This is a genomic window from Cupriavidus cauae (assembly GCF_026210475.1).
In the GTDB taxonomy this organism is placed as follows: Bacteria; Pseudomonadota; Gammaproteobacteria; order Burkholderiales; family Burkholderiaceae; genus Cupriavidus; species Cupriavidus cauae.
Genome location: NZ_CP080293.1, coordinates 2098111 through 2326125, shown reverse-complemented (window position 1 = coordinate 2326125; position 228015 = coordinate 2098111). Strand labels below are relative to the sequence as shown.

The 228015-nt window shown below is 66.4% G+C and carries 208 protein-coding genes, 5 tRNA genes and 2 pseudogenes (1 of these 215 only partly in view); 107 read left to right on the top strand and 108 right to left on the bottom strand.

Annotated features, from left to right (window positions below):
• From KZ686_RS10505 to KZ686_RS10490, 4 genes are all read left to right on the top strand, one after another.
• On the top strand, window positions 1–1153 hold the 3' portion of the coding sequence (locus KZ686_RS10505) for an ATP-binding protein (protein ID WP_265632335.1). Its footprint begins 197 nt before the window's first position; the window shows 1153 of its 1350 coding nt (coding positions 198–1350); its start codon lies off the left edge, out of view; it ends in the stop codon at window positions 1151–1153.
• 375 nt (window positions 1154–1528) lie between these two features.
• Window positions 1529–2077 carry a peroxiredoxin gene (locus tag KZ686_RS10500; RefSeq protein WP_053823112.1) on the top strand — a complete coding sequence of 183 codons (549 nt, stop codon included), beginning with the start codon at window positions 1529–1531 and terminating at the stop codon, window positions 2075–2077.
• Between the two features lie 109 nt (window positions 2078–2186).
• Complete coding sequence (locus KZ686_RS10495) at window positions 2187–2708, top strand: carboxymuconolactone decarboxylase family protein (protein ID WP_006576349.1); 522 nt, start codon at window positions 2187–2189, stop codon at window positions 2706–2708.
• A 250-nt stretch (window positions 2709–2958) separates the two neighbouring features.
• A complete protein-coding gene (locus KZ686_RS10490) occupies window positions 2959–3534 on the top strand; it encodes a GNAT family N-acetyltransferase (RefSeq protein WP_053821940.1) in 576 nt (191 codons plus the stop codon).
• A gap of 114 nt (window positions 3535–3648) precedes the next feature.
• Here KZ686_RS10490 and ispF read toward each other — a convergent pair whose 3' ends face one another.
• Window positions 3649–4158, bottom strand: coding sequence for a 2-C-methyl-D-erythritol 2,4-cyclodiphosphate synthase (gene ispF / locus KZ686_RS10485; RefSeq protein ID WP_150083058.1), 510 nt, complete (start codon window positions 4156–4158; stop codon window positions 3649–3651).
• The gene (locus KZ686_RS10480; protein WP_265632334.1) at window positions 4155–4997 is read right to left on the bottom strand and encodes an IspD/TarI family cytidylyltransferase; all 843 of its coding nucleotides are present in this window, start codon (window positions 4995–4997) and stop codon (window positions 4155–4157) included. The genes ispF and KZ686_RS10480 overlap by 4 nt, the downstream gene beginning before the upstream one ends.
• Window positions 4998–5227: 230 nt before the next feature.
• Between KZ686_RS10480 and mfd the strand changes: the two genes are divergently transcribed.
• The 9 genes from mfd (at window position 5228) to KZ686_RS10435 (ending at window position 18151) form a co-directional block, all read left to right on the top strand.
• Window positions 5228–8701: a transcription-repair coupling factor gene (mfd, locus tag KZ686_RS10475; RefSeq protein ID WP_265632333.1), complete on the top strand. Its 3474-nt coding sequence runs from the start codon at window positions 5228–5230 to the stop codon at window positions 8699–8701.
• A 289-nt stretch (window positions 8702–8990) separates the two neighbouring features.
• On the top strand, window positions 8991–10229 hold the full coding sequence (argE, locus tag KZ686_RS10470) for an acetylornithine deacetylase (RefSeq protein ID WP_265632332.1): 1239 nt from the start codon (window positions 8991–8993) through the stop codon (window positions 10227–10229).
• 261 nt (window positions 10230–10490) lie between these two features.
• Window positions 10491–11960: an amidohydrolase gene (locus tag KZ686_RS10465; RefSeq protein WP_223819569.1), complete on the top strand. Its 1470-nt coding sequence runs from the start codon at window positions 10491–10493 to the stop codon at window positions 11958–11960.
• A gap of 177 nt (window positions 11961–12137) precedes the next feature.
• Window positions 12138–12992, top strand: a complete 855-nt coding sequence (serB, locus tag KZ686_RS10460) for a phosphoserine phosphatase SerB (RefSeq protein WP_265632331.1) — start codon at window positions 12138–12140, stop codon at window positions 12990–12992.
• Between the two features lie 381 nt (window positions 12993–13373).
• Window positions 13374–13649, top strand: coding sequence for a hypothetical protein (locus KZ686_RS10455; protein ID WP_149318874.1), 276 nt, complete (start codon window positions 13374–13376; stop codon window positions 13647–13649).
• Complete coding sequence (locus tag KZ686_RS10450) at window positions 13646–13930, top strand: hypothetical protein (RefSeq protein WP_149318875.1); 285 nt, start codon at window positions 13646–13648, stop codon at window positions 13928–13930. The genes KZ686_RS10455 and KZ686_RS10450 overlap by 4 nt, the downstream gene beginning before the upstream one ends.
• A gap of 10 nt (window positions 13931–13940) precedes the next feature.
• Entirely contained in the window at window positions 13941–15572 is a 1632-nt protein-coding gene (locus KZ686_RS10445; protein WP_265632330.1) for a PepSY-associated TM helix domain-containing protein, read from the top strand.
• Complete coding sequence (locus KZ686_RS10440) at window positions 15569–15730, top strand: hypothetical protein (RefSeq protein ID WP_187829241.1); 162 nt, start codon at window positions 15569–15571, stop codon at window positions 15728–15730. Before KZ686_RS10445 ends, KZ686_RS10440 begins: the two co-directional genes overlap by 4 nt.
• A 150-nt stretch (window positions 15731–15880) precedes the next feature.
• Entirely contained in the window at window positions 15881–18151 is a 2271-nt protein-coding gene (locus KZ686_RS10435; protein ID WP_265632329.1) for a TonB-dependent siderophore receptor, read from the top strand.
• A 139-nt stretch (window positions 18152–18290) separates the two neighbouring features.
• On the opposite strand, the gene KZ686_RS10430 is transcribed toward KZ686_RS10435, so the two are convergent.
• From KZ686_RS10430 to phaC, 8 genes are all read right to left on the bottom strand, one after another.
• The gene (locus tag KZ686_RS10430; protein WP_150083124.1) at window positions 18291–19532 is read right to left on the bottom strand and encodes a cystathionine beta-lyase; all 1242 of its coding nucleotides are present in this window, start codon (window positions 19530–19532) and stop codon (window positions 18291–18293) included.
• A 241-nt stretch (window positions 19533–19773) separates the two neighbouring features.
• Window positions 19774–20211 (bottom strand): hypothetical protein, encoded by a 438-nt coding sequence (locus KZ686_RS10425; RefSeq protein ID WP_226106517.1) that lies wholly within the window; start codon window positions 20209–20211, stop codon window positions 19774–19776.
• Window positions 20212–20213: 2 nt separating this feature from the next.
• Window positions 20214–21398 carry a beta-ketothiolase BktB gene (gene bktB / locus KZ686_RS10420; RefSeq protein ID WP_150083066.1) on the bottom strand — a complete coding sequence of 395 codons (1185 nt, stop codon included), beginning with the start codon at window positions 21396–21398 and terminating at the stop codon, window positions 20214–20216.
• 122 nt (window positions 21399–21520) lie between these two features.
• The gene (gene rimO / locus KZ686_RS10415; protein ID WP_149318880.1) at window positions 21521–22933 is read right to left on the bottom strand and encodes a 30S ribosomal protein S12 methylthiotransferase RimO; all 1413 of its coding nucleotides are present in this window, start codon (window positions 22931–22933) and stop codon (window positions 21521–21523) included.
• Window positions 22934–23116: 183 nt separating this feature from the next.
• Window positions 23117–23686 carry a polyhydroxyalkanoate synthesis repressor PhaR gene (gene phaR / locus KZ686_RS10410; RefSeq protein ID WP_023264416.1) on the bottom strand — a complete coding sequence of 190 codons (570 nt, stop codon included), beginning with the start codon at window positions 23684–23686 and terminating at the stop codon, window positions 23117–23119.
• A gap of 479 nt (window positions 23687–24165) precedes the next feature.
• Complete coding sequence (locus KZ686_RS10405) at window positions 24166–24906, bottom strand: 3-ketoacyl-ACP reductase (RefSeq protein ID WP_149318881.1); 741 nt, start codon at window positions 24904–24906, stop codon at window positions 24166–24168.
• 98 nt (window positions 24907–25004) lie between these two features.
• Window positions 25005–26183, bottom strand: a complete 1179-nt coding sequence (locus KZ686_RS10400; RefSeq protein WP_149318882.1) for an acetyl-CoA C-acetyltransferase — start codon at window positions 26181–26183, stop codon at window positions 25005–25007.
• Between the two features lie 182 nt (window positions 26184–26365).
• Complete coding sequence (gene phaC / locus KZ686_RS10395; RefSeq protein ID WP_150083070.1) at window positions 26366–28198, bottom strand: class I poly(R)-hydroxyalkanoic acid synthase; 1833 nt, start codon at window positions 28196–28198, stop codon at window positions 26366–26368.
• A gap of 314 nt (window positions 28199–28512) precedes the next feature.
• Between phaC and KZ686_RS10390 the strand changes: the two genes are divergently transcribed.
• A complete protein-coding gene (locus tag KZ686_RS10390) occupies window positions 28513–28830 on the top strand; it encodes a hypothetical protein (protein WP_226106521.1) in 318 nt (105 codons plus the stop codon).
• 131 nt (window positions 28831–28961) lie between these two features.
• Here KZ686_RS10390 and pgeF read toward each other — a convergent pair whose 3' ends face one another.
• Entirely contained in the window at window positions 28962–29876 is a 915-nt protein-coding gene (gene pgeF, locus KZ686_RS10385) for a peptidoglycan editing factor PgeF (protein WP_226106524.1), read from the bottom strand.
• A complete protein-coding gene (locus KZ686_RS10380; RefSeq protein WP_265632327.1) occupies window positions 29873–31114 on the bottom strand; it encodes an RluA family pseudouridine synthase in 1242 nt (413 codons plus the stop codon). Before KZ686_RS10380 ends, pgeF begins: the two co-directional genes overlap by 4 nt.
• Before the next feature lie 16 nt (window positions 31115–31130).
• Between KZ686_RS10380 and KZ686_RS10375 the strand changes: the two genes are divergently transcribed.
• Complete coding sequence (locus tag KZ686_RS10375) at window positions 31131–31964, top strand: outer membrane protein assembly factor BamD (RefSeq protein ID WP_149318885.1); 834 nt, start codon at window positions 31131–31133, stop codon at window positions 31962–31964.
• Between the two features lie 237 nt (window positions 31965–32201).
• Here the strand turns inward: KZ686_RS10375 and KZ686_RS10370 are convergent, their stop codons facing one another.
• From KZ686_RS10370 to KZ686_RS10360, 3 genes are all read right to left on the bottom strand, one after another.
• Window positions 32202–34478, bottom strand: coding sequence for an ATP-dependent DNA helicase (locus KZ686_RS10370; RefSeq protein ID WP_262484994.1), 2277 nt, complete (start codon window positions 34476–34478; stop codon window positions 32202–32204).
• 79 nt (window positions 34479–34557) lie between these two features.
• A complete protein-coding gene (locus KZ686_RS10365; RefSeq protein WP_149318886.1) occupies window positions 34558–34761 on the bottom strand; it encodes a DUF465 domain-containing protein in 204 nt (67 codons plus the stop codon).
• 35 nt (window positions 34762–34796) lie between these two features.
• The gene (locus KZ686_RS10360; protein ID WP_149318887.1) at window positions 34797–35648 is read right to left on the bottom strand and encodes a hypothetical protein; all 852 of its coding nucleotides are present in this window, start codon (window positions 35646–35648) and stop codon (window positions 34797–34799) included.
• A 151-nt stretch (window positions 35649–35799) separates the two neighbouring features.
• Between KZ686_RS10360 and KZ686_RS10355 the strand changes: the two genes are divergently transcribed.
• Window positions 35800–38154, top strand: coding sequence for a Tex family protein (locus KZ686_RS10355; RefSeq protein WP_150083076.1), 2355 nt, complete (start codon window positions 35800–35802; stop codon window positions 38152–38154).
• A gap of 178 nt (window positions 38155–38332) precedes the next feature.
• Here KZ686_RS10355 and KZ686_RS10350 read toward each other — a convergent pair whose 3' ends face one another.
• The 7 genes from KZ686_RS10350 to KZ686_RS10320 form a co-directional block, all read right to left on the bottom strand.
• Window positions 38333–40231: a potassium transporter Kup gene (locus KZ686_RS10350; protein WP_150083078.1), complete on the bottom strand. Its 1899-nt coding sequence runs from the start codon at window positions 40229–40231 to the stop codon at window positions 38333–38335.
• A gap of 397 nt (window positions 40232–40628) precedes the next feature.
• Window positions 40629–41330 carry an ABC transporter ATP-binding protein gene (locus KZ686_RS10345; RefSeq protein WP_149318956.1) on the bottom strand — a complete coding sequence of 234 codons (702 nt, stop codon included), beginning with the start codon at window positions 41328–41330 and terminating at the stop codon, window positions 40629–40631.
• 5 nt (window positions 41331–41335) lie between these two features.
• Entirely contained in the window at window positions 41336–42193 is an 858-nt protein-coding gene (locus KZ686_RS10340; RefSeq protein ID WP_150083080.1) for an ABC transporter ATP-binding protein, read from the bottom strand.
• Complete coding sequence (locus tag KZ686_RS10335; RefSeq protein ID WP_223819571.1) at window positions 42190–43299, bottom strand: branched-chain amino acid ABC transporter permease; 1110 nt, start codon at window positions 43297–43299, stop codon at window positions 42190–42192. Before KZ686_RS10335 ends, KZ686_RS10340 begins: the two co-directional genes overlap by 4 nt.
• Before the next feature lie 4 nt (window positions 43300–43303).
• Entirely contained in the window at window positions 43304–44170 is an 867-nt protein-coding gene (locus KZ686_RS10330) for a branched-chain amino acid ABC transporter permease (RefSeq protein WP_149318893.1), read from the bottom strand.
• Window positions 44171–44284: 114 nt separating this feature from the next.
• Window positions 44285–45478: an ABC transporter substrate-binding protein gene (locus KZ686_RS10325; protein ID WP_149318894.1), complete on the bottom strand. Its 1194-nt coding sequence runs from the start codon at window positions 45476–45478 to the stop codon at window positions 44285–44287.
• A 345-nt stretch (window positions 45479–45823) separates the two neighbouring features.
• Window positions 45824–47500, bottom strand: a complete 1677-nt coding sequence (locus KZ686_RS10320; RefSeq protein WP_265632326.1) for a benzoate-CoA ligase family protein — start codon at window positions 47498–47500, stop codon at window positions 45824–45826.
• Between the two features lie 249 nt (window positions 47501–47749).
• Between KZ686_RS10320 and KZ686_RS10315 the strand changes: the two genes are divergently transcribed.
• The 10 genes from KZ686_RS10315 (at window position 47750) to KZ686_RS10270 (ending at window position 57941) form a co-directional block, all read left to right on the top strand.
• Complete coding sequence (locus KZ686_RS10315; RefSeq protein ID WP_226106532.1) at window positions 47750–48679, top strand: helix-turn-helix transcriptional regulator; 930 nt, start codon at window positions 47750–47752, stop codon at window positions 48677–48679.
• 284 nt (window positions 48680–48963) lie between these two features.
• On the top strand, window positions 48964–49359 hold the full coding sequence (locus KZ686_RS10310; protein ID WP_370639503.1) for an antitoxin Xre/MbcA/ParS toxin-binding domain-containing protein: 396 nt from the start codon (window positions 48964–48966) through the stop codon (window positions 49357–49359).
• A complete protein-coding gene (locus KZ686_RS10305; protein WP_150083088.1) occupies window positions 49319–50077 on the top strand; it encodes an RES family NAD+ phosphorylase in 759 nt (252 codons plus the stop codon). The genes KZ686_RS10310 and KZ686_RS10305 overlap by 41 nt, the downstream gene beginning before the upstream one ends.
• Before the next feature lie 79 nt (window positions 50078–50156).
• Window positions 50157–50233: transfer RNA gene (locus KZ686_RS10300), tRNA-Met, on the top strand.
• 243 nt (window positions 50234–50476) lie between these two features.
• Entirely contained in the window at window positions 50477–51676 is a 1200-nt protein-coding gene (locus KZ686_RS10295) for a tyrosine-type recombinase/integrase (protein WP_011516010.1), read from the top strand.
• A complete protein-coding gene (locus tag KZ686_RS10290) occupies window positions 51673–52749 on the top strand; it encodes a PDDEXK nuclease domain-containing protein (RefSeq protein WP_011516011.1) in 1077 nt (358 codons plus the stop codon). Before KZ686_RS10295 ends, KZ686_RS10290 begins: the two co-directional genes overlap by 4 nt.
• 351 nt (window positions 52750–53100) lie before the next feature.
• Complete coding sequence (gene radC, locus KZ686_RS10285; protein ID WP_021161703.1) at window positions 53101–53607, top strand: RadC family protein; 507 nt, start codon at window positions 53101–53103, stop codon at window positions 53605–53607.
• Window positions 53608–53885: 278 nt separating this feature from the next.
• Window positions 53886–54278: a hypothetical protein gene (locus KZ686_RS10280; RefSeq protein WP_011516015.1), complete on the top strand. Its 393-nt coding sequence runs from the start codon at window positions 53886–53888 to the stop codon at window positions 54276–54278.
• A gap of 708 nt (window positions 54279–54986) precedes the next feature.
• Window positions 54987–55811: a DUF932 domain-containing protein gene (locus KZ686_RS10275; RefSeq protein WP_041240053.1), complete on the top strand. Its 825-nt coding sequence runs from the start codon at window positions 54987–54989 to the stop codon at window positions 55809–55811.
• A 78-nt stretch (window positions 55812–55889) separates the two neighbouring features.
• Complete coding sequence (locus KZ686_RS10270; RefSeq protein WP_021161701.1) at window positions 55890–57941, top strand: ParB/RepB/Spo0J family partition protein; 2052 nt, start codon at window positions 55890–55892, stop codon at window positions 57939–57941.
• A 207-nt stretch (window positions 57942–58148) separates the two neighbouring features.
• Here the strand turns inward: KZ686_RS10270 and KZ686_RS10265 are convergent, their stop codons facing one another.
• A complete protein-coding gene (locus tag KZ686_RS10265) occupies window positions 58149–58667 on the bottom strand; it encodes a GNAT family N-acetyltransferase (protein WP_011516018.1) in 519 nt (172 codons plus the stop codon).
• A gap of 329 nt (window positions 58668–58996) precedes the next feature.
• Between KZ686_RS10265 and KZ686_RS10260 the strand changes: the two genes are divergently transcribed.
• Window positions 58997–59953, top strand: coding sequence for an IS110 family transposase (locus KZ686_RS10260; RefSeq protein WP_027457584.1), 957 nt, complete (start codon window positions 58997–58999; stop codon window positions 59951–59953).
• A gap of 54 nt (window positions 59954–60007) precedes the next feature.
• Here KZ686_RS10260 and chrA read toward each other — a convergent pair whose 3' ends face one another.
• The 7 genes from chrA to KZ686_RS10225 all read right to left on the bottom strand — a co-directional run bounded on the left by chrA (window position 60008) and on the right by KZ686_RS10225 (window position 64487).
• The gene (gene chrA / locus KZ686_RS10255) at window positions 60008–61237 is read right to left on the bottom strand and encodes a chromate efflux transporter (protein WP_111733867.1); all 1230 of its coding nucleotides are present in this window, start codon (window positions 61235–61237) and stop codon (window positions 60008–60010) included.
• Window positions 61234–61563, bottom strand: a complete 330-nt coding sequence (locus KZ686_RS10250) for a PadR family transcriptional regulator (RefSeq protein ID WP_223277441.1) — start codon at window positions 61561–61563, stop codon at window positions 61234–61236. Before KZ686_RS10250 ends, chrA begins: the two co-directional genes overlap by 4 nt.
• A gap of 67 nt (window positions 61564–61630) precedes the next feature.
• The gene (gene arsC, locus KZ686_RS10245) at window positions 61631–62053 is read right to left on the bottom strand and encodes an arsenate reductase (glutaredoxin) (RefSeq protein ID WP_027457581.1); all 423 of its coding nucleotides are present in this window, start codon (window positions 62051–62053) and stop codon (window positions 61631–61633) included.
• 15 nt (window positions 62054–62068) lie between these two features.
• The gene (gene arsB / locus KZ686_RS10240) at window positions 62069–63154 is read right to left on the bottom strand and encodes an ACR3 family arsenite efflux transporter (RefSeq protein WP_049405857.1); all 1086 of its coding nucleotides are present in this window, start codon (window positions 63152–63154) and stop codon (window positions 62069–62071) included.
• Between the two features lie 10 nt (window positions 63155–63164).
• Window positions 63165–63662 carry an arsenate reductase ArsC gene (locus KZ686_RS10235; protein ID WP_027457579.1) on the bottom strand — a complete coding sequence of 166 codons (498 nt, stop codon included), beginning with the start codon at window positions 63660–63662 and terminating at the stop codon, window positions 63165–63167.
• A 12-nt stretch (window positions 63663–63674) separates the two neighbouring features.
• A complete protein-coding gene (locus KZ686_RS10230) occupies window positions 63675–64145 on the bottom strand; it encodes an ArsI/CadI family heavy metal resistance metalloenzyme (protein ID WP_027457578.1) in 471 nt (156 codons plus the stop codon).
• 12 nt (window positions 64146–64157) lie between these two features.
• The gene (locus KZ686_RS10225) at window positions 64158–64487 is read right to left on the bottom strand and encodes an ArsR/SmtB family transcription factor (protein WP_027457577.1); all 330 of its coding nucleotides are present in this window, start codon (window positions 64485–64487) and stop codon (window positions 64158–64160) included.
• 789 nt (window positions 64488–65276) lie between these two features.
• On the opposite strand from KZ686_RS10225, the gene KZ686_RS10220 reads away from it, so the two are divergent.
• Window positions 65277–65591 carry a DUF736 domain-containing protein gene (locus KZ686_RS10220; protein ID WP_041240055.1) on the top strand — a complete coding sequence of 105 codons (315 nt, stop codon included), beginning with the start codon at window positions 65277–65279 and terminating at the stop codon, window positions 65589–65591.
• Between the two features lie 64 nt (window positions 65592–65655).
• Here the strand turns inward: KZ686_RS10220 and KZ686_RS10215 are convergent, their stop codons facing one another.
• Window positions 65656–65961 carry a helix-turn-helix domain-containing protein gene (locus tag KZ686_RS10215; RefSeq protein ID WP_011516021.1) on the bottom strand — a complete coding sequence of 102 codons (306 nt, stop codon included), beginning with the start codon at window positions 65959–65961 and terminating at the stop codon, window positions 65656–65658.
• A 243-nt stretch (window positions 65962–66204) separates the two neighbouring features.
• On the opposite strand from KZ686_RS10215, the gene KZ686_RS10210 reads away from it, so the two are divergent.
• From KZ686_RS10210 to KZ686_RS10170, 9 genes are all read left to right on the top strand, one after another.
• A complete protein-coding gene (locus tag KZ686_RS10210) occupies window positions 66205–66555 on the top strand; it encodes a DUF2958 domain-containing protein (protein WP_021161698.1) in 351 nt (116 codons plus the stop codon).
• Window positions 66556–66862: 307 nt separating this feature from the next.
• Window positions 66863–67624, top strand: a complete 762-nt coding sequence (locus KZ686_RS10205) for a DUF2285 domain-containing protein (RefSeq protein ID WP_021161697.1) — start codon at window positions 66863–66865, stop codon at window positions 67622–67624.
• An 83-nt stretch (window positions 67625–67707) separates the two neighbouring features.
• Complete coding sequence (locus KZ686_RS10200) at window positions 67708–67989, top strand: helix-turn-helix transcriptional regulator (RefSeq protein ID WP_003107109.1); 282 nt, start codon at window positions 67708–67710, stop codon at window positions 67987–67989.
• A gap of 26 nt (window positions 67990–68015) precedes the next feature.
• The gene (locus KZ686_RS10195) at window positions 68016–68873 is read left to right on the top strand and encodes a replication initiator protein A (RefSeq protein WP_021161696.1); all 858 of its coding nucleotides are present in this window, start codon (window positions 68016–68018) and stop codon (window positions 68871–68873) included.
• A gap of 253 nt (window positions 68874–69126) precedes the next feature.
• Window positions 69127–69765 carry a ParA family partition ATPase gene (gene parA, locus KZ686_RS10190; RefSeq protein WP_011516027.1) on the top strand — a complete coding sequence of 213 codons (639 nt, stop codon included), beginning with the start codon at window positions 69127–69129 and terminating at the stop codon, window positions 69763–69765.
• Window positions 69762–70034 (top strand): hypothetical protein, encoded by a 273-nt coding sequence (locus KZ686_RS10185; RefSeq protein ID WP_011516028.1) that lies wholly within the window; start codon window positions 69762–69764, stop codon window positions 70032–70034. Before parA ends, KZ686_RS10185 begins: the two co-directional genes overlap by 4 nt.
• On the top strand, window positions 70031–70564 hold the full coding sequence (locus tag KZ686_RS10180) for a DUF2840 domain-containing protein (protein ID WP_011516029.1): 534 nt from the start codon (window positions 70031–70033) through the stop codon (window positions 70562–70564). The genes KZ686_RS10185 and KZ686_RS10180 overlap by 4 nt, the downstream gene beginning before the upstream one ends.
• A complete protein-coding gene (locus KZ686_RS10175; protein WP_011516030.1) occupies window positions 70561–71148 on the top strand; it encodes a S26 family signal peptidase in 588 nt (195 codons plus the stop codon). The genes KZ686_RS10180 and KZ686_RS10175 overlap by 4 nt, the downstream gene beginning before the upstream one ends.
• Window positions 71149–71584: 436 nt before the next feature.
• The gene (locus KZ686_RS10170; protein WP_041240063.1) at window positions 71585–73570 is read left to right on the top strand and encodes a relaxase/mobilization nuclease domain-containing protein; all 1986 of its coding nucleotides are present in this window, start codon (window positions 71585–71587) and stop codon (window positions 73568–73570) included.
• Window positions 73571–73607: 37 nt separating this feature from the next.
• On the opposite strand, the gene KZ686_RS10165 is transcribed toward KZ686_RS10170, so the two are convergent.
• The 11 genes and pseudogenes from KZ686_RS10165 to KZ686_RS10115 form a co-directional block, all read right to left on the bottom strand.
• Window positions 73608–74081: a cytochrome c gene (locus KZ686_RS10165; protein WP_029310270.1), complete on the bottom strand. Its 474-nt coding sequence runs from the start codon at window positions 74079–74081 to the stop codon at window positions 73608–73610.
• 48 nt (window positions 74082–74129) lie between these two features.
• On the bottom strand, window positions 74130–75239 hold the full coding sequence (locus tag KZ686_RS10160; RefSeq protein ID WP_231886079.1) for a lipid A deacylase LpxR family protein: 1110 nt from the start codon (window positions 75237–75239) through the stop codon (window positions 74130–74132).
• 199 nt (window positions 75240–75438) lie between these two features.
• On the bottom strand, window positions 75439–76245 hold the full coding sequence (gene istB / locus KZ686_RS10155) for an IS21-like element ISRme20 family helper ATPase IstB (RefSeq protein ID WP_011516034.1): 807 nt from the start codon (window positions 76243–76245) through the stop codon (window positions 75439–75441).
• The gene (istA, locus tag KZ686_RS10150) at window positions 76245–77276 is read right to left on the bottom strand and encodes an IS21-like element ISRme20 family transposase (RefSeq protein ID WP_042976508.1); all 1032 of its coding nucleotides are present in this window, start codon (window positions 77274–77276) and stop codon (window positions 76245–76247) included. Before istA ends, istB begins: the two co-directional genes overlap by 1 nt.
• A gap of 146 nt (window positions 77277–77422) precedes the next feature.
• Window positions 77423–78289: an LOG family protein gene (locus KZ686_RS10145; RefSeq protein ID WP_011516036.1), complete on the bottom strand. Its 867-nt coding sequence runs from the start codon at window positions 78287–78289 to the stop codon at window positions 77423–77425.
• Window positions 78289–79698: an MBL fold metallo-hydrolase RNA specificity domain-containing protein gene (locus tag KZ686_RS10140; protein ID WP_011516037.1), complete on the bottom strand. Its 1410-nt coding sequence runs from the start codon at window positions 79696–79698 to the stop codon at window positions 78289–78291. The genes KZ686_RS10145 and KZ686_RS10140 overlap by 1 nt, the downstream gene beginning before the upstream one ends.
• 7 nt (window positions 79699–79705) lie before the next feature.
• Complete coding sequence (locus tag KZ686_RS10135; protein ID WP_010792188.1) at window positions 79706–79909, bottom strand: YgaP family membrane protein; 204 nt, start codon at window positions 79907–79909, stop codon at window positions 79706–79708.
• 19 nt (window positions 79910–79928) lie between these two features.
• Complete coding sequence (locus tag KZ686_RS10130; RefSeq protein ID WP_011516038.1) at window positions 79929–81467, bottom strand: efflux transporter outer membrane subunit; 1539 nt, start codon at window positions 81465–81467, stop codon at window positions 79929–79931.
• Window positions 81464–81823, bottom strand: a pseudogene (locus KZ686_RS10125) (ABC transporter permease); the annotation flags it as partial. The gene KZ686_RS10130 and the pseudogene KZ686_RS10125, both read right to left, overlap by 4 nt.
• A gap of 99 nt (window positions 81824–81922) precedes the next feature.
• Window positions 81923–82090 (bottom strand): hypothetical protein, encoded by a 168-nt coding sequence (locus KZ686_RS10120; RefSeq protein WP_021161685.1) that lies wholly within the window; start codon window positions 82088–82090, stop codon window positions 81923–81925.
• Window positions 82091–82140: 50 nt separating this feature from the next.
• Window positions 82141–82392: an ATP-binding cassette domain-containing protein gene (locus KZ686_RS10115; RefSeq protein ID WP_011516046.1), complete on the bottom strand. Its 252-nt coding sequence runs from the start codon at window positions 82390–82392 to the stop codon at window positions 82141–82143.
• A gap of 24 nt (window positions 82393–82416) precedes the next feature.
• Here KZ686_RS10115 and KZ686_RS10110 point away from each other — a divergent pair, with 24 nt between their 5' ends.
• On the top strand, window positions 82417–83178 hold the full coding sequence (locus KZ686_RS10110) for an IS5 family transposase (protein WP_066132413.1): 762 nt from the start codon (window positions 82417–82419) through the stop codon (window positions 83176–83178).
• A gap of 93 nt (window positions 83179–83271) precedes the next feature.
• Here KZ686_RS10110 and KZ686_RS10105 read toward each other — a convergent pair whose 3' ends face one another.
• From KZ686_RS10105 to KZ686_RS10090, 4 genes are all read right to left on the bottom strand, one after another.
• Window positions 83272–85116 carry a sigma-54-dependent Fis family transcriptional regulator gene (locus KZ686_RS10105; protein WP_011516070.1) on the bottom strand — a complete coding sequence of 615 codons (1845 nt, stop codon included), beginning with the start codon at window positions 85114–85116 and terminating at the stop codon, window positions 83272–83274.
• 172 nt (window positions 85117–85288) lie between these two features.
• The gene (locus KZ686_RS10100) at window positions 85289–86119 is read right to left on the bottom strand and encodes an alpha/beta fold hydrolase (RefSeq protein ID WP_011516071.1); all 831 of its coding nucleotides are present in this window, start codon (window positions 86117–86119) and stop codon (window positions 85289–85291) included.
• A 735-nt stretch (window positions 86120–86854) separates the two neighbouring features.
• Window positions 86855–88249 carry an OmpP1/FadL family transporter gene (locus tag KZ686_RS10095; RefSeq protein WP_011516073.1) on the bottom strand — a complete coding sequence of 465 codons (1395 nt, stop codon included), beginning with the start codon at window positions 88247–88249 and terminating at the stop codon, window positions 86855–86857.
• Window positions 88250–88327: 78 nt separating this feature from the next.
• Window positions 88328–89389 carry an alcohol dehydrogenase gene (locus KZ686_RS10090; protein ID WP_011516074.1) on the bottom strand — a complete coding sequence of 354 codons (1062 nt, stop codon included), beginning with the start codon at window positions 89387–89389 and terminating at the stop codon, window positions 88328–88330.
• A gap of 169 nt (window positions 89390–89558) precedes the next feature.
• On the opposite strand from KZ686_RS10090, the gene KZ686_RS10085 reads away from it, so the two are divergent.
• Window positions 89559–90376 (top strand): IS5-like element ISRme6 family transposase gene (locus tag KZ686_RS10085; RefSeq protein ID WP_085960479.1). Its coding sequence is split into 2 segments (ribosomal slippage): window positions 89559–89907 and window positions 89907–90376, totalling 819 coding nucleotides; the frame shifts between segments, so codons are not numbered across the junction.
• 70 nt (window positions 90377–90446) lie between these two features.
• Here the strand turns inward: KZ686_RS10085 and gstA are convergent.
• The 13 genes from gstA to KZ686_RS10020 all read right to left on the bottom strand — a co-directional run bounded on the left by gstA (window position 90447) and on the right by KZ686_RS10020 (window position 101264).
• A complete protein-coding gene (gene gstA, locus KZ686_RS10080; protein ID WP_069746428.1) occupies window positions 90447–91052 on the bottom strand; it encodes a glutathione transferase GstA in 606 nt (201 codons plus the stop codon).
• A 65-nt stretch (window positions 91053–91117) separates the two neighbouring features.
• The gene (locus KZ686_RS10075) at window positions 91118–92140 is read right to left on the bottom strand and encodes a 2Fe-2S iron-sulfur cluster-binding protein (protein ID WP_011516077.1); all 1023 of its coding nucleotides are present in this window, start codon (window positions 92138–92140) and stop codon (window positions 91118–91120) included.
• A gap of 99 nt (window positions 92141–92239) precedes the next feature.
• The gene (locus KZ686_RS10070) at window positions 92240–93226 is read right to left on the bottom strand and encodes an aromatic/alkene monooxygenase hydroxylase subunit beta (RefSeq protein ID WP_011516078.1); all 987 of its coding nucleotides are present in this window, start codon (window positions 93224–93226) and stop codon (window positions 92240–92242) included.
• Window positions 93227–93280: 54 nt separating this feature from the next.
• Window positions 93281–93595: an MmoB/DmpM family protein gene (locus KZ686_RS10065; protein WP_035480072.1), complete on the bottom strand. Its 315-nt coding sequence runs from the start codon at window positions 93593–93595 to the stop codon at window positions 93281–93283.
• A gap of 40 nt (window positions 93596–93635) precedes the next feature.
• Window positions 93636–93971, bottom strand: coding sequence for a Rieske 2Fe-2S domain-containing protein (locus tag KZ686_RS10060; RefSeq protein WP_011516080.1), 336 nt, complete (start codon window positions 93969–93971; stop codon window positions 93636–93638).
• 55 nt (window positions 93972–94026) lie between these two features.
• Entirely contained in the window at window positions 94027–94293 is a 267-nt protein-coding gene (locus KZ686_RS10055) for a toluene-4-monooxygenase system B family protein (RefSeq protein ID WP_021159329.1), read from the bottom strand.
• Window positions 94294–94361: 68 nt separating this feature from the next.
• The gene (locus KZ686_RS10050; RefSeq protein WP_035480067.1) at window positions 94362–95864 is read right to left on the bottom strand and encodes an aromatic/alkene/methane monooxygenase hydroxylase/oxygenase subunit alpha; all 1503 of its coding nucleotides are present in this window, start codon (window positions 95862–95864) and stop codon (window positions 94362–94364) included.
• A gap of 59 nt (window positions 95865–95923) precedes the next feature.
• Complete coding sequence (locus tag KZ686_RS10045) at window positions 95924–96115, bottom strand: 2-hydroxymuconate tautomerase (protein ID WP_011516083.1); 192 nt, start codon at window positions 96113–96115, stop codon at window positions 95924–95926.
• Between the two features lie 11 nt (window positions 96116–96126).
• A complete protein-coding gene (gene dmpH / locus KZ686_RS10040; RefSeq protein WP_095423708.1) occupies window positions 96127–96915 on the bottom strand; it encodes a 2-oxo-3-hexenedioate decarboxylase in 789 nt (262 codons plus the stop codon).
• Window positions 96912–97958 carry a 4-hydroxy-2-oxovalerate aldolase gene (gene dmpG / locus KZ686_RS10035; RefSeq protein WP_021159332.1) on the bottom strand — a complete coding sequence of 349 codons (1047 nt, stop codon included), beginning with the start codon at window positions 97956–97958 and terminating at the stop codon, window positions 96912–96914. The genes dmpH and dmpG overlap by 4 nt, the downstream gene beginning before the upstream one ends.
• Before the next feature lie 19 nt (window positions 97959–97977).
• Complete coding sequence (locus tag KZ686_RS10030; protein ID WP_035486339.1) at window positions 97978–98889, bottom strand: acetaldehyde dehydrogenase (acetylating); 912 nt, start codon at window positions 98887–98889, stop codon at window positions 97978–97980.
• A 78-nt stretch (window positions 98890–98967) separates the two neighbouring features.
• Window positions 98968–99750: a 2-oxopent-4-enoate hydratase gene (dmpE, locus tag KZ686_RS10025; RefSeq protein ID WP_042974940.1), complete on the bottom strand. Its 783-nt coding sequence runs from the start codon at window positions 99748–99750 to the stop codon at window positions 98968–98970.
• 2 nt (window positions 99751–99752) lie between these two features.
• A complete protein-coding gene (locus tag KZ686_RS10020) occupies window positions 99753–101264 on the bottom strand; it encodes a 2-hydroxymuconic semialdehyde dehydrogenase (protein ID WP_021159335.1) in 1512 nt (503 codons plus the stop codon).
• Window positions 101265–101377: 113 nt separating this feature from the next.
• Here KZ686_RS10020 and KZ686_RS10015 point away from each other — a divergent pair.
• Window positions 101378–102195, top strand: a protein-coding gene (locus tag KZ686_RS10015) for an IS5-like element ISJp4 family transposase (RefSeq protein WP_086004422.1) whose coding sequence is annotated in 2 segments (ribosomal slippage) — window positions 101378–101726 and window positions 101726–102195 — 819 coding nt in all. Because the reading frame shifts where the segments join, the coding sequence is not laid out codon by codon here.
• 53 nt (window positions 102196–102248) lie between these two features.
• On the opposite strand, the gene KZ686_RS10010 is transcribed toward KZ686_RS10015, so the two are convergent.
• From KZ686_RS10010 to KZ686_RS09970, 9 genes are all read right to left on the bottom strand, one after another.
• On the bottom strand, window positions 102249–102698 hold the full coding sequence (locus tag KZ686_RS10010; RefSeq protein WP_011516089.1) for a GlcG/HbpS family heme-binding protein: 450 nt from the start codon (window positions 102696–102698) through the stop codon (window positions 102249–102251).
• A gap of 21 nt (window positions 102699–102719) precedes the next feature.
• Complete coding sequence (locus KZ686_RS10005; protein WP_021159336.1) at window positions 102720–103664, bottom strand: catechol 2,3-dioxygenase; 945 nt, start codon at window positions 103662–103664, stop codon at window positions 102720–102722.
• A 17-nt stretch (window positions 103665–103681) separates the two neighbouring features.
• Entirely contained in the window at window positions 103682–104038 is a 357-nt protein-coding gene (locus tag KZ686_RS10000) for a 2Fe-2S iron-sulfur cluster-binding protein (protein WP_035486348.1), read from the bottom strand.
• Window positions 104039–104040: 2 nt separating this feature from the next.
• On the bottom strand, window positions 104041–105105 hold the full coding sequence (locus tag KZ686_RS09995; protein ID WP_069746426.1) for an NADH:ubiquinone reductase (Na(+)-transporting) subunit F: 1065 nt from the start codon (window positions 105103–105105) through the stop codon (window positions 104041–104043).
• A gap of 78 nt (window positions 105106–105183) precedes the next feature.
• Entirely contained in the window at window positions 105184–105540 is a 357-nt protein-coding gene (locus KZ686_RS09990) for a phenol hydroxylase subunit P4 (RefSeq protein ID WP_011516093.1), read from the bottom strand.
• On the bottom strand, window positions 105537–107096 hold the full coding sequence (locus KZ686_RS09985; RefSeq protein WP_094068167.1) for an aromatic/alkene/methane monooxygenase hydroxylase/oxygenase subunit alpha: 1560 nt from the start codon (window positions 107094–107096) through the stop codon (window positions 105537–105539). Before KZ686_RS09985 ends, KZ686_RS09990 begins: the two co-directional genes overlap by 4 nt.
• Window positions 107097–107118: 22 nt before the next feature.
• Window positions 107119–107388: an MmoB/DmpM family protein gene (locus tag KZ686_RS09980; protein ID WP_094068166.1), complete on the bottom strand. Its 270-nt coding sequence runs from the start codon at window positions 107386–107388 to the stop codon at window positions 107119–107121.
• A 39-nt stretch (window positions 107389–107427) separates the two neighbouring features.
• Window positions 107428–108423: an aromatic/alkene monooxygenase hydroxylase subunit beta gene (locus KZ686_RS09975; RefSeq protein ID WP_094068165.1), complete on the bottom strand. Its 996-nt coding sequence runs from the start codon at window positions 108421–108423 to the stop codon at window positions 107428–107430.
• 87 nt (window positions 108424–108510) lie between these two features.
• Window positions 108511–108735 (bottom strand): phenol hydroxylase subunit, encoded by a 225-nt coding sequence (locus KZ686_RS09970; RefSeq protein ID WP_011516097.1) that lies wholly within the window; start codon window positions 108733–108735, stop codon window positions 108511–108513.
• Between the two features lie 534 nt (window positions 108736–109269).
• Here KZ686_RS09970 and KZ686_RS09965 point away from each other — a divergent pair.
• The 27 genes from KZ686_RS09965 to KZ686_RS09835 all read left to right on the top strand — a co-directional run bounded on the left by KZ686_RS09965 (window position 109270) and on the right by KZ686_RS09835 (window position 134114).
• Window positions 109270–109611, top strand: a complete 342-nt coding sequence (locus KZ686_RS09965) for a hypothetical protein (protein ID WP_035822233.1) — start codon at window positions 109270–109272, stop codon at window positions 109609–109611.
• 10 nt (window positions 109612–109621) lie between these two features.
• On the top strand, window positions 109622–110368 hold the full coding sequence (gene phbB, locus KZ686_RS09960; RefSeq protein WP_011516098.1) for an acetoacetyl-CoA reductase: 747 nt from the start codon (window positions 109622–109624) through the stop codon (window positions 110366–110368).
• Between the two features lie 59 nt (window positions 110369–110427).
• On the top strand, window positions 110428–110892 hold the full coding sequence (locus KZ686_RS09955; RefSeq protein WP_011516099.1) for a universal stress protein: 465 nt from the start codon (window positions 110428–110430) through the stop codon (window positions 110890–110892).
• 212 nt (window positions 110893–111104) lie between these two features.
• The gene (locus tag KZ686_RS09950) at window positions 111105–111857 is read left to right on the top strand and encodes an SDR family NAD(P)-dependent oxidoreductase (protein ID WP_021159342.1); all 753 of its coding nucleotides are present in this window, start codon (window positions 111105–111107) and stop codon (window positions 111855–111857) included.
• A gap of 14 nt (window positions 111858–111871) precedes the next feature.
• Window positions 111872–112816: a LysR family transcriptional regulator gene (locus KZ686_RS09945; protein WP_021159343.1), complete on the top strand. Its 945-nt coding sequence runs from the start codon at window positions 111872–111874 to the stop codon at window positions 112814–112816.
• Window positions 112813–113091, top strand: a complete 279-nt coding sequence (locus tag KZ686_RS09940) for an EexN family lipoprotein (protein WP_011516102.1) — start codon at window positions 112813–112815, stop codon at window positions 113089–113091. The genes KZ686_RS09945 and KZ686_RS09940 overlap by 4 nt, the downstream gene beginning before the upstream one ends.
• A 236-nt stretch (window positions 113092–113327) precedes the next feature.
• Window positions 113328–115331, top strand: a complete 2004-nt coding sequence (locus tag KZ686_RS09935; protein WP_021159345.1) for a conjugal transfer protein TraG — start codon at window positions 113328–113330, stop codon at window positions 115329–115331.
• Window positions 115328–115792, top strand: coding sequence for a ribbon-helix-helix protein, CopG family (locus KZ686_RS09930; protein ID WP_021159346.1), 465 nt, complete (start codon window positions 115328–115330; stop codon window positions 115790–115792). The genes KZ686_RS09935 and KZ686_RS09930 overlap by 4 nt, the downstream gene beginning before the upstream one ends.
• A complete protein-coding gene (gene trbB, locus KZ686_RS09925) occupies window positions 115789–116841 on the top strand; it encodes a P-type conjugative transfer ATPase TrbB (RefSeq protein ID WP_066132405.1) in 1053 nt (350 codons plus the stop codon). Before KZ686_RS09930 ends, trbB begins: the two co-directional genes overlap by 4 nt.
• Complete coding sequence (locus tag KZ686_RS09920; RefSeq protein WP_011516107.1) at window positions 116838–117221, top strand: TrbC/VirB2 family protein; 384 nt, start codon at window positions 116838–116840, stop codon at window positions 117219–117221. The genes trbB and KZ686_RS09920 overlap by 4 nt, the downstream gene beginning before the upstream one ends.
• Window positions 117218–117490 (top strand): VirB3 family type IV secretion system protein, encoded by a 273-nt coding sequence (locus KZ686_RS09915; RefSeq protein ID WP_003138984.1) that lies wholly within the window; start codon window positions 117218–117220, stop codon window positions 117488–117490. Before KZ686_RS09920 ends, KZ686_RS09915 begins: the two co-directional genes overlap by 4 nt.
• A gap of 12 nt (window positions 117491–117502) precedes the next feature.
• Window positions 117503–119962, top strand: coding sequence for a conjugal transfer protein TrbE (gene trbE / locus KZ686_RS09910; RefSeq protein ID WP_176042654.1), 2460 nt, complete (start codon window positions 117503–117505; stop codon window positions 119960–119962).
• On the top strand, window positions 119959–120696 hold the full coding sequence (trbJ, locus tag KZ686_RS09905; protein WP_011516109.1) for a P-type conjugative transfer protein TrbJ: 738 nt from the start codon (window positions 119959–119961) through the stop codon (window positions 120694–120696). Before trbE ends, trbJ begins: the two co-directional genes overlap by 4 nt.
• Window positions 120697–120708: 12 nt before the next feature.
• Window positions 120709–121029 carry a hypothetical protein gene (locus KZ686_RS09900; RefSeq protein ID WP_011516110.1) on the top strand — a complete coding sequence of 107 codons (321 nt, stop codon included), beginning with the start codon at window positions 120709–120711 and terminating at the stop codon, window positions 121027–121029.
• Window positions 121026–122405: a P-type conjugative transfer protein TrbL gene (gene trbL, locus KZ686_RS09895; RefSeq protein ID WP_011516111.1), complete on the top strand. Its 1380-nt coding sequence runs from the start codon at window positions 121026–121028 to the stop codon at window positions 122403–122405. The genes KZ686_RS09900 and trbL overlap by 4 nt, the downstream gene beginning before the upstream one ends.
• 24 nt (window positions 122406–122429) lie before the next feature.
• Window positions 122430–123134 (top strand): conjugal transfer protein TrbF, encoded by a 705-nt coding sequence (gene trbF / locus KZ686_RS09890; RefSeq protein ID WP_011516112.1) that lies wholly within the window; start codon window positions 122430–122432, stop codon window positions 123132–123134.
• A complete protein-coding gene (gene trbG, locus KZ686_RS09885; RefSeq protein ID WP_011516113.1) occupies window positions 123131–124123 on the top strand; it encodes a P-type conjugative transfer protein TrbG in 993 nt (330 codons plus the stop codon). Before trbF ends, trbG begins: the two co-directional genes overlap by 4 nt.
• A gap of 2 nt (window positions 124124–124125) precedes the next feature.
• Entirely contained in the window at window positions 124126–125397 is a 1272-nt protein-coding gene (locus KZ686_RS09880) for a TrbI/VirB10 family protein (protein WP_011516114.1), read from the top strand.
• Entirely contained in the window at window positions 125394–125639 is a 246-nt protein-coding gene (locus KZ686_RS09875) for a DUF2274 domain-containing protein (RefSeq protein WP_011516115.1), read from the top strand. Before KZ686_RS09880 ends, KZ686_RS09875 begins: the two co-directional genes overlap by 4 nt.
• Before the next feature lie 413 nt (window positions 125640–126052).
• On the top strand, window positions 126053–126637 hold the full coding sequence (locus tag KZ686_RS09870; RefSeq protein ID WP_053821981.1) for an NUDIX hydrolase: 585 nt from the start codon (window positions 126053–126055) through the stop codon (window positions 126635–126637).
• A 165-nt stretch (window positions 126638–126802) separates the two neighbouring features.
• Entirely contained in the window at window positions 126803–127552 is a 750-nt protein-coding gene (aat, locus tag KZ686_RS09865) for a leucyl/phenylalanyl-tRNA--protein transferase (RefSeq protein ID WP_265632322.1), read from the top strand.
• A 46-nt stretch (window positions 127553–127598) separates the two neighbouring features.
• Window positions 127599–128351, top strand: coding sequence for an arginyltransferase (locus tag KZ686_RS09860; protein WP_149318899.1), 753 nt, complete (start codon window positions 127599–127601; stop codon window positions 128349–128351).
• Window positions 128352–128624: 273 nt separating this feature from the next.
• Entirely contained in the window at window positions 128625–129659 is a 1035-nt protein-coding gene (locus tag KZ686_RS09855; protein WP_150083090.1) for a quinone-dependent dihydroorotate dehydrogenase, read from the top strand.
• Window positions 129660–129801: 142 nt separating this feature from the next.
• Window positions 129802–130860 (top strand): aldo/keto reductase, encoded by a 1059-nt coding sequence (locus KZ686_RS09850; protein WP_265632321.1) that lies wholly within the window; start codon window positions 129802–129804, stop codon window positions 130858–130860.
• 390 nt (window positions 130861–131250) lie between these two features.
• Window positions 131251–132222, top strand: coding sequence for an ABC transporter substrate-binding protein (locus KZ686_RS09845; protein WP_149318902.1), 972 nt, complete (start codon window positions 131251–131253; stop codon window positions 132220–132222).
• A 199-nt stretch (window positions 132223–132421) separates the two neighbouring features.
• Window positions 132422–133318 carry an ABC transporter permease gene (locus KZ686_RS09840; protein ID WP_053821985.1) on the top strand — a complete coding sequence of 299 codons (897 nt, stop codon included), beginning with the start codon at window positions 132422–132424 and terminating at the stop codon, window positions 133316–133318.
• A 1-nt stretch (window position 133319) separates the two neighbouring features.
• A complete protein-coding gene (locus tag KZ686_RS09835; protein ID WP_149318903.1) occupies window positions 133320–134114 on the top strand; it encodes an ABC transporter ATP-binding protein in 795 nt (264 codons plus the stop codon).
• A 126-nt stretch (window positions 134115–134240) separates the two neighbouring features.
• Here KZ686_RS09835 and KZ686_RS09830 read toward each other — a convergent pair whose 3' ends face one another.
• The 3 genes from KZ686_RS09830 to KZ686_RS09820 all read right to left on the bottom strand — a co-directional run bounded on the left by KZ686_RS09830 (window position 134241) and on the right by KZ686_RS09820 (window position 136767).
• Window positions 134241–134477: a hypothetical protein gene (locus tag KZ686_RS09830; protein ID WP_226107047.1), complete on the bottom strand. Its 237-nt coding sequence runs from the start codon at window positions 134475–134477 to the stop codon at window positions 134241–134243.
• Between the two features lie 101 nt (window positions 134478–134578).
• Window positions 134579–135991, bottom strand: coding sequence for a LutB/LldF family L-lactate oxidation iron-sulfur protein (locus KZ686_RS09825; RefSeq protein ID WP_265632320.1), 1413 nt, complete (start codon window positions 135989–135991; stop codon window positions 134579–134581).
• A 50-nt stretch (window positions 135992–136041) separates the two neighbouring features.
• A complete protein-coding gene (locus tag KZ686_RS09820; protein ID WP_150083096.1) occupies window positions 136042–136767 on the bottom strand; it encodes a (Fe-S)-binding protein in 726 nt (241 codons plus the stop codon).
• Window positions 136768–137017: 250 nt separating this feature from the next.
• Between KZ686_RS09820 and KZ686_RS09815 the strand changes: the two genes are divergently transcribed.
• Window positions 137018–137803 (top strand): IclR family transcriptional regulator, encoded by a 786-nt coding sequence (locus KZ686_RS09815; protein WP_006578410.1) that lies wholly within the window; start codon window positions 137018–137020, stop codon window positions 137801–137803.
• Between the two features lie 162 nt (window positions 137804–137965).
• Complete coding sequence (locus tag KZ686_RS09810) at window positions 137966–139378, top strand: FAD-binding oxidoreductase (RefSeq protein ID WP_265632319.1); 1413 nt, start codon at window positions 137966–137968, stop codon at window positions 139376–139378.
• A 142-nt stretch (window positions 139379–139520) separates the two neighbouring features.
• Here KZ686_RS09810 and pbpG read toward each other — a convergent pair whose 3' ends face one another.
• The 3 genes from pbpG to KZ686_RS09795 all read right to left on the bottom strand — a co-directional run bounded on the left by pbpG (window position 139521) and on the right by KZ686_RS09795 (window position 142526).
• Window positions 139521–140756: a D-alanyl-D-alanine endopeptidase gene (gene pbpG, locus KZ686_RS09805; RefSeq protein WP_150083100.1), complete on the bottom strand. Its 1236-nt coding sequence runs from the start codon at window positions 140754–140756 to the stop codon at window positions 139521–139523.
• Between the two features lie 402 nt (window positions 140757–141158).
• Window positions 141159–141605, bottom strand: coding sequence for an acyl-CoA thioesterase (locus KZ686_RS09800; RefSeq protein WP_265632318.1), 447 nt, complete (start codon window positions 141603–141605; stop codon window positions 141159–141161).
• 45 nt (window positions 141606–141650) lie between these two features.
• On the bottom strand, window positions 141651–142526 hold the full coding sequence (locus KZ686_RS09795; protein ID WP_370639521.1) for a DMT family transporter: 876 nt from the start codon (window positions 142524–142526) through the stop codon (window positions 141651–141653).
• A gap of 578 nt (window positions 142527–143104) precedes the next feature.
• Between KZ686_RS09795 and KZ686_RS09790 the strand changes: the two genes are divergently transcribed.
• Window positions 143105–143680 (top strand): phasin family protein, encoded by a 576-nt coding sequence (locus tag KZ686_RS09790; protein WP_149318958.1) that lies wholly within the window; start codon window positions 143105–143107, stop codon window positions 143678–143680.
• Window positions 143681–144047: 367 nt separating this feature from the next.
• Here the strand turns inward: KZ686_RS09790 and lpdA are convergent, their stop codons facing one another.
• From lpdA to aceE, 3 genes are all read right to left on the bottom strand, one after another.
• Window positions 144048–145862 carry a dihydrolipoyl dehydrogenase gene (gene lpdA / locus KZ686_RS09785; protein ID WP_265632316.1) on the bottom strand — a complete coding sequence of 605 codons (1815 nt, stop codon included), beginning with the start codon at window positions 145860–145862 and terminating at the stop codon, window positions 144048–144050.
• Window positions 145863–145886: 24 nt separating this feature from the next.
• Complete coding sequence (gene aceF, locus KZ686_RS09780) at window positions 145887–147620, bottom strand: dihydrolipoyllysine-residue acetyltransferase (RefSeq protein WP_265632315.1); 1734 nt, start codon at window positions 147618–147620, stop codon at window positions 145887–145889.
• Between the two features lie 184 nt (window positions 147621–147804).
• A complete protein-coding gene (gene aceE / locus KZ686_RS09775; RefSeq protein WP_149318912.1) occupies window positions 147805–150492 on the bottom strand; it encodes a pyruvate dehydrogenase (acetyl-transferring), homodimeric type in 2688 nt (895 codons plus the stop codon).
• 403 nt (window positions 150493–150895) lie between these two features.
• On the opposite strand from aceE, the gene KZ686_RS09770 reads away from it, so the two are divergent.
• The 8 genes from KZ686_RS09770 to KZ686_RS09735 all read left to right on the top strand — a co-directional run bounded on the left by KZ686_RS09770 (window position 150896) and on the right by KZ686_RS09735 (window position 166096).
• Complete coding sequence (locus KZ686_RS09770; RefSeq protein WP_226106548.1) at window positions 150896–153529, top strand: PAS domain S-box protein; 2634 nt, start codon at window positions 150896–150898, stop codon at window positions 153527–153529.
• 149 nt (window positions 153530–153678) lie between these two features.
• A complete protein-coding gene (locus tag KZ686_RS09765; protein ID WP_006578226.1) occupies window positions 153679–154311 on the top strand; it encodes a response regulator transcription factor in 633 nt (210 codons plus the stop codon).
• 261 nt (window positions 154312–154572) lie between these two features.
• Window positions 154573–156867 (top strand): F-box protein, encoded by a 2295-nt coding sequence (locus KZ686_RS09760; protein ID WP_265632314.1) that lies wholly within the window; start codon window positions 154573–154575, stop codon window positions 156865–156867.
• 254 nt (window positions 156868–157121) lie between these two features.
• The gene (locus KZ686_RS09755) at window positions 157122–159419 is read left to right on the top strand and encodes a hypothetical protein (protein WP_265632313.1); all 2298 of its coding nucleotides are present in this window, start codon (window positions 157122–157124) and stop codon (window positions 159417–159419) included.
• Between the two features lie 291 nt (window positions 159420–159710).
• On the top strand, window positions 159711–160562 hold the full coding sequence (gene folD, locus KZ686_RS09750) for a bifunctional methylenetetrahydrofolate dehydrogenase/methenyltetrahydrofolate cyclohydrolase FolD (protein ID WP_149318916.1): 852 nt from the start codon (window positions 159711–159713) through the stop codon (window positions 160560–160562).
• A gap of 204 nt (window positions 160563–160766) precedes the next feature.
• Window positions 160767–162851 carry a M3 family metallopeptidase gene (locus tag KZ686_RS09745; protein WP_149318917.1) on the top strand — a complete coding sequence of 695 codons (2085 nt, stop codon included), beginning with the start codon at window positions 160767–160769 and terminating at the stop codon, window positions 162849–162851.
• A gap of 104 nt (window positions 162852–162955) precedes the next feature.
• Window positions 162956–163753, top strand: a complete 798-nt coding sequence (gene xth, locus KZ686_RS09740; protein ID WP_265633450.1) for an exodeoxyribonuclease III — start codon at window positions 162956–162958, stop codon at window positions 163751–163753.
• 435 nt (window positions 163754–164188) lie between these two features.
• Window positions 164189–166096, top strand: coding sequence for a SulP family inorganic anion transporter (locus KZ686_RS09735; RefSeq protein WP_407648481.1), 1908 nt, complete (start codon window positions 164189–164191; stop codon window positions 166094–166096).
• 136 nt (window positions 166097–166232) lie between these two features.
• Here KZ686_RS09735 and KZ686_RS09730 read toward each other — a convergent pair whose 3' ends face one another.
• Complete coding sequence (locus KZ686_RS09730; RefSeq protein ID WP_006579010.1) at window positions 166233–166496, bottom strand: DUF1488 family protein; 264 nt, start codon at window positions 166494–166496, stop codon at window positions 166233–166235.
• Window positions 166497–166710: 214 nt separating this feature from the next.
• Between KZ686_RS09730 and KZ686_RS09725 the strand changes: the two genes are divergently transcribed.
• Window positions 166711–166786: transfer RNA gene (locus KZ686_RS09725), tRNA-Lys, on the top strand.
• 201 nt (window positions 166787–166987) lie between these two features.
• Here KZ686_RS09725 and KZ686_RS09720 read toward each other — a convergent pair.
• Both KZ686_RS09720 and KZ686_RS09715 read right to left on the bottom strand, forming a co-directional pair.
• The gene (locus tag KZ686_RS09720) at window positions 166988–168367 is read right to left on the bottom strand and encodes an 8-oxoguanine deaminase (RefSeq protein ID WP_265632312.1); all 1380 of its coding nucleotides are present in this window, start codon (window positions 168365–168367) and stop codon (window positions 166988–166990) included.
• A gap of 131 nt (window positions 168368–168498) precedes the next feature.
• On the bottom strand, window positions 168499–169272 hold the full coding sequence (locus tag KZ686_RS09715) for a LysR family transcriptional regulator (protein ID WP_265632311.1): 774 nt from the start codon (window positions 169270–169272) through the stop codon (window positions 168499–168501).
• 168 nt (window positions 169273–169440) lie between these two features.
• Here KZ686_RS09715 and KZ686_RS09710 point away from each other — a divergent pair.
• The 5 genes from KZ686_RS09710 to KZ686_RS09690 all read left to right on the top strand — a co-directional run bounded on the left by KZ686_RS09710 (window position 169441) and on the right by KZ686_RS09690 (window position 179175).
• Window positions 169441–169516, top strand: a tRNA-Lys gene (locus tag KZ686_RS09710).
• A gap of 240 nt (window positions 169517–169756) precedes the next feature.
• Entirely contained in the window at window positions 169757–170746 is a 990-nt protein-coding gene (locus KZ686_RS09705) for a Bug family tripartite tricarboxylate transporter substrate binding protein (RefSeq protein ID WP_370639505.1), read from the top strand.
• Window positions 170747–171092: 346 nt separating this feature from the next.
• On the top strand, window positions 171093–175952 hold the full coding sequence (locus tag KZ686_RS09700) for an NAD-glutamate dehydrogenase (protein ID WP_265632310.1): 4860 nt from the start codon (window positions 171093–171095) through the stop codon (window positions 175950–175952).
• A 392-nt stretch (window positions 175953–176344) separates the two neighbouring features.
• Window positions 176345–178189, top strand: coding sequence for an FAD-dependent oxidoreductase (locus KZ686_RS09695; RefSeq protein ID WP_265632309.1), 1845 nt, complete (start codon window positions 176345–176347; stop codon window positions 178187–178189).
• Window positions 178186–179175 (top strand): aldo/keto reductase, encoded by a 990-nt coding sequence (locus KZ686_RS09690; RefSeq protein WP_150082182.1) that lies wholly within the window; start codon window positions 178186–178188, stop codon window positions 179173–179175. Before KZ686_RS09695 ends, KZ686_RS09690 begins: the two co-directional genes overlap by 4 nt.
• Window positions 179176–179319: 144 nt before the next feature.
• Here KZ686_RS09690 and KZ686_RS09685 read toward each other — a convergent pair whose 3' ends face one another.
• Complete coding sequence (locus KZ686_RS09685) at window positions 179320–179598, bottom strand: hypothetical protein (RefSeq protein ID WP_149319204.1); 279 nt, start codon at window positions 179596–179598, stop codon at window positions 179320–179322.
• 112 nt (window positions 179599–179710) lie between these two features.
• On the opposite strand from KZ686_RS09685, the gene KZ686_RS09680 reads away from it, so the two are divergent.
• The 8 genes from KZ686_RS09680 to KZ686_RS09645 all read left to right on the top strand — a co-directional run bounded on the left by KZ686_RS09680 (window position 179711) and on the right by KZ686_RS09645 (window position 183714).
• Entirely contained in the window at window positions 179711–180091 is a 381-nt protein-coding gene (locus tag KZ686_RS09680; RefSeq protein ID WP_226106559.1) for a YkvA family protein, read from the top strand.
• Window positions 180092–180232: 141 nt separating this feature from the next.
• Window positions 180233–180457, top strand: a complete 225-nt coding sequence (locus KZ686_RS09675) for a DUF2188 domain-containing protein (protein ID WP_149319205.1) — start codon at window positions 180233–180235, stop codon at window positions 180455–180457.
• Window positions 180458–180491: 34 nt separating this feature from the next.
• Window positions 180492–180743, top strand: coding sequence for a DUF2188 domain-containing protein (locus KZ686_RS09670; protein ID WP_187829258.1), 252 nt, complete (start codon window positions 180492–180494; stop codon window positions 180741–180743).
• A gap of 64 nt (window positions 180744–180807) precedes the next feature.
• Window positions 180808–181095 carry a DUF2188 domain-containing protein gene (locus KZ686_RS09665; protein WP_265632308.1) on the top strand — a complete coding sequence of 96 codons (288 nt, stop codon included), beginning with the start codon at window positions 180808–180810 and terminating at the stop codon, window positions 181093–181095.
• A 112-nt stretch (window positions 181096–181207) separates the two neighbouring features.
• Window positions 181208–181849 carry a sugar O-acetyltransferase gene (locus KZ686_RS09660; RefSeq protein WP_265632307.1) on the top strand — a complete coding sequence of 214 codons (642 nt, stop codon included), beginning with the start codon at window positions 181208–181210 and terminating at the stop codon, window positions 181847–181849.
• Between the two features lie 34 nt (window positions 181850–181883).
• The gene (locus KZ686_RS09655; protein WP_265632306.1) at window positions 181884–182435 is read left to right on the top strand and encodes a GNAT family N-acetyltransferase; all 552 of its coding nucleotides are present in this window, start codon (window positions 181884–181886) and stop codon (window positions 182433–182435) included.
• Window positions 182436–182493: 58 nt separating this feature from the next.
• On the top strand, window positions 182494–182928 hold the full coding sequence (locus KZ686_RS09650) for a hypothetical protein (RefSeq protein WP_265632305.1): 435 nt from the start codon (window positions 182494–182496) through the stop codon (window positions 182926–182928).
• A 552-nt stretch (window positions 182929–183480) separates the two neighbouring features.
• On the top strand, window positions 183481–183714 hold the full coding sequence (locus tag KZ686_RS09645) for a hypothetical protein (RefSeq protein WP_149319210.1): 234 nt from the start codon (window positions 183481–183483) through the stop codon (window positions 183712–183714).
• Window positions 183715–184193: 479 nt separating this feature from the next.
• Here KZ686_RS09645 and KZ686_RS09640 read toward each other — a convergent pair whose 3' ends face one another.
• Window positions 184194–184424: a hypothetical protein gene (locus KZ686_RS09640; protein ID WP_149319211.1), complete on the bottom strand. Its 231-nt coding sequence runs from the start codon at window positions 184422–184424 to the stop codon at window positions 184194–184196.
• 224 nt (window positions 184425–184648) lie between these two features.
• Here KZ686_RS09640 and KZ686_RS25470 point away from each other — a divergent pair, with 224 nt between their 5' ends.
• Window positions 184649–185020 carry a DUF2188 domain-containing protein gene (locus KZ686_RS25470; RefSeq protein ID WP_322784861.1) on the top strand — a complete coding sequence of 124 codons (372 nt, stop codon included), beginning with the start codon at window positions 184649–184651 and terminating at the stop codon, window positions 185018–185020.
• Window positions 185021–185107: 87 nt separating this feature from the next.
• Here KZ686_RS25470 and KZ686_RS09630 read toward each other — a convergent pair.
• The 13 genes from KZ686_RS09630 to KZ686_RS09570 form a co-directional block, all read right to left on the bottom strand.
• Window positions 185108–185184 (bottom strand) — tRNA-Pro (locus KZ686_RS09630).
• A gap of 58 nt (window positions 185185–185242) precedes the next feature.
• A complete protein-coding gene (locus KZ686_RS09625; RefSeq protein WP_226109054.1) occupies window positions 185243–185686 on the bottom strand; it encodes a MerR family transcriptional regulator in 444 nt (147 codons plus the stop codon).
• A gap of 160 nt (window positions 185687–185846) precedes the next feature.
• Window positions 185847–186263: an integration host factor subunit alpha gene (locus KZ686_RS09620; protein ID WP_149319226.1), complete on the bottom strand. Its 417-nt coding sequence runs from the start codon at window positions 186261–186263 to the stop codon at window positions 185847–185849.
• 61 nt (window positions 186264–186324) lie between these two features.
• Window positions 186325–188772 (bottom strand): phenylalanine--tRNA ligase subunit beta, encoded by a 2448-nt coding sequence (pheT, locus tag KZ686_RS09615; protein ID WP_265632304.1) that lies wholly within the window; start codon window positions 188770–188772, stop codon window positions 186325–186327.
• Between the two features lie 121 nt (window positions 188773–188893).
• Complete coding sequence (gene pheS, locus KZ686_RS09610; RefSeq protein ID WP_190286290.1) at window positions 188894–189931, bottom strand: phenylalanine--tRNA ligase subunit alpha; 1038 nt, start codon at window positions 189929–189931, stop codon at window positions 188894–188896.
• Between the two features lie 177 nt (window positions 189932–190108).
• Window positions 190109–190465 carry a 50S ribosomal protein L20 gene (gene rplT / locus KZ686_RS09605; protein ID WP_006575465.1) on the bottom strand — a complete coding sequence of 119 codons (357 nt, stop codon included), beginning with the start codon at window positions 190463–190465 and terminating at the stop codon, window positions 190109–190111.
• 28 nt (window positions 190466–190493) lie between these two features.
• A complete protein-coding gene (rpmI, locus tag KZ686_RS09600) occupies window positions 190494–190691 on the bottom strand; it encodes a 50S ribosomal protein L35 (protein WP_006575466.1) in 198 nt (65 codons plus the stop codon).
• A 162-nt stretch (window positions 190692–190853) separates the two neighbouring features.
• Window positions 190854–191375, bottom strand: a complete 522-nt coding sequence (infC, locus tag KZ686_RS09595) for a translation initiation factor IF-3 (RefSeq protein ID WP_149319229.1) — start codon at window positions 191373–191375, stop codon at window positions 190854–190856.
• Between the two features lie 41 nt (window positions 191376–191416).
• Window positions 191417–193324 (bottom strand): threonine--tRNA ligase, encoded by a 1908-nt coding sequence (gene thrS / locus KZ686_RS09590; protein WP_150082174.1) that lies wholly within the window; start codon window positions 193322–193324, stop codon window positions 191417–191419.
• Between the two features lie 327 nt (window positions 193325–193651).
• Window positions 193652–193728 (bottom strand) — tRNA-Val (locus tag KZ686_RS09585).
• Between the two features lie 21 nt (window positions 193729–193749).
• Window positions 193750–195978 carry a RelA/SpoT family protein gene (locus KZ686_RS09580; RefSeq protein WP_265632303.1) on the bottom strand — a complete coding sequence of 743 codons (2229 nt, stop codon included), beginning with the start codon at window positions 195976–195978 and terminating at the stop codon, window positions 193750–193752.
• Window positions 195979–196077: 99 nt separating this feature from the next.
• Window positions 196078–196440 (bottom strand): RidA family protein, encoded by a 363-nt coding sequence (locus KZ686_RS09575; RefSeq protein ID WP_149319232.1) that lies wholly within the window; start codon window positions 196438–196440, stop codon window positions 196078–196080.
• A gap of 56 nt (window positions 196441–196496) precedes the next feature.
• Window positions 196497–197387, bottom strand: a complete 891-nt coding sequence (locus KZ686_RS09570) for an alpha/beta fold hydrolase (RefSeq protein WP_150082172.1) — start codon at window positions 197385–197387, stop codon at window positions 196497–196499.
• A gap of 205 nt (window positions 197388–197592) precedes the next feature.
• Here KZ686_RS09570 and KZ686_RS09565 point away from each other — a divergent pair, with 205 nt between their 5' ends.
• Window positions 197593–198369, top strand: coding sequence for a 3-hydroxybutyrate dehydrogenase (locus KZ686_RS09565; protein ID WP_149319234.1), 777 nt, complete (start codon window positions 197593–197595; stop codon window positions 198367–198369).
• Window positions 198370–198391: 22 nt separating this feature from the next.
• On the top strand, window positions 198392–198910 hold the full coding sequence (locus KZ686_RS09560; RefSeq protein WP_265632302.1) for a DUF411 domain-containing protein: 519 nt from the start codon (window positions 198392–198394) through the stop codon (window positions 198908–198910).
• A gap of 226 nt (window positions 198911–199136) precedes the next feature.
• Here the strand turns inward: KZ686_RS09560 and KZ686_RS09555 are convergent, their stop codons facing one another.
• From KZ686_RS09555 to KZ686_RS09545, 3 genes are all read right to left on the bottom strand, one after another.
• Window positions 199137–201092 carry a hypothetical protein gene (locus tag KZ686_RS09555; RefSeq protein WP_265632301.1) on the bottom strand — a complete coding sequence of 652 codons (1956 nt, stop codon included), beginning with the start codon at window positions 201090–201092 and terminating at the stop codon, window positions 199137–199139.
• Window positions 201093–201427: 335 nt separating this feature from the next.
• Complete coding sequence (locus KZ686_RS09550; RefSeq protein WP_149319238.1) at window positions 201428–202066, bottom strand: CoA transferase subunit B; 639 nt, start codon at window positions 202064–202066, stop codon at window positions 201428–201430.
• An 18-nt stretch (window positions 202067–202084) separates the two neighbouring features.
• Complete coding sequence (locus KZ686_RS09545) at window positions 202085–202786, bottom strand: CoA transferase subunit A (RefSeq protein ID WP_226109066.1); 702 nt, start codon at window positions 202784–202786, stop codon at window positions 202085–202087.
• Between the two features lie 173 nt (window positions 202787–202959).
• Between KZ686_RS09545 and KZ686_RS09540 the strand changes: the two genes are divergently transcribed.
• Window positions 202960–203505, top strand: coding sequence for a PAS and helix-turn-helix domain-containing protein (locus tag KZ686_RS09540; protein WP_006575476.1), 546 nt, complete (start codon window positions 202960–202962; stop codon window positions 203503–203505).
• A gap of 58 nt (window positions 203506–203563) precedes the next feature.
• Here KZ686_RS09540 and KZ686_RS09535 read toward each other — a convergent pair whose 3' ends face one another.
• The 5 genes from KZ686_RS09535 to KZ686_RS09515 form a co-directional block, all read right to left on the bottom strand.
• Window positions 203564–203977, bottom strand: a complete 414-nt coding sequence (locus KZ686_RS09535; RefSeq protein WP_149319240.1) for an acyl-CoA thioesterase — start codon at window positions 203975–203977, stop codon at window positions 203564–203566.
• A 126-nt stretch (window positions 203978–204103) separates the two neighbouring features.
• Window positions 204104–205132: a DctP family TRAP transporter solute-binding subunit gene (locus KZ686_RS09530; RefSeq protein ID WP_149319241.1), complete on the bottom strand. Its 1029-nt coding sequence runs from the start codon at window positions 205130–205132 to the stop codon at window positions 204104–204106.
• Between the two features lie 88 nt (window positions 205133–205220).
• Complete coding sequence (locus KZ686_RS09525) at window positions 205221–206525, bottom strand: TRAP transporter large permease (RefSeq protein ID WP_265632300.1); 1305 nt, start codon at window positions 206523–206525, stop codon at window positions 205221–205223.
• The gene (locus KZ686_RS09520) at window positions 206522–207127 is read right to left on the bottom strand and encodes a TRAP transporter small permease (protein ID WP_149319242.1); all 606 of its coding nucleotides are present in this window, start codon (window positions 207125–207127) and stop codon (window positions 206522–206524) included. The genes KZ686_RS09525 and KZ686_RS09520 overlap by 4 nt, the downstream gene beginning before the upstream one ends.
• A gap of 408 nt (window positions 207128–207535) precedes the next feature.
• Entirely contained in the window at window positions 207536–208321 is a 786-nt protein-coding gene (locus tag KZ686_RS09515; protein ID WP_006578585.1) for an SDR family oxidoreductase, read from the bottom strand.
• 420 nt (window positions 208322–208741) lie between these two features.
• Here KZ686_RS09515 and KZ686_RS09510 point away from each other — a divergent pair, with 420 nt between their 5' ends.
• Window positions 208742–210430, top strand: a complete 1689-nt coding sequence (locus KZ686_RS09510; RefSeq protein ID WP_149319244.1) for an electron transfer flavoprotein-ubiquinone oxidoreductase — start codon at window positions 208742–208744, stop codon at window positions 210428–210430.
• Window positions 210431–210589: 159 nt separating this feature from the next.
• Here KZ686_RS09510 and KZ686_RS09505 read toward each other — a convergent pair whose 3' ends face one another.
• Window positions 210590–211465 (bottom strand): flagellar brake protein, encoded by an 876-nt coding sequence (locus tag KZ686_RS09505; protein ID WP_150082188.1) that lies wholly within the window; start codon window positions 211463–211465, stop codon window positions 210590–210592.
• 501 nt (window positions 211466–211966) lie between these two features.
• On the opposite strand from KZ686_RS09505, the gene KZ686_RS09500 reads away from it, so the two are divergent.
• Both KZ686_RS09500 and KZ686_RS09495 read left to right on the top strand, forming a co-directional pair.
• Window positions 211967–212686, top strand: a complete 720-nt coding sequence (locus tag KZ686_RS09500) for a FadR/GntR family transcriptional regulator (protein ID WP_265632299.1) — start codon at window positions 211967–211969, stop codon at window positions 212684–212686.
• A gap of 94 nt (window positions 212687–212780) precedes the next feature.
• Window positions 212781–213893 (top strand): annotated as a pseudogene (locus tag KZ686_RS09495) (NAD(P)/FAD-dependent oxidoreductase); the annotation flags it as partial.
• Between the two features lie 115 nt (window positions 213894–214008).
• Here KZ686_RS09495 and aroC read toward each other — a convergent pair.
• The 3 genes from aroC to KZ686_RS09480 form a co-directional block, all read right to left on the bottom strand.
• Entirely contained in the window at window positions 214009–215121 is a 1113-nt protein-coding gene (gene aroC / locus KZ686_RS09490; protein WP_149319247.1) for a chorismate synthase, read from the bottom strand.
• 116 nt (window positions 215122–215237) lie between these two features.
• Window positions 215238–217145, bottom strand: coding sequence for an MFS transporter (locus KZ686_RS09485; RefSeq protein ID WP_150081911.1), 1908 nt, complete (start codon window positions 217143–217145; stop codon window positions 215238–215240).
• A gap of 220 nt (window positions 217146–217365) precedes the next feature.
• Window positions 217366–217812: a CBS domain-containing protein gene (locus KZ686_RS09480; RefSeq protein ID WP_149319249.1), complete on the bottom strand. Its 447-nt coding sequence runs from the start codon at window positions 217810–217812 to the stop codon at window positions 217366–217368.
• A gap of 297 nt (window positions 217813–218109) precedes the next feature.
• Between KZ686_RS09480 and KZ686_RS09475 the strand changes: the two genes are divergently transcribed.
• Together KZ686_RS09475 and KZ686_RS09470 are read left to right on the top strand one after the other, a co-directional pair.
• Entirely contained in the window at window positions 218110–219456 is a 1347-nt protein-coding gene (locus tag KZ686_RS09475) for an O-acetylhomoserine aminocarboxypropyltransferase (protein ID WP_149319250.1), read from the top strand.
• Window positions 219456–220283, top strand: a complete 828-nt coding sequence (locus KZ686_RS09470; protein WP_265632298.1) for an alpha/beta fold hydrolase — start codon at window positions 219456–219458, stop codon at window positions 220281–220283. The genes KZ686_RS09475 and KZ686_RS09470 overlap by 1 nt, the downstream gene beginning before the upstream one ends.
• Before the next feature lie 125 nt (window positions 220284–220408).
• Here the strand turns inward: KZ686_RS09470 and KZ686_RS09465 are convergent, their stop codons facing one another.
• Complete coding sequence (locus KZ686_RS09465) at window positions 220409–221779, bottom strand: YihY family inner membrane protein (RefSeq protein WP_149319252.1); 1371 nt, start codon at window positions 221777–221779, stop codon at window positions 220409–220411.
• Window positions 221780–222011: 232 nt separating this feature from the next.
• Between KZ686_RS09465 and wrbA the strand changes: the two genes are divergently transcribed.
• The 6 genes from wrbA (at window position 222012) to KZ686_RS09435 (ending at window position 227983) form a co-directional block, all read left to right on the top strand.
• On the top strand, window positions 222012–222632 hold the full coding sequence (gene wrbA / locus KZ686_RS09460; RefSeq protein ID WP_265632297.1) for an NAD(P)H:quinone oxidoreductase: 621 nt from the start codon (window positions 222012–222014) through the stop codon (window positions 222630–222632).
• Complete coding sequence (locus KZ686_RS09455) at window positions 222629–223084, top strand: DUF2069 domain-containing protein (protein WP_265632296.1); 456 nt, start codon at window positions 222629–222631, stop codon at window positions 223082–223084. Before wrbA ends, KZ686_RS09455 begins: the two co-directional genes overlap by 4 nt.
• A 48-nt stretch (window positions 223085–223132) precedes the next feature.
• Entirely contained in the window at window positions 223133–224566 is a 1434-nt protein-coding gene (locus tag KZ686_RS09450) for an FAD-binding oxidoreductase (protein ID WP_149319255.1), read from the top strand.
• Between the two features lie 162 nt (window positions 224567–224728).
• Window positions 224729–226138: a selenium-binding protein SBP56-related protein gene (locus KZ686_RS09445; RefSeq protein WP_265632295.1), complete on the top strand. Its 1410-nt coding sequence runs from the start codon at window positions 224729–224731 to the stop codon at window positions 226136–226138.
• Window positions 226135–226791: a hypothetical protein gene (locus KZ686_RS09440; protein ID WP_265632294.1), complete on the top strand. Its 657-nt coding sequence runs from the start codon at window positions 226135–226137 to the stop codon at window positions 226789–226791. Before KZ686_RS09445 ends, KZ686_RS09440 begins: the two co-directional genes overlap by 4 nt.
• 196 nt (window positions 226792–226987) lie before the next feature.
• The gene (locus KZ686_RS09435; RefSeq protein WP_265632293.1) at window positions 226988–227983 is read left to right on the top strand and encodes a Bug family tripartite tricarboxylate transporter substrate binding protein; all 996 of its coding nucleotides are present in this window, start codon (window positions 226988–226990) and stop codon (window positions 227981–227983) included.
• The last annotated feature ends 32 nt before the right edge of the window (window positions 227984–228015 follow it).

Genomic DNA, 228015 nt, shown 5'->3' with positions numbered 1-228015 from the left:
GCTCTATTCCGACCCCGCGCGGCGTCGTTTCCTGCTGCTGGACCTGGTGCAGAACGAAGGCATCAAGGTCTATCCGCGCGAGCGCGACGACGACTTCACCACGCCCACCGCCAATCCGTTCCTGACCCAGCTGGTGCAGCAGGAAATCCGCAGCCGGCTGGGCGGCGATACCGTGATCGCCACCACGGTCAACGACATTCCGGGCGTCTGGGTCAGCTTCGAGATCGAGGGCGACGACTACTGGGTGGCGATCAGCCCGGAGCGCTTCGAACGCGTGCCCGGACTGCAATGGCTGTGGTGGACCGTGGCGGCGGTGCTGCTGTCCATCTTCGGCTCGGCCTTCATCACGGCGCGGGTCAACCGGCCGCTCAAGCGCCTGGCCGATGCCGCGCGCGCGATCGGTTCGGGGGGCGATCCCCCGCCGCTGCCGGAGCGCGGCGCCAGCGAGGTCGCGCAGGCCAACCACAGCTTCAACCAGATGGTGCGCGACCTGCGCCAGCTCGACGACGACCGCGTGGTGATGCTGGCCGGCATCTCGCACGACCTGCGCACGCCGCTGACGCGGCTGCGACTCGAGACCGAGATGTCCCCGGTCGACGACACCACGCGCGAGGCGATGATCGCCGACATCGAGCAGATGGACGCGATCATCGGCCAGTTCCTGAACTACGCGCGCCCCGCGCAGGAGAGCAGCGAGCCGGTGGACCTGTCCTCGCTGGTGCGCGACGCGGTGAACGTCTATGCCGCGCACGACGACATCCGCATCCGCGTGCATGCGCCCGAGCCGGTGATGGCGATGGCCAACCGGATGGAGGTCCAGCGTATCCTCGACAACCTGGTCGAGAATGCGCGCCGCTATGCCAAGCATCCCGACAGCGGCATCGCCGAGGTCGAGATCACCACGCGCAGCCATGACAAGGAGGCGATGCTGGTGGTGGCCGATCATGGCGACGGCGTGCCCGAGGCCCAGCTGCCGCTGCTGACGCGGCCGTTCTACCGGCTCGACGCGGCGCGCAGCGAGGCCAAGGGCGCGGGGCTGGGCATGTCGATCGTCAACCGGATCATGCAGCGCAACGGCGGCCGCCTGGTGCTGACCAATCGGCCGTCGCCGGGCAGCGGCCTGGTGGTCAGCGCGTGTTTCCGGCGCGCGTGATGCAGGCCCGATGCAGGCCCGATGCAGGCCCGATGCAGGCCCGATGCAGGCCCGATGCGAGCCCGATGAACGCCTGACTCGCTTCTGACTCAGGGCAGATGAGCGCCCGAAACGCGCCGCGTCGCCGTTCCGTCATCGCGATCGTGTATCGTTGCCGGACGGCGCAAGCCGGCGTGCCACGCCGCTTTCGCGCCGTCCCTCGCAGCTCGGCCGGCTATCGGGCTCTTTGAGATTTTCAATTAGCCGTGCCGGACAGGATGCTGCATACTTCCCATTCGTTGCGTGGCACGCGCAGCGGCCCCAGAAAATCGTCTTCGACGATGGCCGTTTGCGATGCCCCGCTGGCGTCTGTTCAACCGTATCCAGGAGAAGTCCATGAAGACCGTTGGTGACAAGCTCGAACCGTTCCACGTCGTCGGTGTCAAGCCGGGTTTCAACGCCCACGAAGAAAACGGCCAGTCGGCCTTTGAAGACATCACCGAGAAGTCGTTCGAAGGCAAGTGGAAAATCATCTACTTCTACCCGAAGGACTTCACCTTCGTGTGCCCGACCGAAATCGTGGCCTTCGCCAAGCTGAACCAGGACTTCGCCGACCGCGACGCTGTCGTGCTGGGCGGCTCGACCGACAACGAGTTCGTCAAGCTGGCATGGCGCCGTGAACACAAGGACCTGAACAAGCTGAACTCGTGGCAGTTCGCCGATACCACCGGCTCGCTGATCGACCAGCTGGGCGTGCGCGAGAAGGATGCCGGCGTTGCGCTGCGCGCCACCTTCATCGTCGACCCGGACAACACCATCCAGCACGTGTCGGTGAACAACCTGAACGTCGGCCGTAACCCGGACGAAATCCTGCGCATTCTGGACGGCCTGCAGACCGACGAGCTGTGCCCGTGCAACCGCGCTGTCGGCGGCGCCACGCTGTAATTCGCGCCTTGTCGATGTTGCCGGCGGCATCGCCGCCGGCAACGCGCCCCAGTGCGCACCGAAACCCGCCCACGCGGGTTTTTTTCGCCCAAAGCGATAGGAGAATTTGATGGAATTCCTCAACACGATCAAGAATCTCATTCCCGACTATGCGAAGGACATCCGCCTGAACCTGGACGGCACCATCGCACGCTCCTCGCTGGAGGGCAACGATGCGGTGGGCGTCGCGCTGGCCGCCGCCTTCGCCGCCAAGAGCAAGATCATCGTCGACGCGATCCGCAACGCCGGCGTGCTGTCGCCCGAAGAGCTGAACGGCGCGCTGACCGCGGCCGCGCTGATGGGCATGAACAATGTCTGGTATCCGTACGTCGAGATGGCCGCCGATCCCGATCTGGCAAGCCAGCCCGCCGGCCTGCGCATGAATGCGTATGCGACCCACGGCGGCGTCGACAAGCGCCGTTTCGAGATGTACGCGCTGGCCGCGTCGATCGTCGGCAAGTGCCACTTCTGCATCCGCTCGCACTACGAGCTGCTGAAGAACGAACAGGGCATGACCTCGCAGCAGCTGCGCGATGTCGGCCGTATCGCGGCCGTGATCACGGCCGCGGCCAACGTGATCGCCGCCGAGTAAGGCGGCACACGCGGAGGGCTTCTGCCGGCCTCGCCACGCCACGGCAGTCCTTGCGAGGGTTTTCTACGGGCCCTTGTTGCCGATGTTTGTCGATGTTCGTCGATGGCCGCCCCGCGCGGCCATCGGCATTTCAGGCCCCGCGAACCCGACTCCGCGTCCGCCGCGCGCCCCGCCCGCGTCCGCATTTCTCCGACTGCATTTGTGCACGGTCCGGCCTACAATCGAGGCAGATTCTGCTTCGCGGACCATCATGAGCCAACTGCCCTCGCCCTCCTCGCCGCATTTCCACTATCGTCTCGCCACGGCTTCCGACTGGGGCCAGATCGCCGCGGTCACGCAGGAAGCGTATGCGCAGTACGAGCTCGAAATCATGGAGGACTGCCGCGCGTCGTTCCAGCAGGGCATGCGCTCGGTGCTGGCGACCAATACTTCCGATATGGAATGGTGGGTTGCCGAGACCGATCACGGCATCAGCGGCGCGGTGCTGTTCTGCCATCCCGGCGCGACGCTGCAGGCCCTGGACGGCAGCACGGTGACGCTGGCCCTGCCCGAGGCGCGGCTGCTGTCGGTCAGCCCGCAGGCGCGCGGCCTGGGTCTCGGCCGCACGCTGATGCAGATCTGCATCGAGCGTGCGCGCGATATCGGCGCGCAGGCGCTGGTGGTGCGCACCATGCCGGAAATGGGCGCCGCCAACCGCCTGTGCCAGCAGATGGGCTTCGTCAAACGGACCGAGGCCGGCGCGCGCTCCGGCCCGCTGGAACGGCTGGTCGACTACGTCTACGCAATCGAGCCGAAGGAAGCCGACGCGCCGCAGCCGGGCCTGTAACGGCCCGCAGGCCCGCACGACGGCGCCGCGCAGCACGTCCAGTCCTGTGGCGCGACGACGGCGCCGCGCAGCCTGCTCGGTCCTGCGGGTGCGACGATGCCCCCCGCAGCCTGCTCAGTCCTGCGGCGCGACGATCGCGCCGCGCCACAGCAGCACCACCGCCTGCGCGACGATCCCTTCCTGGCGCCCTTCGAAGCCCAGCTTCTCGTTGGTCTTGGCCTTGACGTTGCAGCGGCCGGCCGCGATACCCAGATCCTCGGCCAGATTGGCCACCATCGCACCGATATGCGGCGCCAGCTTCGGCGCCTGCGCGATCACCGTCGCATCGACATTGCCGACTTCGAAACCGGCCTCGCGCACGCGCCGCACGGCCTCGCGCAGCAGCGCGCGGCTGTCGGCGCCGGCAAAGGCCGGATCGGTATCGGGGAAATGCCGGCCGATGTCGCCCAGCCCCGCGGCCCCGAACAGGGCGTCGGTGATCGCGTGCAGCAAGGCATCGGCGTCGGAATGGCCGAGCAGGCCGCGATCGTGGGGGATCTCCACGCCGCCGAGCACCAGCTTGCGGCCCGGCACCAGCGCGTGCACGTCGTAGCCTTGTCCCACGCGGATATCGAAGGGCATCATCGCGATCGGTCTCCAGAAGAACCAGCAGAAGGGGCGGCGGACGGGCCGCCGAGCAGGACTTCGGCAAGCGCGAAGTCCTCGGGATAGGTCACCTTGAAATTGCGCAGCGAGCCGTTGACGAGCCGCGGCTTCAGGCCCAGCCGCTCGATCGCGCTGGCCTCGTCGGTCACGACCGCGCCGCTGGCGAGCGCGTCTTCCAGCGCCTGGCGCAGGACGCCGACGCGGAACATCTGGGGCGTCTGCGCCTGCCACAGCCCTTCGCGCGGCACGGTGCCGCCGATGCGGGACGGCTGCGAGCGCTGCAAGGACTGCGAAGGCTGGGACGGCTGGGAAGATTGCGACGGCTCGCTCGGCTGCGGCTCGGCCTCGGCACGCTTGAGCGTATCGGGCACCGGCACCGCCAGGATGCCGCCAATCGCCGCGTCGGGGCCGTCGCCATCGTCCCCTTCCACCGCGCGGATCAGCGTCTCGATCATCAGCGGCGTCAGCCCCGGCCGGGCGGCATCGTGCACCAGCACCCAGTCCTGGTCCTCGGCGCCCAGCTGGACCAGATGCCGCAGCCCGTTGAGCACCGATTCATGGCGCGACTGGCCGCCGACGAAGGCGGTATCGAAGCGCAGGCCGGCAAAGGCCGCCGAGCCGAAGCGCGCCTCCAGCGGCAGATCGTCGGGCGCGAGCACCAGCGCGGTGGCGCTGATCGACTCGCACGCCGAGAACGCGGCCAGCGCGTACCAGATCATCGGGTGGCCGGCCAGCTCGCGATACTGCTTGGGCAGGCCGGCGCCCGCGCGGCTGCCGCTGCCGGCACAGGGAATCAGGGCAAAACGTCGTTCGGACATGCGGCGGACTGACGGATAAAGGGAAGGCACGAAAGCGGCCGGTATGCACCAGGCGTGGAGCCGGCGTGCAGCCGGAATGCAGCCGGCGCGCAGCGAGCATTGCACCGGGAATGCGGCGCCGGTATGCGACGCCGGATGGCCGGGCGCTGCGCATTCTATAATACGACCCTCTTCTCGACACCCCCGCCCGCGCTGCCGGCGGGGTGTCGTCGTTTGAACCGAACCGCTTTATGTCCGACGCCAAATCGCCTTCCGCGCTCCCCGTTTCCACTCAGCTGCCGCTGGTCAAGGCCGGCCAGCGCCATCAGGTCGCCGGCCTGCACGGCTCGGCCGATGCGCTGGCCCTGGCCGCCTATGCCCGCGCCCACCACGGCCAGATGCCGATGCTGGCGGTGATGTGCGCCAACGCGGTCGACGCGCAGCGGCTGGCCGACGAGATCCCGTGGTTCGCACCGGAGCTGCGCGTGCGCGTGCTGCCCGACTGGGAGACCCTGCCCTACGACAGCTTCTCGCCGCACCAGGACCTGGTGTCGGAGCGCCTGGCGACGCTGCACGACATCCAGACCGGCCAGTGCGACGTGATGCTGGTGCCCGCGCAGACCGCGCTGTACCGGCTCGCGCCGCCGGCGTTCCTCGCCGCCTATACCTTCTTCTTCAAGCAGGGCGAACGGCTTGACGAGGCCGCGCTGAAGGCGCAGTTCACGCTGGCCGGCTACGAGCATGTCAGCGCGGTGATGCGGCCCGGCGAATACAGCGTGCGCGGCGGCCTGATCGACCTGTTCCCGATGGGCTCGGCGCTGCCGTACCGGATCGACCTGTTCGGCGACGAGATCGAGACCATCCGCGCGTTCGATCCGGACACGCAGCGCAGCCTCTATCCGGTCAAGGAGGTGCGCCTGCTGCCCGGCCGCGAGTTTCCGCTCGACGAGGCCGCGCGCACCGCGTTCCGCGGCCGCTGGCGCGAGGTGTTCGAGGGCGACCCGAGCAAGTCGCCGATCTACAAGGACATCGGCAACGGCGTGCCGTCGGCCGGCATCGAGTACTACCTGCCGCTGTTCTTCGACGCGGCGGCGACGCTGTTCGACTACCTGCCGGCCGGCACGCAGCTGGCCTTTGTCGGCGCGATCGACGAGGCGATCCGCCGCTTCTGGACCGATACGCAGCAGCGCTACGACTTCATGCGGCACGATCGCGAGCGGCCGCTGCTGCCGCCCGCGCAGCTGTTCCTGAGCGAGGAGCAGTTCTTCAGCGCCGCCAAGCCGCTGGCGCGGCTGGTGCTGCAGCAGGGCCCGGCCGGCGCCGACGCCGCTCCGCTGTCGGCCCCGCTGCCCGACGTCTCGGTCAATCGCCGCGCCGAGGACCCGCTGGTCAATCTCGAGGCGCTGCTGCTGCGCAAGCAGGCTCGCGTGCTGATGTGCGCCGATTCGGCGGGCCGCCGCGAGACGCTGCTGCAGCTGTTCGCCGACAGCGGCCTGCGTCCGCATCCGGTCGAGGACTGCGCGGCCTTCCTCGCCGGCGACGCGCCGTTCGGAATCGCGGTGGCGCCGCTGCAGAGCGGCTTCGCGTTGCCGCCGATGGACGGCCAGCCGGGCCTGGCCTTCGTCACCGAGGCCGAGCTCTATGCGAATACCGCGCGCCGCGCCGGCCGCCGCAAGCAGGAGCAGGCCAGCAGCGTCGACGCGATGGTGCGCGACCTGGCCGAGCTGAAGATCGGCGACCCGGTCGTGCACAGCGAACACGGCATCGGCCGCTACCAGGGCCTGGTCACGCTCGACATGGGCCAGGGCGACGAGGAATTTCTGCATCTGGACTACGACAAGGGCAGCAAGCTGTATGTGCCGGTCCACCAGCTGCACGTGATCTCGCGCTATTCGGGCGCCGATCCGGATACCGCGCCGCTGCATTCCCTCGGCTCCGGCCAGTGGGAACGCGCCAAGCGCCGCGCCGCGCAGCAGATCCGCGATACCGCGGCCGAACTACTGAACCTGTACGCGCGCCGCGCGCTGCGCGAGGGCCATGCCTTCGCGCTGTCGCCGAAGGACTACGAGACCTTCGCCGAGAGCTTCGGCTTCGAGGAAACGCCTGACCAGGCCGCGGCAATCGCCGCGGTGATCGCCGACATGACCTCGGGCAAGCCGATGGACCGGCTGGTCTGCGGCGACGTCGGCTTCGGCAAGACCGAGGTGGCGCTGCGCGCGGCCTTCGTCGCGGTGATGGGTGGCAAGCAGGTGGCGATGCTGGCGCCGACCACGCTGCTCGCAGAGCAGCATTTCCAGACGCTGTCGGACCGCTTCGCCGACTGGCCGGTGCGCATCGTCGAGCTGTCGCGTTTCAAGACGAAGAAGGAGGTCGACGCGGCAATCAAGCAGATCAACGACGGCACCGTCGATATCGTGATCGGCACGCACAAGCTGCTGTCCGACGACGTGCGCTTCCAGCGGCTGGGGCTGGTCATCATCGACGAGGAACACCGCTTCGGCGTGCGCCAGAAGGAAGCGCTGAAGACGCTGCGCGCCGAGGTCGACGTGCTGACGCTGACCGCGACGCCGATCCCGCGCACGCTGGGCATGGCGCTCGAAGGGCTGCGCGACTTCTCGGTGATCGCCACCGCGCCGCAGAAGCGGCTGGCGATCAAGACCTTCGTGCGGCGCGAGGAAGACGGCGTGCTGCGCGAGGCCATCCTGCGCGAGCTCAAGCGCGGCGGCCAGGTCTACTTCCTGCACAACGAGGTCGAGACCATCGAGAACAAGCGCGCGCGGCTGGCCGAGCTGGTGCCCGAGGCACGCATCGCGGTGGCGCACGGGCAGATGCACGAGCGCGAGCTGGAACGCGTGATGCGCGATTTCGTCGCGCGGCGCGCCAACATCCTGCTGTGCACGACCATCATCGAGACCGGCATCGACGTGCCGTCGGCCAACACGATCCTGATCCACCGCGCCGACAAGTTCGGCCTGGCGCAGCTGCACCAGCTGCGCGGCCGCGTCGGCCGCTCGCACCACCAGGCCTACGCCTATCTGCTGGTGCACGATCCGGAAGGTCTGACCAGGCAGGCACAGCGTCGGCTCGAGGCGATCCAGCAGATGGAGGAGCTCGGTTCGGGCTTCTACCTGGCGATGCACGACCTGGAAATCCGCGGCGCCGGCGAGGTGCTGGGCGACAAGCAGTCGGGCGAGATCCACGAGATCGGCTTCCAGCTGTACACCGACATGCTGAACGCCGCGGTCAAGGCGCTGAAGGCGGGCAAGGAGCCGGACCTGATGGCGCCGCTGGCGGCCACCACCGAGATCAACCTCGGCACGCCGGCGCTGCTGCCGAGCGACTACTGCACCGACGTGCACGAGCGGCTGTCGCTGTACAAGCGGCTGGCCAACTGCGAGCGTCCCGAGCAGGTCGACGATATCCACGAGGAGCTGGTCGACCGCTTCGGCCGCCCGCCCGCGCAGGCGCAGGCGCTGATCGAAACGCACCGGCTGCGCATCGCGGCGGTACCGCTGGGCGTGCGCAAGATCGACGCCGGCGAGGCCTCGATCAGCGTGCAGTTCGTGCCGAATCCGCCGATCGATGCGATCCGCATCATCGACCTGGTGCAGAAGAACCGGCATATCAAGCTGGCCGGACAGGACAAGCTGCGCATCGAGGCGAAAATGCCCGACGTGGCGGTGCGCGCGCAGACGATCAAGCAGACGCTGCGGCAGCTGGCTTGAGGGGCGGCGGAGGCCGGTTGCCCTCTCGCCGGCCCTCTGCCCGACCCTCTTGCCGACCCTCTTGCCGACCCTCTTGCCGACCCCCTCGCCGACCCTCTGCCCGACCCTCTCCCGCATGCGGGAGAGGGAGCCGGTTTGCGGCGCTTCGGCAGAGGCCGACGCCGGCAGCAGGCTCCCCTCTCCCGCCCAGCGGGAGAGGGGTCTGGGGAGAGGGCTCGCGGAGCGGCAAAGTGGACCCGGGCACATATCCGGGTGTAGGATCGGACATCCATCAGCGTGATCCTGCCGCATGTCAGCCCATACCCCTGCCCCCGCCGGCGCCCTCATCGACGCCACCACGGACGCCCTCGCCGACGCCCCCGAACACTCCGCCCTCGACTGGACCCGCCGGCTGATCGCGTTCGACACCACCAGCCGCGAGTCCAATCTCGGCCTGATCGAAACGGTGCGCGACCACTTCGTGGCCCAAGGCCTGAAGCCCCACCTGAGCTACAACCCGCAGCGCAACAAGGCCAATCTGCATGTGACCGTGCCCGCCGCCGACGGCAGCGAGCAGCGTGGCATCGTGCTGTCCGGGCATACCGACGTGGTGCCGGTGGACGGCCAGGACTGGAGCACCGATCCGTTCCGCCCGGCGCTGCGCGACGGCAAACTCTACGGCCGCGGCGCCTGTGACATGAAGGGCTTCATCGGCACCAGCCTCGCGCTGCTGCCCGCGCTGCTGCAGGCACGGCTGCGCGAACCGGTGCACTATGCGCTGTCGTTCGACGAGGAGGTCGGCTGCATGGGCGCGCCCTATCTGATCGACGACCTGCGCGAGCGTGGCATCCAGCCGGCCGGCTGCATCGTCGGCGAACCGACCAGCATGCGAGTGATCGTCGCCCACAAGGGCATCAACGCCTATCGCTGCTGCGTCAGGGGCCAGGCCGCGCATTCGTCGCTGACGCCGCGCGGCGTCAATGCGATCGAATACGCGGCGCGGCTGATCTGCTTCATCCGCGACCTGGCCGACGAGTTCCGCGCCAAGGGCCCGTACGACGAGGCCTTCGACGTGCCCTTCACCACCGCGTCGACCGGCACCATTCAGGGCGGCATCGCGCTGAACACGATCCCGGCGCTGTGCGAGTTCGTGTTCGAGTACCGCAACCTGCCGGGCGTCGATCCGGAAGCGATCCGCGCGCGCATCGAGGCCTATGCCAACGACGTGCTGCTGCCCCGCATGCGCGCCGAGCATGCCGACGCGGACCTGAGCATCACGCGCATCGCCGCGGCGCCGGCGCTCGACGCCGCCGAGCGCGATGCCATCACGCAGCTGGTGCGGGCGCTGACCGGCGACAACGCGATCAGCAAGGTGGCCTACGCCACCGAGGGCGGCCTGTTCCAGCGCGCCGGCATCCCGGCCGTGGTCTGCGGCCCCGGCGACATCCAGCAGGCCCACAAGGCCGACGAGTTCGTCGCGCTGGAGCAGCTCGCCCAATGCGAGGCCTTCCTGCACAAGGTCGTCGACAGCCTGCGCATCGCGGCCTGACGGTTCCGTCGGCACGCCGGCACGGCGGCACGCCGGCACGCCAGCACACCAAAGACATCCACTCCCGGAGGCGCATCGCGCCTTCTCACCGATGGCCTGAACGGCCGGGCCGCCGATGGCCCGGCCGCATCGACAAGGGGCACGCAGAGGCCCCGTTGCAACGCGAGCCGCAACGTCGACCGCAATGTCGGCCGCCGCATCGGCAGCAACACCGACCACAACGACCACAACGACCACAACGACATCAAAGGAGAACTCGACATGGCAGCACGCCGCTCCCCCGCTTTCGCCCGCTCCCGACGCTTCCTGCCCCTGCCGGCCGCCATCCCGGCGCTGGCCGCCGCGGCCAGCCTGCTGTGCGGCTCGGCCCTGGTCTCGCCTGCGCTGGCGCAGACCGCGCCGCCGGCCACATCGGCTGCAACGCCGTCCGCCCCACCGTCCGCGGCCTCGCCGGGCCAGGCGAGCACCGGCGATCCCGCGCTGCACGCGCAGATCGAGACGCGCGCCAAGGCAGCCGAGGCGCGCCTGATCGCCTGGCGCCGCGACATCCACCAGCATCCCGAACTCGGCAACTACGAGACGCGCACCGCGAAGCTGGTGGCCGATCATCTGCGCAAGCTCGGCATGGAGGTCAAGACCGGCGTGGCCAAGACCGGCGTGGTCGGCCTGCTCAAGGGCGGCAAGCCGGGGCCGGTGGTGGCGCTGCGCGCCGACATGGACGCGCTGCCGGTCAAGGAGCGCGTCGACGTGCCGTTCGCCTCGAAGGCCAAGGGCAAGTACCTCGGCAAGGAGGTCGACGTGATGCACGCCTGCGGCCACGACACCCACGTCGCGATCCTGATGGCGACTGCCGAGGTGCTGGCCGGCATGAAGGATCAGCTGCCCGGCACGGTGAAATTCATCTTCCAGCCGGCCGAGGAAAGCCCGGCGGACATCGAACCGGACGGCACCAATATCTGGGGCGCCAAGCAGATGGTGGCCGAGGGCGTGCTGGAGAACCCGAAGGTCGATGCGATCTTCGGCCTGCATGTCAGCAGCGGCATCGAGTCGGGCAAGCTGGCCTGGCGCAGCGGCCCGGCGATGGCGGCGGCCGACCAGTTCTGGATCGACGTCAAGGGCCGCCAGACCCATGGCGCGCGTCCGTGGGGCGGCATCGATCCGATCGTGGTGTCGTCGCAGATCGTGCTCGGCCTGCAGACCATCCAGAGCCGGCAGGTCAATGCGATGCTCGAGCCCTCGGTCATCACCGTCGGCACGATCCACGGCGGCAACCGCATGAACATCGTGCCGGAGAAGGTCGAGATGATGGGCACCATCCGCACCTACGACGAGGGCATGAAGAAGGACATCCATGCGCGCATGAAACGCACCACCGAGTCGATCGCGGCCAGCACCGGGGCCGAGGCGACCTTCCGCGTGGTGGAGCTCTACAACGCCACCGTCAACCAGCCCGCGCTGACCGAGAAGATGGCGCCGACGCTCAAGCGCGTGGCCGGCGACGGCAACTGGATGCTGGCGCCCAAGGCGACCGCGTCGGAGGACTTCTCGTTCTACCAGGAGAAGGTGCCGGGCCTGTTCTTCAATCTCGGCGTGACCCCCAAGGGCACCGATGTCACCAAGGCGCCGTCGAACCACTCGCCGGAGTTCTACGTCGATGAGCCGGCGCTGATCAACGGCGTGCGGGCGCTGTCGAACCTGACGGTCGACTTCATGACGATGGCGCAGCGCTGATCGGCATGGCGCAGGGGCAGGCGCGGGGCGATTACAATAGCGTCCTTTCACCGTCCCCCGTGCCCTGCACCGTCGTCCCCGCGCATGCGGGGCCCGGCGGCTTCGGCGCCGCTGCCGGCGGGACAAGCCGCTGGATCGCTGCCTGCGCGGGGACGACGCAAGATTCCAACTTCTCTCATGCCCCTGATCGTCCAAAGCCTGCAACCCATCGCCTCCGCGGATATCGACGCGCTGCGCATCCTTGCCGACGCGCCCGGACTGAGCCTGCGCGGCGACACCGTCGCCACCGCCGAGGCCTGCGCGCCGCTCGACGCGCGGCTGCGCGATGCGCTGGAGGCGTTCTGCGCGCCGCGCCGGCTCGACTGGGCCGTGCTGCCGACGCACCGGAAGCTGTCCGACTTCCGGCTGGTGGCGATGGACATGGATTCGACGCTGATCACGATCGAGTGCATCGACGAGATCGCCGATTTCTGCGGGCTGAAGGCCGAGGTCTCGGCGATCACCGAGGCCGCGATGCGCGGCGAGATCACCGACTTCAACGAAAGCCTGCGGCGCCGCGTCGCGCTGCTCAAGGGGTTGGATGCCAGCGTGCTGGACCGGGTCTACGAGGAACGACTGCGGCTGTCGCCGGGCGCGGAGCGCATGCTGGGGGCCGCGCGCGCGGCGGGCCTGCGCACGCTGCTGGTGTCGGGCGGCTTCGTCCACTTCACCGAAAAACTCAAGGCCCGGCTGGGCCTGGACTTCACCCGCGCCAATACGCTGGAGATCGTCGACGGCAAGCTGACCGGCCGCGTCGAAGGCGAAATCGTCAATGCCGAGGTCAAGGCCCGCACCGTGCGCGAAGCCTGCGAGGCGATCGGCGCCGATCCGCGGCAGGCGATCGTGATGGGCGACGGCTCCAACGACCTGAAGATGATGGCGATCGCCGGCCTGTCGGTCGCCTTCCGCGCCAAGCCCGTGGTACGCGCGCAGGCCAGCGTTGCGTTCAATCATGTCGGGCTGGATGGGTTGCTGAATCTGTTCGCGGATTGATTTGGCGCGGTCGGCTGTGCTGCCGGTCCACCCTGTAGTCCCATCGGTAGTCCCCCGGTAGTCCACTGGTAGTCCTCCACCGCCTTACCGCTCTCTCCCCCAGCCCCTCTCCCGCAAGCGGGAGAGGGGAGCTCGGTTTGCCGTTGCCATCTGTGATGCCGATCGCGCTCGGTTCGCCTGTGCCGGCTGGGTTCTCCCTCTCCCGCCTGTGCCGGCTGGGGTCTCCCTCTCCCGCCTGCGGGACAGGGCGGGGAGAGGGCAACCTCCGCCGCCAGCACGCCTCCCCCGTCTATCAATACATTGCAAACAATATCAATAACTTGCATCGCCAAATACGAATCATTACCATTTGTGTTTTGAATTCCGTAACAAAATCTTGCGATGCAACTCTTTGCCGCTCTCCTCGGCCTGGCGGGCGCTGCCTGCCTGTATCTGGCCGGTCCCAATCAGGTGCTGCTGCGCCAGCCGCCCCAACGCCGCATGATGGTGTGGCTCGGCATCGTGCTGACGTGCTCGGGCGCCGTGGGCTGGTCGGTCGAGCACAGCTGGCCTTCGGCCATCGCCGCGACACTGGCCACGCTTGGCACCGGCCTGTCGCTGTGGCCCTTCCTCGGCTGCTATCTGCACAAGCGCCGCGGCGGCGAGGAGGCGGCATGAACGGCGGCATCGGCACCAAATGGCTGGCCGGCACGCTGCTCGGCTTCCCGCTGTCGCTGGCGGTCTGCACGCTCGCCATCCTGTGGCTGCCGGGCGGCTGGCAGAGCGGCATCATCGGCGCGGTGACCGCCAGCCTGCCGCTGTGGGTCGCCATCATCAGCACCAGCCTGCTGTTTTCCAGCAGCCGCGCCGCCTGGCTCTGGCTGGGCGCGGCCAACCTCGTCTGTTTCGGTGCGTTGTGGGGATTGCGGCTGATGGCCGTGCCCGGCGCGGCCGCGTAAGGAGTACCCCATGAAGGCTGCAACGCTGCGCGTTTACCAGACGCTGCATACCTGGGTCGGCCTGATGGCCGGCTGGGCCTTGTTTATCGCGTTCTTCGCCGGCGCGATCACGGTGTTCCACCACGAGCTGCACGAGTGGCAGTCGCCGGCGCGCATCCGCGGCGAGACCCACGCCGCCGCCAAGCCGTCGCCCGAGGATCTGGACCGCTTCGTCGCCGCGCTGGTCAAGGCCCATCCCGAGGCGGCGGCCAGCGTCTATATCGGCCTGCCGACCGAGGGCGAGCCGCACACCACCGCCTACTGGATGGACGGCAAGGGCGAGTGGCAGACCACCAATGAGGAAAAGCTCGGCGCGGGCCGGACCTCGCCGCAGGACACCTCGCTCGATGGGGTGCGCGGCGAGCTGTCGAACTTCCTGAACGCGCTGCACTACACGCTGGGCCTGCCGATGCAGGCCGGCATGCATTTCATGGGCGTGGTGTCGGTGCTGTACGGCCTGGCGCTGGTCTCCGGCGTGCTGCTGCACCTGCCGCGGCTGAAGAAGGACCTGTTCGCCGTGCGCCCGGGCCGCAACCTGAAGCGCTTCTGGATGGACGCGCACAACGTGATCGGCCTGTTCAGCCTGCCCTTCCATCTGGTCATCGCGATCACCGGCGCGCTGTTCTGCGTGTCGATGACGCTGGCGATGGCCTTCAACGTGCTGACCTTCGACGGCAAGCTGATGTCGGCGCTGCCCACCGCGATGTCGTCGGTGCCCGAGGTGCAGGCGGCCGGCAAGCCGGCGCCCCTGATGCCGGCGCGCGAGCTGATCGAGATCGCGCAGCGCACCGCCGGCGACGGCTTCAAGCCCAATTCGGTGCGCTACCAGCGCGTGGGCGACGCCAATGCGCTGATCGAGGTGCGTGGCGACAGCGAGCGCGCGCTCGGCAACTTCGGCTCGGTGGGCATCCACGCCGCCGCCGGCCAGCCCGACAGCGGCCGCGTGATCGCCAACCAGACCGCCAGCGGACGCGACGCGAACCACGGGCTGTACAGCGCCCTGTTCGCGCTGCATTTCGGCACCTACGGCGACCTGGCGCTGCGGCTGGTCTATCTGATCGCCGGGCTGGCCGGGGCCTTCCTGTTCTACTCGGGCAACCTGCTGTGGATCGAATCGCGCCGCAAGGCGCGCCAGGCCGAGCAGCCGCGCGTGCACCGGCTGCTGGCGCAGGCCACCGTCGGCGTCTGCATCGGCTGCTGCGTCGGCGTGGCGGTGGCCTTCACCGGCGCGCTGCTGTGGCCGGAGCGTCCGTCTTCCTTCGTCTACTTCCCGGTGTTCTTCGCCGCGCTGGCCTGGGCGCTGCTGCGGCCGCCGGTGCGCGCGGCGATCGAGCTGCTGTACGTGGCGGCGCTGGCCTATCTGGTGGTGCCGGTGGCCAACGCGATCCTGACCGGCGACCATCTGCTGCGCAGCGTGCAGCAAGGCGAATGGGCCGTGGCCGGCTTCGACATCGGCGCGCTGGTGTTCGCGGTCGGCTTCGTCGCGCTGGCGCGTGCCACGCAGCGCCGTGCCCGTACGGGCCCCGCCGATTCGGTATGGGCGCCGCGCCCGAGCCGCGGCGATCCGGGCCCGTCGGCCCCGCCGGTGGTCGACGCACCGTGACGCTTGCCGCGCCGGCCGTGCCGATCATGTCCATCGTGCCGATCATGTCGTTCATCCAGATCGCGCCCAGCATGCCGATCGTGCAGATGATGCCGATCTCGCCAACCGCTCCACCCGAGGCGCGGCGGGACTGGTCGGCGCCCCGATTGGCGATCTGATCGGCGCCCTGGCCGGCGCCATTCGCAGCGCCCCGCCCCACTAGAACCACCCCCCCCAACCCAATTTGCATTGCCCTCAGGCGCACGCGGTTCTCCGCGGCGTCCGGGGAGCCGTGCGCGTTCGCACAACAAACGAAGAGGAAACGAGCCATGTCCACCCCCCGCCGCAGCCGCCCCGCGCTGACACCGCTGGCGCGCCAGCTGGCCCTGATCGTCGCCGTCGGCGGCGCCGCCGCGCCGGTGCTCGCGCAGACCGCCGCGGGCACCACTGCCAGCACCACTGCCAGCACCACTGCCAGCACCACTGCCGGCGCCACTGCCGGCGCCACTGCCAGCACCACCGCAAGCCCCACGGCGACCGCTACCGCGCAAGCCGAGCTGCCGACCGTCCATGTCACCGCGGGCAGCGAGCCCGCCTATCGCGCCCGCGATGCCAGCACCGGCGCCCTCGGTGACAAGCCGCTGCAGGACACGCCGTTCTCGGTCTCGGTGGTGCCGCAGGAACTGATCGAGAACCGCCAGGCCATCACGCTGGGCGACGTGTTCCGCGGCGATCCGTCGGTGGCGCCGATCGGCGACGGTTATATCGGCGAGTCGGCGGGTTTGACCATCCGCGGCCTGCATCTCGACCTGCTCGAGGGCTACAAGATCGACGGCCTCGCCATCCCGAACTGGGGCAGCGACGTGCCGCTCGAACACTTCGAACGCGTCGAGCTGCTCAAGGGCTTGGGCGGCTTCATGTACGGCTTCGGCGCGCCCGGCGGCATCGCCAACTTCGTCACCAAGCGTCCCACCTCGAAGTTCGCCGGCAGCGCGTCGCTCGGCTACGTTTCCGACGGCGTGCTGCGCGAGGCGATCGACGTCGGCGGCCGCTTCGGCGCCAACGACATGTTCGGCGCGCGCGTCGGCTTCGTGCACGAGGAAGGCGATACCTTCGTCGACGGCGGCCATATCAAGCGCGATTCCGCCTCGGTGGCGCTCGATGCCAGGCTGAGCCCCAACCTGCGCTGGTCCCTCGACGGGCTCTACCAGCAGCGCAACGTCAAGGGCGCCTACTACGGCATCATTCCGGGCCAGGACTTCGGCGCGCCGGTGACCGAGTTTGTCAACACGCCCCGCACGCTCGACGGCAGCCAGCGCGTGGCCAGCAAGGGCACCTATTACGAGACCGAGATCAAGAGCATCGGGACCGAGCTCAACTGGGGCTTCGCCGACGACTGGAACCTGCGCACCTCGTACCGCTTCACGCAGCAGAACCGCGGCAATGCCGACAGCGCGATCCTGCTGCTGGACAACGCCGGCAACTACGCCGAGAACCAGTACAGCTCGTATTCGCGCTACCACTACCAGCACGCCCAGACGATGGCGACCGGCAAGGTCCGCACCGGCGGCATCGAGCACGACATCGCCGCGGGCCTGTCGTGGCAGAGCCTGGTGCAGAACTGGGGCAGCTTCAGCGGCGGCGGCATCATCGGCTTCGGCAATCTGTACGATCCGGGCCAGTTCGTGCCGACCGGGCTGCCGCTGTCGCGCGTGCCGTCGTCGGATGTGCTGTACCGCGCCTCCAGGATCGACCAGAAGTCGGTCTTCTTCAGCGACACCATCAAGTTCAACGAGCAATGGTCGGTGCTGGCCGGCCTGCGCTACACCCGCTACGACCAGACCGGCTACACGCCGGAGGGCGCGATCTCGAGCACCTACAAGAAGTCGCCGGTCACGCCGACCCTCGCGCTGATGTACAAGCCGGTGCAGCCGCTGACGCTGTACGGCAGCTATGTCGAATCGCTGGAGGCCGGCGGCTCCGCGCCGCTGACCGCGCGCAACGCGGGCGAGGTGTTCGGCCCGCTGAAGAGCCGCCAGTACGAGATCGGCGCCAAGGCCGAGCTGGAGGACTGGACGCTGAACGCGGCGCTGTTCCAGATCCAGCGCGGCCTGAATTACCTGCGCAACGACAACGTCTACACGCAGGACGGCGAGACCCGCTACCGCGGCATCGAGCTGTCGGCGCGCGGCAAGCTGGCGCGCGACTGGACGCTGATGGGCGGTGTCACGCTGCTCGATTCGGAGAATGTCGAGGCCTCGCCCGACGTGCTGGGCAAGCGCGCCTACAGCGCGCCGACCTTCAAGGCCACCGCCTATGTCGAGTACGCGGTGCCGCCGGTGCCGGGCCTGGTGCTGAGCGCCGGCGGACAGTACGTGTCGAAGATGGCGCTCGAGGCCAACAACAGCAACTGGGTGCCGGCGTACCACACCTTCGATGCGGGCATCCGCTATTCGACGAAGCTGGGCAAGACGCCCGCGGTGTTCCGGCTGGTGGTCGACAACCTGACCAACGAGAAGTACTGGCTGCCGAGCTACGGCTTCATCCTGACCCAGGGCGCGCCGCGCACGGTGCGGGCCAGCGCGACGTTCAGCTTTTGAGGCTGCGACCGCGGGCCGGCGGAGGGTTTGCCTGGTGGTCCCGCGAAGGCGGGATGCCAAGCGCCCTTGGGCAAGGCGCTGGGTCTTCCCCTTTCGCGCGGTCGACGTGGCTTCGGTCGCGGAAGTTCCGCGTCCCCTTTCAACCGACCAGCTTCGCCTCCATCGCCGCCTTCAGATCGGCGATCAGGTCGCGCGTATCCTCCAGCCCGATATAGAGCCGCACCAGCTCGCCGGCATCCTGCCAGCCGGCGGGCGGCCAGCTGCCCGCCGGGCGCATCGTCTGCACGTGGTATGGCACCGCCAGGCTGTGCGCCCCGCCCCACGACCAGCCGATCGAGAACAGCCGCAGCGCTTCGACGAAGGCGTCGACCTGGGCGCGCGGATAGCGCGCGCGCAGCACCACCGCGAACAGGCCGCTGGCGCCGGAGAAGTCGCGGCGCCAGAAGGCGTGGCCGGGGCAGTCGGGCAAGGCCGGATGCAGGACCCTGGCCACCTCCGGCCGCTGGGCCAGCCACTCGGCGACCTCGCGTGCGGCGCGGTCGTGCGCCGCGAGCCGCACCGGCATGCTCGGCAGCGAGCGCAGCACCAGGTAGCAGTCGTCGGCCGACACGCCCCAGCCCATCAGCATGCGCACGCCCTTGATGCGCTGGTAGAGCTTCTCGTCGCGGCACAGCACCGCGCCCATCAGCACGTCGCTGCCGCCCGACTGGTACTTGGTCAGCGCCTGCACGGAAATATCGATGCCCTTGTCGAAGGGCCGGAAATAGATGCCGGCCGACCACGTGTTGTCGATCGCCGTCAGCACGCCGCGCGCCCTGGCGGCGGCGACGATGGCCTCGCTGTCGGGCACCTCCATCGTCACCGAGCCCGGCGCCTCCATCCAGATCAGCCGCGTATTAGGCTGGATCAGCTCGGCGATGCCGGCGCCGATCATCGGATCGTAGGGCCGCACGGTGATGCCGAAATCGCGCGCCAGCCATTCGCCGTGCTCCCTATTGGGACCGTAGACGTTGTACGGCACCAGCACGTCGTCGCCGGCCTTCAGCAGCGCGAAATAGACCAGCGAGATCGCGCCCAGGCCCGACGGCAGCAGCAAGGCGTGGCTGGCGCCTTCGAGCATCGCCAGATGCTGGCACAGCGCCTCGCTGGTCGGCGTCGCGTGGATGCCGTAGCGCCAGTAGGTGGTGGCGCCGTCGCCATGCGCGCGCAACTCGGCGAGATTGCGGAACACCACGGTGGAGCCGCGCTGGGTCGGCTGGGAGAAGGAGGCGAAACCGGGGGGAACCTGCAGGGGCGGCTGCACCGCCAGCGTCTGCACGTAGCAGTCGGGCGTTGCGGCGGGATCGTTGTCGTTCGGGGAAGCGGCGTTCGTATCGGTCAGGGGACGGTCGGACACGGCGGATTCCTTGTCTGGCGAGTGCGGATAGAGCCTCCGAGCTTACCAGCAATGACGGCGGCGCCGCCATGGGGGCCGATGGCCGCTGCGCGGCCCGCCGCGCTTAACCTGCTTGATCGGCTTGACGTGCTTGACCCGCTTGTGCGGCGTGACCGCTTGATCTGCTCAAGCCGCTTGCCCCCTTGAGCCCCTTGAGCCCCTTGAGCCCCTTGAGCCCTTGAGCCGCTTAACGCTTGCGGTCTTCGACGATCCCCGAGCGCGGCGGCGGCGGTCCGTAGACCACGCCGCTGTTTGGCGTCATGTCGATCGAGGGCACCGCGACCACGCCGTCGGGGCCGACATAGACGGGCATTTGCTGGCCGGAAGGATAAGGCTGGGGCGGCGGCAGGGCCGGCACCGCCGGCATGCCGCGGGCGGCGTCGCGCTGGCGTTGCGCCGGCGACTTGCCATTGCTGTCGGCGGTGCCGATGCCTGTGCGGGCGCCATTACCGACGCCATTACCGACGCTATTGCCGACGCCATTGCCGGCACGCGGCGGCGACGCGGTCGACAGCACCGTGTCGCCGGCCGCGGCGGCCGGCGCGGACCACGCCAGCACGGCGGCGGCCGCGGCCCCGGCCGCACCGATCGCTGCAACCAGGCCTGCCACGCGCCGCCGGCTCATGGTCAGATCCGCTCGAAGATCGCCGCGATGCCCTGGCCGCCGCCGATGCACATCGTCACCAGCGCGTAGCGGCCCTGCACCCGCTGCAGCTCGTACAGCGCCTTGACCGTGATCAGCGCACCGGTCGCGCCGATCGGGTGGCCCAGCGAAATGCCCGAGCCGTTCGGATTGACCTTCTGCGGGTCCAGGCCGAGCGCCTTGTTGACCGCGCAGGCCTGCGCGGCGAACGCCTCGTTGGCCTCGATCACGTCCAGATCGGCGACCGACAGGCCGGCGCGCTCGAGCGCCTTGCGCGTGGCAGGCACCGGGCCGATGCCCATGGTCTTGGGGTCGACGCCGGCGTGGCCATACGACACCAGCCGCGCCAGCGGCTTCAGGCCGCGCCGCTCGGCGACGCTGCGCTCCATCAGCACGACCGCGGCGGCGCCGTCGTTCAGGCCCGACGCGTTGCCGGCCGTCACGGTGCCGTTCTCCTTGACGAAGACCGGCTTGAGCTTGGACATGTCCTCGGCCTTGGCGTCGTGGCGCACATGCTCGTCGGTGTCGAACACGACGTCGCCCTTGCGCGACTTCAGCGTGACGGGAAGGATCTGCTCCTTGAAGCGCCCTTCGCGGATCGCGGCCGAGGCGCGGCGATGCGATTCCAGCGCGGCCTCGTCCTGCTGCGCGCGGCTGATGTCGTACTCGCGCGCGACGTTCTCGGCCGTGACGCCCATGTGGATCGAATGGAATGGGTCGTGCAGCGCGCCGAGCATCATGTCGAGCAGCTTCGCGTCGCCCATGCGCGCGCCCCAGCGTGCCGCGGGGGCCAGGTACGGCGCGCGGCTCATGCTCTCGGCGCCGCCGCCGATGGCGACATCGGCGTCGCCCAGCATCACGGTCTGCGCCGCGCTGACGATGGCCTGCAGGCCGGAGCCGCACAGCCGGTTGACCGTCAGGGCCGGCGCGTCGATCGACACTCCGCCCTCCACCGCCGCCACGCGCGCCAGATACATGTCGCGCGGCTCGGTCTGGATCACGTTGCCGAACACCACGTGGCCGACTTCGTCGCCCTGCACGCTGGCGCGGGCAAGGGCCTCGCGCACCACCATCGCGCCGAGCTCGGTCGGCGACAGGTCTTTCAGGCTGCCGCCAAAGGTTCCGATCGGGGTCCGTACGCCGCTGACCACCACCACTTCACGGGTCATGTCTGTCTCCATTGGGTAATGTTGCACCGCAAAGTATAGCCCTGCGGTCCATTTTCCGAACGATCGTACTTTTACCTAATGTCGGCCCGGCGATTAGGCCCCCGGCTGGCATGCCGGTGGTGTTACGCCACCGCCTCGCCCCACAGGTCGTGGCCGTCGGCGCCGGTGATCCGCACCGAAACGAACTCTCCGGTCTTGTAGCGCTGGTACGGCTTTGCGGGCGGATCGATATAGACCAGGCCGTCGATCTCCGGTGCATCGGCGGCCGAGCGGCCGATGCCGCCATCCTGATTGACCTCGTCGACCAGCACGCGCAGCGTCTGGCCGACCTTGCGCTCCAGGCGGCGGGCCGACACGGCCTCGGCGACTTCCATGAAGCGCGCGCGGCGCTCCTCGCGGACCTCATCGGGCAGCGCGCCGGGCAGATCGTTGGCGGTGGCGCCCTCGACCGGCGAGTAGGCGAAGCAGCCGACGCGGTCCAGCTCGGCCTCGGCGATGAAGTCGAGCAGCGTCTGGAATTCGGCCTCGGTCTCGCCCGGGAAGCCGGCGATGAAGGTGCTGCGGATGGTCAGGTCCGGACAGATCTCGCGCCAGGCGCGGATCCGCTCCATGGTCTTCTCGGCATTGGCCGGGCGCTTCATCCGCTTGAGCACGTCCGGATGCGCGTGCTGCAGCGGCACGTCCAGATACGGCAGCACATGGCCGTCGTTCATCAGCGGGATGATCTCGTCGACGTGAGGATACGGATAGACGTAATGCAGGCGCACCCAGGCGCCATATTCGCGCGCCAGTTCGCCGAGCGCGCCGACCAGTTCGGTCATGCGCGTCTTCAGCGGGCGGCCGTTCCAGAAGCCGGTGCGGTACTTGACGTCGACGCCGTAGGCGCTCGTGTCCTGCGAGATCACCAGCAGTTCCTTGACGCCGGACTTGAACAGATTCTCGGCCTCGAGCATCACCTCGGCGACCGGACGCGACACCAGGTCGCCGCGCATCGACGGGATGATGCAGAACGAGCAGCGGTGATTGCAGCCCTCTGAAATCTTCAGATAGGCGTAGTGCTTGGGCGTCAGCTTGATGCCGGCCGGCGGCACCAGATCGATGAAGGGATCGTGCGGCTTGGGCAGGTGCGTGTGCACGGCCTGCATGACCTCGCCCAGCGCATGCGGGCCGGTGACGGCCAGCACCTTCGGATGCACGCTGGTGACGATATCGTTGCCGCCGGCATCCTTCTTGGCGCCGAGGCAGCCGGTGACGATCACCTTGCCGTTCTCGGTCAGCGCTTCGCCGATCGCGTCCAGGCTCTCCTGCACCGCCTCGTCGATGAAGCCGCAGGTATTGACGACCACCAGGTCGGCGCCGTCATAGGTGCCGCTGATGGCATAACCCTCGGCACGCAGCTGGGTGATGATCTGTTCGGAATCGACGAGGGCCTTGGGGCAGCCGAGTGATACGAAGCCCACCTTCGGCGTGGTGGCGGCCGCGCCAGTGACGGCGCCGGCGGAAGACGAGGACGGAGAGGACGACTGAGACGACATGGATTTCGCGGTGTGGGGGGCGCGCCTTTGGGTGGCGCGCGCTGTCTTGGGCCGCGACCTGCCATCCCGAAGACGGCCGTGGCGGCGGAACGACCGCGATTCTACCCCGAGACCACCGCGTCGGCAGGCGGGCGCCGGGGCCCGCCGTTACTGCAAAGCTAATGCAGTGGACGCCGTCGCCGTTCAGCCCTGGCCGGTCTTCTTGTTGTTGTCCGGCTGGTTGAACGGGAAATTGCCGAACATGTTCTTGGCCTGGTTCTGCATCTGCTCCTGCATCTGCACGAACAGGTTCTTGCTCTGCTCGATGTAGTTGCTCATCATGCCCTGCATCATCGGCGCCTGCATGTTCATGAATTGCGACCACATGTCGGGGCTGAAGGCCTCGCCCGAATACAGGCCCTTGGAGTTTTCGGCCAGCTTGTTCTGGATGTCGATGAAGGCCTGGATGTTCTTCTCCAGGTAGGTGCCCATCATGCCCTGCATCGCGTGGCCGTAGAAGCGGATGATCTGCGACAGCATCGCGCTGGAGAACATCGGCACGCCACCGGTTTCTTCCTCGAGGATGATCTGCAGCAGGATGCTGCGCGTCAGTTCGTCCCCCGACTTGGCGTCGACGACCTTGAACTCCTCGTTGTCCATCACGAGCTGCTTGACATCGGCCAGGGTGATATAGGTGCTGGTCTGCGTGTCGTAGAGCCGGCGATTGGGATATTTCTTGATCAGTCGCTCTGCGCCTTTCTTGGTGGTGGCCATCGGTGCTCTATCCTTTTGTAATCCGCTGCCGGTGCGCTGACGCCGCAGCCCATGCTCGTGCGGCACGGTCGATCGTTTGCTGTTGCACCGCATGCCGTGCAGTGCGCAATCCGGCAACGCTTGCGGCGCGGGGCCGACCCGCCGGCCAAGGGCGCGATCCATGTCGAATTTCCGGATGTCCCAAATTGGTGCCGACGGCGTTGATTTCCTGATTCTATGCTTAACAAGGCACTGTGAAAAGGCGCGGCCGCTAAGGAAAACCCGCAAGCAAACGCGCGAAATCGCCGGGTAAACAAGGAAAAAAGCCGGGAAAAAAGCGAGGTGCGAGAGCCAGACGCGCGCACGCGCCGGCACGGTGCTGCGGCGCGTCCAACGCAGCGCAACACCGGCCGCCGCGATGTGGGCGTCGGGCCAGTATCGCGCCGTGCCCGACCGTGCCGGGCCGGCAGATCGCCGGCCCGGTCGGTCAGCCCGACGAATCAGCCCATGTGCAGGCCGCCGTTCAGCGAGAAGTCGGCCCCGGTGGCGAAGCCCGATTCCTCGGAGGCCAGCCAGGCGCAGATCGAGGCGATCTCTTCCGGCTGGCCCAGGCGCTTGACCGGGATCGTACCCACGATCTTGTCGAGCACGTCCTGGCGGATCGCCTTGACCATATCGGTAGCGATATAGCCCGGCGACACCGTGTTGACCGTCACGCCCTTGGTCGCCACTTCCTGCGCCAGCGCCATCGTGAAGCCATGCAGGCCGGCCTTCGCGGTCGAGTAGTTGGTCTGGCCGAACTGCCCCTTCTGCCCATTGACCGACGAGATATTGACGATCCGGCCCCAGCCGCGATCCGCCATGCCATCGATCACCTGCTTGGTGACGTTGAACAGCGAGGTCAGGTTGGTGTCGATCACCGCGTCCCAGTCCGCGCGCGTCATCTTGCGGAACACCACGTCGCGCGTGATGCCCGCATTGTTGATCAGCACATCGACCTCGCCGACCTCCGCCTTGACCTTGTCGAACGCGGCCTTGGTCGAATCCCAGTCGGCCACATTGCCTTCGGAGGCAATGAAGTCGAAGCCGAGCGCCTTCTGCTGTTCCAGCCAGCGTTCACGGCGCGGCGAATTGGGGCCGCAGCCCGCGACCACGCGATAGCCTTCCTTGGCCAGGCGTTGGCAGATCGCGGTGCCGATGCCGCCCATGCCGCCCGTTACGTATGCAATGCGCTGAGTCATATCCACTCCTGATCAGATTCTTGTTATCGACGCCGGCGCGCCGCACGGACGGCGCCATGCCGCCCGCATCCACACCCTGCCCGCCGGCACACCCCTCCTCACCGTTCCACGGCGAGCGCCACCCCCATGCCGCCGCCGATGCACAGCGACGCCAGGCCCTTCTTCGCATCGCGCCGCTTCATCTCGTGCAGCAGCGTCACCAGAATGCGGCAGCCCGAGGCGCCGATCGGATGGCCGATCGCGATCGCGCCGCCATTGACATTGACCTTGTCGGTGTCCCAGCCCATCTGCTTGTGCACCGCCAGCGCCTGCGCGGCGAAGGCCTCGTTGATCTCCATCAGGTCCAGGTCCTGCACGCTCCAGCCTGCGCGCGACAGGCAGCGCTGCGAGGCCGGCACCGGGCCCATGCCCATTACCTTCGGATCGACACCGGCGTTGGCGAACGCGCGGATCGTGGCGAGCGGGGTCAGTCCCAGCTCGCGCGCCTTGGCGGCCGACATCACCACCACCGCGGCGGCGCCGTCGTTGATGCCCGAGGCGTTGGCCGCGGTCACGGTGCCGGCCTTGTCGAAGGCCGGCTTCAGGCCCGCGATGCTCTCGAGCGTGGCGCCGTGGCGCACGAACTCGTCGGTGGCGAAGGCCAGCGGCTCGCCCTTGCGCTGCGGGATCATCACGGGGACGATTTCCTCGTCGAAGCGCCCGGCCTTCTGCGCGGCCTCGGCCTTGTTCTGCGAGCTGACCGCGAACTCGTCCTGGGCCTCGCGCGAGATGCCGTATTCCTTGGCCACGTTCTCCGCGGTGATGCCCATGTGGTACTGGTTGTAGACGTCCCACAGGCCGTCGACGATCATCGTGTCGATCAGCTTGGCGTCGCCCATGCGGAAGCCGTCGCGCGAGCCCGGCAGCACGTGCGGCGCCGCGCTCATGTTCTCCTGGCCGCCGGCCACGACGATCTCGGCATCGCCCGAGGCGATCGCGTTGGCGGCGAGCATCACGGCCTTCAGGCCCGAGCCGCACACCTTGTTGATCGTCATCGCGGGGACCATATGCGGCAGCCCGGCCTTGATGGCCGCCTGGCGCGCCGGGTTCTGTCCCGAGCCGGCGGTCAGCACCTGCCCCATGATCACTTCGCTGACCTGCTCCGGCTTGACGCCGGCGCGCTCGAGCGCGGCCTTGATGACGATGGCGCCCAGTTCGGGGGCCGGCACCTTGGCCAGCGACCCGCCGAATTTGCCTACCGCGGTGCGTGCGGCCGATACGATCACAACGTCAGTCATGTTCAGTCCTCTCAATGGAATACGGATACTGCGGATTCAGGAAGTCGATGTCGATGTCGCTGTCTGTCGGTTTCGATGTCGATGTCGATGCCGGGGCGCGGACGGGAAGCGGCCGATGAAGGCGGTCGCCCTGGGCGGCTTGCCGGTCCGGTGTTCTCCCCCTCTCGCGTTGCCCCGGTTGCCTAGGCCTTGGCCTTGACGTAGCGGCCCGGCGCCGGCTCGATGGCCGGATAGTCGCGGCTGCCGTACTGGGTCGGTGCCGCCTTTTTCGCGCCGGCGTGCTTGCCGAGCCAGGCGAACCAGTCCGGCCACCAGCTGCCCGGCGCCTCGGTCGCGCCGGCCAACCAGTCGTTCGGACTGTCGGGCAGGTCGTCGTTGAGCCAATGGCTGCGCTTCTTCTTCGCCGGCGGATTGATGACCCCGGCGATATGGCCCGAGGCACCCAGCACGAAGCGCAGGTCGTTGGACAACAAACGCGTCGACGCATACGCCGCGGTCCACGGCACGATATGGTCCTCGCGCGAACCGTACAGATAGGTCGGCACGTCGATCTTGCCCAGGTCGACCGGCACGCCGCAGACGGTCAGCTTGCCCGGCACCTTCAACTCATCCTGCAGGTAGGTATGGCGCAGATACCAGCAATACCAGGGACCCGGCAGGTTGGTCGCGTCGCCGTTCCAGAACAGCAGGTCGAACGGCACCGGCGTATTGCCCTTCAGATAGTTGTCGACCACGTAGTTCCAGACCAGATCGTTCGGCCGCAGGAACGAGAACGTGTTCGCCAGCTCGATGCCGCGCAGCAAGGCACAGGGCGCGCCGGCCGCGCCGCCGAGCGTGGCTTCGCGCAGTTGCACGTGCGCTTCGTCGACGAAGACGTCGAGCACACCGGTGTCGGAGAAATCGAGCAGCGTGGTCAGCAGCGTCAGGCTCTGCGCGGGACGCTCGCCGCGGCCGGCCATCACCGCCAGCGCGGTCGACACGATGGTGCCACCGACGCAGAAGCCCAGCACGTTGATGCGGTCCTGCCCACTGATCGCGCGCGACACCTCGATCGCGCGGATCGCGCCGTGTTCGATGTAGTCGTCCCAGGTACGCGCCGCCATGCTCGCATCGGGATTGCGCCACGACACCAGGAACACGGTATGGCCCTGCTCGACGATATGGCGCACCAGCGAGCTCTCGGGCTGCAGGTCGAGGATGTAGTACTTGTTGATGCAGGGCGGCACCATCAGCAGCGGGCGCGCATGCACCTTGGCGGTCAGCGGCTTGTACTGCAGCAGCTGGAAGTACTCGTTCTCGTAGACCACCGCGCCCTCGGTGACCGCGACATTGCGGCCGACCTCGAAGGCGGATTCGTCGGTCTGCGAGATCTTGCCGCGCGTCAGGTCCTCCAGCATGTTGCGCAGGCCCGCGCGCAGCGATTCGCCGTTCGATTCGATCAGCCGCCGCTGCGCCTCGGGATTGGTCGCGAGGAAATTGGCCGGCGACATCGCGTCGACCCACTGCGTCACGGCGAAGCGGATGCGCTGCCGCGTCTTGGCATCGGCCTCGACGGCGTCGGCCATCTCGCTCATCGCGCGCGCGGTCAGCAGATAGAAGGCGGCGGCATAGCGATACGGCGCGTTGCTGCGCCAGGCATCGCCGGCAAAGCGCCGGTCGGTCAGTTGCACCTGCTGCTGGTCACCGGCCGCCATCGCGCGCCACAGGTCGGTGAAGCCCTGCATGAAGCGCTGCTGGATCTCGGCCAGTTGGGCCGGGGCAATCTTGATACCGGGAAATGCAGCGCCGGGAAATCCGGCACCGGGGAATGCGCCGCCGGGAAATGCGCCGCCGGGGAACCCACCCAGCGCGGCAAACGCTTCCGCGCCCGGCATGCCGCCGGCCGCGCGGCCATTGGCTTGGGCCTGCCTGGACCACTCCAGCCATGTCGCTGGATCGAATGGCCCCGGCGTCGATGAAAACGGTGTGGTCTTTTCTTCCTGTCCGGAAGCTGCCGCGCCTTTGCCGGTCGCCATGATGTCGTGTCTCTCTGCCGTCTGATGGGTGAGCCGGCCCGGAGCGCCGTGCTGCGATTCGCTCCGGGAGAACCGGCACGCGTCGCGCTCCTCCGGCCACGGAGCGCGTGCGGTATGCTTGCCGAATGACGGCCAGCGCGCTTTCCACGGCATACCGTGGTGCGGGGCGCTGCGGGCCGCACAGTTACTCGCCGTCCGGGGCATTGTTGCCTTGCAACGATGACGCTGTCAATGCGGGAAACGTCTTGACGCAAAGGCGCTCCGCGGCCGGCGATGACGCGCCCGGCAGTGTCCACGAAGAGGATGAAATTCCGATGTATATCGTCGCGATCGGCTGGCTCTACGTCGCGCTGATGATGGCCATCACCGAACACACGGTGGTGGCCGCGATCGCCACGTTCCTGTTGTATGGCGTGGGGCCGGTCGCGCTGCTGCTCTATATCCTCGGCACGCCCGGACGGCGGAAGCGGCGGCGGGCCGCGGAACAGGCTGCGGAACGGGGAGCAGCGCCGGCTGCGGAACCGCCAGCGGGACCGGCTGCAAAGCGGGCAACCGAAGACGTCGCAACACCAGCGGCACAGCGGGCCGCCAAGCCTGCGCCAGCGACACCGCGGGACGGCGGCGCGTCGTGACATCAAATGTCATGTCGTCCGGACAATAGAGCAGCTGCATTCGGTGCGGCCGCCCTCCACCCTTGCCCGGCCGCTTCCTGCGCTGCCCCTTGCCCGGCCGCTTCCTGCGCTGCCCCTTGCCCGGCCGCTTCTTATTTTTCCTTCGATGCCGGCTCGAGCCAGACCAGGCTCGCCATGCGTCCCGTCACGCCATCGCGCCGATACGAGTAGAAGCGCTGCGCATCGCTGACCGTGCACGCATCGCCGCCGTAGACGTCGACACAGCCGGCGCGCGCGAGCCGGATGCGGGCGAGCGCGTACAGGTCGGCCAGATATTTGCCGGGCGCGCCGGGCCGGAACGCCTGCTCCACGGCATCGCGCTCGTGCGTCAAGGCCCGCTCGAGAAACGCGGAACGGACTTCGGCGCCGACCTCGAAGGCATCGGGCCCGATCGCGGGACCGAGCCATGCGAGCCACTGCGGCGGCGATCCGGTGTCCGGGCGTTGCCGGTCCATGCGGGCCAGCGTGGCCTCGATCACGCCGGCACACAGGCCGCGCCAGCCCGCATGCGCGGCACCGACGACCGTGCCCGCGCGATCGCACAGCAGGACCGGCAGGCAGTCCGCCGTCATCACCGCGCAGACCTGCCCCGGCGTCGTGCTGATGCTGGCATCGGCGCGCGGCGGCACGTCCGGTGCCGGGCGATTGCCGGCCTCTGAGCCATAGTCCTCAGCGACCCGATCGACGCCATTGACCCCATCGCTGCCCTGGCCGCCATCGAGGCCTTCGACACCATCGGCCGTCACCACCGCGCATCCGTGCACCTGTTCCAGCCAGCGCGGCGCGGACGGCAGCCACGTCTGGAGGCGCCGGCGATTCTCCGCCACCGCGTCGGCATCGTCGCCGACATGGGTGCCGAGATTGAGCCCACCCGCACTGCCATCCGCCAGTCCGTATGGGCCGCGGCTGACGCCGCCGATGCGCGTGGTAGACAACGCGCGCACCCGCGCGGGCGCGGGCCAGTCAGGGACCAACTGCGCCAGGCGGCCGTCGTCAGCGCCCGTCATGCGCGCCCCTCGCCATCGTCGCCATCGTCGTCATCTTCGTCATCGCCACCCTCATCGCCCTCGAACAACACGCCGTCCCAATCGTCGTCGTCCTCGTCGTCGTAGCGATCGCGCTCTTCCAGCGTGGTGAAGTCGAGCGCGTCGATCAGCGCCTGCAAATCGTCCGGCGCCGGCGCACGCCACGACATCGGCTTGCCGCTGACCGGATGCACCAGCCCGAGCCGATAGGCATGCAGCGCCTGCCGTTCGAACGGCACCGGCAGCGGCGCCTTGATGGCCGGGCGCTGGCCGCGCTGGGTGGCGCGGTGATAGACCGGGTCGCCCAGCAGCGGATGACCGATCGATTCGAAATGCACGCGGATCTGATGGGTGCGTCCGGTCTCGAGCTGGCACATCACCATCGACACACAACCGCGTCCGAGCGGCGCCACGCCGAGCGTGCGGAAATGCGTGCGCGAGGGCTTGCCGCTCGATGTGTGCACGATCGCCATGCGGGTGCGCTCGCGCGGATCGCGTCCGATCGGCGCATCGATGGTGCCCTCGTCGGGCGCCTCGCCCCATACCAGCGCGAGATAGGTCCGCTTGACCGTGCGGGCCTGCAGCTGCCGCACCAGATCGGTCTGCGCGGTCAGCGTGCGGGCCACCACCATCAGGCCCGAGGTTTCCTTGTCGAGCCGATGGACGATGCCCGCGCGCGGCAGCGAGGCAGCGGCCGGATCGCGATGCAGCAGCCCGTTGAGCACGGTGCCGCTCCAGTTGCCGGCGGCGGGATGCACCACCAGGCCGGCCGGCTTGTCGATGACCAGCAGCGCCGCGTCTTCGTAGACGATCTGCAGCGGCACCGGCTCGGGCGTGAAGGCCAGCGTTTCAGGCGCGGCCTGCGGCCTGACCTCGATGCGCTGCCCCATCTGCACGCTGTCCCGCGGCCGGCGCACCGCGCCGTCGACGGTCACCGCGCCGCTGTCGATCCACTGCTGGATGCGGCTGCGCGAGAATTCGCTGAGCTGGCGGGCCAATAATTTATCGAGCCGTTCTCCGTGTGCGGCGCTGTCGACTTCCAGCACCACGGGGACCATGTCGGCGCCGCTTTCCGCCTCGACAAGTGCGGCCGCGGGCAGCTCGTCGAAATCTTCCAGCTCGGTTTCGACCGCCGCATCGCGTGCGGCCTCCCCGTCGAGGGCCGCTTGCGGGCTGGCGACCGAGGGGCTTGGGCTATAATGCTTGACGCTTTTTTTCATCCGGAATAGGTTGCCCATGCAATCGATGAGCATGAGACGCGCCAGTTGGCGCGCAAGATTTGGAGCGATTCTGCTCGCGGGCGGCTGCGTCATGCTGTCGGCATGCGGCCTGCTCTCGGAACAACCCGACGAAACGGCGGGTTGGTCAGCCAACAAATTATATTCGGAAGCCAAGGACGCCCTCGACAGCGGCGACTATCCGCGCGCGGTCAAGCTGTACGAAAAACTCGAGGGCCGCTATCCGTTCGGCCGGTTCGCGCAGCAGGCGCAGATCGATACGGCCTATGCCAACTACAAGGACGGCGAAACCGCCGCCGCGCTGGCCTCGGTCGACCGCTTCATCCAGCTGCACCCGAATCACCCCAGCGTCGATTACGCGTACTACCTGAAGGGGCTGATCAACTTCAACGACAACCTCGGCTGGCTCGGCCGCTTCTCGGGCCAGGACCTGAGCGAGCGCGATCCGAAGGCGGCGCGCGCGGCCTACGACGCCTTCCATACGCTGGTCACGCGCTTCCCCGAAAGCCGTTACACGCCGGACGCCGCAGCGCGGATGCAGTACATCGTCAATTCGCTGGCCCAGCACGAAGTCCACGCGGCGCGCTACTACTATCGCCGCGGCGCCTACCTGGCGGCGGTCAACCGCGCGCAGCAGGCGCTGAAGGAATACGATGGCGCGCCGGCCAACGAGGAGGCGCTGTACATCATGATCCGTTCGTACGAGGCCCTGGGCATGAAGGACCTGCGCGACGACACGCTGCGCGTGATGGAGATGAACTTCCCCAACAGCGACTTCATGAAGTACGGCGAGCGCCGCGAGAAGGACAAGCCGTGGTGGAAGCTGTTCTGAACGATCTGACGCCACTGCGACAGGCATGAGAAAAGCCCGGTTCGATTCACCGAACCGGGCTTTTTGTTTTCGGAGGCGGTACCGGACCCCGTTTGAAGGCGGTAGCCATGCCTCGCTTGGAGGCGGCACCCGGTCGTGTTCCGAGGCGGCACCGGGCCGCTTTTCTTGAAGGCGGCTACCGCTCGTGTTTGAGCGCGGCACCGGACCGCGCTCGCCGCCGCGCCGCTACGCCTTCTGCTACGCCTTCTTCAACCCTTCCAGAAACGCCACCACCGTGTCCCGCTCGCGCGTGCGCTTGAATGGCGGCAGGCTCTGCCAGATCTGGCGTCCGTAGGGTTTCTCGACCAGCCGCGTGTCGCAGATCACCAGCACGCCGCGATCGGTCTCGGAGCGGATCAGCCGGCCGGCGCCCTGCTTCAGCGTGATCACCGCGTGCGGCAGCTGGTGCACGGCGAACGGGCTCAGCCCCTTCTTCTGCAGCGCCTCCATGCGCGCGGCCAGCACCGGATCGTCGGGCGGCGCGAACGGCAGCTTGTCGATCACCACCAGCGACAACGCTTCGCCGCGCACATCGACGCCCTCCCAGAAGCTCTGGCTGCCGACCAGCACCGCATTGCCGAGCTCGCGGAAGCGGTCGAGCAGCTCGGTGCGGCTGGCCTGGCCCTGCACCAGGATCGGCAGCTGCAGCCCGCGCTCGGCGAACGCCTCGTACAGCAGATCGGAGGCGCGCTGCACCGCGCGCAGCGTGGTGCAAAGCAGGAAGGTGCGCCCGCCGGCCGCCTCGATCAGCGGCAAGGCGGCGGCCACCACGGCATCGGTGAACTGCGGCGACTGCGGCGCCGGCAGGTCGCGCGGCACATACAGCAGGCCCTGCTCGCCGTAGTCGAAGGGGCTGGGCAGCGACAGCGAACGATCCTTGTCGAGCCCCAGCTGCGCGGCATAGTGGGCGAAATTGCCTTTGACCGACAGCGTCGCCGAGGTAAAGATCCACGCGCGCGGATGGCCGGCACGCTGACGCGAGAAGATCGGCGCGATCGACAGCGGCGTGCGATGCAGCTGCACGGTATGCGAGAACACTTCGACCCAGCGCACCGTCTCGGGCGGGCTCCAGGCCGGCGTGGAGGCGGCCGCGGGGTCGGATGCCGAAGCGGACGCGGACGCAGACCCTGAAGCGGCATCGGCAGCCGCATCGGGCAACGCCCCTGCAATCGATTCCCCACGCGCTGCATTGGGCTCCGACAATGCGGCCCCCGAAGACGCGGGCGCCGACAACGCCGACTCGGACAACGCCGCCAAGGGCGGCTGCACCGCTTCGGCGCCCGTCCCGCCCGCCTCAACCGCCGGCTGCGGCGCCGGGCTGTCGTCGCGCCACGCCGCCAGCCGCTGCGCCAGCTCCAGCGCGCGGCGATGGCACTGCTCCAGCGATTCGGCGCGCTCGGCCTGGCCCTGCAGCAGCGCCACCACATCGCTCAACGCCTTCTCCAGCGCGTCGAGCGTGTCGAAGAACGGCTCGCCGATGCGGGCGTCGGCCTCGATCTGCCCAAGCGCCAGCCGTACATTGTCCTTGCCGAAGGCCAGCCGCAGATCGCGCGTGGCGCGCTCGAGCGGCGCCACGATGCCGACCCAGTCGGCCGCATCGCGCGCATGCGACAGGCCCTCGGCCACCGTATCGCGCGCCAGTTCCAGCAGCTGGCTGGTCGACAGGCTGTCGCCGAAGAACAGCGTCGCGGTCTCCGGCAGCTGGTGCGCCTCGTCGAAGATCACCGTATTCGCCGCCGGCAGCAGCTCGGCCATGCCGGTATCGCGCAGCACCACGTCGGCGAAGAACAGATGATGGTTGACCACCACCAGGTCGGCCTGCTGCGCCTCCTTGCGTGCCCGCATCACGAAGCACTCCTTGTGGTGCGGGCATTCGGTGCCGAGACAGTTGTCGCGGGTCGAGGTCACCAGCTGCCATACCGGCGCGTTCTCCGGCACGCTGGCCAGTTCGGCCTTGTCGCCGGACGAGGTGGTCTTGGCGAAGTTGGCGATCTCGCGCAGCCACGCCGCGTCCTGCCTGGACGCCAGCCGCCCGTTCAACTGCGCCCGCTCCATGTGGTAATGGCAGACGTAGTTGGCGCGGCCCTTGAGCAGCGCGACCGAGACCGGCACATTGAGCGCGCGGCGCACGGTCGGAATGTCGCGCAGGAACAGCTGGTCCTGCAGGTTCTTGGTCCCCGTCGACAGGATCACCTTGCCGCCCCACAGCATCGCCGGCACCAGGTAGGCGAAGGTCTTGCCGGTGCCCGTGCCGGCCTCGACGATCACCGTGTCGTGCGCCTCGATCGCATCGGCCACCGCGGCGGCCATCTTCGCCTGCGCATCGCGCGGCCGATAGCCGTCGATGGCCTGCGCCAGCGTGCCGGTCGGCGCGAAGATGCGCGCCAGCGCCGCCGCGCGCGCGTCGGCGGCGTCCGGCTGGATGGCGGGACCGGCGGCATCGTCGCCGGGATGGGAGAGATCGGAATCGGACAAGGCTGGCAGGAATTCGGTGCGCCGCAGGCGGTGGCCGGCGGCGCTGGCATGGCGGCCCGCGGGATCGCGGACCGGGGGATCAGGCGGGTACGTCGGGCTCGAGCTGCAGCTGCAGCAGCGTGATGGCGTCCTTCAGCTTCAACCGGCGCTTCTTGAGCCGGCGCAATTGCAGTTCATCGTGGCCGGCCTCGCCGGACAGCCGGTCGATCAGATAGTCCAGATCGCGGTGCTCGATCTGCAATTCGATGATCTGGCGTTCGAGGGTGTTCAGATCGCGGTCCATCGTCCATTGGCCTCCCCCACCGGCGACGTCCATCATCAGAAGCCGAACGGCCGCGGCGACTCGCCGCTGCTCTGCTTTTCCCTCGCCTTGGCGCGGCGCTCCTCGACCTCGCGCTGGCGCTGGATCGCCTGCTGCTGCTTGGCCTCGTACGCCTTGACGTTCTCGGCGCGCTGGCGGGCCTGCTCGGCACCGCGCTCGCGGGCCTCGCGCATCCGCGCGTCGTAGTCGGCCTGCTTCTGCTGGTACTCGGCGGCATTGGCGGCGCGCTGCGGCGCCTCGGCCTGGCGCTGCGCGTCGCGCAGCTTCTGCTCCTGCTGCTTGCGTTCGAACTCGGCGCGATTGGCCTGTTCGTCGGCAGCGCGCTGCGGCTGGCTGGCCTCGTACTCGGCCTGGCGCAGCGCCTGTTCACGATCGCGTTTGGCGGCCTTGAAGGCACGCTCGGCCTCGCCGATCTCCAGCTCGCGTTCGCGCAGCACGGCCAGCTCGGTGCGCTGGGTTTCCTTGGCGCGCTCGATGCAGTTGGTGACGAAGAACTTGTCGTAGCAGGCGCGCTCGGCGGTCGCGAAGCGGTAGTTGGTCCAGGCGCGCGAGTCGGCCACGGCCTTGCGCTCGGCGTCGAAGTCGCGCGGCGCTTGCAGTTCGCCCGAGGCGGAGGCAGAGGTGGAGGCCGGCGTGGAGCCGGCGGCCGGGGCCGAAGCCGGGCCCTGCGCCAGCGCGGCGGGCAGCGGCACGGCCAGGCACGCCAGGGCCAGGGTCCGCGCCAATATCGGCGCCAGCGTCCGCGCCGACATCGAGACCTTGGGCAGCCTGCCGTCAGGCATCGTTGCCGCGCGATCGGCGGCCGGAAAACATGCCGGCAGAGCGGCCCGTTGTGGCTTGAGGTTCATGGGCGGATTCTACCATCGGGGCATGCCGCCGCGCCCGCGCGCGGCCTGCCCGGCAGGGCGATTCAGAATCGATCCCCGTGCGTACCGCATGCCGGATGACGCGCCGTTCGCTTGTGGCAAAATGCCCCGCTTTCGACTGAGTGTTTTTCCGATGTCCAACCTGCCAGCTTCCGTCACGCAAAAGATCGTGTCGCTCATCGCGGCCGAGCTGTCCGTCCAACCCCGCCAGGTGGCGGCGGCCGTCGAACTGCTCGACGAAGGCGCCACCGTGCCGTTCATCGCGCGCTACCGCAAGGAGGTCACCGGCAACCTCGACGACACGCAGCTGCGCGCGCTCGAGGAACGGCTGCTGTACCTGCGCGACATGGAGGAACGCCGTGCCGCGATCCTGGCCTCGATCGAGGAACAGGGCAAGCTGACCCCCGAGCTGCGCACCGCGGTCGAAGCCGCGGTCACCAAGCAGGCGCTGGAAGACCTGTACCTGCCCTACAAGCCCAAGCGCCGCACCCGCGCCCAGATCGCGCGCGAATGCGGCCTGGAGCCGCTGGCGCAGGCGCTGCTGGCCGACCCGACGCTGGACCCGCAGGCCGAGGCGGCCAAATACGTCAACGGCAAGCCCACCGCCGACGGCGGCGTGCCCGACGTCAAGGCCGCGCTGGACGGCGCGCGCGACATCCTGTCGGAGCAGTTCGGCGAGACCGCCGAGCTGCTGGGCAAGCTGCGCGAGCATCTGTGGTCCAACGGCGTGGTGACCTCGTCGGTGGTCGAAGGCAAGGAAACCGCCGAGGAAGAGAAGTTCCGCGACTACTACAACTACAGCGAGACCATCCGCACGATCCCGTCGCACCGCGCGCTGGCGCTGTTCCGCGGCCGCAATGCCGGCGTGCTGATGATCAAGCTGGGCCTGGGCGAGGAACAGGACGCGCTGGTGCCCCACCCGTGCGAGGCGATGATCGCGCGCCATGTCGGCATCCAGAACCTGAACCGGCCCGCCGACAAATGGCTGGGCGATGTCTGCCGCTGGTGCTGGCGCGTCAAGGTGCAGCCGCACCTCGAAACCGAGCTGCTGACGCAGCTGCGCGAGAGCGCGGAGAGCGAGGCGATCAAGATCTTCGGCCGCAATCTGCATGAGCTGCTGCTGGCCGCGCCGGCCGGCCCGAAGGCGGTGATGGGCATCGACCCGGGCATCCGGACGGGCTGCAAGATCGCGGTGGTCGATGCGACCGGCAAGCTGCTGGAAACCGCGACGATCTATCCGCACGAGCCGCGCCGCGACTGGAACGGTTCGCTGGCCACGCTGGCGCGCCTGGCCAAGCAGCACGGCGTCTCGCTGGTGTCGATCGGCAACGGCACGGCCAGCCGCGAGACCGACAAGCTGGTGCAGGACCTGATGCGCCAGGCGCCCGAACTGAAGCTGACCAAGATCGTCGTCAGCGAGGCCGGCGCCTCGGTCTATTCCGCCTCGGAGCTGGCGGCCAAGGAATTCCCCGATCTCGACGTGTCGCTGCGCGGCGCGGTGTCGATCGCGCGCCGGCTGCAGGACCCGCTGGCCGAACTGGTCAAGATCGATCCGAAGTCGATCGGCGTCGGCCAGTACCAGCACGACGTCAACCAGCGCGAACTGGCGCGCACGCTCGACGCGGTGGTCGAGGACTGCGTGAACGCGGTCGGCGTCGACGTCAATACCGCCTCGGTGCCGCTGCTGGCGCGCGTATCGGGCCTGAACAGCGTGCTGGCGCGCAATATCGTCGAGTTCCGCGATGCCAATGGCGCCTTCCCCAACCGCGACGCGTTGAAGAAGGTGCCGCGGCTGGGCGACAAGACCTTCGAGCAGGCGGCCGGCTTCCTGCGCATCAACGACGGCGACAATCCGCTGGACCGCTCGTCGGTCCACCCGGAGGCCTACCCGGTGGTCAAGCGCATCCTCGACCATATCAAGAAGGACCTGCGCGACGTGATGGGCAACCGCGACGCGCTGCGCGGGCTGTCGCCGACGCAGTTCACCGACGACACCTTCGGCCTGCCGACCGTGCGCGACATCCTCAGCGAGCTGGAAAAGCCGGGCCGCGACCCGCGCCCGGAGTTCAAGACCGCCACCTTCCAGGACGGCGTCGAGGACATCAAGGACCTGCAGCCCGGCATGGTGCTCGAGGGCGTGGTGACCAACGTCGCCGCCTTCGGCGCCTTCGTCGATATCGGCGTGCACCAGGACGGGCTGGTCCATATCTCGGCGCTGTCGAACAAGTTCGTCAAGGACGCGCACGAGGTCGTCAAGGCCGGCCAGATCGTCAAGGTCAAGGTGATGGAGGTCGACGTCAAGCGCAACCGCATCGGCCTGTCGATGCGCCTCGACGACGAGCCGGGCCAAGGCGGCAATCGCGCCGCCGGCGGCGAGCGCCCGGAGCGCGGCGGCAACCGCCCGAGCCGCGGCTTCCAGGGCGGCGGCCGGCGCGAAGCCGAACCCGCCGGCGCGATGGCGGCGGCATTTGCCAAGCTGAAGCGTTAAGCAGATACGGGCGGCCCTGGTGCCGCCCGAGGGCCCGCGCGCCTGCGCGGCCCACGCCTGCGCCCGCGCGGCGGCCCCGCTGCGACCACGGACCAAACAAAAGAGCCTGCAAGCGGCAGCGCCGCATGCAGGCTTTTTGCTGATCCGATCGGCGGCCTCCGTGGGCGCGCCGCCGCGGTCAGATCTCGACCTTGGTACCCAGCTCCACCACCCGGTTGGCCGGAATGCGGAAGAAGTCCGAAGGCTTGGCGCCGTTCTGATGCATCCACGCGAACAGCGTCTCGCGCCACATCGGCATGCCGGGCAGGCGCGACGGGATCACCGACTCGCGCGCGATGAAGAACGAGGTCTCCATCAGCTCGAACTCCATGTCGAGCTTGCGCTTGGACAGGTCGAGCACCTTGTGCACGTCGGGGGTTTCCTTGAAGCCGTACTCGGACTTCAGGATGAAGACGCCGCCGCCGAGGTCCTTGCAACTGAGCCGGTGATCGTCGTCGACATAGGGAATGTCGCGTGTGACGAAGCTCAGGAACACCACGCGCTCATGCAGCACGCGGTTGTGCTTCAGGTTGTGCAGCAGCGAGACCGGCACGAATTCGGTGTTGCCGGTCAGGAAGACCGCGGTGCCCTCGACGCGGTGCGGCGGATGGGCCAGCAGGCCGGCCATGAAGGGCTCGAGCGGAATGCCCTCCTCCAGGCTGCGCGCGCGTAGCAGCTTGCGGCCGCCGTACCACGTCATCAGCAGGAAGAAGGCAGCGCTGCCCAGCAGCAGCGGGAACCAGCCGCCCTCCGCGATCTTCAGCAGATTGGCCGACAGGAACGACAGGTCGATCACCAGGAAGGCGGCGCCCGCCGCTCCCACCACCGCCGGCGGCCATTTCCACACGTGGCGCATCACGACGATCGACAGCAGCGTGGTGATCACCATCGTCGTGGTCACGGCGATGCCGTAGGCGGCGGCCAGGTTCTCCGACTTCTTGAAGGCCAGCACCACCAGCACGACGGCCACCAGCAGCACCCAGTTGATCACCGGCAGGTAGATCTGGCCGATCTCGGCTTCCGAGGTGTAGCGGATGCGCATGCGCGGAATGAAGCCGAGCTGGATCGCCTGGCTGGTCAGCGAGAACGCGCCCGAAATCACCGCCTGCGAGGCGATCACCGCGGCGCAGGTGGCCAGCAGCACCATCGGGATCAGCAGCAGGTCGGGCACCATCAGGTAGAACGGATTGCGCACCGCGCTGGGGTCGCCCAGCAGCATCGCGCCCTGGCCGAAGTAGTTCAGCATCAGGCAGGGCATCACGATGGCGAACCAGCCCCGGCGGATCGGCGCGGGACCGAAATGGCCCATGTCGATGTACAGCGCCTCGGCGCCGGTCAGCACCAGGAACACCGCGCCGAGCACGATGAATGCCTGCAGCGAATGTTCGATCAGGAAGCGCACGCCGTACAGCGGATTGATCGCGGACAGAATGGCGGGCGACTCGATCAGGTGGTAGATGCCCAGCCCGCCGAGCGACAGGAACCACACCATCATGATCGGACCGAACAGCTTGCCCACCGACGAGGTGCCGCGCCGCTGCAGCAGGAAAAGCACCAGCAGGATCGCCAGGGTGATCGGAATGACGTAGTGCGACAGCGCGGGCGTCGCGATCTCGATGCCTTCCACGGCGGAGAGCACCGAGATGGCCGGCGTGATCACCGCATCGCCGTAGAACATGCAGGCGCCGAAGATGCCCAGCATCATCAGCACCTTGGCCCGCCGCGTGCGCGGTGCGGCGCTGCGCAGCGCCAGCGCCATCAGCGCGAGCACGCCGCCCTCGCCGTCGTTGTCCGCGCGCATCACGAACACCACGTATTTGATCGACACCACCAGGATCATTGCCCAGAACAGCAGCGAGATCACGCCCATCACCGCTTCGGGACTGAACGGAATGCCATGCTCGGCGCTGAAGCACTCCTTCAATGCATAGAGGGGACTGGTGCCGATATCGCCGAAGACGACACCGATCGCCGCGAGTACCAGCATGCGCATGCTGGGCGTCTCGACGAAATAATGGCTCGTGGTGGGTTGTGTCATGGATTCGGAGCGGGAGGCCCACTATGCCGCGGCCGGCCGCATCGTTCGAGGATTTTTTTGCAATGCACAATCGGGCGCCATTCTAGTGGAAACGGGCCGGCAGCGTCATCAGGAATCTTTTTGAGACCGTGTCGGGCGCGCCGCGGGTGGCGCGTGAAGACGTTGGCTGGCCGGCGTTCGCCCTACCCAGGAACGCAAGGATGCGAGCGAAGCGGCGCTCGGTCAAGCCCGAGGTGTGGCGTGCCCGCCATAGAAAAACGGCGCGACCCGCGGTATTCGCGCCGTTCGGTTTCCGCCATGCCTGACTGTCCGCCTTGTCGGCCCTGCCCATGTCTGCCATGTATTCCTTCTTCGCCGCGCCAGATACCGCCGCGGGTGCAGACGACCATCGCGGTGGTCAGACGCCGAGATACCGTTCGAGCAGGCCGGGCGTGGCCGCCAGCTCGGCCGCGGGGCCGCTGGCCGCGACCAGGCCCTTCTCCAGCACCACCACGCGGTCGGCCTGTGCCAGCACGGCGCGATAGTTGCGGTCGACCACCACGGTGGAGATGCCGGTGCCGCGCACGGCGGCGATCACGTCCCATATCTCGCGCACGATCTTCGGGGCCAGCCCTTCGGTCGCCTCGTCCAGGATCAGGCAGTCGGGGTTGGTCATCAGCGCGCGGCCGATCGACAGCATCTGCTGCTCGCCCCCGGACAGCTGCTGGCCGCCGTGGTCCAGCCGCTCCCTGAGCCGCGGGAACAGGTCGAGCACCCTCGTCTCGTCCCAGTCATTGCGGCCGTTGCAGCCCTTGCGCGCCGCCATCAGCAGGTTTTCGCGCACCGACAGGTTGGGGAAGATGCCGCGGCCTTCGGGCACGTAGGCCACGCCCAGGCGCGCGACATCGTATGGCCGCGCGCGCGACACGTCGCGGCCAGCGACCACGATGGTGCCGGCGCGCTGCGTCACGTGGCCGAGCAGCGTCCGCAGCAGCGTGCTCTTGCCCATGCCGTTGCGCCCCAGCAGGCCGACTGTCTCCCCCGCGTCGACGCGAAAGTCGACACCGCGCAGCACATGGCTGGTGCCATACCAGGCCTGCACGCCGGTGGCTTCGATCATCGGCTTCACGCTGCGCACTCCTTGCGCGTGCCGGCGGCCGCGCCGGCGCCTGCGCCATGGGGATTGGCGTCGTCCGCGACATCGGCAAGCTCGCCGGCGCCCTCGTCGTCGCCCAGGTAGGCCTGCTGGACCTCGCGATTGGCCCGGATCGCGGCCGGTTCGCCCGAGGCGATCACCACGCCGTTGACCATCACGGTGATGCGGTCGGCGACCGCGAACACCGCGTCCATATCGTGCTCGACCAGCAGGATCGCGTGACCCTCGCGCAGGTCGCGCAGCAGCGCCAGCATGCGCGCCGATTCCTCGGCGCCCATGCCGGCCAGCGGCTCGTCGAGCAGCAGCGCCACCGGCTGCGTAGCGAGGCACATCGCGACCTCGAGCTGGCGCTTCTGGCCGTGCGACAGGGCCATGGCTGGCAGCGCCGCGCAATCCGCGAGACCGGCTCGTTCCATCGCCTCGTCGCCGAGCGCGCGCGCGGTGCGGCAGGACTGCGCGCTTTCCCACAGCCGCCAGGCACGCTGCGCGCGCGACTGCGCCGCGAGGCGGCAGTTCTCGCGCACGCTCAGTGGTGCGAACACGTTGTTGCGCTGATAGCTGCGTCCCACGCCGGCGCAGGCGAGCCGCGGCTGCGGCCAGCCGGTGACGTCGTTGCCGTGCAGGAACAGCTGGCCCGCGCTGGGCGCGAGCTCGCCCGACAGCAGATTGATCAGCGTCGACTTGCCGGCGCCGTTGGTGCCGATCACGGCGTGGATCTGATGCAGGTCCAACGCCAGATCGACGCCGGACACCGCGGTCAGGCCGCCGAAGCGGCGCGTCAGTCCGGCCGCGCGCAGCACCGGTTCGTTGCCATGGCGCGCGTTCATCGCCGCTCTCCCCGCATGTCGCTCACTTTGCCGCCCGCCTTGCCTTCGGCCCTGCCTCCGGCTCCGCGGCCCACGCCGCCACCCAGCCGGCGCCGCAACAGCGCGGCCAATCCGACCAGTCCGCCCGGCAGCAGCGCCACCGCGGCGATGATGAAGCCGCCCATCAGCAGCTGCCAGTGCTTGGTCAGCGTGCTGAACCATTCGGCCAGCAGCACGAAGGAAAACGCGCCGATCACCGCGCCCGCCAGGCTGCCGACGCCGCCCAGGATCACCATCAGCATCGCGTTGCCCGACTGGTGCCACGACGCGATCTCCGGATTGACGAAGCCGAACTGGATCGCATACAGATAGCCCGCCAGCCCGGCGAACGCGCCGCCGGCGACGAAGGCGCCAAGCTGGTAGCGGTAGGTGGCGAAGCCGGCCGCGCGCATGCGCTGCTCGTTGTGGCGGATGCCGATCAGCGCGTGGCCGAAGCGCGAGCGCAGCACCATCGCCAGCGCCGCCACGGTGAAGATCAGCGCGCCCAGCACCAGCCAGTAGAAATGCACGGGATCGTCGATGCCGAGCGGACGCGCGCCGAACACGCCGAACTCGGGCCGGAAATAGATATAGGTGCCATCGCTGCCGCCCGCGATCTTGGTGTCGTGGAAGATGAAGTACACCATCTGCGCGAACGCCAGCGTGACCATGATGAAGTAGATGCCGCGCGTGCGCAGCACCAGCATGCCGACCAGCAGCGCCAGTACCGACGCCGCCGCGACCGCCGCCACCAGCAGCCACCAGCCATTGCCCGGCTCGGACTGCGGCGCCAGCATCGCGGTCGCATAGGCCGCGGTGGCGAAGTACGCCGCGTGGCCCAGGCTGACCAGCCCCGTATAGCCGATCAGCAGCTGCAGCGACAGCGCGAAGATCGCCATGATCATGACCTTGCTGAGCAGGTCGATGTAGAACTTGTTGCCCTCGCCGCCCAGCGCGAGCGGCAGCGCCGCCAGCACCGCGAAGGCGATCGCCCACGCCAGCGTGGTCCAGCGCAGGTTGGCGCGCCGCTGCAGGTCGAAGGCCGCGCCGATGTCGGCGCCGAGATCGGTCGGAGGTGTCGATGCCATCGCGCTAGCCCGCCTTGAACAGGCCCTGGGGTTTCCAGAGCAGAATGATCGCCATCAGCAGATAGACCAGCACGCCCGCCGCCTCCTGCCAGAAGACCTTGCCGAAGGTATCGACGAAGCCGAGCAGCAGCGCGGCGACCATCGCGCCCTTGACCGAGCCGATGCCGCCGATCACCACCACCACGAAACAGACGATCAGCACCTGGCTGCCCATGCCGGGATAGACCGACGACACCGGCGCGGCGATCATGCCGGCCAGCACCGCCAGCGCGACGCCGAGCGCGAACACCAGCCGGTACAGCCGGCCGATGTTGACGCCCAGCGACTGCACCATCTCGCGATTGCTGGCGCCCGCGCGGATCGTCATGCCCAGCCGCGTGCGGCGGATCACGTAGTACATCGCCGCGGCCACCAGCAGGCACACCGCCGAGATGAACAGCCGGTAGACCGGATAGGTCATCTCGTTGCCGATCGGCAGCGCGCCGTCGAGCAGCGGAGGCACCGGCACGCCATGCACGTCGTCGCCGACCAGGATGCTGCGCATCTCCTCGAACACCAGGATCAGTCCATAGGTCATCAGCACCTGCTGCAGGTGGTCGCGTTCGTACAGATAGCTGAAGAACACCCACTCGAGCAGATAGCCGAACGCGACCGCCAGCACGATGCCAAGCGGCAGCGCGATGAACAGGCTGCCGGTCATGCTCGCCAGCGTGAAGGCCAGATAGGCGCCCAGCATGTAGAAGCTGCCGTGGGCGAGATTGATCACGCCCATGATGCCGAAGATCAGCGTCAGGCCGCTGGCGACCAGGAACAGCAGCAGGCCGTACTGCACGCTGTTCAGGCACTGGATCAGGAAGGAGACGAGGTCCATGCGAGGCGATCGGTCGTTGACGGGGCCGCGGCCGGCGCGAGCCGGTATGCCGCGGCCGTTAAGGCATGCAGGAGGCAGGCGATCGAGTGGCCGACTGGCGCGGTCAGCCCCACATTACAGGCGGCAGCCGCGCGCCGGATCGGCCAGCGCCTTCACCGCGATGCCGCTGACCTTGTTCTCGCGCCCCTCGACCTTGCGCAGATAGAAGTCCTGCACCGGGTTGTGGGCGCGCGACAGCGTGAAGGTGCCGCGCGGGCTGTCGATGCGCGCCGCGGCGATCGCCTTGTAGACGTCCGCCTTGCGGCTCATGTCGCCCTTGACCGCGCTGGCGCCGGCGGCCAGCATCTGCGCGGCGTCGTAGCCCTGTACCGCATAGACATCGGGCTGCAGCTTGTAAGCCTTCGCATAATTGAGCCGGAACTGCTTGTCGCGCGGATTCTGCAGGCCGTCGGCGTAGTGCAGCGTGGTCTCCAGGCCTTGCGCGGCGGCGCCCTGCGCCTCGAGCGTGCCGTCGGTCAGGAAGCCCGATGCATACAGCGGAATCTTGTCCTTCAGGCCCGCCGCGGCCCAGTCCTTGACGAACTTGACCGCGCCGCCGCCGGCGAAGAAGACGAACACGGCATCGGGCTTGAGCGAGGCGATCTCGGTGATCTGCGCCTGGAATTCGACGTTGGGGAACGGCAGGCTCAGTTCCTTGACGATCTTGCCGCCCTTGGCCTCGAACGCCTCCTTGAAGCCGCGCACCGACTGCTCGCCGGCCGCGTACTTCCACGTCAGCGTGACGACCCGCTTCATGCCGCGTTCGGCCACCACCTGGCCCATCGCATAGCCGGGCTGCCAGTTCGAGAACGAGGAGCGGAAGATGTTGGGCCCGCACAGGGGACCGGTGGCCTCGTCGGCCCCGGCGTTCGGGATGATCAGCAGCGTGTTGCTTTCCTTGGCGACCTTGACGATGCCCATCTGCACGCCCGAGTGCACGGTGCCGACCACCACGTCGACCTGGTCGCGCTTGACCAGCTTGTTGGCGTTCTCGGGCGCCTTGGCCGGATCCGATTCATCGTCGACCTTGAAGTACTCGACCTCGCGCCCGCCCAGCCGGCCGCCCTGCTCCTGCACGTACATGCGGAAGCCGTTCTCGATCGCCGTGCCGAGCGCCGCGTAGGTGCCGGTGTAGGGCAGCATGAAGCCGACCTTGATCTTGCCGGCCGCCGCGGATGGCGCGGGCTGCCCCGTGGCGGCGCCCGCCAGCGTCAGCGCGGCGACGGCAACACAGGCCGGCGCCAGGCGGCGCGAGATGAAGCGATGCATGGATGTCTCCTCCTGGTGGTTCAGCGGGTCGCTCGCGCGACGGTGCGACGGCGTCCGTTCCATTGCGCCATGCCTGCCCGCCGAGACCGCGTGGTTGCTTGCGAAGTTGCATGCGGCGCGGCCTGCGGTCGGGCGTGGCATCGCGGCGGTGCGGCGCCAATTATTTTAGGTTTGAAGTTTTCGCCGTTATAAACCCCGCCATGGATGGCGTCAATGCAGTGGAACCCGGCGCCGCGGCCACCGAGGCTGGCGGTGCCTCCGGGGCTATCGAAGCGACCGGGCCGACCGGCTCGCGCCCGAGTGTAATGACGCGCGGGCCGCGGGGATATCGCGGCTTACCCTGTCTCATGGCGCGGATGGCGACGGAACGGCGCCCGCCGCGTCGGTCGCGGACGTGCGCGCCTGCTCCGCGTCGGTCGCGCCCTCGCGTGCCTGCCGCTCGCGCTGCCGCAGGCGGAAGCGCTGGATCTTGCCGGTCGCGGTCTTGGGCAGCTCGGCCACGCATTCGATCCGGCGCGGATACTTGTACGGCGCCAGGCTGCTCTTGACGAAGGCCTGCAGCTCGGCCTCCATGCCGTCGTGCCATTCGTGGCCGGGACGCAGCACCACGTAGGCCTTGGGCTTGACCAGACGGTCGGCGTCCTCGACGCCGATCACCGCCGCCTCCAGCACCGCGGGATGGCGCGCCAGCGCCGCCTCGACCTCGAATGGCGAGACATAGATGCCGCCGACCTTCAGCATGTCGTCGCTGCGCCCGGCATAGACATAGTAACCGTCCGCATCGCACAGATACTTGTCGCCGCTGCGGGTCCATTCGCCGACGAAGGTATCGCGGGTCTTGTCGCGATTGCCCCAGTACATCAGCGCGGCCGACGGCCCCTTGATGTACAGGTCGCCGATCTCGCCGGGCGCGCAGGGCTGGCCGGCGTCGTCCAGCAGTTTCAGCTCGTAGCCGGGCACCGCCTTGCCGGTAGTGCCGTAGCGGACGTCGCCGGGACGATTCGACAGGAAGATGTGCAGCATCTCGGTCGAGCCGATGCCGTCGAGGATGTCGCAGCCGAAATGGGCGCGGAACCGCTCGCCGATATCGCGCGGCAGCGCCTCGCCGGCGGAGGTACAGACGCGCAGCGCGACCGCTTCGCGCGCCGGCAGGTCGGGGGCGGCCAGCATGCCGGCAAACAGCGTCGGCACGCCACAGAACACCGTCGGCCGCTGCCCGGTCAGGCGGCGGAACACCGCCTGCGGCGTCGGCCGCTCGGCCATCAGCAGCGTGGTGGCGCCGACCGACAGCGGAAAGGTCAAGGCGTTGCCGAGCCCGTAGGCGAAGAACAGCTTGGCTGCGGAGAACACCACGTCGTCCTCGCGCAGGCCCAGCACCTGGCGGGCATAGAGGTCGGCGGTATGGAACAGGTTGCCGTGGGTATGGACGGTGCCCTTGGGCCGGCCGGTCGAGCCCGACGAATAGAGCCAGAACGCCATGTGGTCCGGTCCGGTGGCCGCAAGGCGAGGCGCCAGCGGCGTACCGCTGCCGGCCAGCCCCGCCACGGTCGCCGCCGCGGGCGCCTCGCCTTGCGGCAGGTGTCCATCGTCGGGCAGCGGCGCCGCGACGATCCACAGCGGCTCGACCCCGGCGCGTTGCGCCGCTTCGCGCAGGGCCGGCAGCAGCGGCGCGGACACCACGGCGGCACGCGCGCCGCTGTGTTCGAGCATGTAGGCGTAATCGTCCACCGTCAGCAGCGTATTGACGGCAACCGGCACCACGCCGGCCAGCAGGCAGCCGAGAAACGCCACGGGGAAATCGATGGTGTCGAGCGCGCACAGCAGCAGCCGCTCCTCGGGCCGCAGCCCGGCCGCCAGCAGCGCGCCGGCGAAGCCTCGGCTGCGCGCATCGAGCTCGGCGTAGGTCAGCGTCGCGGTGTCGTCGCGATAGGCCAGCTTGTCGCCCCGGCCGGCATCCAGATTGCGCGACAGCAGATCGGCGGCGGCGTTGTAGCGCGCCGGCAAAGCGGTCGGGGACGTCATGTCTCACTCCTTGGGCGGCCCGAAGGCGGCCTCTTGTCGGCCGTTGGTGCACGCCCCGGCGGCAATTTGCGGCGGCACCTTATCGTTGTTGATGCATTTTATTGCACATCGACTAAGATGCAAGCTCAGGAATGCACTATATGGCAGCGAAAAAGGCTTGGGGTGAACCCGGGGTATGCCGTCCATGTGCCCTATAATGCCGCACCCAACGCCTGTCGCTGCTTCCCTCCTTCCCAACCCTTGCCCGCCATGCGCCGCGCCACCGAAGCCACTGCGCCTTTGTCCGACGCCGAGCCCCGCCAGCCCGGCGAGCGCGATCCGTACCTGACCCAGCTGGGCGAGCGCATCCGCTCGCTGCGCGCGGCCCGCGGCATGTCGCGCAAGGATCTGGCGCGCGGGGCCGGGGTCTCGGAGCGCTATCTGGCCAATCTCGAAACCGGTACCGGCAACGCCTCCGTGCTGCTGTTGCGGCAGGTTGCGGCCGCGCTGAACGTGCCGCTGCCGGTGGTGCTGGCCGAGGCCGACGGCGGCAACGGCGCGCGCGCCGCCGAATTCGGCCAGCTTCTGCAATGGCTCGCGCAACTGCCGCCCGCCGATCTGGCCCGCGTGCGCGAGGCCTGCCGCAATGCCCTCGCACCGTCCGCCCCCTTCGACGCGCGCCATCAGCGAATCGCGCTGATCGGCCTGCGCGGCGCCGGCAAATCGACGCTGGGCCGGGCGCTGGCCGAGGCGCGCGAGTTGCCCTTCGTCGAGCTGAACGGCGCGATCGAACAGGAGGCCGGCGCCACGCTGTCGGAAATCCATTCGCTGTACGGCCAGGCCGCCTACCGCCGCTACGAACTGCGCGCGCTGGAACGCGTGCTGCGCGAGCACGAGCGGCTGGTGCTGGCGACGCCGGGCAGCCTGGTGTCCGAGCCGGCCACCTTCAATCTGCTGCTCGCCAACTGCTACACGGTCTGGGTCAAGACCTCGCCCGAGGAACACATGGCGCGCGTGGTCGCCCAGGGCGACATGCGGCCGATGCAGGGCAACAGCGAGGCGATGGCCGACCTGCGCCGCATCCTGCAGGCCCGCACGCCGCTCTACGCGCGCGCCGACGCGGTGATCGACACCAGCGGGCAGAGTCTCGACGCGTCGCTGCAGGCGCTGCAGACGGTGCTGCAGGACGCCGGCGCCTGAGCCACGGCTCGATGGCGGCTGGCGCCGGCGCCGAGCTACCGGCCTCGGCGGCCGTTGCGCCCGGCACCTGAGCGACGGCCTGGGCGGCCGGCTCGCACTATATTTCATCGCCCTGCTGCCCGTCCGGCTGCGTGTCCGCCGGATTGCTCCGCCGCGGCGCGGCCCGGGAATGGCGCCGGAAAGACGGCGGTCGAACGGGCGTACGCAAGGAATCCCCGCAAAAGTGGTTTTCCTGCTTCCCTTGCGAAACAAGTGGCCTATAATGTTTCCAAGGAAACAGGAGCATGGCGATGCAGACCAAGCAACTTCGGCAGCAGCTTCCCGCCGGGGCCCCGGATGCCGGGGCAACCCTGACCAAGGCCGTGATGCGCGCGGCCGGCTTCCTCGGTATCAGCCAGGCCGTGGTCGCCAGCGTGCTGGGCATCAGCACGGCCTCCGTCTCGCGCATGGCCTCGGGCCACTACGTGCTGGACAACCACCGCAAGGAATGGGAGTTCGGCGTGCTGTTCGTGCGCCTGTTCCGCTCCCTCGATGCCATCCTCGGGCATGGCGACCAGGCCCGGCTATGGCTGGCCAATGACAATCTCGCGCTGGGCGGCAAGCCGCTCGAACTGATCCGTACTACCGAAGGCCTGGTTCGTGTCGTTCACTACCTGGACGCCACCCGCGGTCGCATCTGAGCGCAAGCCGTTTGCGCTCACGTTGTGGCGGGCGGTGGAAGCCCAGCATGTGGTTTCCACGATGCCGCTGGTCGACAGCCTCGAAGAACAGGCTGTGCTGGAGGCCGTGCTCGACGCCGGCAAACCGGCGGTTCCCTCCTACGCCCGCCATCTGCACTACCTGCTGTTCACGCCGTTCCGCTATCCGCCGTCGCCGTGGGGCTCGCGCTTTCGCGCGGCGCACGATCCGGGCGTGTTCTACGGCGCGGACGAGATCCGCACCGCCTGCGCGGAGCTGGGCTACTGGCGCTGGCGCTTCCTGCGCGACAGTCCCGCCCTGCCGCGCATCGATGCGCGCGCGCAGACGCTGTTCCAGGTCGGCGTGCGCACCGACGGCGTCGCGCTGGACGAGGCGCCGTTCGCGCGCGATGCCGCGCAATGGCAGGACCCGGTCCACTACGAGGGCTGCCAGGCCTTCGCCCGCGTCGCCCGCGAGGCCGGGCTCGGGCTGATCCGCTACCGCTCGGTGCGCGATCCCGGCCAGGGCCATTGCGCCGCCGTGCTGACGCCGCTGGCCTTCTCCTCGCCCGCGCCGCTGGTCACCACCACGTGGATGCTGACGGTGCGGCCCGACCGCGTGATCTGGCAACGCGACGATCTGCTGCAACGCGAGAATTTCGAGTTCGAGGCGGTGCTGTGGGAACGCCCGAACGGCAATGCGGCCCCTGCAAGCGCTTGAAATGCGGCCCACGATACTTTCGCTCATATCTCCTGTTGCATTGCGAAAGCGCTTGCCCTATAATCACTTCTTCGACGGACGCGGGGTGGAGCAGTCTGGCAGCTCGTCGGGCTCATAACCCGAAGGTCGCAGGTTCAAATCCTGCCCCCGCAACCAACCGATCGAAACAGCAAAAAGAACTCAGCAAAAAGCAGCCGCCCCGATTCACCGGGCGGCTTTTTTGTTTCACGATGACTCCAGCCCGGTAGTTCGCTGGACTGCGCCGTAGCTCGATACAGCAGGTTTATCAATAGCTTACGCGCGTCCATCATATGCCGGTGCTTTCTGAAACTTGACCCGGTTTTCCCTCGTGCCGCTCCTATCTGGCTCTTGGAATCCGGGTCGTTCCAAGGAGTCATCATGGCAAAGATCAAGCTCACCAAGACCGCCGTGGAGGCGGCCCAGCCCCAGGCCAAGGATGTTGAACTGCGGGATACCGTGGTGCCCGGCTTCCTGTGCAAGATTACCCCGACGGGCCGCCGGGTGTTCATGCTCCAGTACCGCACGAACTCCGGCCAGCCCCGCAAGCCCTCGCTGGGGCTATACGGGGAGCTGACCGTCGAACAGGCACGAGTCAAGGCACAGGACTGGCTGGCCGAGGTTCGCCGGGGCGGCGACCCCGGCGGCGCCAAGGCCGAGGCGCGCAAGGCGCCCACGATGGCCGAGTTGTGCAAGAAGTTCATGGAGGACTACTCCAAGAAGCGCAACAAGCCCAGCACGCAGGACGGCTATCAGGGCGTCATCGACCGCAACATCATCCCGCTGCTGGGCCGCAAGAAGGTGCATGACGTGAAGCGGCCCGACATTGCCGGGCTGATGGAGAAGCTGGCCTACAAGCCGACCGAGGCGAACAAGACCTTCGGCGTGCTGCGCAAGATGTTCAACCTGGCCGAAGTGTGGGGCTACCGCCCGGACGGCACGAATCCGTGCCGCCACGTCCCGATGTACCCGCCGGGCAAGGAAACCCGGCTCATCGTGGACGAGGAAATGGTGCGGATCTTCCGTCATCTGGAGAAGCTGGAGGCGGAAGGGCTGGAGAACTACGTCATCCCGCTGGCGATCCGGCTGCAATTCGAGTTTGCCGCCCGGCGCTCCGAAATCTGCCCGCTCGAATGGAGCTGGCTGGACTTCGAGAACCGGCGCGTGGTGTGGCCCGACAGCAAGGTCGGCGGCATTTCCAAGCCCATGAGCGAGGAAGCCTATCGGCTGCTTTCGACGGCGCCGCGCCGGGAGGGCTGCCCCTATGTCCTGCCATCGCCCAACGACTCGACCAAGCACCTGACCTTTGGCGAGCACTATGGCGGCTGGTGCCGGGTGCTCAAGGCCGCCGGCGTCCCGCACGTCGGCACGCACGGCATCCGCCATCGCTCGACCACCGACATAGCCAATTCCGGCGTGCCGACCAAAGTGGGCATGAAGTTAACGGGCCACAAGACTGTGGCGATGTTCATGCACTACGTCCACACCGAGGACAAGCCGGTGCGCGATGCGGCCGAGCTGGTGGCCAGCCGGCGCCAGGCCATCACGGGCGCGCGCCAGCTTGCGGAGGCGGCAGCATGAACACGCGCCGGTCATCCGCAGCGTCGTCCGCAGCGTCGTCCGCAGCGCCTTCGGCGCTGCTGGGCGACATTCGGGCACTGATCGAGGCGGCGCGCAAGCGCGCCGCCTCGACGGTGAATAGCGAGCTGACGATGCTCTACTGGCGCATCGGCCAGCGCATCCGCACGCAGGTCTTGGACGGGCGCCGGGGCGCTTATGGCAAGGAAGTCCTGCCTACCCTGGCGGCGCAGTTGGTGAAGGAGTACGGCAACAGCTTTGCCGAGCAGAACCTGCGCCGCATGGTGCAGTTCGCAGCCACCTTTCCCGACGAGCAGATTCTCGTATCACTGATACGAGAATTGAGCTGGACGCACTTCATCGCCCTGATCCCGCTGAAAGACCCGCTCCAGCGGGACTATTACGCGCAGATGGCGAGCGCCGAACGCTGGAGCGTGCGGACGCTGCGTGAGCGCATCGACTCGATGCTGTACGAACGCACGGCGCTGTCCCAAAAGCCGGGCGAGACGATCGCACAGGAGTTGGCGAAGATGCGCGATGCGCAGCGCATGTCGCCCGCCCTAGTCATGCGCGACCCGTACATCCTCGACTTCCTGGGGCTGCGGGACACTTGGCAGGAAGGCGACTTGGAGGCGGCGATCATCCGCGAAATGGAGTCGTTCTTGTTGGAGCTGGGCGCGGGTTTCAGCTTCGTGGCCCGGCAGAAGCGCATCCAAATTGACGGCGAGGATTTTCACCTCGACCTGCTGTTTTACAACCGCAAGCTGCGGCGGCTGGTGGCAGTGGAGTTGAAGGTCGACGAGTTCAAGGCGGCTTTCAAGGGACAGATGGAGCTTTACCTTCGCTGGCTGGACAAGCACGAACGGGAGCCGGAGGAGGCCTCGCCGCTGGGGATCATCCTTTGCACCGGCAAAAAGCGCGAGCAGATCGAATTGCTGGAGCTGGACAAGTCGGGCATCCACGTCGCCGAGTATCTGACTGCCTTGCCGCCGAGGGGTGTGCTGGTGGAGCGGCTGCAACAGGCAACGCAACGGGCGCAGTTGCAGATCGAGCAGCGCAAGACCGACAACCAGTAGTCCTGTCCGAAGAAGTCGGGCGTCCCGGCGTGCCGCCGTCGCGCTGTCGTGCTGCGCATCGAGCCTCGCTGCGCGAGTCTCTCCCCATGCGGGCTTCCATCACTGACGCCTCCGGCCCGGCTCGCTGATCCGGGCCTGCGCGCTCCGCTTGCCAAAAGCCGACTGTGTGCAGTGGGCGGGTGTGGGCGGTCTTGCTGTTCCCTTCACCGTATCACGGCGTTCTCGCCGTCAAGGGCGGCGCGCGCCATGCGCGCTTGCGACCTGGCGGCCGTCTGCGACCCCTGACTGCTTGCGCTGCGCCGTGCTGGCGCCGGTTCCGGGCAATTCCGCCCGAGCAACCGGAGCACGATCATGTCGCAACTTTCCCTCTCTCTCGATACTCCGCTGATGGTGCGCGATGGCCGTGGGCGCTATCGGCCGGCGGACGCCGACCAGATTCTGGAGGCCGCGCGCCAGGTCATCGAACAGAAGATGCAGCGCGGCGAGGCGTTCACTTCGCCGGAGGCGGTGAAGGACTACCTGCGCGCCAAGCTGGCCGGCTTCGAGCACGAAGTCTTCGCGGTGTTGTTCCTCGACACGCGCCATCGGTTGATCGACTACGTGGAGATGTTCCACGGCACGATCGACGCCGCCGAGGTGCATCCGCGCGAGGTGGTGAAGCAGGCGCTGCGGCTCAATGCAGCGGCGGTCATCGTTTCGCACAACCATCCGAGCGGAAGCCCCGAGCCGAGCGCGGCCGACAAGGCGATGACCTCGCAGCTTCGGCAGGCGCTGGCGCTGGTGGACGTTCGCACGCTGGATCACATCATTATCGCTGGAAGCCGTACCACGTCATTCGCCGAACGCGGCCTGCTTTGACCTTTGGGGGCTTCGGCCCCCTTTTTGCTGCGCCCGGCGGCGCAACTCCGGCCCTCGCGGGCCTGCGCGTGCTACGCACTTGCCAAAAACAGGTGTGGTGGTGTCGGGTTGGGGGCGGTCTTGCTGTGTCCCTTCACCGTATCACGGCGTGCTCGCCGTCAAGGGCGGCGCGTGCCAGCACGCTTGCGGCCCGTGGCCGTCTTCGACCCCTGACTGCTGCGCTGCGCCGTGCTGGCGACGGTTCCGGGCAATTCCGCCCGTGCAACCGGAGAACAGTCATGCACGACAAATCACACGTTTCCCTCGAACAGCACGTTTGCTTGGTCTGCGGCACAGCGTTCGATACCGGCGCCATCCTGTTGGACAAGCGCCTGCGCGCGAGCATGGAGCGCCATACGGCAACCGGCTGGGGCCTGTGCCCCGAGCATCAGAAGCTGTCCGACGATGGCTTTGTCGCACTGGTCGAATGCGATCCGCAGCGCAGCGGCTCGCAGGCCGGCGGGCGCATGAAGCCCGAGCAGGCGTACCGGACGGGCCGGCTGGCTCATCTGCGGCGCACGTTGTTCGCTCAGGTGTTCAACGTGCCGATCGCGGCCGAGCAGGCTTGCGTGTTCGTTGAGCCCGGCGTGATCGACCAGTTGCAGTCGATGACGGCGCCGGCGGCGAACTGATCGCGCCGTACAGCCTTCGGTGCGTCGTCCCTGCGGGGGCGGCGCACCTTTTTTTCTGCTGCGCCCGTTGCCGATACCTTCGCGCCTGGTGCGCTGCGCGCTTCGCTTGCCTCCAGGGGAAAGCCCTGCGGGCTATCCCCGCCGCGCGATGCTTGGCGCCCCTCAAAGACCGCCGAACCGGCTGCGCCGGATCGGCCAGACCACGGCAATCGCTGTCGAACCTGTTTCCCAATGACTGGCGCATGAGCTTGTGCATCGAGCCGCCTGCGGCGTCTCGCCCCTGCGGGCTTCCATCGTTCCCTCGCTCCGCTCGGCTGACGCCTCCGGCCCGGATTCCTAGATCCGGGCCTGCGCGCTTCGCTTGCCGTGCGGTCGGCGTGTTGAGGGGCCGTTGCCATGTCCAGCCGTCTCCCCTGACTTCATCACCTTCACCGCGACTGTAGCCCGCGGCCGGGGGCCGTCAAGGCGCGCAGGGCCGTGTCCTCGGCTGCGCCTGCGGGCCGCACCAACCCTGCGCTTGACTCCTTGACGGCCCCCGTCCGCGCGCTCCTGACCGTCGCGGGCGATGAACTCAGGAAAGACGGTGGCAACAGGGCCAACCGGGTTCCTCGTGCCGACCGCACCGAACAGCCAAAAGGCTGGGCTTCCGAATCTAGGAATCCGGTGTGCGGTGTGAACAGCAAACCTCTTTTTGTCAGGAGAAAGACCATGCAACTCGCATCCCGTTTCGCTTCCCGCTCCCCGGCACTGCGCAGCGATTACCCACTGTCCGATGACCAAATCCGCAGGGTGGCCCCGTCCATCTTCGCCGACGCCCCGCACGAAAGCCGTTCCGAGCGATACAGCTACATCCCCACCGCGACCGTCCTGCAAGAACTGCGCGGAGAAGGTTTCGAGCCTTTCATGGTGACGCAAACCCGCGTGCGCCACGACGACCGCCGCGACTACACCAAGCACATGATCCGGCTGCGCCACGCCAGCCAGATCAACGGCCGCGAGGCCAACGAAATCATCCTGCTGAACTCCCATGACGGCACCAGCAGCTATCAGATGCTGGCCGGGATGTTCCGCTTCGTTTGCAGCAATGGCCTTGTCTGCGGCGACACCGTGGCCGACGTGCGCGTGCCGCACAAGGGCGACGTAGCCGGGCACGTCATCGAAGGCGCTTACGAAGTCCTGCACGGCTTCGACCGGGTGCAGGAATCGCGCGATGCCATGCGCGCCATCACGCTCGACGCCGGGGAATCGGAAGTGTTCGCCCGCGCTGCGCTGGCGTTGAAGTACGACGAGGACAAGCCAGCGCCCATCACGGAATCGCAAATCCTGATGCCGCGCCGCCATGACGACGACCGCCGCGACCTGTGGAGCGTGTTCAACCGCACGCAGGAGAACTTGACCAAAGGCGGCCTGTCCGCCCGCGCCGCGAATGGCCGCCGCCAGACCACCCGGCCCGTGCAGGGCATCGACCAAAGCGTGCGCCTGAATCGCGCCCTGTGGCTGCTGGCCGATGGCCTGCGCCAGTTGAAAGCCTGAATCCCCACGCGGCAGGGGCAGGCAGCAGCCCTTGCCGCTTATCTCGCTGCTGCATCCCAACCGCTAGGAGAAATCACCATGAACGCCGTACTCAAAACCGAAGCCGTCGCCATCGAAGCCGCCGCACCGCTGGAAGTGGCCGACCCGACCAAGAACCTGATCTTGGTTCCCCTCTCGCAGTTGCTGCCGCGCCGCTCCAAGCGCAACGTCCGCACGACCCCGCGCCAGTCCATCCCCGAACTGGCCGCGAGCATTGCCCGCATCGGCCTGCTGCAAAACCTGATCGTCATCCTGTCCGCCGATGGGGAGCAATACGAAGTCGTCGCAGGCGACCGCCGCCTGACCGCCTTGAAGCTGCTGGCGAAGAAGAAGCGCATCCCCGCCGACTACGAAGTGCCGTGCCTGCTGGTGGCCGATGCTTCGGCCCGCACCGTCAGCCTCGCGGAGAACGTGCAGCGCGAGAACATGCACCCCGCCGACCAGTTCGCGGCCTTCGCCGCGCTGGTCAAGGAAGGACGCCCCATCGAGGACATTGCCGCCGACTTCGGCGTGTCCCCGCTGGTGGTGCAGCGCCGCTTGAAGCTGGCGAACGTCTCGCCGCGCCTCATGGCCGACTATCGCGCCGGTGGCGTGACGCTGGAACAGTTGATGGCCTTGACCATCACCGACGACCATGCCGCGCAGGAGGCCGCGTTCTACGGTGCGCCGGAATGGCAGCGCAGCCCGTCCGCGCTGCGCGAGCGCCTGACCGAGCGTGAAATCGACGCCACGCACGCGCTGGTGCGCTTCGTCGGGCTGGACACCTATCGGCAGGCAGGCGGCGGCATCCGCCGCGACCTGTTCGCAGAAGGCGATGCCGGAACCTACCTCACCGATACCGCAGTGCTGGAAACGCTGGTGCGCGACAAGCTGGAAACGCTGGCCGAGGACGTGCGCGCCGAGGGCTGGGCATGGGTGGAGGCCGTGCCGCATCTGGCCTACGAGGAACGGCAGGCTTTCCAGAACGCCCCGCGCCATCGCCGCGAGCCGACCACCCGCGAGGCCCGCCGCATGGCCTCGCTGGAAACCCGCCTCGAAAAGATCGACGCCGAACTGGAGGACGCTTGCGACGCCGAGGACGAGGCCAAGGCCGAGAAACTGGAACAGCGGCGCGATCAGGTGATCGGGGAACTGCAAGACGCGGAGGACGCCTTACAAGGCTATGCCCCCGAGGTGCGCGAGGTGGCCGGTGCCATCGTCACCATCGACCGCAACGGCGAGCCCGTCATTCATCGCGGCCTGCTGCGCGAAGCCGAGGCGAAGGCGCTGCGCACGCTGGAAAAGCTGCGGCGCGGTTTCGGCAGTACCGAAGGCGAAGCCGCTAACGACGAGCACGAGGACGCCGACGACGCGCCCAAGGCCGCGAGCCTGTCCGACCGGCTGGCGCAGCGGTTGAGCGCCCACCGCACGGCGGCGCTGCAAATCGAAGTCGCCCGGCATCCGCACGTCGCGCTGGCCGCGCTGGTGCATGGCATGGTGCAGACCGTCTTGCAGGAAAACCACTACGGGCACGATTTGCCGCTGGGCGTGAGCCTGAAACTGCAAGACCGGCTGGAAGGCATGGCCCCGGACTGGCCAGAATCGCCCGCCGCCGTGGCGCTGCGCGAACTGCAACAGGTAGCCGGGGAAGCCTTGCCGGAGGACAGCGCCGAACTGTTTGCCGCGCTGCTGGCGAAGTCGCAAGACGAACTGGTGCGGCTGCTGGCCGTGTGCGTGGCTTCCACGGTGGACGTGGTGACGCCCCGTGCCACGCCGCACCAGCCCGGCAAGGAACTGGCGCAGGCCGTGGGCCTCGACATGGCCGCATGGTGGAAGCCGACCGCAGAAGGCTACTTCAAGCACGTTTCCAAGGCTGTGCTTCTGGATGCCGTGAGCGCGTTTGCACCGGAATCCATCACCCGGCTGGCGAAGCTCAAGAAGGCCGACATTGCCAGCGAGGCCGAGCGGCTGGCCGATGGCACCGGCTGGATGCCCGCCATCTTCAAGGCCGAAGGCCCGCAGGAGACCGCGCAGGAAGAAGGCCCGGAGCAGGACGCCTCGGAGGATACCGAGGCAATGGCGGATGAACCCACCGAGGCACTGGCCGCTTGACCCGCGCCGAAGGCAAGCGCCCCGGCCTCGACCGGGGCGCTTCGCTTTGTGTGGTGGCGCATCGAGACGAAGGAATAACCGCGATCAGCACCGCGCCCAGGCCGTTCCGCCCTGGGCGCGGTGGACGCGAAATCCGGGTGCGACAGTGGCCGCGCCCGGTGTTCAAGGCCAATAGCCGAATCAGAACGCCGCCGCCTTCGCGCTGGCTCAGGCGGCGGCGTTGAAGGCATCGCTGTAGTGCGCGATGCCTTCCGGCACTGTCCCATGCAGGGCCAGCGCCATGAAATAGCCGGGCGGCACGCCCGGCAGTTGCAAGCCCGCATGGGCCTGGAAGCCAAAGCGCGTGTAGTACGTTGGATCGCCCAGCAGCACGCAGCCTGCGGCCTGCATAGCCCGCAGTTCAGACAGCGCCTGTTCCATCAGGCGCGAACCGATGCCTTGCCCCTGCCTTGGCGGCAGGACGGAGATCGGCCCCAACCTATACCAGCCCTCGGTCTTTCGCCCGTGCTCATGGGTGATTGTTACTGGCGACAGCGCGACGTGACCGACGACGCGCCCATGTTCTTCGGCCACGATGGAAAGCGTCAGTTCGTTGGCGGCACGCAAGGCGCGCACGATGAATTGCTCGGTGTGGCTGGTGTGTGGTGCATCAGCGAACGCGGCGATGGTCACGGCCTCGATGGCGGCAATGTCGTCCGGGGTTTCGTGTCGGAGCTGGAGGGTCATGGGCTTGTCTTCGATTGCTTCCTGAAAATATAGAACGGCCTGGGCGTGTCGGCGCACTGCGCCGCCGGGCTTTCGGGCTGCGCCCCGTGCCGCCTTTGCCGTCACGGCCATTCGGCTTCAATCCCTTGTATCTTTGAAGTGCGTGTCCGGCAGTGCCGTCACGCCCGGACCTGTCAGGGTTCGGGGTTGGCCGCAGCATGTAGCCCGTCATCCCTCGGTGCCCATGGAGCCCGTGCGTGAGTCTTGGGCGCATGCATGCGCCCGATCTCTGAAAGCCCGAACAGTTGCGTGAACGCCGTTCGCATTTGCAAGGAAGGGACGCAGGGATCATGGCCAATCAAATTGCAGTCGGTATCGACATCTCCAAGAAGACCATGGATGTAGCCATGGGGCACGAGCAGCCTACGGCCATATTCAGCAACGATGGTGCCGGGCATCAAGCGTTGATCGAAGAGCTGAAAAACCATCAGGTCTCGCTGATCGTGATGGAGGCGACCGGACAGTACCAACTGGCCTGCGCCTGCGCACTTCAAGCTGCGGGATTCGCTGTCGTCGTCATCAACCCTCGGCAGGCACGGGACTTCGCCAAGGCCATGGGGCGCCTAGTCAAGACCGACAGCGTGGATGCCCGCATGCTGGCTGAGCTGGCCCAGGTGCTGAATCTGCGGCCGGATCGAGACCGCTTCATCAAGCCGATGCCAGACCAGGCGCAGCAATACCTTCATGCACTGGTGCTTCGACGCCGGCAACTGGTGCGCCTTCTGGTCAGTGAGCGCCAGCGCAAGCACATGGCGCATGCCGAGGTGGTGCAGGACATTGTGGAACTGATGGATGTGCTGTCGAGACAGCTTGAAGCGCTGGATCGGAGGATTGCGGAACACTTGGCGTACCATCAGCCCGATCTGGCCGCCTTGCTCAAGAGCGTCAAAGGGGTTGGTCCGGCAACGGCTGCGACGCTGATGTCCGAGCTGCCAGAGCTTGGCCGGCTCAAGGCCAGGCAGATCTCTGCGCTGGTAGGCGTCGCTCCGATGAACCGGGACTCGGGCCAGGCCCGCGGCAAACGCTTCATCTGCGGCGGACGTGCCGCGGTCAGGAGCGCTTTGTACATGGCCGCCATCGTCGCCATGCGTCACAACGCCGTGATACGGCGTTGCTATGAGCGTCTGCTGGCGGCAGGCAAGCCGAAGAAGGTGGCCATCGTGGCCTGCATGCGCAAGCTGCTGATTATCCTGAATGCCATGGTCAAAAGCGGGCGGCCATGGAATGACCAGCTTGCACAGGCCTGAAATTGCTGGAGAGTGTCCCCATGTCCGGCCGGCCGCTGCGCCGGCGAATGGGCTTCAGATACCCATCGCCATGACCCAGCCCGCCAGCCCGGCCAGCAGCACCACGAGCGCTGGCGGCACGCGTCCCACCGTCAGCAGCCCGAACGAGAGCAGCGCCAGCCCAAAATCCGCCTTGCTGTGGATGGCACTCGTCCATAGCGGGTCATAGAGGGCGGACACCAGAATACCGACCACGCCGGCGTTGATGCCGGCCATGGCCGTCTGGATGCCCGCGCGGTGGCGCAGCCCTTCCCAGAACGGCAGTGCACCGACCAGCATGAAAAAAGCGGGGAGGAAGATCGTGCCCAGGAGTGCCAGCCCGCCGATCCAGCCATGCAGCGGTCCGTGGGCGACCGCGCCGAGGTAGGCCGAGAAAGTGAACAGCGGCCCCGGCACGGCCTGCGCCGCACCGTAGCCGGCCAGGAAGTCGGCATTGCTCACGACGCCGCTGGGCACCACCGAGGCCTGCAGCAGCGGCAGCACAACGTGTCCACCGCCGAAGACCAGTGCACCGGAGCGGTACACCCCTTCCAGCAGGGCTATCGTGGACGAGTCCGTGGCTGCCGCCCACAGGGGCAGCCCGACGAGCGGTGCGGCAAACAGCAGCAGCGCCACGATGCCCAGCTTGCGCGAGACGGGGTAGCTGTGGGCGTGGCCGCCGCCGGGTTGCGCGATCTTCAATGTCCACCAGCCCAGCAGCCCTGCCACCGCGATGGCGGCAAGCTGTCCCGCGGCCGAGGGCAGGACCATGGTCAGCAGCGCCGCCAGAATGGCCAGCGCGGCGCGCGGCCGGTCCGGGCACAACGACTTGGCCATCCCCCAGACCGCTTGCGCCACGATGGCCACGGCGACGACCTTGAGCCCGTGCACCCAGCCGGACTGGGCCAGCCCCTGGTACTCGGCGATGCCAAAGGCGAACAGGATCAGCGCAATCGCCGATGGCAAGGTGAATCCGGCCCAGGCCGCCAGCAGCCCCAGCCAGCCCGCGCGGCCCAACCCCAGCGCCATACCGACCTGGCTGCTGGCCGGCCCCGGCAGGAACTGGCACAGGGCGACCAGATCGGAGTAGCTGCGGTCATCCAGCCAGCGGCGACGCTCGACGAACTCCGAGCGGAAATAGCCCAGGTGCGCGATCGGCCCGCCGAAGGAGGTCAGCCCCAGCTTGAGAAAGGCGCCGAAGACTTCGACGGGTGAGCCGCGCGCGGCTGCGGACTCATGCTGCAAGGTGTTGGTTGAATCTGTCATTTGTGCATCGCCTCCCCGGTGAACTCCCGGATGCGTTCCTTGGCCAGTGCCAAGCCTTCCTTGCCCTTGGGCGTGATCGTGTAGAGCTTGCGCACGGTGCGCCCTTCACGCTCCTGGCGGGAGACGAGGTAGCCGTCGCGCTCCATCTTGTGCAACATCGGGTACAGCGTTCCGGGAGAGAGGCGGTAGCCGTGGTGGGCCAGCTCGTCGATCATCCATTGCCCGTAGATCTCCTGCTCGGCCGCGTGGTGCAGCACATGCAGGCGGATCAGTCCCGACAGCAAGTCGTGGTGCTCCATAGCGCGCGGTGTCGATTGTTCTTTCATATCGAATATCGATAACGAAATTCGATAATATCAGCTTCAGATCACCCGACTGCGCACGCAGAGGTATTTAGACCTTGCGACCCTCAGCATCCACCACGGCCTCACCATCCTCTTTGTTGAACGCGCCGCGCTGCGGCTGCGGCAAGATGTCCAGCACGGCCTCCGATGGCCGGCACAGGCGCGTGCCCAGCGGCGTGACCACGATGGGCCGGTTGATGAGGACGGGGTGCTGGAGCATGAAGTCGATCAACTGCACGTCGCTCCACTGCGGGTCATCCAGGCCCAGCTCGGCATAGGGCGTGCCTTTCTCGCGCAGCACGGCGCGCGCCGATACGCCCATCGCGGCGATCAGTGCCGTCAGCGTCGCCCGGTCGGGCGGCGTCTTCAGGTACTCGATGACCGTGGGCTCCTCGCCGCTGTTGCGGATCAGGGCCAGCACGTTGCGCGACGTGCCGCAGGCGGGGTTGTGGTAGATGGTGATGTTGCTCATGGTGGCTTGCCTGGGTTAGCGGGAGGAAGGGTTCGGGCCGCATTCGTACCAGCCGCGCGAGCGGTTGACCACGCGCACGACCAGCAGCATCACGGGTACCTCGATCAGCACGCCGACCACGGTGGCCAGCGCCGCGCCGGACTGGAAGCCGAACAGGCTGATGGCGGCGGCCACCGCCAATTCGAAGAAATTGGAAGCGCCGATCAGTGCCGACGGGCAGGCGATGCGGTGCTGCTCGCCCACCTGGCGGTTGAGCCAGTAGGCCAGCCCCGAGTTGAACAGCACCTGGATCAGGATGGGCACGGCCAGCATGGCGATCACCAGCGGTTGGCGCAGGATGGCCTCGCCCTGGAAGGCGAACAGCAGCACCAGCGTGAGCAGCAGCGCGGCCATGGACAGCGGGCCGATGCGGGCCAGCGCGGCATCGAAGGCGGCCTGGCCCTGGCGCAGCAGCGCGCGGCGCCAGAGTTGCGCGAGGATGACCGGGATCACGATGTAGAGCAGCACCGACACCATCAGCGTGCTCCAGGGCACGCTGATGGACGACAGGCCCAGCAGCAGGCCGACGATGGGCGCAAAGGCGAAGACCATGATGGTGTCGTTCAGCGCCACCTGCGACAGCGTGAACGCCGGGTCGCCGCCGGTCAGCCGGCTCCAGACGAAGACCATGGCCGTGCAGGGCGCGGCGGCCAGCAGGATCAGGCCGGCAACATAGCTGTCGAGCTGGTCGGCCGGCAGCCACTGGGCGAAGATCTGGCGCACGAAGATCCAGGCCAGCAGCGCCATCGAAAACGGCTTGACGGCCCAGTTGATGAACAGCGTCACGCCAATGCCGCGCCAATGCTGCCTGACCTGGCCCAACGCACCGAAGTCCACCTTGAGCAGCATGGGAATGACCATGACCCAGATCAACAGGCCCACCGGCAGGTTGACCTGCGCGACCTCGAGGCGGCCGATGGCCTGGAACACGCCGGGTGCGAACTGGCCCAGGGCCACGCCCAGCACGATGCACAGGAACACCCACAGCGTCAGGTAGCGCTCGAAGAGGCTCATGGGCTGCGGCGCTTGTTCAGGCCGCAGCGCTTCAGGGATTGCATTCATTGCCCCGGCCTCACTTCGTACCGATATTGCGCAGCTCATGCTGCAACGACATGGCGTCCAGCCGCTGCAGCGGCAGCGACAGGAACAGCTCGATGCGTCGGCGCAGCGTCAGCGCCGCATCCGTGAATGCCTTGCGCTTCTGCTCATCGGTGCCTTTGACGGCTGCGGGGTCAGGAACGCCCCAATGCGCCGACATTGGCCGTCCCGGCCACACCGGGCAGACCTCGCCGGCGGCGTTGTCGCAGACCGTGAATATGAAATCCAGCTCCGGTGCACCGGGCGCCGCGAACTCATCCCAGTTCTTGCTGCGGTAGCCAGCGGTCGGCATGTGCAGCCGCTCCAGCGTGGCGAGCGCCAGTGGGTGGACTTCGCCCTTGGGGTGGCTGCCCGCCGAGTAGGCGCGAAAGCGCCCCTGGCCCAATTCATTGAGGATGCCTTCGGCCAGGATGGAGCGAGCCGAGTTACCCGTGCAGATGAACAGGGCGCTGTAGATCTTGTCGGTGGTCATGGGTATCTCACATCAGCAGCAGGAGGAGGCCGGCTTCACCGCAACGCCCATCGGCTTGCCGCGCACCGGGGTACAGCACGCTGCGGCGGAAGTCGCTGCAGGCGCCGCTTCGTTAAAGACCGGAATATTGCCCAGCGTGTGAAAGTGCTCCCAGGCCACGCCCTGCGGGTCGGTGATCCAGTGCTTCTCGCTGCGCGCGTAGCAGCAGGTCGTGGTGCCCTCGTCCAGCAGCGTCATGTCGGCCGCCTCGGCGCGGGCCTTCAGCACCGCCAATTCCTCGGCATCGTCGGTCTGGATACCCAGGTGGTCAATGCCCGGCTTGTTGCCACGTGTGGAGATGGCGAAGTTGACCGGCGGGTCTTCGAGCATCCATTTGGCGTAGTCGCTTTCGACGCGCGCGGGCTGCGCGGCGAACAGTTGGGAATAGAAGCCGATGCTGCGGTTCAGGTCATCGACGTGCAGGTGGACGTGGAAGCGCTTCATGGGGAGATCCTTTCAGCAGGAGGTACAGGCAGAGGAGGAATCACTGACCTCGCACGTGCTGCCTTGGCAGCAGTGCTCGGTCAGGTAGCCGAGCAGCCCATTCATCTGGCTGAAGTCGGCGCGGTAGATCAGGTTGCGGCCTTGCTGTTCGATGGTGACGAGGCCAGCATGAGCCAGTTCCTTCAGGTGGAAGGACAGCGCGTTGCGGGCCACGTCGAGCTGATCGGCCAGAACGCTGGGCGTGAGCCCTTCGGGGCCGGCGACGACTAGGGATCGGAACACGCGCAGGCGCTGGGCATGGGCCAGGGCACCGAGGGCGGAAACGGCTTGGGCTTCATTCATTATTCAATAATACATCAATTATTGAATCAATGGCAATGCCGCTTATGCTGGATCAAGCCTGCGTGGCTTGACTTTCAAGACAGTTGCTCACGCCTTCGCGCCTGCGGCGCTGCGTGCTTCGCTTGCCTCCAGGGGAAAGTCCTGCGGGCTATCCCCGCCGCGCGATGCTTGGCGCCCCTCGATGACGCCGAACCGGCTGCGCCGGATCGGCCCGGCCAGCGCCCCGCCGCGATGGGCGGGGCGCTGGCGAACACGCTGGCGCTCGCTGCGGCAGGTTGTGCAGGTGCGTGCCGTCCTCAACGCTGGCGGTTCCTGCCCATCACGTCACGAAGGACGGTTCACGGACAACCCGCCCGGCATCGCTATGGAGCTTCCACGCCACGCCTCAAGAGCGGCGCCGCAAGGTGCGGCGGGGGCGTTCTCGCCTGTCGTCGGGTGGTTGACCTGGCCCGCGTCAGTGGGCGAGCCGGAGAAGCCTTCGTGCGGGGATGCCGAGCCGGCCCCATCTCCTTTCGGAGCGGTCCGGCCCAAGGCGTCCTTGTCTCGTTGTGAATCCTGGCGGTGGCGCGGCTGCGCCTCGGGCTTCATGGCTGCAACCGTCCGGCGAAAACAATTTCCCCGCCTTCGTCACTGCGTTCGGCGGCTTCCTCGCGCAGCAAATTCTTTTCGCCTCCCGGCTCTCCACTGCGTTTCGACCGCAAGCGGTGCAGCCAGCCCGTCCCCCGCCGGCCGGATCACAACAAGGACGCGATGGGCGCGAACCTTGTTCAACCGAAAGGAGCAAACATCATGGCCAACATCGGCACCTTCACCGCAGACAAAGACGGCTTCACCGGCACGCTTCGCACCCTGACGCTCAACGTCAAGGTCAAGCTGCTTCCCAACGACAAGGGCAGCAGCGAGAACGCCCCCGACTTCCGTCTCCAGGCCGCAGGCCACGACATCGGCGCGGCGTGGAACAAGACCAGCGAGGCCGGGCGGGAATACAAGTCCGTGACCCTCGACGATCCTTCGTTCCCGGCTCCGATCTATGCCCGCCTGATCGAAGGCGAGGACGGCACGCACGACCTGATCTGGTCGCGCACCAAGCCCCAGGCGGCGTGACCGCCGCAGCGCCCCGCCCATCGCGGCGGGGCGCTGTGCTGCTTGTTCGCAGCACATCACCACGTCACGCGCGCGGCTTCGCCGCGTCGCGTTCCTTCAACACCGCCTCCAGCTCCCGGCGCACCTGCACCAGCAGCTCGTCGGCCTTGTGCGGGCTGTCGCCCGCATAGGCCAGCGTCAGCAGCGTGAGCGGGTGGATGTCCATCACCTCGCACAGCTCGGCCAGCTTATGCAGGGTCGGGCTTTTGAGGTCGCGTTCGAGGGTGCTCATATAGGTGCGACTGGACACGTCAGAGAAGGCTTCCTGACTCAAGCCACGCGCCTTTCTAACTGTCTTCAACGCCTTCGCCAATGAGTTCCCAGCCGCCACCTATGGTTTCCCTTGAAAAACCAAGATGACATCCCATTGCGCCCTATAGGACTACAATCTATAGTGTTCATTTGGCGTTGTTATCAGTGTTTGTGTCTTTACGGAAATCTGCATCGGCGGATTCCGGCAAAGCCACGCAAGCGCATCGGTGCTTGCGCACCAAGGCGCAAATCCGGTTTCGCGGCTCTGCGCTTTGGCGTGCAACCGCATTCGTGCATCATTGGATTTGTGGGATTGCCGACCATGCCCCTGCCACTCGCCACCGCCCCGGAGCGCGCGCAACTGCTCGCCAACGGCGAGGCCCGTGCCGCTGGCCGAGCCATCGACCCGGTGCCCGTGGTGCGGCTGTTCACGCCGGACGCGCACGTGACCTGGCTGCTGGCTGCGCTCGACCCAGCCGATGGCGACACCGCCTGGGGCCTCATCGACTTGGGGATCGGGATGCCGGCCCAGGGCACCGTCAAGCTGTCCGATCTGGCCGGCATCGTCGGGCCGCACCAGCAGCCCGTGATGCGCGACCTCTACTTCCGTCCCACACGCACGTTGTCGGAATACACCCGGCTGGCCGAGCGCGACGGAGCGATCCCGGACTGAATACGTCCTACTGTGACTTTTTCAGTCTGGTGTCATACCGGGTAAGTCTCAATCCACATTCTTGCGGCGTAGCCCCACCAGTCTGACCCAAATAGACAGGATGCCTGGCGCGGGCTGCGGCAGGCTGACTTGTGCAGTGCCCCCTTTCGGGCGCTGCCGCCGCAGCATTGAGACGAATACCGCAACGCATCGGAGCCAATCAGTCTTGACAGCCCCATCCACCTTTCTAACCCATGACGTTCCGACGAGGGCGATGTAGCGCGTAGTTCTTCCGTGGCGGCGAGTCCTGTTCGCAGGAGGAGGCGTCATGGTCAATCTTCATCACTTCGCGCATTGGTATCCAACTGCGGCATACCTCTATGTTTTGTGGCTGGATGCGCTCTCGCTCGCTTGGGAATATCTGCGCAGGCATCCCGACTACCGGCTCGACTGGCTGCGCCGTCATCGCCGGCCTGAAGCAGCGCATCGCTGGGGCTTGCGCCTGCTGGAAGACCCGGCCTTGGATGCGCGTGACGCGCATCCCGCTTGGCTGCCTGGTCATGCGGCCGTGGTGCAGCTCTACCCCGACGCCGATCCGCCGGAGGACGCCACCGCCTTCGCGTTCTGGCGTATCCCTGGCCACAAGCACCTGCTCCACGACGGCAAAGGGCTGGCGCTGATCGCACGCAGCCCAGGCCATTGCCTGCGCTTCGCGCTCGCGCCCGGCCTGGAAGACGGCATGGCTGTCGCCTATGCCCACCGCGGCAGCGCTGTCGCGGCTGCGCGCAACCAGCCGTCCAGCGTGGGCCTCGCTGTCGTCAAACCCCGGCCCACATCCGCCGCGCTGCTGGAGCTGCACACCTTGCAGGCGCTCGACGCGATTCTTGCGGGCGCGTCCTTGCGCGATGTGGGCGAAGGGTTGTTCGGTGCCGACGCCGTGGCCGATTGGTACAGCGACGGCGGCCTGCGCTCCAAGGTGCGCCGCCTGGTACGGCGCGGCGACGCGCTGATGCGCGGCGGCTATCGCCGCCTAGCACAGCTTCCGCCGCTTGAGAAGGGTCGTTTTGAGGACGACGCAAAACGGCCCTGAGCAGGACAGCTTGGTTTTCTGAGACTGCCTCCATCCGGTCGCGCTGTGTGGCCGGGCGTTTTCAACCGATGGAGGTTCACATCATGCGTCCCGCTCCCTTGCGGCCTGCCGCCACTGTCTCGACTGCTGCCGCGCAGCCGCAGCGTTATCTCACCAACGACGAAGCCGCCGAGTACCTGCGCCTGTCGCCGCGCACGCTGGAAAAGCAGCGTGTGATCGGCGGTGGCCCGCGCTTTCGCAAGTTCGGCCGGCGTGTCATGTACGCCGTGGCCGACCTCGATGCCTGGGCCGCCGACCGCAGCTTCGAGACGACTTCCGATCCCGAATATGCCGAGCACCACTCGGCCGACAGCCGTGCGCGCTGATCGGCGGCGCGCGGCAGGCCATCGCCATGTCCAGCACCGCGCTGCCCATGCGGCAGCGGCCGTTGCAGGAGCGCGAACAGCTCGACCTGTTCCGCGCCTTGCCCGGCGACATGGCACCGCGCGACAGCCAGGATTTGATGGCCTATCCGTTCTTCTCGCTCGCCAAGTCCAAGCGGGTCAAGCCCATCGACTTCCGCGCGGGCAACGTGACTATCCGCGTGGAGGGCACGCAGGAGCACGGCATCGCCACGATTTGGGATGCGGACGTGCTGATATGGGCAGCTTCGCAGATCGTGGAGGCGAAGGACGCGGGCCTGCGCCCGTCGCGGCTGATGCGCGCCACGCCCTACGAGATCCTGCGCTTCATTGGACGCGGCAAGTCGCTGCGCGACTACCAGCGCCTCAAGGCCGCGCTCGACCGGCTGCAATCGACCACGGTGGCCACGTCCATCCGAGAAACCACTGGAAGGCGCTTGCATCGCTTCTCGTGGATCAACGAATGGAAGGAACTGGCCGATGCCAGCGGCACGCCGCTGGGCATCGAGCTGATCCTGCCGGACTGGTTCTATGCGGGCGTGCTCGACGCCGCCCTGGTGCTGACCATCGACCCGGCGTACTTCCGGCTCACTGGAGGAATCGAGCGGTGGCTGTACCGCCTGGTGCGCAAGCACGGCGGCAAGCAGGCATACGGCTGGCAGTTCGACTTTCGCTACCTGCACCAGAAATCCGGCAGCACCGCCAAGCCCTACGACTTCGCCTGCGACCTGCGCGCGCTGGTCGCGCGGCAATCGCTGCCCGGCTACGTCCTGGGCATCGAGCGGATGCCGGACAACGGCATGGAGCTGCTGACCTTCCGGCCCGTGCCGCAGACGGCACGGGGATAACTCCGGGAAAGCCTGTGGATGGTGTCGTGCTATCAGGCGTGCGGGGTATCGTGCTATCAGGCGTGGGACTATCGTGCTATCAGGCGTGCCGATCGGCCGCAAACCCGCGCCAGCATTGGGTTTGTTCGCCCTCTAACTTCCCTAACTTAATTTCTCTAACTTTTAGTAGAGAAACGCCGTTGCGGTGGACAACCACCACGCGGCCACAAGCGCAGCAGCCAAAGCCCGGCTTTCCAACACGGAGGGCCGCGCCATGATCGTCGCTCTGCTCAACCAGAAAGGCGGCGTGGGCAAGACCACGCTCGCCACGCACATCGCCGGCGAGCTGGCGATGCGCGGCCAGCACGTCGTCCTGCTGGACGCCGACCCGCAGGGTTCATCGCTGGACTGGACACAGCGCAGAAGCCAACAAGGCTTGCCGCGGCTGTTCAGCGCCGTGGGCCTCGCACGCGAAACGCTGCACCAAGAGGCGCCAGAACTCGCCAAGCGGGCCGATCACGTCGTCATCGACGGCCCGCCGCGCATCGCGGCGCTGGCGCGCTCCGCGCTTCTGGCGGCCGAGCGCGTGCTGATCCCGGTGCAGCCCAGTCCCTACGACCTGTGGGCCAGCGCCGAGATGGTGGCGCTGATCCGCGAAGCGCAGGTGTTTCGGCCCGCGCTGCGCGCGGCCTTCGTCATCAACCGGCGCGTCAGTACCACCGTGATCGGGCGCGAAGCGCGCCAGGCGCTGGCCGACCAACCGCTTCCTGCGCTGCGCGCGGAAGTGCATCAGCGCATCGTGTTCGCCGACAGCGTGGCCGCTGGCCGGCTTGCACGCGAGACGGCGCCGGACAGCGCCGCCGCGCGCGAAATCACTGCGCTGGTGGACGAACTGCTGCGGTGGCCGACATGACAGCGAAGCCGCCACCTCGCGCAAAGCGCGTCGGCATCGGCGCGCGTCCACCGGCTAATCCGCACGCCGAGGCGTGGATTCGCCAGGGCGATGCCGATGCGCTTAACAAGGGCGACCTCTACACCGCCCGTCTGACCCTCGACATCACGCCCGCGATGCGGGCGCGCATCAAGGTATCGGCCTTCACGCAGGGCGTGACCGTGGCCGACCTGCTGCGCGGCCTGCTGGAACGGGAGTTTCCAGAGCACCGCAGGGAGAACACCCCATGACCGCATCCGCTTCGCCTGCCTCTGGCGCGGCCACGGCTGCGCTCGCAGCACCTTCCGGCCAGCTTGCCAGCGCGCCGCTGACGCGCGTGGCGCTGGCCTACATCGAACCGCGCTTCAAGCTCTACCTGCGCTTCGGCGAACCTGCGCGCACGCACCAGCTCGACCGCTGGCGGCGCTGCGCCGTGTTCCTGCCGGGCGCCATGTTGTGCCGCATCCGGTGGCAGGCCAACGACTACGGCACTGTTCGCTGGCAGCTCATGGTGATGCAGGCTTGCACGCCACTAGATGCGGCACAGCGCATCCCCGGCGTGCAGCCGGGCGCGCGCCTGCTGCTGCACGCCGAGGGCGAGAACCAAGTGCGCGCCGTGCTGGAGCGCATCGACGCCATCGAAGCGCTGGGTATCGCACCCGCCGCTGTCTCGCCCGCGTACTGGCGCACGCTCGCCAACCGTCTCGCTGCGCGCTTACCGCTGCCCGAATACACCGCCGAGCGGCACGCCGCCTGGCTCATCGGGAGGGAACTACCATGACCGCCGTTTCGACTGCCAGCACCGCGCCGCGTCCTCGCTCGCGCTTGCGCGCTCGCCTCGTGCTGGCGGGCCTGTCCGCCTGCGGCCTCGCTGCGCTGGCCTGGGCGTCCTTCGTGCATCCGCTGCCGCGCCTGATCTACAACCCATCCGACAGCGTGGCGGTCGGCTGGTATCGCGTCGATCCGCTGCACCACGGCACCGCCTCGCTGCCACGTCCTTTGTCCGTGGGCAGCATCGTCCTGACCACGCTGCCGCCAGACGCCGCCGTGCTGGCCGCGCAGCGCGGCTACCTGCCGACGCGCGTGCCGCTGCTCAAGCGCGTGGGCGCCGTCGCGCCGCAGGAGGTGTGCATCACTGGCCGCGTTGTCCGCATTGACGGCGTGCTTTCGGCCGCCGTGCTGCCTGCTGACCGCTGGGGCCGGCCGCTGCCATCCTGGCAGCAATGCCGTCGCCTCGAACCCGGCGAACTGTTCCTCTTGAGTGTGACCAACCAGGCGTCGTTCGACAGCCGGTATTTCGGGCCGGTCAGCACATCCGCCGTGATCGGCGTCGCGCATCCGGTCTGGCTGGAGTCACGCCCATGATGGCGGCTGATTCGCTGCACGTTGCCGTGCATCTCATCGTGCCATCGGGCGTGCCGCTCCAGTGGCTCTCCGCGTGTCGTCGCGCGTGCAGTGCCAGCGCATCCGCGCTGCACTTCGCGCAGCCTTCCCATGTGCAGGCGTCTTGCCTCGAACGCGCCCGGCCTGTGGCCGTCGCCGCGTTCGCCGGCGCGCTGGCTGCTCACGCAGCAGCGCCGCCGGGCCGCCGCTGCCCGGAGCGCCAGCGAGGGGCAAAGGCGGAAGGCAAGACAAAAGGACGCGGCACCGGGCCGCGTCGAAAGCCAGTCTGCACGTGGGGGTGGCGCAGCACGCAGCGGCTTCGCCGCCGTGCCGCTTGTGGCGCGAGGCCCGCGCCAATGCAGGCATGTCCGCGTGCTTTGCACGACCGGACACGCCAGAGGTTGCAGAGGGCATAACCATGACCGACCGCCGCGATGATGATTTCCGCATCCGCCCCAGCGCCCCGAAGAACCGAGGCCAGGGCTTCGTCTCCAAGGTGCTCAAGCAGGCGGGCAAGGCCAGCGGCGGCAAGTCCTCGGTGCGCCGTCCTGGGACGACTGGCGGCACCGGGAGGGGCACCGTCCAGCGGCCCGGCTCGCGCCTGGGTCGCGGCCACACGGCGGCGCGCTTCGCGGGGGCGAAGCTCACGCCCATGTCGCGGCGCGTGACCATCAAGACGCTGCTGGTCAACCAGCGCCAGGCCAGTCCGCAGTCGCTCGCCAAGCACCTGCGCTACATCGAGCGCGATGGCGTGGGCCGCGATGGCGAGCCGGGCCAAGCCTACGGGCCGCAGACCGATGCTGCCGACCTCGACGGCTTCAAGGAACGCTGCGCGGATGACCGGCACCACTTCCGCTTCATCCTCTCGCCCGAGGATGGCGCGGAACTCGAAGACCTGCGCACCTACACGCGGCATCTCATGGGCCGCATGGAGGCCGACTTGGGCACGGGCCTCGATTGGGTGGCCGTGAACCACTGGAACACCGACAACCCGCACACGCACATCGTCGTGCGCGGGCGCGACGACACCGGCAAAGACCTCATCATCGCGGGCGACTACATCACCGATGGTTTCCGCCATCGCGCCGCCGAACTGGCAACCGAATGGCTGGGGCCGCGCACCGAGCTGGAGATCAAGCAGACCTTGCAGCGCGAGGTGGAACAGGAGCGGTGGACGAGCCTCGACCGCACCCTCCAACGCGAGGCCGGCGAGGACGGCCGGGTGCAGACCGAACGCTTCAACGAACCGATGCTGCAACGCCAGCGCCTGCCGCTGATCGGCCGCCTGCAACGCTTGCAGCGCCTGGGCCTGGCCGACGAGCTGCGGCCGGGCACCTGGGTCGTCCATGCCGACGCGGAGAAGACCCTGCGCGCCCTGGGCGAGCGTGGCGACATCATCCGCACCATGCAGCGAGCCATGCGCGGCCAGCCGCGCGAGCTGGCGGTGTTCGAGCCGGGCGACGACGACCGCACCATTCTCGGCCGCGTGGCCGCGAAGGGGCTGGCCGACGAGCTGCGCGACCGGGGCTACCTGGTCATCGACGGCGTGGACGGCAAGGCCCACTACGTCGCGCTCAACGCCCGCGACGAGCTGGCGAACTATCCGACCGGCGCCGTGGTGGAGGTCAAGGGTTCGGCCGACGTGCGCGCGGCCGACAAGAACATCGCTGCACTGGCGAGCGATGGCCTGTATCGCACCGATCATCACCTGGCGATTGAGCAAGGCCGGGCCACGCATGGGCGCGATCCGCAGGAAATCGTCGCGGCTCACGTTCGCCGCCTTGAAGCCCTGCGCCGGGCCGGCATCGTGGAGCGCGTGGCCGAAGGTTTGTGGAAGGTGCCGGGCGACCTGCCCGAGCAGGGCCGCCGCTACGACGCGCAGCGCCTGGGCGGCGTGGCGGTGGAACTGAAATCGCACCTGCCTATCGAGCGGCAGGCCCGCGTGATGGGGGCCACCTGGCTCGACCACCAACTGATCGGCGGCGGCTCGGGCCTTGGCAACCTGGGCTTTGGCAGCGAGGCCAAACAAGCGATGCAGCAGCGCGCCGACTTCCTGGCCGAACAGGGGCTGGCCGAGCGCCGTGGGCAGCGCGTAATCCTGGCCCGGAACCTGTTGGGCACGCTGCGCAATCGGGAATTGGCGCAGGCCGCCAAGGACATTGCGGCCGAAACCGGCTTGGAGCACCGGCCCGTGTCCGACGGCCAACGCGTGGCTGGCATCTACAGGCGTTCCGTCATGCTCGCTAGCGGGCGCTACGCGATGCTCGATGACGGCATGGGGTTCAGCCTGGTGCCGTGGAAGCCGGTGATCGAGCAGCGGTTGGGACAGCAACTCGCTGCGACCATTCACAAAGGATCGGCTTCCTGGGAACTCGGAATTCGTCGAGGTATATCGATTGGATAGAAGTTAGTCTTCCGTCAACAGGTGTAGCCATCCCTTGCTAGCGGCTTCCATAGAACTTTTCCACGAACGAGCGACGGTAACTCTGGTGGCAGGCTAGGCAGCTTTGCTGGGTTTTGGAGAAAGCCGCGATGACTGCTTGGCCGTCATTCCGCTGTGCAGCCTCGCCCATGGCGGTCGCGGCGTCATGGACCTGTCCATCAAGACCCCGAAACTTTCCAGCGTCTGCCCCAAGCCAGGCAAGGATGCGCATCTTTTCCGACATGGGCGGCTCGGCATGCTTGGCGATTCGTGGTGCTAGCTCGGCGACCAGTGGCCAGTCTTCTTTGGAGATCGCGCCCGTGACGGCTTGCATGTCGCGACCGAGTCTTTCCATTATGGTACGAAGCGCCATTGGCTTTGCCGCCTCTACGGACTGCGCACCGAGTGCCGTGGCGAAGGTTGCCAAGAGCACGGACAGCGAGACGGTGAAGAACGATCTGGGTTTCAGGGGCTGGTTCACGAATTTCTCCATTGATGTTGTGACGAATGCTTTGGGTCTAACGAATGGTTGCAGGTGTCCTCAAAATTCCAGACTCAGCGCGATCGATCCGAATGCGTGATGGCCCGCCTGCTGGTCGAACTCGCGGGTTCTCCAAACGCGCATCACGGCGAGCCGCACGCCACGTCCAGCAACGATCCATTGGCTACTGATGCCGAGAGCTGCTTGCGCGACCCAAGGCCGCCGGCTGACATGATGGCTATGCCGGAACATGTTTCCGTCGAGTGAGAAGTCCCAGGCGACGGCTTTACCCTCCAGGCTCAGGAAGACATGTGCCCCAGGTTTGGGCGCCAGGACCGATTGCGGCGTTGTCGTGCGCAGATCGGCAACACCAGAGGGCGGGCGGTTCTCCGCGCCAGGGCGGATCGGATAGCTGCCGAAGTCGTTCGGTATGTTCCAGCCCGCGCGAAACTCCACGCCGGTACTGGCGGCGGTTTCGATGTTTCCGACCCGCAAGGCATAGCTGCCGATCACGTCGCTGCCCCATCCAGGACGGACGGCACCCTCCGTGTACGGCTTGAACTTGCGCTCCATGGCCATCTGAAATGCCGGCTCGTTGCGCAACTGGTTGTTCCAGCCGCGAAAGCGCTCAATGCCGCGTGCGCGATGCACCAGATCCTGAGATTGCTCGGCCAGCGACCAGGGGCCGATCACGCCCAGGGTCAACTCACGCACGTCAAGCATTTCGTAGCTGGCAGCTTGTGGGTGGATGCGGCGATTCCACGCCAAACCCAGGTAGAGCAAACCAGCGTACGGTCGGTCATCTGGAATCACATCGGTGCGCGTCTTGTTCTCGGGCGTGTACATGGCTTGGCCAAAGCGCACAACGAGGTTTTGCGACGACGAGTGGGCGCCGGCTTCGTGCCAGAAGCCTGGATCAGCCCAGCCGATGAAGCGGGCGTACAAACCAATCGGCTGGGGCAGGCACTCCGGACGGAGCCCGCCTTGCAGATCGCGTGAGACTGCTGTTAGCGCGACACCGTTGGTGTAGTTGCGATCGGAGCCGGTGAACAAATCGTTCTCCAGACGCAGGGTGCCGCCCCGCCAGCGCAGGGATTGCTCTGGCGAGCAGGAGGAAGGATTTGTAGAGAGCGAGACTTCGGAACCGAAAGTAGAGATCGGGCTGAACAATGCACCCGCAATCAACAAGGTGACGCACTGTCAACAGCAACTTAGAAGTGACCCACTTGGGCCGTTGTGCAGCACATTAGATTTGACCCACCTGGGTCACCAAGTTGATGCCCAGCATGTTGCGTGACCCTGGGTCAGCGTCAGTTGCTGGCCATCGGTTTCGCCTGACCCAGGGTCAAACGATGTTGCTGATCATCACTTACGCGTGCATCTCCAGTTGCTGTTCAGCACTTTCGGATGCACGGGATCGGATCACGCCGGCTTTTCGCTTGTCCTTCAGTCGGTAGCTTTCGCCTTTGATCTGTAGAACATGGCTGTGATGCAGGAGGCGGTCGAGCAACGCGGCCGTGAGCGTCTGATCTCCGGCGAACGTCTGGTCCCATTGCCCGAACGGCAAGTTGCTCGTTACGATCACGGAACCCTTTTCATACCGCTTGGCGATCACCTGGAAGAACAGATTGGCATCGTCCCGGCCGAGCGGCAGATAGCCGACCTCATCAATGATCAACAGCCGTGGGTTCATGATGTTGCGCTTCAGGAAGTCGGCCAATCGATCCTGCCGGGAAGCGGCGGCCAAGGCAATGACGAGATCCGCCGCAGAGATGAAGCGCGTCTTGATCCCCATCTGCGTTGCGATGTAACCGAGTGCGATCGCCAGATGCGTTTTGCCAAGGCCGCTCGGCCCGAGCAACACGATGTTCTCGGCGCGCTCGACGAAGGCCATCGACGACAGCTCCAGCACCGATTTCTTGGCAACGCCGTGAGCAAACGTAAAGTCGAACTCCTCCAGCGTCTTCAGCACAGGGAAGCCGGCCGTGCGCAGCAACATGGATTTGGTCCGCGTGTGCTTCGCGTCCATCGCAGATTTCAACAGCGCCTCGAAGAAGTCGGCAAACGTGAGTTGGTTCGCTGCCGCGCGAGCTGCCAACATGCTGTACTGCTCGCCCATCGTGTCGATCCGCAGTTGTCGACAGGCTTCGAGGATACGTTCGTGCTGGATGTCCATCAACGTGCCTCCGTCAGCAGGGCTTGATACACTGACAGCTGATGCTGCAGCGGCGTATCATCGAACCGCGACGGCGGTGGCATCGTCGGCACGGAAGCTGACGGCAGGTTCGCGCGCCACGGCTCCGGCAACTGCTGCAGCTTCGGTTGCTCAAGCAGGAGACGCTCGAGCGGCGACTGTCCAGTCGTGCCGTGGATGCGCACATTGGCGACATCTCTCAGCCAGCGCACGACCTCGGCGTTCGCCGTGGTCGCGTCAAGCGAGAGGCGATCCTGAGCGAGCCGGCTTGCCAGCGGATTGTAGAAGCTGCGGCGCAGGTATCCGTTGAAGCGCTCAACCTTCCCCTTGGTCTTCGCTCGGTAGGGCTTGCACAGGCGCGGCACGAAGCCGTGGTGCTTCGCAAAGTCGAGGAAGGCCGGTTGATAGCGATGCAGTCCGGGACCATAGGCGTCTCGGCCAATCACCACCGTCTTGACGTTGTCGTACAGGACCTCGCGAGGAACCCCACCGAAGAAGTCGAACGCGCGCTCATGGCATCCCAGCAGCGTCGGCAATCGTTCGTCGGTCACGAACTCGACGTAACTCGCCCGACTGTAACCGAGCGTCGCAACGAATGCCGACAGCGGCAGCTTGCCACGTCGCAACACGATCCAGTCGACCTGCATCTGCTGCCCCGGATCGGTTTCGAAACGTACCAGTGGCTCCGGCGCCTTGATCGACTTCAGCGACCGCAGATAGACCCGCAGCCGCGTCAGGCCTCCGTCATAACCCATCGCGCGAATCTCGATCAGCAGCGCGGTCGCCGGCAGCCAGGCCGGATGCGCTGCGCGAACCCGGTCATGCAGATAGGTTTTGAACGGATCGAGCTTCTGCGTGCGCCCCGATCGCGGCGCACGATCCTGCTCAGCACAACTGCGTAAGTATTTGCGCACGGTGTTCCTCGACAGCCCCAGTTCCCGCGAGATCTCCCGGATTCCTAATCCTTGGCGGGCCAACACACGTATTTCCACGATTACCTCCCTTGTAAGCACTGGCCCTCCAAAAAGGGCCCATCCTACCCGGGTGGGTCAAATCCAATGTGCTGCCGCTGGGTCATTTTCAACGTGCTGCTGACAGCACTGCATCGGCTGCTGCACTTTGGTGCCGCGCAGGCTCCAGCGATACCCGTCGATGCCAATCATGTTGCCCCATCGCCTGCTGCCCTGGTGACGTAAAAGCGTTCGAGGGCACTGACGATTTCCTCTGCTTTGTCTACGCAGGTGAACAAGTCGAGATCGGATGGAGAGACATAGCCTTCGTCGAGCAGAAGATCGAAATCAACTACGCGATGCCAGAATGCACGGCCGACCAGCACTACCGGAATACGCTGCATCTTTCCGGTCTGGATCAAGGTGAGCACCTCGAACAGCTCATCGAGCGTTCGATAGCCACCCGGGAATGCCACCAAGCCCTTGGCGTGCAACAAGAAGTGCATCTTGCGCAGCGCGAAATAGTGGAATCGGAACGCCAAATCCGGGCACATGTAGGGGTTGGGTGCCTGTTCGTGGGGCAGCGTGATGTTGAGGCCAATCGAACGTGCGCCAACCTCGAAAGCACCGCGGTTGGCGGCCTCCATGATGCCGGGCCCACCCCCGGTGACGACGACGAAATCACGGCGGTTTTGCTGCTGGAAACGCGCCGAAATAAGGCCCGAGAAACGCCTCGCTTGCTCGTAGTGACGTGCCTGTTCGACCCGGCGATTGGCTCGCGCAAGCTCTTGCCTCAGCCCGACATTCTCCGGAGTGACGAGCGCCTGACGCTCCAGCGCGCCAAGGCGGGCTTCTGCCGTCTCGGCATCGCTCACGCGTGCGCTGCCGAAGACCACTACCGTCGAGTGAATGCCTTGCTCGTGCAGGATGCGCTCAGGTTTGAGCAGTTCGAGTTGTAGTCGCAGCGGCCGCAGTTCGTCCTGGCCAAGCAGCTCGATGTCTTCGTACGCAAGACGGTATGTTGGTGACTCGCGGATGGCGCGCAGGCGTTCAGCGAGATCTTCTGCAGGTTTCATCACTCGTGCGCCAGAAAGTCCGGCCAGCGCAGCGCATGGCCATACTCGGGCACCGTGACCTGCCAGCCGAGTTGCTGCTGCAAGAGTTCAGCGAAGGCTTGCGCGGCCGACGATTCCCCATGCACCACGAAGGTTTGCGCCGGTGCTTGAATGAAAGCACGGGCCCAATCCAGCAGCGCCTTTTGGTCGGCATGCGCCGAGAGGCCGTCCACGCTGTGGATCGCCGCACGTACCGGGATGTCCTCACCGAAGATGCGTACACGTTCGGCCCCCTCGATCAGGCGCCGGCCAAGCGTCCCCTGCGCCTGGAAACCGGGAAACAAGATGCTGCATTCGCGGCGTGGCAAGTTGTGGCGCAGGTGGTGCCGGATACGCCCCGCATCGCACATGCCGCTGGCAGAAATAATGATGGCCCCGGAGCGAATCCGGTTCAGCGCCATGGACTCCTCAGCGCTCGCGGTGAAATCCAGATACGGGAGGTTCTCGCCGCGCGCATGCCATCCGGCCAACCGCTTCGCCTGTTCGTCGAACAATTCGAGATGCTCACGCGTGATGCGTGTGGCCTCGGTGGCCATCGGCGAATCGACAAACACCATTGGACGCTGCAGACGCCCTTCGCAGGTGAGACGATGTAGGTGGTAGAGCACCTCCTGGGTTCGGCCGACCGCAAAGGCCGGAACGATGACATTGCCGCCGCGCTCGAACAGGGTTTTCTCGACGATGCCGATCATGTCCGCTTCGGTCGCCGAAAAATCCTTGTGCCGGCGGTCGCCGTAGGTGGACTCGATGACGAGGATGTCCGCGTCCTCGATGGGTGTCGGGTCGCGCAAGATGGGGCGTCCCGGCTGGCCCAAATCGCCGCTGAACACGATCTTCGTGGGGTAACCGTACTCGGTAATCCACACTTCCACGATGGCCGAGCCGAGGATGTGGCCGGCATCACGAAAGCGGGCGCGCACCCCGACGCGGGGTGCGAACTCCCGGTCGTATTCGATGCCGCGTACCTGCTGCAGGCATTCGTGTGTATCCTGCAGGGTATACAGGGGTGGCGGCACGGTCTTCTCTTTGAACCGCTTGGCAACCCGCTTGGCATCGCTTTCCTGGATGTGAGCGCTATCGGGCAGCATCACCCCGAGCAGATCAACCGTCGCTGGCGTGGCGTAGATGGGCCCCTTGAACCCGGCGCGCGTCAGTTTGGGCAATAGCCCGCTATGGTCGATGTGGGCGTGGGTCAGCAGGACGAAGTCAATGGACGCCGGGTCGAACGCAAACGGCTCGTAGTTGCGTGCTGCTGCTACACGCCCACCTTGAACCATGCCGCAATCGACCAGGAAGCGGACATTAGCCGCTTCGACCAGGAAGCACGATCCGGTGACTTCTCGGGCTGCGCCCAAAAAACTGAGTTTCATAGGGCGTTCACTCGGGTTTTCGCATCGGGCAAGTGCTGAGGCCGAGCAGGCGATAGCCAGGACAGCGGCCTGCCAGGCCGGTGAGGAGCGGCATGATTCCAATGAGTCCCAGCCAACGCCAAGATGAGTCCAGCCACAATGGGAGACTGAGCAAAATCAGTCCGATGACGATGCGCACAATGCGGTCGAGATTTCCAACGTTGATTTGCATGACGGTCTCCTGTGTTGAATCAGCGGCTTGAAAACGCGACGGGGGCGGCAGTGCCCCGCAGCAGATGGGTTGCGCTGGATGCCGCCGTGGATACGTCCCAGCCGCCACCAAGGGCCTTGTACAGCGCCACCAATTGCACGGCGGCGTTGGTATGCGCGCGTGCCGCTGCGGTTTCGGCCTCGTGCAGGCTTCGCTGGGCGGCCAGCAGTTCGACCAGTGCAATGTCGCCCGCCGCGTAGCGCGCCTTGGCGTGGCCGTAGCTTGTGCGCGCGGCATCCAGTGCCATGCCACGGCGTTCCAGTGTGTCCAGCCCGCCGTGGTAGTCGCCCAGCGCGCGTTCGGCGTCGCCCAGCGCCGCCAGCACGGCCTGCTCGTAGGCCAGCGCGGCCTGCCGCTGCCCCGCCTCGCGCGCCCGAATCTCGGCGCGCACGCGGCCGCCGTCGAACAGGCGCCAGGAAATCAGCGGCAGGATGGAAAAACGCGAACTGGATGCATCGAACCAATCGCCCGTACTGAGCGCTTGGAACCCGCCGCCGACACCAATGGAGAGTTTGGGGAACAACTCGGCCGTGGCCACGCCGATGTCGGCAGAACTCGCCGCCAGGCGACGTTCCGCAGCCAGTACGTCAGGGCGCCGGCGCAGCATGTCGGCACGCTCGCCCACCGGCAGCGCCCGCAGCGTGCTCGGCGTCAAGGGGCCATCCAGCAGTGCCAGCTCCCGCTCCGGCGGTGCGCCCAGCAGCACGCCCAGGCTGAGTACCGCGGCGCGCTGGCGCGCCTGGATATCCGGGATGAGCGCGTTGACTGCTGTCCATTGGGCGTACGCCGCCTCCACGTCGGCGGTCGACGCGTCGCCCAGCGCATGCCGAAGGCGCACCAATTCCCAAGTCTGCTGCAGCGTATCCAGCGTGGCCTGTTGTGCGTGCAACTCGTAGCGGGCGCCGACGGCGGTGAACCAGGTGCGCGCGACCTCGGCCACGATGCGCATGCGTATGCCCTGTGCCTCGGCTTCGGTCGCCTGCAGGCGGGCGTTGGCGCCTTCCAGGGCGCGCCGCTTGGCCCCGAACAAGTCGGCCTCCCAGGCCGCGTCGAAGCCCGCGTCGTAGATGGTCTGCGTGGCGTCAAGGCCGGGGATCGAGCCTACGGGCAAGGGGCCGTTCTCGCTTTGACGGCGCCGGTTGACGCTCGCGCCAGCGGCGGCGGTGGGCAATGCCTCGCCGGCCACACGATCGCGCAGGGCGCGTGCCTCATCGATGCGTGCCGCAGCCTGGCGCAGATCCAGGTTCTGTGCCAGCGCCGTGGCCATCAGGCGATCGAGGATGGGATCGTCCAGTGCAGACCACCATTGGCTCAAGTCTGCGGACTGGGATTCGCTTGCCAACGGCAAGCTCCAGCCGCTGCCGACGTCGACCGGCGGCGGCTCGCGGTAGTCGGGGCCCACGCTTGCGCAGGCAGTCAGCAGCACGCAGGACAGGGCCAGCGCGAGCGGACGCGCGCGCCCAGGGGTCAGGCCGGTGACGGTTGCGCGAAGAAAGGGAGTGCGGGGCTTGGATTTCATTGCAGGCGTCCTCGGACGAATACGGTGGCCATCGTCAGCGTGGCCAGGGCGATGACCGCCAGCGGCCACAGGCTGGCGAGAATGTCACCGGGCGGCATGGCCTTGAGAAAGCTGCCTTCGACGATGATGAGGAAGTGGGTCAGCGGAATGGCCTGGGCCAGCCATTGCAGGACGACGGGCATGTTTTCCACAGGCGTCGCAAAGCCGGACATCAGCACCGCCGGCACGCCGATGGCGAACGCCCCCAGGATGGCCTGCTGCTGCGTCATGCTGACCGCGGAAATCATCAGACCGATGCCGACCACCGACAGGATGAACAGCACCAGACTGGCGAGCAGGAGCGCAAACGAGCCCGTAGCTTTCCTTGGTCACCAGTGCCATCAAGCGCCGCAGATCAAAACGGCGCAAGTCGGTCTGCAGGGGGCCACTCCCGTCTTTGTGCATTGTGGCGCCGTTCATATGGTCGCCTCCATCTCGCGGTCCGCCGACTCCACCAGGTGAATGAAGGCGTCCTCCATCGTCGGGTCGGGCCGTTCTGGGCTGATCGCCGAACGCTTGAGCGCGGTACCCTCGGCCTCGATCGCCTCCAAGTGGCCCGCCCACTGCGCTACCGCTTCCGACATCCTCGACTCCGTTTTCAATCATCACCCAGTCAACTGTGCACGACTTCCCTCTAGGCAAATAGGATGCGGTTAATGGAGCTCATACTGAGCGCGTCGGGCGTATCCAGCGCAATCAGTTGCGCACGCGACAGCATGGCCACGCGATCGCAGTATTCGGCCTCGTCCATGAAGTGGGTGGTGACCATGATGGTCACGCCCTTGCGGGCCAGTCCGTTGATGTGGGTCCAGAATTCGCGCCGGGTGATGGGATCTACCCCTGAAGTGGGTTCATCCAGAAACAGAGACCGTGTCCGGTGAATCAAGGGGCTATCTCAAACTTGCTGTTTATGCTGTATCGCATGTACCGGATGGGTTTGCGGGAATTCGCGGGCTTCATGCACGACTATTGGCGCGGGCGTGGCGTCGAGCTGCCCGTACCCAGCTTTGGCCATCTGTCGGACCTGTTTGCTTCGCTGGACATCACGGTGCGCAGGAAGTGCGTGCGCGCGGCTGAGCGCCTCAATGAAGGCGAGCCGGTGACGGTGATAGTGGACAGCACGGGCTTGCGCTTTTCTCATGCCGGCGCATGGTACGAAAAGAAATACGGCAAGAAAGCTGAGCGTACGCCATGGCGCATGATGCATCTGGCCATGGATGCTGAAGGCGACGTACTGGCAGTGGAAATCACCGATACCGGCACTGGAGACAGTAGCGGCCTCGATTTGCTGTTGCCGCAAGTCGGTAAGATCGATCGACTCATTGCCGATACGGCGTATTACCAGATCGAGCGCAATGAACAACTGCTCGCCAGCGGCGTCGTGCCGGTGATTCCTCCCAAGGCCGATGCGGTCGATGACGCGAAGCAAAATCGTTGGCACGATCAACTTGTGCGTTATCTGAAAGAGAAGGGACAGTATGCATTCCAGAACAAATATGGCTATGGCCTGCGCGCTCGCGTTGAGGCGCAATTTTCGCGCATTAAGCGCTGCATCGGCGACACGCTGCTGACGCGTCGCATCGCGTCACAAACTCAGGAAGGCCGCGCTATCGCCAACCTGATCAATCAATGGAATGCATTTGGTCAGGCGAGGTGCGTTAAAAAAGCCTAATTGCGTCTGCACCACCAGCGCCCCTAACCTCCCGAACAAAGCCGAAGCAGATCTTCGATTCGGTTGATCCCAAACGCTGGTGCTTTGCGCTCTCTACTTCTCCGTCGAGATTGGCATTGAATTGTTCAACTTCTTGACACGGTAGTCGAGTTGCGCGCGTGTCAATCCGAGAAGACGTGCGGCTTCTGATATGTTCCCGTTCGCGGCTTTGAGTGCCGCGCGTACGAGCGCATCTTCGACCTCGCAAAGTGTCGCTTTGTTCATCTGTACAGCAAGCGCTGCCCAATCCTCGAGCCCCTCCGGGGCTTCTCCGCTCTTGCGGATCGTCTCGGGGGGAGCGCTCGTCGATATGGAATCGAGGGCAAGCGACCCAAGGTCGCTTAAACCAAAAGCACCCTTACATTCCACGGTGTCACCGCTACTAAACAAGTGGCATACATCGAGCGTACCGCCTTCCTCGGCGAGGATAACGCCACGTTCGAGCACATTTTCCATCTCGCGGATATTCCCGGGCCACGAGTAATCCAGCAATAGATGAAGCGCACGATTGGATAAGCCCTTGAGGGACCGACCATGCCTTTTTGAAAATTTCTTTATGAAAAATTCCAGCAAAACCGGGATATCATCCTTTCTTTCACGCAAAGGTGGAATAACAATTGGAAATACATTCAGCCGGTAGAAAAGATCCTCACGAAAACGCCCGCTTTTTATCGCCTGTTTGAGGTTGTCATTAGTCGCAGTAATTACCCGAACATTTACCTTAACCGTCTTTGAACTCCCGAGGTGCTCCATCTCCCCCGTTTGCAAAACTCTCAATAGCTTCGCTTGAGCGGTTAGACTGAGATTACCAATCTCATCCAAAAAAATGGTCCCTTCGTTTGCGCTTTCGAAACGCCCAACGCGGGCATCGGATGCGCCGGTGAATGCCCCTCGCTCCACACCAAAAAGCTCCGATTCAATCAGCGAATCGGGAAGAGCTGCACAATTTAATTCAACGAATGGTTTCCCTACACGCGAACTTCTGTTGTGCAGTTCCCGAGCAAACAGGCTTTTGCCCACGCCGCTCTCGCCCATCAGTAAAACGGTCGCACTAGTGGGAGCCACTCTGAATATTTTGTGCATCACTGCGTTGAATCCAGCAGACGCCCCTATTGGTCCTTCTTTGACAGGCACTTCGTCAGGCTTGCAAGGCACACACTCATGATCTGTAGAGTCAGTCGGGGCTGGCCCTGAACTTTTCAACGCGACAAAGCGACGTTTCTCCAGAGATTGTGGCAGCATATACCGAAGATCCGCATCGGGGGCGTCCCACTCGTCCACGGGCTTTCCAATGATTCGACATAATGTATTGCCCATCGCGCGGCATTCGACTTCCCGGTATAGAATACGCCGGCCCATGAAAGCGCTCGTGTAGCCGCACGCGTAGCCAATCTGCATCCAGCAGGCTGGTTCGGAGCCGATGCCGTACACGGATATGTGAGCCTCATCCTCGGACGAGTCTTTCCACAGAAATTCCCCGTAATACTGACCGGTGGTGCTGTCGATATCCACTCTGACAGGTTCTACCAGGACGATGCCTTCCAGGGCGTGAAGTTGAGGACCTACCGCGAAGGCATCAAATGCGCTGTCTTGCCCGCGAACCTTTCGTGCGAGCGCGGCATCCCGAGAACCCGATAGATATCCCATGCGGGTCAGCAATCCGCGCGCAGCATCGCTACCTAAAGCTTCGATGAGTTCCTGTCGCAGTGAAGCAAACGCGTCCGTATGGATCAAGACCATTCGACGATCGTCGAGCCAGATGCGACCGTCCGCAGGATTGAAACGAAGCCGTTCCGCCAGATCCCGAATGTCCGGAAAATGCAGATCAGCCACTACATCTGGCACGAAAAGCGGTATTCCTCTGTCTATTTCTCCCGCTTTCCCTTTCTCCTCCTTCATGTTCCCTCCTCAGGAAATCGCCAGTCAGGGCTCTTTCTTAAAAGTTCATCGTCTCGCACGCTCTCACCGGGTGCGTAAACCTGCCTGGAACGAAAACCTAATTGGGGGACCGTTCGTTGCCACATGCCGTTGGCGTCACTTGAACGCCCCCCAAAGGCCTCCGCGCGGAGGCTTAAAGCGCCTCTTCCGAGAAGAAGTCACCGACCAACCGGTTAAATCGCTCTCCATGTTCAATCTGCGTCCAATGGCCACAGCGGCCGAACACGTGCAGCTGCGCCCGTGGAATCAGTCTGAGCAGTGTATAGGAATTGGACAGCGGGATGACCTGGTCTTCGCGCCCATGGATGATGAGTGTCTCGTGCGGAAGCGAGCCGACGTCCTCCTCCCGGCTCGCCATAGCGTCCACCCAACGCTGGCGCGGTGCCGGAAACATACTTGAAAACGCTTCCTGAAAGTTCGGCCGGATGCTTGCCTCATAACGCAGGCGAGCGAGGTCGTCATTTACGAGATTGCGGTCGAACGCAAAAACATCGAGCAACTCTCGCATGTTGTCGATTGACGGAACGTAGCCCCAAACCTTGTCCAACCCCTCCGTTATCGGGAAGGAGATACCCACGCTGCCCATGAGGACCAATCGGCGCACTCTTTCGGGCGCCCGGATGGCCAGCGCCAAGGCCAGAGCCCCTCCGAAAGAGTTGCCCACCACGTGAGCCTTGTCAATGCCAAGCGCATCCAGCAACCCGAGCGCATGCCCGACCCAGGTATCCATGTCATACCGGATACCCACCGGCCGCTCGGTATATCCAAAGCCCACCATGTCCGGTGCGATGACGCGAAACTGCTTCGCGAGTTCAGGGATTGTGAGGCGCCAGTTCGCCCATGCGGTTACTCCAGGGCCCGATCCATGAATCAAAAGAACAGGCACTCCCTGACCACGATCGTGATAATTGGTTTTTATACCATTTGCGGTGACTGTATTCGCAATTTCTAAAGAATCCGACATTTGCAACTCCATATATCCAGTATCCGGCAACGAGCAATAACTTGATTTCCCTTAACAACCTCGTATGATTTTTCTTGGTTGAATCATCATCGATCTTTCTCAATGCTTCGCCGCAAAGCATGCTTGGGCGGCTTCCATTGGCATCAACCCTGCATTGAAGTAGCCATGCAAACGCTTGACGACTTCTTTGTCGGGTACATAGGGCCACCGGATAAAACCTAGTTCGACGGCCGCCTCAAACCAGGCGTTCGTCCACGCCTGCAGGTGCTTTGCATCCCCGATGCGTCAGTATATTTGACTCGTCAAACATAGTTTGTCGACCTCTGATGACTCGGAGCAATCATCTGCGCAATGCGACTTACGCTAGACCGCGCCCTCTGGGGGAAGTACCACTTCCTGAACGGCTAGCGGATTTTCGCGTAGATCTCATTGCACGAGCGTCCGCTTCCGTTTCCCTTCTACGAGCGTCAAATTCAGGACACTAGCCTCAAGCTTAACCCGCGTCGCTTGAGGTACGGCAGGTCCAATACATTATGTCTAAAAACGTCTTTGGTCATTCATGACTTCAATGTCCGGCTTCGTGAACACAAAAATTGCTGTTCCCGACTCACGCGACCTCTTGTGGGCTTAAATTTCGCCGATGAACGTGGTACGTCAATAATCACAATGTTTGCCTTTAACGGTGTCTGACAGTCCTGACCTACAGGGTCAACCCCACCCGCGCCCGCCTCTGCATCAAAACCGTTTTTGCCAGGCCACCGCTGCGTTGATCTGCGAGTGGGTCACCTTTATCGGCACGGAGGTGTTGGGCTGACTCGTGTTCGTCAAGGTCTTCTGCAGTGCGAATGATATGCCGAGGTCGATCTTGCTGTTTTGGCTGAACGCATAAGAGACGCCGCCGGTCAGGGTCGTGGTCGGGATGGCGGGAATGACGGCCAACAGCATATTGTTGGGTATGGCTTCCTGCGCATAATGGAAGCCCGCACGGAACGCGAGGCTCGCGTTGTAGCGGTATTCCGCCCCCACGCCAAACACGTTGATGTCACGGTAGTTCTGCGGCAGCGACAGGTTCAGGTTCGCCCCCGTGCCCGACTGCACGAAGCTCACGTTGATGTCCTTGAACACGCTCGCGAGAAACACGCGCTGATAGTCGGCCGAAACGCTCCAGTGATCGTTTAACCGGTGACTAATACCTGCCGTGAACTGCGCGGGCATTTCGAAGCTGTGGACCGTGATCTGACCGTCGAGCGGGATGTTTCCGGCAACGGAACTTACTGCCGACAACGTTGCATGGCCGCCCAGATCGCCCACGCGCGTCTTGAAGTTGTAGGCCAGGCCAAACACGGTGTCCGGCGTGAGGCGATACGTGAGGCCCAGCTTGCCGCCGATCCCCCAGGCATCGGCACCGCCGCCCACGATTCCGTTATGCGCGGAGTTGATATACCCGCCCGACAGGCCTGGCACGCTGGCGAGCGCGGGCAGCAGCGTGCCGGACGCGCGGTGCTGGGCCGCGAGCGTACCGATCTGCGAGGCATCCAGCAGCATGCCGAGATTCAGCGAGGTCCAGACCGCGTCGAGCGAGCCGCCGACCGTCAGCTTGTCCGTGACGTCGTAAGACATGGCAAACGGAATGCGCAACACCAGGAGACGCGAAAAATTGTCGAAGCCGGTGTTGATGCCGTTGGTGGTCGTGCGCGACAGAAAGCTGCTGCCGCCGTACTGCGTGCCGAGTCCCCCTCCCGCGAAGGCCCCCACGCCGAATGCATACTTCCCGGCCCGATACACGAATGCGGCTTCGGGCGCGAAGTAGGGGCCGTTGTTGTTGCCGTGATTGCCAGAAGAAACTGATTCACCGGTGGCGGCGTTTCGTATGTTGATATCGGTGTTGATGACATCCAGCCCGAAATCTAGATAGGCCCCCTGCTCCATCAAGCCCAGCGTCGCCGGGTTCGTCATCATGGCGGCCGCGCCAATGTCGTACGCCACGCCTGTGCCCCCCATGGCGCGGGACACGGGGCCATAGCCCTCCAGATTGAACACGTCAGTAGCCTTCGCAGTGCCCATCGCAAATAACGCGACCGAAAAAACCACGATCACCCGCACAGCGACACAACTCTGATTGATCTTCAATTTCGTCTCCTTACCAGATTTTTTCTAATAATGGTATGAGCGTTCTCGCGCTCACCCTCGCTTTACGTCGAAGCAGCTTTATGGCCGGATCAGTACCTTCATTGCGCTGTCCGATTTCTGATGAAAGACCGAGAATGCCTTGTCGACATCAGCAAGTTCGAACGCGTGTGAAAAGTACTCTTGCGGATTGATCACACCACGCTCCATCAGCCGCAATGCCTCCCACATGTAAGGCTGGGCGTTAGCGAAGCCATTCATGTGCAAGCTGATATTGCGCAGAAACACATCGGCCAAATTCAGATTGAAAGTTGAGTCGCAGAAAACGCCGATCGCGGCAACCGTTCCGCCGGGGCGAACCAGATCGAGGCACATCTGTAGGGTTTCGGGATAACCGACCACCTCGATCACTTTGTCAAAGCCACGTCCGCCGGTTTCTGCCAGTGCTTTTTCTTTCCAGTCTTCCTGGTTCGCATCAATCGCCACGCCCCCTTTTTTGCGCACGACGTCAAGACGATGGGCAACCTTATCGAGTACAACCACGCGCCCTGGCCCTCTGTGCAGCGCGATATCGAGAGTCATCATACCCGTCGGCCCGCAGCCCACCAGTGCAACATTCTCCCCGACCTGGATATCGGCCAGGCGGTTGGCGATGATTGCCGACGGCAGGTTGCAGGAAAGCGTAACCGCCGCTTCATCGGGAATTCCCTTCGGCACATTCATCGCGTGACCATCCGCGTGAGGGACGATCAGGGCCTCCGCATGAGTTCCATTGATGCTGCCGAAAGGTATGCCGAATCCATAGACTGCGTTTTTGGTAGTCTCACAATGTGCGGTCTGCCCAACCTCGCACATGTAGCAGTGGCCGCATGAGACTGAGTACCCCATACTGACGCGATCCCCCTGCTTGAAGCGCCCGACGCTCTTACCGACCTCCACGACTTCGCCGATCAACTCATGACCTGTTTGGGACTTGCCTTTTTCCATGATTCCATCAAGCGCGCCCCGGTAAAGGTGCAAATCGGAGCCACATATCGATGTGGCCGTTACTTTGACTAGCATTTCGTGGTCGGAGCGAATGACAGGGTCTGGAATATCCGTACAGCGAATATCCTGCGGACCGTAATAGACTGCGGCTTTCATTTTGGATTCCTTATAGATTAGTTAGCATAAGTGGTGCTTTCACCTTCCCGTATCCTGATGTCTCAACCCCTCTTCATACTTAAGAGGCCAGTTCAAAAACCCCTGAGGCGGCTGTTTACTTTCTCGGTAAGCTGTTAACCTTGGATGTCTGAACAACGGAACCCAAGGGATGGAAGCGCCGATTATTGATGACGAATTGTGGACACTGATCGAACCGTTACTGCCGCCGCCCAAGCCCCGGCGCAAAGGGCATCCTGGTCGCCCACGCGTATCGGATCGGGCGGCGTTGAATGGCATCCTGTTCGTGTTGAAAACCGGACTGCGATGGAACCACCTGCCGACCGTATTGGGCTTTGGCTCCGGCGCGACCTGCTGGCGACGACTGAACGACTGGCGCAAAGCAGGCGTATGGGATCGACTGCACGAACTGCTGCTCGACAAGTTGCGCGAGGCCGGGCAGATCGATCTTTCATACGCTGCCGTCGATTCCTCGTCGGTACGAGCTGTTGGGGCGGGCGAAAAACTGGCCCGAACCCCACGGATCGCTCGCGACCCGGTTCCAAACACCACATCCTCGTAGACGCCAATGGCGTTCCCATCAGCGCCATCCTGACAGGCGCGAACCGCAACGACGTCACCCAGTTGCTGCCGCTCGTCGACGCGATTCCCCCGATCCGTGGCGCGCGCGGCCGACCACTTCAGAGACCCAAGGTCATCTATGCCGATCGTGGTTACGATTCCGATCCGCATCGTCAACGATTGCGCGAACGCGGCATCAAACCGGTGATCGCACGGCGCCGCACTGAACATGGCAGTGGTCTGGGCAAATTCCGTTGGGTCGTTGAACGGACTCACTCGTGGCTCCACAACTTCCGTCGTCTTCGCATACGCTTCGATCGTCGAGCTGACATTCACGAAGCATTCTTGAAATTCGGCTGCGCCCTCGTCTGCTGGAACATCTTCAGGCGTACGGAGCAGCCTTTTTGAACTGGCCTCTAAAGGAAAATCTTGAACCCCAAAACTCCGAAAAAGTTGGGGCAACAAGAACCGGTCTTCGTTAGATCAGACCCTCGGCTTTGAGCGCGGCCTGCACGGTCGGGCGAGAAGAAATTCGATTCGTATAGCTCTGCAAAGTCGGCCAGCGTCCGATATCTACGCCGACCCACTTGCCCCAAGACAGCACGGTGAACAGATAAGCATCAGCAACCGTGAAGTTATCTCCCATCAGATAGACCTGACCACCGAGCTTTTTTTCAACATAAGCCAGACGCGCCGCGATCAAATCATTTACGATGGCTTTCCATTCTTCCGGCGTTTTAGGATTGAAAAGCGGTGCAAAAGCCTTGTGAAGCTCGGTCGAAATAAAGTTTAGCCATTCCACCAAACGATAGCGCTCCATCGTCCCGGCTTCAGGCGCAAGCCGCGCTTCGGGAGCCCGATCGGCCAAGTACTGTACGATCGCCGGACCTTCCGTGAGCACCTGCCCATCGTCGAGAACCAGCAGCGGCACATAACCATTGGGGTTGACGCTGCGAAAGTCAGAACCGCTCTCGGTCTTTTTGCTTTGCAGATCCACTTTTTCGAGCTCGAATGTCAAGCCCATTTCACGCAATACGATGTGCGGTGAAAGCGAACAAGCGCCAGGACTGTAGTACAGTTTCATCGATTACTCTCCTCTGATTAATAGACTTGCATTGACATTAATTCGCAAGTCGTGTGGACGCTTCATTAAAAGAAACGATCGAAATGAAGCTGTTCGAAAGGAACACAGTAGCCGATCATCAACATCTCCTGAAGAGCCTGAGTCATAGGTGGAGGACCGGCGAAATAAAACTCAAAATTTGACAGCGTATCCCCGAACACACGCCGAACCACGTCATGAACAAATCCCGTTTCACCGCTCCACTGAAATCCGGAGGCCTCACCCGGCAAAGACACGACGGGGTAAAAATGAATGCGTTCGTCGTAGCCACGTAACATGCGCAGGAACGATTCTCCGCAAATGTCTGACGGCGTTCTCCCACCATAGAAAAAATGGAGATGGCGTGTTTCCAGCATGCCGGACTGCGACGCGCCACGTGCAATTGACACCATCGGTGCAAGACCCGACCCGCCCGCTACGCAAACAATGTCGCGTGGGGCCTCCGTTCTCAAGAAAGCAAGGCCGTAAGGTCCATCGATCTCCAGTTGATCGCCCGCACGAAGGTGATGGAACAACTGCTCTGTCGCTTTACCTTGCGGCACGCGCCGGATCTGGAAATGCCACTCGCCTCGATCATTGCCGGTGTTAGACATGGAGTAGGCTCGCGGCGCGGTCACACCAGGGACCGAAAGCATCGCATACTGTCCCGCCAAGAAGGTGGCCGGGCCATCCGTCACAAAGCGAAATTCGCGAATGTCGTGGGTGACTTCATGCGATTCCACAAACTTGGCCAGCAGTCGCTTCGGCCTCACTTGAGCTTGATGGTCCGCCTCGACGCGCACCTTTATCTGTATGTTCCCCTTGGCTCTGCATTGGCACGCTAACAGACGACCTTTACGGCGATCGCGTTCGGTCAGCCCTGGCGCGTCTGGCCAAAGATTCTCGGCCTCTCCGTCCAGAAGATCAAACTTGCAGCTGCCACACCCGCCCGAGTTGCACTCATAGGGAAATCCTATTCCGGCGCGCAAAGCTGCCCGCAGGACAGTGTCTTCCCCCGCCTGGACAAAGGCATTTTTCTCTCCCTCTATGAGTATTTGATGTTCAGACATACATGAAATCCCTGTGATTACGCTGTCAAGATCACCAAGAGCGCGTGATCCAGGCGCTCTTGATGGTCCCCTGAGACAGCATCGGCTGGAAGTCTTTCCTTACAGACCCAGGGATCGACGAAACTCTCGAGTCGCCGACTTGGCCGACTCCGAGGCGTCTGGTACATCGGCAAGCGTGCTGCAATAGGCATCGATAGCCGCATCGCCGAGCGATTCCCAATTGGCAATCCAATTCTTGATAACTTCGGCGTTACCTGGCTTTTCGAGCGCCATCTTGACCAACGCCGTGGCCCAACGCCTGTGACGTGCCGCGTCGATGAGTTGGGCGTCCGTCAACAGGCCTAGCAAAGTATCTCCGTTATGGCGTCCGGACTCGCCCAGCTTGCGCAGCACCGATTCCTCCACCGCAGGCTTGGCGACCAGGTTGAGCGCCACAAACGCTTCGGCCCAGTCCCATGTTACGAGAACCTTTTCCATAAGCTCACGGAAGCCTTGCCAGGCGACGTCATCTTCCCAATATTTACGTTCGTCGCTACCAAAGCCCTTGTCCTGGAATGCTAGCGACAACTCTTTCGTACGATAGGCCGTATGGCTCAACCAGCGGAAAGAATCGGCCATCTGAAAATAGTTGCAGTTGGTGATAGTGCTCGCTGGAGCCATCTGGCCGACGTAAGCGGAGGCCATTTGCAGCGTGTGGAACAGGTAGCGGGCCGGGGTATATAGCCGGGCCAGCTTACCAGCCCAGCGGGGATCCAGCGACTTATCATGTTCACGGGAATTGAACTGGTCGAACAACCCGAAGACATACGTCTCCTGGCCGTCCTGCATCAGGTTGTACGTGCGATAGATGACTTCGTCCGGATCGCGGAACGCGTTCCAATCGTCGTGCTTGAGCGGACTATTGAGGGTGTGCTGCTTGAACCAGCGGCTCATCCACATATCCGGATCGAGCTCGTAGGGAGCATTCGGATCCCTCTTGTTGTAGTGCAAATTGGTGGAAACAATCTCGTATTCGCTCGGTTTGCGGCGCCGCGTCGCGAGATGACTCCAGGTCTTGAGCGGCTTGAGAACTTGAACTTCAGACATGCTTGTCTCCTCGAATCTTTACTTGGTGGGGCGGATGTTGTCCGGTACCGCTACTCAGACTTGCTTCTCAAAGTAGAAGCGGACCTGATCGGGCATAGTTTCAATACGCCCGGCAAACGAACTCAATTCAACCTCGAGGTCAGGCATTTTGAACGGCCGGCCCAGCGCCCGCTCAATCGTTTCGCGGCGCAGGATTAACTCCCCGTCGGTGTCGATGCGCAAATAGGCGCGCTTGTCGTCCACGCGAATTTCCTTGCCAGGGTTGTCCTCTCGCGCTGCCTCAACTACTGCCTCAGCGAGCTCCCCAGCACGCATGACCGGACCCACCCTGTTGTTAAGGTGGGCCGATGCAATATCGTTTTTAGTCACAGCTTTCTCCTTGCTTTCGAATTGGCGGACCGAATGCTGCTCACGTATGTGCGAACAGCGGCTTCACACCCTCGGTTTCCACAAATACCGCATCGCCTTCGATCTTGATTGGGTACTCGGCCAGCGCACAGTCCGACGGGTTGATACCTTTTCCAGAGCAGGCATCGAACTGCCAAAGATGCGCCCTGCAGATCACCGTCTTGCCGTCGAATTTGCCTTCAATGAGCGGAATGTCCTGGTGTGGGCAAATACCTTGGAACGCCTTCAGGTCGCCGCCCTGCGGCCAAACCATCAGAATTTCCTGCCCATCGACCTCGAACGACTCCATTTCGCCCTCCCAAAGATCGTCCAGAGAGCACACTTTCTTAAATGTCATGAACTTCCTTTCTATTGATGAAGGGGCCCCAGCACATCAACTGCCGAATGCCTGGTTATTGCTGGGCGGGTTCCCAGATGACCTCAACACACTCGGTCGGCTTGAGGCCCGAATCAGCCACTTTCATCGTTCGGGGCAAACATTCCTTGCTACCTTGCCGGCGCACCCGCAGGATATGCCCGGGACGCGCTTTCACACGCCGTCCAACGGAGTGATGCGCAGCAGCGGTCGCCACTTCGTCCATGGTGTTCTCGGTATCGACCGCCACCAGTTGAAGCACGAAGTCGCCTTCGAAATTGGAGCTCAAGGGAAACAAAGCCATTTTGGAGTCCTCTGTTTGGTTGGTGGTTGAGCCGGTGGTCATACCACCGGCTCTTCAGGCAGCAGTGCTCAACTTGCCTTCTTCATGCGCATCTTCTTGTAAATGTCCACCCATGAGTAGCCGTGGGCGTCATCACCGATTTCGCCGGGTGCCAGACCCATGTAAGCCAATGCGCCCCCCAGATCCATCGGCTGCACCAAGCCAGCCAGGAAACGGTCCACCAAAGTCATATGGCCCGCATAACGCTCCGGCTCCTGCTCAAAGCACCACCGATCCGGCTCCGAGCCGAAGTGATACAGCCTGCCGTTGTATTCGAGCGGATAATCCTGCACGGCCCACCCGTTGCCCGGCGTGTAATTGATCGGCAGGTTGCACATGTTGCACACGATCGGCAACGTCTCCGGGTACGTTTGCGCGATGTTCCCGTCGACCAGATTGTCGATGATCACATCCCAGCACTGGCCCCAGGTGTCGTTCCAGCCAGGGTATTTTTCTTCCAGCCAATCCCGTTCTGCGGGCGTGACGCCGGCTGCCGGGTTCCACCAGACGGTAGGACGCCAATACCAGACGCCCAAATGCATGCCATGATGCTGCTGATCGAGCTGCTGCAGGAACGTGTCCCAATACCAAGGCTTGTCGAGCCCCAGATCGCTCAGTGCGCGTTCAAACTGCGCAACAATCCATTCCTGCATAAACTCCTTGAACGACTGCTTGCGATGCTCGAGCGGGGTGTAGTAGTCCATCACCGGCCCAGTCAGCACCGAAAACAGCCTCCACGCGCGCCAAAAAGCGATGTCAACCTTTTTCTGGGCCTCGGCTTTCTTGCCGTTCTCGATCAGAATCTGGAGCGTTGGACCGCCGATCTGTGCATGGCGCGACTCGTCGGTCTGCACACTCGAGATCAGACTGGCGAATGTGTGATCCCCGGCCTCCGCAGCGTCTGCCGCCAGCCCAAGAAACTGCATGTTGGTGAAGCCGGTTTCAAAGCTGAAGGTCAGCATGATGGCGACGCTGATCGCGTCGCGCGTCATCATGATGTCATCGAAGAAATGACGTGCGGCAATCGCTGCCCATTCGTTGGTATGGAAGGCCTTGGCAGCCCAGTCGAACTGACGGTCTTTCGAGACGTGCTCATGAGGAAAGTAGAGCTGGATCTGACCGTGACGAATTTCGTCCATACTTCCCAGGGTCGCCATATTGCGCATGCCCGGTGCCTTGGAGAAGCGCATCATCCGCGCTTCGGCGCTCGAGGCGGAATATTCGGCGAGGGCAATGGCACCATAATGCTGCTTCATCACCGTAAGCCAACCCGGATCAGATCTTTCATAGATCTGGCTGCGCTCGAGCGCGGCCTTCACGGAGTACGCGCCAGCGTCCTTCTCGCGTTGGACTTTGACATACTCCGGGTAAGTCTGCTTGTATGGTTCGTCGTAGGTCTCCCACTTTTCCATGGGAATGCCGTGATCTCCACTGAGCTCGGGCGGAAAAAGCTCGCTCTCCGTGACGTACTTCGGCGACCAGTTAGTCGTCCTGGCAAGGTCGTACCAGTCCATCCGATTTAACAAAGCCATTTTCAGTCTCCATAATTTCTAAGGCCAACTGGCCCTCAACACACCACACACATAACGTCCTAACGCCCTCGCTTCCTGGCGCTTTGACCCGCGATTCCAAAGTGTTCTTTCGGCATTTCGGTAATGAGCACGCGGATGGACTCCACCGGCGCATCAATCGCGCGATGGATCGCCTCGGTGACCTCGGCGATCAGCCGCTCCTTCTTTTCCGCATCGCGGCCTTCGATGATGTACAGCTGCGCAATCGGCATGGCTATCTCCTTTAAACGAAGCGCAAACCGGTGCCGCCCATCCCCTGCACCCGCAGGGCGATGGCATCCCCCGCTCGCACGGCAATGGCCTCCGTGATCCCCCCTGACAGAATCAAACTGCCCGCCGGAATCTCCTCGCCACGCGCGCCCAGATGATTGGCCAGCATCGCAATCGCCGCGGCCGGGTGGCCCAGCACCGCGGCGCCCGCCCCGAACGCAACCGGCTCACCGTTTTTCTCCAGCACGATGCCGACGGTGCGCAGATCCACCTCAGACACTGGCAGTGCGCGCCCACCCACCACAAAGCGTGCGGCCGACGTGTTGTCCGCTACCACACTTTTGAGATCGAACTTGAAATCGCGGTAGCGCGAGTCAATGACTTCGATGCCCGGCATCACGAAGTCAGTCGCCGCCAGCACCGCTCCAATATGACAGCCCGGGCCTTTCAACGGCGCTTTGGTAACAAAGGCGATTTCCGGCTCGACCTTGGGATGGATCAGCGCCTCGGTCTTGCACGTGCCGCCATCGGGGATCGCGTAATAGTCGGCCATGAAGCCGAAGACAGGGCTCTCAACCCCCATCTGCTTCATTTTGGCGTGCGAGGTCAGCCCCGCTTTGAGCCCAACGATCTTCCCGCCGCGGGCCAGCTTGCGGCGGCGAATCTCGTCCTGGATCGCGTAAGCGTCATCCCAATCCATCTCGGGATGCTCATCGGTGATCTTGAGCGTGTCTTGCGCGTGGAGCTCGCAGTTCTCGAGGTGCTCTGCAAGGCGCGCAATGGTGGTGCGATCCAGTTTCATGCCGCCACCTTCTGCGCCTTTGACGCACGCGCTTTGGCCAGCGTGATGGCCGTGTCTTCAATCATGTCTTCCTGGCCACCGACCATGCCCCGGCGCCCAAGCTCGACCAGGATCTCGCGCGCCGGTACGCCATACTTTTGCTCGGCGCGCTTGGCAAACAGCAGGAACGACCCGTAGACCCCGGCGTAACCCAGGGTGAGCGAGTCGCGGTCGATCCGGATGGGGAAGTCCATGATCGGCACGACCAGGTCTTCGGCCACGTCCTGAATGGCCCACACATCCACTCCGGTCTGAATCCCCATTCGGTCGCATACGGCGACCAGCACCTCCATCGGCGTGTTGCCCGCACCCGCACCGAGACCAGCCGAGGCGGCGTCGATGCGGGTGGCGCCACACTCAACGGCCGCAATGGAGTTGGCGATCCCCATCGCCAGATTGTGGTGGCCGTGAAAGCCCAGTTCCGTCTCCGGCTTGAGCGCCTCACGCACCGCGCCAAGGCGGGCCCTGACATCATCGGGCAGCATGTAGCCAGCCGAATCGGTAATGTAGACACAGTTGGCGCCGTACGACTCCATCAGCTTTGCCTGCCCGACCAGCCCTTCAGGACTGTTCATATGCGCCATCATCAGGAAGCCCACCGTGTCCATCTCAAGCTTGCGCGCCAGGGCAATGTGCTGCTCTGACACGTCAGCCTCGGTGCAGTGCGTAGCCACCCGGATGGTGTGCACGCCAAGCTCCTTGGCCATCTTCAGATGATCGACGGTGCCGATGCCCGGCAACAGTAAAGCCGAGACCTTGGCCTGCTTCATGAGCGGGATCACGGCCCCCAGATATTCTTCATCGCTGTGGGCCGGAAAGCCATAGTTGACCGACGAGCCGCCCAGGCCATCGCCGTGCGTGACTTCAATCAGGGGGATCCCGGCTGCGTCCAGGCCGCAGGCGATGCTTTTCATTTGCTCCAGCGTCATCAAATGGCGCTTCGGATGCATGCCGTCACGCAACGTCATGTCGTGGACGGTGATTTTTTTTCCTTGCAGGTTCATCTCTGTTCTCCTTGACGGCTCAAGCGACAACCGGTTCGAGCGTGAGATTGCCGGCAATCATCTCTTCGGCAAACATCTCGGCGGTCCGGGCCGCGGCAGCGGTCATGATGTCCAGGTTGCCGGCGTACGTGGGCAGATAGTCCCCCAGGCCCGCCACCTCCATGAAGACCGTCACACGCTTGCCGTCAAACACCGGGCCGTTGACCAGCCGGTAACCGGGCACGTACTTCTGGACTTCCCTGATCATCGCGTGAATCGACTCGGTAATCTTCTCGTGATCCGGCTCACTTTCGGTCAGGCAATGAATCGTGTCGCGCATCATCAGCGGAGGCTCCGCCGGGTTGATGATGATGATGGCTTTGCCCTTCCTCGCGCCCCCCACCTTTTCCACCGCGCCGGCCGTGGTCCGCGTGAATTCGTCAATGTTTTTGCGCGTGCCGGGCCCCACCGATCGGCTCGATACGGTCGCGACGATTTCTGCGTATGCCACCGGCTGCACGCGCGAGACCGCAGCGACCATCGGAATGGTGGCCTGCCCGCCACAGGTGACCATGTTTACATTCATCTCGCGTTTGCCCAGGTGCCCTTTCAAATTGACCGGCGGTACGCAGTACGGGCCAATTGCCGCCGGCGTCAGATCGATCATCATCACGCCCAGCGCGTTAAGCTTGCGCGCGTTTTCCGCGTGAACATATGCACTGGTGGCATCAAACGCGATCTGCACACCATCGGCCAGCACATGCGGCAGCAGCCCGTCGACACCTTCCGCCGTGGTTTTGATGCCGAGCTCACGGGCTCGATTCAGCCCTTCCGATTCCGGGTCGATGCCCACCATCCACACCGGCTCCAGCACCGAGCTGCGCTTGAGCTTGGCCAGCAGATCGGTGCCGATATTGCCTGGTCCGATCAGCGCACATTTGATCTTTTTCATGACCTTGTCCTTCCTATAAAAATGACTTTTACGCACGGCATCCGACAACGGCCGGGCGTGGTGCCTGGCCGGGCGCGTTCAGTGAAACCGGACCGAACAACCGCCCAGACCGCCAATACTGACGCGGAAACTGTCGCCCGCCTTGGCCGGGAACATCGCCGCCAGCGCGCCGGACAAGATCACCTCGCCCGCCTTGAGTGCAATGCCCAGACGCCCCAGCGTGTTGGCCAGCCAGGCCACGGCGTTGACCGGTGAGCCCAGTGCCGCCGCGCCGCAGCCCGTGGCGATAATCTCGCCATTACGCTCCATCACCATGCCGCACAGCGTCAGGTCGAGCTTGCGTGGATCGACCGCGTGATCACCCAGCACGAATACGCCACAGGAGGCGTTGTCCGCCACGGTGTCCTGAATCTTGATCTTCCAGTCGCGGATGCGCGAATCGACAATTTCAAAGCACGGCATCACGCATTCGGTCGCCGCCAGCACGTCCACGTTGGTCACCCCCGGCCCCATCAGGTCTTTCTTGAGGATGAACGCGATCTCGCCTTCGGCCTTCGGCTGAATCAGCGTGCCGATCTCGATCGACTGCCCTTCGTTGTAGATCATGCCGTCGAGCATGTAGCCGAAATCCGGCTGATACACGCCAAGCATGTTCATCACGGCCGCTGACGTCACGCCGATCTTCTTGCCGATGATGGTTTCACCAGCCTGCACACGACGCTCGATCATGCGCTGCTGGATGTGATAGGCGTCCTCGATCGTCATATCGGGGTGGCGCTCGGTCAGCGGATCGAGCACGGTTCGCGTGGTCAGTGCCTGATACAGGGCGTCGCCAAGCTCGGTGATTTGAGTTTTGTCCATGATCACAATTTGATGCAAACGTTTTTGAGTTCCGTGTAGAACTCCAGCGAGTGGACTCCGCCCTCGCGCCCGATACCCGACTGCTTGGCCCCGCCGAACGGCGTGCGCAAATCGCGCAGGAACCAGGAGTTCACCCACGCAATGCCGACCTCGATGGCCCCCGCCACGCGGTGCGCACGCGACAGATTGGTGGTCCAGATCGCCGTGGCCAGGCCGTAGTCGTTATCGTTGGCACGGCGGATCACCTCTTCTTCGCTGTCGAATGGCATGACCAGCGCGCAAGGGCCGAAGATCTCCTCGCGGGCAATCACCGAGTCGTCGCCCAAGCCCGTCCAGATGGTGGGCTGTACCCACGCGCCGCCTTTGAGCGCGTCCGGCATATCGGGTACACCGCCGCCCGCCACCACCGTCGCGCCCGCTTCAACCGCCTTCTTGTAATACGACAGCACCTTGTCACGATGCTCTTGCGAAATCAGCGGGCCCATGCCGGTGGCCGGATCTTCCGGGCGGCCGAGCTGCATGCCTTCAGCGCCTTTTTTGAGCGCGGAGACAAAACGATCAAAGATAGGGCGCTCGACATATACCCGCTCCGTACCCAGGCAGACCTGGCCACAGTTGGCGAAGCACGAGCGCAGCGTGCCTTCAATGGCGGCGTCGAAGTCGCAATCGGCAAACACGATGGCAGCGTTCTTGCCGCCCATCTCCAGACTCACGGGGCGCGCACCGTCAGCCGCGGCCTTCATGATGGCCGCACCCGTGCGGGTTTCACCGGTGAAGGTGATGGCGTTGATGCCGCGGTGGGTGGTGAGGAATTCGCCGGTGGAGCTGGGGCCGAAGCCGTGCACGACGTTGTAGACCCCTGGCGGCACGCCCGCCGCGTTCATCACTTCGCCCAGCAATGCAGCGGTCTGCGGCGTCTCTTCGGAGGGCTTGACCACAACGGTGTTGCCACAGGCCAGCGCTGGGCCGACTTTCCAGGTCATCAGCAGCAGCGGCAGGTTCCATGGACAGATCACCCCGACCACCCCGACCGGTCGACGCATGGCGTAGTTGATCGCCCCGACACCATCCGGTGTAGGCATTTCAAAAAACTCAGTGGGCACGTTCTTCACCACATCGGCGAAGATCTTGAAATTGGCCGCCCCACGCGGAATGTCCACATGCCGCGCCAGGCTCATAGGCTTGCCCGTGTCCTCTACCTCAGCGGCAAGGAAGTCGTCAAAACGACGGTTGATGCCGTCGGCCACCGCGTACAGCACTTCCACGCGCTGGGCCAAGCTCATGCGCCCCCATGCTCCCTTGAGCGCGGCCTGCGCCGCAGCCACCGCCGCGTCGACTTCGGCACGGCCGGCTTCGGCCACCTTGGCAATGACCGCGTTGTTCAACGGCGAGCGCTTCTCGAACCAACGCTGACCCGGCACATATTCGCCGTTGATGAAGTTGTGGATTTCTTTAGCACGAGCGACGGACTGGTTTCCAGTGCTCGCGGTCGCTTGGGGATCGGTAATCAGCATGATGTTTCAGTAAACTTCCTTGTTAGAGACCGTTTCAAAAAGAGCCCCGGGGGGCTGTTAACCTTTTCGGCAAGCTGTTAACCTTGGCCATCTGAACAACTGGAACCGAGGGGATGAGCGCGCCGATCATTGATGATGAACTGTGGGCACTGATCGAACCTTTGCTGCCGCCGCCGAAACCGCGACGCAAGAAATATCCAGGGCGGCTCCCGGTTTCGAACCGGGCTGCACTGAACGGCATCCTGTTCGTGTTCAAGACTGGCATACGCTGGTGCGACCTGTCGACCAAGTTGGGATTCGGGTCGGGGCCGACCTGCTGGAGGCGCTTGCGCGATTGGCAGAAGGCCGGCGTTTGGAAGCGATTGCACGAGCTACTGCTGGCGAAGTTACGCGAGGCCGGCGAACTCGACTTCTCCCGAGCAGCCGTCGATTCATCGTCTGTGCGAGCCGTTGGGGCGGGCGAAAAACTGGTCCGAACCCCACGGATCGCTCGCGACCAGGTTCCAAGCATCACATCCTCGTCGACGCAAATGGCGTCCCCATCAGCGCAATCCTGACCGGGGCGAACCGCAACGACGTCACCCAACTGCTGCCGCTCGTCGACGCGATCCCGCCAATTCGCGGCGTGCGCGGTCGCCCGCTTCAAAAGCCCAAAGTCATCTACGCAGACCGTGGCTACGACTCCGAGCCGCATCGTCAGCGGCTTCGCGAGCGCGGCATCAAACCGGTGCTCGCCAAGCGCCGGACAGAACACGGCAGTGGCTTGGGCAAATTCCGCTGGGTTGTCGAACGTACTCACGCGTGGCTTCACAACTTTCGTCGTCTTCGCATTCGCTTCGAACGTCGAGCCGACATTCACGAAGCGTTCCTAAAACTCGGCTGCTCTCTCGTCTGCTGGAACATCTTCAGGCGCGCTGAGCCGTCTTTTTGAAACAGTCTCTTAGGCAAATGTGGTCGCGGCGGCAGTCGACTTTCCGGAAAGATTCAGGTTTGAGTTAGACCTAGCAGGCTCAATCCGGCTTGCGCACAGTGCTCGTCCTGCTCTTCGGTACCGCCAGACACGCCAATACCCCCGATGCGATGGCCACTTTCAACAATCGGCAAACCACCGCCGAAGGCGATGAAGCGGGGCCTTCGCACGATGCCTTGGCGGACCGCTTCGGAATGACTCAGCAAGGCCTCACTCCACCGACTGGTCGGTAAGCCGAAACTGGCTGCCGTGTATGCCTTGTCGATGGCGATCTCGATGGAGTGCAACGGCGCTCCAGGCATGCGCAGAAACGCGGCAAGATTCCCCGCCACATCGACCACCGCGATGTTCACGCATACGCCGAGGCGCTGCGCGTGCAGCGCAGCTGCCTCGACGACGCGGTTAGCCGCAGGCCAGTTGATCAGCCGCGCCTCGACGCTATGAAGTGAGTCAGCCTGAGTCATGTGCTATCTCCTGCGTGGCAGTCAGGTGTAAACCTCGGTGAATGACTGGACCAACTCACCGGTGTGATAGAAGATGCCGCTGCCGAGATGCTCTTCCGTCCAGGTCGTCACAGGCCGATCAGGTTGAGCGAGGTAGCCCAGGCCGGCAAAGGTCTCGTTGCGATTCCCACTTGGATCGAAGAAATAGATCGTCTCCCCGCGGGTAATCCCATGGCGCGTCGGCGCCACGTCGATCTTGACCTTGTTCTTGGCCATGACGTCAGCCGATTTCAGTACGTCATGCCACGAGTCGAGGAAGAAGGCAATGTGGTGCAAACCATTGCGAGGCCCACCTACGAAAGCGATGTCGTGCGGCGTGGACGTGCGGAACATCCACGTTGCAGCCTGAATGCTACTATCCGGACCTACCATAACTTGCTCAGCCAGATAAAAGCCCAGGCATTCCTTCATGAACCGGGTATTTTCCGCCACCCGATTCACGCCCGTCTCCGGATTGAGTTCACACATCAATAGGCAGTGATCCAGCCAATGGGCGCCTGCCCCCTTGACGTCATCGGGCCACGGGTCAGGATTGGTCGTTCCGACTCCGGTGCCCACATATTCCTTCGTCGCAAACAGACGCATCTCATGTCCGCTCGGCAGGTTGAACTGCAGCATACGACCGGTCGAAGGAAGGGTACCTTCGGGGAGCATTTGTGTCTTGAAGCCATAGGCTTCGATACGCTTTTGCAGCGCGTCCAGGTCGGCATCGTGCTCAACCTTGTAGGCGACATGGTTGAGCCCTGCTTGATCGGACGGCGTCAGAATAACGGAGTACTTGTCCCATTCGTCCCAGCACTTGAGGTACACGTTTCCATGTTCGTCCTCCATCGTCCTTTTCATTCCCAGGACGTTTTCGTAGTGCTTGATTGCCAACGCCATGTCCATCACTTTCAGACTGGCATGGCCGATTCGCATCACACCCATGGTCTATCTCCTTCGGCTTATTTCGTTGAATCTTGGGCTACCTGAAAGCTCAACCCTTTGAAAAAGGGCTTTTGCATCTTGCCGACCACCTCCAGTTCCACATCATCAGTGGGAGCCGCCCGGCACGCCAGCACCACACCTTGCGCTTCTTCCGCCTCGGAAATGTGCGCACGGCTCATTGCTCCAGTTTTGCGCACGCTGCCTCTGCACACCGCGACCTTACACACCCCGCACCCGCCGCTAAGGCAACCAACTGGTATGCCGCGACGCCCAAGGCGTGCCATGCCGGAAAGCAGAGACTCACCGAGAGCGCAGCTGAAACGCTCGCCGGTCTGCTTGACGGTCACGTTGACCTTCCCGTCCTGAGTAGTCACGATCACACCCTCTTGAAAAGCGGACTGCGTACTTGTTGGGCATCGGCTGCGGAAATGAACTTCTCAAAATAGATGTCGCGTTCGAACAACCGGCCCTGGATCAGGGTCGTGACGCAGGCGTCGATCATCGCCGGCGGCCCGCACAAATAGGCTTTGTGGCCGGAAAAGTTGTTCCCGAAATGAGCCTTGGCGACCTCGTGAACGAAACCCTGCGCCAAGGGATGCGTCGCACCTTCTGCTTTTTCCGATAGTGCCGGCACGTAGCTGAAGTTCGAATACCGCTGGCTGAGCTCGCGGAACTCCTCGTCGTAATACAGTTCTGCCTCATTGCGCTGGCCATAGACCAGAGTGATAGGCCTGCTCCATCCGCTTTGCAACAAGTCGATAATCATCGACCGAGGGCTCGACAGGCCTGAACCACCTGCCATGAAAACCATGGGTTGGTCGGCTGACCTGCGCACGAAAAACCGGCCATAGGGACCCGTCACGTGCAGTATGTTCCCCACCGCCAGTTGTTCATGGATGTAACCCGTGCCCTGTCCTCCCGGAACCCGGCGAATATTGAGCTCGATCTCCCCCGTTGCTGCGACGTCCGCAGGTGAATTGGCAATGGAAAACGCCCGTGTCTGGCGCAACTCGGGAATTTCAAGTTGCACGTACTGACCCGCCTGAAAATGAATCGGTTGATCGAGTCTCAGGAAGACGGCTTTGATCGTCGGTGTGAGTTGCTCGATGCGTGTCACCTCGGCATTGAAATCCTCGACCGGGATGACTTCGGCGTCCGGGTCTTCCTCGATGTCGGCCTCGATGGTCGTGTCATCGAGCAAGGTGGCACAGCAGGCCAACGCCTTGCGCTCCTCGCGCTCGAAGTCCATCAGCGCGAAGGGATTCGCATCGCCGAGATCGACTTCTCCGTCACACACCTGCACCTTGCAGGTTCCACATAGCCCGTGACCACACGCGTGCGGAATGTAAATGCCTTGGCGCAAGGCCGCGTCGAGTATAGTTTGCCCTTCCTCCACCTCAATGGTGGCACCCAGGGGCTGAATGTTGAGTTGATAGGTCATTGTTCAAATCGCCAGAGGCCAATCACACCGCGGCCTGTAACTTCGGCTGCGGTGTGATTGCGCTGCCATGACGCAATCTCAATTGCAGGAACCGCTCAGACCGTTCAAGCCAGGCGTGCGAAAGCGGATCACGTCTTTGTGCGTCAGACCGTTTTCAGCCAGCGACTTCGCCGGGTCGGGATGCCACGGCTGGCCGGACTTAAACCACTGCACCTGGCTCCAGTCGATTTTTGAGAAATCGGGGTGATAGCCATAAGTGCCGGGCAACACCTGGGTGCACAGCGCACCGAACAACGTGTCCGACGGCAGGGGCAAGGCAACTGGTGCCGCAAACAACAGATGGTCTTCCCAGCCGATAAACAGCAACGGCGCCGGAAAGTTTTCGCGCGCGTCTCGTGCCGGGAACTTGTAGGGTTTGAGGGCAACAACGCTCATTTGGCTTCTCCTTGCAAGACCTCTCCACGCCAGGCAGCAAAGTTCTTTTGGTCTTCCGACCCCTCGAAATCGAAGTTGTCCCGGCCTACATTCAGGTTGTAGTAGTCGAGCAAGGCCATCAAGGGATCGAAACCTTCCTTGGTCGGATCGGCATCCGGCTTGAAACAGTTTCCTTGATACACTTGCTGCGGCGGAAGCCATGACTGCACGAACTTCTCGGGTTCGTTGTCAAAAATCTCCTTGCAGTGGTCGCTGCAGAAGTGATACTTGTCGCCGAGGTAGTCCGACTCGCGATAGCAGATCTTGGTTGCGTCGCCAGGCTCGGTGAATATCATCGGAATCTGGCAGGTAGTGCAGAGCATCGGCAGCGTCTTGTTGTAGAAACGGTTGCCCTTGGCGGCCTGCTCGCGCCAGTAGTCCCAACGCGGACGGTAATACTTGTCGAACGTCTCGGGGTACTTCTCCGACAGCCACCCCATTTCTTCTTCTGTGGGAACCCAGGTGTGGATGGGGGCCGCGGCGTTATAGTTATAGAACACGGCGAAGGTCTGATGGCTGATGTGGTCCTTGCCTTCGCAAGCCTGGTCCCAGCCCTTGGGCTTACGGATGCCGTAACGCGCAAGATCCTTGAACAGCGCGCCGCCGTTCTGCTCGACGTACATCTCCCAGCTCTCGCGCCAGCTCATCACCCGGTTAGGCAGCATGTAGTCCTGCATCATGGCCACGATGCTCAACAGCCGATAGCCGCGCCAGAACCACTTGTCGATCCAGCGCTGCACGATGGGCACGTTGTCCGGATCCTGTTCCAGCATGAACTTGATGCATTCGATGCCGAGTGTCATGTGGCGCGATTCGTCACTTTGCGCCGAAAAACCGAAGGTGACCGTCGACATGTCCCCGTTGTAAGCAGCACCCGACATGAAGGGGACAAACAGCAGGTTGGTCAACACATATTCGAACGAAAAGCTCACCGCAGTAAGAAACTCGAACGGTCCACCGGTGGCCGCGTCTTCAAAAAATGACTTGGGCACCGACAAATACCAGACCCGGTCGTACCAATGGATGGAGTTGTGCAGGCCGTTAAAATACTTGTTGTAGTGCGAGAGAGCATGCATTTCGGTCTGGAAGTGACGCAGCTCGTCGATGGACTGCATCTGGCAAGCAACACGCGCCCCTTCACCCGTAAAATGCCGACCAACGTGGGCAAAACCTCGGTGTGCCATATACTCCAGCGGTGTCACACCCTGGATAAACACCTTGAGTGCGTTGACATAGCGCGCGTCGGAAATGCTCAACTGCCCGTTGTTCTGCGCGAAAGCGTCGATGACGGCGTAAAGCTTTTTTTCCTTCTCGCCCTGATATTTCCAGTAGGCGTCCATGGTCAGGCGGAAGGGGTCTTCCCATTTATCCCAATCGTGGATCTTGATGCCTTCGTACTTGTCGTACGGGAACACCTTGTCCATCGGCTGGTAGCTCGTCTGCCAGCCAAGTCCGCGGGTCATCGCTGCGTAGCGATCCTTTAAACCGAGTTTCTTCTTCTGCACAGAAGTGTCCATTTCAATTTCCTCTTTGCCGTGTTCAGTGTTTCCAGCTCAGCGTGAACTGTTCGTCATCCTCGTCGATATATCCGGACAAGGTGATCAGGTTGATGTGGATTTGCTGGAGATCGAACTTCATGCCGATCCGGTCTTCGATGCTTTGACGGTTTATTGTGAGATGCCCGGGCGCATCGATCTTCACCATGCCAGGCGATTCTGTGGCGACCGCATTAGGGTTATCAGCGAGAATCGCCTCCACCACCGGTCGAGACTCCTCGTTAGCCTGAAACGCGATAAATACGTTAGACATGAACATTCCTCTATGACGGTCAGGAATATAAATTAGCGGTTACAGAACAATCCCGGCCTTCGCAACGCGGGCACGAAGTCGCTGCCTTACTTCTTCCAAGGCGTCGTGGCCGTTTTCCGCCAAAGCCATTTCAGCGACAGGCAACAACGCTGACGCCGCCTGATCTTCCCAGGTACGCAACCAGTGAATGAGCAGCGCTTTGTTATCCTCCGATTCGGCCGCCATGGTCTTCACTACCGCATCGACCCAGCGACTGGATTCGTCATGCCACTCGGGCATGAAAGTGGTTAGCATTGCCACTGCGCTACCACCGTTGAGTGTGATGTAATCGTCGACGAAAGCGCCGTAGATCATGGGATAAAGAAGACCGTCGAGCGCCAGATTCTGGGCGACGAACAGTTCCACCGGATCTTGCAGCACCAGAGTGTTTTCCACATAACGACGCAACGGTTGCCAATCGGGACTCGTCATCCAGGCTTGCTTGGCTTCGTCAAGAAGATCGGGTCCGGACATTACCAGCGCCAGTCGTGTGAGATACTGCGCTACACCCAGATTGTCCATTGCGTGGAACATAGCCGGCGCAGTGAAGGTCGTGCCATAACCCAGGGCACAGATCTGGGAGTTGTTCATGTTCGCGCCCCAGGCCGCGTGGCGCAAAGGCACGAGAACGGAAAGCGCCTGTTGTCGAACCTCATCGGAAACGAGATCGATCATGCCGCGCGACTCGACAAACTCGAAGTTGGATTCCATCGCGTCTTGCTGCCGCGCTCGGGTCATCGTCCACGACGCGTAGTAGAACTGACGCGGGTCTTTCAGCGCATACCAGTCCTTCATTTGGATCGCGGTGCGCGACGTGTCGAACAGTTCATGCTCGGGATCCCACGTGGGCCGGTAATGAAAATTCGCTGCCGGTTGAGCACCTACAGTGCCTTCCTGATAGCGCGAAGCGGCTTTATCGGCTCCGATGTATTGAGCCACGTGCGTGTAGGTGTGACGCAGTGGTTTGATTTCCCGCGTCTTCAAATCGATGGTCATTAACTGCTCCTGTGGTTGTGAACCGGGATGGGATGCGATCAGACTAGGCGCGCTTCATCAGGCTGCTCGGCGCTGCTCACAAGAAAATCAATGCCGCACAATCTCGCCGAAGGCATCCAATCGCGTCACCTTCTGCGCGAGGCAAAATTCTTCGAACGCAGCAATAGGCAGCATGAGCTCGACACAGAGCTCGGGGGTGCCGACTGAAAATTCGAACTGGACGAATCCCTGTGTGTTGATGGCGGTAACGCTGACAAACCTGAGGTTCGGATCGAACCTGGGTTCCGCCTCAAGGGCTGCTTGCTTGTGCATCGCCTGTGTCTCCGATTCTGTGTTTTGATATCTCAAAGCAAGTCGCGTGCCATCGGCAGAAATGAGCCTTTATTGCTGCTTTGCAGCAATGCATTTACAGGTGAGCTGCTGCGGGATCGTCATCTGTCGCAATTCGGCCCAAGCATCCTGCGTTAAACGGCCAGATGCTTCCTGCGTTTGGGCGCCGCCTTCTGCCAGGCACAAACCGAAGGACGCAGGTCAGCACAACCGTCACACAGAATCGATACAACACAGGGTATCTACGGAGGTGCCAGCGAACGAGGTCAAGCTCATTGTGCAATCGCACATCGAAAAATCTCTGGGGTGCTGTCATAAAATTCGCGAACTAGGAAAGGGGCGCAGGTCGCTTAGATCAGAAATTTCTGAAATGCACACCCCAGCAAGGCTCTGTCAATTTGATGGCGAGGCAGCGGTAGAATGAAGTGGTGAAGAAAACGAAATCGCTTTATCACGGTCACCGTTTCCCTGCCGTCGTCATCAAATTGACAGAGCCCCTGTCGGTTCTGTTAAGCCATGCAACAGCTCAGCGCTGGCGGCGTGCTGGAGACCACCTCGCGCATCCAGGGCCTCCAACAGGCAGCCGACTGGCAGGCGCTCGCGACCTTGCCGTCCGAGGTGTTCTGGCGCCTGTGCCAAGGCCGCATGGGCGATGCCCAAGCGGTCGGGCAAGTAGCAGCCCAAAGCCAGGCGGCCTTTGCCAATGGTCTGCGCCAAGCGCTCACGACTTGGCAGGAATCTGTCTCCGAGGCATTCGGCGCCAGTGGCGACGCAGCCTCTTTCACGCAGCTTTGCCAGCGCTTGGCGCAGCCCTGGACCGCCCCAAGCGCCGTACCCCAGGGCAAGACCAAGAAATGAGGGGACGGCAATGAATACGACGCAACGGACGGCGCTCGTGACGGGAGGCAACCGGGGGTTGGGCGCTGCGATCGCCCGTGCCCTGCACGATGCCGGCCACCGCGTGATCGTCACGCATACCCCCGGCAACACCACGATTGGCCAGTGGCAGCAAGCGCAAGCGACACAGGGCTACTCATTTGCCGCCTACGGGGTGGATGTATCGGACTACGAATCAACGCAGGAACTGGCGCGGCGCATCCACGCCGACGGTCATCGGATCGACATCCTGGTGAACAACGCCGGCATCACCCGCGATGCAACGCTGCGCAAGCTCGACAAGGCCGGTTGGGATGCCGTACTGCGCACCAACCTGGACTCCATGTTCAACGTCACCAAGCCGTTCATCGACCCGATGGCCGAGCGCGGCTGGGGCCGCATCGTCAACATCTCTTCGATCAACGGCAGCAAGGGCCAGTTCGGGCAGACCAATTATTCGGCGGCCAAGGCCGGGGTACATGGATTCACCAAGGCGCTCGCACAGGAGGTGGCGCGCAAGGGCGTGACGGTCAACACCGTCTCGCCGGGCTATCTGGCCACCGAGATGGTGATGGCGGTGCGAGAGGACATGCGCCAGAAGATCATCGATGCGATTCCGGTTGGCCGTCTCGGCCAGCCGGCCGAGATTGCAGCTCTTGTCGCCTTCATCGCCAGCGAAGCCGCCGCCTTCATGACCGGCAGCAACGTGGCGATGAACGGCGGTCAGCACATGTCTTGAGCCCACTGCGCGAGCGGCTGACTTCCGACGCGGCAATCCGCAGCTCTTGGAGGAGTTCCATGTATTCACGATTTCTGGTGCCGCTTGATGGCAGTCCCACATCCCTTCTGGCCCTCGATCATGCGGCGGACATGGCACGCCTGAACGGCGCCACCGTGGTCCTGCTGCATGTCATCGAGCCGACCCGGCACAGCACGGGTTTCGAGCGCCCCAAGGTCTACATCGAGGACGTCCGCCCTCACTTCCTGGCAGCCGGGCATGCCTTGTTGGACGAGGCCGCAAACCGGCTGCGTCAGGACGGAATTGCAACAGAGACAGTACTGCTTGAAAGCACTGCAGAGCGGGTATCAGAGCAAATTGCCCGGCAGGCCAAGGAGAACGATTGCGACCTGGTCATCCTGGGCACCCATGGACGCCGTGGGGTGGACCGGCTGCTGCTGGGAAGCGATGCGGAACAGGTGGCGCGTATCGCACCTGTTCCCGTGATGCTGGTGCGCCAGTCGCGCAGAAAAGAGATCACATGAATCAACAGCCCGTGGAGGCGCTCGCGCAGGTGCTCAAAGCGGTGTCGAGCGCCTCGTCGCCCATTTCAAAACCATGGCGCCGGTACGCACTGCGGCGGCGCATCTTTGCGACGCGCTCTGGCGTGCTGTGCCATCGCACTCGTGCTAGTTGAGCGCGGAGAGTCACCGTCCGAACTATGAATCAATCAAATCCCGAAGGAGGACGATTCACTATGAAATACATCTTCAAAGGTGACAGCGCGCTGGTCAGTGGCGCCGGCTCGGGTATCGGCGAGGCAACGGCACACCTGCTCGCCATAAATGGTGTGCAGGTGGTTGCCTCCGACATCGACTTCGAGGCCGCCCGACGTGTGACACAGGCCATCATCGCCGCCGGCGGCCGCGCCGTGGCACACGAGGGCAATGCGGCCAAACCCGAGGACGCCGGTGCGGCGGTGCAGTGCGCACTCAAGCATTTCGGTTCTCTGCACCTGGCTTTCAACAACGCTGGCATTGCCGGAGAACTCAAGCCTGCAGGCGAACTGGCGGCCGAGGAATGGCAACGTGTCATCGATACCAACCTCTCGGGTGTGCAGCATGCCATGCGCGCGCAGATCCCGGCCATCCTGGCCGCCGGCGGCGGCGCCATCGTCAACATGTCGTCGGTCCTGGGATTAGTCGGCAGCGCGGACGCACCGGCCTACGTCGCGGCCAAGCACGGGGTGACAGGTCTCACGCGCTCGGCGGCGTTGGCCTATTCGGCACAGGGCGTCCGCATCAACTCGCTCCATCCGGGCTATATCGAAACTCCGCTGCTCAAGGCGCTCGACGAGGCCACACTGGCAGCGCTGAAGGGGCTGCACGCCATCGGGCGCCTGGGCCGGCCCGAGGAGATCGCCCACGCAGCCTGCTTCCTGCTGTCCGAAGGTGCCAGCTTCATGTGCGGCAGCGCCATGGTGGTAGATGGCGGTTATACGGCGGCTTGAATAGGAAGGGCACAGTGGAGTTGCGCCACCTTCGATGCTTCATCGCTGTCGCGGAAGAACTCCACTTCGCGCGCGCCGCCGAGCGGCTACATATCGAGCAGTCGCCATTGTCGCGGGCCATCAAGGAATTGGAGGAGGACTTGGGTGTGCAATTATTCGAACGCACCACCCGCAGTACCCGCCTCACCCGCGCGGGCCAGCTCTTCCTGGAACACGTGCCACGCATCTTTACTGCCTTGCAGCAGGCGCGTGACAGCGTGAAAGCGGTCGCCAATGGTTTCCACGGGCAATTGCGTGTGGCCTTGTCGGATGGCATCACGCCTTCGCGCTTACCGGCCTTGCTGGCGCTATGCCGACAAGAGGAGCCCGAGGTCGAAATTCGCTTCTTCGAGGTGCCGCTGTCGCAGCAGATCAAAGGGCTGCATGATGACCTGTACGACGTGGGATTTGCCCAATCCGATGAAGTGGGCGACGGCATCGTCGCTTTGCCCGCCTGGAGCGATGCGTTGATGGTGGCGGTGCCCGCCCGGCATCCGCTGCTGATCCACAAGCGCATCCCCTTGGATGAGTTACTGCGCTACCCATTGGTACTGTGCGATCCGCAAGTCTGTGAAGGCCTCGCGAAGCATGTTGAGCGGGTGCTTCGCCGAGTGGACATGGAGCCGCTGGTCGCGGAGCGAGTTGCCACAAGCGATTTGATGATGGCGTTGGTGTCAGCGGGCTTCGCACTTGGGTTGGCGGGTGCAGCTCACATTGCCGCCAGTCGTGAATCAGGTGTGGTGGCACGACCTTTGGCGTCACGCGTGCCACCGCTGACGACCTATTTGCTTCGTCTTGACAGTGATCCGTCCGATGAACTGGCGCGGTTCATTGAGCGCGTAAAGGCCATCGATCTGCCAGAAACTCCCAGACCCGCACGAGGCCGCAATCCCGATCACCCGGAGGAACTGATGCCATGAAGAAGATCATTCCGTTCTTGCTGGTGGCTGCCTTGACCGCCTGCGGTCAGTCCGAGACACCTCTGAACGCCACCAATTCAAAGGCAAGGATTCCGACAGTAGAAGAACTGGCGGCTAACCCAGAGCACCTCAAAGAACTGCGTCTGCAATGCAAGACCGACCGCCCCAAGTTGGGCGATACGATATGCGATCGGGTCGCCGAAGCCACGCGCAAACGGTTCTATGGCGACCGTGATACTCCGTACACGCCACCGAAACAATCGCCCAAGTTCTGATCGTCGGTGACGCGCCGCATCGGCTTCATATTCTTGTCCGACACGCCGCGATGCGCCTTCGCTTGCGGCGCTTTTCTTCGGCTCGCCGTCACACTAATTCTTTCTTTTTGCTCGACCATTCTGCTGAAAACGGTCTTTGACCGGCACTGACCCGGCACCGATCCTGACGCATGCGGCACGTTCCTGTGCCGCGATTTCCATGAGGAATCAGCGCAGGAGAAATCGGAGGCCAGGTCATGCAAGGGACGAACGTGCTGTTCGGTCAGATCGCCGTGGTGTTCGGCATCGTGATCGCCGGCGTGTGGGGCGCCACACAATGGACAGCAGCGGCCCTTGGCTATCAAGTACGCCTTGGCTCTCCCTGGTTCGATCTTCTTGGCACGCCGATCTACCACCCGTGGAAGCTGTTTGAGTGGTGGTTCTTCTTCGGCGCCTATGCGCCGGAAGTATTCGACACCGGCGGCGCCATCGCCGGCGCCAGTGGCATGGTCGCCGTGGGCGTTGCCATCGCCATGTCGGTCTGGCGCTCGCGCCAAGCTCGCCTCGTCACCACCTACGGCTCGGCGCGTTGGGCTAACGCGCAGGACATTCGCATGGCGGGCCTCACGCATCCAGCCGGCGTCTTCCTCGGCCAGCACGACCGCCAGTACCTGCGGCATGAAGGCCCGGAACACGTCCTGACCTTCGCGCCTACGCGCTCGGGCAAGGGCGTCGGCCTCGTGGTGCCGACGCTGCTGTCCTGGCCTGCATCCGCCGTCATCCACGACATCAAAGGCGAGAACTGGCAGATCACTGCGGGCTGGCGCTCGCGCTTCTCGCATTGCCTGCTGTTCAACCCGACCGATGCGAAGTCGGCGGCCTACAACCCGCTGCTGGAGGTGCGGCGCGGCGCGCATGAGGTGCGCGATGTGCAGAACATCGCGGACATTCTGGTTGATCCCGAAGGTGCGCTGGAGAAGCGCAACCATTGGGAGAAGACCAGCCACGCGCTGCTGGTCGGGGCCATCTTGCATGTCCTCTACGCGGGCGAAGACAAGACGCTGCGCGGCGTCGCCAACTTCCTCTCCGATCCGGCCAGCCCGTTCGAGCTGACCTTGCATCGGATGATGACCACGCCGCACCTCGGCGATGGGCCGCATCCGGTCGTCGCATCGGCGGCGCGCGAAGTGCTCAACAAGTCGGACAACGAGCGTTCCGGCGTGTTGAGCACTGCCATGTCGTTCCTCGGCCTGTACCGCGATCCCACGGTGGCCGAAGTCACCTCGCGTTGCGACTGGCGCATCGCCGATCTGATCGCGGCCGAGCATCCGGTATCGCTATATCTGGTGGTGCCGCCTTCGGACATTTCGCGGACAAAGCCGCTCATCCGCCTGATCCTCAACCAGATCGGCCGGCGCCTCACCGAGTCGCTCGATGGCTCCGACGGCATCGCACGCCGCCACAAGCTGCTGCTGATGCTCGATGAGTTCCCAGCGCTGGGGCGTCTGGACTTCTTCGAGACGGCCCTAGCCTTCATGGCGGGCTATGGCATCCGCAGCTTCCTCATCGCGCAGTCGCTCAACCAGATCGACAAAGCCTACGGCCAGAACCATTCGATTCTGGACAACTGCCATGTGCGCGTGACGTTTGCGACGAATGACGAGCGCACCGCCAAGCGCATTTCCGAGACGTTGGGCACTGCGACCGAACTGCGCGCCCAGCGCAATTACGCAGGCCACCGGCTGGCTCCGTGGCTGGGCCACCTCATGGTGTCGCGTCAGGAAACCGCGCGCCCGCTGCTGACGCCCGGCGAAGTCATGCAGCTTCCGCCTGACGTGGCGGTGGTGATGGTGTCGAGCGTGGCGCCGATCAAGGCGAAGAAGCTGCGCTACTACGCGGACGCCAATTTCAAGCGGCGCGTGCTGCCGCCTCCTGTGCTGGCGGACGGCCGATACGCCGACGCGCCGCCGGTGCGCCCGGACGACTGGAGCGGCCTGGCGATTCCTGCTGTACCCGCCGCGCCTGCGGCCGATGCCGCCGAAGGCTTCGGCGCTTCGACCGACGACGGTGGCCCACGCCGTCAACCCGAACTCTCCGAAACCGTCGCCTACGCCCCCGAGCTGGCCGCGAGCACCGCCGACCTCGACCTGCTCGATGACGACGACGACCTGCCGCTTCCCCTTCCTCGCCAGCTTAATCCGGCCATGCAGCGCACGGCCCGGCTGGCTTCCCTCGACCCCAACGACGGAATCGAGCTATGAGCCACTACCGCCTGAATCTCTTTATCCAGCCGGAGCACGCCAAGCGCCTGGACGAGCTGGCCGCCAAGAAAGGCGTGTCCAAGTCGTCCATCGTCGCGGCGGCGCTCGCATCGTGGCTGTCGCCCGATGCCGCCGACCAGCGCGAGGCGGCCATCGCCAAGCGGCTTGATCGCCTGTCGCGTCAGGCCGAGCGCATGGAGCGCGACCAGAACATCGCCATCGAGACGCTGGCACTGTTCATCCGCTACTACCTGACCGTCAGCACGCCGGTGCCGGAGGCCCATCAGGAGGCGGCGCGCGCCCAGGGCAAGGCGCGCTTCGAGCAGTTCACCGAGCAGCTTGGCCGCAACCTGCTGCGGGGCCGCAGCCTGGTGCGCGACGTGGTGGAGGAACTGCATGCCGACCCGATGCAGATGGAGGACGCGGCGGCAGCCGCGCAAGCGCAGGAGCGTGCGTCATGAGCGCCGTTCCGCAGTCCATGAGTGCCACGTCGCTCGACCGCCGCATCCAGATGCTGCGCACGGCAATGGGGCCGCTGATCGCCGCTGCGCTCGAAGACCCCGACGTGGTGGAAATCATGCTCAACCCGGATCGCACCCTTTGGGTGGATCGCCTGTCGTCGGGCCGCGCGCCGATGGGCGTTGAGATGCCCGAGGCTGATGGCGAGCGAATCATCCGCCTGGTCGCGGCCCATGTCGGCGCGGAAGTCCATCGCGGCCAGCCGCTCTTGTCGGCGGAGCTGCCCGAGACGGGCGAACGCTTCGAGGGCATCTTGCCGCCTGCTGCACCGGGGCCGGCCTTCGCGCTGCGCAAGCGCGCCATCGGCGTGATTCCGCTGGAGCGGTACGTCATCGACGGGATGATGACCAGCGCCCAAGCGGGCTTTCTCGTTCGCGCCGTGCGCGAGCGTCAGAACGTGCTGATCGCCGGCGCTACCAGCAGCGGCAAGACGACCTTGGCCAATGCACTGCTGGCCGAGATCGCCGCCACCGGCGACCGCGTACTGGTGCTCGAAGACACGGTGGAACTGCAATGCGCGGCGCGCGACCACGTTCCACTGCGCACGCGCGCAGGCGTGGTGTCCATGACGGAACTGGTGCGCTCGTCCATGCGCCTGCGGCCGGATCGCGTCGTCGTCGGCGAGGTGCGCGGCGCCGAGGCGCTGGATCTCATCAAGGTGTGGGGCACGGGCCACCCCGGCGGCATCGCCACGATCCATGCCGGCTCCGCGCTGGGCGCGCTGCTGCGCCTGGAACAACTGATTCTCGAAGTGGCCGTGAATCCGCCCCGTGCGCTGATCGCCGAGGCGGTCAACGTGGTGATCCACATCGTCGGGCGCGGGCGCAAGCGCCGCATCGAGAGCATCGCCCGCGTCGTCGGCTTCGACGGCGTGGGCTACCAACTGGCGGACGCGCTGGAAACGTCGTTTCCCGAGCTACTGCCGATCCCCGATGCCGCATCCGCTGCGGCGACTTCCCCGTCCCCTGACCAACCTGGAGAACTGCCATGACGCAGATGACCATTTCTGCTTTCCGTGTTTCCGTAAATCCGGCTTTGCGCCTTGCACGGCTGCGTAGCCTGGCCCGCCCTGCTGGGCAAGGGCTGCTGCTGGCCGCGCTGCTGCTGTTCCTGGCCGGCACCGCGCAGGCCGCCGGTTCCTCGATGCCGTGGGAAGGCCCGCTGCAATCCATCCTCGAATCCATCCAGGGGCCGGTGGCGCGCATCGTCGCGGTCATCATCATCATCGCAACCGGCCTCGCGCTGGCCTTCGGCGACACGTCGGGTGGTTTCCGCAAGCTGATCCAGATCGTGTTCGGCCTGTCCATCGCGTTCGCGGCTTCGAGCTTCTTCCTGTCGTTCTTCAGCTTCTCCGGCGGGGCCGTCGTATGAGCGGCCCGGATACCTTCGCGGCTGGGTTCGAGGTGCCGCTGCATCGCTCGCTGACCGAGCCGATCCTGCTGGGCGGTGCGCCGCGCACCGTGGCAATCGCCAACGGCACGCTGGCCGCCGCCGTCGGGCTAGGCCTGCAACTGTGGATTCCTGGCGTCGTGCTCTGGATCGTCGGCCATTCGCTGGCGGTATGGGGCGCGCGCGTCGATCCGCAGTTCATGGCCGTGTTCGCCCGGCACATCAAGCACCGCCCGCTGCTGGACGTGTGAGGGGACGCCGCCATGCTGAACCTTGCCGAATACCGCCAGCGACCCGCATTGCTCGCCGACTGGCTGCCGTGGGCTGGATTGGTTGCGCCGGGCGTCGTCTTGAACAAGGACGGCAGTTTCCAGCGCACGGCCCGGTTTCGCGGGCCTGACCTCGACAGCGCGACGCAAGGCGAGTTGATCGCCACGTCGGCACGCCTGAACAACGCCCTGCGCCGCATGGGTTCGGGCTGGGCGCTGTTCATTGAAGCAGAGCGCCGACCCGCCGCCGACTATCCGCACTCGGAGTTTCCCGAGCCACTGTCGTGGCTGGTGGACGAGGAACGCCGCGCCACCTTCGAGGACTCGGGCAACCACTTCGAGAGCGGCTATCACCTGACGCTGGTGTACCTGCCGCCCGAGGAATCGCGCGCCCGTGCCGCCAAGATGCTCTACGAGAACACGCCGACGAATGGCGTGGACTGGCGCGAGCGCCTGCAAGCCTTCGTCGCGGAGACGGATCGCGTCTTTGACCTGCTCGATGGCGTGATGCCGGAAATCACCTGGCTCGATGACAGCCAGACGCTGACCTACCTACACGCCACCATCTCGACGCGGCGCTATCGCGTCGGCGTGCCCGAAGTGCCGTTCCACATCGACGCGCTGCTGACCGATTCCGCGCTGGTCGGTGGCCTGGCACCGATGCTGGGCGACCAGCACCTGCGCGTGGTGTCGGTGCGGGGCTTCCCGACCTCGACCTGGCCGGGGATTCTGGACGACCTCAACCGCCTCGGCTTTGCCTACCGCTGGAGCACGCGCTTCCTGTGCCTCGACAAAGCCGAGGCGGAACGGGAGTTGGGGCGCCTGCGCCGCCAGTGGTTCGCCAAGCGCAAGAACGTCATCGCGCTGCTGCGCGAAACGATCTTCCAGCAAGAAAGCCCGCTGGTGGATACCGACGCCAGCAACAAGGCGGCGGATGCAGACGCGGCCTTGCAGGAGCTGGGCAGCGATCAAGTCGCCTTCGGCTACCTCACCGCGACGGTGACGGTGCTCGATGCCGACCCGGCCGTGGCCGACGAGAAGCTGCGCATGGTTGAGCGCGTCATTCAGGGACGCGGCTTCATCACCATCCCGGAAACGCTCAACGCCGTGGATGCGTGGCTGTCGTCCATTCCGGGCAACGCCTACGCCAACGTGCGGCAGCCCATCGTCTCGACGCTGAACCTGGCTCACATGATGCCGGTGTCGGCGGTATGGGCGGGGCCGGAGAAGAACGACCACCTCGACGGCCCGCCGCTGATCGTCACGCGCACCGATGGCGCGACGCCGTTCCGGCTGGTGACGCACATCGGCGACGTGGGCCACACGCTGGTCGCGGGGCCGACCGGCATGGGCAAGTCGGTTTTGCTCGCCACGCTGGCAATGCAGTTCCGCCGCTATCGCGGCTCGCGCATCTTCGCGTTCGACATGGGCCGCTCGATGCGCGCCACGGTTCTCGGGCTGGGCGGCGAGCACTACGACCTCGGGACGGACGGCGAAATCGCCTTCCAGCCCTTGGCACACATCGACCGCGAGGGCTACCGCACCTGGGCGGCCGAATGGATCGAAGGCCGCTTGCTGCATGAAGGCGTGGCGGTCGGTCCCGACGAGAAAGCGGCTATCTGGTCGGCGCTGGGAAGCCTCGCCGGTGCGCCGTTGGAGCAGCGCACGATGACGGGGCTTTCCGTGCTGCTGCAATCGAACACGCTGCGTCAGGCGCTGTCGCCCTATGTGCTCGGCGGTGCCCACGGCAAGCTGCTGGACGCCGACCATGACCGGCTAGGCATGGCCGACGTGCAGTGCTTCGAGATGGAGGAACTGATGCACAACAAGGCCGCCGTCATGGCCGTGCTGCATTACCTCTTTGCGCGCTTCGATGAACGCTTCGACGGTGCGCCCACGCTGCTGATCCTCGATGAAGCGTGGCTGTTCCTCGATGACCCGGTGTTTGCCGCGCGTATCCGGCAATGGCTCAAGACGCTCAGGAAAAAGAACGTCAGTGTCATCTTCGCCACGCAATCGCTGGCGGACATCAAGGATTCGAGCATCGCACCCGCGATCATCGAGAGCTGCGCAAGCCGCATCTTCCTGCCGAACCCGCAGGCGACCGAGCCGCAGATTCGTACGATCTACGAGGGCTTCGGCCTGAACTCACGGCAGATCGAAATCGTCGCCACCGCGCAGCCCAAGCGCGACTACTACTACCAATCCCGCTTCGGCAACCGCCTATTCGACCTCGACCTGGGGCCGGCGACGCTGGCCTTTGCGGGCGCTTCCACGCCGCAAGACCAGCGCGACATGGACCGCGTGCTGCTGGACGCCGGCACGCCCGGCTTCGCAGGCGGCTGGCTGCGCCATTGCGGCCTCGATTGGGCGGCCGATCTGCTGCCCTCGTTCCCCGGCCTCGCGCCGGGTTCCCTCCGTACCGCTGACCACCTATTGGAGAACCAGCTATGAAGATCCGTGCGCTTTCCATTTCTCTCGCCGCCGCGCTGTCGGTATCGCTGCTGGCCGTACAACCGGCATCTGCCATCACGGTGTTCGATCCGTCCAACTTCGTGCAGAACACGCTGACCGCGATTCGCACGCTGGAGCAGATCAACAACCAGATCCAGCAGCTTCAGAACGAAGCGCAGATGCTGATGAACCAGGCGCGCAACCTCGCCAGCCTGCCGTCCAGCGTGGTGAACCAGTTGCGCGCCAATCTGGCGACGACCGAGCGGCTGATCGCTCAGGCTCGCGGCTTGGCCTACGACGTGACGAACCTCGATCGGGAGTTCGCGCGCCTGTATCCCGAGCAGTACGCCGCCACCGTCAGCGGCGACCAGATGTACCGCGACGCGCAGGAGCGTTGGCGGAACACGCTCAACGGCTTGCAGACCACCATGCAGATGCAGGCGCAGGTGTCGCAGAACCTGGGCGAAGACGAAAGCGTGCTGGCCGACCTTGTGAGCAAGAGCCAGTCGGCCCACGGTGCATTGCAGGCCATGCAGGCCATGAATCAGTTGCTCGCCTTGCAGGCCAAGCAATCGATACAGGCGCAACGGCTCCAGATCACACAAGACCGGGCCGCCTCGCTGGAGCTGGCGCGACAGGCGGCGGCCACGGAACGTGCCCGCGAAGTGCGGCGGCGCTTCCTGGGCGAAGGCACGCCGTACACGCCGCAGACCGTGAACTTCTACCGCGACTGACGGGAGGCCGCCATGCGATGTGTCCTCGTCCTGTGTGCTGTGCTGCTGGCCGCTTGCAGCGAGCAGCCGGCCGACAATCTTGCCGATGCCTTGGCCGCCGATCCCGTGCGGCTCAAGGCATTGCGCGCGCAATGCGCGGCCGACCGACAGGCTACGGGCGAGGACGCCTGCCGCGCCGCTACCGAAGCCTTCCGGCGGCGCTTCTTTTCTGGCCAGGCCGGGCCTGATGAATACCTGACGCTGCCCGACCTGCCGCCGATCCCGCCGAGCTTCGAGGAATCGGCCGATGGCATGGCGCCGGCCGTTCCCGTCGAACCGGAGGACACGCCATGAATGACGTGACCATCATCGACCAGTTCCTCAACACCTTCGCCACCTACATCGACTCGGGTTTCGGACTGCTGCGGGGCGAAGTGGCGTTCCTCACGGCCACGCTGATCGTCATCGACATGACGATCGCCGGCCTGTATTGGGCCATGAGCCATGCCACCGGCCAGGGCGAGGACGTGATCGCCAAGCTGCTGCGCAAGGTGCTCTACGTCGGTGCCTTCGCCTATATCCTCAACAACTTCAACTGGCTGGCCAGCATCGTGTTCCGCTCGTTCGCCGGGTTGGGCATCACCGCCACCGGCTCGGCCATCACGATGGAGAACTTCCTCCAGCCGGGCCGGCTGGCCAAGACCGGCATCGACGCCGGGGCGCCAATTCTGGAACAGATCGGCGAGATGGCCGGGTTTCCCGAGGTGTTCGTGAACCTCGATCCCATCGTGGTGATGTTCCTCGCTTGGTTGGTCGTGGTCCTGTGCTTCTTCGTGCTGGCGATCCAGCTTTTCATCACGCTGATCGAGTTCAAGCTGACCACACTCGCGGGCTTCGTGTTGGTGCCGTTCGCGCTGTGGAACAAGACCAGCTTCCTCGCCGAGAAGGTGCTGGGCAACGTGGTGTCGTCCGGCGTCAAGGTACTGGTGCTGGCCGTGATCGTGGGCATCGGCTCGGGCCTGTTCGCGCAGTTTCAAGTCCATCCCGCCGAACCGTCCATCGACCACGCGCTGGTCATCATGCTGGCCTCGCTCACCTTGCTGGCGCTGGGGATCTTCGGCCCCGGCGTCGCCACGGGCCTCGTGTCCGGTGCGCCGCAGCTCGGCGCTGGCGCAATGGCCGGTGCTGCTGTCGGCGCTGCCGGCACGGCTGTCGCCATCGGCGCCGCCGCGACGGGCGTGGGTGGCGCCGTGGCTGCTGGCGCGCGCATGGCCCCGGCTGCCGCCAAGCTGGCCGGAAGCGGTGCGCGCGCCGCCACGACGGCGGCCGGCAGTGCGAAGTCGGCGTTCCAGGCCGGTTCCGCCGCCGCTGGCGGCGGCGCAAAGGGCGCGATGGCGGGCCTGGGCAACGTCGCCAAGACCGGCGCGCAGGCCGCCGGATACGCGGCTGCATCCCGTGCTTCCGCTGCCGGGCAGCGGATGGCCGCTCCGTTCCGTGCTGGCTGGAATGGCTCGATGGCCGACGCTGGCGCGTCAGCCGGCCAAGCCTCCGCAGGAGAAGCCCCCGCAGGCGACGCCGCTGCACAGAAGCCGGAACAACCCGCCTGGGCCAAGCGGCTGCATCGCCGCCAGCAACTCACCCACGCCGCGACCACCGCCGCGCACACGCTGCGCGGCGGTGACGGTGGCGGCTCGGGGCAAGGCCCGAGCCTGCGCGGCTCCGACGAGTAAAGCGATTCACAAGGAGAACTGACCATGCGATTCAGAAAACCGCAGGTGCGCTATGCCGACACGCCGCAGCCTGCCACGCCGTACCAAGCTGCCGGCCAGGTGTGGGACGACCGTATCGGCTCGCCGCGCGTGCAGGCGAAGAACTGGCGCCTGATGGCCTTCGGCTGTCTGACGCTCGCGCTGTTGATGGCCGGCGGCCTGGTGTGGCGCTCGGCGCAGTCCTTCGTGACGCCCTACGTCGTGGAGGTGGACAACGCGGGCCAGGTGCGCGCCGTGGGCGAAGCCGCCACGCCGTACCGGCCCAACGATGCACAGACGGCGCACCACATCGCGCGCTTCGTGACGCTGGTGCGCTCGCTGTCCATCGACCCCATCGTCGTCCGCCAGAACTGGCTGGACGCCTACGATTACACGACCGACAAGGGCGCGGCCGTGCTCAACGACTACGCGCGAGTCAACGACCCGTTCGCGCGCATCGGCAAGGAGTCGGTGACGGTGCAGATCACCAGCGTCGTGCGCGCCAGCGACACGTCTTTCAACGTGCGCTGGACGGAACGCCGCTACGTCAACGGCGCCGCGGCGGGCCTGGAGCGGTGGACGGCCGTGGTGTCCATCGTGCTCCAGCCGCCGCGCACCGAAGAACGCCTGCGCAAGAACCCCCTGGGCATCTACGTCAACGGCCTGTCGTGGAGCCGCGAACTGGATTCTTCCGAAGGAGCCAAGCCATGAATGATCTTTTCCGTAAATCCGCTTTGCCGGTGATCCTGCTTGCCCTCGTGGGCTGCGCCTCGCAGGGCAAGCCACCGCCGACCATCTCGCTCGATGAGCCGGTGCAGGCCCAGCCGCTGCCGGAGCCGCCCGCGCCGGTGGAGGTGGTGGCCGTGCCCGAGGTTCTACCGATGCCGGCGCAGTTGAAACCGTTGCCCGAAGCTGAGGACGCCAAACCTGCGCCGGAGCCGGCTGACGAGAAGGTGCGCGTCTCGCGCGCCAATGCCGAGGCCCGCGTAGCCCCCACGCGCGAGGGCTACGTCAATGCGATTCAGGTTTGGCCCTTCACGGACGGGGCGCTCTATCAGGTCTATGCGGCCGTGGGCCGCGTGACCGTGGTTTCGCTCCAGCCGGGCGAGGAACTGGTGACGGTGGCCGCTGGCGATACCGTGCGCTGGATCGTGGGCGACACGTCCAGCGGCAGCGGTGCCGATCTGCGCGTGAACGTGCTGGTCAAGCCGATTCGCTCAGGCCTCAAGACCAATCTCGTCATCACCACCAGCCGCAGGACGTACCTGCTGGAGCTGGCTTCGACGGAAAAGACGTGGATGGCGTCGGTGTCCTGGGAGTACCCGCGCGACCGGATGCTGGCGCTACAGCGCCAAGCGCAGGCGGCCAATGCCGCCGCGCCGGTCGATGCCGGGCTGGCGCTAGAGAACCTGCGCTTCCGCTACGCAATCAGCGGCAGCAATCCGCCGTGGAAGCCGTTGCGCGCCTTCGACGACGGGCAGAAGGTCTATATCCAGTTCCCCGCTGGCATCGCGCAAGGCGAGCTGCCGCCGCTGTTCGTGATAGGGCCGGAAGGCGACGGGCAACTGGTGAACTACCGCTTCCGCTCGCCGTACTACATCGTGGATCGCCTCTTTGGCGCGGCAGAGCTGCGCCTGGGCGGCGACAAGGGCGCCATGGTGCGGATCGAGCGCACGGATGGCGTGGCACGGAGGAACTGACCATGATCCAGGACGACACCCCCGACCTCGCCAGGCCGCAAGCGGGCAAGGTCGCGCCCGAGGCGTTGGCGCTGCGCGCCCAGCCGCGCCCGGTCACGCGCCTGAACCGGCGCACGCTGGCCATCCTCGTCGGCGGCCTGTCGGTCGCCGTGCTCGGAGCCACGATCTGGTCGTTGCAACCGCAGCGGCGCAGCGCGGGCGAGCAGCCCGAGCTTTACAACGTCGATCGCGTCTCGAAGTCCGAAGGGCTGGACGGCCTGCCGGCCGACTACTCGAAGCTGCAGCCGAAGGTGCCCGAGTTGGGGCCGCCGCTGCCGGGCGATCTTGGCCCGGCCATCGTGAACTCGCAGCAGCCGGCCGTGGCCGCTTACGCGGCCCCCGGCCACCATCCCAACGATGCCTTGCGCAAGGAGGAAGAAGCCGCTGCGGCTTCGTCGGTGTTCTTCCGTTCGGGCGGCCAAGGCCCCACCGCCGCGGTGGCGCAGGCGACGCCGGGTGCGCCTGGTGGTGCAAGCGCGCTCGCGGCCTTCGACCCGCTCGCAGCCGGGTCGGCCTCGACGGCGGCGCAGCCTGGCGACCCGACCGCCGTGCAGAACCGGCAAGACCAGAAGGAGGCGTTCCTGAAAGCCGGTTCTACGGAAACCCGCAATTCCGGCAATCTGGCGCTGCCGGCGTCGCCCTATCAGGTGATGGCTGGAACCGTGATCGCGGGCGCGCTGGTGACGGGCATCAAGTCGGACTTGCCGGGCGACGTGATCGCCACGGTGACGGAGCCGGTCTATGACACGGCTACAGGCAAGTACCTGCTGATCCCGCAGGGGTCGCGCATCCTCGGGCGCTACAACAGCCAGGTCAGCTACGGGCAGAGCCGCGTGCAGGTGGTGTGGAACCGGATCATCCTGCCCGACACGTCCTCGCTGACGCTCGACAACCTTGTCGGCACCGATCCAGCCGGCTATTCCGGTCTAGAGGATGACGTGGATTGGCATTGGAATCGCATCGTCGCGGGCGCGGTGCTGACGACGCTGCTGGGCGTCGGAGCCGAGCTGGCCGCGCCGGAGAACCGCCAGGACGGCAACCGCATCGTCATCGCCGGGCGCGACAGCGCCCAGGACGGCATCAATCAGGTCGGCCAGGAGATCACCCGGCGCAACATGAACATCCAGCCGACGCTGACCGAGCGGCCGGGCCTGCCGGTGCGGATCATCGTCAACCGGGATCTAGTGCTGCGGCCCTACCAGCCGCTGTTCTTCAATCGGGGAGCTTCGCAATGAGCGCGACCAAGAAGCTGCGGCTCGGGCCGCTGCCCAAGACCGAGAACGTCAAGCTGACCTTTGCCTGCCCGGCCAGCCTGAAAGCCGACCTCGACCGCTACGCCGCGCTGCACGCGCAGGCATATGGCGAAGCAGTCGATGCAGAGAAGTTGATCCCGCACATGCTGGAGGCGTTCATGGCGGGGGATCGGGGATTCAGGAAGGGCACGACGACCCGGAGCGCGCCATCAAAGCCTACATGATGGCATCGCATTCCAACGGCATCCATCGAACGCGCAGCCCTCAGCTGCGCGTTCTTCATTCTGGAGGCCGCCAAGCCTCTTGGGCTATGATGACGCGACAGGCCCGCCGTTCCTCGGCAATCCAGCACGACACAGTGCGATGCGGCTTTCTCTCCCGACGCTCTTATGTGGCTCCTAGCCGACGAAGCCGCGGTTCTGCAAAGCGGCCCCGAAAAGAGCTAACCTACTGCCCCATATACGGTTTCAAGCCCTGCGTGATTTGCGCGAAAGACTTGACACCGGCACTTTTTTGTTTCTGCGTGCTTTCCGCAGTTCGCTGCCGCTCATTCGAGCGCGCGCCAGGGTCGCGGCTCCACGGTCGTGCCGCCTCAGGGCCGGTGATAAACTGCGCCCATTCCTCCCGGACCGAATCCATGAAATTCTGCTCGAACTGCGGCCATGCGGTCGTGCTGCGCATCCCCGATGGCGACAACCGGCCGCGCCATCTCTGCGATCAATGCGGCACCATCCATTACGTCAATCCGCGCAATGTGGTCGGCACGGTTCCGGTCTGGGAAGACAAGATCCTGCTGTGCAAGCGCGCGATCGAGCCGCGCTACGGCTTCTGGACGCTGCCGGCCGGCTTCATGGAGATCGGCGAGACCACCGCCCAGGCCGCCGCCCGCGAAACGCTGGAGGAAGCCGGCGCGCGCGTGCAGATCGGCGAGCTGTTCTCGATGCTGAACGTGCCGCACGTGCATCAGGTCCATCTGTTCTATCTGGCCAGGCTGGAAGACCTCGATATCGCGCCGGGCGAGGAAAGCCTCGAGGTCAAGCTGGTCGACGAGGCGGACGTACCCTGGGACGAGTTGGCCTTCCCCACCGTGATCCACACCCTGCGCTGCTTCTTCGCCGACCGCGCGGCCGGACGTATCGCGGATGGCAGCTTCCGGCTGCATACGCTCGATATCGACAAGCCGATGCGCCCGCTGGCGGCGCGCGCGACGGTGGAGCCCTGAACGCGCGGGCCGCCTTCCGGGCCGCCTTCCGAGCCCCCCTCAGCGCCGCATGCAGAGCCAACATCCACGCTGCCACCGCGCCACCTCCGTGACGATCGCGCTCCCCGCCCCGTTCAACCGCGCCTTCCACCGCGCCCTCGCCCGCGCCCTCGCCTCCTCTCGCGCATGATCGCCTGGCTCGACCCGCACGATCCGTTTCCCCCGGTCGATGCCGCGCTGGGCCCCGACTCCGAAGCCCCCGGCCTGCTGGCCGTGAGCCGCGATCTGACCCCGCAGCGCCTGCTGCTGGCCTACCGCCACGGCATCTTTCCCTGGTACGCGCAGGGCCAGCCGGTGCTGTGGTGGAGCACCGATCCGCGCATGGTGCTCGATCCCACCGCGCTGCGGGTCTCGCTGAGCCTGCGCAAGACGCTCAAGCGCGTGCTGCGCGAGGACGACTGGCAGATCCGCGTGGACGACGATTTCGAATCGGTGATGCGCGCCTGCGCCGAGACCCCGCGCGCGGGGCAGCACGGCACGTGGATCACGCCGGAGATCGTCGAGGCCTACGGCGCGCTGCACGCGCGCGGCATGGCCCATTCGGTCGAGACCTGGTATCGCGGCGAGCGCGTCGGCGGGCTGTACGGCGTGGCGCTGGGCCGCATGTTCTACGGCGAGTCGATGTTCGCGCGCCGCACCGACGCCTCGAAAATCGCGCTGGCGGCGCTGTGCGGCTTCCTCGCCGGCCACGGGGTGACGATGATAGACTGCCAGCAGGAAACCGAGCACCTCGCCTCGCTGGGCGCGCGGCCGATTCCGCGCAGCGAGTTCGTCGCGCATCTGCGCACGGCGACCGCGCAGCCGCAGATCGTGCCGTGGCGGTTCGACAAGACGGTGCTCGAATGGTGGACACGGGCGCGCCAGGCCGAGCGCTAGCGCCCCGCGCTCCGACCGCGGCAGCACCCGACGGCAGCATCCGATCATGAGCAAGCTCAAGGAATTGCCCCTTTCCGCGCTGCAGTTCTATGCAACGGCGCCCTACGCTTGCAGCTATCTCGAAGGCCGCATGGCCCGCTCGCAGGTGGCCACCCCCGCGCACCTGATCAATGCCGACGTCTATTCCCGCCTGGTGCGCGCCGGCTTCCGGCGCAGCGGCGTCTTCACCTACCGCCCCTATTGCGACGATTGCCATGCCTGCACGCCGTGCCGGCTCGCGGTCGACCAGTTCGAGCCGGATCGCAGCCAGCGCCGCGCCTGGCAGCGCCACCGCCATCTGCAGGCGCTGGTCGCGCCGCTGACCTACGTCGAGGAACACTACGCGCTGTATCTGCGCTACCAGTCGATGCGGCACGCCGGCGGCGGCATGGACCAGGACAGCCGCGACCAGTACGAGCAGTTCCTGCTGCAGAGCCGCGTCAATTCGCGGCTGGTCGAATTCCGCGATCCGCCCGACGCCGCCGAGCCCGGCAAGCTGCGCATGGTCAGCATGATCGACGTGCTCGACGACGGCCTGTCGTCGGTCTACACCTTCTACGATCCGCTGCAGCCCAAGACCAGCTACGGCACCTACAACATCCTGTGGCAGATCGAGCAGACCCGCGAACTGGGCCTGCCGCATCTGTACCTCGGCTACTGGATCGCCAACAGCCGCAAGATGGCCTACAAGGCGCGCTTCCAGCCGCTGCAGGTGCTGGTAGGCAACCAGTGGCGGCCGTTCGAGTCCGAGGGCGCCTGAGCGCGCGGCTCGGCACGCGCATCACGCCTTCACGCTCTACCGCGCGATCCACGGCCGCGCATCACCGCTTCACCGCTTCACGGCGTCACCACGGTATCTACCCCCGCGCCGGCCTCCCCGGCGCCCCAAGCGCCGCTGCCGTTACAATATCGCCCTGACCGCGCCGCCACCCGCCCGCGGTGCATCGCCGGACCCGCCCCGCCGCTCTCCGCCTGGTCGCCCGTGGCCGCCCGGTCTCCGATTCCCTGCCCCGACTCCCTGCCGATTTCCGCCGTGCTCAACGCGCTCTATCCCCTGTTTCGTCCCGCCCTGTTCTCGATGGACGCCGAGGACGCTCACCATCTGACCCTCGACAACCTGCGCCGCGCGCAACGCCTTGGACTGGCCGGCTGCCTCGGCAACCGCATCGAAGACGATCCGCGCACCGTGATGGGCGTGCGCTTCCCGAATCCGGTCGGACTCGCGGCGGGCCTGGACAAGGACGGCGCCTATATCGACGGCCTGGCCGCGTTCGGCTTCGGCTTTATCGAGGTCGGCACGGTGACGCCGCGCCCGCAGCCCGGCAATCCGCGCCCGCGCATGTTCCGGCTGCCGAAGGCCGAGGCGCTGATCAACCGGATGGGCTTCAACAACGGCGGCGTCGACGCCTTCGTCGCCAACGTCAACGCGTCGCGCTGGAAGGCCGAGGGCGGCGTGCTCGGGCTGAACATCGGCAAGAACGCCGATACGCCGATCGAGCGCGCGGTCGACGACTACCTGTATTGCCTGGAACGCGTCTATCCGCACGCGAGCTACGTCACCGTCAACATCTCGTCGCCGAACACCAAGAACCTGCGGCAACTGCAGGGCGCCAGCGAGCTGGACGGCCTGCTGTCGGCGCTGAAGACCGCGCAGCAGCGGCTGGCCGACCAGCATCGCCGCTACGTGCCGCTGGCGCTGAAGATCGCGCCGGACCTCGACGCCGACCAGATCGGCAATATCGGCGACGCGCTGGTGCGCCACCGGATCGACGGCGTGATCGCCACCAACACGACGATCTCGCGCGAGGCGGTCAAGGGCCTGCCGCATGCCGAGGAAGCCGGCGGCCTGTCGGGCCGGCCGGTGTTCGATGCATCCACCGCGGTGGTGCGCGCGCTGCGCGCGGTGGTCGGCGACGCGCTGCCGATCATCGGCGTCGGCGGCATCTTCGACGGCGCGCAGGCGCGCGCCAAGATCGACGCGGGCGCGCAGCTGGTGCAGCTCTACACCGGGCTGATCTACCGCGGCCCGGCGCTGGTCAAGGAATGCGCGGCCGCGCTGCGCGCTTGATACGGGCTGGACAGGCGCTCGATACGCGCTTGATGCGGGATCGACGCGCAACTCGATAAACGCTTGATGCGGGATGGATGTCGGATGGATCTCGGATGGATACACCGCTTCCTTTCCTCCCGCCCCATATAGAGGAACACGCATGGAAACGATCCGACTAGGCCAGAGCGATTTGCAGGTCTCGCGCATCTGCCTCGGCACGATGACCTTCGGCGAACAGAACACCGAGGCCGAAGGCCACCAGCAGCTGGACTATGCGCTGTCGCGCGGCATCAACTTCATCGACACCGCCGAGATGTACCCGGTCAAGCCGCGCGCCGAGACCTATGGCCGCACCGAGCAGATCGTCGGCAGCTGGCTCAAGCGCCAGCCGCGCGGCCGCATCGTGCTGGCCACCAAGGTCGCCGGCCCGGCGCGCATGCCGTGGATCCGCAACGGCGGCGACCTGACGCCGCAGAGCATCCGCGCCGCGGTCGACGAATCGCTCAAGCGCCTGCAGACCGACTACATCGACCTGTACCAGATCCACTGGCCGGCCCGCAACGCGCCGATCTTCGGCCAGAAGCAGTTCGACCCGTCGCGCGAGCGCGCCTGCACCAGCATCGCCGCGCAGCTCGATGCAATGGCCCAGCTGGTGCGCGCCGGCAAGATCCGCCATGTCGGCGTGTCGAACGAAACGCCGTGGGGCATCGCCGAATTCGTCAAGCAGGCCGAATTGCACGGGCTGCCGCGCATCGCCACCGTGCAGAACCCCTACAACCTGGTCAATCGCAGCTTCGAGCAGGGCCTGGACGAGGCCTGCTACCGCACCGGCGTCAGCCTGCTGATCTACAGCCCGCTCGCCTTCGGCCAGCTGACCGGCAAGTATCTGCGCGCGAACGCCTCCCAGCCGACCTTCGATCCGTCGGCGGCTGGCCGGCTGACGCGCTTCCCCGCGGACTGGAGCCCGCGCTACATGCGGCCCGAAACGCTGGCGGCCAGCGCCCGCTACGTCGAGCTGGCGCGCGCGCACGGCCTGTCGCCGGCCACGCTGGCGCTGGCCTGGTGCTACTCGCGCTGGTTCGCGCACAGCACCATCATCGGCGCGACCACGCTGGCGCAGCTGCAGGAGAACATCGACGCCTGGGGCGTGCAGCTGCCGGAAGAGGTGCTCGCCGGCATCGAGCGGATCCATGCCGAGATCCACAACCCGGCGCAATGACCGCGCAATGACCGCGCAATGACCGCGCATTGAAGGCGCATTGAAGGCGCATTGACGGCGCATTGACGGCGCATTGACGGCGCATTGACGGCGCATTGACGGCGCAGCAAGGACGCAACGAGGGCGCGGCAAGGGCGCGGCAAGGGCGCAATAACGGGCAACAACAGGGCAATGAATCCGCAGCGAAACCCGACCTCGGTGGGGGTCCCGCACCGCGCCGCAACAGGGCACCGCGGGCCGGGGAAATGGTATCCTCGCGGGCTTGACGCCGCCCCCGTTGGCGGTGCGCGAACCACGCGCGCCAGCCGGCGATCCACTGGAACCACCGAGGCAGAGGGGCGGCCGACCCAACCGAAACCCACAACCAAATATTCGAGGGGAGATTCGACCATGACCATGCTGAAAACTTCGACCAAGACCTTGCTCGCCGGCGCCGTCGCGCTGGCCCTGCTGCACGGCGGCGCGGTGAACGCGCAGACCGTCAAGGTGCTCTCGATCGTCGATCACCCCGCGCTGGACGCGATCCGCGACGGCGTGCGCGCCGAACTGAAGTCGGCCGGCTACGACGCCGACAAGAACCTGAAGTGGGAATACCAGAGCGCCCAGGGCAATACCGGCACCGCCGCGCAGATCGCCCGCAAGTTCGTCGGCGACCAGCCCAACGCGATCGTCGCCATCGCGACGCCGGCCGCGCAGGCCGTGGTGGCCTCGACCAAGACCGTGCCGGTCGTCTACTCGGGCGTCACCGACCCGGTCGCGGCGCAACTGGTCAAGGGCTGGCAGGCCAGCGGCACCAATGTGACCGGCGTGTCCGACAAGCTGCCGCTGGACAAGCAGGTCGCGCTGATCAAGCGCGTGGTGCCCAAGGCCAAGACGGTCGGCATGGTCTACAACCCGGGCGAGGCCAACTCGGTCGTTGTCGTCAAGGAACTGAAGTCGCTGCTGGCCAAGGAAGGCCTGACGCTGAAGGAAGCCGCCGCGCCGCGTACCGTCGACATCGGTCCGGCCGCCAAGAGCCTGGTCGGCAAGGTCGACGTGATCTACACGAATACCGACAACAACGTGGTGTCGGCCTACGAGGCGCTGGTCAAGGTCGCCAATGAATCGAAGGTGCCGCTGGTGGCCGCCGATACCGACAGCGTCAAGCGCGGCGCGATCGCGGCGCTGGGCATCAACTACGGCGACCTGGGCGTGCAGACCGGCAAGATCGTCGTGCGCATCCTGAAGGGCGAGAAGCCGGGCGCGATCCCGTCCGAGACCAGCGACAAGCTGGAGCTGTTCGTCAACACGACGGCGGCCGAGAAGCAAGGCGTGACGCTGTCGCAGGACCTGATCAAGGAAGCCAAGCAGGTCATCAAGTAATGACGCAGTGACGACCCGCCGCCCGGCTGCCGGCATGCCGTGCAGCGGGCGCCGGGCCGGCGCCACGCCCTACCGGGCCGCGCGCCGACGCCGCTGGTTGCAGCCTGCGGCCCGCCCAGGCGCATGATCCGCCGGCGGCGTCCGCGCCAGTCAGCACGCCCGGCCACCGGCGGGCGCGCATACCGCAACAGGATTCACCATGTCCCTCTTCTCCCTTCTGGGCGCGCTGGAGATCGGCCTGATCTTCAGCCTGGTCGCCCTCGGGGTGCTGATCTCCTTCCGCATCCTCAATTTCCCCGATCTGACCGTCGATGGCAGCTTTCCGCTGGGCGGCGCCGTCGCGGCCACGCTGATCGCCATGGGCCAGGACCCGTTCCTCGCCACCGCGCTCGCCATCGTCGCCGGCGCGATCGCCGGCCTGATCACCGGCTGGCTCAATGTCCGGCTCAAGATCATGGATCTACTGGCCTCGATCCTGATGATGATCGCGCTGTACTCGATCAACCTGCGCATCATGGGCAGGCCCAATGTGCCGCTGATCACCGAGCCGACGATGTTCACGGTGCTGCAGCCGGAATGGCTGCCCGACTTCATGCTGCGCCCGCTGGTGCTGGTGGTCATCGTGATCGTGGCCAAGCTCGGCCTGGACTGGTTCTTCTCGTCGCAACTCGGGCTGGCGATGCGGGCGACCGGCGCCAATCCGCGCATGGCGCGCGCGCAGGGCATCGCCACCGGCCGCGCCACGCTGGCCGGCATGGCGCTGTCGAACGCGCTGGTCGCGCTGGCCGGCGCGCTGTTCGCGCAGACCCAGGGCGGCTCCGACATCTCGATGGGCATCGGCACCATCGTGATCGGCCTGGCCGCGGTGATCATCGGCGAGACCATCCTGCCGGCCCGCCGGCTGGTGCTGACGACGCTGGCCGTGGTGCTTGGCGCGATCCTGTACCGCTTCTTCATCGCGCTGGCGCTGAACAGCGATTTCATCGGCCTGAAGGCACAGGACCTGAACCTGGTCACCGCGCTGCTGGTGACGGTCGCGCTGGTGCTGCCGGCCACGCGCAAGAAGCTGTTCGGCCGCAAGGCGAATGGAGGCTGACATGCTGCGCGCACAAGACCTGAAGCTGACCTTCAACCCCGGCACGCCGATCGAGACGCGCGCGCTGCGCGGACTGAGCCTGGAGATTCCGTCGGGCCAGTTCGTCGCCGTGATCGGCTCGAACGGCGCCGGCAAGTCGACCTTCCTGAACGCCATCAGCGGCGACCAGATGGTGGACGCCGGCTCCATCACGATCGACGGCAACGACGTCACGCGCAAGCCCGCCTGGGACCGCGCGCCGCTGGTCGCCCGCGTGTTCCAGGACCCGATGGCGGGCACCTGCGAGGCGCTGACGATCGAGGAAAACATGGCGCTGGCGATGGCGCGCGGTTCGCGCCGGGGCTTCCGCCCTGCGCTGAACCGTTCGTCGCGCGAGCTGTTCCGCGAGAAGCTGCGGCTGCTGAACCTGGGGCTGGAAAACCGGCTGACCGACCGCATCGGCCTGCTGTCCGGCGGCCAGCGCCAGGCGGTCAGCCTGCTGATGGCGTCGCTGCAGCCCTCGCGCATCCTGCTGCTGGATGAGCACACCGCGGCGCTGGACCCGAAGACCGCGGCCTTCGTGCTCGAGCTGACGGCCCGCATCGTCGAGGAAAACAAGCTGACCACGATGATGGTGACCCACAGCATGCGGCAGGCGCTGGACTACGGCCAGCGCACCGTGATGCTGCACCAGGGCCAGGTGGTGCTCGACGTGTCGGGCGAGGAACGCAAGGGCCTCGACGTGCCGGACCTGCTGCGCATGTTCGAGCGCAGCCGGCACGAGCAGCTGGACGACGACGCGCTGCTGCTGAGCTGATTCGTCGCCTGCTTCGCCATGCAAGAACCCCGGCCTCGGCCGGGGTTTTTTGCTTGTTTGGGTTTCTGCCTGAGTTTCTGCCTGGGTTTCTGCGTAGCTGCTGCGTGGCTATGTGGGTGGGGTGGCTCAGGCGGTCGCCGCCTTCGCCAGCCATCGCCCCAGCTGGTCCGTCACCGCGGTGCTGGAGAACGAGCAGCTGTCCTGCGCGAATACCGCCGACATCTCGAGCCGGCGCAGCAGTTCCTCCATCGCCTGGCCGAACACCGGCGGCAGCGTCAGTGCCGGGGCCTGTTCACGCCAGGCGCGCACCAGGGCCTCGGCGGGCAACGCCCCGGCGCGATGGCGGTCCAGAGCTTCGCGCATGGCGCGCAGCGGCGCCTGATTCGCGTGATTGCTTGCGTGATCCGCCACGTGATGGCTCGGATCGGCCTGATTGCCCCGATGGGATGGTTTTGCCGGTTCGCTCATGCCTTCGCCCTCCTTTCCTTGTAGAGGTCGCGGAAGGTACGGCCGCTCGGTGCCGGCATGTCCCGCGTATCGGTCCAGCCCCGGCCGCCGAGCGGCAGCTTGCCGATCCGTCCGTCGTTGCGGCCCATGCGCGCCAGCAGGCCTGCCCCGAGCCGCGTCGCCAGCGCGTACAGGCCCGGCCGCTTGGCGACATAGCCCCAGGCGCGCAGCGCCCAGCGCTCCTGCCAGGGCCGCATGCCGCGCTCCATCTGCTTCTCGCGCAGCTTGCGCAGCAGGTCAGACAGCGGGATCGACGCCGGGCAGACGCGGTTGCACTCGCCGCACAGCGTGGCCGCCTGCGGCAGGTCGATGGCATTGCCCAGGCCCACATAGCTGGGCGTCAGCACGCTGCCCATCGGACCCGGATAGACCCAGCCATAGGCGTGGCCGCCGATCTTCTGGTAGACCGGGCAGTGGTTCATGCAGGCGCCGCAGCGAATGCAGCGCAGCATCTCCTGGAAGTCGCCGCCGATCAGGCCGGTGCGGCCGCCATCGACCAGCACGAAGTACATATGCTCCGGGCCATCCAGCTCGCCGGGCGCGCGCGGGCCGGTCAACAGCGAGAAATAGTTCGAGATCGCCTGCCCGGTGGCGGAACGCGGCAGCAGCCGCATCACGGTGGCCAGGTCCTCCAGCGTCGGCAGCACCTTCTCGATGCCGGTGACGGCCACGTGGACGCGCGGCATCACGGTACACATGCCCTCGTTGCCCTCGTTGGTCACCACCGCCACCGAGCCGGTTTCCGCGATCAGGAAGTTGCCGCCGGTCACGCCCATATCGGCCGACAGGAACTCCGGGCGCAGCACCTCGCGGGCTTCGCGGGTCATGTCGGGGATCTCGGTCAGCCGCGGCTTCTGGTGGACCCTGGCGAACAGATCGGCGATCTCGTCCTTGTCCTTGTGCACCACCGGCGCAATGATGTGCGATGGCGGCTCGGCGTCGTTGATCTGCAGGATGTATTCGCCCAGATCGGTCTCGATGCTCTGCACGCCCAGCTCGCCGAGCACCTCGTTGAGCCGCATCTCCTCGGTCACCATCGACTTGCTCTTGATGACCTTGCGCACGCCGTGGCGCTGCGCGATCTCGCCAACCAGCCGTGCCGCGTCGGCGGTCGTCTCGGCGAACAGTACCGTGGCGCCGCGGCGCGTGGCGTTCTCCTCGAAGGTCGCCAGCCAGACGTCGAGGTTGGCCAGTGCACGGTCGCGGCGCTCCTTCAGCGCCTCGCGCGTGGCGGCGAAGTCGATGTCCTCGATCGCCGCCGCGCGCGCGGTGACGAACTTGGTCGACAGCTTCTTCAGATTCTGCTGCAGGCGCTGGTCGGCCAGCTTCTGGCCGGCGCGCGCCTTGAATTCCATGCTGTGGACTTGCATGCGTGGGGGCCTCTTGCGGGATGCGCGTGGATCCGCGGTCGATGCGGGGTTCAGGCGTCGCCGGCCAGGACCTGGGCGATATGCAGCACGCGGGTGCGCGTATCGCCGGTCCGGCGCAGGCGGCCTTCGATATTGAGGATGCAGCCGAGGTCGCCGAGCACCACCGCGTCGGCGCCGCTGGCGGCGATATTGGCGCACTTCTCGTCGACGATCGCGGTCGAGATATCGCCGTACTTGACCGAGAAGGTACCGCCGAAACCGCAGCAGGCCTCGCAGTCCTTCATCTCGGTCAGCTGCACGCCGGGCAGCTTGCCCAGCAAGGCGCGCGGCTGCTGCTTGACGCCGAGCTCGCGCAGGCCGGAGCAGGAGTCGTGGTAGGTGATGTGGCCGGAGAAGTTGCTGTCGAGCTTGTCGACGCGCGCCACGTTGACCAGGAAATCGGTCAGTTCGTAGACCCGCGGGCGCAGGCGCTCGTAGCGGCCGTTCAGTTCGGGATCGTTGCGCAGCAGGTCGCCGTAGTGATGCAGGATCATGCCGCCGCAGGAGCCCGACGGCACCACCACGTAGTCGAACATCTCGAACTCGCGCAGGAATTTCTCGGCCAGGTCCCGCGAGGCGGCGCGCTCGCCGGAGTTGTAGGCCGGCTGGCCGCAGCAGGTCTGGGCCTCGGGGACCATGACCTCGTAGCCGGCCTTCTCGAGCAGCTTGAGCACCGAAAAGCCGATCTCAGGCCGCATCAGGTCCACCAGACAGGTGACGAACAGACCGACTCGCATGGTTTCCTTACCTTTTTCCAGACCCAAAACCCCCCAATTATGCGCTTTTGCGCCGCGGGTCCGCCACTGCGGCGAGCCGCGACGGTCGCTTTTTATCGCCCGCGGGGGCCCTTCAGAGACCTTCCGCTGCCCCAATTTGGGGCTTTCGACGTGCCGAATGCCCGACTATGACATTTCACGTATTGAAATTTTCACGATGCGAGATAGAATCAGGCAGTCGCTTAATATGCCGCATGGCAACAATTTCCCCATGGCTGAAGCAGAGAAGGAACCCGGCAAGACGTCGATCCAGGTGATCGAACGCATGATGACGCTGCTCGATGCGCTCGCGCGGCATGCCGATCCGGTCAGTCTGAAGGAACTCTCCCAGGCTACCGGGCTGCATCCCTCGACGGCGCACCGCATCCTCAACGACATGGTCGCGTGCCGCTTCGTCGACCGCTCCGATCCGGGCAGCTACCGGCTCGGCATGCGCCTGCTGGAGCTCGGCAATCTGGTCAAGGCCCGGCTCTCGGTCCGCGAGGCGGCGCTGGCGCCGATGCGCGCGCTGCACCGCGTCACCGGCCAGACCGTCAACCTGTCGGTGCGCCAGGGCGACGAGATCGTCTATATCGAACGCGCCTACAGCGAGCGCTCAGGCATGCAGGTGGTGCGCGCCATCGGCGGCCGCGCCCCGCTGCATCTGACCTCGGTCGGCAAGCTGTTCCTCGCCGCGGACGAGGTCGCGCGGGTGCGCAACTACGCCACGCGCACCGGCCTGGCGGGCCATACCCGCACCTCGATCACCGACCTGTCCAAGCTGGAGCGCGAACTGAACTGGGTCCGCACCAACGGCTATGCGCGCGACAACGAGGAGCTGGAGCTCGGCGTGCGCTGCATCGCGGCAGGCATCTACGACGACTCCCGCCGGCTGGTGGCGGGCCTGTCGCTGTCGGCGCCGGCGGATCGGCTGCAGGACAGCTGGCTGCAGAACCTGAAGGAAACGGCGTTGCAGATTTCGCGCGGCATGGGCTATACCGCCGATAGTGACGTGTAGCGACGGATAGCGACGGGTAGCGACATGCAGCGGCGCGCAGCCTCGCGCCGCCCCTGCCGCCGGCCGTGCCGCGGCCCGTGCCGCCGCCCCTCATGCCACGCCCCGGAGCGCGATTCCGCGCGCTCCGCCCCTTCCCGATATCGACAGACAGCACACGACGAGATGCAAGACTCCGGTTTTCTGCCGCGCCTGCTCGAGGCGCTGGGACCCGATGTGGTGACCACCGATGCGCAGGCGATTGCGCCCTGGCTGAGCGACTGGCGCGGGATCTACCGGGGCGATGCCCAGGCCGTGGTGCGGCCCCGGAATACCGACGAAGTCGCGCGCTGCCTGGCGCTGTGCCAGCAGTGGCGCGTGCCGGTGGTGCCGCGCGGCGGCAATACCGGCCTGTGCGGCGGCGCGACGCCCGACGATCGCCCCGCCAACGTGGTGCTGAGCCTGGACCGGATGAACGCGATCCGCTCGGTCGATACCATCGCCAACACGATGGTGGCCGAGGCCGGCTGCATCCTCGGCAATCTGCGCCGCGCCGCCCACGACGCCGACCGCCAGCTGCCGCTGTCGCTGGCCGCCGAGGACTCGTGCCAGATCGGCGGCAACCTCGCGACCAATGCCGGCGGCGTCAACGTGGTGCGCTACGGCATGGCGCGCGAGCTGGTGCTGGGGCTGGAAGCGGTGTTGCCCGACGGCGAGGTCTTCCACGGACTGCGCACGCTTCGCAAGGACAACACCGGCTACGACCTGAAGCAGCTGCTGATCGGGTCCGAAGGCACGCTGGGCGTGATCACCGCCGTGGCGCTGCGGCTGCTGCCGCGCACCGATCAGCGCGCCGTGGTGCTGGCCGCGGTGGAATCGCCGCAGCAGGCGCTGCAGCTGTTTTCGCTGCTGTATTCGCGCTGCGGCGCGCGGCTGCAGGCATTCGAATTCTTCACCGGACCCTGCCTCGACCTGGTGCTGACGCATGCCGAGGGCGTGCAGGCACCGTTCGCCGACCGCCATCCCGCCTATGTGCTGGTCGAACTGGCCGACACCACCGACGAGGCGGGGCTCAACTCGTTGCTGGAAGCGACGATCGGCGACGCGCTGGAACAAGGGCTGTGCCTGGACGCCGCGGTGTCGGCCTCGCTGAGCCAGGTCGAGGCGATGTGGAAGCTGCGCGAGGAAATCTCCGAAGCGCAGCGCGCCGACGGCCCGCACCTGAAGCACGACATCTCCTTGCCGATCGAATCGATCCCGGTATTCATGGAGCGGATGGCGGCGCGGCTGCAGCAGCTGGACGCGGCGATCCGCCCCTTCGTGTTCGGCCACTTCGGCGACGGCAATCTGCACTACAACCTGTCGCGTCCCGCCGGCGCGCCCCAGGACTGGGCGACGACCCACGGCGAGGCCGTCACGGCCGAGGTACTGGACGAGGTCATGCGCCATGGCGGCAGCATCAGCGCGGAGCATGGCATCGGCCAGCTCAAGCGCGAGTATTTCCACCGCTACAAGGATCCGCTGGAACTGCGGCTGATGGTCGGCATCAAGCGGCTGCTCGATCCGGCGGGCATCATGAATCCGGGCAAGCTGCTCTGATCGGCTGACTGCTGCCAGGCCACGCAGCCGGCCAAGCGGCCGGCGGGCTCCAGAAACGACGACGCGCCCTCGAGGGGCGCGTCTTTCGTTGCGGGCTTCGTTGCGGGCTTTCGTTGCAGCAGGGGCTTGCCCGCGCTGCCGTTCAGATGCCGCGGGCCTGCTGCGACGTCAGCACATAGTGCGGCGAATTGGCCGGGCCTTGCGTCAGGTTCGGCGTGCTCGGGAAGCGGTTCGGCGCCGACGGCGGCGAATGCTCGAGCCAGTCGCGCACGCGGTTGGCGTCGGCGAAGCGGGTCAGGTTGCCGGACGAATCCAGGAACACCATCACCACGTCGCGGCCGCCGACACGCGCCTGCATCACCAGGCAGCGTCCGGCTTCGGAGATGAAGCCGGTCTTCTGCAGGCCGATGTCCCAGTTGCCGCCGCGCACCAGGCGATTGGTGCTGACGTAGTGCTGGGTGCGGCCGAGCACGTTGACCTCATGCTCGGTCTGCGTCGAGAACGCGCGGATGGTCGGATTGCGGTAGGCCGCCTTGACCAGCCGGGCCAGGTCCAGCGCCGACGAGACATTGCTGCTCGACAGGCCGCTCGAATCGACGAAGTGGGAGTCGTTCATGCCCAGCTCGCGCGCCTTGCGGTTCATCGCCTGCACGAAAGCCGGCAGGCCGCCCGGATAGTGGCGGCCAAGGGCGGAGGCGGCACGGTTTTCGGACGACATCAGCGCCAGCAGCAGCAACTCCTGCCGGGTCAGCTGCGTCCCGAAGCGCAGACGCGAGCTGCTGTGCTTCTCGGTGTCGCGATCTTCCTCGGTGATGGTCAGCACCTCATCCATCGGCAGGCGCGCGTCCATCACCACCAGCGCGGTCATCAGCTTGGTGATCGAAGCGATCGGCAGCACCGCGGCCGCGTTCTTCTGGAACAGGACTTCGTTGGTGTTCTGGTCCATCACCAGCGCGACGCTGGAGCGCAGCGACAGCGCATCATCGGTATCGCGCAGTCCCAGCGCCTCGCCCAGCGACGGACGCGACGGCGGCGTGTAGGCGGCGCGCACGGGCGCGGCCTGACGCTGGACCAGAATGACCTTGCGCTTGCCATTCTTGGAGACGATGACCTTGCGGCTGCTGGTCTTGGCGACCGTCGAACCCTTCGACGAGCGGCTCGCCTTGGCCGACTTGGTCGACGATTTGGCGGACGATTTAGCCGAAGATTTTTGGACTTTGACGACCTTTTCGGTCTTTTTAGCGGATTTGGACGATTGACTCGCCGCCTCCGCCATGGGCGCGGCAATCAGCGCCGCCGACACCAGCATGGACGCCGCCACGGTGGGCAGAGGCAGGGTGCCGAGAAATCTCAGAAATGGGAGGTCGAACCGGGACATGATTCTCGGGCGCGCATCGGGAATGGCGCCAGTGTAGAAAAAAAAGAATTTGTTAGCAAGATTAATGACTTACACAGCGGACTTAAAGTTTCCATTACAGACATTTCCGTAATACGAAAAATAAGCCGCTTGCAGCACATGGAAATCTGCATGACGCGGCCTCCCGGCCCGGCAATCTTCCGCCCTGCGCACGCGCATGCCTCACTAACGTCAGATCTGGCGAGAAATTGAGGGGTCGGCGGGAGAGCGGCCGCGTCATCTGGATCAGCAACGCGCGAAACCGGGTTCCGGTTCACATCCGCACCGCAACATTCGCCGCGCGGCGCGCTCCCTGCCCCGCCCCCGATACCGGGCGCGAGGGACAGGCCGGCACGGCACCTGCGCGCGTTCACGTTCACGCTCCTACCGATCCGCGGCCGCCACCAGCAGCGGCTCCAGCGCCTTGCGCAGCGGCTCTGGCAAGGCCACCGGGCGGCGCGTCTGGCGATCGACATAGACATGCACGAAGTGCCCTTGCGCGGCGGCGCTGTCATCGCCCTCGCGAAACAGCCCCACCTCGTAGCGCACGCTGCTGTTGCCGAGCCGCGCGACGCGCAGACCCGCGACCACCGTTTCGGGAAAGCTCAGCGAGGCGAAGTAGTTGCACTGCGTCTCGATCACCAGTCCGATGGTGTCCCCTGCCTCGATGTCGAGCACGCCGCGCTCGATCAGGTAGCGATTCACCACGGTGTCGAAATAACTGTAGTAGACAACGTTGTTGACGTGGCCATAAACATCGTTGTCCATCCAGCGCGTCGTGATCGGCAGGAAGTGGCGATAGCAGTCGCGGGTCTGGGCTTGCGGCTTCATGGCAGGCGGTAACGGTAAGCGGAAGGAAGGTTGCGGACCGGCCGTTCAAGCGCGGCGGGACGGCGGCGCCGCGCCGCGCATCACCAGCGCGACGCCGGCCGCGGCGAGCGCCATGCCGGCGGCGGCCATCGGCGGAAAGCGTTCGTCGAACAGCAGCCAGGCCATCACGGCGGTGGTCGGCGGCGTCAGGTACATCAGGCTCGATACGCTGGTCGCGGCGCCGCGCCGGATCAGCACGAACAGCAGCGAGATCGCGCCGATCGACAGCGCCACGATCGACCAGGCCAGCGCGCCGATCATCTCGGCGTTCCAGTCGACCTCGCGCGTCTCGAACAGGAACATCCACGGCAGGCAGGCCAGCGCCGCCGCGGTGAACTGGATCAGCGACCCCATGCGCAGATCGAACACCGGGCAGCGATGCTTCTGATACAGCGTGCCGACGGTGATCGACAGCAAGGCGCCGACGGCGAGCAGCACGCTGAACGGGGTCGCCGCGCCGACCGACAGCTTGCCGGCCACCACCAGCCCCACGCCGACGATGCCGAGCAGCAGGCCGGCCCACTGCCAGCCGCGCAGACGCTCGCCGAGGCGCAGCGAAATCAGCGCCGTCAGCAGCGGCTGCATGCCGACGATCAACGCCGCCATGCCGGCCGGCATGCCCAGCTTGACCGCGGCCCAGACGCCGCCCAGGTAACCGGTCTGCAGCAGCAGCCCCGCCAGCGCAATGCGGCCGATCATGGCCCAGTCGACACGGCCGTCGCGCCGCGGCAGCGGCACGCGCGCCAGCGCGACGAACGGCACCATCAGCACCACCACGCCGGCAAAGCGCAGGAACAGGAAGGTCATCGGCTCGGCATGCGGCATGCCGTACTTGGCGACGATAAAGCCCGTGCTCCAGATCAGCACGAACAGCCAGGGCATCGACACCAGCCACACGTTGGCGCCGGCGGATGCGGTGCGGCCCGGGGTGGTTTCCACGGCCGGCCTCATGGGCGCCCCTGCATGCGTATGGCAACCACGAAGGGATCGGCAAAAGCGGGAATCGCGATGCTCGGACGGAGACGGGGGGCGGCGTGGCGGGACATCGGCAAGTTGGGTCGAGACGGGCGGGCCCGCGCGGCGGGTGGGCGCGCGGATGCTGCCTGCCCCGCAATGACGGAATGCGCGATGGTAGCACCGCCCTGTTCGTCACGTGTCCGGCGGCCCCTCAAGTGACCCAACGGTGGCAATGTGGCGAAGCCGCCAGGGGGTTTACCCGAGGCTGGTTGTGCGATGCACAAAAACCGCTTGACACACCAGACATGGTCCATACAATACGGAATTGTTGCGACGCACCATTACCCGAAAGACGGTTTCCGGACCGGCCGATCGGCCCCTGGAGCGGAACGCACAAAACCATTCACGCGCCTGGGCTGGCCACCGCAACTTCACGGCCTTGACATCTAGGCGACCTATTTTTGAGTTCGCTTGAACTCGACTTCATTCTGATGGAGACCAGCATGTCCTTTACCCCCGAACAAGTTGCCGCCGCCCACAAGGCCAATCTGGAAACCCTGTTCGGTTTGACCACCAAGGCCTTCGAAGGCATGGAAAAGCTGGTCGAACTGAACATGCAAGTCGTCAAGACCACCCTGGCCGAAAACGTCGAGCACGCCAAGCGCACGCTGACCGCCCGCGATGCCCAGGAACTGGTCGCGCTGCAGGTTTCGCTGATCCAGCCGGTCGCCGAAAAGGCCGTGGCCTACAGCCGCCACGTGTATGAAATCGCGGCCGATACGCAGTCGGAATTCACCCGCGTCGCCGAAGCCCAGCTGGCCGAAAGCTCGCGCAATGTGCAGAGCCTGGTCGACAACTTCGCCAAGAACGCACCCGCCGGTTCGGAATCGACCGTGGCGATCGTGAAGTCGGCCATCTCGGCCGCCAACAACGCCTACGAGTCGGTCCAGAAGGCCACCAAGCAAGCCGTGGAAATCGCCGAAAGCAATTTCCAGGCGGCCGCCACCGCCGCCACCAAGGCCGCCCAGCAGGCGAGCGCCACCGCCCGCACCGCTGGCAAGAAGACCACCGCAGCCTGATCGCGCTGGCTGGTGTTCCCTCGCGGGGCACCAGGCGTCCACGCTGACCTCCGAAGCCCGGCATTCGTGCCGGGCTTTTTTATTGGCTTCGGCACTATGGCCGGCTCGCCGGTCTGACGGGGCCGGAATTTTCGTGGTGGCGTGGTGCTCTGGTGCTCTGGTGCTCTGGTGCTCTGGTGCTCTGGTGCTCTGGTGCTCTGGTGCTCTGGTGCTCTGGTGCTCTGGTGCTCTGGTGGCCGACCGCCCTGCCAGCTCGGGGCGCAGCCCATCGATGGCCTTCCGGTAATTCTGGCGGTTAATTGCGTTATCAAATAGAACAAGGCCCGCCATCCCGGCGGGCCCTGTCTGTGCTGCTACAACCAGCCGTTCAGCGCTTGCGCGGCGGCGGGACGTCCGTGCAGACGCCCTCATAGATCTCCGCCGCCATGCCGATCGACTCACCGAGCGTCGGGTGCGGGTGGATGGTCTTGCCGATATCCACCGCGTCGGCGCCCATTTCGATCGCCAGGCACACTTCGCCGATCAGGTCGCCCGCGTGTGTGCCAACGATGCCGCCGCCGATGATGCGGTGGGTTTCCTCGTCGAACAGCAGCTTGGTGAAGCCCTCGTCGCGGCCGTTGGCGATCGCGCGGCCCGAAGCGGCCCACGGGAATACGCCCTTGCCGTACTTGATGCCCTGCGCCTTGCACTGTTCCTCGGTCAGGCCGGCCCAGGCCACTTCCGGATCGGTATAGGCCACCGACGGAATCTGCCTGGCATCGAAGTAGGCCTTCTCGCCGTGCGCGGCTTCCGCGGCAACGTGCGCCTCGTGCACGGCCTTGTGGGCCAGCATCGGTTGGCCGACGATGTCGCCGATCGCGAAGATGTGCGGCACGTTGGTGCGCATCTGGCTGTCGACCTCGATGAAGCCGCGGTCGGTCACCGCGACGCCGGCCTTCTCCGCGCCGATCCGCTTGCCGTTGGGCGCGCGGCCCACCGACACCAGCACCAGGTCGTAGCGCTGCGCTTCCGCCGGGGCCTGCTCGCCCTCGAACTTGACGTAGATGCCGTCCGGCTTCGCTTCGACGCCGACGGTCCTGGTCTTGAGCATCACCTTGTCGAAGCGATGCTTGTTCATCTTCTCCCAGACCTTGACCAGATCGCGGTCCGCACCCTGCATCAGGCCGTCGAGCATTTCGACGACGTCGATGCCGGCGCCCAGCGTGCTGTAGACCGTGGCCATTTCCAGCCCGATGATGCCGCCGCCGATCACCAGCATGCGCTTGGGAATCTCGCGCAGTTCCAGCGCGCCGGTCGAGTCGACGATGCGCGGATCTTCCGGGATGAACGGCAGTTTCACCGCCTGGCTGCCGGCCGCGATGATGGCCTTGTCGAAGCGGATCACCGTCTTCTTGCCGGTGGTGTCCTTGCCGTCGCCGCTGGTTTCCTCGACCTCGAGATGATGCGGGTCGAGGAAGGTACCGACGCCGCGCACGACCTGCACCTTGCGCGCCTTGGCCATGCCGGCCAGGCCGCCGGTCAGCTTGCCGACCACCGATTCCTTGTACTCGCGCAGGCCGTCCAGGTCGATCTTCGCGTCGCCGAACACGATGCCGTGCGCGGCCAGCGCCTTGGCCTCGTCGATGATCGCGGCGTTATGCAGCAGCGCCTTCGACGGGATGCAGCCGACATTCAGGCAAACCCCGCCGAGGCTGGCATAGCGCTCGACCAGCACGGTATTCATGCCGAGGTCGGCGCTGCGGAACGCCGCCGAATAGCCGCCGGGGCCGGCGCCCAGCACCAGCATCTCGCACTGGATGTCGGCGCCGCCGGCATGCGTTACCGCGGCCGGCGCCGGTGCCGATGCGGGTGCGGGAGCCGGCGATGCGGCCGGAGCCGGCGCGGGGGCCGGGCTGGCAGCCGCGGGAGCCGATGCCGATGCCGATGCCGGTGCAGGCGCCGCGGCCTGCGCCTCGACCGTGCAGATCACCGTGTCCTTGGCCACCTTGTCGCCGACCTTGACCTTGACCTCGACGACCTTGCCGGCCGCCGACGACGGCACGTCCATGCTGGCCTTGTCCGACTCCAGCACGATCAGCGACTGCTCCTGCTCGATCGTGTCGCCCGGCTTGACAAGGACCTCGATCACCTCTACCGCGTCGAAATCGCCGATGTCCGGCACCTTGACTTCGATCACACTCATGCTTTGCTCCTGTGGCCGGGCCGCTTACAGCAGAATGCGGCGGAAATCGGCCAGCAGCTGACCGAAGTAGGTATTGAAGCGGGCCGCCTCGGCGCCGTCGATCACGCGGTGGTCCCACGACAGCGACAGCGGCAGCGTCAGGCGCGGCACGAACTGCTTGCCGTCCCAGACCGGCTTCTGATACGACTTGCAGACGCCCATGATGGCCACTTCGGGCGCATTGATGATCGGCGTGAAGTAGGTACCGCCGAGGCCGCCGAGCGACGAGATCGAGAAGCAGCCGCCCTGCATCTGGTCGGGCTTGAGCTTGCCGTCGCGCGCGAGCTTGGCCAGTTCCGCCATTTCCTGCGCGATCTCGATCACGCCCTTCTTGTCGGCGTCCTTGATCACCGGCACGACCAGGCCGTTCGGCGTATCGGCGGCGAAGCCGATGTTGAAGTACTTCTTGAGAACGAGGTTGTCGCCGTCGAGCGAGGCGTTGAAGTTCGGGAACTTCTTCAGCGCGGCGACCGTGGCCTTGATCATGAAGGCCAGCATCGTCACCTTGACGCCCTGCTTCTCGTATTCCTTGTTCAGCTGCACGCGGAAGGCCTCGAGCTCGGTGATGTCGGCCTCGTCGTGATTCGTGACGTGGGGGATCATCACCCAGTTGCGATGCAGGTTCGCGCCGGAAATCTTCTTGATGCGCGACAGCGGCTTGCTTTCGATCTCGCCGTAGCGGGTGAAATCGACCTTCGGCCACGGCAGCAGGCCGAGCTCGCCGCCACCGGCGCCCGCGGCGGCCGCTTGCGCCGGGGCCGCGGCCTGGCCGGTCATCACGCCCTTGACGTAGCGCTGCACGTCCTCATGGGTGATGCGGCCCTTGGGACCGGAGCCGGGCACGCGCGACACGTCGACGCCCAGCTCGCGCGCGTACTTGCGCACCGACGGGCTGGCGTGCGCGGCCTTGCCGCTGACGCCTGCCGGCGCGGCCTGCGCAGCGGCCGGGGCCGGAGCGGCGGCGGCAGGAGCCGGCGCAGCGGCCGGTGCGGGGGTAGCGGCCGCCGCGGGAGCGGGCGCCGCGGCCGGTGCGGGGGTAGCGGCCGCCGCGGGAGCGGGCGCCGCGGCGGGCGCCGGGGCAGCAGCGGGCGAGGCCGCGGCAGCAGCGCCGCCACCGGCGCCTTCCAGAATCACGATCAGCGTGCCTTCGGACACGTTGTCGCCGACCTTGACCTTGACTTCCTTGACCACGCCGGCCGACGGCGACGGCACGTCCATGGTTGCCTTGTCCGATTCGAGCGTGATCAGCGAATCCTCGGCATTGACGCTGTCGCCGGGCTTCACGTGGACCTCGATGACGGGCACGCCGTCGTAGTCGCCGATGTCGGGTACCTTGACCTCGACGGTGCCGCCACCGGCAGCGGCCGGCGCGGAAGCCGGCGCAGCGGCGGGAGCCGGTGCCGGGGTCGCTGCAGCGGCAGGCGCCGGGGCCGGAGCCGCGGCGGCCGGAGCGGGAGCCGGCGCAGGAGCAGCGGCGCCCGCGGGTTCAAGCATCACCAGCACCGAGCCTTCGGCCACGTTGTCGCCGACCTTGACCTTGACTTCCTTGACCGTGCCGCCCTGCGGCGAGGGCACGTCCATCGTCGCCTTGTCCGATTCCAGCGTGACCAGCGCATCCTCGGCGTTGATCGTGTCGCCCGGCTTCACGTGGACTTCGATGACGGGAACGGCGTCGTAGTCGCCGATATCCGGCACCTTGATTTCAATCGCTTGACTCATTCAGTGTCTCCTGGACAGGACGGCGCGCGTGACAACAAGCAACAAGAGCGTCGAGATTACTTTGACGCACGTGCCTTGTCACGCCGCGGCGCCCCGGCCATTTACTGGACAACGCCCAGGCAAGGCCCGGGCGACCCGGGCGCGGCGTTGCCGTGCCCGGGGGTTCGCGGGAGTGACAGCCGGATCAGACCGTCATCGGGTTCGGCTTGTTCGGGTCGAGGTTGTACTTCTTGATGGCCTCGGCGACCTTGTCGCGCGGGATCGCACCCTCGTCGGCAAGCGCCTTCAGGGCGGCCAGCGTGACCCAGTGGCGGTCCACCTCGAAGAAGTGGCGCAGCTTCTCGCGGGTATCCGAGCGGCCGAAGCCGTCGGTGCCCAGCACCACGTAGCGGCGCGGCACGAACGGGCGGATCTGCTCGGCGAAGGCGCGCACGTAGTCGGTCGACGCGATCACCGGACCGCGCACCGACTTCAGGCACTGGGTCACGTGCGATTCGCGCGGCGTCTCGGTCGGATGCAGCAGGTTCCAGCGCTCGGCGGCCTGGCCTTCGCGGGCCAGCTCGGTGAAGCTCGGGCAGCTCCACAGGTCCGACTCGACGCCCCAGTCCTTCTTCAGCAGTTCGGCGGCGGCGATCACCTCGCGGAAGATCGTGCCCGAGCCGAGCAGCTGCACGCGCGGGGCGTTGCTGTTCTCGGCGCCCTTGCGGAAGGCGTACATGCCCTTGACGATGTCCTTTTCCACGCCAGCCGGCATTTCCGGATGCTCGTAGTTCTCGTTCATCACCGTCAGGTAGTAGTACACGTCCTCCTGCTCGGCGTACATGCGGCGCAGGCCGTCCTGCATGATCACCGCCAGTTCGTACTGGAAGGTCGGGTCGTACGAGATGCAGTTCGGGATCACCGCGTGGAACACGTGCGAGTGGCCGTCCTCGTGCTGCAGGCCTTCGCCGTTCAGCGTGGTCCGGCCCGAGGTGCCGCCCAGCAGGAAGCCGCGCGAACGCATGTCGGCGGCGGCCCAGCACAGATCGCCGATCCGCTGGATGCCGAACATCGAGTAGTAGATGTAGAACGGGATCATCTGCACGCCGTGCGTCGAGTACGACGTGGCGGCCGCGATCCAGTCGCACATCGCGCCGGCTTCGTTGATGCCTTCCTGCAGCACCTGGCCAGTCTGCGATTCCTTGTAGAACATCAGCTGGTCATGGTCTTCCGGCACGTACTTCTGGCCCTGCTGGTTCCAGATGCCGATCTGGCGGAACAGGCCTTCCATGCCGAAGGTGCGCGACTCGTCCGGAACGATGGGCACCACATGCTTGCCGATCTGCTTGTCCTTGAGCAGCGTGTTCAGGATCCGCACGAACGCCATCGTGGTCGAGACCTCGCGGCCCTCGCCGGTGGCCTTGAGCAGCGCCGAGAAGGCCGACAGGTCGGGCACCGGCAGCGGATCGGCCTTCTGGCGGCGCGTCGGCAGATAGCCGCCGAGCTCCATGCGGCGGGCGCGCATGTATTCGAGTTCCTTCGAGCCTTCCTCGAAGGTCAGGTACGGGACTTCTTCCAGCTTGTCGTCCGGCACCGGCAGATTGAACTGGTCGCGGAAGCGGCGGATCGCCTCGACCGGCATCTTCTTCTGCTGGTGCGTGATGTTCATCGCCTGGCCGGCATCGCCCATGCCATAGCCCTTGATGGTCTTGGCCAGGATCAGCGTCGGCTGGCCCTTGTGCTCGGTGGCGGCCTTGTAGGCGGCGTAGATCTTGTGCGGATCGTGGCCGCCGCGGTTCAGGCGCCAGATGTCGTCATCGGACCAGTCGGCCACCATCGCCTTGAGCTCGGGCGTGTTGAAGAAGTGCTCGCGCACGTAGGCGCCGTCCTTGGCCTTGAAGGTCTGGTACTCGCCGTCGACGCACTCCATCATGCGCTTCATCAGCAGGCCCTTGGTATCGCGCGCCAGCAGCGAATCCCAGCGGCTGCCCCAGACGACCTTGATCACGTTCCAGCCGGCGCCGCGGAATTCCGACTCCAGTTCCTGGATGATCTTGCCGTTGCCGCGCACCGGACCATCCAGGCGCTGCAGGTTGCAGTTGATGACGAAGACCAGGTTGTCCAGCTGCTCGCGGCCGGCCATGCCGATCGCGCCCAGCGATTCCGGCTCGTCGGTCTCGCCGTCGCCGAGGAAGGCCCAGACCTTGCGGCCCTCGGTGTTGACCAGGCCGCGGCTCTGCAGGTACTTCATGAAGCGGGCCTGGTAGATCGCCATGATCGGGCCCAGGCCCATCGACACGGTCGGGAACTGCCAGAAGTCCGGCATCAGCCACGGGTGCGGGTACGACGAGATGCCCTTGCCGTCGACTTCCTGGCGGAAGTTGTCGAGCTGCTCGGCGGTCAGCCGGCCCAGCAGGAAGGCGCGCGAATAGACGCCCGGAGCCGAGTGGCCCTGCACGAAGACCAGGTCGCCGCCGTGCTTGTCCGACGGCGCATGCCAGAAGTGGTTGTAGCCGACGTCGTACAGCGTGGCCGCCGACGCGTACGACGAGATGTGGCCGCCGACGTTGGTGTGCTTGTTGGCCCGCAGCACCATCGCCATCGCGTTCCAGCGCGAGTACGAACGGATGCGGTGCTCGATGTCCTGGTCGCCCGGGATGCGCGCCTGCTGCTCGACCGGGATCGTGTTGATGTACGGGGTTTCCGCGTGGAACGGCTGGGTGACGCCATTGACGCGGGCATATTCGATCTGCTTGTCGATCAGGAAGGCCGCGCGCTCGCTACCTTCCGCGCCGATCACGCCCTGCAGGGCCTCCAGCCATTCTTGGGTTTCCTGCGGGTCGGCGTCGTTGGCGCCGGCTGCGCCGAGGATCTGCTCTGGTACGGCTGACATGGATCGTCTCCTGTGGAATGCGTGCGCCAGCAACGGCCGCTTTCGTGGGTGGCTGGCCTGGCGCTGTCTGACGGGGGTGCGGAGCGAGGCGTGGATGGGCGGATGGGCTGGCCTGTCGCCGGCGTGTCGCTGACACCCGGACAAGGTCCGACCGCCTTCCTCCCGCATCGTTCGGTCGGCACCGATTCTATGGAAGGCGATTTCTCAGCACAAGCGAAATTTTCAAATTACGGTATCGTTTCTCATGATGCGAAATATTGCCGCAACGCACCACGAGGCCGCCAGCCGCGCCCCCACGCGGCCTGCGGGCAGACGGAGCGCGGCGCGTGCCGCATAGGCGCTTTCCCCAAGCGACGCACTGCAGCAATCGAGCTACACTGCCCGGTCAGTCGTCAATCCCATCATGCTGTCCATCCACCGCCTCGTCCGCCGGCTGCTGCCGGCCCTCCGCCTGCCGATGATTCCCCCCGCCGCCGATGCCTCCCGCGATGCCGGCGGCGCCGGGATCCCTGGCGGCGGCCCCGGCGCGATCGACCAGTTGAGCGCGCTGACGCCGCTGGACGCGCTCGAGGGGCTGGGCCCCGCCGACGAGGCCGCCGACGGCCGCTCCTTCACGGGCCCGCCGCGCGGCCTGTGGTGGCTGCGCTGGCGCAACCTGGTCGCGACCAGCTGGTTCATGTTCATCCCGCTGGTGGCGATCGTGCTGTTCTCCGGCGCGATGGGCGTGATCCTGTGGTCCCTGCACGAGACCGAGCGCCAGCAACAACGCGACGCGCTGTATCGCGACGCCGCCTGGGCGCAGCAACGCGTGCGGCTGTCGCTGCTGAGCAATCAGGATCAGCTCGCCTCGCTGGCGCGCGACATCGCCGCCGCGCAGCTCGACCAGCGCGCCTATCGCACCGCCGCGCAGGAGGTGCTGCGCGAGAACCCGGAAATCGTCTTCATCAACTGGCTCGACGCCACGCGGCGCGCGCGCTGGTCGCTGCCTTCCACGTCGGAATTCGCCGCGCGGCTGCGCGAGACGCCGGAGCAGCCGCTCGAGCCCGATGTGCTCGACACCTTCGACACCGCGCGCGAGACCCAGCGCGTGGTCTATTCGCGCCCGCTCGTCAACGAACGCGGCGACAGCTTCATGCTGATGCAGGTGCCGATCGTGCGCGACAACGAGTTCCTAGGCACGCTGGGCGCGCTCTATTCGATCAACGGCATCCTGACCCATCTGCTGCCGCCCGAGCTGACCGAGCGCTACCGCTTCTCGCTGATCGACAAGAACAACCAGCTGCGCGCCAGCACCTCGCTGCGGCCGGTGCCCGCCACCGCGCTGTCCTACGAGGTGCTGCTCGACCCGCCGGGCCATTCCCTGTCGCTGCGCGCCGATGCCTATCCGCCCGCGTCGAACCTGCCCAACAACATGCTGCTGTGGCTGGTGGTCGGGCTGTCGTGCTTCCTGCTGTGGAGCCTGTGGAGCATGTGGCGGCATACCAGCCGCCGCTCCGAGGCGCAGCGCGCGCTGCTGGCCGAGACCTCGTTCCGCCGCGCGATGGAAAACTCGATGCTGATCGGGCTGCGCGCGCTCGACCTGAACGGGCGCATCACCTATGTGAACCCGGCCTTCTGCCGCATGACCGGCTGGCAGGAGCACGAGCTGGTCGGGCGCGTGCCGCCCTTCCCCTACTGGCCGCCCAACGACCAGCAGGAGATGCAGCGACAGATCGATCTGACGCTGCAGGGCAAGTCGCCCACCGGCGGCTACGAGATGCGCGTGATGCGCCGCGACGGCACCAGCTTCTTCGCCCGCATGTATGTGTCGCCGCTGATCGACAGCCGCGGCCGCCATACCGGCTGGATGAGCTCGATGACGGATATCACCGAGCCCAAGCGCGCGCGCGAGGAACTGGCCGCGGCGCACGACCGCTTCACCACCGTGCTGGAAAGTCTGGATGCCGCGGTGTCGGTGCTCGCCACCGACAAGCCGGAGCTGCTGTTCGCCAACCGCTATTACCGGCAGCTGTTCGGCTGGGAGCCGGAGGGGCATCTGAAGCTCGCCGGCGGTGAGGTCGAGCAGGAACAGGTCACCAGCGACCATACCGATTTCGTCGACGCCTATGCCGGCCTGCCGGCCTCCGAGCTGATGCCGTATGCGTCCGACGCGCGCGAGATCTTCGTGCCGGACATGCAGAAGTGGTTCGAGGTGCGGCGCCGCTATATCCAGTGGGTCGACGGCCATCTGGCGCAGATGCAGATCGCCACCGACATCACGGTGCGCAAGGCGGCCGAGGAAATGGCCCGCCAGCACGAGGAACGCCTGCAGTTCACCAGCCGCCTGACCACCATGGGCGAGATGGCCTCGTCGCTGGCGCACGAACTGAACCAGCCGCTGGCGGCCATCAACAACTACTGCATGGGCGCGGTGGCGCGGCTGCGCTCTGGGCGCAGCACGCCAGAGGACCTGATGCCGATCCTGGAAAAGACCTCGGCCCAGGCGGTGCGCGCCGGCACGATCATCAGCCGCATCCGGGGCTTCGTCAAACGCAGCCAGCCGCAGCGGCGCGAGACCGCGCTGCACGATATCGTCGCCGACGCGGTGGGGCTGGCCGATATCGAGGCCACGCGCCGCCGCGTGACGATCCTGACCCGGCTGCCGCCTCCGCCGGTCACGCTCTATGTCGACCCGGTGCTGATCGAGCAGGTCCTCGTCAATCTGCTGAAGAACGCGGTCGAGGCGATGTCGGGCCTGCCGGCGATGCGCGCCGCGGGCGTGGTGCGGCTGCACGCCCGCATCGACCAGGGCGAGCTCGGCCAGACCGTCTGCATCGACGTGATCGACCAGGGTCCGGGCGTGGACGAGGCTACCAAGGAACGGCTGTTCGAGCCCTTCTTCAGCACCAAGTCCGACGGCATGGGCATGGGCCTGAATATCTGCCGCTCGATCATCGAGTCGCACCAGGGCCGGCTGTGGGTCGAAAACAATGCGGACGGCATCGGCTGTACGTTTAAAATCATGCTGCCGCTGGAGCCGGAGGTTGCCGATCAGTGAGCGCCCTCGATGAGGGCAGATCGGCAGGGCCGGATCGGCAAGACCATCGGAGAACCGGCCGCCCCGCTGCCCCCGCCGTGGCGGGTGTGCGGCGCAGGCGGCCGGAGTTACACTAGCCGAATCGCACAGACGCAGCATCAGGAGACTTCATGACCGTAGCGCCAAACCCCACTCCCCACCGCGGCGAGACCGTCTTCATCGTCGACGACGATGAAGCGATGCGCGACTCGCTGACCTGGCTGCTGGAGGGCAATGGCTACCAGGTTCGCAGTTTCGCCAGCGCCGAGCAATTCCTGGCCGCCTACGATGCCAACCAGGTCTCCTGCCTGATCCTGGACGTGCGGATGCCGGGCATGAGCGGCCCCGAACTGCAGGAACGCATGATCGCGGAGAACATCCATCTGCCGATCGTCTTCATCACCGGCCACGGCGACGTGCCGATGGCGGTATCGACGATGAAGAAGGGCGCGATCGACTTCATCGAGAAGCCGTTCGACGAATCCGAGCTGCGCGCGCTGGTCGAGCGCATGCTGCAGAAGGCCAGGGCCGATCATTCGGCCGCGCGGGAGCAGCGCGCCGCGCAGGACTTGCTGGGCAAGCTGACCACGCGCGAACAGCAGGTGCTCGAGCGCATCGTCGCCGGACGCCTGAACAAGCAGATCGCCGACGACCTGGGCATCTCGATCAAGACGGTGGAGGCGCATCGCGCCAACATCATGGAAAAGCTCAACGTCAACACCGTGGCCGACCTGCTGCGGCTCGCGCTGTCGCGCAACAGCTGATCGGCGCCGGCGGATCCTTTACGTCAGATCCGCTCGCTCTTCCCAGGCTGCCGTCCTCCCTCACCTCGTTCCTCCCCATCCCTTCAGGCCAGCGCCCGGCACCACGCCGGACGCTGGCCGGTCCTCGAAAAAGCTAGCGTTCCGGCGGTTCCGCGACAGCGTGCGCGACGGCCGCCGAGCATCGTTCGGTTCCCCCGGGCGCGGTCCGCCGTTGCCGTTCCGGCTTGGCCGCTCCCGCTCTTCCCCTGCCGGAGCCGACCGATGCTGAACCCTTCGCCACTCGCGCCGACCTCACCGTCCTCACCGTCCTCGTCGAACGCCTTCGGCGCACCTGCCGGCCACGCGGTGGCAGCCGAAACCGCGCGCCCATGGCTGACGCTGCTGCCGCAATCGATCCTCGAGCACGTGCTCGACTTCCTGTCCCTGCATGACCGCGTCACGCTGGAGCGCAAGACCTGCCATGCGCTGAGCCGGAGCCTGCGGGCTCGCGCCGCCATCGACGGCGCGCTGATGCAGGTGACCGACATCTGGTCCGCGGCATCGCTGCGGGCGCAGCTGGGCGTCCTGCCGCAGTCCAGCCTGCCTGTGTTCGGACGCGCCCAGGTAATGGCCGGCATGCTGGCGCGCCTGCCCGAATTGCCGCGTGGCGAACGCTGGAGCGCCATCGAAGCGGTACTCGACCGACTCGATACGGTGTCCGGCGCGGCCGGGCCGGTGCTGGACGCGCTGGCCGCCTGCATCGCGGACCCGCTCACCAGCGGCGAGCTCGACGAAGCGCAGTGGATGCGCCTGGCGCAGGCGGTTGCGATGGTGCCGCTGGCGGTCGGCGCACGGGCGCGCGTCGCGGCCCTGCGCCGCGCCGTCGGACCCCGGCCCACGCCATCGGTCCGGCGGCTGGCGACGACGCTGTTGCCCGACGCCACCCGCGCACTGGCCGTGGCGCGCGCCTTGCCCGCCTGCGAGCAGCGCCAGGGATTCGAGCAGCTGCTGTGCGCGCTGATGGCCGGTTCGCGCGATCACGCCGCCTACGCGGCGGACTGGTCGGCACTGCTGGCGGCCGCCGCCGGCGAGATCGGCCGCGATGCCGCCTTTGCCGCGCGCCTGTTCTGCGCCCTGCTGACGCTGCTGCCCGGCGGCCGCACCGCGAGCGAGTACCACGGCCGGGCGCCTTCACCGGACGAGGCGTTGCAGCGCTGGAGCGTGGTGCTCCATGGCGCGGCGGCGCTGCCCGGCGACGCCGGCTTCGCGGCCGCCCGCGCGGCCATCCGCACCGCCACGGCCACGCTGCTCAGCGACCCCGAGCGCGCCGAGCCGGCGATCGCGTCGCTGCTCGCCCATCTGAAGGCATCGCGCATGCAGACGGCGCAGCAGCTGCACGTACGCGCCGAACTGATTCCCTATCTGCCGCCCGCGCAGCAGGTTCCGGCATGGCACGCGCTATGGGACGAGGTCGAACGGCGGTCGCTGCCGTCGCTGGCGATGCTGCTGGTCCATGTCCAGCGCTGGCACCCTTGCGATCCGGTCCATGCGTGGCGGCGCGCGCAAGACTACTGCCTGACGGCCACCGCGCCGACGCCCGAGCAGCGCGCCGCGCTGATGTGCCAGGCCGGGCTCTTCTGCGCGCCCGGCACGGCCGACGCCGAAGCCATGTTCGATGCGATCGGCGAACTGGCCCTGCGCCACCACCAGTTGCTGCCGCTCGTGCAATGGGTGGCCACCGATGACGACCAGCCGGCCGACCGTATCCTGTCCGTCATCTGGAAATTGCCGCCGCCGGTGCAGGCGCGTGCCTTCTCGCAATGGCTGGCGCTGCGCGGTTGGGTCGACGAACTGCTGCCCGTGCCGCTGCCGCTGGCACGGCAACTGCAAGCGATGGGCTGCTGGGAGGAACTGGGCGAGATGTCCACTGCCTGGACCCGGCGCTGCAGCCGCCTGCTGGAAACCGGGCCGACGCTGCTGCCCTCGGCGGCGCACGACGCCTTGCCGGAACTGGCCGCGGACATGCTCGGCGTGCTGGAGGCGTCCGCCCCCGCCGCTCGCCCGCCGGAGCTGCTGGCGGAGGTCGCCCAACTGACCAGCGGCCTGTGGCTGCAGGCCGCTGCATCGCCGCTGATCGATCGCACCTGGGACCTGATCGACCGGCTCGATGCGCCGGCGGTGCGTACCGCGATGGAGATCCTGTACCGGCTCAAGCAGGCATCCCGCAAGCTGCCCGGCGACGGCGACCTGCTGTTGGGCGAGTGCTGGGCCAGGCCGACGCTGCTGCGCGCCGCCGAGCTGGTTCGCACGCGCTTCACCGCGCCCGAGCGCCGCCGCTGGCTGGCGCGGCTGGTCGAGGCCGAAGGCCGGATGGGTGATTTCCGTCCGGACTTGGAGCGCAACCGCTTCGATACGGTCCGGCAGGCGCTGTGGCGTATCGCGAGCGCCCTGCCGAGGGAGGCCATCGACGCTGTGCACGGCACGATCGCGGCCTGGTTTGCCCCCGCCTCGCGCGATCCGTCGGCGCTCAGGGCCTGGCAGCAGGCCGTGGCCCAGTTCGACGCATATCGGCGCTAGGGCGGCGCGGCGGTCGCTGTCGCTGTCGCTGTCGCTGTCGCTGTCGCTGTCGCTGTCGCTGTCGAGTAGGGTAGGCCTTCTTTCTCCCCCAATGGACATTCCGCGCACGGCATGCGGCGGGACCGAGAACCGAAAGGCGCGGCCGCTTCCGGATCGCGGCCCTCCACATCCGCCGACAGAATGCCGGGCCCGCGAACCGCGGCAGTCGGGCGCCATTCCGGCCGTCCACCGCCGGTTCGCCGAAGAGACCTGTCATGCAAGCCAGCCCCGCCCGCCAGACCGTTGCCCCTTGCCTCGCCGACGGCACCCCGCCATCCGAGCCGGTTCCGCAGCCGGCCACCATGTCCGGCCTGGAGTTGCTGCCCGCACCGGTGCACGACTTCATCCTCGCGCTGCTGCCGCCGCAATCCAGGCTCTGCCTGGAACGGCAGGTTTCGAAGGGTCTGCAAACCCGGCTCGAACGACATGCACGCCACGATCTGGCGCTTCGGCGCGCCGCCAACGTATGGACCGTTGGCGAGCTGGCGGCAGTCCTGTCCGATGGATCGGCCCAGCCATTCGGCGGCCTGCCACCCGCCTCGCGCGCGGCGGTTCTGGGCACGCTGGTCGGCCGGCTGCGCGGCCTGCCGCGATCCGGACACGACGCCGGTTTCCGGCTGCTGCTGGAACAGACCCTGCGGCTGCCCGCGCCGCTTCGGACGGCGCCGCTGGACACACTGGCCAGTTGCATCGACGAACGTGCGGCCGTGGTGAGCCTCGACACCTTGCTCGACTGCGTCGCCATGATCGCGGCCGAACCGCTTGCGCTATCGGCAAGGCTCAGGCGCACGGCCCTCGCGCTGGAGAACCGCGCGAAGCCGTGCGGCATCGCCAGCCAGTTGCTGCCGGACGCGTCCGCGGCGCTGGCGCTGGCTCGGGCGTTCCCCGCTGCCGAGCAGGCCGAAGCGCTGTCGGTCGGCACGGCGGCTTTCGCACGCGCCTGCGCCAACGACCAGGACGCTGCGGCCCCGTGGCGCGCCCTGCTCCAATGCGTGGCGCGGGACGAGGCCGATCCCGCGCAACGCGGTCGCTTGATCGCCGCGCTTGCCGGCTGCCTTCCCGGCATCGACGGACAGCACGCATTCTTCGGCATCGACGCCGCAACGGCGTCGCGACATTCGGCGCTGCTGCTGGATACGGTCTTTTCCCTGCCGGGCGATGGACCGTTTCACGCCATCGCCTGTCTGCTGGGCACCGAGGCTTCCCCAGGTCCGTTCCAGCATGTCAGCCGCACGCAACGAACCGATTTGCTCGGCGACATCGCCCAGCGGATGCAGGCTGCGGCCTTGACCGAGCCGCAGCGGCTCCATCTCCGTGCTGCGCTGTTGCGCTTCGTGCCGGATCTGGCGACATGGGACACCTTGTGGGACGCGGCGCTGCGGGGCGAGCACGCAGAAACGCTGCGATTGCTGGGCTCGGTCCTGCCGATTTGCCAGTCGCCCGCGCCCGATCCCACCCGGCTGCTGCGCTTGCAATCCGTCGCGCTGGACGCAACGGCGTTGCCGCCTTCGACCCGTTCCGCACTGCTGAAGGAGGCGCTGTACTACGGCCGGGACGCGATCAACGCATCGGGCCTGACCGAATCGACGCTTGCCGGCGCCGCAGCCTTGGCGCGCGACCACGGCGAATATGGCGCACTCGCGCGCTGGGCGCAGGCCGGCCGGCCAGCCGCGAGGCGTCGCGTCGTCAAGGTCATCCGAGGCCTTGCGCCGGCGCAGCAGGTGAGCGCCGTGCGGCAATGGCTGGACGACGGGAGGTGGTCGGGTCTGGAGGATCTCGTCGACCTGTCGGCACTGGCGGATCCGCTTGCGCAGACGGGTCACTTCGGCGAGCTTGCCGACCTCGTCCGTACCGTCTGCGAACGGGGCGCGAAATGGACCGGCCAGTGGGGCTGCAGGCCCGCGCTTCGAGGACGGGTCGAAGCTGCGGGGCGGATACTCGCCGACTATTGGATCGGGCAGCTCGAAGCGATTCCGCAGTGCCGGAGGCCCGCAACGCTTGCCGCGGCGGCCCTGTTTGCCCACCAGCTCGACGCGGTGACGGATCACGACGCCGAACGGGTCCAGCGGGCATGGAAGCTGATCGAGCCGCTCGATGCGGACGATCTGCGCCTCTGTCTGGCGGACCTGCGCCCGTTCCGCCGGCTGGAGAAGTGGACTGCGCCGGGACAGGGATTGCAGGACCGCTGGCCAAGGTCCGCGGTCCCGCTCGCTGCCGCGATCGTGCGCACCCGACTGTCCGGACCGGAACGGCGCGAATGGCTGGCGCATTTGCTCGGCAGGCTGTTGGCCCTGGAGAGCGAGCGGGAGACTGCCGGGCAGGGCGGACGCCAGCCACGCTTCGACCGCGCAAGGCAGGCGGCATGGGACCTCGCCATCAGCTTGCCGCGGGCGCAATGGTCCTATGCCGTGGGCTATCTCGCGCAGTGGTTTGCCGCCCCGCCGGACGCGCCGCATGAGCGCGCGCCATGGGAGCAGGCCAGGGCAAGCTTCGATGCATGGTTCGGCGCCTGAACGGGCGGGGTGCATGCCGGCGGTTCCTCCGCCGTCCCGTCCGTCATCCCAATGACGGCGCCCTCTGACGGCGCCCGCTGACGGCTCCCTCTTGCGGCGCCCTCTGACGGTGCCCTTTGGCCGGACGGGGCGGCCAGGGCGCGCCGGCGGGCACGCGCCCCGGCCACCGGTGCCGACGCTTTATAATCGCTGTTTTGCGCACCGTCCCTCCCCGCCCTGCCCTGCAGGCAATCACGCCGGTCGCATCTCCACCCGCGTCTTTCACCTCTGCCGCTCCTGCGCCTCAAGCCCATGCCCGCCCAATTGATCGACGGCAACGCCCTTGCCAAGCAAATCCGTTCCGAAGCCGCCCTGCGCGCCGCCCGCCTGACCGAGCGCGGTCACCAGCCCGGGCTCGCCGTGGTCCTGGTCGGCGAGGACCCGGCCAGCCAGGTCTATGTCCGCAACAAGGTCAAGGCGTGCGAGGACAACGGTTTCTACTCGTCGCTGGACCGCTATCCCGCGGACCTGTCCGAGGCCGACCTGCTGGCCCGCATCGACGAACTGAATCGCGATCCGAAGATCCACGGCATCCTGGTGCAGTTGCCGCTGCCCAGGCACATCGACAGCCACAAGGTGCTGGAGGCGATCGCCCCGGAGAAGGATGTCGACGGCTTCCACGTCGCCAACGCCGGCGCGCTGATGACCGGCGCGCCGCTGTTCCGCCCCTGCACCCCCTATGGCTGCATGAAGATGCTCGAGTCGATCCAGTATCCGCTGCGCGGCGCGCAGGCGGTGGTGGTCGGCGCCTCCAACATCGTCGGCAAGCCGATGGCGATGCTGCTGCTGCAGGCCGGCGCCACCGTGACGATCTGCAACAGCAAGACGCGCGACCTCGGCGCCCATACCCGCCAGGCGGACGTGATCGTCGCCGCGGTCGGCCGCCGCAACCTGATCACGGCCGACATGGTCAAACCCGGCGCGGTGGTGATCGATGTCGGCATGAACCGCGACGACGCCGGCAAGCTGTGCGGCGACGTGGACTTCGCCGGCGTACGCGAAGTGGCCGGCTATATCACGCCGGTCCCGGGCGGCGTCGGTCCGATGACGATCACCATGCTGCTGGTCAATACGCTGGAGGCGGCCGAGCGCGCGGCAGGCTGAGGCGAGCGCCGGTACACTGGGCAAAACGGCTGGGCAAAACCCCTGGGCAAGCCCCTGGCCGATCCGCTGGACGACCCGCTGGACGACCCGCCGGACAACGCGCCGCCCTCCCTCGCTGCGAAGCCACGCTGGAAAACCGCGCAGATGCCCCCAGCTGCGGAATATCCGACCGTCAACCCCAACGCCAACGCGAACGAACAAGCCATGGACCAAGCCGACAAGAACGCCAACCCGCTGCTGGACTTCAGCGACCTGCCCCGCTTCGCCGAGATCCGCCCCGAGCATATCGGCCCGGCGCTGGACGTGCTGCTCGAAGCGGCGCAACGCGCCGTCGCGCTGGTCGAGGATCCGGCCCGGCCCGCCACGTGGGCCGATACCGTCGACACGCTCGAGCAGGCCACCGAGCCGCTGGGCCGCGCCTGGGGCGTGGTCGGCCACCTGAGCTCGGTCGCCGACACGCCGGCGCTGCGCCAGGCCCACGCCGAAAACCTGCCGCGCATGACCGAGTTCTGGTCCTCGCTGGGCCAGAACCTGGCGCTCTACGAAAAGTACAAGGCGCTGGCCGCCAGCCCCGAATACGCGGCGCTGAGCCCGGCCCGCAAGCAGCTGCTCGACAACGAGCTGCGCGGCTTCCGCCTCGGCGGTGCCGAATTGCCGGAGGACCAGAAGCCGCGCTTTGCCGAGATCCAGGAACAGCAGGCACAGTTGGGCAAGGCCTTCTCCGACCACGTGCTGGACGCGACCAACGCCTACTCGCTGGTGATCGAGGACCCGGCGCGCCTGGCCGGCCTGCCGCCCGACACGCTGGAAGCGGCGCGCGAGGCCGCGGCCAAGGACGGCAAGGAAGGCTGGAAGTTCACGCTGCATTTCCCCTCGTATTTCCCGGTGCTGCAGTACGCAGACGACCGCGCGCTGCGCCAGACGCTGTACGAGGCCAACGTCACGCGCGCCTCCGAGCTGAGCCCGCAGTACGGCACCGGCCAGGCCGACTGGGACAACACCGCGAATATGCGCGAGCAGCTGGCGCTGCGCCGCGAAGAAGCCCGCATGCTGGGCTACGGCTCGTACGGCGAGGTGTCGCTGGTGCCCAAGATGGCCGATTCGCCGGCGGAAGTGCTGCGCTTCCTCGACGAACTCGCCGCCAAGGCCCGCCCCTATGCCGAGCGCGACTGGGCCGAGCTGCGCGAATTCGCCGCCAAGGAACTGGGCCTGGCCGAGCTGGCGCCGTGGGACGTCGCCTATGCGTCCGAGAAACTGCGCCAGCAGCGCTATGCCTTCTCGGAACACGAGGTCAAGCAATACTTCCCCGAGCCCAAGGTGCTCGAAGGCCTGTTCGGCGTCGTGCAGAAGCTGTTCTCGGTGCGGATCGCGCCGGACGAGGCGCAGACCTGGCACAAGGACGTGCGCTTCTACCGCGTCACCAGCCCGGACGGCACGCTGCTCGCGCAGTTCTATCTGGACCTGTACGCGCGCGAAGGCAAGCGCGGCGGCGCGTGGATGGACGACGCGCGCGGCCGCCGCGAGCGCGGCGACGGCAGCGTGCAGACGCCGGTCGCCTACCTGACCTGCAACTTCTCCGCACCGGTCGGCGACAAGCCGGCGCTGTTTACGCACGACGAGGTCATCACGCTGTTCCATGAGTTCGGCCACGGCCTGCACCATATGCTGACCCAGGTCGGCGAGCTGGGCGTGTCGGGCATCAACGGCGTCGAATGGGATGCGGTCGAGCTGCCCTCGCAGTTCATGGAGAACTTCTGCTGGGAATACGAGGTGCTGGCCGACATGACGCGGCACGTCGACACAGGCGAGCCGCTGCCGCGCGCGCTGTTCGAGCGCATGCTGGCCGCGAAGAATTTCCAGAACGGCATGATGACGCTGCGCCAGATCGTGTTCTCGGCGTTCGACATGCACCTGCACACGGACTTCGATCCGGACGGCGACAAGTCGGTGCTGGAGCTGTCGCGCGAGATCAACGACCGCATCCACGTGGTGCCGCAGTACCCGTTGTCGCGCTGGCCCAATACCTTCAGCCATATCTTTGCCGGCGGCTATGCGGCGGGCTACTACAGCTACAAGTGGGCCGAGGTGCTGTCGGCCGATGTCTACGCGGCCTTCGAGGAAGCGGCGCAGCTGACCGGCAGCGTGCTCGACAGCGAGACCGGCGCGCGCTATCACCGCGAGATCCTGTCGGTCGGCGGCAGCCGTCCGGCGATGGAGTCGTTCACGGCGTTCCGCGGCCGGCCGCCGCAGATCGATGCGCTGCTGCGCCACGGCGGGATGGCGGCATGAGCGGCGCGCCCGACGACCTGCTGGCCGGCATCGACGGCGCCGCGGCGGTGCCTGCCCCGGGCAGCACGCTGCCGCCCCCTGTGCCCGCCACCGCGCCGGCCACGCTGCGGATCGCCTCGTGGAACGTCAACTCGCTGAAGATCCGGCTGCCGCAGGTGCTCGACTGGCTGATCGCGCAGGAGAACGCCGATACGCCGATCGACGCGCTGTGCCTGCAGGAACTGAAGCTGCCCGAGGACAAGTACCCGCTGGCGGAACTGGAGAGCGCCGGATTCCACAGCATCTTCGTCGGCCAGAAGACCTATAACGGCGTGGCGATCCTGGCGCGCAACACCACCATGCCGGCCGCCACCGACGTGGTGCGCAATATCCCGGGGTTCGAGGACGCGCAGCAGCGCGTGGTCGCCGGCACCTATGGCGACGTGCGCCTGGTCTGCGCGTATTTCCCCAACGGCCAGGCGCCCGACAGCGACAAGTTCGCCTACAAGCTGCGCTGGCTCGAGGCGCTGACCGCGTGGCTGCGCGACGAACTGCAGCGCTATCCGAAGCTCGCGCTGCTGGGCGACTTCAATATCGCGCCCGAGGATCGCGACGTGCACGACCCGAAGAAGTGGGAAGGCCAGAACCTGGTCTCGCCGCCGGAGCGCGCCGCCTTCCAGACGCTGCTGGAACTGGGCTTTGCCGACGCCTTCCGGCTGTTCGATCAGCCGGAGAAGAGCTTCTCGTGGTGGGACTACCGCATGCTGGCCTTCCGCCGCAATGCCGGCCTGCGGATCGACCATATCCTGCTGTCGCCGGCGCTGCGCGAGCGCTGCACCGCCTGCACGATCGACCGCACGCCGCGCACCTGGGAACAGCCGTCGGACCATACGCCGGTGGTCGCCACGATGCGGCTGGGCTGAACGCGAACGGCCGTTGCGGCGATGGCTGCAGCGGCCGTTTCATCGGCCTGCCTTATCGTCTGCCCTCTCGCCTGCCCTCTCGCCTGCCCTCTCGCCTGCCCTCTCGCCTGCCTTATCGTCTGCCGCATCGCGTCCGCCTTATCGCCTGCCTCATCGTCCGCCTTATCGCCTTCATAAGGGTCACCATCGGCCCCGAGACATCGCCCGCCTCGGGCGATGTTTTTCGAATGACGGTGGCATCGCTTATCATGCGGGGCAGAGACACCATCGACGCGCCGGACCACGAGCCGGCGCGCAGCCCCTCGGGCCCGCCATGCAAGCCGTGCAACCGTTCCCTTCCTTCGTCTTTCTCCCTGCCCGCCTGACGACCCTCGCCGGCGCCACCGACCTGCCGCGGGACGCCGTTCCCGCGACCGCCCGGTGACCGCGCCGGCGGTGAGCCGCTCCGCCCGCGGCTGGCAACGGCTGCTGCCGGCCTGGCGCCATCGCGTCAGCGCGGCGACGCTGCGCGCCGATCTGCTGGCCGGCCTGCTCGGCGCGGTGCTGGTGCTGCCGCAGGGCGTGGCGTTCGCCACGCTGGCCGGGCTGCCGCCGCAATACGGCATCTACGCGGCGGTGGTGCCCTGCATCGTGGCCGCGCTGTTCGGTTCCAGCTGGCACGTGATGTCCGGCCCCACCAATGCGAATTCGCTGGCACTGTTCGCGATGCTCAGCCCGATCGCCTTCGCCGGCAGCCCCGAGTACATCAACCTGGCGCTGGTCGTCACGATCCTGGTCGGCGTGCTGCAGTTCGCGGTCGGTACGCTGCGGCTCGGCTCGCTGGCCAATTTCATCTCGCCGTCGGTGCTGCTCGGATTTACCTGCGGCGCGGCCTCGCTGATCGCGCTGTATGCGCTGAAGGACCTGTTCGGGCTGCAGGTGCCGACCGGCACCAGCGCCTTCGGGGTCGTGCGCCACCTGTTCGAGCATGCCGCCACCATCAACTGGAGCGCGGCGGCGGTGGGCGCGGTGACGCTGGCCGTCACGCTGGCGGTCAAGCGGGTCGCGCGCCGGCTGCCGTTCATGCTGCTCGGGCTGCTGGCCGGTTTCCTGTGCGCCTGGCTGCTGAACCGCAGCGGCTGGGGCGGCGCGCATCATGTCGACGTGGTCGGTCCGATCCCGGCCGCGGTGCCGCCCTTCCGCATTCCCGATATCCCCTGGGACCGGCTGTCCGATCTGCTGGGCATCGCGTCGGCGCTGACCATCGTCGCGCTCGGGCAATCGATCTCGATCGCCAAGGCGGTCGCGCTGCGGTCGGGCCAGCACATCGACGCCAATCGGGAGTTCATCGGACAGGGGCTGTCGAACATCGCCGGCGGCTTCTTCTCGGCCTATATCTCCTGCGGCTCGCTGAACCGCTCGATGCCGAATTTCGAGGCCGGCGCGCAGACGCCGCTGGCCAGCGTGTTCTCCGCCCTGCTGCTGGTCGCGCTGGTCGCGGTCAGCGCGCCGCTGCTGGCGCAGATTCCGCTGGCGGCGATCGCCGCGATGCTGCTGCTGGTGGCCTGGGGCCTGTTCGATTTCGCGCGCCTGCGCCGCATCGCGCGGCTCTCGCGCACCGAGTTCGCGATCGCGCTCGGCACCTTCGCCGCGACGCTGGTGATCCGGCTCGAAATGGCGGTGCTGCTGGGTACGGTGCTGTCGCTGGTCGCTTATCTATATCGCACCTCGCGCCCGGCGGTGCGGACGCTGGTGCCCGACGCCGACGATCCCGACCGCCGCTTCACGCCGCTGGACGAACTACGCCGCCCGCAGCCCGAATGTCCGCAGCTGAAGCTGATCCGGATGGAGGGCGCGATCTTCTTCGGCGCCGTGCAGTACGTCACCGACAGGCTGCACGAGGCGCGCGCGCAGATGCCGACGCAGACGCGGCTGCTGGCGATGACCAAGAGCATGAACTTCATCGACCTGGCCGGCGCGGAAATGTGGGAGGCGGAGCTGGCCGAGCGCCGTGCGCTGGGCGGCGATCTCTATTTCCACCGCCCGCGCACGCAGGTGCTGCAGACCTGGGCGCAGACCGGCTTCATCGCCAAGCTGGGCGACGACCATATCTTCGCCACCAAGCGGCACGCCCTGCACAGCATCGTGCCCACGCTGGATCCGAAGATCTGCGCGACGTGTACCGTGCGGGTGTTCGAGGAGTGTCCGCATGAGGCGGCGGCCCCGGGAATTCCGGGTCAACCGGTGCGGGCCGCACAGGTGACGAAGGCGGACGCAGCGGACGCAGCGGACGGCGTGGCCGGGCCGGAAGCGGCGGCTGGTGAGATCGAAGCCGTGAAGCGGAAACAAGCGCGGGGGGAATGAACGCGGCGGAAACAAGCGCGGCGGGAATGCGCGAAGCGGAAATGAAAAACGCCGGTATGAAACCGGCGCCAGACTGGGTCCAGCCGCAGCGCGCCCTGTTGCCCGGACCGTAGCGGCCCGGTGCGGGCGCCCCTGCTCAGACGGGCGCCACGTGCGCGCGCTTGACCACGATGGGCTGCGGCACGCCCTGTTCGATCAACACGACAGCGGCGCGTTCGATGGTATCGCGGCCGGCGCGGAATGCTTCTTCGAGCGACAGCACCTGGTCGGCGCTGAACCCTTCCCACAATGCCTCGCGCGTGACCACGCAGGTCACCTTCTGGCCGTCGACAATGGCGTGAAACAGCAAGCCCTCGTTATTGATGTCATAACGATCTTGCTCCTGGAATTTGATCTCCATCGGTACAGCCCTCCATTGCAAGTGAGTGGGCATCCTAACATGGGTCCCGCCGACGTCGCACAAAAGTCCTTTGCGAAGATCGGTCATCTGCCGAGACTGCCGCGGCCATTCCGAGTTCCATCGGCGAGCGCAAATTTTGTCACGGCCGCCGATGCGTTTCAGCGTGCCGGGATTTGACAACTTTGCAAATAATGCTAGAATCTCGGACTTCGTTGGGGCGTTAGCTCAGTTGGTAGAGCAGCGGACTCTTAATCCGTAGGTCGAGTGTTCGAGTCACTCACGCCCCACCAGCGAATATTGTAGAAAAGGCCGGGCTGCTTCGCAGCGCCGGCCTTTTTGTTTGGGCCCGAATCGTTTGGCCCCGTTTGGGCCCGCATCGGGCAGCGATTGGCAGCCCTGGACGATGGCTCCGGACGCCGCCGTCCGGCGGTACCGCCGGACGGTGAACCACACCGCAATCCCGGACGGCAGCGTGGGACATTCAACCCGATTCAACACCGCGCCGCGGCCAGCTCCCGCGCCAGGCGGCGATGCTCCGCCAGTACCGCCGGCAGATCCGCGCTCAGCAGCACGCCGTCGCGCACCACCACCCTGCCGTTGATCACGCTGGTCGACACCGTGCCCGGCGTGCAGAACACCAGCGCGGCGACCGGATCGTGACCGGCGCCGGCATAGCCGACCGCCGACATGTCGAACGCGACGAAGTCCGCCGACATGCCCGGCGCCAGCGCCCCGATGTCGTCGCGGTTCAGCACCCGCGCCCCGCCCAGCGTGGCGATCTCCAGCGCCTCGCGCGCGCCCATCGCCGCCGGTCCATAGCCCACCCGTTGCAGCAGCATGGCCTGGCGCGCCTCGCCCAGCATGTGCGCGCCATCGTTGGACGCGCTGCCATCGACGCCGAGGCCGACCGGCACGCCGGCATCGCGCATCGCGCGCACCGGCGCAATGCCCGAAGCCAGCCGCATGTTCGAGCAGGGACAGTGGGCGATGCCGGTGCCGGTGCGCGCGAACAGCGCGATGCCGTCGGCGTCGAGCTTGACGCAGTGCGCGTGCCAGACATCGTGGCCGACCCAGCCCAGGTCCTCGGCATACTGCGCCGGCGTCATGCCGAAGCGCTCCAGCGAATAGGCGACGTCGTTGTCGTTCTCGGCCAGATGGGTATGCAGCGAGACGCCATAGTGGCGCGCCATCACCGCCGACTCCCGCATCAGCTCGCGCGACACCGAGAACGGCGAGCACGGCGCCAGCACCACGCGCAGCATCGCGTGGCGCGAGGCATCGTGGTACTGCTCGATCAGCCGCTGGCTGTCGCGCAGGATCGCCTCCTCCTGCTCGACCACCGCGTCGGGCGGCAGCCCGCCCTTGCTGCGTCCCACGCTCATCGAGCCGCGCGCCGCATGAAAGCGCATGCCCATCTGCGCGGCGGCCTCGATCGCGTCGTCCAGCCGCGAGCCGTTGGGATACAGATAGAGATGGTCGCTGGTGGTGGTGCAGCCCGACAGCATCAGCTCGGCCATCGCGGTGCGGGTCGAGGCGGCGATCATGCGCGGCGTCAGGTTGGCCCACAGCATGTACAGCTCGCCGAGCCAGCCGAACAGTTCGGCGTCCTGCGCGGCCGGCACCGCGCGCGTCAGGCTCTGGTACATGTGATGGTGCGTGTTGACGAGGCCGGGCAGCACCACATGGCCGCGCATGTCGAGTACCTGCGCGCTGCCGTCGTCGATGCGCGCGCGCCAGGCGGCCGGCAGATCGGCGGTCGCGCCGACCCACTGGATCGCGGGCCCTTCGGCGACCAGTGCGCCGTCGGCGACCTCGCGGCGGTTCGCGTCCATCGTCACCAGGACGTCGGCGTGGGTCAGGATCAGCGTCATCTTGTGGTCTCCGGTCTCCGTGGTGGGTCAGATAGCGGGCGCCAGTCTACGGCGCGGGGCCGGGGGCGCGATAGCGCCGATTTGCGCCCACGGTGTGCACATCGCGCGCACACCTGACGACCACGCCGACGCTAATGTCCCGCGCCGCCGCCGGACAGCGCCTTCAGCGCGGCCCCGATCCGCTCGGCCATCAGCGAGGCCGCCGAATCCAGCGAGCCGCGCGCCCGCGCGAACAGCGTCAGCCGCTGCAGCGGCAAGGCCGGATCGCGCAACGGCACGAACACCAGCGTGCCCGCCTCCAGTTCCTCGATGGCATCGAGCGGATTGAGCAGCGCGATGCCGGCGCCCAGCATCACGAGCCGGCGCATCAGCACGGTGGAGCCGGCCTCGACCGCCGCGGGCACCGGAATCGCCGCGCGGACGAAGGCATCGTCGAGCAGGCCGCGGATCGACATCGTCGCCACGGGCAGGATCAGCGGATAGCCGACGCATTCGGCCAGCGCGGCGACGATCTCGGCCACCGGGAGATCCAGCACGCGCACCGCGATGCCGGGGTGGCGGCGGCGAAAGTCGTGAACCAGCGCGGGCAACAGGGAACCCGCCAACCCGGCGGTGGTGGCCACCGTGACGATGCCCTGCTGCCCCGCGTTGTAGGCGGCGATGCGCTCGCGCAGCGCGTCGTGCTCGCGCAGCGTCTGCCGCACGTGGGCCAGCACCATCTCGCCCAGCGGCGTCAGCCGCAACCGGCGCTGGATGCGCTCGAACAGCGGCGCGCCCAGTTCGGCTTCCAGATCGAGGATCTGCCGGTTGATGGCGGTCGGCGCGACGTGCAGCGCTTCGGCCGCCTTGCGGATCGAACCGCGGCGGACCACTTCATCCAGATAGCGCAACACGCGGGCATGCATCGGACCAGGTCTCCGGAGAACGGCGGCGCGGCGGCGGGCCGCGCGGACAGCGGGGCATTGTAGCCGCGCGGACGTTGACCGCCGTCCCGGCGACCCAGCCGAGCGTCCCCGAGATCGCTTCGGTACTTGCAAACCCAAAAAGTCCACGCTAGAATAGCGGACTTCGTTGGGGCGTTAGCTCAGTTGGTAGAGCAGCGGACTCTTAATCCGTAGGTCGAGTGTTCGAGTCACTCACGCCCCACCAGCGAATTCCCGAAAGGCCGGACTGCATCGCAGCCCGGCCTTTTTGTTTGCCTGCTGTTTGCCTCTTTCCCTGCGGCTGCGGCCCGAGCGCCTGTTACGGGTTGTTACGGATATCCCCGCCGCGCCTTTCCGGGTTGAATGCCGGTCCGGGCATATTACGAAACCAAGTTCCGCACTACGGAACCGCGCCCGACCCCGACCGGCGCCCTCGCCCCTCGCGACGCGCCGGCCAACGCAACAGATGGAGGCATTCTTGAAATCCGCATTGACCGCCAGCGTGGCAGCCTGCCTGGCCGCATTCGGCCTGACCCACGGCGTTGCGCACGCCCAGGCCTATCCCAACAAGCCGGTGCGGCTGATCGTTCCGTTCGCCGCCGGCGGCACCACCGATATCGTCGCCCGCGCGGTTTCCGATGCGCTGGGCCGCGCGCTGGGCCAGCCCGTGGTGGTGGAGAACCGTGGCGGCGGCGGCGGCGCGATCGGCGCCGACGCGCTGGCCAAGTCGGCCCCCGACGGCTACACGATCGGCATCGCCACGGTCAGCACGATGGCGACCAATCCGGCCACCAATCCGAAGAACCCGTACGACCCGCTGAAGGACTTCGCGCCGATCACCAACCTGGTCAACGTGCCGAACGTGCTGACGGTCAACCCGAAGGTGCCGGCCAAGAACCTGAAGGAATTCATCGCGCTGCTGCGCGCCGAGCCCGGCAAGTACAGCTACGCGTCGGCCGGCAAGGGCAGCATCTCGCATCTGGACGGCGAGCTGTTCAAGTTGACCACCAAGACCGACATGGTCCACGTGCCGTACCGCGGCTCGGGTCCGGCGCTGAACGACACGCTGGCCGGCCAGGTCAGCGGTCAGTTCGACAACCTGCCGTCGTCGATGCCGCATATCCAGGCCGGCAAGCTGCGCGCGCTGGCGGTGGCGGCGCCCAAGCGCGTCGAGGGCCTGCCCGATGTGCCGACCTTCGCCGAGGAAGGCATGAAGGACAACAACAATATGGCCTGGTACGGGCTGGTCGCGCCGGCCGGCACGCCGCCCGCGATCGTCGCGCGCCTGCACGACGCCGCGGTCAAGGCCCTGCAGGACCCGGCCGCCAAGCGCCGCCTGACCGAGAGCGGCGCCTATCCGGACGGCAACACGCCGCAGCAGTTCGCCGCGCAGATCAAGCGCGAACTGGAACTGCGCAAGAAGATCGCGCAGGAGCAGAAGATCACGCTCGAGTAAATTCCGTACCTGTACGGATCGGCGGACCGCCCCAGTCGGCGGCGGTCCGCCCACGGTTGGTCTTCCCGCCGTCGCATCACGCTGGCCTCCCTCGCTGGCTTCTCCCGGATGACCTCCGCCGCTGGCCTCCCCCGGCTGACGTGACGTCCCCGGCCGGCTTCCCCCGCCATCTTCTCCGCAGCCCGCTCGCAGTGCCGGCCTGACGCCCTCCCGCCGCTCCCCCCTTTCCCGCCACCTCTGTGTTTTTGCTCTACATTAAGAGCAGGCACCGGCACTCGCCCTGCCCGGACGCGGTGCAGCGCATCGCGCCGATGCGACCGGCGGCGGCTTTCCCCAAGGAGAGATCATGCAAGCGGACAGCGAAGAACGCGTCGAAGAACGACTGGCCGACCTGGTGGAGTTCGCGCGGGCCCGGCTGCCCGAGGCCACCTTCGCCATCGCCGAACCGCTGCTGCGGCACTACTACGACGTGTCCGACGCCGAGGACCTGGCCGAGCGCGATATCGCCGACCTCTACGGCGCCGCGATGGCCCACTGGCAGACCGCCCAGCGCTTCGTGCCGGGCCGCGCGCAGGTCCGCGTCTACAACCCCAATCTCGAGCAGCACGGCTGGCATTCCGACCACACCGTGATCGAGATGGTCAACGACGACATGCCCTTCCTGGTCGACTCGGTGACGATGGAGATCAACCGGCATGGCTTGACGCTGCATTCGGCCTTCCATCCGGTGTTCCGCGTCTGGCGCGGGCAGGACGGCGGCATCGCGCGCATCGCGCTCGGCGGCGACAAGGCGCCCGACCCCGAATCGCGGCTCGAATCGTTCATCCACTTCGAGGTCGATCGCTGCAGCGAACCGGCCCAGCTGGAAGCGCTCCGGGCCGGCATCACGCGCATCCTCGGCGATGTGCGCGCGGCGGTCGAGGACTGGCCGAAGATGCTGGACATCGCGCGCGCCAGCATCGCCGACCTGCAGCGGCTGCCCGGCGGCAACGAGGGCGATACGGCCGAGGCCTGCGCGCTGCTGCAATGGATGGTCGACGACCACTTCTGCTTCCTCGGCCATCGCGACTACCAGCTGGTCGAACAGGATGGCCGCTTCTGGCTGCGTGGCGTGGCGGGTTCGGGCGCCGGCATCCTGCGCGAGAGCCGGCGCGCGCCCACGGCCGAAGAGCTGACGCCGCTGCCGCCCGCCGCCACCAGCATCATCCAGGGCGAGGCGCCGATCTTCCTGACCAAGGCCAACTCGCGCTCGACCGTACATCGGCCGGGCTATCTGGACTACATCGGCATCAAGCTGCTCGACGCCGAAGGCAAGCTGTTCGGCGAACGGCGCTTTCTCGGGCTCTACACCTCGACGACCTACATGGTGTCGACCAGCGAGATCCCGCTGGTGCGCCGCAAGTGCGCCCATATCCTGGCGCGCGCAGGCTTCCTGCAGCGCGGCCATCTGTACAAGTCGCTGGTCACGATCCTCGAGCAATATCCTCGCGACGAACTGTTCCAGGCCAGCGAGGATGAGCTGTTCGAGATCGCGCTGGGCATCCTGCGGCTGCAGGAACATCAGCGCATCCGGCTGTTCGTGCGGCGCGACCGCTTCGACCGCTTCGTCTCCTGCCTGGTGTTCGTGCCGCGCGACAAGTACAACACCGACCTGCGCCAGCGCATCCAGAAGCTGCTGATGCAGGCGTTCGGCGGCACCAGCTGCGAGTTCACACCGCAGCTGTCCGAGTCCCCGCTGGCGCGCATTCATCTGACCGTGCGCGGCGAGCCGGGCACGATGCCGGAGGTCGATACGCGCGCGCTGGAGGAACGCATCGTCGCGGCGACACGCCGCTGGCAGGACGACCTCGCGGTGGCGCTGCTCGACAAGGCCGGCGAGGAACAGGGCAACCGACTGCTGCGCCGCTATGGCGACTCCTTTCCGGCCGGCTATCGCGAGGACTACCCCGCGCGCACCGCGGTGCGCGATATCGAGCTGATGGAACAGGCGCGCCGGCGCGGCGGCCTGTCGATGAACCTGTACCGGCCGATCGAGGCACCGCCGCGCGCGTTCCGCTTCAAGGTCTATCGCGCCGGCGAGCCGATCGCGCTGTCGCACAGCCTGCCGATGCTCGAGCATCTGGGCGTGCGGGTGCACGAGGAGCGCCCCTACCGGATCGAGCCCGACGAGGGCGCGCCGCTGTGGATCCATGACTTCGGCCTCGAACTGGTCGGCGGCGCCGAGCTCGACATGGCGCGCGCCAAGGACCTGTTCGAGGACGCCTTCGCGCGCGCCTGGGATGGCGCGATCGAGAACGACGACCTGAACCGGCTGGTGCTGCTGGCCGAGATGCCGGCACGCGAAGTCACGATCCTGCGCGCCTACGCCAAGTATCTGCGGCAGGTCGGTTCGACCTTCAGCGACGCCTATATCGAGCGCGCGCTGACCGGCAATCCGCGCATCGCGGCGCTGCTGGTGGCGCTGTTCGCCGCCCGTTTCGATCCGGCCATCGACCCAGGTTCCGAGCCGGCGCGCGAGGCGCGCTGCGCGCAGTTGCTGGAGGCGATCGGCGCCGCGCTCGACCAGGTGCCCAATCTCGACGAGGACCGCATCCTGCGGCAGTTCCTCGGCGTGATCCAGGCCACCACGCGCACCAATTGCTTCCGCCAGAGCGCCGACGGCACGCCCCGCCCGTGCCTGTCGTTCAAGCTCGATCCGGCCCGCATCGCCGGCCTGCCCGAACCGCGGCCGATGTTCGAGATCTGGGTCTACTCGCCGCGCGTCGAGGGCGTGCATCTGCGCGGCGGCCGCGTCGCGCGGGGCGGACTGCGCTGGTCCGATCGGCGCGAGGACTTCCGCACCGAGGTGCTGGGGCTGATGAAGGCGCAGATGGTCAAGAACACGGTGATCGTGCCGGTCGGCTCCAAGGGCGGCTTCGTCGTCAAGCGCCCGCCCTCGCCCACCGATCGCGATGCGTGGATGGCCGAAGGGGTGGCCTGCTATCAGACCTTCCTGCGCGGCCTGCTCGATGTCACCGACAACCTCGCCGGCGGCGCGGTGGTGCCGCCACCGCAGGTGGTGCGCCACGATGACGACGACCCCTATCTCGTGGTCGCGGCCGACAAGGGCACCGCCAGCTTCTCCGACTATGCCAATGCGATCTCCGGGGAATACGGCTTCTGGCTCGGCGATGCCTTCGCCTCGGGCGGCTCGGTCGGCTACGACCACAAGAAGATGGCGATCACCGCGCGCGGCGCCTGGGAATCGGTCAAGCGGCATTTCCGGGAGCTCGGCACCGACATCCAGTCGACCGACTTCACCGTCGTCGGCATCGGCGACATGTCGGGCGACGTGTTCGGCAACGGCATGCTGCTGTCGCCGCATATCCGGCTGCTGGCCGCGTTCGACCACCGCCATATCTTCCTGGACCCGGACCCGAACCCGGCCGTCAGCCTGGAAGAGCGGCGCCGGCTGTTCGCGCTGCCGCGCTCGAGCTGGGCCGACTACGATGCGGGCAAGATCTCGGCCGGCGGCGGCGTGCATCCGCGCAGCGCCAAGACCATCGCGCTGACGCCGCAGGTGCGCGCCGCGCTCGGCATCGAGGCCACCGCGCTGACGCCAGCCGAGCTGATCCAGGCAATCCTGACCGCGCCGGTGGACCTGCTGTACAACGGCGGCATCGGCACCTACGTCAAGGCCACCGACGAGACCCACCAGCAGGTCGGCGACCGCGCCAACGACGCCGTGCGCGTCAATGGCGCGGTCCTGCGCTGCAAGGTCGTCGGCGAAGGCGGCAACCTGGGCTTCACGCAGCTCGGCCGCATCGAATACGCCCGCGCCGGCGGCCGCATCCATACCGATGCGATCGACAATTCGGCCGGCGTCGACTGCTCGGATCACGAGGTCAACATCAAGATCCTGCTCGGGCTGGTGGTCGCCGACGGCGAGATGACCGACAAGCAGCGCAACAAGCTGCTGGCCGAGATGACCGACGAAGTCGCGGCGCTGGTGCTGCACGACAACTACTACCAGACCCAGGCGCTGTCGATCGCCAACCGCCGCGCCGCCGAACTGCTCGATATCGAGGCCCGGCTGATGCGCGCGCTCGAGCGCGCGGGCCGGCTCAATCGCGCGCTCGAATTCCTGCCGCCGGACGAGGAGATCGTCGAGCGCAAGGCCGCCGGGCTCGGGCTGACCTCGCCCGAGCGTGCGGTGCTGCTTGCGTACAGCAAGATGTGGCTGTACGACGCGCTGCTCGCCTCCGACGTGCCGGAAGACCCGACGGTGGCCGGCCTGCTGTCCGACTATTTCCCGCAGCCGCTGCGCGTGCGCTACGCCGACACGATGCAGCGGCACCCGCTGCGGCGCGAGATCCTTGCCACCTATCTGACCAACACGCTGGTCAACCGCGTCGGCCCGACCTTCGTGCATCGGATGATGGAGGAGACCGACGCGCGGCCTGCCGATATCGTGCGCGCCTGCCTGACCGCCCGCGATGTGTTCGGGCTGACGGGGCTGTGGCAGGCCATCGATGCGCTCGACAACCGCGTCGCCGACGAGGTGCAGGCCGGCATGTTCGCCGGCCTCGCGCGCTTGCTCGAAGGCGCGACGCTATGGCTGCTGCGGCGCCGCCCGACCAACGGTGCACCGGCGGGCACGCGTCCCGACTACGCCGCCGCCGCGGTCTGGCTGACGCCGCGGCTGCCGACGCTGCTGGCCGAGCACGAGGCCGCCGCGCTGACCCAGCGGCGCGAGGCGCTGACCGCGCTCGGCATCGACGACGCGCTGGCCCTGCAGGTCGCCGCCGGCGATATCGCGGTCGCCGCGCTCGATATCGCCGAGGTGGCCTCGGGCTGCGAGCGCAGCCTGGCGCAGGTCGCCGACGTGTATTTCGCGCTGGACCGGCATCTGAGCTTCGGCTGGCTGCGCGAACGCGCACAGGCGCTGCCCGCGGATACGCACTGGGATCTGCTGGCCCGCACCACCACGCTCGACGATCTGGACCGCCTCAAGCGCGCGCTGACCGTCAGCGTGCTGCAGCAGGCCGGCCCGAGCGCGCGCGAGGAAGGCGCCGACGGCCTGATCGAGCGCTGGCGCCAGGCCCGTCATGCCCCGCTGGAACGCTTCGGCCGCATGCTGGCGGACCAACGCGCCGCCGGTGCCACCGGCCTGTCGATGCTGTCGGTGGCCACGCGCGAGATCGGCATGCTCGAGCACGCGACCTGAGGCGTCGGGCAGCGGCAGCGCCTGCAACGAGGGAATCGCGCGCGGCGTCGCGCAGGCCATCGCGAATAAGATCGCAAAGACGATTACGTGGGCTTTTGCGCAGGGTATCGCGAAGACAATCGCCAAAACATTTGCGCACAAAGTCGCCAAGACAATCGCCAAGACAATCGCGAAGGCCATCGCATGCCCCTTCGCACAGGCCCTCGCGCACGCACTACGCTGGCACGCGCTCTTGCGCAGCGCAACACTGCGTGTGGCAACGTACGGACGCTGGCCACCCTGGCCCATAGATTGTGCGTGTCGAACCGGCCCATGCCTCTCGCGCCCCACCCGGGCGCGCGGCAGGCCGTGCCGCGTCATCCCGCGATCGCCAGGCTGCCGGAGAACCTCCCATGGTACTGCGTCCCCCCTCGCACCAAGCGAGCTTGCGTACGACCGTCTGCGTGGTCGGCTCAGGGCCTGCCGGCATCACCTGCGCGATGGAGCTCGCCCGCCGCGGCATCGCCGTGATGCTGGTCGAAAGCGGCGGCGAAACCTTCCAGGACGAAGCGCAGGCGATGTGCGACGCCGAGCTCGCCGATGCGCGCCGCCATGCGACGATGCAGGATGCCGTGCGGCGCGCGTTCGGCGGTACGTCGTGGCTCTGGGGCGGGCGCTGCATCCCCTTCGATCCGATCGACTTCGAGCCGCGCGACTACGCGCCCGGCACCGCCTGGCCGATCCGCTACGAAGAACTGTCGCCGTACTATGCGCGCGCCTGCGAGTACACCAACTGCGGCCAACCTGCCTTCACGCTCGATCGCCTCGCCGCCGAATCGGCGAGCCGGCCCATCACCGCGCGCTTCCAGCCTGGCGACGTGATCGCCTCCGATCTGGAGCGCTGGAGCGGCGAACCCAACTTCGCGCGCCGCTATCGCGACTGGTTCGAGCGCGAGCCCAGCGTGCAGCTGCTGCTCGGCGCCACCTGTGTCGATATCGAACCCAGCGCGGACCGCGAGCATGTCGCCAGCATCGTGGTGGCCCGCGGCGCCGCACGCACGCGCATCGTCGCCGACCATTTCGTGCTGGCCTGCGGCGGGCTGGAAGCGACGCGCCTGCTGCTGAACGTCAATGCGCGGCACGGCGATCGCCTCGGCAATCGCAGCGGCCTGCTGGGCCGGCACTACATGGGCCACATCTCCGGCAAGATCGCCAGCGTGCGGTTCGATTCGGAGGCGGCGCGCACAATCTACCATTTCGAGCGCGATGCGCAGGGCTTCTATGCGCGGCGGCGCTTCACCGTGCCGGCCCGCGTGCAGCGCGAACAGCAGTTGCTGAATACCGCGATGTGGCTGGACAACCATCCTCCCGCCGATCCCGCGCACGGCAACGGCATCCTGTCGTTCGCATACCTGGCGCTGTGCACGCCGGTGATCAGCCGCTATCTGGCGCCGCCGGCGATCGCCAAGCTGGTCGCCAACGCCAGTGCGCGCAAGGACCGCGGCGCCCATGTCCGCAACGTCTGCAAGGACCTCGCCAAGATCGCGACCTTCGTGCCGCCCTTCGTCTATCGGCGCTACTTCGCGCGGCCGCGGCTGCCCGGCTTCTTCCTGCCGAGCCCGAACAATGTCTATGCGCTGCACTACCATGCCGAGCAGTTGCCCTCGCGCGAGAGCCGCGTGACGCTGGCCGAGACCGCCGACTGCCACGGCATGCGGCGGCTGCGGATCGATCTGCGCTATCAGCACGCGGACGCCGATTCGGTGGTGCGCTGCCATGCGTTGCTGGACCGGCATCTGCGCAAGACCAGTGCCGGCCGGCTCGAATACTGGATGCCGGAGGCCGAGCGCGTCGACGCGGTGCTGGCGCAGGCCGCCGACGGCTTCCACCAGATCGGCACCGCGCGCATGGCGGCGCACTGGCGCGACGGCGTGGTGGACCCCCGCTGCCGCGTGTTCGGCACCGACAATCTGTACGTCGCCAGCAGCGCGGTATTTCCGTCGTCCGGACAGGCCAATCCGACGCTGACCATCGTCGCGCTGTCGGCGCGTATCGCCGACGACATCGCGGCACAGCTCGCCAGACCGAACGCGAGCGATGCGGCAAGCAATACCGCAAACGAGACCGAGAACCGAAACGACGCCCGCATGCCTAACGACATGCCGACCGACGCGACGCCCGTGGCGGATCGGAATCCCCCGTCCGTCGAACCGATCGACGAGCCCGTTGCCGTAGCGACCGCAGGAGCGCCAAGGTGAGTGAGCATTCCCAGGAATTGTCGGGCCGATTGGGTTTCGGTTGTGCTCCCATGCTGGGCCGGGTGGGCAGGAAGGAATCGCTGCGGGCGCTGGCGGTCGCGTATGACAACGGCATCCGTCATTTCGACGTCGCGCGGTCCTACGGTTTTGGGGAAGCCGAGGCGCTGCTCGGCGAGTTCCTCGCCGGCAAGCGCCAGCACGTCACCGTCACCAGCAAGTTCGGCGTGGTGCCCCCGCGCAATACGCGCGCGCTGAGCCTGGCCAAGAGCCTGGCGCGCGGCTGGATCAAGCGCATGCCCGGGGGCCGCCGCATGGTCCATGCCGCCTCGCGTGCCGCGCTGTCGCAGCGCAACTATGAGGTCGGCTATGCGCGCGCGTGCCTGGAGCAATCGCTGCGCCAGTTGCGCAGCGAGCGCATCGATTACTACCTGGTTCACGAACCGCTTTCGCCGGAGGTGCTGACCGACGAGCTACAGCGCTTCCTGGACGAGGCCCAGCGCGACGGCAAGATCGGCCAGTGGGGCGTGACCATCGATTCGCCGGAGATCAGTGCCACACCGATGGCGCAGCAGGCGCCGGCGTGGCTGTTCGAGGCCAATCTGAACGTGCTCGACCGGCTGCATGCCGGCATGGGCGCCGGCCGGCAGCGTTTCCTGTCGCGGCCCTATGGCGGCGGGCCCGACAGCCTGGCGGCCAGCGCCGCCAGCCGGCCGGTGCGGGACGCCGTCAGCAAGCTGGGGCTGGAGGAACTGACCGAACAGGAGCTGGCGATGCACTTCGCGCTGAGCCTCGCCGGCGAGCACGGCATCGTCATCACCTCGATGTTTTCCGAGCAGCATATCCGCGAGAACCTGTCGCTGCTGGACCGGTATCGCGCGCTGGGCGAGCGCGGGCCCGCGCTGGCGCCCACCATTCTGGGCGGCGGTTCGCCCCGCCCTTGCCGCAACGGGCCCTGCACCGATATGCCGGAACACGAGCCGGCATGAGAGGGTGAATTTGCGCTTCGGCTGCGCTTGGGGTCGCTTTGGGGGCGCTTGAGCGGCGGCGCTTGGAAGTGCGCCGAGGTTGCGCCGAGGTTGCGCTGAAGTTGCGCCCGGGTTGCGCTCAGGGTCCGCAGATCGTGACGCCTGTCACGATGCCGGCGCGAATGGATCCGTTGGCGCGGCGGGGTTGTCGGACAGATCGAACTCGTCGCGCACCTTGTCGACCACGGCGCGAATCGCGCGCTCATGGCCGCGCACATGGCCGAAGCCCTGCATATCCCAATTGCGCCCGCGCGCATCGCGCGGATGCGGCTGCGGCACGGGCACCCGCACCTTCAATCCCTCGTCGACGATCTCGTCCAGTCGCTGGATACGCCGGCTCACTTCGTCCTGCAGCGCACGTGCGGGCCGTTCGCGCTTGGCCATGATGTTCTCTCCCGTGACCTCGATCGGGCCATGCTAGCATGCGCGCTGCCGCGCCAACGTGCGCTATCCGCTCCAGCCCCTTCTTTCTCCCGCCATCCGTGCCATCCCCGTCATGCTCGAGACCTTGCGCGCGTGGGCCGGACGACTGCGGCGCGACGTGCTGACGCTGTGGTTCGCCTGCCGCCATCCCGCGACGCCCTGGCTGACCCGCGGCCTGTGCGCGTTGATCGTCGCCTATGCGTTCAGCCCCATCGATCTGATTCCCGACTTCGTGCCGGTGCTCGGCTACCTCGACGAGATCGTCCTGCTGCCCGCGCTGATCTGGTGCGCGCTGCGCACGCTGCCTGCGCCCCTGGCCGACTCCTGCCGCGAGCAGGCCCGCCGGTGGCTCGACGAGCGGCGTGGCAAGCCCCGCAGCTACTGGGGCGCCGCGATGGTGGTGGCCCTGTGGCTGGGGGCGGCGCTGCTTGCATGGCGGTGGTGGCACGGCTGAAGCCCCGCTGCGCCACGCGCCGCCTCCGCGGCCTTTGGCGCGCGCGCCATCCCGCGTCCGCTTACTGTCGGACAGCCACCGATACCAGGCGCCCCGCCCCCGCTCTAGAAAGGAAGAAAGTTCCGATCAAGAGGTGCCACCATGGCAGGACGCAATATCCATGTGACGCCGCATGGCAGCGGCTGGAATGTCAGCCGCGAAGGCGAACCCGTCGCCAGCTCGCATCACGAGACCCAGGAAGAAGCCATCGAGGTCGCCACCGACGCCGCGCGGCGCGACCGTGTCGAATTGCTGGTGCATGGGCGCGACGGGCAGATCCGCATGCGCAACAGCTTCGGCCACGATCCGGCGGCGTCCAAGGGATGACGTAGGACGAACTCGCATACTGAGCGGCATCCCGATGCACTACGATGCAAGTTCCCTCCGCTCTCGACCGAAGACCATGCCTCGCAACTTCGTATTGAAAGCCACCCATACCGGATGGGAATTGACCGTCGAAGGCCAGGCGCAATCGATCCTGCGCTACGACGGCCGCGATGACGCCCTGCAGCTCGCCATGGCCGCCGCCCGGCGGCGCGGCGTGGGCCTGCTGGTCCAGGAGGCCGACGGCGAAATCCGCCGCCTGACCGAACAGGAAAGCCTGGCGGCTTGACCCCCGGCAGCGCGGTGGCCAGGGCCGCCATGCCCCCGCCCGCTGCCGGCAATGGAACACGACCATGAACCGTACCGTCCACGTGCTGCCCGCCGACCGCGGCTGGGCGGTGACCGTCGAAGACACCGACGACGCCACCTCGCACTACCCTTCGCAGGAAGAAGCCATCGCGGCCGGACGCGAAAAGGCCAGCAAGGACCAGGTCGAACTGGTCATTCACGGGCCGGATGGACAGGTCCAGCAGCGCACGCGCTATGACGGCGGCGATGGCCGTGGCCATGAGGGCGATGCGGGCGATGGTGGTGCCGACGGCGGTGGCGGTGGCGATGGCGGTGGCGATGGCGGCGATTGACGGGCGGGCGTGCAGGCCGCAGGCGAACCTGCCTGATCGAATTCCACTCGGCCAAGTCCGCAACAACGTCCTGCTATGATCGGCCGCGCGACAACGAACCCTCAGCCTACCCATGTCGAGTACCGGCACCGATAACACCGAGCACACCGATCACACCGAGCACATCGACCATCGCAGCCAGAAGGAAAGGATGCTTGCCGGCGATCTCTATATCGCCGAAGACCCGGAATTGCAGGCCGCATCGCGCCGCGCGTATCGCCTGTCGCGCGAATACGAGACGCGCTATGCCGTCGACCTCGACAGCGCCCAACAGGTCCTGGATGAAATGCTCGGCGCCGTCGGTCCGGACGTCAATATCAAGCCACCGCTTTACGTCGACTACGGCAAGTACATTACGGTCGGCGCGCGTACCTTCGCCAATTACGGATTGATGGCACTGGACGTCGCGCCGATCACGATCGGTGAAGACGTGCAGATCGGGCCCAATGTGCAATTGCTGACGCCGACACACCCGGTCGATCCGGAATTGCGGCGGCAGAAATACGAAGCCGCCAAACCCATCGTGATCGGTAACAACGTCTGGCTCGGCGGCGGCGCGATCGTGCTGGCGGGCGTCACGATCGGCGAGAACAGCGTGATCGGCGCGGGTGCGGTGGTCACGCGCGATATTCCGCCGAATGTGGTCGCGGCAGGCAATCCCGCGCGCGTGATCCGCGAGATCGCGCAGCCGCCGAACGACGGCGCCGAGGCATGATGCCGTCGAACACTACTCACAGCGTGCGCCAGCAATGACGCCGCTGATCCGGGCTGCGACCGGCAGCGACGCGTCATCGCTGCCGGACATCGAACGCTCCGCCGCCGAGCTGTTCAGGACCGTCCCGGCATTGGCATGGATCGCCGACGACGACGTCCTGTCCCCGGAAGTCCACCTTCGCTTCATTGCGGCGGGCACTGAATGGGTCGCGGAGGACGACACCGGCAAAGTGCGCGGCTTTATCAGCGCCGAGCGGTTCGGGCAAGCGCTGCATATCTGGGAACTCGCCGTTCATCGCGATTGCCAGGGCCAGGGCTACGGCCGCGCCCTGGTCTCGCAGGCCATTGCGCATGCACGTCGGCAACGACTGGCGGCCGTCACGCTGACCACATTTCGCGACCTCCCGTGGAACGGGCCGTTCTACGGCCGGCTGGGATTCGATGCGATCGAAGGCGATGCCCTCGATGAACGGCTCACCGCCGTGCTCGAGCACGAACGCGAACTTGGCTTGCCGGTGCATCTGCGCTGCGCGATGCGGCTCACGCTGGATGCGACTGACGCTGGATGCGTGCCACACCGGCAATGATGCCGCCCCGCCGGCATCGCCGTAGAATCGCCGATATTCGAAACCGATGGGACTTCGTATGGCACGCTCGAACCGACTGCATCGCGCCCTGCTGGCCGCCCTCGTCGCGACGGCCGCTTACCCCACCGCCGCCCAGTACAGCAGCCCATTGACGGACTCGCAACGACAGGCGCTCGACCGCGCCATCGGCACCTTGCGCACGCCCGCGGACCGCAATGTCGCCAGTCAATGGAGCGACGCCAAGAAAGTCGCCGAAGTCATGTGCCGCCCGCTGGCCCTGCAGGAACTGAAGCGCACCGATGCCAAGGTCGATCGCGTTTTCCTCAGCGACGACACGCCGCAAAGCCTGAGCTTGAAAGGCAATACCGTACTCGAAGGAAACGGCCAGGCACGCGGCCGCAGCGGTTGGCGCAATTTCACCTTCACCTGCCGGCTCGATCCGCAAACGGCACGGGCCACGGCGTTCGAGGCGACGTTCGAGGGGCGGAAATAATGCTGCGGGTCCGGCGCCGCCGTGTTCGCAACGCGGCCTGTGGAAGCGAACAATAAAAAAGCCCGATGCCATGAAGGCATCGGGCAAATGCAACCGACCAGGAAATAGGCTCGGACGGGACACGGCGACCGGCGCATTGCCGCTGATTGGGGGCAGCGGCGCTGTTGCCGGCCTACGCACCTCGTCCTCGCCTCGCGATACCTTAGTGGCGGCGCGCCATACCTCATACTGAAAACGGGCTCGGTTCTGTAGACAAGCGTCGGCACTGGCAGAAGCGCAAAGCCATGAAGGCTCCATCATCGCGAAAAGGACGCGCTCAGGCCCCGCGGCGCAGCTCTTCCTTGTTGGCCCGCTGTGCTGCCATTCGTCTACCAGGGCCGCAATCCGAATTGGCTCAGAGAGCCCGAACGCGTATCGGTGCGCCCGGCGAGCGCGCCCGCTCTCCGAAGCCGAGGGCTCAGCATTCGAATGTGAAAGAAGGAAACTCGAATCCGACAGAAGCTCCTCCGACTGATGGCGTAATGGCTGCCCGGCCCTTTCCAAGGAGGAGATATGCCGTTCTGCAACGACACCCGCTATTTCACGCAAGAGGAAGACCCCGCCTACGAGCTCGTCCTGGCGCCCGGCGCGCAAGCCCCGTACTCGGGCATCTACCGATGTGAGGGCTGCGGTTCCAGCGCCATCTCAACCCGCGAACATCCCTTGCCGCCGCAGAACCACCATGTTCATGGGGCACTGCAGGGACACATTCGCTGGCGGCTGATCGCGAGAACGACGCACCCGTAACCCCGATGCCCGCTTTGGGTTGACCGTCAGGCCGGTACCGAGAACGCCCGATGAATTTCATCGGGCGTTTTGTCTTGGCGCCACGCCAGGGCGGCGCTGGGGGATGGCGGGCACCAGGCACCGCCTTCCTCGGATGGCGCACGCCCAATGAAAAAAGCCCGATACCAATGAAGGTATCGGGCAAATGCAACCGACTAGGAAATAGGCTCGGGCGGGACGCGGCGACCGGCGCATTGCCGCTGATGGGGGCAGCGGCATTGTTGCCGGCCTACACATCCCGCCCTTGCCTGCCGATACATTAGTTCGAGGCGGGCACCTCTCATACTGAAAACGGGCGCGGTTCTGTAGACAACCGACGAGCGCATCGCAAGCGCGAAGCCATGATCGTCCGATCCTCGCGAAAGCCTCCCGCGCCTACACAACAAAAAGCCCGCGTGGCTGCGACCACGCGGGCTTTCTTGCACTGCCTCGCCGCGCTTCTACTCGTCTTCCAATGCCGCAATCAAGGCGTCCGCGTACTGAACGGCCCGCTTCGCGGCAGCCTCCACTTCCATTTCTCCCGACATGCTGGTGACCAGTCCCTGCATCGCCATCGCGGCGAAATGCACGCGCTGACTTGTCGACGAGGCAGCGTAGTACGACATGTCGTCGAGACGTTCGACGATCTCTCTCAGATGCTTGACCAGCTCTTGCGAATGGCTTTCGTCCATACGTTCCTCCCTTCAGGGGTTGGGGAGCTGTCATGGTGCCAAGCCGATCGCGAACAAAGAAGCGGGCGGTGACGGGAATCGTCGATACTGGGGCGGAAATCGAAGGTTTGCAGTGCACGTCTTCGGGTCTGCTCCATCCATGAGGCGTGGCAGTGGCACGCCGACGCCTCCGAAGCGGTGCGCAACGACCTCGGCGGAGGACGAGCTGCAACCCTCCGACGGCCATGGACGATGACGAGCGGCGATCAATAAGCCAACAGTCGATGGCCACCTTGCCATTCGCCCGCTCGCTTCCCCGTGTCGGACGTGGCCCGATACCGGTCCCCGATGCCCTCGCGTACAACTCGAACAACATCCCAAAGGAGGCAACCATGGCAGGAAATGTCCACGTCGTGCCGGAAGCCGACGGCAAATGGGCGGTCCGGATTGAAGGCACTGACGGCACCGGCCCGACTTACGAAACCCAACAGGATGCCATTGCATCCGGCACCGAAGCAGCACAGCAGGCAAAGGTCGAGCTGATCATCCACGGCCGCGACGGCCAGATCCGCGAGCGAAACAGCTTCGGCAACCATCCGCGCGACATCAAGGGGTAGACAGGGTCGGGACGCGGCCGGCTTGAAGGGGCTACCCCGCCAAAAGGCAAAAGCCCGCGTAATCTTCCGATTACGCGGGCTTCAATTTGGTCGGGGCGAGAGGATTTGAACCTCCGACCACCTGCACCCCATGCAGGTACGCTACCAGGCTGCGCTACGCCCCGAAAGCACAAGAGTATATCAGAAGCCCCACCGAAATGAATAGGCGGTGGAGCGCATTTTTTAGTCCTTGGCGGCGATCTGCTTCAGTTGCGCAAGCACGTGCTGGACCTCGATCAGTTCGCCGCGCAAGGCGGGAACATCCACCGTCAATACGGACGCCGCAGGTGCGATGCCCGTGCTCGCCGAGGGCAGCGGCGCGGCTTCTTCCGGCATGGCCGGTTCGGCGTGATGGCGCCCTTCGTCGAGCCGGTTGCGCGCGCCGTTGATGGTGAAGCCTTGCTCGTACAGCAGCTCGCGGATGCGGCGGATCAGCAGCACCTCGTGGTGCTGGTAGTAGCGCCGGTTGCCGCGCCGCTTGACGGGTTTGAGTTGCGTGAATTCCTGTTCCCAATAGCGCAGCACGTGCGGCTTGACGGCGCACAGTTCGCTCACTTCACCGATGGTGAAATAGCGCTTGGCGGGAATGGGCGGCAACGTGATGCGCTCGCTCGATTTATCCGACATGCAGTGGACGGACGGGTTTCAGGCCGGGCCGGCGGTGGTTGGAGGGGAATGGCGCCGATTCGGCGCGCAGCAGCAGCATACAGACTGGCCGCGGCAGCGGCAATGGACCGCGCGGGATGGCTATCGACGGTCAGTCAGCCAGGGCGGTAAGTCAGGTCAATCAGTCGCTGGGCGCCAGGCCGGCGCGTTCCTCCACCAGGCTCTTGAGCTTCTGGCTGGCGTGGAAGGTCACCACGCGGCGGGCGGTGATCGGAATGATTTCGCCGGTCTTCGGATTGCGGCCGGGGCGTTGCGGCTTGTCGCGCAACTGGAAGTTGCCGAAGCCGGACAGCTTGACGCTGTCGCCCTGCTCCAACGCTTCGCGGATCACGTCGAAGAAGGCTTCGACCATGTCCTTCGATTCACGCTTGTTGAGACCGACCTGATCGAACAGCATCTCGGCGAGTTCGGCCTTGGTCAGGGTCGGGACCTCGGTGACGCGCGGTTCCGGCGTTTCGTCCGCCTGCGTAGCCGCGTGCCGGTCGCCAGCTTCGCCCAATGCTGCTGCGGTCATCAGAGTCGCGTGTTGGTCGTTCATCTCGTCAGTCTGCCGCCCGGATGCGGGTGCCCGGGCGGCCCATTCAGGGTTCGGGCTGTGGCTAGCCGCGCAGCCGGGCGCCGAAGGCGGCGGTGGCGGCTTCGACCATGCAGCGCACGGCGCTGTCGACGGTCTCGTCCTGGAGGGTCGCCCCAGTATCTTGCAAGGTCAAGCGGAAGGCAAGGCTTTTCTCGTCCGCGCCGATGGCCGCCGAAGCGGCCTTCGGGCGGAATTCGTCGAACAGCACCAGGCTCTGCAGATAGCGGCCGAAGCCCTGCTTGTCGAGCGCGGCGCGCATCGCATCGGTCAGGTCCTGCACGCGCACGGTTTGCTTGACCACCAACGCCAGGTCGCGCACGGCGGCCGGGAATTTCGAGATCTCGGTGTAGCCCGGCAGACCGATGTCGCGCACCGCATCCAGGTCCAGTTCGAACAGCACCGGCGCGTTGCTCAGCTCATAGGCCTGCAGCCACTGCGGATGCAATTCGCCGATGACGCCGATCGGCTTGCCCTCGAGCAGCACGGTGGCGGCGCGGCCCGGATGCAGCGCGGGATGCGAGACCGGCTCGAAGCGCGCCTGGCGCGGATGCAGCAGCGCCTCGACATCGCCCTTGATGTCGAAGAAGTCCACCGGTCGCGTCGGCACGCCCCACTGCTCCTCGAAGGCGGGGCCACAGGCGATGCCAGCCACGCGCATCGGCTGATCGTAGCCGGCCACGGTCAGGCCGCCATCGCCGGTGCCGGCATTGCGCAGGAACACGCGGCCGACCTCGAACAGGCGCACACGCGCGGCCTTGCGATTGAGGTTGTAGCGGACCTTGTCGAGCAGCCCGCCGATCAGCGTCGAGCGCATCACGGCCAGCTGGCTGGCGATCGGATTCAGCAGGCGGATCGGATTGTCGTTGGCGGCGAAATCGCGCTCCCACTTCTCCTCGACGAAGGCGAAGTTGATCACCTCCTGATAGTCGCGGGCGGCAACGGCATGGCGGACTGCATGGGTCGAACGGCGCGCCTCGCCGGTCGGACGCATCTCGCTCTCGGCCACCGGCGGCCGCGCCGGAATGCGCTCGAAGCCGTAGATGCGGGCGACTTCCTCGATCAGGTCCTCTTCGATTTCCAGATCGAAGCGATAGCTCGGCGGCGTGACCTCGAACACGGTGCCTTCGGCGCCCTCGCCCTGCGTGAACGGCAGGCCCAGGCGCTGGAACACGTCGGCGATCTCGGCGGGGTTCAGCGCGATGCCGAGCACGCGCTCGGCGCGCGCGACGCGCAGCCGCACCGGCGGACGCTGCGGCAGGTTGACCGCCTGATCGTCGACCGGGCCGGCCTGGCCCCCGCAGATCTGCAGGATCAGCGCGGTAATACGCTCGATATGCTCGACCGTGGTCGCATAGTCGACGCCGCGCTCGAAGCGATGCGCGGCATCGGTCGAGAAGTTGTAGCGGCGCGCGCGGCCCTGGATCGCCTGCGGCCACCAGAAGGCGGCCTCCAGATAGATATTGGTGGTGTCCAGTGTCACGGCGGTGCTGTCGCCACCCATGATGCCGGCCAGGCTCTCGATTTCCTTGTCGTCGGCGATCACGCCGACGGTCTCGTCGACCTCGACGGTATTGCCGTTCAGCAGCTTCAGCTGCTCGCCCTTGCGGCCCCAGCGCACGTCGAGCCCGCCGTGGATCTTGTCCAGATCGAACACGTGCGAGGGACGGCCCAGCTCGAGCATCACGTAGTTCGAGATGTCGACCAGCGCCGAGATGCTGCGCTGGCCGGCGCGCTCGAGCCGCTGCACCATCCACGCCGGCGTCGCGGCACGGGCATTGACGCCGCGGATCACGCGGCCGCTGAATCGGCCGCACAGATCGGGCGCGGAAATCTTCACCGGCAGGCGGTCGTCGATCGTGACCGCCACCGGCTCCATCGCCGGCAGCGTCAGCGGTGCGCCCGTCAGCGCCGCGACTTCGCGCGCGACGCCGTGGATCGACAGGCAGTCGGCCTTGTTCGGCGTCAGCTTGATCACGAAGACCTGGTCGTCGAGGTCCAGGTAGCGGCGGATGTTCTCGCCGACCGGCGCGTCCTCGGGCAGGATCAGCAGGCCTTCATGGTCCTCGGACAGCTTCAGCTCGCGCGCCGAGCACAGCATGCCGTAGCTCTCGACGCCACGCAGCTTGCCGACCTTGATCTCGAACGGCTTGCCGCCCGCTTCGGTCGGCGGCAGCACCGCGCCCACCAGCGCGCACGGCACCAGGATGCCCGGCTTGACGTTGGGCGCGCCGCAGACGATCTGCAGCGTCTCGCCGGTGCCGGCATCGACCTGGCAGACGTTGAGGCGATCGGCGTTCGGATGGCGCTCGGTGGCCAGCACGCGGGCGACCACGATCTTGTCGAACGGCGGCGCGACCGGCCCGACCTCCTCGACTTCCAGCCCGGCCATGGTCAGGCGGTGCGAAAGCGCGTCGGTGGTCAGATTGTCGGGATTGACGAAGGTACGAAGCCAGGATTCCGAGAATTGCATGGCGCTACTGATCCGGTGGGTATGCTGTGGGCGGCGGCATGGCGCCGCCAGGGTTCGACGATGACGCTAAGGCCGTTCGGGGTTGCAGGCCGGGCGCGGCGAACACACGCGCCCGAGGCCTTCACGCAAACTGGCGCAGGAAACGCACGTCGCCTTCGAAGAACAGGCGCAGGTCATTGATGCCATAGCGCAGCATCGTCAGCCGCTCCAGCCCCGAGCCGAATGCGAAGCCGATATAGCGCTCGGGGTCCAGCCCCATGTTGCGCATGACGTTCGGGTGCACCTGGCCCGAGCCGGATATCTCCAGCCAGCGGCCCGCGTTCTTGCCTTCCTCGAACGCCATGTCGATCTCGGCCGACGGCTCGGTGAAGGGGAAGTACGAGGGGCGGAAGCGCACCTGGATGTCGTCGCGTTCGAAGAACTTGCGCAGGAAATCGGTATAGACGCCTTTCAGGTCGGCAAAGCTGACGTTCTCGCCGATCCACAGGCCCTCGACCTGGTTGAACATCGGCGAATGGGTCGCGTCGCTGTCGACGCGATAGGTACGGCCGGGGCAGATCACCTTGATCGGCGGCATCGCCTTGCCCCGGTACTTCTCGACGTGCATGCGCGCATAGCGGACCTGCATCGGGCTGGTATGCGTGCGCAACAGCAGCAGCTTGTCGTCGCTGTCGCGGCCGTCGACGTAGAACGTGTCCTGCATCGAACGCGCGGGGTGGTTGTCCGGGTTGTTCAATGCCGTGAAGTTCATCCAGTCGGTCTCGATCTCCGGACCGTCGGCAACGTCGAAGCCGATCGAGCCGAAGATCTGCTCGACGCGCTCCCAGGTGCGCATGACCGGATGCAGGCTGCCGCGCGCGACGGCGCGTCCGGGCAGCGTGACGTCGATCGCCTCGGCCGCCAGCCGGGCGTTCATCAGCGCGTCGGCCAGCGCCTGGCGGCGCGCCTGCAGCGCGGCCTCGACCTGCTGCTTGGCCTGGTTGATGCGGGCGCCCTGCTCCTTGCGGGCTTCCGGGTCCAGTTTGCCGAGGCCCTTGAGCAGCTCGGTCAGCGCGCCGGTCTTGCCGAGAAAGCGCGCTTTCTCGTTTTCCAGCGTGGCGTTGTCGTTGGCGGCGGCGAAGGCGGCCTGCGCGTCGGCGACGATTTGGTCCGGATCCAGTGACATGGCGGTGGTCGGCGATGAATGGTGTATGGCTCCCGGCCCCGCACACGGCAGGACCGGCAAAAAAAAACGGGACTCGATTCGGAGCCCCGTTTCGGCGACCCCTTGGCGGAGGCCGCTTTCGACCTTGCGGTCGGTGCATGCGCCCGGTCGCTCGCGCGACCGGAACCGGCATCAGGCAACGGCGGCTTTCACCTGGTTGACGATGGCGGCAAAGGCAGGCTTGTCGTGAATCGCCATGTCCGACAGCACCTTGCGGTCCAGCTCAATCGAGGCCTTCTTCAGACCGTTCATGAACACGCTGTAGGTCATGCCATGCTCACGCGTCGCCGCGTTGATACGTGCAATCCAGAGGGCGCGGAACACGCGCTTCTTGTTGCGACGATCGCGGTATGCGTACTGGCCAGCACGCATGACCGCCTGCTTGGCGATGCGATAGACATTATTGCGACGGCCGCGGTAACCCTTGGCAGCGTCAATGACTTTCTTGTGGCGGGCCCGTGCGGTGACCCCACGTTTGACTCGAGGCATGAAACTCTCCTTTCGTTTTCGTCAGGGGTTAGGCGTAGGGCATCATCGCGCGAACGGACTTCAGGTTCGTCTCATGGACGTCCTGAGTGCCACGCAGTTGACGCTTGTTCTTGGTGGTCTTCTTCGTCAGGATGTGACGCTTGAAGGCCTGGCCACGCTTGAACGAACCGTTCGGACGCGCAGTAAAGCGCTTGGAAGCGCTTTTCTTGGTCTTCATCTTCGGCATGAAAAACTCCAGCTCTATGACATGCATGCAGGTGGACGGCTGACGCCGACGCTTGCAAGACCCGCATCCACTTGTTTTGCACGGCGCCGCGAGCGGCCCGCGCTGTGTTCGCGCGTCGTCCGGGCGCACGACCGTCGCCCGCACGCCACGCAAAACCTTGGCTTACTTTTTCTTCTTGGGGGCCAGCACCATGACCATCTGGCGGCCTTCCATCTTCGGCATCTGCTCGACCTGGCCAAACTCCTCCAGATCGCTCTTGAGCCGCTCGAGCATGCGCGCGCCGATTTCCTGGTGGGCCATCTCGCGACCACGGAAACGCAACGTGATCTTGGTCTTGTCGCCTTCTTCCAGGAATCGCTTCAGATTGCGCAGCTTGACGTTGTAGTCGCCGTCATCCGTGCCAGGGCGGAATTTGACTTCCTTGACCTGGATGATCTTCTGCTTCAGCTTGGCCTCGTGGGCGCGCTTGGCTTCCTCGTACTTGAACTTGCCGTAGTCCATGATGCGAACCACGGGAGGAGCCGCGTTGGGCGCGATCTCCACCAGATCCAAGTCCTTGTCTTCTGCCAGCCGCAGTGCGTCCATGAATTTGACGATGCCCAGCTGTTCGTTATCAACCCCTACCAGGCGCACTTCGGGCGCGCTGATTTCGCGGTTGATGCGATGACCTTTGTCCGTAGCGATGTTCCGTTACCTCAAGAAGAAAAAAACAAGCCGTGCTCCCATCAGGCTTTGGTGGCAACGTCGTTGTTCAGACGCTCCACGAACGCGGAGACGGGCATCACACCCAGATCCACGTTGCCACGGGCACGCACGGCCACTTGATTGGCATCCCGCTCCTTGTCGCCGACCACGATCAGGTACGGCACCTTCTGCAGCGAGTGCTCGCGGATTTTATACGTAATTTTCTCGTTACGCAAATCCGCCTTGGCCCTAAACCCTTGTTTTTGCAGCAGTTGCACGACGTTTTCCGCATATTCCGCCTGCGAATCTGCAATATTCATCACCACAACCTGCTCCGGGGCCAGCCAGGCCGGCAGCGCGCCGGCGTGGTTTTCCAGCAGGATGCCCAGGAAGCGCTCGAACGAGCCCAGGATCGCCCGGTGCAGCATCACCGGCCGCTTGCGCGAATTGTCCTCCGAGACGAACTCGGCACCCAGCCGCTCGGGCAGCACCAGATCGAGCTGGAGAGTGCCGCACTGCCAGGAGCGGCCGATCGCGTCCTTGATGTGGTACTCGACCTTCGGGCCGTAGAAGGCGCCCTCGCCCGGCAGTTCCTCCCACTGCACACCGCAGGCGCGCAGCGCCATCCGCAGCCCTTCCTCGGCGTGATCCCACACCTCGTCGGAACCGGCGCGCTGCTCCGGGCGCAGCGACAGCTTGACGGCCACATCCTTGAAGCCGAAGTCGTCGTAGACCGAGAAGGCCAGGTCGTTGAAGGCCTTGGCCTCGGCGACGATCTGCTCTTCCGTGCAGAAGATGTGGGCATCGTCCTGCACGAAGCCGCGCACGCGCATCAGCCCGTGCAGCGCGCCGGACGGCTCGTTGCGGTGGCAGGAGCCGAACTCGGCCAGCCGCAGCGGCAGGTCGCGGTACGAGCGCAGGCCGTGGTTGAAGATCTGCACGTGGCCCGGACAGTTCATCGGCTTGATCGCGTAGTCGCGCTTCTCCGACTCCGTGACGAACATGTTTTCCTTGTAGTTCTGCCAGTGGCCGGACTTCTCCCACAGCGAACGGTCCATCACCTGCGGCGTGCGCACTTCGCTGTAGCCGGCCTCCGTCAGCCGGCCGCGCATGTACTGCTCGACCGCCTGCCAGATCTGCCAGCCCTTCGGATGCCAGAACACCATGCCGGGCGCCTCTTCCTGCAGATGGAACAGGTCCAGCAGCTTGCCCAGCTTGCGGTGGTCGCGCTTCTCGGCCTCCTCCAGCATGTGCAGGTAGGCGTCCTGGTCTTCCTTGCGGGCCCAGGCCGTGCCGTAGATCCGCTGCAGCATCTCGTTGTTGGCGTCGCCGCGCCAGTAGGCGCCGGCCACCTTCATCAGCTTGAAGACCTTGAGCTTGCCCGTGGACGGCACGTGCGGGCCGCGGCACAGGTCGACGAACTCGCCTTCGCGATACAGGCCGATTTCCTCGCCGGCGGGAATCGACGCGATGATCTCGGCCTTGTACTTCTCGCCCATCGACTCGAACAGCTTGACCGCCTCGTCGCGATCCCACACCTCGCGCGACACCTTCTCGTCCTTCTTCGCCAGCTCGGCCATCTTCTTCTCGATGGCGGCGAGGTCTTCCGGCGTGAAGGGACGCTTGTAGGCGAAGTCGTAGTAGAAGCCGTTCTCGATCACCGGGCCGATCGTGACCTGCGCGTCGGGATAGAGCGACTTGACCGCGTAGGCCAGCAGGTGGGCCGTGGAGTGGCGGATGATGTCGACGCCCTCCGGATCCTTGTCCGTGACGATGGCCAGCGACGCGTCGCGGTCGATCAGGTAGCTGGTATCGACCAGGTTGCCGTCGACCTTGCCGGCCAGCGCGGCCTTGGCCAGGCCGGCGCCGATGCTCTGCGCGACCTGGGCAACCGTGACGGGTTCGGGGAACTCGCGGCGGGAGCCATCCGGCAGCGTGATTGCGATCATCTTGGACCTCTTACAGGGAATCCGCCGGCAAGGGTCGTTGCCTCGGGCGGATGAATATTTCTCGACTGGCCGCCCCGCACGGGACCGGGCGACCGGCAGCTTATCAGGGTGCTGGCAGGCGACAGGCGAAAAAAAACGCGGCCAAGGCCGCGTTTTTCATAATTTCACCCAATCGATCGACCCGATGTTCCGGGCGACCTGGGACGAAGACGCACCTCGACCTACTGTCGCTTGTCAGCGGTAGTAGTTCGCGGTGTCATAACCATGGCGTCTGGATGTCCTTCGGTGAAATGTCTGGGTGCTGCTGTCTTCGGTACTGCAATTCGTTGGTAGGCTCGATTGGACTCGAACCAACGACCCCCACCATGTCAAGGTGGTGCTCTAACCAGCTGAGCTACGAGCCTAGCGAAGCCGCAAGTATAGCATCACTTTCTTTGAGCCTGCAACACCCCGGACACCTCTTCGATCAATCCCAGCGCGCGCTGCAGCTGCGTGGCCTCCGCCACCTCGGCGGTGAACTGCATCCGCGCCACGCCCTTGCTGCTGAGCGTCTTGACCCCGGTGACGTTGATCTTCTCGCGCGACAGCACCTCGGAGATATCGCGCAGCAGCCCCTGGCGGTCGATCGCCTCGACATGGATCGTGACCGGATAGACCGCGTCGCTCTTCTTGCCCCATTCGGTCTGGATGATGCGCTCGGGCGCGCGCGCCGCCAGTTGCTGGAAGGTGTGGCACTGGCGCCGGTGGATCGACACGCCGCGTCCGCGCGTGACGAAGCCGACGATGTCGTCGGGCGGCGCCGGCTTGCAGCAGCGCGACATCTGCGTCATCAGCGAATCGACGCCGACCACCAGCACGCCGCTCTTGGCGCCGCGCGCGACGCTGGTGGCGCGGCTCTTCTTGGTGACCGCCTCTTCCTCGCTGACCTGCGGCGCGCCCTCGCCTTCCGGATGGCGCAGCGCCTGCTCGACGTGGCGCAGGCTGAACTCCTCCTTGGCCACCGCCGCGTACAGCTCGTCGGGCGTCTTGAAGCCCAGCCGCGTCGCCAGCACGTCCAGGTTGACCGCGGTCTTGCCCTCGCGCTGCAGCGTCTTGTCGATCAGCACGCGGCCCTGCGCGATGGTCTCCTGCGAATCGAGCGCGTTGAACCAGGCGCGCACCTTGGCGCGCGCCCGCGAGCTGGCCAGGTAGCCGAGATCCGCGTTCAGCCAGTCGCGCGACGGCCCGCCCTGCTTGACCGCGACGATCTCGACCGTCTGGCCGTTCTTCAGCGGCGTGTTCAGCGGCACCATCGCGCCGTCGACGCGCGCGCCGCGGCAGCGATGGCCCAGGTCGGTATGCAGGTAGTAGGCGAAGTCGACCGGCGTCGCACCTTGCGGCAGTGCCACCACGCGCGCCTGCGGCGTCAGCACGTAGATATGGTCGTCGATGGCCGCATGCTTGAGCTGCTCCCACGGCGACTCGTCGTGCGCCACCGTGTGGTCGGCATCGTCCTTCCACGCCAGCAGCTGCCGCAGCCAGGCGATCTTCTCGTCGTAGCTCTCGTTGGCGGCGAACTGCCCGCTGTAGCCCTTGCCCCCGGCCTCCTTGTAGCGCCAGTGCGCGGCCACGCCGTATTCGGCGAAGTGGTGCATCTCGTGGGTGCGGATCTGCACCTCGAAAGCGCGTCCGTCGTCGCCGATCACCACCGTGTGCAGCGACTTGTAGCCGTTGGCCTTGGGGCGCGAGATGTAGTCGTCGAACTCGCGCGGAATCGGCTGCCAGACGTGGTGCACGATGCCGAGCACCGCATAGCAGTCCTTGATGTCGTCGACGATCACGCGGAAGGCGCGCACATCGTAGAGATCGGCGAAGTCCAGATCCTTGCCGCGCATCTTCTTCCAGATGCTGTAGATGTGCTTGGGGCGGCCGCTGACCTCCGCGCGGATGCCCGCCGCGGCCAGCTCGCGCTGCAGCCGTTCGATGGCCCGCGAGATATAGCCCTCGCGCTCGATGCGCTTCTCGTCGAGCAGCCGCGCGATGCGCTTGTAGGTGTCCGGCTGTTCGAAGCGGAAGGCCAGGTCCTCCAGCTCCCACTTCATCTGCCAGATGCCGAGCCGGTTGGCCAGCGGCGCGTAGATGTCCAGCGTTTCGCGCGCCACGCCCGGCAGCGGCGCGTTCTTGGTCTGCGCGAGCCAGCGCAGCGTCTGCAGCCGCGAGGCCAGGCGCACCAGCACCACGCGGATGTCCTGCGCGAAGGCCAGCAGCATCTTGCGCAGCGCCTCGACCTGCTCGTGGCGCGCCTGCGCCTCGTTGCGCGAGGACGGCGCTTCGACGGTGTCGCCGCGATTGACGGCGATCGCGCCGATGCGCAGCAGCTGGCGCACGTCCTTGACCAGGCGCGCGACCTCGTCGCCGAAGCGCTCCGCGATCTCGCCCTCGGTCTCCGGCACGAAGGCCGCCACCGGAAACAGGCAGGCGGCGGCGCGCGCGGCGTCGTCGATGCGCAGGCCGTCGAGGATGCGCAGCATCCCCTCGGCATGCGACAGCACGCTCTCGCCGGTGGGCAGCGCCACCGCCTCGCCATGCTCGCGCGCATACGCCAGCGCCTGCTCGACCAGGCCCGCGTCCGGCGTGCCGGCAATCTGCCCGGTCGCGTCGGTGGACGTCACCATGTCACCACTTCCCCTGCTGCCCCTGCCACGCCATTCAGATCAATGCGCAAATCAATGCGCGATTCAATACGCGAATCAATACGCCTTGCCGCGCGGCGCTCAACTGAGCGCCGCGGTGACCACCACCTCGATCCGGTACTTCGGATTGGCCAGCTTCGCTTCGACCGTCGCGCGCGGCGGCGTATTGCCCTGCGGCACCCATTCGTCCCAGACCTCGTTCATCGCGCCGATATCGGCGATATCGGTCAGGAAGATCTGGCACGACAGGATGCGCGTCTTGTCGCTGCCCGCCTCGGCCAGCAGCCGGTCGATATGGCCGAGCACCTCGCGGGTCTGGCCGCGGATATCGGCCTCCGGATCGACCTCGGGCACCTGGCCGGCCAGATAGACCACGCCGTTGTAGACGGCATATTCGGAAAGACGTTTGCCCACATGGGCGCGTTTCAATGCGGTCGTGCTCATCGTTCGTTGTATGGATGCAGCCTGCGCTGCTCTGGGTTATTGGCGCGGCGCGGGGCTCAGGCCCCGGCCGTGCCGACAAAGAATTCGCGCGCGATCGCGATCTGCGCCGGATCGACGAAGGTCGGCGCATGGCCCACGTCCGGCACTTCGACCGAGCGCACCTGCTTGCCGCGCGCCACCATCTCGGCGACGGTCTCGCGCGTCAGCAGGTCGGACTGCGCGCCGCGCACCACCAGCACCGGCACCGCGATCGACTCGAACATGCGCCACATCGCGGCCTCCCCGGCGGTGGCCATCTCGGGCGTGGTCTCGCGGAACGGCACCGCCAGCGCCGGATCGTAGTGCAGGCCCCATTCCAGGCCCTCGGCGCCCTGCACCGGCTTCAGGATCGCGCCGTTCAATTCGCGCCACTGCTCCGGCGTATGGCGGCCGAACGAGGCGCTGATGGTCTGCAGGTACGCCAGGCCTTCCTCGAAGGTCTTGAACCGGACCGGCAGCCCCAGGTAGGAGCCGATCCGCTCCAGCGCCGAGGCGGCGATGCGCGGACCGACGTCGTTGAGCAGCAGCTTGCGCACCGGGCTCTTCGGCAGCGCGGCCAGGCCCATGCCGATCAGTCCGCCCATCGACGTGCCGAACCAGTCCACCTGCTCGACGTTCAGCCGCGCAATCAGCGTCACCATGTCGGACACGTACTGCGGCACGATGTAGCGGCGCGGATCGGCGAGCCAGTCGGAGCGGCCGCGGCCGGCCACATCCGGGCAGACCACGCGGTATTCGCCGCTGAACGCGCGCGCGATCTCGTCGAAATCGCGGCCGGTGCGGGTCAGGCCGTGCACGCACATCAGCACGCGCGGATTGGTGGGGTCGCCCCACTCGTGGTACGCCATGCGGTGCAGGCCAGCGGGGCTGATGCACTGCACGAAGCCGAGGCGCGGACTGGCTGACATCTTGACTCCCTGCGCGAGGAACGCGAATAAGGCGCGGCAATGGCGCACGACGAAAACCGCGACACATGAGCGTCGCGCATGACGCCGCGGCAGCGGCGCCGGCTGGGCAAAGCCCGATTGTACGCCAGCGCTACAATGCGACAGCAACGACGACCGTGCCGCGGCGGCACGGCGCATTGCACCCCATTTCTCCACGGAGGCTCATATGCTGAAGGGCAAGACGGCGCTGGTGACCGGTTCGACCAGCGGAATCGGTCTGGGCATCGCCCAGGCGCTGGCCGCGCAGGGCGCGCATCTGATCGTCAACGGTTTCGGCGACGCCGACGGCGCCAGGCGCCAGATCGAGCAGGCCGGCAGCGGCATCCGCGTCGGCTATCACGGCGCCGACATGAGCAAGGCCGACGAGATCGAGGACATGATGCGCTATGCCGACAGCGAGTTCGGCGGCGTCGACATCCTCGTCAACAACGCCGGCATCCAGCATGTGGCCAATATCGAGGACTTCCCCATCGAGCGCTGGGACGCGATCATCGCCATCAACCTGACCTCGGCCTTCCACACCACGCGGCTGGCGCTGCCCGGCATGAAGCGCAAGGACTGGGGCCGCGTGATCAACGTCGCCTCGACCCACGGCCTGGTCGCCTCGGCGCAGAAATCGGCCTATGTCGCCGCCAAGCACGGCATCGTCGGGCTGACCAAGGTCACCGCGCTGGAAACCGCGCAGACCGGCGTCACGGCCAATGCGATCTGCCCGGGCTGGGTGCTGACGCCGCTGGTGCAGAAGCAGGTGGAGGCCCGCGCCGAGCGCGAGGGCATTCCCGTCGAGCAGGCCAAGCGCGAGCTGGTGCTGGAGAAACAGCCCTCGGGGCAGTTCGTCACGCCCGACGAGCTGGGCGCGCTGGCGGTCTTCCTGGCAAGCGATGCCGCGCGCCAGGTGCGCGGCGCGATCTGGAACATGGATGGAGGCTGGGTCGCGCAGTGATGGCGCGCCCTACGGACAAGCGATGAAGCGAAGAGACGTTCTGAAAGGCCTGATCGGCGGCGCCGCCCTGTCTGCCGGCCTGGCACCGCTGGCCCGGGCCGCCGCCCCCGCCCCCGCCGCGCCGACCACAAAGGCGGCAGCGGCAAAAACCTCGATCGAGGTCTACAAGAGCCCGCTGTGCGGTTGCTGCGACGGCTGGGTCGCGCATCTGCGCGAGCATGGCTTCGCGGTCAAGGTGCACGACGTCGAGGACACCGGCGTGCACCGCGCCCGGCTCGGCATGCCGGAGCGTTTCGGCTCCTGCCACACCGGCGTGGTCGAGGGTTATGCGATAGAAGGCCATGTGCCCGCCGAGCAGATCCGCAAGCTGCTGGCGGCCCGCCCCAAGGCGGTCGGCCTCGCGGTGCCCGGCATGCCGATCGGCTCGCCGGGCATGGAGCAGGGACCGCGGGTCGATCCCTACTCGGTGCTGCTGGTGCGCGCCGACGGCGGCGCGTCGGTGTTCGCGCGTTATCCCGCTCGCCCGGCGGCGCAGCACTAGACCGCCTGGACAAGCACGCGGCTCAGCTGCCTGGCGCCCCGGCGGGCAATGGCGGCTGCGCCGGCCGGTCCCCTGCACGGTGGGTCGCCAGGGCTTGCTCCACGTCGTCGCGCAACGCGGTTGGCAGTGCTGTCAGCAGGCTGCCCAAAGCGGCGACGGCCGAGCCGCGCGCCTCCGCCTCCAATCCGTCCAATGCCTCGCGTAACGATGGCCACAGCGCGCGGAACTAGGTTTCCGTCGGTATGTCGCCCACGCCCAGCGCGAGAATCATTCTGCGCACGATCTCGGCGCGATAGGGCTGCAACGGCTCGCCGGGAACCGCAAAGCGCTGCTGGTCATCGGCCAGCGCGGGCAACTGCTCGAGGACCCAGCCCTTCGCCTCGGGGCTGCGATGCGTGGCAACCACCGCCAGGACCCCTGCGCGCCGCGCCAGCGGCAGGCGCTGCACGATGTCCGTCGCGAACTGCCGCAGCATCCGGCTGGCGTCCCCCTTCAGAAACCCCGCGGTGGACATCGCGTTCACCACGAAATCCGTGCAGGCGAGAGGCGGCCATTTCGATGCGAGCGCGATCAGCACCTGTGCCCGCCTCTGCTGCTCGTCTGCGTCTTCCCCCATCACCCTGAAGGCAAGCCCGCCCAGCAGCGGCCCACCGAGCGCGGGCGGCAGCACCGCGGTCTGCTCCAGCAGGACCCAAAACCCTGTCCGCGAGTGAGATGCCGATATCGTTTGCATCAGCACGGTCGCGCGGTACTCGACGGGCAGCGCATGGGCAGCTTCCGTGAAGCGCATCCACAGCGCCGCATCCTCCGAAAGCTGCAGCGCTTCCCCCCACTTCGTCAGCGGCCCGACGCGCAAGGACGCCGGCTTCAACGCATCGATGTGCTGCAGCCCCAGCAGGAAGCGATCGCGCTCGATGTCATCGTCGGGCTCGACGCCTGGCATGGTGACGAACAGATGGGAGTACTCGGTGAATAGCGCCGCCTGGGTCGCGGCGTCCAGTTCGGCGGCTTCGGCGAAGCATCGGTCGATCGACATCGCCTGCCGGACCGACCACATCGGGTGCATGACCGGGCCCGCCTGCCCGGCTGCCGCTGCCAACAGCTTCTCCGCCCTGAACCCCGCATAGAGCGCTGTCAGCTGCGCCATGCGGCGGGACCGGTCGGCCGATGGCACGTTCCCGCCGCGCAGCCAGCGGTGCAGCACCACGGCCACGAGCAGGGGCCAGTGCCCGCCTTGGAGCGCGGCCCGAGCGGTCTCGAGCATGGCATCCCAAACCACCAGACGGGACTTCGCCCCGCTCCCCGCCTCCACCACCAGATTCAGTTCATCGACCAGCTTGTTCAGTACCCATGCCTGGCAGGGTGCCGGCATGCCGTCGCTGGTGCGCAGCGCGCGGACCCGCTCGATCACGGCTAGCGCCAACCCTTCGCTCAGTTGCCCATGCCGCGCGGCGACATGAACGAGCGCCTCCAACAGGCGGCTCGCGCCCTGGGGCGGCAAGGCATCGGCCGTCGCCATCCATTGCTCGAAGCCCGCGGGCGTTGCCGGGCAGAAGGACTTCAGACACTGTCCCAGCACCAGGCCACGCATGCTTGATGGCAATTGTTCGGCCAGCGCCAGCATGCGTCGCTCCAGTTCCGGATCGCGGGGGAGCTGCGCGGCCAGCGCGACCAGCGGCCCGGCTTTCTCGGCGGCGGGCAACCGCGCGATCTGATCGATCAGTTGCACCGACAGCAACCGCGAAACGCTCCTGAAGCGCGGAATCCGCTCGACCACGCCGCGCAGCAGGATGCCGCGTTGCCGCGCCGGTTCGCCGGCGAGGCTGCCAAGCAGCCCGGCGAGCCGCTCGCTCGAATGGGTCCAGCGGATCGTGGCATACAGGCGGTCGAACCGGCGCAGTGGCGCCAGCAAGGCGCGCATGTGCCGGTCCGCGCCGGCAAGCGCGCGCCGCGACGGCGCATCGAGAAGGCCCACGATATGCATCAGGGAATCGCCGGGCAACAGGCGGATGGATGCCGTGGCGTCGGGCGCGGCGGCAGATGGAGAAGCGGACGCGGGCTGGGTGGGGATCGGCAGCATGCCCGATACGGATGGATCGGCATGCGCGGCACCCGTCCGGGTATCGGCGCCGGGCGCTGCCGGAGCAGCGGGCGAAATGGCAGAGGAAGATTGCAGGGGCATGATGGCAGGGACCGGGAGTCGGGAGTGGGAGTCGGGACCGGGAGTCGGGAGTCGCGAGCCGGGAGCCGGGAGCCGAGAGCCGAGAGCCGGGAGTCGGGAGTCGTTGGGCGTGCCGGCACGCGGCACGGCCGCACTGTGGTCCGGATCGCCTCCCCGCGCTTTTGGTCCCCAAGAATCCTTTCGCTTTCGGCGGCAGCGCCATGGCGTCCGCGCGCCGCCCCCGATGGCATGCCCTCACGGGCGACCCGAAAACAAAAAGCCCCGCCTCGATACGAGGCGGGGCTTGCTGCCCGGCTGACGCCGGTCGCGCCGACGCGGTCGCGTGGACCGAGCCCTTACAGCAGCGGCACGCCGGTCTTGCTCTGGATTTCCTCGCGGCTGACGCCCGGTGCGGTCTCGACCAACTTCAGCCCTTCGGGCGTGACGTCCATCACGCCCAGGTCGGTGATGATCCGATCGACCACGCCCACGCCGGTCAGCGGCAGCGTGCAGGCCTCCAGGATCTTCAGGTCCTCGCTGCCGTCCTTCTTCTTGGCGGTATGTTCCATCAGCACCACCACGCGGCCGACGCCGGCCACCAGGTCCATCGCGCCGCCCATGCCCTTGACCATCTTGCCCGGGATCATCCAGTTGGCGAGGTCGCCCTTCTGGCTGACCTGCATCGCGCCGAGGATGGCCAGGTTGATATGGCCGCCGCGGATCATCGCGAACGAGTCCGCCGACGAGAAGATCGACGAGCCCGGCAGCGTGGTCACGGTTTGCTTGCCGGCATTGATCATGTCCGCGTCGACCTCTTCCTCGGTCGGGAACGGACCGATGCCCAGCAGTCCGTTCTCCGACTGCAGCCAGACCTCGACGCCCGGCGGCACATGGTTGGCCACCAGCGTCGGCAGGCCGATGCCCAGGTTCACATAGAAGCCGTCCTGCAGCTCGCGCGCGGCGCGCGCCGCCATTTCATCACGTGTCCATGCCATGATCTGTCTCCTTGATCGTCAGGCCGCGGCACGCACGGTGCGCTGCTCGATGCGTTTCTCGGGATGGGCGTTCAGCACGAGGCGCTGCACGAAGATGCCCGGGGTGTGGATCTCGTCCGGATCGAGCTCGCCGATCTCGACGATCTGCTCGACCTCGGCGACGGTGACCTTGCCCGCCATCGCGCACATCGGGTTGAAGTTGCGCGCGGTGCGGCGGTAGATCAGGTTGCCGGCCTTGTCTGCCTTGAAGGCCTTGACCAGCGCGACGTCGGCGGTCAGGGAGCGCTCCATCACGTATTGCTCGCCGTCGAATTCGCGGATCTCCTTGCCCTCGGCCACGATGGTGCCGACGCCGGTTTTGGTGAAGAAGGCCGGGATGCCGGCGCCGCCGGCGCGCAACTTCTCGGCCAGCGTGCCCTGCGGCGTGAATTCGAGTTCGAGTTCGCCGGCCAGGTACTGGCGTTCGAATTCCTTGTTCTCGCCGACATAGGACGAGATCATCTTGCGGATCTGCCGCGTGGCCAGCAGCAGGCCCAGGCCGAAGCCGTCGACGCCGGCATTGTTCGAGATGCAGGTCAGCCCTTTCGCGCCGCTGTCGCGCAACGCTGCGATCAGGGCTTCCGGGATGCCGCACAGGCCGAAGCCGCCGACCGCGATGGTCTGTCCATCGCGGACCACGCCGGCAAGCGCCTCGGCGGCGCTGGCGTAGACCTTGTTCATATCGTCTCTCCTTCCTCGATGATGTTCCCGGACGAGGCGGCGACGCCGCTCGCGGGTAACGTTACAATCGCTACGGCCGCGCCGGGCGGGACCCGCGCGCCGGCCGTCGACAGCGCTCCAAAGGATACGCAAGCCCCGCGGCGGACGCCAGTACGTAGAAATACATAAGGACAATGCCTGCCATCGACTATCAGACCGCCTTCCAGCTGGCGCCGGTCGGCCTCGTGCTCTCGCGCGAGCGCAGGATCGAGGATTGCAACGACGAGGTCTGCCGCATCTTCGGCACGACGCGGGAGGCGCTGATCGGCCAGTCGTTCCAGGTACTGTACCCGACCGCCGACGAGTTCGAGCGTACCGGCGCGCGCATCGTGCCGATCATGAACGCGCGCGGGCTCTATTCCGACGAACGGATCATGAAGCGGGCCAACGGGGAATTGTTCTGGTGCCACGTCACCGGCCGCGCGCTGGACCGGCAGCAGCCGCTGGGGGCCGGCATCTGGAGCTTCGAGGACCTGTCGCAGAAGCGCCCGGTGACCGCGCAGCTGACGGCGCGCGAGCGCGATATCGCGGCCCAGCTGGTCGAGGGCAAGACCAGCAAGCAGATCGGCAAGTCGCTATCGATCAGCCCGCGCACCGTCGACATCTACCGGGCGCGCCTGATGAAGAAATACGGCGCGCATACGGCGGTGGACCTGGTGCAGCGGCTGGTCAATCATTGAGGTTGCTCCCCTCTCCGACAAGCGGGATGGGAGAAAACCGACCCCGTAGCCGGGTCCCTCAGCTCTCCAGCAGCGTCCGGATCGCCGCCGGCAGCGGCACCGATTTCTCCGCCTCGTAGTCGCACCAGACCACCTTGGCGCCGCCATCGGCGAACACGGTGTCGGCGTTGGTGTCGTCGTCATCGCAGCGGCGGATTTCCGTGCGCGTCTCGAAGCTGCTGCGGCCCAGTTCGCCGGCGAAGACGCGGCATTCGATCTCGCCCGGATAGCGCAGCTGGCGGCGGAAATTCATATGGGCGTTGACGATCACCGGCCCCTGCCCGTTCTCGTCGCGGCCGTTGCAGCCCAGCGATTCGAACCACGAGATGCGCGCCTGCTCCAGGTAGCGGAAATAGACGGTGTTGTTGACGTGGCCCATCGCGTCCATGTCGCCCCAGCGGATCGGCATGCGCAGCGTGAAGACGTGTTTCATCGCGTGTGGTTCGGGGTTGCCGTGTGGTTCGGGATTGTGGATCGGGAATGTGGATCAGGGTTGCCGCGTCGCCCACGGCAGCCGGCCGTTCCCGCGCGCGGGGCGCGGGAACGGTTCACGCCCGCATCAGCGCTTGGCGATGGCCGCCTCGGCCTTGCCGACCAGGTCGGCGCCGATCTGCTTCTTCCACTTGTCGTAGACCTTGGCGGTCGCCTTGCGGAAGGCGTCATGCTCGGCGGGGCTCAGGTGCGTGACCTTGACGCCGTGGGCCTCCATCTCCTTCCACGCCGGCGCGCCCGGCTCGGCCAGGCCCTTGCGGGCCAGCGCCACTTCCTGCTTGCCGGCATCGATCGCCGCCTGCCGCACGATCTCGCGATCGGCCGGCGTCCAGCTTTCCCAGATCTGCTTGTTGACCACGAAGATCAGCGGATCGGCGACATAGCCCCAGGTCGTCACGAACTTCTGGCCGACCGTGTACAGCTTGGCGGCGGCAAACACCGACTGCGGGTTCTCCTGGCCATCCACCGCGCCCGAGGCCATCGCCGGCTGCGCGTCGGCCCAGCTCATCTGGGTCGGATTGGCACCCAGCGCATTGAACGTGTCGATATACAGCGGCGAGCCGACGACCCGCAGCTTCAGGCCCTTCAGGTCCTCGGGCTTGCGGATCTCGCGCTTGGAGTTCGACACCTCGCGGAAGCCGTTCTCGCCCCAGGCCAGCGGCACCACGCCGGCCTTCTCCAGCGTGGCGAACAGCTGCTTGCCGACCTCGCCCTGCGTCAGCGCGTCGAGCGCCTTGTAGTCGGGCATCAGGAACGGCAGCGAGAACAGGTTCAGCTCGCGCACCTGCGGCGACCAGTTGATGGTCGAGCCGATCGCCATGTCGATCACGCCCTGGCGGATCGCCGAGAATTCGCGGGTCTGGTCGCCGGCCACCAGCGAGGTGCCCGGATAGAGCTTGATATTGATGCGGCCGTTGGTGCGCTGGCGGACCAGGTCGGCCCAGATCTCGCCGCCCTTGCCCCAGGGAAAGGCCGGGCCGAGCACCAGCGACATCTTGTATTCGGACTTGTAGGTCTGCGCCATCGCACCGGCGGGCGCGAGCGCGGCGGCGGCGATGGTGGCGGCCATCGACAGCATCAGGACACGGCGTTTCATGAGTCAGTTCTCCTCTCGGGAATCGTTATTTGGACTGAATGGACCGAAGATCAAGCAGAAATACGGGGGCGGCAGCGAACCTCGCTACTCAATAACCGAGCTTCGCCGGCAGCCATGTCGCCAGTGGCGGGAACGCCAGCACCAGCAGCATCGCGCCGAACATCGCCAGCAGCATCCACACCACCCACGGCACGGTCTCTTCCATGCGCACCCGGGCGATCCGGCAAGATACCATCAGGTTCACCGCCAGCGGCGGCGTGAACTGGCCGAGCGCGACCTTGAGCGTCAGCACCACGCCGAACCACACCGGATCCCACTGGAAGGCATTGGCGATCGGCAGCAGCAGCGGCACGAAGATCAGGAAGATCGAGATGCCGTCAAGGAACATGCCGACCGTGATCAGCAGCAGCACGATCAGCGCCAGCACGCCGTATTCGCCGACACCGGAATTGGCGATGGCATGCGCCAGGGGATCGATCACGCCCAGCGTCGACAGCGCGTAGGCGAAGATGCCGGCCAGCGCCACCACCAGCAGGATCACCGACGAGGTCTCGGCGGCCTCGCGGAAGATCACGTACAGGTCGCGCAGGCCGATCGAGCGGTAGACCACCATGCCGACGAACAGGCCGTAGACCACCGCGACAACCGCGGCCTCGGTGGGCGTGAACCAGCCCGCGCGCATGCCGCCCAGGATCAGCACCGGCGCGAACAGTCCCCAGGCCGCCTCGCGCAGGCTTCGCCAGAACGGCGGCCGCGGCAGCGAGGCCTCGGCCGCGCCCATCCTGTGCTTGCGCGCCAGCCAGACCGCCGGCACGATCAGCGCGATGCCGGCCAGCACGCCGGGAATCATGCCGGCGGCAAACAGCGCCGGCACCGAGGCACCGGGCACCAGCACGCTGTAGACGATGAAGGCGACCGACGGCGGAATCAGGATGTCGGTGGCCGCGGCGGCGCCGACCACGGCGGCGCTGAACGAGCCCGGATAGCCGGCGCGCGACATAGCGGCGATCATCGCGCCGCCGACCGCGGCGGCGTTGGCCGGCCCCGAGCCGGAAATCCCGCCGAGGAACATCGCCACCAGGATCGCCACCAGCGGCAGCATGCCGGGCCCGCGTCCGACCACGGCGATCGCCAGCGTGACCAGCCGCTGCGCGACGCCGGAGCGGTCGAAGATCGAGCCGACCAGCACGAACATCGGGATCGCCAGCAACGGGTACTTGGCCAGGCCCGCGTAGAAGTTCTGCGGCACCGCCAGCAGGCCGAACATCTGCGTGTCGAGATTGGACAGCCCGATCGCCGCCAGGCCGCCGAGGCCGAGCGCGACGCCGATCGGCACGCCGAGCAGCATCAGCACGATGAAGACGGCAAACAGCACGATGGCGATCAGCGTCATGGCTGGCGCTCCCCGCCGTCCTGCACGCGCTGCGCATGCAGGGCCTTCAGCGCCCGCAGGTTGCGGCCGGCCAGCGCCAGCGCACGCAGCGCGATGCAGGCCGACAGCAGCGGCAGCCAGACCGAGTACCACCAGCTGGGCACGCCGATGCCCGGCGAGGTCTCGCCGTAGGTGTATTCGTCCCAGGTGATACGCGCGCCGAGCACCGCCAGCGCGACGAACATGATGGCGACGGCGACCGCCGACACCACCGCCAGCCGGCGCTGGCGTGCCTCGCTGCCGCGCTCGAAGAAGAATTCGATGCGGATATGCCGGTCGCGCGCGACCGCGGCGCTGCCGCCGACCAGCGCCAGCACGATCATCAGGAAGACCGAGAATTCCTCGGTCCAGGCGAACGACTCATCGGTCAGATAGCGCACCGCGACGTTGGCGAACGTGATGATCACCAGCAGCATCATCACGACGATGCCGATCCAGTCTTCGATGCGGGGGCTGATGCGGAATTCGGCATCCGCTGCCTGGTCCACGGGTTCGGTGATCAAGGCCGAATCGACCGCGTGCTGTGGCGCGGCGTCGCGCCGTGCCTGCTCTTGCTGCTCCATCTCCCCGGCCTCCGGTCCGGTCTGCCGGGCCTGCAGGACCGCGGCAGCTGCTGCATGACGCCTTGGCGGCGTACTTTTGTGAATGCCTTGTCGTCGCCGACGCTGTCGCTGGCGTTCCCTCACGCACGGGGCATGGTCGCAGCGATCGGGCGCAGCTAATTAAAGGCTTATGGAATCGGCACCAGCGAATTATGCCCACACTGGCGATGGGCGGACACCTCCAATACCCTAGGGGATCGGCAGCGGCATGCAGGTGGCCAGGCGTCGGCCGTGGCGCCCGAGGGGACCGGATAAGCCCCGGGCTGGAAGGCCCGCCCCGCTTCTGGCGGGAGTCGGGCACAGGCGAACGCCGTCGGGCACGCTCGCCGGATCGTGATGATTCGATATCGGCGGCGCGCGCGGCTGGCTTTATACCATACCGTCGTCGGCGGTGATCACGGCACCGTTGATGAACTGCGACTGGTCCGAAGCCAGCAGCAGCAACAGGCCGTCGAGGTCTTCCGGCTTGCCGAGCCGCTTGCGCGGCAGCAGCTGGATCAGCTTCTGGCCGGCATCGGTGTCCCAGTGATGGTGGTTGATGTCGGTGTCGATATAGCCCGGGCAGATCGCGTTGACGTTGATGCCGTAGCGGGCCCACTCGAGCGCCATCGCCTTGGTCATGTGGACCACCGCGGCCTTGCTCATGCAGTAGACGCCGATCTGCGACAGCACCTTCAGCCCCGCCACCGAGGCGATATTGATGATGCGCGACTGCGGCAGCGGCGTGCCGTTGCGCTCGGCGCCCTTGGACCGCGCGATCATCCGCTTGGCCACTTCCTGCGCCACGAAGAAGGCGCCGCGGGTATTGGTGTCGAAGACGAAGTCGAAGTCCTCGGCGGTGACATCGGTCAGCCGCTGCGTGGTCGACACGCCCGAGTTGTTGACGACGATGTCGATCGCCCCCGCCTCGGTCTCGGCATGCGCCACCGCGGCGCGAATGCTGTCGGGGTCGGTCACGTCGAGCCGCACCACATGCGCGCTGCCGCCGTCGGCTTCGATCGCCGCGCGCAGCTCCTTGAGCCGTTCGGCGCGGCGCGAGGCCAGCACCACCTTGGCGCCGGCGGCCGACAGGACCTGCGCGAAGCGCATGCCCAGTCCGCTCGACGCACCGGTCACCATCGCGACCTTCCCTTCGAGATTGATCGACAAACCCATATGGACCTCTGCAGTGGAACGCGCCGCGGCTGGCGCCGTCATGCGCGTTCGATGGCTGCCCCGTTGCGTGGGAAAACGGAGGCAGTATATTAAAAAACGAACGATCGTTCCAAAAAATTGCTTGCCTGTGGGTGTCGAGTCCCGGACAATGCCGGAGATTCTAAGAACTCGGGCACAAAAAGGAAACAGCGAGGCGACAGCGTGCGAGCGAAACACCGCGCGCCGATCCATCGCGATCCAGCAGAAGAGCCGATCACAAGCAGCCGGACCACGCGTCAATCCGCAGCATTCCGTCCCCCGCCTGCCGGCCCCATGCCATCCTTGCCGACCTTGCCGTCGCCCGGTTCCGGCGACACAGGCCATCCCGGATCACCGCTTCCCCATACACAAGTACGCAGCAACAAAAGAGGGTTAGAGACAATGGACCAGCAGCAGCTCGTGGAGCAGTTCGGCCCCCGCGAATCCATGGAATACGATGTCGTCATCGTCGGCGGCGGTCCCGCCGGCCTGGCGACGGCCATCCGCCTGAAACAGCTGGCGCAGGACAATGGCAGCGAAGTCAATGTCTGCGTGCTGGAGAAGGGCTCGGAGCCCGGCGCCCACATCCTGTCGGGCGCGATCATGGACCCGCGCGCGCTGAACGAACTGCTGCCGAACTGGAAGGAACTGGGCGCGCCGCTGAACCAGCCGGTCACCGAGGACCAGTTCCTGTTCCTGAACGAGACCGGCTCGCGCGGCACGCCGCCGGCGCTGCTGCCCGAGTGCTTCCATAACGAAGGCAACTACATCGTCAGCCTGTCGAACTTCGTGCGCTGGCTCGGCCAGCAGGCCGAGGCGCTGGGCGTGGAGATCTTCCCGGGCTTCCCGGCCGCCGAGGTGCTGTACAACGAGGACGGCTCGGTCAAGGGCGTGGCCACCGGCAACCTCGGCATCGGCAAGGATGGCGAGCCCACCGACAACTTCCAGCTCGGCATGGAGCTGCACGCGAAGTACACGATCTTCGCCGAAGGCTCGCGCGGCCATCTGGGCAAGCAGCTGATCGAACGTTTCCGCCTCGACGCCGGCAAGGACCCGCAGAGCTACGGCATCGGCCTGAAGGAGCTGTGGGAGATCGACCCGGCCAAGCACAAGCCCGGCCTGGTGGTCCATACCGCGGGCTGGCCGCTGGACCCGGCGACCTACGGCGGCTCCTTCCTCTATCACATGGAGGACAACAAGGTCGCGGTGGGCTTCGTCGTGGGCCTGGACTACACCAACCCGTGGCTGTCGCCGTTCGAGGAATTCCAGCGCTTCAAGACCCATCCGGAGATCCGCCAGTACTTCGAGGGCGGCAAGCGGATCGGCTACGGCGCGCGCGCGATCACGGCGGGCGGCCTGCTGTCGCTGCCCAAGACGATCTTCCCGGGGGGCGCGCTGGTGGGCTGCGACGCGGGCTATCTGAACGCCTCGCGCATCAAGGGCAGCCACGCCGCGATCAAGACCGGCATGCTGGCCGCCGAGGCCGCCTTCGAGGCGCTGCAGGCCGGCCGCCAGCACGACGAGCTGACCGCCTATCCCGCCGCGTTCGAGAACAGCTGGCTGTACAAGGAGCTGCTGCAGGCGAAGAACTTCAAGCAGTGGTTCAAGAAGGGTCGCACCACCGCCACGCTGATGACCGGCATCGAGCAATGGCTGCTGCCCAAGCTCGGCATCCGCAACCCGCCGTGGACGCTGCACCGCGAGAAGCCGGACCACGTCTACCTGAAGCCGGCCGCCGAATGCCAGCAGATCGTCTATCCGAAGCCGGACGGCAAGCTGACCTTCGATCGCCTCAGCTCGGTGTTCATCAGCAACACCAACCATGAGGAAAACCAGCCCGCTCACCTGACGCTGAAGGATGCGAGCGTGCCGGTGCAGATCAACCTGGACAAGTACGCTGGCCCCGAAAGCCGCTATTGCCCGGCGGGCGTGTACGAGTTCGTCGCCGACGAGGAACGCGGCGGGCAGCGCCTGCAGATCAACGCCCAAAACTGCGTCCACTGCAAGACCTGCGATATCAAGGACCCGACCCAGAACATCGTCTGGGTGACGCCGGAAGGCGGCGGCGGTCCGAACTACGTGGGGATGTAAGCAGCCTTCCGCGGCTGTCGTTCCCCCCTCTCCCACACGGTGGGAGAGGGGTCGGGGGAGAGGGCAAACACCCTCCGCAATCGCGAACGCCGCCATCCCGCGAGCGCCGGGCCCTCTCCCCAGCCCTCTCCCACGCGATGGGAGAGGATCCATTCCTCCCTACACCGGCATCCTCGCCGCCGCCAGCAGCTGCTCGTAGATATAGCAGTGCAATAGCGCGGCCTCCCTTTCCCCCAGCAGGTCGAACGCCACACCGAACGCCGGAAACTCGGCGTCGCCGTCGTCGCGCGCGGGATTGCGCGCCCACGCGTCGACCGTGATCTCGCTGTCGGTGCCCACCGTCCGCAGCACGAACCGCAGCTGCAGGCGCGTGCCGGGCGCGGGCAGCGGCGCGGCGGTCTGCACCAGCGCGCCGCCGGCGCTCAGATCCGACAGCACCGCCAGCCGCGGCGGGCTCGCCGTGTCGCCGTCCTGATGCATCAGCTGTGCCGCCAGCCGGGTCTGCACGCGCGGACTGCTGCGCACCGGCACCTGCTGTACCTCGGTCGGAACGGACAGCACCAGATAGCGGAACGGGCTGCGGCACACCGCGGTCACCGTGCAGTGGAAGCTGTAGATCGAGCGCCCGGTAAAGCCGCGCAGCAGCACCTCCTCGCCCGCCTGGAAGGTGGCATCCTTGCCGCCGAACTGCGGCCAGCTGACGAACAGCCCCTGGTCGATAAAGCCGATCAGCCGGCTCGCCGCGGCGCGGCCGCCATCGTCGGGCGCCTTGATCTGCAGCAGCGTGCCGACCTGCAGCCCGAGTGGGCCCGACGCGTGCGCGGGCACCGCGTCCGCCGGCGCGGCGTCGTCGGCCGGCAGCGAGACGGGCAGCGGATCGGGCCGGCATACCGAGCCGTGGCGAAAGACCAGCGCAACGTCGCGGCCGTCGGCGAGTACCTTGCCGCTGCCGAGCAGCAGGTTGCCCTGCCCGTCCAGCAGCGACCAGGGCAAGGGCTGGCCGACCGGCAGGTCGTTCGGTGTCAGAGGAATCATGGGCATCCCAATCTCAATGCCCACCGGCGTGGGCGACAGTGCGTAGGCGGCCGCCGGGCCGCGGCCGCGCCTTCCCGATTCCACAGCTATCGGCGCCACGCCTCAAAGGTTTAGCAACCCCCTACCTAAGGGGGATAGCGGAACGATTGGCGGGGCGGATGGCGGCGGCGCGGACGGCGGCACGGCTGGAACCGGCGGCCCGTCACCGCACCTTGACGCCGGCGCCGACAGCGGCGCGCAAGGCGGGACGGAGCGGGGCACGGCGCGCACCGGCAGCCCGTCGCCGCACCTTGACGCCGGCGCCGACAGCGGCGCGCAAGGCGGGACGGAGCGGGCACGGCGCGCACCGGCGGCCCGTCGTCCACGCCTTGACGTCGGCGCAAAGGCGGGCCAAAATCGCGCAAAAGCTGTCTGACAGCCTTACAGATTTATGCGGCGGGCCGGCTTGACGCCGATCCTCCCGTATTCACAAGCCCCGCACAAGCCGCCGGAACGCTCCACTTGGAACCGCTGACCCGCCCCTCCTCCCTGGCTTCGCGCATCGCCGATGCGATCCGCGCCGATATCGGCGCCGGCCGCTTCGTCGCCGGCGCCCGCCTGCCGGCGGAGTCCGCGCTGGCGACGGCGTTCGGCGTCAGCCGGCCGATCGTGCGCGAGGCCATCGCGCAACTGAAGGCCGACGGCGTGCTGGTCACGCGCAAGGGCTCCGGCGCCTACGTCTCCGACACGCCCGGCGGACAGGTCTGGCGGCTACGCGGCGATGGCGCCGGCGCGGACGGCGGCCCGGGCGCCGCGCCGACGCTGGCGCAGCTGTTCGAACTGCGCGTGATGGCCGAGACCGCCTGCGCGGAGCTGGCCGCGCGCCGCCGCACCGAGGCCGATCTGGCCGCGATCCACGGCGCGCTGGCCGCGATGCGCGCGCAGCGCGACGACCCGGCCAGCGCGGCGGCGGCCGACGTGGCGTTCCACCAGGCCATCGCGCAGGCGGCGCACAACCCCTGCATGGCGGGGCTGACCGATTTCGTCGGCCAGCAGTTGCTCGCCGCCCGCCGGCTGGCCTGGGAAAACGCCGCCCGCTATCGCGGCGGGCCGGGGGCGGCGGAGGAAGAACACACCGCCCTGGCCGAGGCGATCGCGGCCGGCGACGCCGGCGCGGCACGGCAAGCCGCGCGCCGGCATCTGGAAGCTGCGGCGGCGCGCATGGGGCTCGACCTGGATTGATCGACGAGACGAGCGAGCCGGAGCGCAATGACAGTCGCCGTTCCGCACCCGCCCGTCTCGACAACGCAACTCAAAGCAACGCAAGGCAGAACAAGGAAAGCAAGGCATGGAATCAGTGGATTGCGTGGTGATCGGCGCCGGCGTGGTGGGCCTGGCGGTCGCACGGGCGCTCGCCCGGCAAGGGCGCGAGGTGGTGATCCTGGAGGCGGAGAACGCCTTCGGTACGATCACCAGCGCGCGCAACAGCGAGGTGATCCACGCGGGCATCTACTACCCGGCCGGCTCGCTGAAGGCGCGGCTGTGCGTGCAGGGCAAGGCGATGCTGTACGACTATTGCCGGAGCCACCAGATCGCCCATCAGCGTTGCGGCAAGCTGATCGTCGCCACCAGCGCGGCGCAGGTCGCCACGCTCGAAGGCATTCGCGCGAAGGCGGCCGCCAACGGCGTCGACGATCTGCGCCTGCTGTCGCGCGACGAGGCGCTGGAACTGGAACCGAATCTGCAATGCGAGGCCGCGCTGCTGTCGCCGTCGACCGGCATCGTCGACAGCCACGGGCTGATGCTGGCGCTGCTGGGCGATGCCGAGCAGGCCGGCGCGATGCTGGCGGTATGTTCGCCGGTGCTGACGGGTGCGGTGACTGCCGACGGCATCGTGCTGGAAGTCGGCGGCGACACCGCGACCACGCTGCTGGCGCGCACCGTCGTCAATGCCGCGGGGCTGACTGCGCCCGAGCTGGCGCGCCGGATCGAAGGCATGCCGGCGGCGCATATCCCGCCGCAGTTCTACGCCAAGGGCTGCTATTTCACGCTGGCCGGCCGCGCGCCGTTCTCGCGGCTGATCTACCCGGTGCCCGAGGCGGCCGGCCTGGGCGTGCATCTGACGCTGGACCTGGGCGGCCAGGCTCGCTTCGGCCCGAATGTGCGATGGATCGACGAAATCGAATATGGGGTCGATCCGCACGATGCCGACAGCTTCTATGACGAGGTGCGGCGCTATTGGCCGGCGCTGGCGGACGGCGCCCTGCAGCCGGGCTATGCCGGCATCCGCCCGAAGATCAGCGGCCCGGGCGAGCCGGCCGCGGACTTCCGCATCGACGGCCCGGCCACGCATGGCGTGCCGGGGCTGGTGCACCTGTTCGGGATCGAATCGCCGGGGCTCACGGCGTCGCTGGCGATCGGGGAGGCAGTGGCGGCGATCGCGGAATAACGAACGCGCCAGATATCGGCTCCCCGCTCCCGCAAGCGGGAGAAGGGGAAAACCTCCCGCTCAGCCCTGCGCCTTGGGACTGTCTCCCAGCGGGAGACGGGGGAAACCCTGCCGCTCAGCCCTGCCCCTTCGGCGCCTGCGCCGGAATGCGCGGCGTCTCCACCCGCACGTCGCCGCATTGCGCGCGATGACGCAGCGCATGGTCCATCAGTACCAGCGCCAGCATCGCCTCGGCGATCGGCGTGGCACGGATGCCCACGCATGGGTCGTGGCGGCCGAAGGTCTCGACCGTGGCGGCCTGTCCGGCCTTGTCGATCGATTCGCGCGGGGTGCGGATGCTGGAGGTCGGCTTGATCGCCAGCGACACGGTGATGTCCTGCCCCGTCGAGATGCCGCCCAGCACGCCGCCGGCATTGTTGGTGCGGAAACCCGCCGCGGTCAGCTCGTCGCCATGGACGCTGCCGCGCTGCGCCACGCTGGCGAAGCCGGCGCCGATCTCGACGCCCTTGACCGCATTGATGCCCATCATCGCGTGCGCGATATCGGCGTCGAGCTTGTCGAACAGCGGCTCGCCCAGGCCCACCGGCACGCCGCTGGCCACCACCTCGATGCGGGCGCCGACGGAATCGCCGTCGCGGCGCAGCGCATCCATATACGTTTCCAGCTCGGGGACGATATTGGCGTCGGCGGCGAAGAACGGATTGCGCGGCACCTCGGCCCAGTCGGTGAACGGCACCTGGATCTCGCCCAGCTGCGACATATAGCCCCGGATCTCGGTGCCGTACTGCTCGCGCAGCCATTTGCGCGCGACCGCCGCGGCGGCCACCACCGGCGCGGTCAGCCGGGCCGACGAACGGCCGCCGCCGCGATGGTCGCGGATGCCGTATTTCTGCCAGTAGGTGTAATCGGCGTGGCCGGGGCGGAAGGTCTCGACGATATTGCCGTAGTCCTTGCTGCGCTGGTCGGTATTGCGGATCAGCAGGCAGATCGGCGTGCCGGTGGTCTTGCCCTCGAACACGCCCGACAGGATCTCGACCTGGTCCGGCTCCTTGCGCTGCGTGACGTGGCGCGACGTGCCCGGCTTGCGGCGGTCCAGGTCGCCCTGGATATCGGCCTCGCACAGGCTCATGCCCGGCGGGCAGCCATCGACCACCGCGCCGATGGCGGGTCCGTGCGACTCGCCGAAGGTGGTGACTGTGAAGAGCAGGCCGAGGGTATTGCCGGACATGATGAAAACCACGCAGGAATTGGGAAAGGCCTACATTGTACGGCCTGGCGTCGCGCCACGGCGCCGCCCCGCTACCCCGCTTTTCCGCTACCCCGCCGCTTGTGAGGCCGCGCCGCCTACCGCCATTCGCCGCGCAGGCCCTGCACCACCTGCTGCAGGCCTTCCGGCGTGGCCTGCGTCGGGTCGATCGGCTCGCCGACCACCAGTTCGAGCCGGCTGAGGATGCCGCGCCGGAACGGCCGCGTCATCGCCGCCCCGCCCTTGCGCGAGAAAAAGCTGCCCCACAGGCCGCGCAGCGCCATCGGCACCACCGGTACCGGCGTGCGCCGCACGATCTGCTGCACGCCCTGCTTGAACGGATTGATGTCGCCGCTGGCGGTGATCTTGCCCTCCGGGAAGATGCAGACCAGCTCGCCCCCCGCGAGCGCGCGCGCGACCTCGTCGTAGGCCTGCTTCAGCGTCTGCGGGTCTTCGTGCGCGGGCGCGATCGGAATCGCGCGCGCCTGCCGGAAGAACCAGGACAGCAGCGGTACCTGGAAGATGCGATGGTCCATCACGAAGCGCACGGGCCGCGGGCTGGCCGCCATCAGCACCACCGCATCGGCGAAGCTGACGTGATTGCAGACCAGCACCGCCGGCCCCTCGGCGGGAATCCGGTCGGCGTGGATCCGCTTGAGCCGGTACACCGTATGCACCAGGATCCAGGCGACGAAGCGCAGCAGGAATTCCGGCACCACCGAATAGATGTAGATCGCCACCACCGCATTGAGCAGCCCCACCGCCAGGAACAGCTCGGGAATGCTGTAGCCGGCGCCGGTCATCGCCATCGCCAGCAGCGCCGAGGCGATCATGAACAGGCTGTTCAGGATGTTGTTGGCGGCGATGATGCGCGCGCGATGCGTCGGCGCGCTGCGGCTCTGGATCAGCGCGTAGAGCGGCACGCTGTAGAAGCCGCCGAACATCGCCAGCAGGAACAGGTCGGCCAGCACGCGCCAGTGCGCGGGCTCGGCGATGAAGGCCGCGACGCCGCTCAGCGTGGCCGGCGCCTGGCCTCGGCTGGCGAAGTACAGGTCGATCGCGAACACCGTCATGCCGATCGAGCCGAACGGCACCAGCCCGACTTCCACATGCCGGCCCGACAGCCGCTCGCACAGCAGCGAGCCGACGCCGATGCCGACCGAGAACACCGCCAGCAGCAGCGTCACCACGCTCTGGTCGCCGCCGAGCACGGTCTTGGCGAAGGCGAAGAACGAGGTCAGGAAGGTCGCGCCGAGGAACCACAGCCAGGAGATGCCCAGCAGGCTCAGGAACACCGTGCGGCTCTCGCGCGCCAGCATCAGGTTGCGCCAGGTCTCGGTGACCGGATTCCAGTTCAGCCGCAGGTCGGGCTGGGGCGCGGGCGACAGCGGCACGCGCGAGGCGGCCACACGGCCGGCGACGGCCAGCGCCACGCACGCCGCACCGATATAGAGCGTGGCGGGGATGCCTTGCCGTGCCGCCGCCCCACCCACCGCCGCGAGCTCCCCGCCGAGCACGGTGCCGAGCAGGATCGCGACGAAGGTCCCCATCTCGACCAGCCCGTTGCCGCCGACCAGCTCGCTCTCCTGCAGATGCTGCGGCAGATAGGCGTACTTGACCGGGCCGAACAGCGTCGAATGCAGGCCCATCAGGAAGGTGGTCAGGTACAGCAGCGGCGCGCTAAACAACGCGAAGCCCGCCAGTCCGACCAGCATGATGGCGATCTCCAGCGATTTGACGAAGCGGATCAGCCGCGACTTCTCGATCTTGTCGGCAATCTGCCCGCTGGTCGCCGAGAACAGCACGAACGGCGCGATGAAGATCGCCGAGATCAGGAAGGCCGCGCTGGCGCCGTCCACGCCCTCGAAGCGCGCGGTCTGGTAGGTCACCAGCGAGGTGAACGCGACCTTGAACACGTTGTCGTTCATCGCGCCCAGGAACTGGGTCCAGAAGAACGGCGCAAAGCGGCGCTCGCGCAGCAGGCGGGACTGGCTCGATTGGCTCATGGAACGGGCTGGGGTGCGGGAATGGCGCGGGGAAATGGTACGACAGACTGCGCGAAGAGCGGCGCGAAGGGCGGCGCGAAAGGCCGCGCCGGGGACGGCGCAAGGGACAGCGCGGCAAGCGCGATCGACTCCGCGGGCGCGGGGATCGGAATCGGGGGCGGCTGGAATCCGGCGGGCGGCACCGTCACGGTCCGCCCGCGCTCCGCGAGATGGCTCTGGCTCAGCTGGCCTTCTCTTCCGGCCAGTCGCGGATATAGGCCTTCAGCATGCGGTTCTCGAAGCTCTGCTCCTCGACCACCGCCTTGGCCACGTCGTAGAACGAAATCACGCCCATCAGCGTGCGGCTGTCGAGCACCGGCATATAGCGGGCATGGCGCTCCAGCATCATGCGGCGGACCTCGTTGACGTCGGTCTCGGGCGTGCAGGTCAGCGGCGCGTCGTCCATCACGCGGCGGATCGTCGTGTTGCCGACATTGCCGTTGTTCGAGGCCAGCGTCTGGATGATCTCGCGGAAGGTCAGCATGCCGACCAGCTCGCCGTACTCCATCACCACCAGCGAGCCGATGTCGCGCTCGGCCATCGTGGTGACCGCCTCCAGCAGTGACGTGTCCGGCTTGACGGTATAGAGCGTATTGCCCTTGATCTGCAGGATGTCGCTGACTTTCATAATGGTCTCCCCTCGATGATGCCGGTGCGGCGGGCGGCGGGCATCGCCGGCCCCAGGCGCCCGAACCGCGTGGCGGCGCAGGCCTTGCGCGCCATCCGCGATAGATGGGCCGATGCTAGCCGAAAGCGGGCGCCCAAGTAAAGCCGGGGCCCTGCGGCGAGGCGGTCCGCCGCGAGCAGGCCAATGCTACGATGCAGGCCGGCACATCCGCATGCCGCCGCACGCCCGCACTGCGGAACCGTGCCGTTGCCGGCCGCTGTCAGACCGCTTCGCTGGAACCACGATTCGATAGAGACCATGTCCGATACCCGTTTCGATACCCTCGCGCTGCACGCCGGCGCCGCGCCCGACCCCGCCACCGGGGCGCGCGCCACGCCGATCCACCTGACCACCTCCTTCGTGTTCCGCGACAGCGAGCACGCGGCCTCGCTGTTCAATATGGAACGCGCCGGCCATGTGTATTCGCGCATCTCGAATCCGACCGTGGCCGTGTTCGAGGAGCGCGTGGCCGCGCTGGAGAACGGCGTCGGCGCGATCGCCACGGCCTCGGGCCAGGCCGCGCTGCATCTGGCGATCGCCACGCTGATGGGCAGCGGCTCGCATATCGTCGCCTCGTCGGCGCTGTACGGCGGCTCGCACAACCTGCTGCACTACACGCTGCGCCGTTTCGGCATCGAGACCACCTTCGTGCAGGCGCGCGACATCGACGCGTGGCGCGCCGCAATCCGCCCGGAGACCCGCCTTCTGTTCGGCGAGACGCTGGGCAATCCGGGCCTGGACGTGCTCGACATCCCGACGCTGGCCCAGCTCGGCGACGAACATGGCATTCCGCTGCTGGTCGACTCGACCTTCACCACGCCCTATCTGCTGCAGCCGTTCGCGCATGGCGCGGCGCTGCTCTACCACTCGGCGACCAAGTTCCTCGGCGGCCATGGCACCACCATCGGCGGCGTGCTGGCCGAGGGCGGCAACTTCGATTTCGAGGCATCCGGGCGTTTTCCCGAGCTGTCCGAGCCGTATGCGGGTTTCCACAACATGGTCTTCACCGAGGAAAGCACCGTCGCGCCCTTCCTGCTGCGCGCGCGCCGCGAGGGCCTGCGCGACTTCGGCGCCTGCATGAATCCGATGGCCGCGTGGCAGCTGCTGCAGGGCATCGAGACGCTGCCGCTGCGGATGGCACGCCATGTCGACAACGCGCGCCGCGTGGTGCAGTTCCTGGTCTCGCATCCGATGGTCGAGTCGGTGGCCTACCCCGAGCTCGAGTCGCACCCCGACCACGCGCTCGCCAGGCGGCTGCTGCCGCGCGGCTGCGGCGCGGTATTCAGCTTCAATCTGAAGGGCGACCGCGCCGCCGGCCAGCGCTTCATCGAGAGCCTGACGCTGTTCTCGCATCTGGCCAATGTCGGCGACGCGCGCTCGCTGGTGATCCATCCCGCCTCCACCACGCACTTCCGCATGGATGCCGCGGCGCTGCGCTCGGCCGGCATCGCCGAGGGCACGATCCGCTTGTCGATCGGCCTGGAGGACCCGGACGACCTGATCGACGATCTGAAGCGCGGGCTGAAGGCGGCGCAGAAGTCGATGGAGAAAGGCGGAGGCAGCAGCAACGCCGCCGCCAACAAGAGCAACGGAGGGAAAGCCTGATGTATCTGAACATCGATGGCCAGCGGGCCTACGCCTATACCGGCGGCAAACCCTTCGATCCCGCCCTGCCCTGCGCCGTGTTCGTGCATGGCGCGCAGAACGACCACAGCGTCTGGGGCCTGCAGACGCGCTGGTTCGCGCATCACGGCTTCTCCGTGCTGGCGGTGGACCTGCCCGGCCACAACCGCAGCGAGGGGCCGCCGCTGGCGAGCGTCGAGCAGATGGCCGACTGGGTCGCCGCGCTGCTGCGCGCGGCCGGCGTCACGGCACCCGCGCTGGTGTTCGGCCACAGCATGGGCTCGCTGATCGCGCTCGAATGCGCGGCGCGCCATGCCGAGGCGGTGCGCGCGATCGGCCTGCTGGCGACCGCCTATCCGATGAAGGTCTCGGACGCGCTGCTCGATGCCGCGCAGAACCGCGAGCACGAGGCCATCGCGATGGTCAATGCGTGGTCGCATTCGAGCCTGGCCAACAAGCCGTCGGCGCCGGGTCCGGGCTTCTGGATGCATGGCGTCGGCCAGCGCCTGATGGAACGGGTCGGGCGCCGCAATCCGCAGGCCCAGGTCTTCCATACCGACTTCGCTGCCTGCAACGCCTACGCCAACGGCGAGCGCGCCGCGGCGGGCCTGCAATGTCCGGCGCTGGTCGTGATCGGCAGCAAGGACATGATGACGCCGGCCCGCTCGGCCCGCGCACTGGCGGCGAGCATGCCGCGCGCCAGCGTGGTGGAAATGCCGTGCGGCCACGCGATCATGGGGGAAAAGCCCGATGAGGTGCTGGACGCGCTGGCGGGCTTTGCGCGGCGCGTGATGGCGAATCGCGACTAAGCAAGCGCGCTCGCGCTGCGGCCAGCGGGAGCGGTGAGCCAGTGGCTTCAAAAGACGCTGGCTTCCCGCTCTCGCGGGAATGACGCGGTCGCCGGCGCCCCCGCTTCGGCGCGCCGAAGCGCCGCTCAGACCTGCCCGTGCCAGCCGGGCGGGACCACCTCCAGCGTGCGGCGCTGCCCCTCCGGCGCTGGAGTTTGCGGGGTCTGCGGCGGCGATGCGGCGCCGGGCTCGAAGATCTCCTGCAGCGTCTTGTCGAGCATCGGGTTCTCCAGCACGCCGCGCAACGCGTCCGCGCCATTGAGCAGCTGCGCCACCGCGGTGCGTGGCAGGCGCGGCAGGTTCAGCACCAGCCGGTCGTGCAGCAGGCGCAGCGGCACGCGCGCCGGGTCGCACAGCAGCGCCCAGTGCGCCTGGCCGCGATGGTGCTGCAGCTTGCCGACCAGATGCATCGCATCGAGCTTGCCCAGCAGCACGGCCAGGTAGTCGGCCTCGACCCGCAGCTTGCGGCCGAGATCCAGTTCACCGACGCTGCGCGGCGCCTGTTCGCGCGCGCGGTACAGCACGTACAGCACGCCCAGCGCATCGTAGAACTCGCTGCCGGCAAAGGTGCGGCGGCGCCAGTAGCCCTGCCGCACCACCGGCAGGTTGGCGGCGATGGTGGCGCCCAGCAGCGTCACCAGCCAGCTCAGGTAGATCCATAGCAGGAAGATCGGCAGCGCGGCAAAGGTGCCGTAGACCGCGGTATAGGTGGGGAAACGCGTGATGAAATAGCCGAAGCCGCGCTTGGACAGTTCGAAGGCAAGCGCCGCCACCAGCCCCGCGGCGATCGCGTCGCGCCATTCGACATAGGCATTCGGCACCGCCGTATAGAGCAGCGCGAAGGCGATCGCCGACAGCAGCACCGGCGCAAGACTGACGGCAAAGCCGACGCCGAACGGCATCGTGCCGACATAGCCGGCGGAGATCGAGATCAGGTACGAGCTGATCGACAGGCTGCCGCCGATCAGCACAGGGCCGCAGGTCAGCACCGCCCAGAACACCAGCACGCGCTGTGCGAAGCGCCGCTTCTGCTTGACGCGCCAGATCGCGTTGAGCGCGTCCTCCACCGTCAGCATGGTCAGCACCGCGGTGACCATCAGGCCGACGAGACCCACCGCGGTCAGGCCCTTGGCATTGCGCGCGAACTGGCTGACATAGCCGGTGATCGAATCGGTCAGGTTGCCCGGAATCAGGTTCTGGAACAGGAAGCCTTCGATCGCGTTGCGGAAGTTCGCGAACATCGGAAAGGCGGCGAGCAGCGCGAACGCGACCGTCAGCACCGGCACCACCGACAGCACGGTGGTGAAGGTCAGGCTGGCCGCGACCTGCGGCAGACGGTCCTCGCCGGCGCGCCGCGCGGCATAGCGCAGCAGCGCGCGCAGCTTCTGCCAGTTCCATTCGCGGCGCAGGCGCGCGATACGGTTGGTGCAGCGGGACAGCAGGCTGGGATGGGACATGCGAGGCAAACTCCAGGGCGGCGGGCGCCGAGCCCGCCACTATAATACGCCGGTTGCATCGCACGCGATGCTCGAGCCGCCAGAGCAAAGCGGCCACGGCCCCGCGAGCCGAGGCCCTTTCGTGGCTAGACCCGTGGCTAGACCCGTGCCTTGACCCACGCCTGACACGCGCCCTGGCCGGCTCCGCTGCGCGCTCCCTGCCGCTCCTTTGTCGCCTTCCTCCCGCGCCCCTATGTCCGACATCCTGGTCCTCTACTACAGCCGCCACGGCAGCACCCGCAAGCTCGCCGAGCTGATCGCGACCGGCATCGACAGCGTGCCCGGCGCCCACGCGCGGCTGCGCACGGTGCCGCCGGTGTCGACGGTGTGCGAGGCCACCGCGCCGGATATCCCGGCCGATGGCCCGCCCTATGTCGAGCTGCGCGACCTGCACGAGTGCATCGGCCTGGCGCTCGGCAGCCCGACCCGCTTCGGCAACATGGCCGCGCCGATGAAGTACTTCCTCGACGGCACCATCGCCGAGTGGCTGTCTGGCACGCTGACCGGCAAGCCTGCCTGCGTGTTCACGTCGACCGGCAGCCTGCATGGCGGCCAGGAGACCACGCTGCTGTCGATGATGCTGCCGCTGCTGCATCACGGCATGCTGGTGATGGGGCTGCCCTACAGCGAGCGCGGCCTGATGACCACCGTGGGCGGCGGCACGCCCTATGGTCCTAGCCACCACGCGCTCGGCGACAACAGCCGGCCGGTCAGCGAAGACGAATCGGCGCTGGCGATCGCGATGGGCAAGCGGCTGGCGCAGACCGCGCTGCGGCTTGCGCAGAACACCCCTGCCAACGGAGCCGCGCGATGAGCGCCACCGACGCCCGCGACGATGCCGCGCTGCACAGCCCGCTGCTGTACCGCCTGAGCATCGCCAGCCTGCTCGCGCTGATCGTGCTGTCGATCGCCTGGGAGTGGTTCCTGGCGCCGCTGCGGCCGGGCGGCTCCTGGCTGATTATCAAGTTCCTGCCGCTGCTGCTGCCGTTGCGCGGCATGCTGACGCGCAACCGCTATACGATGCAGTGGTCGTCGATGCTGATCCTGCTGTATTTCACCGAAGGGGTCGTGCGCGCCACCAGCGACCGCGCGCCGTCGTCGTGGCTGGCATGGTGCGAGGTGGCGCTGACGCTGCTGTTCTTCTTCGCGACCATCTTCTATCTGCGCCCGTACAAGCGCCGCGCGCGGGCTCAGACCCGCGCGCCCGAGTCTGCCCGGAACAAGGCCAATGCCGACGCGGCGGCTTCCCCGCCAACGCGGCGGTGAAGCGCCACGCCTTCCCTTTCCACGTCTCCTCCGAATCCACCGCACGCCATGACGCAAGCCCCGACCGACGCCCGCCTCCACTCCTTCCTGTCGCTGTGCCGCGCCGCGCTGGGGCCGACACATGTGCTGACCGAAGCCGAGGACACGGCGGCCTACCTGACCGACTGGCGCCGCCGCTATACCGGCGAAGCCCTGGCCGTGCTGCTGCCGGGCACCACCGAGGAAGTGGCCGCGGCGGTGCGCGCCTGCCATGCGCACCAGATCGCGATCGTGCCGCAGGGCGGCAACACCGGCCTGTGCGGCGGCGCCACGCCGGACGCCTCGCAGCCGTCGGTGGTGCTGTCCCTCAAGCGCCTGAACCGCATTCGCCAGGTCGATCCGCTGAACAACACGATCACCGTCGAGGCCGGCGCGATCCTGCAGCAGGTCCAGCAGGCGGCCAGCGAGCACGACCGCCTGTTCCCGCTGAGCCTGGCCGCGGAAGGCAGCTGCACCATCGGCGGCAATCTGGCCACCAATGCCGGCGGCACCGGCGTGCTGCGCTATGGCAATACGCGCGAGCTGTGCCTGGGGCTCGAGGTCGTGACCGCCAGCGGCGAGGTCTGGAACGGCCTGCGCGGCCTGCGCAAGGACAACACCGGATACGACCTGCGCGACCTGTTCATCGGCGCGGAAGGCACGCTCGGCGTGATCACCGCGGCCGTGATGAAGCTGTACCCCGCGCCTCGGGCGCGCGTGACCGCGCTGGCCGCCGTCGAGGACCCGCGCGCCGCGCTGGCGCTGCTGGCGCTGGCGCAGCGCCACGCCGGCGCGATGCTGACAGGCTTCGAGCTGATGTCGGCGATGTGCCTGGCGCTGGTGACGCGCCACTATCCGCAACTGCGCTATCCGTTCGACCGGCCGCATCCGCAGGTCGTGCTGCTGGAGCTGTCGGACAGCGAAAGCGCCGAGCATGCGCGCGCCACCTTCGAGACGCTGATGGAAGCGGCCTTCGAGGCCGGCATCGTCGCCGATGCCGTGGTGGCCGAATCGGTGCAGCAGTCGCGCGACTTCTGGAATCTGCGCGAGCACATTCCGCTGGCGCAGGTCGAGGAAGGCAAGAACATCAAGCACGACATCGCGGTACCGATCTCGCGCATCGGCGACTTCATCGCCAGCACCGACGCGCAGCTGCAGGCCGCATTCCCGGGCGTGCGCATGGTGACCTTCGGCCATCTGGGCGACGGCAACCTGCACTACAACGTGTCGCCCCCGGCGGGACAGGACCACGATGCCTTCCTGGCTCACCAGGACGCGATCAACCGCATCGTCCACGACAGCGTGCATGCGCACGGCGGCTCGATCTCGGCCGAGCATGGCCTCGGCCAGCTCAAGCGCGAGGAGAATCGGCGCTACAAGAGCGAGGTCGAGCTGGCGATGATGCGGGCAATCAAGCAGGCGCTGGACCCGCTCGGGCTGATGAATCCGGGCAAGGTGGTGTGAGGCCCGGCGGCGATCGGCTTGCCCGCGTCAGACGCTGCAGAAGACACATAAGCTCATTCGAAATCGTTCGTAGCGGCAGGCCCGCCTTTCGTTGACGCCCCTTTCGCCGCGACCTAGTGTAGATAGGTTCGCGCGGCATATCCGTGCCAGGAGGGGCATTCCATGAGCCTGCGGCCAGATCCCACATTCCACGCCTCGCCGGCACTGGCGATGCAGGCGCCGCCCGAGGAGTACGCCTACACGGTGATGCTGAGCCCGGATGCCTCGCAGCCCGATGCGCTGGCCGTCATCGACGTCAAGCCTGGCTCGCCGACCTACAGCCAGGTGGTGCATACGGTGCCGATGACCCACCGCGGCGACGAACTGCACCACTTCGGCTGGAATGCCTGCTCGTCGGCGCTGTCCCCGCTGACGGGGCACGCGTTTCTCGAACGGCGCTTCCTGATCATCCCCGGCATGCGCTCGTCGCGCATCTATATCGTCGATACGAAACCGCATCCGACCCAGGCGGCGATCCACCGCGTGATCGAACCGGACGAGATCTTCCGCAAGACCGGCTATTCGCGGCCGCACACCGTGCACTGCGGTCCCGAGGGGATCTACGTGAGCACGCTCGGCGGCGGCGGCCACGACGGAACGGACGGCGCGCCCGGCATCTTCATCATGGATTGCGAGACCTTCGACGTGCTGGGGCGCTGGGAGATCGACCGCGGCCCGCAGGACAAGCACTACGACTTCTGGTGGAACCTGCCGCGCGACTACATGGTGTCGAGCGAATGGGCGCTGCCGCCGCAGTTCGAGAACGGCCTGGTGCCCGAGGACCTGCTGTCCAATCGCTACGGCCACCGCCTGCATTTCTGGGACCTGCGCGCGCGGCGCAACGTGCAGACCATCGACCTCGGCGCCCAGCATCAGATGGCGCTCGAAGTGCGCCCCGCCCACGACCCGGTGCGCGAATACGGCTTCGTCGGCGTGGTGGTCGACACCACCAATCTGGAAGGATCGATCTGGACGTGGTGGCGCGAGGACGGGCAATTCCACGTCGAGAAGACCGCGACGATTCCGGCCGAACCGGCCGCGGCGGATCTGCTGCCGCCGCTGCTGCAGGCGTTCGGCGCGGTGCCGCCGCTGGTGACCGACATCGACCTGTCGCTCGACGACCGCTTCCTCTACGTTTCCTGCTGGGGCACCGGCGAGATGCGCCAGTACGACGTCACCGATCCGCGCAAGCCCACGCTGACCGGATCGGTCCATCTCGGCGGCATCGCGCGCCGCACGCCGCATCCGAACGGCAAGGCGTTCGCGGCGGGACCGCAGATGGTCGAAATCAGCCGCGACGGCCGCCGCGTCTACTGGTCCAATTCGCTCTATTCGAGCTGGGACAACCAGTTCTATCCCGACGGCGTGCCAGGGGCCCAGGTCATGGCGCATGCCGACCCCGACGGCGGCCTGACGCTGGCCGACGACTTCTGGGTCGAGTTCCCCGCGGGCTACCGCGCCCATCAGATCCGCCTCGAAGGCGGCGACTGCTCGACCGATTCGTTCTGCTATCCCTCCGTCGGCCCGCGATGACGTGGGAACAGGCCGGCCTGTGGACCGGCGTGCTGGTCAGCGGCCTGTATCACGGCCTGAGCCCCGCGATGGGCTGGCCGCTCGCCGTGTCGAACGGGCTGATGGCGCGGCGCGACGACGCCGTGTTCGCCGCGCTCGGCTATCTGGGCCTCGGTCACGCCGGCGCGGTGATGGCCCTGACGCTGCCGTTCGGCCTGCTCGCGTCGCTGGCGGCCTGGCAGCGCGAGATCCGCTTCGTCGCCGCCGCCCTCGTGATCGGCTATGGCATCGCGCTGCTGGCGCGGCGGCGCCATGCGCGCGCGCTCGCCCGCATCCCGCCGTCGCGGCTGGCGCTGTGGTCCTTCGCGATCGCGCTGGCCCATGGGGCGGGGCTGATGCTGGTGCCGCTCTATCTCGGCCTCTGCGGCACCGCGGCCGGCACGGGCCATCAGGCCGCGGCCTCGCTCGCCTTCGGCAACGCCGGCATGGCCGTGCTCGTCGCGCTGGTCCACACCGCGGCGATGATCGCCGGCGGCGGCGCGATGGCGTGGGTCGCCTATCGCCACGTCGGCCTCGTACTCGTATCGCGCAGCTGGCTCAATACCGATGCCGCCTGGGCGTTGAGCCTCGTGCTGGTGGGAGCGATGTCGCTGATGGCGGCGACGGCGCGCTGAACGTACCTGCATGCCGAACGCGCCGGCGCAGCCGAAAGGTGTAGCGCAACGGGCTCCCCTTCCCACACCAGAATTTTCATCCAATGAAAATCTGATCGCTTCGTTTGACGCTGCTTTCGGCGCCGCCCTACCCTGTGCCGCACAGAGTTTCCATTGACGAAACCAGCGTGCGCCTTGGCGCCGAGGAGACAAACCGATGAAGCGTCATTCTTCTGCGCGGCGCGCCCTGCTCGCCGCGATGGCGGTGCTGTGCGGCGCGGCCGTTCCCGCGATGTCGGCCATCGCCGCCGAGGCCTTCCCCAGCCGGCCCATTCGCCTGATCGTGCCGTTCACGCCGGGCGGCACCACGGACATCCTGGCGCGGCTCGTCGCGCAGAAGGCCGGCGAGGTACTGGGGCAGCCGATGGTGGTCGAGAACCGTCCCGGTGCGGGCGGCAACATCGGCGCGGAGGCGGCCGCGCGCAGCGCCGCCGACGGCTACACGCTGCTGATGGGCACGCTCGGCACGCAGGTCACCAACCAGTTCATCTATCCGCGCATGCCGTACGACAGCGCCAAGGACTTCGCGCCGGTGACGCTGGTCGCCAATTCGCCGAACGTGCTGCTGGTCAACGGCACGCTGCAGGCCAACTCCATCGGCGAGCTGATCGCGCTGGCAAAGCGCGAGCCCGGCAAGATCAACTACGCGTCGACCAGCACCGGCGGCTCGCCACATCTGTCCGGCGAGCTGCTGACCATGATGGCCGGCGTCAGGATGCAGCACGTGCCGTACAAGGGCGCGGCGCCCGCGATGACGGACCTGCTGGCCGGTCAGGTCAACCTGATGTTCGACAACCTGCCGTCCGCGCTGGCGCAGATCCAGGGCGGCAAGATCAAGGCGCTGGCCGTCACCGGCGTCAAGCGTGCCTCGGTGCTGCCGTCGGTGCCGACGGTGCGTGAATCGGGGTTGCCGGACTACGAGGTCAATTCGTGGTTCGGCCTGCTGGCGCCGGCAGGCACGCAGCCCGAGCGCGTGCGCCAGCTGCAGCAGGCCGTCGACAAGGTGCTGGCGATGCCGGACGTGCGCAAGCGCATCCAGGAACTCGGCGCCGAACCCGGCGGCGAGGGCTCGGCGGCCTTCGCGGCGCAGATCAAGGCGGATACCGACAAGTGGTCGCGCGTGATTCGCAGCGCGGGGATCAAGGCGCAATGAGCGTGCTGCACGTATCGGACGTACCGCACGTA

Bases quoted from the DNA above. Each gene is read 5' to 3' on its own strand.
- KZ686_RS10130 (WP_011516038.1), bottom strand. From the start codon at position 81,467: ATGAAATCCAAGCCCCGCACTCCCTTTCTTCGCGCAACCGTCACCGGC.
- KZ686_RS09640 (WP_149319211.1), bottom strand. From the start codon at position 184,424: ATGGACGAAAGCCATTCGCAAGAGCTGGTCAAGCATCTGAGAGAGATC.
- KZ686_RS10280 (WP_011516015.1), top strand. From the start codon at position 53,886: ATGCACGACAAATCACACGTTTCCCTCGAACAGCACGTTTGCTTGGTC.
- KZ686_RS09955 (WP_011516099.1), top strand. From the start codon at position 110,428: ATGTATTCACGATTTCTGGTGCCGCTTGATGGCAGTCCCACATCCCTT.
- KZ686_RS10070 (WP_011516078.1), bottom strand. From the start codon at position 93,226: ATGTCTGAAGTTCAAGTTCTCAAGCCGCTCAAGACCTGGAGTCATCTC.
- KZ686_RS09480 (WP_149319249.1), bottom strand. From the start codon at position 217,812: ATGAAAGTCAGCGACATCCTGCAGATCAAGGGCAATACGCTCTATACC.
- KZ686_RS09790 (WP_149318958.1), top strand. From the start codon at position 143,105: ATGTCCTTTACCCCCGAACAAGTTGCCGCCGCCCACAAGGCCAATCTG.
- radC (WP_021161703.1), top strand. From the start codon at position 53,101: ATGTCGCAACTTTCCCTCTCTCTCGATACTCCGCTGATGGTGCGCGAT.
- KZ686_RS10295 (WP_011516010.1), top strand. From the start codon at position 50,477: ATGGCAAAGATCAAGCTCACCAAGACCGCCGTGGAGGCGGCCCAGCCC.
- KZ686_RS10315 (WP_226106532.1), top strand. From the start codon at position 47,750: ATGCGCCGCGCCACCGAAGCCACTGCGCCTTTGTCCGACGCCGAGCCC.
- KZ686_RS10075 (WP_011516077.1), bottom strand. From the start codon at position 92,140: ATGTCTGAACATCAAATACTCATAGAGGGAGAGAAAAATGCCTTTGTC.
- KZ686_RS09880 (WP_011516114.1), top strand. From the start codon at position 124,126: ATGATCCAGGACGACACCCCCGACCTCGCCAGGCCGCAAGCGGGCAAG.
- KZ686_RS10375 (WP_149318885.1), top strand. From the start codon at position 31,131: ATGCAATCGATGAGCATGAGACGCGCCAGTTGGCGCGCAAGATTTGGA.
- pheT (WP_265632304.1), bottom strand. From the start codon at position 188,772: ATGCAATTCTCGGAATCCTGGCTTCGTACCTTCGTCAATCCCGACAAT.
- KZ686_RS10230 (WP_027457578.1), bottom strand. From the start codon at position 64,145: ATGAAGCGCTTCCACGTCCACCTGCACGTCGATGACCTGAACCGCAGC.
- KZ686_RS10260 (WP_027457584.1), top strand. From the start codon at position 58,997: ATGGCCAATCAAATTGCAGTCGGTATCGACATCTCCAAGAAGACCATG.
- KZ686_RS09465 (WP_149319252.1), bottom strand. From the start codon at position 221,779: ATGTCCCATCCCAGCCTGCTGTCCCGCTGCACCAACCGTATCGCGCGC.
- KZ686_RS09730 (WP_006579010.1), bottom strand. From the start codon at position 166,496: ATGGAGATCAAATTCCAGGAGCAAGATCGTTATGACATCAATAACGAG.
- KZ686_RS09810 (WP_265632319.1), top strand. From the start codon at position 137,966: ATGCAAGACTCCGGTTTTCTGCCGCGCCTGCTCGAGGCGCTGGGACCC.
- KZ686_RS09655 (WP_265632306.1), top strand. From the start codon at position 181,884: ATGACGCCGCTGATCCGGGCTGCGACCGGCAGCGACGCGTCATCGCTG.
- KZ686_RS10290 (WP_011516011.1), top strand. From the start codon at position 51,673: ATGAACACGCGCCGGTCATCCGCAGCGTCGTCCGCAGCGTCGTCCGCA.
- KZ686_RS10145 (WP_011516036.1), bottom strand. From the start codon at position 78,289: ATGAAACCTGCAGAAGATCTCGCTGAACGCCTGCGCGCCATCCGCGAG.
- KZ686_RS09680 (WP_226106559.1), top strand. From the start codon at position 179,711: ATGCTCGAGACCTTGCGCGCGTGGGCCGGACGACTGCGGCGCGACGTG.
- KZ686_RS09850 (WP_265632321.1), top strand. From the start codon at position 129,802: ATGGAAACGATCCGACTAGGCCAGAGCGATTTGCAGGTCTCGCGCATC.
- pgeF (WP_226106524.1), bottom strand. From the start codon at position 29,876: ATGACGGGCGCTGACGACGGCCGCCTGGCGCAGTTGGTCCCTGACTGG.
- KZ686_RS09450 (WP_149319255.1), top strand. From the start codon at position 223,133: ATGACGCAAGCCCCGACCGACGCCCGCCTCCACTCCTTCCTGTCGCTG.
- mfd (WP_265632333.1), top strand. From the start codon at position 5,228: ATGTCCGACGCCAAATCGCCTTCCGCGCTCCCCGTTTCCACTCAGCTG.
- KZ686_RS09650 (WP_265632305.1), top strand. From the start codon at position 182,494: ATGGCACGCTCGAACCGACTGCATCGCGCCCTGCTGGCCGCCCTCGTC.
- KZ686_RS09985 (WP_094068167.1), bottom strand. From the start codon at position 107,096: ATGGACACTTCTGTGCAGAAGAAGAAACTCGGTTTAAAGGATCGCTAC.
- dmpE (WP_042974940.1), bottom strand. From the start codon at position 99,750: ATGGACAAAACTCAAATCACCGAGCTTGGCGACGCCCTGTATCAGGCA.
- KZ686_RS10135 (WP_010792188.1), bottom strand. From the start codon at position 79,909: ATGCAAATCAACGTTGGAAATCTCGACCGCATTGTGCGCATCGTCATC.
- KZ686_RS10360 (WP_149318887.1), bottom strand. From the start codon at position 35,648: ATGAACCTCAAGCCACAACGGGCCGCTCTGCCGGCATGTTTTCCGGCC.
- KZ686_RS09795 (WP_370639521.1), bottom strand. From the start codon at position 142,526: ATGCCCTGGCTGTTCGTGCTGATCTGGAGCACGGGCTTTATCGTCGCC.
- argE (WP_265632332.1), top strand. From the start codon at position 8,991: ATGTCAGCCCATACCCCTGCCCCCGCCGGCGCCCTCATCGACGCCACC.
- KZ686_RS10335 (WP_223819571.1), bottom strand. From the start codon at position 43,299: ATGGCATCGACACCTCCGACCGATCTCGGCGCCGACATCGGCGCGGCC.
- KZ686_RS10120 (WP_021161685.1), bottom strand. From the start codon at position 82,090: ATGTCGGAAGCGGTAGCGCAGTGGGCGGGCCACTTGGAGGCGATCGAG.
- KZ686_RS10175 (WP_011516030.1), top strand. From the start codon at position 70,561: ATGACCGCCGTTTCGACTGCCAGCACCGCGCCGCGTCCTCGCTCGCGC.
- KZ686_RS09685 (WP_149319204.1), bottom strand. From the start codon at position 179,598: ATGGCCAAGCGCGAACGGCCCGCACGTGCGCTGCAGGACGAAGTGAGC.
- KZ686_RS10055 (WP_021159329.1), bottom strand. From the start codon at position 94,293: ATGGCTTTGTTTCCCTTGAGCTCCAATTTCGAAGGCGACTTCGTGCTT.
- rplT (WP_006575465.1), bottom strand. From the start codon at position 190,465: ATGCCTCGAGTCAAACGTGGGGTCACCGCACGGGCCCGCCACAAGAAA.
- KZ686_RS09870 (WP_053821981.1), top strand. From the start codon at position 126,053: ATGAAATTCTGCTCGAACTGCGGCCATGCGGTCGTGCTGCGCATCCCC.
- KZ686_RS09620 (WP_149319226.1), bottom strand. From the start codon at position 186,263: ATGAACGACCAACACGCGACTCTGATGACCGCAGCAGCATTGGGCGAA.
- KZ686_RS10325 (WP_149318894.1), bottom strand. From the start codon at position 45,478: ATGCATCGCTTCATCTCGCGCCGCCTGGCGCCGGCCTGTGTTGCCGTC.
- KZ686_RS09665 (WP_265632308.1), top strand. From the start codon at position 180,808: ATGAACCGTACCGTCCACGTGCTGCCCGCCGACCGCGGCTGGGCGGTG.
- KZ686_RS09505 (WP_150082188.1), bottom strand. From the start codon at position 211,465: ATGATTCCTCTGACACCGAACGACCTGCCGGTCGGCCAGCCCTTGCCC.
- KZ686_RS09525 (WP_265632300.1), bottom strand. From the start codon at position 206,525: ATGACGCTGATCGCCATCGTGCTGTTTGCCGTCTTCATCGTGCTGATG.
- KZ686_RS09475 (WP_149319250.1), top strand. From the start codon at position 218,110: ATGTCCGATACCCGTTTCGATACCCTCGCGCTGCACGCCGGCGCCGCG.
- KZ686_RS09530 (WP_149319241.1), bottom strand. From the start codon at position 205,132: ATGAAACGCCGTGTCCTGATGCTGTCGATGGCCGCCACCATCGCCGCC.
- folD (WP_149318916.1), top strand. From the start codon at position 159,711: ATGCCCGCCCAATTGATCGACGGCAACGCCCTTGCCAAGCAAATCCGT.
- KZ686_RS10210 (WP_021161698.1), top strand. From the start codon at position 66,205: ATGCCCCTGCCACTCGCCACCGCCCCGGAGCGCGCGCAACTGCTCGCC.
- KZ686_RS10500 (WP_053823112.1), top strand. From the start codon at position 1,529: ATGAAGACCGTTGGTGACAAGCTCGAACCGTTCCACGTCGTCGGTGTC.
- KZ686_RS09950 (WP_021159342.1), top strand. From the start codon at position 111,105: ATGAAATACATCTTCAAAGGTGACAGCGCGCTGGTCAGTGGCGCCGGC.
- KZ686_RS10480 (WP_265632334.1), bottom strand. From the start codon at position 4,997: ATGTCCGAACGACGTTTTGCCCTGATTCCCTGTGCCGGCAGCGGCAGC.
- KZ686_RS10380 (WP_265632327.1), bottom strand. From the start codon at position 31,114: ATGAAAAAAAGCGTCAAGCATTATAGCCCAAGCCCCTCGGTCGCCAGC.
- KZ686_RS09755 (WP_265632313.1), top strand. From the start codon at position 157,122: ATGCAAGCCAGCCCCGCCCGCCAGACCGTTGCCCCTTGCCTCGCCGAC.
- KZ686_RS09470 (WP_265632298.1), top strand. From the start codon at position 219,456: ATGTATCTGAACATCGATGGCCAGCGGGCCTACGCCTATACCGGCGGC.
- KZ686_RS10455 (WP_149318874.1), top strand. From the start codon at position 13,374: ATGCAACTCTTTGCCGCTCTCCTCGGCCTGGCGGGCGCTGCCTGCCTG.
- KZ686_RS09540 (WP_006575476.1), top strand. From the start codon at position 202,960: ATGCCTGCCATCGACTATCAGACCGCCTTCCAGCTGGCGCCGGTCGGC.
- KZ686_RS10200 (WP_003107109.1), top strand. From the start codon at position 67,708: ATGCGTCCCGCTCCCTTGCGGCCTGCCGCCACTGTCTCGACTGCTGCC.
- KZ686_RS09980 (WP_094068166.1), bottom strand. From the start codon at position 107,388: ATGTCTAACGTATTTATCGCGTTTCAGGCTAACGAGGAGTCTCGACCG.
- KZ686_RS10020 (WP_021159335.1), bottom strand. From the start codon at position 101,264: ATGCTGATTACCGATCCCCAAGCGACCGCGAGCACTGGAAACCAGTCC.
- KZ686_RS10445 (WP_265632330.1), top strand. From the start codon at position 13,941: ATGAAGGCTGCAACGCTGCGCGTTTACCAGACGCTGCATACCTGGGTC.
- KZ686_RS10365 (WP_149318886.1), bottom strand. From the start codon at position 34,761: ATGGACCGCGATCTGAACACCCTCGAACGCCAGATCATCGAATTGCAG.
- KZ686_RS10310 (WP_370639503.1), top strand. From the start codon at position 48,964: ATGGCGATGCAGACCAAGCAACTTCGGCAGCAGCTTCCCGCCGGGGCC.
- KZ686_RS09715 (WP_265632311.1), bottom strand. From the start codon at position 169,272: ATGCATGCCCGCGTGTTGCGCTATCTGGATGAAGTGGTCCGCCGCGGT.
- KZ686_RS09840 (WP_053821985.1), top strand. From the start codon at position 132,422: ATGTCCCTCTTCTCCCTTCTGGGCGCGCTGGAGATCGGCCTGATCTTC.
- KZ686_RS09940 (WP_011516102.1), top strand. From the start codon at position 112,813: ATGAAGAAGATCATTCCGTTCTTGCTGGTGGCTGCCTTGACCGCCTGC.
- KZ686_RS10030 (WP_035486339.1), bottom strand. From the start codon at position 98,889: ATGAAAAAGATCAAATGTGCGCTGATCGGACCAGGCAATATCGGCACC.
- KZ686_RS09565 (WP_149319234.1), top strand. From the start codon at position 197,593: ATGCTGAAGGGCAAGACGGCGCTGGTGACCGGTTCGACCAGCGGAATC.
- KZ686_RS10205 (WP_021161697.1), top strand. From the start codon at position 66,863: ATGGTCAATCTTCATCACTTCGCGCATTGGTATCCAACTGCGGCATAC.
- KZ686_RS25470 (WP_322784861.1), top strand. From the start codon at position 184,649: ATGGACGATGACGAGCGGCGATCAATAAGCCAACAGTCGATGGCCACC.
- trbL (WP_011516111.1), top strand. From the start codon at position 121,026: ATGAATGACGTGACCATCATCGACCAGTTCCTCAACACCTTCGCCACC.
- KZ686_RS09990 (WP_011516093.1), bottom strand. From the start codon at position 105,540: ATGAGCGTTGTTGCCCTCAAACCCTACAAGTTCCCGGCACGAGACGCG.
- KZ686_RS10010 (WP_011516089.1), bottom strand. From the start codon at position 102,698: ATGACTCAGGCTGACTCACTTCATAGCGTCGAGGCGCGGCTGATCAAC.
- KZ686_RS09700 (WP_265632310.1), top strand. From the start codon at position 171,093: ATGCAAGCGGACAGCGAAGAACGCGTCGAAGAACGACTGGCCGACCTG.
- KZ686_RS10195 (WP_021161696.1), top strand. From the start codon at position 68,016: ATGTCCAGCACCGCGCTGCCCATGCGGCAGCGGCCGTTGCAGGAGCGC.
- KZ686_RS09660 (WP_265632307.1), top strand. From the start codon at position 181,208: ATGTCGAGTACCGGCACCGATAACACCGAGCACACCGATCACACCGAG.
- phaC (WP_150083070.1), bottom strand. From the start codon at position 28,198: ATGGCGACCGGCAAAGGCGCGGCAGCTTCCGGACAGGAAGAAAAGACC.
- parA (WP_011516027.1), top strand. From the start codon at position 69,127: ATGATCGTCGCTCTGCTCAACCAGAAAGGCGGCGTGGGCAAGACCACG.
- KZ686_RS10105 (WP_011516070.1), bottom strand. From the start codon at position 85,116: ATGAAGGAGGAGAAAGGGAAAGCGGGAGAAATAGACAGAGGAATACCG.
- KZ686_RS10050 (WP_035480067.1), bottom strand. From the start codon at position 95,864: ATGGCTTTGTTAAATCGGATGGACTGGTACGACCTTGCCAGGACGACT.
- KZ686_RS09770 (WP_226106548.1), top strand. From the start codon at position 150,896: ATGCTGTCCATCCACCGCCTCGTCCGCCGGCTGCTGCCGGCCCTCCGC.
- KZ686_RS10425 (WP_226106517.1), bottom strand. From the start codon at position 20,211: ATGAGCCGGCGGCGCGTGGCAGGCCTGGTTGCAGCGATCGGTGCGGCC.
- KZ686_RS09550 (WP_149319238.1), bottom strand. From the start codon at position 202,066: ATGGCATGGACACGTGATGAAATGGCGGCGCGCGCCGCGCGCGAGCTG.
- KZ686_RS10180 (WP_011516029.1), top strand. From the start codon at position 70,031: ATGACCGCATCCGCTTCGCCTGCCTCTGGCGCGGCCACGGCTGCGCTC.
- KZ686_RS09765 (WP_006578226.1), top strand. From the start codon at position 153,679: ATGACCGTAGCGCCAAACCCCACTCCCCACCGCGGCGAGACCGTCTTC.
- KZ686_RS09545 (WP_226109066.1), bottom strand. From the start codon at position 202,786: ATGAACAAGGTCTACGCCAGCGCCGCCGAGGCGCTTGCCGGCGTGGTC.
- KZ686_RS09485 (WP_150081911.1), bottom strand. From the start codon at position 217,145: ATGAGCCAATCGAGCCAGTCCCGCCTGCTGCGCGAGCGCCGCTTTGCG.
- arsC (WP_027457581.1), bottom strand. From the start codon at position 62,053: ATGAGCAACATCACCATCTACCACAACCCCGCCTGCGGCACGTCGCGC.
- KZ686_RS09575 (WP_149319232.1), bottom strand. From the start codon at position 196,440: ATGAGCACGACCGCATTGAAACGCGCCCATGTGGGCAAACGTCTTTCC.
- KZ686_RS09820 (WP_150083096.1), bottom strand. From the start codon at position 136,767: ATGCGAGTCGGTCTGTTCGTCACCTGTCTGGTGGACCTGATGCGGCCT.
- KZ686_RS09535 (WP_149319240.1), bottom strand. From the start codon at position 203,977: ATGAAACACGTCTTCACGCTGCGCATGCCGATCCGCTGGGGCGACATG.
- KZ686_RS09705 (WP_370639505.1), top strand. From the start codon at position 169,757: ATGGAGGCATTCTTGAAATCCGCATTGACCGCCAGCGTGGCAGCCTGC.
- KZ686_RS10495 (WP_006576349.1), top strand. From the start codon at position 2,187: ATGGAATTCCTCAACACGATCAAGAATCTCATTCCCGACTATGCGAAG.
- KZ686_RS09825 (WP_265632320.1), bottom strand. From the start codon at position 135,991: ATGCAAGTCCACAGCATGGAATTCAAGGCGCGCGCCGGCCAGAAGCTG.
- KZ686_RS09995 (WP_069746426.1), bottom strand. From the start codon at position 105,105: ATGACCTATCAACTCAACATTCAGCCCCTGGGTGCCACCATTGAGGTG.
- KZ686_RS10340 (WP_150083080.1), bottom strand. From the start codon at position 42,193: ATGAACGCGCGCCATGGCAACGAACCGGTGCTGCGCGCGGCCGGACTG.
- KZ686_RS09645 (WP_149319210.1), top strand. From the start codon at position 183,481: ATGCCGTTCTGCAACGACACCCGCTATTTCACGCAAGAGGAAGACCCC.
- KZ686_RS09875 (WP_011516115.1), top strand. From the start codon at position 125,394: ATGAGCGCGACCAAGAAGCTGCGGCTCGGGCCGCTGCCCAAGACCGAG.
- KZ686_RS09520 (WP_149319242.1), bottom strand. From the start codon at position 207,127: ATGGAGCAGCAAGAGCAGGCACGGCGCGACGCCGCGCCACAGCACGCG.
- KZ686_RS10390 (WP_226106521.1), top strand. From the start codon at position 28,513: ATGTATATCGTCGCGATCGGCTGGCTCTACGTCGCGCTGATGATGGCC.
- gstA (WP_069746428.1), bottom strand. From the start codon at position 91,052: ATGAAACTGTACTACAGTCCTGGCGCTTGTTCGCTTTCACCGCACATC.
- KZ686_RS09930 (WP_021159346.1), top strand. From the start codon at position 115,328: ATGAGCCACTACCGCCTGAATCTCTTTATCCAGCCGGAGCACGCCAAG.
- KZ686_RS10060 (WP_011516080.1), bottom strand. From the start codon at position 93,971: ATGACATTTAAGAAAGTGTGCTCTCTGGACGATCTTTGGGAGGGCGAA.
- KZ686_RS09835 (WP_149318903.1), top strand. From the start codon at position 133,320: ATGCTGCGCGCACAAGACCTGAAGCTGACCTTCAACCCCGGCACGCCG.
- KZ686_RS10220 (WP_041240055.1), top strand. From the start codon at position 65,277: ATGGCCAACATCGGCACCTTCACCGCAGACAAAGACGGCTTCACCGGC.
- KZ686_RS09830 (WP_226107047.1), bottom strand. From the start codon at position 134,477: ATGCGCGAAGCTCTGGACCGCCATCGCGCCGGGGCGTTGCCCGCCGAG.
- KZ686_RS10140 (WP_011516037.1), bottom strand. From the start codon at position 79,698: ATGAAACTCAGTTTTTTGGGCGCAGCCCGAGAAGTCACCGGATCGTGC.
- KZ686_RS09560 (WP_265632302.1), top strand. From the start codon at position 198,392: ATGAAGCGAAGAGACGTTCTGAAAGGCCTGATCGGCGGCGCCGCCCTG.
- KZ686_RS10265 (WP_011516018.1), bottom strand. From the start codon at position 58,667: ATGACCCTCCAGCTCCGACACGAAACCCCGGACGACATTGCCGCCATC.
- trbG (WP_011516113.1), top strand. From the start codon at position 123,131: ATGAATGATCTTTTCCGTAAATCCGCTTTGCCGGTGATCCTGCTTGCC.
- chrA (WP_111733867.1), bottom strand. From the start codon at position 61,237: ATGACAGATTCAACCAACACCTTGCAGCATGAGTCCGCAGCCGCGCGC.
- phaR (WP_023264416.1), bottom strand. From the start codon at position 23,686: ATGGCCACCACCAAGAAAGGCGCAGAGCGACTGATCAAGAAATATCCC.
- KZ686_RS10225 (WP_027457577.1), bottom strand. From the start codon at position 64,487: ATGAATGAAGCCCAAGCCGTTTCCGCCCTCGGTGCCCTGGCCCATGCC.
- KZ686_RS09900 (WP_011516110.1), top strand. From the start codon at position 120,709: ATGCGATGTGTCCTCGTCCTGTGTGCTGTGCTGCTGGCCGCTTGCAGC.
- KZ686_RS09965 (WP_035822233.1), top strand. From the start codon at position 109,270: ATGCAACAGCTCAGCGCTGGCGGCGTGCTGGAGACCACCTCGCGCATC.
- KZ686_RS10450 (WP_149318875.1), top strand. From the start codon at position 13,646: ATGAACGGCGGCATCGGCACCAAATGGCTGGCCGGCACGCTGCTCGGC.
- trbJ (WP_011516109.1), top strand. From the start codon at position 119,959: ATGAAGATCCGTGCGCTTTCCATTTCTCTCGCCGCCGCGCTGTCGGTA.
- trbF (WP_011516112.1), top strand. From the start codon at position 122,430: ATGCGATTCAGAAAACCGCAGGTGCGCTATGCCGACACGCCGCAGCCT.
- KZ686_RS10235 (WP_027457579.1), bottom strand. From the start codon at position 63,662: ATGACCACCGACAAGATCTACAGCGCCCTGTTCATCTGCACGGGTAAC.
- KZ686_RS09695 (WP_265632309.1), top strand. From the start codon at position 176,345: ATGGTACTGCGTCCCCCCTCGCACCAAGCGAGCTTGCGTACGACCGTC.
- aroC (WP_149319247.1), bottom strand. From the start codon at position 215,121: ATGTCCGGCAATACCCTCGGCCTGCTCTTCACAGTCACCACCTTCGGC.
- KZ686_RS10490 (WP_053821940.1), top strand. From the start codon at position 2,959: ATGAGCCAACTGCCCTCGCCCTCCTCGCCGCATTTCCACTATCGTCTC.
- dmpH (WP_095423708.1), bottom strand. From the start codon at position 96,915: ATGAAACTGGATCGCACCACCATTGCGCGCCTTGCAGAGCACCTCGAG.
- KZ686_RS09445 (WP_265632295.1), top strand. From the start codon at position 224,729: ATGAGCCTGCGGCCAGATCCCACATTCCACGCCTCGCCGGCACTGGCG.
- istB (WP_011516034.1), bottom strand. From the start codon at position 76,245: ATGGACATCCAGCACGAACGTATCCTCGAAGCCTGTCGACAACTGCGG.
- KZ686_RS10250 (WP_223277441.1), bottom strand. From the start codon at position 61,563: ATGAAAGAACAATCGACACCGCGCGCTATGGAGCACCACGACTTGCTG.
- KZ686_RS09570 (WP_150082172.1), bottom strand. From the start codon at position 197,387: ATGTCAGCCAGTCCGCGCCTCGGCTTCGTGCAGTGCATCAGCCCCGCT.
- KZ686_RS10005 (WP_021159336.1), bottom strand. From the start codon at position 103,664: ATGGGTGTGATGCGAATCGGCCATGCCAGTCTGAAAGTGATGGACATG.
- KZ686_RS10345 (WP_149318956.1), bottom strand. From the start codon at position 41,330: ATGATCGAAGCCACCGGCGTGCAGGCCTGGTATGGCACCAGCCATGTG.
- KZ686_RS09670 (WP_187829258.1), top strand. From the start codon at position 180,492: ATGCACTACGATGCAAGTTCCCTCCGCTCTCGACCGAAGACCATGCCT.
- KZ686_RS09970 (WP_011516097.1), bottom strand. From the start codon at position 108,735: ATGCACAAGCAAGCAGCCCTTGAGGCGGAACCCAGGTTCGATCCGAAC.
- KZ686_RS09510 (WP_149319244.1), top strand. From the start codon at position 208,742: ATGGACCAGCAGCAGCTCGTGGAGCAGTTCGGCCCCCGCGAATCCATG.
- KZ686_RS09440 (WP_265632294.1), top strand. From the start codon at position 226,135: ATGACGTGGGAACAGGCCGGCCTGTGGACCGGCGTGCTGGTCAGCGGC.
- KZ686_RS10045 (WP_011516083.1), bottom strand. From the start codon at position 96,115: ATGCCGATTGCGCAGCTGTACATCATCGAAGGCCGCGATGCGGAAAAG.
- KZ686_RS10185 (WP_011516028.1), top strand. From the start codon at position 69,762: ATGACAGCGAAGCCGCCACCTCGCGCAAAGCGCGTCGGCATCGGCGCG.
- KZ686_RS09845 (WP_149318902.1), top strand. From the start codon at position 131,251: ATGACCATGCTGAAAACTTCGACCAAGACCTTGCTCGCCGGCGCCGTC.
- KZ686_RS09800 (WP_265632318.1), bottom strand. From the start codon at position 141,605: ATGAAGCCGCAAGCCCAGACCCGCGACTGCTATCGCCACTTCCTGCCG.
- KZ686_RS09515 (WP_006578585.1), bottom strand. From the start codon at position 208,321: ATGGGTTTGTCGATCAATCTCGAAGGGAAGGTCGCGATGGTGACCGGT.
- KZ686_RS10170 (WP_041240063.1), top strand. From the start codon at position 71,585: ATGACCGACCGCCGCGATGATGATTTCCGCATCCGCCCCAGCGCCCCG.
- KZ686_RS10110 (WP_066132413.1), top strand. From the start codon at position 82,417: ATGCTGTATCGCATGTACCGGATGGGTTTGCGGGAATTCGCGGGCTTC.
- KZ686_RS09815 (WP_006578410.1), top strand. From the start codon at position 137,018: ATGGCTGAAGCAGAGAAGGAACCCGGCAAGACGTCGATCCAGGTGATC.
- KZ686_RS10400 (WP_149318882.1), bottom strand. From the start codon at position 26,183: ATGACTGACGTTGTGATCGTATCGGCCGCACGCACCGCGGTAGGCAAA.
- trbB (WP_066132405.1), top strand. From the start codon at position 115,789: ATGAGCGCCGTTCCGCAGTCCATGAGTGCCACGTCGCTCGACCGCCGC.
- KZ686_RS09745 (WP_149318917.1), top strand. From the start codon at position 160,767: ATGGACCAAGCCGACAAGAACGCCAACCCGCTGCTGGACTTCAGCGAC.
- phbB (WP_011516098.1), top strand. From the start codon at position 109,622: ATGAATACGACGCAACGGACGGCGCTCGTGACGGGAGGCAACCGGGGG.
- KZ686_RS09625 (WP_226109054.1), bottom strand. From the start codon at position 185,686: ATGTCGGATAAATCGAGCGAGCGCATCACGTTGCCGCCCATTCCCGCC.
- rimO (WP_149318880.1), bottom strand. From the start codon at position 22,933: ATGTCGTCTCAGTCGTCCTCTCCGTCCTCGTCTTCCGCCGGCGCCGTC.
- KZ686_RS10275 (WP_041240053.1), top strand. From the start codon at position 54,987: ATGCAACTCGCATCCCGTTTCGCTTCCCGCTCCCCGGCACTGCGCAGC.
- ispF (WP_150083058.1), bottom strand. From the start codon at position 4,158: ATGATGCCCTTCGATATCCGCGTGGGACAAGGCTACGACGTGCACGCG.
- KZ686_RS09760 (WP_265632314.1), top strand. From the start codon at position 154,573: ATGCTGAACCCTTCGCCACTCGCGCCGACCTCACCGTCCTCACCGTCC.
- aat (WP_265632322.1), top strand. From the start codon at position 126,803: ATGATCGCCTGGCTCGACCCGCACGATCCGTTTCCCCCGGTCGATGCC.
- lpdA (WP_265632316.1), bottom strand. From the start codon at position 145,862: ATGAGTGTGATCGAAGTCAAGGTGCCGGACATCGGCGATTTCGACGCG.
- KZ686_RS10165 (WP_029310270.1), bottom strand. From the start codon at position 74,081: ATGGAGAAATTCGTGAACCAGCCCCTGAAACCCAGATCGTTCTTCACC.
- KZ686_RS09915 (WP_003138984.1), top strand. From the start codon at position 117,218: ATGAGCGGCCCGGATACCTTCGCGGCTGGGTTCGAGGTGCCGCTGCAT.
- bktB (WP_150083066.1), bottom strand. From the start codon at position 21,398: ATGACCCGTGAAGTGGTGGTGGTCAGCGGCGTACGGACCCCGATCGGA.
- KZ686_RS09720 (WP_265632312.1), bottom strand. From the start codon at position 168,367: ATGACGCTGATCCTGACCCACGCCGACGTCCTGGTGACGATGGACGCG.
- KZ686_RS10350 (WP_150083078.1), bottom strand. From the start codon at position 40,231: ATGACACAACCCACCACGAGCCATTATTTCGTCGAGACGCCCAGCATG.
- wrbA (WP_265632297.1), top strand. From the start codon at position 222,012: ATGTCCGACATCCTGGTCCTCTACTACAGCCGCCACGGCAGCACCCGC.
- KZ686_RS09860 (WP_149318899.1), top strand. From the start codon at position 127,599: ATGAGCAAGCTCAAGGAATTGCCCCTTTCCGCGCTGCAGTTCTATGCA.
- KZ686_RS09555 (WP_265632301.1), bottom strand. From the start codon at position 201,092: ATGCCCCTGCAATCTTCCTCTGCCATTTCGCCCGCTGCTCCGGCAGCG.
- KZ686_RS10405 (WP_149318881.1), bottom strand. From the start codon at position 24,906: ATGACTCAGCGCATTGCATACGTAACGGGCGGCATGGGCGGCATCGGC.
- KZ686_RS09435 (WP_265632293.1), top strand. From the start codon at position 226,988: ATGAAGCGTCATTCTTCTGCGCGGCGCGCCCTGCTCGCCGCGATGGCG.
- KZ686_RS10330 (WP_149318893.1), bottom strand. From the start codon at position 44,170: ATGGACCTCGTCTCCTTCCTGATCCAGTGCCTGAACAGCGTGCAGTAC.
- KZ686_RS10355 (WP_150083076.1), top strand. From the start codon at position 35,800: ATGTCCAACCTGCCAGCTTCCGTCACGCAAAAGATCGTGTCGCTCATC.
- KZ686_RS10320 (WP_265632326.1), bottom strand. From the start codon at position 47,500: ATGACGTCCCCGACCGCTTTGCCGGCGCGCTACAACGCCGCCGCCGAT.
- KZ686_RS09920 (WP_011516107.1), top strand. From the start codon at position 116,838: ATGACGCAGATGACCATTTCTGCTTTCCGTGTTTCCGTAAATCCGGCT.
- KZ686_RS10090 (WP_011516074.1), bottom strand. From the start codon at position 89,389: ATGAAAGCCGCAGTCTATTACGGTCCGCAGGATATTCGCTGTACGGAT.
- KZ686_RS10100 (WP_011516071.1), bottom strand. From the start codon at position 86,119: ATGTCGGATTCTTTAGAAATTGCGAATACAGTCACCGCAAATGGTATA.
- serB (WP_265632331.1), top strand. From the start codon at position 12,138: ATGCCCCTGATCGTCCAAAGCCTGCAACCCATCGCCTCCGCGGATATC.
- aceF (WP_265632315.1), bottom strand. From the start codon at position 147,620: ATGAGTCAAGCGATTGAAATCAAGGTGCCGGATATCGGCGACTACGAC.
- trbE (WP_176042654.1), top strand. From the start codon at position 117,503: ATGCTGAACCTTGCCGAATACCGCCAGCGACCCGCATTGCTCGCCGAC.
- KZ686_RS10270 (WP_021161701.1), top strand. From the start codon at position 55,890: ATGAACGCCGTACTCAAAACCGAAGCCGTCGCCATCGAAGCCGCCGCA.
- dmpG (WP_021159332.1), bottom strand. From the start codon at position 97,958: ATGAACCTGCAAGGAAAAAAAATCACCGTCCACGACATGACGTTGCGT.
- KZ686_RS09455 (WP_265632296.1), top strand. From the start codon at position 222,629: ATGAGCGCCACCGACGCCCGCGACGATGCCGCGCTGCACAGCCCGCTG.
- rpmI (WP_006575466.1), bottom strand. From the start codon at position 190,691: ATGCCGAAGATGAAGACCAAGAAAAGCGCTTCCAAGCGCTTTACTGCG.
- KZ686_RS10435 (WP_265632329.1), top strand. From the start codon at position 15,881: ATGTCCACCCCCCGCCGCAGCCGCCCCGCGCTGACACCGCTGGCGCGC.
- KZ686_RS09935 (WP_021159345.1), top strand. From the start codon at position 113,328: ATGCAAGGGACGAACGTGCTGTTCGGTCAGATCGCCGTGGTGTTCGGC.
- thrS (WP_150082174.1), bottom strand. From the start codon at position 193,324: ATGATCGCAATCACGCTGCCGGATGGCTCCCGCCGCGAGTTCCCCGAA.
- KZ686_RS09580 (WP_265632303.1), bottom strand. From the start codon at position 195,978: ATGGTGACGTCCACCGACGCGACCGGGCAGATTGCCGGCACGCCGGAC.
- aceE (WP_149318912.1), bottom strand. From the start codon at position 150,492: ATGTCAGCCGTACCAGAGCAGATCCTCGGCGCAGCCGGCGCCAACGAC.
- KZ686_RS09975 (WP_094068165.1), bottom strand. From the start codon at position 108,423: ATGACCATCGATTTGAAGACGCGGGAAATCAAACCACTGCGTCACACC.
- KZ686_RS10465 (WP_223819569.1), top strand. From the start codon at position 10,491: ATGGCAGCACGCCGCTCCCCCGCTTTCGCCCGCTCCCGACGCTTCCTG.
- pbpG (WP_150083100.1), bottom strand. From the start codon at position 140,756: ATGTCCCGGTTCGACCTCCCATTTCTGAGATTTCTCGGCACCCTGCCT.
- KZ686_RS09675 (WP_149319205.1), top strand. From the start codon at position 180,233: ATGGCAGGACGCAATATCCATGTGACGCCGCATGGCAGCGGCTGGAAT.
- arsB (WP_049405857.1), bottom strand. From the start codon at position 63,154: ATGAATGCAATCCCTGAAGCGCTGCGGCCTGAACAAGCGCCGCAGCCC.